The sequence below is a fragment of the Bradyrhizobium sp. SZCCHNR1043 genome (genome assembly GCF_032489675.1).
Classification (GTDB): domain Bacteria; phylum Pseudomonadota; class Alphaproteobacteria; order Rhizobiales; family Xanthobacteraceae; genus Bradyrhizobium.
Genome location: NZ_JAUEYN010000013.1, coordinates 1 through 230,686, shown reverse-complemented (window position 1 = coordinate 230,686; position 230,686 = coordinate 1). Strand labels below are relative to the sequence as shown.

At 63.8% G+C, this 230,686-nt stretch carries 194 protein-coding genes, 1 tRNA gene and 5 pseudogenes (1 of these 200 cut by a window edge); 75 read left to right on the top strand and 125 right to left on the bottom strand.

Going from position 1 to position 230,686, the window contains the following annotated elements; translation table 11 throughout:
* From QX039_RS23510 to QX039_RS23475, 8 genes are all read left to right on the top strand, one after another.
* Positions 1-1,005, top strand: the 3' portion of a protein-coding gene (locus QX039_RS23510; RefSeq protein ID WP_315772790.1) for a winged helix-turn-helix domain-containing protein. It extends 546 nt beyond the left edge of the window; the window shows 1,005 of its 1,551 coding nt (coding positions 547-1,551); the start codon falls outside the window, past its left edge; its stop codon occupies positions 1,003-1,005.
* A gap of 161 nt (positions 1,006-1,166) precedes the next feature.
* Positions 1,167-1,337 carry a Flp family type IVb pilin gene (locus QX039_RS23505; RefSeq protein WP_315736183.1) on the top strand — a complete coding sequence of 57 codons (171 nt, stop codon included), beginning with the start codon at positions 1,167-1,169 and terminating at the stop codon, positions 1,335-1,337.
* A gap of 597 nt (positions 1,338-1,934) precedes the next feature.
* The gene (locus QX039_RS23500; RefSeq protein WP_315772753.1) at positions 1,935-3,452 is read left to right on the top strand and encodes an AMP-binding protein; all 1,518 of its coding nucleotides are present in this window, start codon (positions 1,935-1,937) and stop codon (positions 3,450-3,452) included.
* Between the two features lie 68 nt (positions 3,453-3,520).
* Complete coding sequence (locus tag QX039_RS23495) at positions 3,521-4,966, top strand: FAD-binding oxidoreductase (protein ID WP_315772751.1); 1,446 nt, start codon at positions 3,521-3,523, stop codon at positions 4,964-4,966.
* On the top strand, positions 4,963-5,406 hold the full coding sequence (locus QX039_RS23490; RefSeq protein ID WP_315772749.1) for a DUF4383 domain-containing protein: 444 nt from the start codon (positions 4,963-4,965) through the stop codon (positions 5,404-5,406). Before QX039_RS23495 ends, QX039_RS23490 begins: the two co-directional genes overlap by 4 nt.
* Positions 5,403-6,506, top strand: coding sequence for a hypothetical protein (locus QX039_RS23485; protein ID WP_316219530.1), 1,104 nt, complete (start codon positions 5,403-5,405; stop codon positions 6,504-6,506). Before QX039_RS23490 ends, QX039_RS23485 begins: the two co-directional genes overlap by 4 nt.
* Positions 6,490-6,795 carry a hypothetical protein gene (locus QX039_RS23480; protein WP_315777811.1) on the top strand — a complete coding sequence of 102 codons (306 nt, stop codon included), beginning with the start codon at positions 6,490-6,492 and terminating at the stop codon, positions 6,793-6,795. The genes QX039_RS23485 and QX039_RS23480 overlap by 17 nt, the downstream gene beginning before the upstream one ends.
* 159 nt (positions 6,796-6,954) lie before the next feature.
* Complete coding sequence (locus QX039_RS23475) at positions 6,955-7,926, top strand: S1C family serine protease (protein ID WP_315716217.1); 972 nt, start codon at positions 6,955-6,957, stop codon at positions 7,924-7,926.
* 19 nt (positions 7,927-7,945) lie between these two features.
* Here the strand turns inward: QX039_RS23475 and QX039_RS23470 are convergent, their stop codons facing one another.
* Positions 7,946-9,880: a calcium-binding protein gene (locus tag QX039_RS23470; RefSeq protein WP_315772744.1), complete on the bottom strand. Its 1,935-nt coding sequence runs from the start codon at positions 9,878-9,880 to the stop codon at positions 7,946-7,948.
* A 345-nt stretch (positions 9,881-10,225) separates the two neighbouring features.
* Here QX039_RS23470 and QX039_RS23465 point away from each other — a divergent pair, with 345 nt between their 5' ends.
* The 4 genes from QX039_RS23465 (at position 10,226) to QX039_RS23450 (ending at position 13,923) form a co-directional block, all read left to right on the top strand.
* Positions 10,226-11,293 carry a phospholipase gene (locus tag QX039_RS23465; RefSeq protein WP_315772743.1) on the top strand — a complete coding sequence of 356 codons (1,068 nt, stop codon included), beginning with the start codon at positions 10,226-10,228 and terminating at the stop codon, positions 11,291-11,293.
* A 141-nt stretch (positions 11,294-11,434) separates the two neighbouring features.
* On the top strand, positions 11,435-12,799 hold the full coding sequence (locus tag QX039_RS23460) for a hypothetical protein (RefSeq protein WP_409998894.1): 1,365 nt from the start codon (positions 11,435-11,437) through the stop codon (positions 12,797-12,799).
* A 4-nt stretch (positions 12,800-12,803) separates the two neighbouring features.
* A complete protein-coding gene (locus QX039_RS23455; protein ID WP_315736175.1) occupies positions 12,804-13,625 on the top strand; it encodes a hypothetical protein in 822 nt (273 codons plus the stop codon).
* 91 nt (positions 13,626-13,716) lie between these two features.
* Positions 13,717-13,923 (top strand): hypothetical protein, encoded by a 207-nt coding sequence (locus QX039_RS23450; RefSeq protein WP_172111383.1) that lies wholly within the window; start codon positions 13,717-13,719, stop codon positions 13,921-13,923.
* Between the two features lie 64 nt (positions 13,924-13,987).
* Here QX039_RS23450 and QX039_RS23445 read toward each other — a convergent pair whose 3' ends face one another.
* The 3 genes from QX039_RS23445 to QX039_RS23435 all read right to left on the bottom strand — a co-directional run bounded on the left by QX039_RS23445 (position 13,988) and on the right by QX039_RS23435 (position 16,124).
* Entirely contained in the window at positions 13,988-14,650 is a 663-nt protein-coding gene (locus QX039_RS23445) for a DsbA family protein (RefSeq protein ID WP_315736174.1), read from the bottom strand.
* A gap of 5 nt (positions 14,651-14,655) precedes the next feature.
* A complete protein-coding gene (locus QX039_RS23440) occupies positions 14,656-15,441 on the bottom strand; it encodes a sulfite exporter TauE/SafE family protein (RefSeq protein ID WP_315736173.1) in 786 nt (261 codons plus the stop codon).
* 197 nt (positions 15,442-15,638) lie between these two features.
* A complete protein-coding gene (locus QX039_RS23435; RefSeq protein WP_315736172.1) occupies positions 15,639-16,124 on the bottom strand; it encodes a hypothetical protein in 486 nt (161 codons plus the stop codon).
* Positions 16,125-16,315: 191 nt separating this feature from the next.
* Here QX039_RS23435 and QX039_RS23430 point away from each other — a divergent pair, with 191 nt between their 5' ends.
* Both QX039_RS23430 and QX039_RS23425 read left to right on the top strand, forming a co-directional pair.
* A complete protein-coding gene (locus QX039_RS23430; protein ID WP_315736171.1) occupies positions 16,316-16,627 on the top strand; it encodes a PsiF family protein in 312 nt (103 codons plus the stop codon).
* An 83-nt stretch (positions 16,628-16,710) separates the two neighbouring features.
* Positions 16,711-17,796, top strand: coding sequence for an AbrB family transcriptional regulator (locus QX039_RS23425; RefSeq protein WP_315736170.1), 1,086 nt, complete (start codon positions 16,711-16,713; stop codon positions 17,794-17,796).
* Here QX039_RS23425 and QX039_RS23420 read toward each other — a convergent pair.
* Positions 17,793-18,326, bottom strand: coding sequence for a disulfide bond formation protein B (locus tag QX039_RS23420; RefSeq protein ID WP_315736169.1), 534 nt, complete (start codon positions 18,324-18,326; stop codon positions 17,793-17,795). The genes QX039_RS23425 and QX039_RS23420 overlap by 4 nt on opposite strands.
* Positions 18,327-18,499: 173 nt before the next feature.
* On the opposite strand from QX039_RS23420, the gene QX039_RS23415 reads away from it, so the two are divergent.
* Positions 18,500-18,584, top strand: a tRNA-Leu gene (locus QX039_RS23415).
* Positions 18,585-18,983: 399 nt separating this feature from the next.
* Positions 18,984-20,285: a hypothetical protein gene (locus QX039_RS23410; protein WP_315736168.1), complete on the top strand. Its 1,302-nt coding sequence runs from the start codon at positions 18,984-18,986 to the stop codon at positions 20,283-20,285.
* Positions 20,286-20,716: 431 nt separating this feature from the next.
* Here the strand turns inward: QX039_RS23410 and QX039_RS23405 are convergent, their stop codons facing one another.
* Positions 20,717-21,136, bottom strand: a complete 420-nt coding sequence (locus tag QX039_RS23405; protein WP_315736167.1) for a hypothetical protein — start codon at positions 21,134-21,136, stop codon at positions 20,717-20,719.
* Positions 21,137-22,780: 1,644 nt separating this feature from the next.
* Here QX039_RS23405 and QX039_RS23400 point away from each other — a divergent pair.
* Complete coding sequence (locus QX039_RS23400) at positions 22,781-22,912, top strand: hypothetical protein (RefSeq protein WP_315736166.1); 132 nt, start codon at positions 22,781-22,783, stop codon at positions 22,910-22,912.
* A 361-nt stretch (positions 22,913-23,273) separates the two neighbouring features.
* On the opposite strand, the gene QX039_RS23395 is transcribed toward QX039_RS23400, so the two are convergent.
* From QX039_RS23395 to QX039_RS23375, 5 genes are all read right to left on the bottom strand, one after another.
* Positions 23,274-24,344: a hypothetical protein gene (locus QX039_RS23395; protein WP_315736165.1), complete on the bottom strand. Its 1,071-nt coding sequence runs from the start codon at positions 24,342-24,344 to the stop codon at positions 23,274-23,276.
* 218 nt (positions 24,345-24,562) lie between these two features.
* Positions 24,563-25,579, bottom strand: a complete 1,017-nt coding sequence (locus QX039_RS23390) for a hypothetical protein (protein ID WP_315736164.1) — start codon at positions 25,577-25,579, stop codon at positions 24,563-24,565.
* 100 nt (positions 25,580-25,679) lie between these two features.
* Positions 25,680-25,985: a hypothetical protein gene (locus QX039_RS23385; protein WP_315736163.1), complete on the bottom strand. Its 306-nt coding sequence runs from the start codon at positions 25,983-25,985 to the stop codon at positions 25,680-25,682.
* A gap of 261 nt (positions 25,986-26,246) precedes the next feature.
* A complete protein-coding gene (locus QX039_RS23380) occupies positions 26,247-28,364 on the bottom strand; it encodes a S8 family serine peptidase (RefSeq protein ID WP_315736162.1) in 2,118 nt (705 codons plus the stop codon).
* A gap of 17 nt (positions 28,365-28,381) precedes the next feature.
* Positions 28,382-29,488: a phosphatase PAP2 family protein gene (locus QX039_RS23375; RefSeq protein WP_315736161.1), complete on the bottom strand. Its 1,107-nt coding sequence runs from the start codon at positions 29,486-29,488 to the stop codon at positions 28,382-28,384.
* 230 nt (positions 29,489-29,718) lie between these two features.
* On the opposite strand from QX039_RS23375, the gene QX039_RS23370 reads away from it, so the two are divergent.
* The gene (locus tag QX039_RS23370) at positions 29,719-31,422 is read left to right on the top strand and encodes a hypothetical protein (protein WP_315736160.1); all 1,704 of its coding nucleotides are present in this window, start codon (positions 29,719-29,721) and stop codon (positions 31,420-31,422) included.
* A gap of 278 nt (positions 31,423-31,700) precedes the next feature.
* Here the strand turns inward: QX039_RS23370 and QX039_RS23365 are convergent, their stop codons facing one another.
* From QX039_RS23365 to QX039_RS23340, 6 genes are all read right to left on the bottom strand, one after another.
* The gene (locus tag QX039_RS23365; RefSeq protein ID WP_315736159.1) at positions 31,701-34,805 is read right to left on the bottom strand and encodes a DEAD/DEAH box helicase; all 3,105 of its coding nucleotides are present in this window, start codon (positions 34,803-34,805) and stop codon (positions 31,701-31,703) included.
* 878 nt (positions 34,806-35,683) lie between these two features.
* Positions 35,684-37,567: a hypothetical protein gene (locus tag QX039_RS23360; protein WP_315736158.1), complete on the bottom strand. Its 1,884-nt coding sequence runs from the start codon at positions 37,565-37,567 to the stop codon at positions 35,684-35,686.
* Positions 37,560-43,229, bottom strand: coding sequence for a hypothetical protein (locus QX039_RS23355; protein ID WP_315736157.1), 5,670 nt, complete (start codon positions 43,227-43,229; stop codon positions 37,560-37,562). The genes QX039_RS23360 and QX039_RS23355 overlap by 8 nt, the downstream gene beginning before the upstream one ends.
* A gap of 37 nt (positions 43,230-43,266) precedes the next feature.
* A complete protein-coding gene (locus QX039_RS23350; RefSeq protein ID WP_315772739.1) occupies positions 43,267-46,563 on the bottom strand; it encodes a hypothetical protein in 3,297 nt (1,098 codons plus the stop codon).
* A gap of 51 nt (positions 46,564-46,614) precedes the next feature.
* On the bottom strand, positions 46,615-50,121 hold the full coding sequence (locus QX039_RS23345; protein WP_315772737.1) for a DUF6603 domain-containing protein: 3,507 nt from the start codon (positions 50,119-50,121) through the stop codon (positions 46,615-46,617).
* Complete coding sequence (locus QX039_RS23340) at positions 50,114-52,630, bottom strand: M64 family metallopeptidase (protein WP_315772735.1); 2,517 nt, start codon at positions 52,628-52,630, stop codon at positions 50,114-50,116. Before QX039_RS23340 ends, QX039_RS23345 begins: the two co-directional genes overlap by 8 nt.
* A 370-nt stretch (positions 52,631-53,000) precedes the next feature.
* Here QX039_RS23340 and QX039_RS23335 point away from each other — a divergent pair, with 370 nt between their 5' ends.
* Both QX039_RS23335 and QX039_RS23330 read left to right on the top strand, forming a co-directional pair.
* Complete coding sequence (locus tag QX039_RS23335) at positions 53,001-53,285, top strand: hypothetical protein (RefSeq protein WP_316219529.1); 285 nt, start codon at positions 53,001-53,003, stop codon at positions 53,283-53,285.
* An 857-nt stretch (positions 53,286-54,142) separates the two neighbouring features.
* Positions 54,143-54,385, top strand: a complete 243-nt coding sequence (locus tag QX039_RS23330) for a hypothetical protein (protein WP_315772731.1) — start codon at positions 54,143-54,145, stop codon at positions 54,383-54,385.
* 195 nt (positions 54,386-54,580) lie between these two features.
* On the opposite strand, the gene QX039_RS23325 is transcribed toward QX039_RS23330, so the two are convergent.
* The 4 genes from QX039_RS23325 to QX039_RS23310 all read right to left on the bottom strand — a co-directional run bounded on the left by QX039_RS23325 (position 54,581) and on the right by QX039_RS23310 (position 59,086).
* Positions 54,581-54,802 carry a hypothetical protein gene (locus QX039_RS23325; protein ID WP_315772729.1) on the bottom strand — a complete coding sequence of 74 codons (222 nt, stop codon included), beginning with the start codon at positions 54,800-54,802 and terminating at the stop codon, positions 54,581-54,583.
* Positions 54,803-54,929: 127 nt separating this feature from the next.
* A complete protein-coding gene (locus QX039_RS23320) occupies positions 54,930-56,162 on the bottom strand; it encodes an MFS transporter (RefSeq protein WP_315772728.1) in 1,233 nt (410 codons plus the stop codon).
* A gap of 100 nt (positions 56,163-56,262) precedes the next feature.
* Entirely contained in the window at positions 56,263-56,952 is a 690-nt protein-coding gene (locus QX039_RS23315) for a substrate-binding domain-containing protein (RefSeq protein ID WP_315736150.1), read from the bottom strand.
* Positions 56,953-57,046: 94 nt separating this feature from the next.
* Positions 57,047-59,086, bottom strand: coding sequence for an NAD(+) synthase (locus QX039_RS23310; RefSeq protein WP_315736149.1), 2,040 nt, complete (start codon positions 59,084-59,086; stop codon positions 57,047-57,049).
* Between the two features lie 190 nt (positions 59,087-59,276).
* Between QX039_RS23310 and QX039_RS23305 the strand changes: the two genes are divergently transcribed.
* Positions 59,277-60,125 (top strand): SDR family oxidoreductase, encoded by an 849-nt coding sequence (locus QX039_RS23305; RefSeq protein WP_315736148.1) that lies wholly within the window; start codon positions 59,277-59,279, stop codon positions 60,123-60,125.
* A gap of 408 nt (positions 60,126-60,533) precedes the next feature.
* Here QX039_RS23305 and QX039_RS23300 read toward each other — a convergent pair whose 3' ends face one another.
* From QX039_RS23300 to QX039_RS23285, 4 genes are all read right to left on the bottom strand, one after another.
* Positions 60,534-61,154, bottom strand: coding sequence for a hypothetical protein (locus QX039_RS23300; protein ID WP_315737021.1), 621 nt, complete (start codon positions 61,152-61,154; stop codon positions 60,534-60,536).
* Positions 61,155-61,334: 180 nt separating this feature from the next.
* Positions 61,335-61,601, bottom strand: a complete 267-nt coding sequence (locus tag QX039_RS23295) for a hypothetical protein (RefSeq protein WP_315772726.1) — start codon at positions 61,599-61,601, stop codon at positions 61,335-61,337.
* An 84-nt stretch (positions 61,602-61,685) separates the two neighbouring features.
* Positions 61,686-62,657, bottom strand: a complete 972-nt coding sequence (locus tag QX039_RS23290; protein WP_315736146.1) for a nitronate monooxygenase — start codon at positions 62,655-62,657, stop codon at positions 61,686-61,688.
* A 56-nt stretch (positions 62,658-62,713) separates the two neighbouring features.
* Positions 62,714-63,343, bottom strand: coding sequence for a hypothetical protein (locus tag QX039_RS23285; protein WP_315758837.1), 630 nt, complete (start codon positions 63,341-63,343; stop codon positions 62,714-62,716).
* A gap of 154 nt (positions 63,344-63,497) precedes the next feature.
* Here QX039_RS23285 and QX039_RS23280 point away from each other — a divergent pair, with 154 nt between their 5' ends.
* Positions 63,498-65,060, top strand: a complete 1,563-nt coding sequence (locus QX039_RS23280) for an AMP-binding protein (RefSeq protein ID WP_315758838.1) — start codon at positions 63,498-63,500, stop codon at positions 65,058-65,060.
* Between the two features lie 1,254 nt (positions 65,061-66,314).
* Here the strand turns inward: QX039_RS23280 and QX039_RS23275 are convergent.
* Both QX039_RS23275 and QX039_RS23270 read right to left on the bottom strand, forming a co-directional pair.
* Complete coding sequence (locus QX039_RS23275; protein WP_315772725.1) at positions 66,315-67,322, bottom strand: hypothetical protein; 1,008 nt, start codon at positions 67,320-67,322, stop codon at positions 66,315-66,317.
* Between the two features lie 546 nt (positions 67,323-67,868).
* Positions 67,869-68,282 (bottom strand): DUF1801 domain-containing protein, encoded by a 414-nt coding sequence (locus QX039_RS23270; RefSeq protein ID WP_315772724.1) that lies wholly within the window; start codon positions 68,280-68,282, stop codon positions 67,869-67,871.
* Positions 68,283-68,394: 112 nt separating this feature from the next.
* Here QX039_RS23270 and QX039_RS23265 point away from each other — a divergent pair.
* Positions 68,395-68,598: pseudogene (locus QX039_RS23265) on the top strand (hypothetical protein); the annotation flags it as partial.
* Between the two features lie 249 nt (positions 68,599-68,847).
* Here the strand turns inward: QX039_RS23265 and QX039_RS23260 are convergent.
* From QX039_RS23260 to minC, 4 genes are read right to left on the bottom strand one after another with little or no spacing between them, the layout of a single operon-like run.
* Entirely contained in the window at positions 68,848-69,621 is a 774-nt protein-coding gene (locus tag QX039_RS23260) for a thioesterase family protein (RefSeq protein WP_315772722.1), read from the bottom strand.
* A gap of 21 nt (positions 69,622-69,642) precedes the next feature.
* A complete protein-coding gene (gene minE, locus QX039_RS23255) occupies positions 69,643-69,918 on the bottom strand; it encodes a cell division topological specificity factor MinE (RefSeq protein ID WP_315716282.1) in 276 nt (91 codons plus the stop codon).
* A complete protein-coding gene (gene minD / locus QX039_RS23250; protein ID WP_315736140.1) occupies positions 69,915-70,730 on the bottom strand; it encodes a septum site-determining protein MinD in 816 nt (271 codons plus the stop codon). Before minD ends, minE begins: the two co-directional genes overlap by 4 nt.
* 20 nt (positions 70,731-70,750) lie before the next feature.
* The gene (minC, locus tag QX039_RS23245; protein ID WP_409998135.1) at positions 70,751-71,440 is read right to left on the bottom strand and encodes a septum site-determining protein MinC; all 690 of its coding nucleotides are present in this window, start codon (positions 71,438-71,440) and stop codon (positions 70,751-70,753) included.
* Positions 71,441-71,964: 524 nt separating this feature from the next.
* Between minC and QX039_RS23240 the strand changes: the two genes are divergently transcribed.
* From QX039_RS23240 to QX039_RS23225, 4 genes are all read left to right on the top strand, one after another.
* Positions 71,965-72,594 carry a hypothetical protein gene (locus QX039_RS23240; RefSeq protein WP_315772718.1) on the top strand — a complete coding sequence of 210 codons (630 nt, stop codon included), beginning with the start codon at positions 71,965-71,967 and terminating at the stop codon, positions 72,592-72,594.
* Positions 72,595-72,639: 45 nt separating this feature from the next.
* Positions 72,640-74,250, top strand: coding sequence for an ABC transporter substrate-binding protein (locus tag QX039_RS23235; RefSeq protein WP_315772717.1), 1,611 nt, complete (start codon positions 72,640-72,642; stop codon positions 74,248-74,250).
* 131 nt (positions 74,251-74,381) lie between these two features.
* On the top strand, positions 74,382-75,914 hold the full coding sequence (locus QX039_RS23230) for an ABC transporter substrate-binding protein (protein ID WP_315772714.1): 1,533 nt from the start codon (positions 74,382-74,384) through the stop codon (positions 75,912-75,914).
* 212 nt (positions 75,915-76,126) lie between these two features.
* A complete protein-coding gene (locus QX039_RS23225) occupies positions 76,127-77,698 on the top strand; it encodes an ABC transporter substrate-binding protein (RefSeq protein WP_315772712.1) in 1,572 nt (523 codons plus the stop codon).
* A gap of 81 nt (positions 77,699-77,779) precedes the next feature.
* Here QX039_RS23225 and QX039_RS23220 read toward each other — a convergent pair whose 3' ends face one another.
* The 5 genes from QX039_RS23220 to QX039_RS23200 all read right to left on the bottom strand — a co-directional run bounded on the left by QX039_RS23220 (position 77,780) and on the right by QX039_RS23200 (position 81,073).
* Entirely contained in the window at positions 77,780-78,748 is a 969-nt protein-coding gene (locus QX039_RS23220) for a nitronate monooxygenase family protein (RefSeq protein ID WP_315772710.1), read from the bottom strand.
* A gap of 141 nt (positions 78,749-78,889) precedes the next feature.
* Positions 78,890-79,516, bottom strand: a complete 627-nt coding sequence (locus QX039_RS23215; protein ID WP_315772708.1) for a hypothetical protein — start codon at positions 79,514-79,516, stop codon at positions 78,890-78,892.
* Positions 79,516-80,097 carry a YqaA family protein gene (locus QX039_RS23210; RefSeq protein ID WP_315737020.1) on the bottom strand — a complete coding sequence of 194 codons (582 nt, stop codon included), beginning with the start codon at positions 80,095-80,097 and terminating at the stop codon, positions 79,516-79,518. Before QX039_RS23210 ends, QX039_RS23215 begins: the two co-directional genes overlap by 1 nt.
* Before the next feature lie 69 nt (positions 80,098-80,166).
* Positions 80,167-80,568, bottom strand: coding sequence for a phosphoribosyl-ATP diphosphatase (gene hisE, locus QX039_RS23205; protein WP_315736132.1), 402 nt, complete (start codon positions 80,566-80,568; stop codon positions 80,167-80,169).
* Positions 80,569-80,671: 103 nt separating this feature from the next.
* Positions 80,672-81,073, bottom strand: coding sequence for a hypothetical protein (locus QX039_RS23200; RefSeq protein ID WP_315716292.1), 402 nt, complete (start codon positions 81,071-81,073; stop codon positions 80,672-80,674).
* A gap of 276 nt (positions 81,074-81,349) precedes the next feature.
* Between QX039_RS23200 and QX039_RS23195 the strand changes: the two genes are divergently transcribed.
* The 5 genes from QX039_RS23195 (at position 81,350) to QX039_RS23175 (ending at position 88,408) form a co-directional block, all read left to right on the top strand.
* Positions 81,350-82,414 (top strand): ABC transporter substrate-binding protein, encoded by a 1,065-nt coding sequence (locus tag QX039_RS23195; protein ID WP_315772706.1) that lies wholly within the window; start codon positions 81,350-81,352, stop codon positions 82,412-82,414.
* A gap of 88 nt (positions 82,415-82,502) precedes the next feature.
* Positions 82,503-84,293, top strand: coding sequence for a glucan ABC transporter ATP-binding protein/ permease (locus QX039_RS23190; protein WP_315772704.1), 1,791 nt, complete (start codon positions 82,503-82,505; stop codon positions 84,291-84,293).
* Between the two features lie 173 nt (positions 84,294-84,466).
* Entirely contained in the window at positions 84,467-85,882 is a 1,416-nt protein-coding gene (locus QX039_RS23185; protein ID WP_315772703.1) for a D-alanyl-D-alanine carboxypeptidase family protein, read from the top strand.
* A 191-nt stretch (positions 85,883-86,073) separates the two neighbouring features.
* Positions 86,074-87,765, top strand: coding sequence for a long-chain fatty acid--CoA ligase (locus QX039_RS23180; protein WP_315772702.1), 1,692 nt, complete (start codon positions 86,074-86,076; stop codon positions 87,763-87,765).
* A 157-nt stretch (positions 87,766-87,922) separates the two neighbouring features.
* Complete coding sequence (locus QX039_RS23175; RefSeq protein ID WP_315758853.1) at positions 87,923-88,408, top strand: peroxiredoxin; 486 nt, start codon at positions 87,923-87,925, stop codon at positions 88,406-88,408.
* Between the two features lie 128 nt (positions 88,409-88,536).
* Here QX039_RS23175 and rnhA read toward each other — a convergent pair whose 3' ends face one another.
* The 3 genes from rnhA to ispH all read right to left on the bottom strand — a co-directional run bounded on the left by rnhA (position 88,537) and on the right by ispH (position 91,099).
* On the bottom strand, positions 88,537-89,001 hold the full coding sequence (gene rnhA, locus QX039_RS23170; protein WP_315736125.1) for a ribonuclease HI: 465 nt from the start codon (positions 88,999-89,001) through the stop codon (positions 88,537-88,539).
* Entirely contained in the window at positions 88,998-89,972 is a 975-nt protein-coding gene (locus QX039_RS23165) for a homoserine kinase (RefSeq protein ID WP_315772699.1), read from the bottom strand. The genes rnhA and QX039_RS23165 overlap by 4 nt, the downstream gene beginning before the upstream one ends.
* Before the next feature lie 158 nt (positions 89,973-90,130).
* On the bottom strand, positions 90,131-91,099 hold the full coding sequence (gene ispH / locus QX039_RS23160) for a 4-hydroxy-3-methylbut-2-enyl diphosphate reductase (protein ID WP_315716301.1): 969 nt from the start codon (positions 91,097-91,099) through the stop codon (positions 90,131-90,133).
* Positions 91,100-91,366: 267 nt separating this feature from the next.
* On the opposite strand from ispH, the gene QX039_RS23155 reads away from it, so the two are divergent.
* Positions 91,367-92,059 carry a DUF1013 domain-containing protein gene (locus tag QX039_RS23155; RefSeq protein WP_315736123.1) on the top strand — a complete coding sequence of 231 codons (693 nt, stop codon included), beginning with the start codon at positions 91,367-91,369 and terminating at the stop codon, positions 92,057-92,059.
* A 273-nt stretch (positions 92,060-92,332) separates the two neighbouring features.
* Here the strand turns inward: QX039_RS23155 and QX039_RS23150 are convergent, their stop codons facing one another.
* The 5 genes from QX039_RS23150 to QX039_RS23130 all read right to left on the bottom strand — a co-directional run bounded on the left by QX039_RS23150 (position 92,333) and on the right by QX039_RS23130 (position 97,878).
* Entirely contained in the window at positions 92,333-93,064 is a 732-nt protein-coding gene (locus QX039_RS23150) for an OmpW family protein (protein WP_315736122.1), read from the bottom strand.
* Positions 93,065-93,247: 183 nt separating this feature from the next.
* Positions 93,248-93,520 (bottom strand): hypothetical protein, encoded by a 273-nt coding sequence (locus tag QX039_RS23145; protein WP_315736121.1) that lies wholly within the window; start codon positions 93,518-93,520, stop codon positions 93,248-93,250.
* Between the two features lie 96 nt (positions 93,521-93,616).
* Positions 93,617-95,521, bottom strand: a complete 1,905-nt coding sequence (locus tag QX039_RS23140; protein WP_315772697.1) for a propionyl-CoA synthetase — start codon at positions 95,519-95,521, stop codon at positions 93,617-93,619.
* Between the two features lie 122 nt (positions 95,522-95,643).
* On the bottom strand, positions 95,644-97,026 hold the full coding sequence (locus tag QX039_RS23135; protein WP_409998897.1) for a tetratricopeptide repeat protein: 1,383 nt from the start codon (positions 97,024-97,026) through the stop codon (positions 95,644-95,646).
* A 102-nt stretch (positions 97,027-97,128) separates the two neighbouring features.
* Positions 97,129-97,878, bottom strand: coding sequence for a tetratricopeptide repeat protein (locus QX039_RS23130; protein WP_315772785.1), 750 nt, complete (start codon positions 97,876-97,878; stop codon positions 97,129-97,131).
* A gap of 324 nt (positions 97,879-98,202) precedes the next feature.
* Between QX039_RS23130 and QX039_RS23125 the strand changes: the two genes are divergently transcribed.
* Entirely contained in the window at positions 98,203-98,973 is a 771-nt protein-coding gene (locus QX039_RS23125) for a hypothetical protein (protein WP_315772693.1), read from the top strand.
* Positions 98,974-99,133: 160 nt separating this feature from the next.
* On the opposite strand, the gene QX039_RS23120 is transcribed toward QX039_RS23125, so the two are convergent.
* The 5 genes from QX039_RS23120 to QX039_RS23100 all read right to left on the bottom strand — a co-directional run bounded on the left by QX039_RS23120 (position 99,134) and on the right by QX039_RS23100 (position 104,225).
* On the bottom strand, positions 99,134-99,934 hold the full coding sequence (locus tag QX039_RS23120) for an SDR family oxidoreductase (protein WP_315772692.1): 801 nt from the start codon (positions 99,932-99,934) through the stop codon (positions 99,134-99,136).
* A 23-nt stretch (positions 99,935-99,957) separates the two neighbouring features.
* Positions 99,958-100,332 carry a DUF1850 domain-containing protein gene (locus QX039_RS23115; RefSeq protein ID WP_315772690.1) on the bottom strand — a complete coding sequence of 125 codons (375 nt, stop codon included), beginning with the start codon at positions 100,330-100,332 and terminating at the stop codon, positions 99,958-99,960.
* Positions 100,329-102,422 carry a TRAP transporter permease gene (locus QX039_RS23110; protein WP_315772783.1) on the bottom strand — a complete coding sequence of 698 codons (2,094 nt, stop codon included), beginning with the start codon at positions 102,420-102,422 and terminating at the stop codon, positions 100,329-100,331. Before QX039_RS23110 ends, QX039_RS23115 begins: the two co-directional genes overlap by 4 nt.
* Before the next feature lie 155 nt (positions 102,423-102,577).
* Positions 102,578-103,540 (bottom strand): TAXI family TRAP transporter solute-binding subunit, encoded by a 963-nt coding sequence (locus QX039_RS23105; protein ID WP_315772689.1) that lies wholly within the window; start codon positions 103,538-103,540, stop codon positions 102,578-102,580.
* Between the two features lie 208 nt (positions 103,541-103,748).
* Positions 103,749-104,225 (bottom strand): hypothetical protein, encoded by a 477-nt coding sequence (locus QX039_RS23100; RefSeq protein WP_315736112.1) that lies wholly within the window; start codon positions 104,223-104,225, stop codon positions 103,749-103,751.
* Positions 104,226-104,398: 173 nt separating this feature from the next.
* Here QX039_RS23100 and QX039_RS23095 point away from each other — a divergent pair, with 173 nt between their 5' ends.
* Positions 104,399-104,701 (top strand): hypothetical protein, encoded by a 303-nt coding sequence (locus QX039_RS23095; protein ID WP_315736110.1) that lies wholly within the window; start codon positions 104,399-104,401, stop codon positions 104,699-104,701.
* Between the two features lie 18 nt (positions 104,702-104,719).
* On the opposite strand, the gene QX039_RS23090 is transcribed toward QX039_RS23095, so the two are convergent.
* A complete protein-coding gene (locus QX039_RS23090) occupies positions 104,720-105,901 on the bottom strand; it encodes a hypothetical protein (protein WP_315772687.1) in 1,182 nt (393 codons plus the stop codon).
* A gap of 25 nt (positions 105,902-105,926) precedes the next feature.
* The gene (locus QX039_RS23085; RefSeq protein WP_315736106.1) at positions 105,927-106,556 is read right to left on the bottom strand and encodes a CoA pyrophosphatase; all 630 of its coding nucleotides are present in this window, start codon (positions 106,554-106,556) and stop codon (positions 105,927-105,929) included.
* An 80-nt stretch (positions 106,557-106,636) separates the two neighbouring features.
* On the opposite strand from QX039_RS23085, the gene QX039_RS23080 reads away from it, so the two are divergent.
* From QX039_RS23080 to QX039_RS23070, 3 genes are all read left to right on the top strand, one after another.
* Positions 106,637-107,059 carry a PaaI family thioesterase gene (locus QX039_RS23080; RefSeq protein WP_315736104.1) on the top strand — a complete coding sequence of 141 codons (423 nt, stop codon included), beginning with the start codon at positions 106,637-106,639 and terminating at the stop codon, positions 107,057-107,059.
* A gap of 160 nt (positions 107,060-107,219) precedes the next feature.
* Positions 107,220-108,230, top strand: a complete 1,011-nt coding sequence (locus QX039_RS23075) for an aldo/keto reductase (protein ID WP_315736102.1) — start codon at positions 107,220-107,222, stop codon at positions 108,228-108,230.
* 1 nt (position 108,231) lies between these two features.
* Positions 108,232-109,542: a tetratricopeptide repeat protein gene (locus QX039_RS23070; protein ID WP_315736100.1), complete on the top strand. Its 1,311-nt coding sequence runs from the start codon at positions 108,232-108,234 to the stop codon at positions 109,540-109,542.
* 6 nt (positions 109,543-109,548) lie between these two features.
* On the opposite strand, the gene QX039_RS23065 is transcribed toward QX039_RS23070, so the two are convergent.
* Together QX039_RS23065 and QX039_RS23060 are read right to left on the bottom strand one after the other, a co-directional pair.
* Positions 109,549-110,514, bottom strand: a complete 966-nt coding sequence (locus QX039_RS23065; protein WP_315736098.1) for an NAD(P)-dependent oxidoreductase — start codon at positions 110,512-110,514, stop codon at positions 109,549-109,551.
* Between the two features lie 155 nt (positions 110,515-110,669).
* Positions 110,670-111,971 carry a Xaa-Pro peptidase family protein gene (locus QX039_RS23060; RefSeq protein ID WP_315736096.1) on the bottom strand — a complete coding sequence of 434 codons (1,302 nt, stop codon included), beginning with the start codon at positions 111,969-111,971 and terminating at the stop codon, positions 110,670-110,672.
* A gap of 122 nt (positions 111,972-112,093) precedes the next feature.
* On the opposite strand from QX039_RS23060, the gene QX039_RS23055 reads away from it, so the two are divergent.
* From QX039_RS23055 to QX039_RS23045, 3 genes are read left to right on the top strand one after another with little or no spacing between them, the layout of a single operon-like run.
* Positions 112,094-113,152 (top strand): LacI family DNA-binding transcriptional regulator, encoded by a 1,059-nt coding sequence (locus QX039_RS23055; protein ID WP_315736094.1) that lies wholly within the window; start codon positions 112,094-112,096, stop codon positions 113,150-113,152.
* A gap of 57 nt (positions 113,153-113,209) precedes the next feature.
* Entirely contained in the window at positions 113,210-114,028 is an 819-nt protein-coding gene (locus tag QX039_RS23050; protein ID WP_315736092.1) for a CoA transferase, read from the top strand.
* Positions 114,025-114,774 carry a CoA-transferase gene (locus QX039_RS23045; protein ID WP_315736090.1) on the top strand — a complete coding sequence of 250 codons (750 nt, stop codon included), beginning with the start codon at positions 114,025-114,027 and terminating at the stop codon, positions 114,772-114,774. The genes QX039_RS23050 and QX039_RS23045 overlap by 4 nt, the downstream gene beginning before the upstream one ends.
* A gap of 365 nt (positions 114,775-115,139) precedes the next feature.
* Here QX039_RS23045 and QX039_RS23040 read toward each other — a convergent pair whose 3' ends face one another.
* Positions 115,140-115,598 carry a hypothetical protein gene (locus QX039_RS23040; RefSeq protein WP_315736088.1) on the bottom strand — a complete coding sequence of 153 codons (459 nt, stop codon included), beginning with the start codon at positions 115,596-115,598 and terminating at the stop codon, positions 115,140-115,142.
* An 88-nt stretch (positions 115,599-115,686) separates the two neighbouring features.
* Positions 115,687-117,183: a radical SAM/SPASM domain-containing protein gene (locus tag QX039_RS23035; protein WP_315736086.1), complete on the bottom strand. Its 1,497-nt coding sequence runs from the start codon at positions 117,181-117,183 to the stop codon at positions 115,687-115,689.
* A gap of 79 nt (positions 117,184-117,262) precedes the next feature.
* On the opposite strand from QX039_RS23035, the gene QX039_RS23030 reads away from it, so the two are divergent.
* The 4 genes from QX039_RS23030 (at position 117,263) to QX039_RS23015 (ending at position 119,647) form a co-directional block, all read left to right on the top strand.
* A complete protein-coding gene (locus QX039_RS23030; RefSeq protein ID WP_315736084.1) occupies positions 117,263-117,724 on the top strand; it encodes a DUF1843 domain-containing protein in 462 nt (153 codons plus the stop codon).
* An 18-nt stretch (positions 117,725-117,742) separates the two neighbouring features.
* The gene (locus tag QX039_RS23025) at positions 117,743-118,213 is read left to right on the top strand and encodes a hypothetical protein (protein ID WP_315736083.1); all 471 of its coding nucleotides are present in this window, start codon (positions 117,743-117,745) and stop codon (positions 118,211-118,213) included.
* 94 nt (positions 118,214-118,307) lie between these two features.
* Positions 118,308-118,736: a hypothetical protein gene (locus QX039_RS23020; RefSeq protein WP_315736081.1), complete on the top strand. Its 429-nt coding sequence runs from the start codon at positions 118,308-118,310 to the stop codon at positions 118,734-118,736.
* A gap of 32 nt (positions 118,737-118,768) precedes the next feature.
* Entirely contained in the window at positions 118,769-119,647 is an 879-nt protein-coding gene (locus QX039_RS23015) for a caspase family protein (protein ID WP_315736079.1), read from the top strand.
* Positions 119,648-119,652: 5 nt separating this feature from the next.
* Here the strand turns inward: QX039_RS23015 and QX039_RS23010 are convergent, their stop codons facing one another.
* From QX039_RS23010 to QX039_RS22960, 11 genes are all read right to left on the bottom strand, one after another.
* Positions 119,653-121,125 carry a D-aminoacylase gene (locus QX039_RS23010; protein WP_315736077.1) on the bottom strand — a complete coding sequence of 491 codons (1,473 nt, stop codon included), beginning with the start codon at positions 121,123-121,125 and terminating at the stop codon, positions 119,653-119,655.
* Between the two features lie 317 nt (positions 121,126-121,442).
* The gene (gene glgA / locus QX039_RS23005; RefSeq protein ID WP_315736075.1) at positions 121,443-122,909 is read right to left on the bottom strand and encodes a glycogen synthase GlgA; all 1,467 of its coding nucleotides are present in this window, start codon (positions 122,907-122,909) and stop codon (positions 121,443-121,445) included.
* The gene (glgC, locus tag QX039_RS23000) at positions 122,906-124,171 is read right to left on the bottom strand and encodes a glucose-1-phosphate adenylyltransferase (protein WP_315736073.1); all 1,266 of its coding nucleotides are present in this window, start codon (positions 124,169-124,171) and stop codon (positions 122,906-122,908) included. Before glgC ends, glgA begins: the two co-directional genes overlap by 4 nt.
* Before the next feature lie 144 nt (positions 124,172-124,315).
* On the bottom strand, positions 124,316-125,263 hold the full coding sequence (locus QX039_RS22995; RefSeq protein ID WP_315736070.1) for a carbohydrate kinase: 948 nt from the start codon (positions 125,261-125,263) through the stop codon (positions 124,316-124,318).
* Between the two features lie 2 nt (positions 125,264-125,265).
* Positions 125,266-126,912, bottom strand: a complete 1,647-nt coding sequence (locus tag QX039_RS22990) for an FGGY-family carbohydrate kinase (protein WP_315736068.1) — start codon at positions 126,910-126,912, stop codon at positions 125,266-125,268.
* A gap of 30 nt (positions 126,913-126,942) precedes the next feature.
* Positions 126,943-127,716: an SDR family NAD(P)-dependent oxidoreductase gene (locus QX039_RS22985; RefSeq protein ID WP_315736066.1), complete on the bottom strand. Its 774-nt coding sequence runs from the start codon at positions 127,714-127,716 to the stop codon at positions 126,943-126,945.
* Between the two features lie 47 nt (positions 127,717-127,763).
* Positions 127,764-128,768: an ABC transporter ATP-binding protein gene (locus QX039_RS22980; protein ID WP_315736064.1), complete on the bottom strand. Its 1,005-nt coding sequence runs from the start codon at positions 128,766-128,768 to the stop codon at positions 127,764-127,766.
* Positions 128,769-128,784: 16 nt separating this feature from the next.
* Positions 128,785-129,615, bottom strand: coding sequence for a carbohydrate ABC transporter permease (locus tag QX039_RS22975; protein ID WP_315736062.1), 831 nt, complete (start codon positions 129,613-129,615; stop codon positions 128,785-128,787).
* Between the two features lie 4 nt (positions 129,616-129,619).
* The gene (locus QX039_RS22970; RefSeq protein ID WP_315773574.1) at positions 129,620-130,492 is read right to left on the bottom strand and encodes a sugar ABC transporter permease; all 873 of its coding nucleotides are present in this window, start codon (positions 130,490-130,492) and stop codon (positions 129,620-129,622) included.
* 338 nt (positions 130,493-130,830) lie between these two features.
* Entirely contained in the window at positions 130,831-132,129 is a 1,299-nt protein-coding gene (locus QX039_RS22965; RefSeq protein ID WP_315773582.1) for a sugar ABC transporter substrate-binding protein, read from the bottom strand.
* Positions 132,130-132,346: 217 nt separating this feature from the next.
* Entirely contained in the window at positions 132,347-133,297 is a 951-nt protein-coding gene (locus QX039_RS22960; protein ID WP_315773572.1) for a sugar-binding transcriptional regulator, read from the bottom strand.
* Positions 133,298-133,595: 298 nt separating this feature from the next.
* Here QX039_RS22960 and QX039_RS22955 point away from each other — a divergent pair, with 298 nt between their 5' ends.
* Together QX039_RS22955 and QX039_RS22950 are read left to right on the top strand one after the other, a co-directional pair.
* Positions 133,596-133,919, top strand: a complete 324-nt coding sequence (locus QX039_RS22955) for a hypothetical protein (protein ID WP_315773570.1) — start codon at positions 133,596-133,598, stop codon at positions 133,917-133,919.
* 140 nt (positions 133,920-134,059) lie between these two features.
* Positions 134,060-134,470 carry a flagellar basal body rod protein FlgC gene (locus tag QX039_RS22950; protein WP_315773568.1) on the top strand — a complete coding sequence of 137 codons (411 nt, stop codon included), beginning with the start codon at positions 134,060-134,062 and terminating at the stop codon, positions 134,468-134,470.
* Positions 134,471-134,503: 33 nt separating this feature from the next.
* Here the strand turns inward: QX039_RS22950 and QX039_RS22945 are convergent, their stop codons facing one another.
* The 3 genes from QX039_RS22945 to aqpZ form a co-directional block, all read right to left on the bottom strand.
* Positions 134,504-134,689 (bottom strand): hypothetical protein, encoded by a 186-nt coding sequence (locus QX039_RS22945; protein ID WP_315736055.1) that lies wholly within the window; start codon positions 134,687-134,689, stop codon positions 134,504-134,506.
* Between the two features lie 118 nt (positions 134,690-134,807).
* The gene (locus tag QX039_RS22940) at positions 134,808-135,512 is read right to left on the bottom strand and encodes a hypothetical protein (RefSeq protein ID WP_315736053.1); all 705 of its coding nucleotides are present in this window, start codon (positions 135,510-135,512) and stop codon (positions 134,808-134,810) included.
* Between the two features lie 129 nt (positions 135,513-135,641).
* On the bottom strand, positions 135,642-136,394 hold the full coding sequence (gene aqpZ, locus QX039_RS22935) for an aquaporin Z (RefSeq protein WP_315736051.1): 753 nt from the start codon (positions 136,392-136,394) through the stop codon (positions 135,642-135,644).
* A 987-nt stretch (positions 136,395-137,381) separates the two neighbouring features.
* Between aqpZ and QX039_RS22930 the strand changes: the two genes are divergently transcribed.
* Together QX039_RS22930 and QX039_RS22925 are read left to right on the top strand one after the other, a co-directional pair.
* The gene (locus QX039_RS22930) at positions 137,382-138,407 is read left to right on the top strand and encodes a nucleotidyltransferase domain-containing protein (RefSeq protein ID WP_315773566.1); all 1,026 of its coding nucleotides are present in this window, start codon (positions 137,382-137,384) and stop codon (positions 138,405-138,407) included.
* Positions 138,408-138,417: 10 nt separating this feature from the next.
* Positions 138,418-139,026 (top strand): hypothetical protein, encoded by a 609-nt coding sequence (locus QX039_RS22925; protein ID WP_315773564.1) that lies wholly within the window; start codon positions 138,418-138,420, stop codon positions 139,024-139,026.
* A gap of 717 nt (positions 139,027-139,743) precedes the next feature.
* Here QX039_RS22925 and QX039_RS22920 read toward each other — a convergent pair.
* Together QX039_RS22920 and QX039_RS22915 are read right to left on the bottom strand one after the other, a co-directional pair.
* Positions 139,744-139,905, bottom strand: a pseudogene (locus QX039_RS22920) (DUF3141 domain-containing protein); the annotation flags it as partial.
* A gap of 161 nt (positions 139,906-140,066) precedes the next feature.
* Positions 140,067-140,741 (bottom strand): Spy/CpxP family protein refolding chaperone, encoded by a 675-nt coding sequence (locus QX039_RS22915; protein WP_315736038.1) that lies wholly within the window; start codon positions 140,739-140,741, stop codon positions 140,067-140,069.
* 243 nt (positions 140,742-140,984) lie between these two features.
* Between QX039_RS22915 and QX039_RS22910 the strand changes: the two genes are divergently transcribed.
* Positions 140,985-141,242, top strand: coding sequence for a hypothetical protein (locus tag QX039_RS22910; RefSeq protein ID WP_315736036.1), 258 nt, complete (start codon positions 140,985-140,987; stop codon positions 141,240-141,242).
* A gap of 224 nt (positions 141,243-141,466) precedes the next feature.
* On the opposite strand, the pseudogene QX039_RS22905 reads toward QX039_RS22910, so the two are convergent.
* The 6 genes and pseudogenes from QX039_RS22905 to QX039_RS22880 all read right to left on the bottom strand — a co-directional run.
* Positions 141,467-142,078 (bottom strand): annotated as a pseudogene (locus QX039_RS22905) (type IV secretory system conjugative DNA transfer family protein); the annotation flags it as partial.
* Positions 142,079-142,121: 43 nt separating this feature from the next.
* On the bottom strand, positions 142,122-143,876 hold the full coding sequence (gene arsA / locus QX039_RS22900) for an arsenical pump-driving ATPase (RefSeq protein ID WP_315773562.1): 1,755 nt from the start codon (positions 143,874-143,876) through the stop codon (positions 142,122-142,124).
* A 320-nt stretch (positions 143,877-144,196) separates the two neighbouring features.
* The gene (gene arsC, locus QX039_RS22895; protein ID WP_315773560.1) at positions 144,197-144,598 is read right to left on the bottom strand and encodes an arsenate reductase (glutaredoxin); all 402 of its coding nucleotides are present in this window, start codon (positions 144,596-144,598) and stop codon (positions 144,197-144,199) included.
* Entirely contained in the window at positions 144,595-145,650 is a 1,056-nt protein-coding gene (gene arsB, locus QX039_RS22890) for an ACR3 family arsenite efflux transporter (protein ID WP_315736029.1), read from the bottom strand. Before arsB ends, arsC begins: the two co-directional genes overlap by 4 nt.
* 3 nt (positions 145,651-145,653) lie before the next feature.
* The gene (locus QX039_RS22885; RefSeq protein ID WP_315737013.1) at positions 145,654-146,181 is read right to left on the bottom strand and encodes an arsenate reductase ArsC; all 528 of its coding nucleotides are present in this window, start codon (positions 146,179-146,181) and stop codon (positions 145,654-145,656) included.
* Positions 146,174-146,539 (bottom strand): metalloregulator ArsR/SmtB family transcription factor, encoded by a 366-nt coding sequence (locus QX039_RS22880; protein WP_315736027.1) that lies wholly within the window; start codon positions 146,537-146,539, stop codon positions 146,174-146,176. Before QX039_RS22880 ends, QX039_RS22885 begins: the two co-directional genes overlap by 8 nt.
* A gap of 364 nt (positions 146,540-146,903) precedes the next feature.
* On the opposite strand from QX039_RS22880, the gene QX039_RS22875 reads away from it, so the two are divergent.
* From QX039_RS22875 to QX039_RS22825, 11 genes are all read left to right on the top strand, one after another.
* Positions 146,904-147,653 (top strand): PhnD/SsuA/transferrin family substrate-binding protein, encoded by a 750-nt coding sequence (locus QX039_RS22875; protein WP_315736025.1) that lies wholly within the window; start codon positions 146,904-146,906, stop codon positions 147,651-147,653.
* The gene (locus QX039_RS22870; RefSeq protein WP_315736023.1) at positions 147,650-149,110 is read left to right on the top strand and encodes a HAMP domain-containing sensor histidine kinase; all 1,461 of its coding nucleotides are present in this window, start codon (positions 147,650-147,652) and stop codon (positions 149,108-149,110) included. Before QX039_RS22875 ends, QX039_RS22870 begins: the two co-directional genes overlap by 4 nt.
* Positions 149,100-150,410, top strand: a complete 1,311-nt coding sequence (locus QX039_RS22865) for a sigma-54 dependent transcriptional regulator (protein WP_315736021.1) — start codon at positions 149,100-149,102, stop codon at positions 150,408-150,410. Before QX039_RS22870 ends, QX039_RS22865 begins: the two co-directional genes overlap by 11 nt.
* Positions 150,411-150,586: 176 nt before the next feature.
* A complete protein-coding gene (locus QX039_RS22860; RefSeq protein WP_315736019.1) occupies positions 150,587-151,108 on the top strand; it encodes an arsenate reductase (azurin) small subunit in 522 nt (173 codons plus the stop codon).
* A gap of 12 nt (positions 151,109-151,120) precedes the next feature.
* A complete protein-coding gene (locus tag QX039_RS22855; protein WP_315736017.1) occupies positions 151,121-153,649 on the top strand; it encodes an arsenate reductase (azurin) large subunit in 2,529 nt (842 codons plus the stop codon).
* 88 nt (positions 153,650-153,737) lie between these two features.
* Entirely contained in the window at positions 153,738-154,169 is a 432-nt protein-coding gene (locus QX039_RS22850; RefSeq protein ID WP_315736015.1) for a DUF2478 domain-containing protein, read from the top strand.
* A gap of 98 nt (positions 154,170-154,267) precedes the next feature.
* Positions 154,268-155,020, top strand: coding sequence for a DUF4336 domain-containing protein (locus QX039_RS22845; protein ID WP_315736012.1), 753 nt, complete (start codon positions 154,268-154,270; stop codon positions 155,018-155,020).
* A 78-nt stretch (positions 155,021-155,098) separates the two neighbouring features.
* Positions 155,099-155,416, top strand: coding sequence for a metalloregulator ArsR/SmtB family transcription factor (locus QX039_RS22840; RefSeq protein ID WP_315736010.1), 318 nt, complete (start codon positions 155,099-155,101; stop codon positions 155,414-155,416).
* A 48-nt stretch (positions 155,417-155,464) separates the two neighbouring features.
* Positions 155,465-156,835 (top strand): NAD(P)-binding domain-containing protein, encoded by a 1,371-nt coding sequence (locus QX039_RS22835; RefSeq protein ID WP_315736008.1) that lies wholly within the window; start codon positions 155,465-155,467, stop codon positions 156,833-156,835.
* Positions 156,832-158,016, top strand: coding sequence for an MFS transporter (locus tag QX039_RS22830; RefSeq protein ID WP_315736006.1), 1,185 nt, complete (start codon positions 156,832-156,834; stop codon positions 158,014-158,016). Before QX039_RS22835 ends, QX039_RS22830 begins: the two co-directional genes overlap by 4 nt.
* Positions 158,017-158,080: 64 nt before the next feature.
* Complete coding sequence (locus QX039_RS22825) at positions 158,081-159,265, top strand: MFS transporter (RefSeq protein ID WP_315737012.1); 1,185 nt, start codon at positions 158,081-158,083, stop codon at positions 159,263-159,265.
* Between the two features lie 92 nt (positions 159,266-159,357).
* Here the strand turns inward: QX039_RS22825 and QX039_RS22820 are convergent, their stop codons facing one another.
* Complete coding sequence (locus tag QX039_RS22820) at positions 159,358-160,092, bottom strand: hypothetical protein (RefSeq protein ID WP_315736005.1); 735 nt, start codon at positions 160,090-160,092, stop codon at positions 159,358-159,360.
* 275 nt (positions 160,093-160,367) lie between these two features.
* A pseudogene (locus tag QX039_RS22815) lies at positions 160,368-160,553 on the bottom strand (replication initiator protein A); the annotation flags it as partial.
* Between the two features lie 157 nt (positions 160,554-160,710).
* Here QX039_RS22815 and QX039_RS22810 point away from each other — a divergent pair.
* Both QX039_RS22810 and QX039_RS22805 read left to right on the top strand, forming a co-directional pair.
* Positions 160,711-161,361: a hypothetical protein gene (locus QX039_RS22810; RefSeq protein WP_315773558.1), complete on the top strand. Its 651-nt coding sequence runs from the start codon at positions 160,711-160,713 to the stop codon at positions 161,359-161,361.
* A 511-nt stretch (positions 161,362-161,872) separates the two neighbouring features.
* Positions 161,873-162,170, top strand: a pseudogene (locus tag QX039_RS22805) (hypothetical protein); the annotation flags it as partial.
* Positions 162,171-162,196: 26 nt separating this feature from the next.
* Here the strand turns inward: QX039_RS22805 and QX039_RS22800 are convergent.
* Positions 162,197-163,135 (bottom strand): LysR substrate-binding domain-containing protein, encoded by a 939-nt coding sequence (locus QX039_RS22800; protein ID WP_315773556.1) that lies wholly within the window; start codon positions 163,133-163,135, stop codon positions 162,197-162,199.
* A 423-nt stretch (positions 163,136-163,558) separates the two neighbouring features.
* On the opposite strand from QX039_RS22800, the gene QX039_RS22795 reads away from it, so the two are divergent.
* Positions 163,559-164,932, top strand: coding sequence for an MFS transporter (locus tag QX039_RS22795; RefSeq protein WP_315773554.1), 1,374 nt, complete (start codon positions 163,559-163,561; stop codon positions 164,930-164,932).
* 735 nt (positions 164,933-165,667) lie between these two features.
* On the opposite strand, the gene QX039_RS22790 is transcribed toward QX039_RS22795, so the two are convergent.
* The 6 genes from QX039_RS22790 to QX039_RS22765 form a co-directional block, all read right to left on the bottom strand.
* The gene (locus tag QX039_RS22790) at positions 165,668-169,861 is read right to left on the bottom strand and encodes a thioester reductase domain-containing protein (protein ID WP_315773552.1); all 4,194 of its coding nucleotides are present in this window, start codon (positions 169,859-169,861) and stop codon (positions 165,668-165,670) included.
* Positions 169,858-174,885, bottom strand: coding sequence for a MupA/Atu3671 family FMN-dependent luciferase-like monooxygenase (locus QX039_RS22785; RefSeq protein ID WP_315773550.1), 5,028 nt, complete (start codon positions 174,883-174,885; stop codon positions 169,858-169,860). Before QX039_RS22785 ends, QX039_RS22790 begins: the two co-directional genes overlap by 4 nt.
* A 7-nt stretch (positions 174,886-174,892) precedes the next feature.
* Positions 174,893-175,933, bottom strand: coding sequence for a DUF5829 family protein (locus tag QX039_RS22780; RefSeq protein ID WP_316219528.1), 1,041 nt, complete (start codon positions 175,931-175,933; stop codon positions 174,893-174,895).
* On the bottom strand, positions 175,899-177,023 hold the full coding sequence (locus QX039_RS22775; protein WP_315773546.1) for an acyltransferase: 1,125 nt from the start codon (positions 177,021-177,023) through the stop codon (positions 175,899-175,901). The genes QX039_RS22780 and QX039_RS22775 overlap by 35 nt, the downstream gene beginning before the upstream one ends.
* Before the next feature lie 156 nt (positions 177,024-177,179).
* Positions 177,180-177,779 carry an IS66 family transposase gene (locus QX039_RS22770; protein ID WP_315773544.1) on the bottom strand — a complete coding sequence of 200 codons (600 nt, stop codon included), beginning with the start codon at positions 177,777-177,779 and terminating at the stop codon, positions 177,180-177,182.
* A 119-nt stretch (positions 177,780-177,898) separates the two neighbouring features.
* Positions 177,899-178,216 (bottom strand): IS66 family transposase, encoded by a 318-nt coding sequence (locus tag QX039_RS22765; RefSeq protein ID WP_315773542.1) that lies wholly within the window; start codon positions 178,214-178,216, stop codon positions 177,899-177,901.
* A gap of 598 nt (positions 178,217-178,814) precedes the next feature.
* Between QX039_RS22765 and QX039_RS22760 the strand changes: the two genes are divergently transcribed.
* The 4 genes from QX039_RS22760 to QX039_RS22745 all read left to right on the top strand — a co-directional run bounded on the left by QX039_RS22760 (position 178,815) and on the right by QX039_RS22745 (position 183,463).
* Positions 178,815-179,552: a class I SAM-dependent methyltransferase gene (locus tag QX039_RS22760; protein WP_315773540.1), complete on the top strand. Its 738-nt coding sequence runs from the start codon at positions 178,815-178,817 to the stop codon at positions 179,550-179,552.
* 1,119 nt (positions 179,553-180,671) lie between these two features.
* Positions 180,672-181,604 carry an ABC transporter substrate-binding protein gene (locus QX039_RS22755; RefSeq protein WP_315773538.1) on the top strand — a complete coding sequence of 311 codons (933 nt, stop codon included), beginning with the start codon at positions 180,672-180,674 and terminating at the stop codon, positions 181,602-181,604.
* Between the two features lie 57 nt (positions 181,605-181,661).
* A complete protein-coding gene (locus tag QX039_RS22750; RefSeq protein WP_315773536.1) occupies positions 181,662-182,507 on the top strand; it encodes a GntR family transcriptional regulator in 846 nt (281 codons plus the stop codon).
* A 170-nt stretch (positions 182,508-182,677) separates the two neighbouring features.
* A complete protein-coding gene (locus tag QX039_RS22745) occupies positions 182,678-183,463 on the top strand; it encodes a class I SAM-dependent methyltransferase (RefSeq protein WP_315773534.1) in 786 nt (261 codons plus the stop codon).
* A gap of 125 nt (positions 183,464-183,588) precedes the next feature.
* Here the strand turns inward: QX039_RS22745 and QX039_RS22740 are convergent, their stop codons facing one another.
* Positions 183,589-184,038 carry a hypothetical protein gene (locus QX039_RS22740; protein WP_315773532.1) on the bottom strand — a complete coding sequence of 150 codons (450 nt, stop codon included), beginning with the start codon at positions 184,036-184,038 and terminating at the stop codon, positions 183,589-183,591.
* A 1,197-nt stretch (positions 184,039-185,235) separates the two neighbouring features.
* Between QX039_RS22740 and QX039_RS22735 the strand changes: the two genes are divergently transcribed.
* Entirely contained in the window at positions 185,236-185,544 is a 309-nt protein-coding gene (locus QX039_RS22735; protein WP_315773530.1) for a helix-turn-helix transcriptional regulator, read from the top strand.
* Here QX039_RS22735 and QX039_RS22730 read toward each other — a convergent pair.
* From QX039_RS22730 to QX039_RS22700, 7 genes are all read right to left on the bottom strand, one after another.
* The gene (locus QX039_RS22730; RefSeq protein WP_315773528.1) at positions 185,480-185,848 is read right to left on the bottom strand and encodes a hypothetical protein; all 369 of its coding nucleotides are present in this window, start codon (positions 185,846-185,848) and stop codon (positions 185,480-185,482) included. The two genes, QX039_RS22735 and QX039_RS22730, sit on opposite strands and share 65 nt — an antisense overlap.
* A complete protein-coding gene (locus QX039_RS22725; RefSeq protein ID WP_315773526.1) occupies positions 185,845-186,420 on the bottom strand; it encodes a DUF2285 domain-containing protein in 576 nt (191 codons plus the stop codon). Before QX039_RS22725 ends, QX039_RS22730 begins: the two co-directional genes overlap by 4 nt.
* Before the next feature lie 4 nt (positions 186,421-186,424).
* A complete protein-coding gene (locus QX039_RS22720; RefSeq protein ID WP_315754303.1) occupies positions 186,425-186,619 on the bottom strand; it encodes a transcriptional regulator domain-containing protein in 195 nt (64 codons plus the stop codon).
* A gap of 1,118 nt (positions 186,620-187,737) precedes the next feature.
* Complete coding sequence (locus QX039_RS22715) at positions 187,738-189,117, bottom strand: MmgE/PrpD family protein (protein ID WP_315773523.1); 1,380 nt, start codon at positions 189,115-189,117, stop codon at positions 187,738-187,740.
* 215 nt (positions 189,118-189,332) lie between these two features.
* Positions 189,333-190,295: a DMT family transporter gene (locus QX039_RS22710; protein WP_315773521.1), complete on the bottom strand. Its 963-nt coding sequence runs from the start codon at positions 190,293-190,295 to the stop codon at positions 189,333-189,335.
* A gap of 31 nt (positions 190,296-190,326) precedes the next feature.
* Positions 190,327-191,430 (bottom strand): NAD/NADP-dependent octopine/nopaline dehydrogenase family protein, encoded by a 1,104-nt coding sequence (locus tag QX039_RS22705; protein ID WP_315773519.1) that lies wholly within the window; start codon positions 191,428-191,430, stop codon positions 190,327-190,329.
* A gap of 364 nt (positions 191,431-191,794) precedes the next feature.
* A complete protein-coding gene (locus QX039_RS22700; RefSeq protein WP_315773517.1) occupies positions 191,795-192,718 on the bottom strand; it encodes a sugar phosphate isomerase/epimerase in 924 nt (307 codons plus the stop codon).
* A gap of 328 nt (positions 192,719-193,046) precedes the next feature.
* On the opposite strand from QX039_RS22700, the gene QX039_RS22695 reads away from it, so the two are divergent.
* Positions 193,047-194,027: a response regulator transcription factor gene (locus QX039_RS22695; RefSeq protein ID WP_315773515.1), complete on the top strand. Its 981-nt coding sequence runs from the start codon at positions 193,047-193,049 to the stop codon at positions 194,025-194,027.
* A 127-nt stretch (positions 194,028-194,154) separates the two neighbouring features.
* On the opposite strand, the gene QX039_RS22690 is transcribed toward QX039_RS22695, so the two are convergent.
* From QX039_RS22690 to QX039_RS22660, 7 genes are all read right to left on the bottom strand, one after another.
* On the bottom strand, positions 194,155-195,168 hold the full coding sequence (locus QX039_RS22690) for an oligopeptide/dipeptide ABC transporter ATP-binding protein (protein ID WP_315773513.1): 1,014 nt from the start codon (positions 195,166-195,168) through the stop codon (positions 194,155-194,157).
* Positions 195,168-196,163: an ABC transporter ATP-binding protein gene (locus tag QX039_RS22685; RefSeq protein WP_315773511.1), complete on the bottom strand. Its 996-nt coding sequence runs from the start codon at positions 196,161-196,163 to the stop codon at positions 195,168-195,170. Before QX039_RS22685 ends, QX039_RS22690 begins: the two co-directional genes overlap by 1 nt.
* 5 nt (positions 196,164-196,168) lie before the next feature.
* Entirely contained in the window at positions 196,169-197,038 is an 870-nt protein-coding gene (locus QX039_RS22680; RefSeq protein ID WP_315773510.1) for an ABC transporter permease, read from the bottom strand.
* Positions 197,035-197,973, bottom strand: coding sequence for an ABC transporter permease (locus tag QX039_RS22675; protein WP_315754288.1), 939 nt, complete (start codon positions 197,971-197,973; stop codon positions 197,035-197,037). Before QX039_RS22675 ends, QX039_RS22680 begins: the two co-directional genes overlap by 4 nt.
* 76 nt (positions 197,974-198,049) lie before the next feature.
* Entirely contained in the window at positions 198,050-199,447 is a 1,398-nt protein-coding gene (locus QX039_RS22670; protein WP_315773507.1) for an FAD-dependent oxidoreductase, read from the bottom strand.
* Positions 199,444-199,737 (bottom strand): (2Fe-2S)-binding protein, encoded by a 294-nt coding sequence (locus tag QX039_RS22665; RefSeq protein ID WP_315773505.1) that lies wholly within the window; start codon positions 199,735-199,737, stop codon positions 199,444-199,446. Before QX039_RS22665 ends, QX039_RS22670 begins: the two co-directional genes overlap by 4 nt.
* Positions 199,718-200,836 carry an FAD-dependent oxidoreductase gene (locus tag QX039_RS22660; RefSeq protein WP_315773503.1) on the bottom strand — a complete coding sequence of 373 codons (1,119 nt, stop codon included), beginning with the start codon at positions 200,834-200,836 and terminating at the stop codon, positions 199,718-199,720. The genes QX039_RS22665 and QX039_RS22660 overlap by 20 nt, the downstream gene beginning before the upstream one ends.
* A gap of 20 nt (positions 200,837-200,856) precedes the next feature.
* Between QX039_RS22660 and QX039_RS22655 the strand changes: the two genes are divergently transcribed.
* Positions 200,857-201,840, top strand: a complete 984-nt coding sequence (locus QX039_RS22655; RefSeq protein ID WP_315773581.1) for a LysR substrate-binding domain-containing protein — start codon at positions 200,857-200,859, stop codon at positions 201,838-201,840.
* On the opposite strand, the gene QX039_RS22650 is transcribed toward QX039_RS22655, so the two are convergent.
* Both QX039_RS22650 and QX039_RS22645 read right to left on the bottom strand, forming a co-directional pair.
* Positions 201,827-203,407, bottom strand: coding sequence for an ABC transporter substrate-binding protein (locus QX039_RS22650; RefSeq protein WP_316219527.1), 1,581 nt, complete (start codon positions 203,405-203,407; stop codon positions 201,827-201,829). The two genes, QX039_RS22655 and QX039_RS22650, sit on opposite strands and share 14 nt — an antisense overlap.
* Positions 203,408-203,597: 190 nt before the next feature.
* Entirely contained in the window at positions 203,598-204,404 is an 807-nt protein-coding gene (locus QX039_RS22645; protein ID WP_315773499.1) for a LuxR family transcriptional regulator, read from the bottom strand.
* 718 nt (positions 204,405-205,122) lie between these two features.
* Between QX039_RS22645 and QX039_RS22640 the strand changes: the two genes are divergently transcribed.
* Positions 205,123-205,845 (top strand): acyl-homoserine-lactone synthase, encoded by a 723-nt coding sequence (locus QX039_RS22640; RefSeq protein ID WP_315773497.1) that lies wholly within the window; start codon positions 205,123-205,125, stop codon positions 205,843-205,845.
* A 144-nt stretch (positions 205,846-205,989) separates the two neighbouring features.
* Here QX039_RS22640 and QX039_RS22635 read toward each other — a convergent pair whose 3' ends face one another.
* From QX039_RS22635 to QX039_RS22540, 20 genes are all read right to left on the bottom strand, one after another.
* On the bottom strand, positions 205,990-206,223 hold the full coding sequence (locus tag QX039_RS22635; protein WP_315773495.1) for a DUF2274 domain-containing protein: 234 nt from the start codon (positions 206,221-206,223) through the stop codon (positions 205,990-205,992).
* A 5-nt stretch (positions 206,224-206,228) separates the two neighbouring features.
* Positions 206,229-207,356: a TrbI/VirB10 family protein gene (locus QX039_RS22630; protein ID WP_315773493.1), complete on the bottom strand. Its 1,128-nt coding sequence runs from the start codon at positions 207,354-207,356 to the stop codon at positions 206,229-206,231.
* A 74-nt stretch (positions 207,357-207,430) separates the two neighbouring features.
* The gene (gene trbG / locus QX039_RS22625; RefSeq protein ID WP_315773492.1) at positions 207,431-208,363 is read right to left on the bottom strand and encodes a P-type conjugative transfer protein TrbG; all 933 of its coding nucleotides are present in this window, start codon (positions 208,361-208,363) and stop codon (positions 207,431-207,433) included.
* Between the two features lie 32 nt (positions 208,364-208,395).
* Positions 208,396-209,079, bottom strand: a complete 684-nt coding sequence (gene trbF, locus QX039_RS22620; protein ID WP_315773491.1) for a conjugal transfer protein TrbF — start codon at positions 209,077-209,079, stop codon at positions 208,396-208,398.
* Position 209,080: 1 nt separating this feature from the next.
* Positions 209,081-210,292 (bottom strand): P-type conjugative transfer protein TrbL, encoded by a 1,212-nt coding sequence (gene trbL, locus QX039_RS22615; RefSeq protein ID WP_315773489.1) that lies wholly within the window; start codon positions 210,290-210,292, stop codon positions 209,081-209,083.
* Positions 210,293-210,368: 76 nt separating this feature from the next.
* On the bottom strand, positions 210,369-211,097 hold the full coding sequence (trbJ, locus tag QX039_RS22610; protein ID WP_315773487.1) for a P-type conjugative transfer protein TrbJ: 729 nt from the start codon (positions 211,095-211,097) through the stop codon (positions 210,369-210,371).
* Positions 211,094-213,535 (bottom strand): conjugal transfer protein TrbE, encoded by a 2,442-nt coding sequence (gene trbE / locus QX039_RS22605; RefSeq protein ID WP_315773485.1) that lies wholly within the window; start codon positions 213,533-213,535, stop codon positions 211,094-211,096. Before trbE ends, trbJ begins: the two co-directional genes overlap by 4 nt.
* Positions 213,536-213,542: 7 nt before the next feature.
* Entirely contained in the window at positions 213,543-213,806 is a 264-nt protein-coding gene (locus QX039_RS22600) for a VirB3 family type IV secretion system protein (protein WP_315773483.1), read from the bottom strand.
* The gene (locus tag QX039_RS22595) at positions 213,806-214,132 is read right to left on the bottom strand and encodes a TrbC/VirB2 family protein (protein ID WP_315773481.1); all 327 of its coding nucleotides are present in this window, start codon (positions 214,130-214,132) and stop codon (positions 213,806-213,808) included. The genes QX039_RS22600 and QX039_RS22595 overlap by 1 nt, the downstream gene beginning before the upstream one ends.
* A complete protein-coding gene (gene trbB, locus QX039_RS22590; RefSeq protein ID WP_315773480.1) occupies positions 214,129-215,100 on the bottom strand; it encodes a P-type conjugative transfer ATPase TrbB in 972 nt (323 codons plus the stop codon). The genes QX039_RS22595 and trbB overlap by 4 nt, the downstream gene beginning before the upstream one ends.
* A 275-nt stretch (positions 215,101-215,375) precedes the next feature.
* Positions 215,376-216,749, bottom strand: a complete 1,374-nt coding sequence (locus QX039_RS22585) for an MFS transporter (protein WP_315773479.1) — start codon at positions 216,747-216,749, stop codon at positions 215,376-215,378.
* A gap of 34 nt (positions 216,750-216,783) precedes the next feature.
* Positions 216,784-217,323, bottom strand: coding sequence for a hypothetical protein (locus QX039_RS22580; RefSeq protein ID WP_315773477.1), 540 nt, complete (start codon positions 217,321-217,323; stop codon positions 216,784-216,786).
* A gap of 158 nt (positions 217,324-217,481) precedes the next feature.
* Positions 217,482-217,910: a CopG family transcriptional regulator gene (locus tag QX039_RS22575; RefSeq protein WP_315716450.1), complete on the bottom strand. Its 429-nt coding sequence runs from the start codon at positions 217,908-217,910 to the stop codon at positions 217,482-217,484.
* Positions 217,911-217,920: 10 nt separating this feature from the next.
* Positions 217,921-219,915, bottom strand: a complete 1,995-nt coding sequence (locus tag QX039_RS22570; RefSeq protein WP_315773475.1) for a conjugal transfer protein TraG — start codon at positions 219,913-219,915, stop codon at positions 217,921-217,923.
* 17 nt (positions 219,916-219,932) lie between these two features.
* On the bottom strand, positions 219,933-221,693 hold the full coding sequence (locus QX039_RS22565; protein ID WP_315773473.1) for a relaxase/mobilization nuclease domain-containing protein: 1,761 nt from the start codon (positions 221,691-221,693) through the stop codon (positions 219,933-219,935).
* Positions 221,694-222,177: 484 nt separating this feature from the next.
* Positions 222,178-222,690 (bottom strand): S26 family signal peptidase, encoded by a 513-nt coding sequence (locus QX039_RS22560; protein ID WP_315773471.1) that lies wholly within the window; start codon positions 222,688-222,690, stop codon positions 222,178-222,180.
* Positions 222,687-223,151 carry a DUF2840 domain-containing protein gene (locus QX039_RS22555; RefSeq protein ID WP_315773469.1) on the bottom strand — a complete coding sequence of 155 codons (465 nt, stop codon included), beginning with the start codon at positions 223,149-223,151 and terminating at the stop codon, positions 222,687-222,689. Before QX039_RS22555 ends, QX039_RS22560 begins: the two co-directional genes overlap by 4 nt.
* A 289-nt stretch (positions 223,152-223,440) precedes the next feature.
* The gene (locus QX039_RS22550) at positions 223,441-224,322 is read right to left on the bottom strand and encodes a replication initiator protein A (protein ID WP_315773467.1); all 882 of its coding nucleotides are present in this window, start codon (positions 224,320-224,322) and stop codon (positions 223,441-223,443) included.
* A 2-nt stretch (positions 224,323-224,324) separates the two neighbouring features.
* Positions 224,325-224,627: a helix-turn-helix domain-containing protein gene (locus QX039_RS22545; protein ID WP_315773465.1), complete on the bottom strand. Its 303-nt coding sequence runs from the start codon at positions 224,625-224,627 to the stop codon at positions 224,325-224,327.
* A gap of 662 nt (positions 224,628-225,289) precedes the next feature.
* On the bottom strand, positions 225,290-225,568 hold the full coding sequence (locus QX039_RS22540; protein WP_315773463.1) for a DNA -binding domain-containing protein: 279 nt from the start codon (positions 225,566-225,568) through the stop codon (positions 225,290-225,292).
* A gap of 614 nt (positions 225,569-226,182) precedes the next feature.
* Between QX039_RS22540 and QX039_RS22535 the strand changes: the two genes are divergently transcribed.
* Both QX039_RS22535 and QX039_RS22530 read left to right on the top strand, forming a co-directional pair.
* Positions 226,183-226,644: a hypothetical protein gene (locus QX039_RS22535; protein WP_315773461.1), complete on the top strand. Its 462-nt coding sequence runs from the start codon at positions 226,183-226,185 to the stop codon at positions 226,642-226,644.
* A 2-nt stretch (positions 226,645-226,646) separates the two neighbouring features.
* On the top strand, positions 226,647-227,309 hold the full coding sequence (locus QX039_RS22530) for an SOS response-associated peptidase (RefSeq protein WP_315718658.1): 663 nt from the start codon (positions 226,647-226,649) through the stop codon (positions 227,307-227,309).
* 1,365 nt (positions 227,310-228,674) lie between these two features.
* Here the strand turns inward: QX039_RS22530 and QX039_RS22525 are convergent.
* On the bottom strand, positions 228,675-229,022 hold the full coding sequence (locus QX039_RS22525; protein WP_409998912.1) for an ArsR/SmtB family transcription factor: 348 nt from the start codon (positions 229,020-229,022) through the stop codon (positions 228,675-228,677).
* 8 nt (positions 229,023-229,030) lie between these two features.
* Here QX039_RS22525 and QX039_RS22520 point away from each other — a divergent pair, with 8 nt between their 5' ends.
* Positions 229,031-230,014, top strand: a complete 984-nt coding sequence (locus QX039_RS22520; protein WP_315773459.1) for a threonine/serine dehydratase — start codon at positions 229,031-229,033, stop codon at positions 230,012-230,014.
* Positions 230,015-230,148: 134 nt separating this feature from the next.
* On the opposite strand, the gene QX039_RS22515 is transcribed toward QX039_RS22520, so the two are convergent.
* The gene (locus tag QX039_RS22515; RefSeq protein WP_315773578.1) at positions 230,149-230,601 is read right to left on the bottom strand and encodes a VOC family protein; all 453 of its coding nucleotides are present in this window, start codon (positions 230,599-230,601) and stop codon (positions 230,149-230,151) included.
* Positions 230,602-230,686 lie beyond the last annotated feature (85 nt).

Genomic DNA, 230,686 nt, shown 5'->3' with positions numbered 1-230,686 from the left:
GAGCTCGGCGTCGGTTACGTTCTCGAAGGCAGCGTGCGCCGCGCAGGGTCCCGCCTGCGCATCAACGGACAGCTGATCGATGCGGCGTCCGGCGCGCATCTGTGGGCGGAGCGCTTCGACGGCCAGCTGGACGATGTGTTCGCACTGCAGGACCGCATCACCGAAAGCATCGTGGCGGCGATCGAGCCGACGCTCGAGCTGGCGGAAGGCGAGCGGCGCCGCGCCACGCCGCCGCTGCATCCGGACGCCTACGATCTGCTGCTGCGCGCCGCCAGCCTGCGTGACGCCTTCACGCCCGACAGCCTCGCGGCGGCGATCGCGTGTCTGGACCAGGCGCTGGCGATCGATCCCGCCTGCGCGCCCGCGATGGCGGCTTGGGCCTATTGTCAGGCGCTGCGCCACTTCCAGGGCTGGAGCGCGCCGGACGAGACCTATCGCACGGCCGCCGTCGCGCGGGCGTGGCAGGCGTGCGAGCGTGCGCCCAGCGACGCGCAGGTGCTGTGGATGGCGGCCTTCGCGATCTGGAACATGGCCGAGGACATCGCCCCGGCACGGGAGCTGTTCAGGCGCTCGCTTGCCATCAACCCCAACTCGGCGATGGCGCTGACCTTGAGCGGCTGGATCGAGATCATGGCCGGACAGCCGGCTGCGGGCCGCGCGATGATCGAACGGGCGCGGCGGCTGAACCCGCGCGATCCACGGGGCTGGTTCGCAGCCGGAGCGCTGGCGATCTGCGCGGTGGCGGAGGACGATCTCGCAGGTGCCATTCGATGGGCCGAGATCGCGCTGGCGCAGAACCGCCGTTTCGCTGTGGCGCTCCGCGTCCTGATCGTGGCCCTGGTCGGGACCGGTGAGATGTCGCGCGCCGGCGAGGTCGCGCGTCAGCTTCTGAGCCTCGAACCGGATCTCACCGTGTCCGGGTTCCTCGAACGGATCCCGTTTCCGGCCGGAATGCTCGCCACAACCTATGCGGAGGCGCTGCGCGCAGCCGGGGTGCCGCCGTGATCCCGTTCGCGTGCAGCGGACCCTGCTGCAACTGAAATTTTTGACATGAACGGCAAAGTTGCGAAACTTGGCTGGACCTCGTTCACACTACCTTAGGTTCCATTCCGTAGTTTTGCGGAGATCGTCCCGGCGGCCATTTGCCGGACGGCGGAGGGGAATTGATGAGGAAATTGCTTCTCAAATTTTACGAGGATGAATCGGGCGCAACCGCGATCGAGTACGGCCTGATTGCGGCCGGCATCGCGCTCGCGATCATCACCATACTCAACAAGCTCGGACTGACCCTGGAAGGCATCTTCACGACCCTGACCACGAAGCTGAACGGCGGCTGATCGATCGATTGTCTGCAATGGCGTTCTCAGGATCGGAGCAATCCGGTCGCCATGGTCGGACTGGCCGGGCCTCGCGCCCGGCCTTTGTCCTTTGATATAGTTCCATTCTTCGATGGAGCGGCGCCGCAACCGACCTATCAGGGCATCGTGCTGCGTCCAGCCTGCTCGCAGGCATTCGTGCAGCGCCGGCAGGACTCGGCGCCGATCCGGCAATGGGCATGCATCCCGGCGTGCTGCTCGCATTCCTCAGCACAGAGCCGGCATCAACGTATCCGGACGCGCTGACGCCTAACTCTGTTCCCGCCTGCATCCATCATCGATTGGGCGATCAAGTTCGATCGCGCGGCGCGACCTCAATCATCTCACGATCCGCGTGACGGAATTATCACCTCACCGTGCGTCACGGCTTCCGGCATTTCATTCGCCCGCGCCTACGAGCGCCATTTCGCAGAACTGCCATCCGAAACCTTGCGGCGTGCGCGTATGGACGCACCCGTTCGGTTGAGGCACAACAGCTCTCGTCACTGACGTCGGCGGCCCGAGCCGCGGACCAAGAACGACGCGCGCAAGCAAAGCGCCGACGATGTGGAGGAATGGATGCTGATTCCGATGGCCGACGTACCGCGCTGGTATGCGGAGCGCAAACCCAGGGACAGCGTCGCGCTCCGGCACGGGACCGATACGCTGACCTGGGAGCAGCTCGAGCGCCGCGCCAATGCGCGTGCGCGCGCCTTCGCGGCCAAGGGCGTCAAGCCAGGCGACTTCGTCGCGATCGGCCTGCCCAACGGCAATGCGCTGTTCGAGACCAGCTTCGCGGTGTGGAAGTGCGGCGCGACGCCGACGTCGCTGTCGTGGCGGCTGCCGCGCGGCGAGGCCGCCGCGGTGCTCGAGATCCTCAAGCCGTCGCTGGTGGTCGGTGGCGAGGCCGACTGGAACGCGCCGAACGCGCTGCCGGCCGATTTCACGCCCGAGGGCTTTTCCGACGAGCCGCTCAGCGCGCCGGTGTCACGCTATTGGAAGGCGATGACTTCGGGCGGCTCGACCGGACGGCCAAAGGTGATCCTCGATCACCAGCCTGCGGTGACCGACACCGCCGCCGAGCCGCCGCTCGGCATTCCGAAGGGCGCATCGCTGCTCAATCCCGGCCCGCTCTATCACAACGCGCCCTTCATCGTGTCGCATTACGCGCTGTTCGCCGGCGGCAGCTTGACCGGGATGGTGAAGTTCGACGCCGAGGAGACGCTGCGGCTGATCCAGGCGCAGCACATCCAGTGGGTCAACTTCGTGCCGACGATGATGCACCGGATCTGGGCGCTGCCGGAGGCGGTCCGCAACAGCTACGACGTATCGAGCCTGAAGATGGTGTTCCACATGGCAGCGCCGATGCCGCCATGGCTCAAGGAAAAATGGATCGAGTGGCTCGGGCCCGAGCGCGTCCATGAGCTCTATGGCGGCACCGAGCGCCAGGGCCGCACCATCATCTCCGGCACCGAATGGCTGCAGCACAAGGGCTCGGTCGGCAGGATCGACGAGTCCTGCAAACTGCGCATCCTTGGTCCCGACGGCAACGATGTCGCGCCCGGCGAGAGCGGCGAGATCTACTTTCTTCCCGCTGATGGCGCCGGCAGCACCTATCACTATCTCGGCGCCGAGCCGAAACGGCGCGCCGACGGCTGGGAGTCGCTCGGCGACATCGGCCGGCTCGATGCCGACGGCTACCTCTATCTCGGCGACCGCCTCGCCGATATGATCCTGCGCGGCGGCGCCAACATCTATCCGGCCGAGGTCGAGGCGGCGCTGATGGCGCATCCCGACATCCGCTCCTGCGTCGTCGTCGGCCTGCCTGATCCGGAGCTCGGCCAGCGCGTGCATGCGATCGTGGAGATCGACCGTGCCAAGGACGCGCAAGCCATCGTCGACGGCATGGGGGCATTCCTCGCCGACCGGCTCAGCCGCTACAAGCACCCGGAAAGCTACGAGCTGGTCGACGTGATGCTGCGCGACGATTCCGGCAAGGTCCGGCGCACCCTGCTGCGCGACGAGCGCGCAGCGTGGATGAAGGATGGCCGCCACTTCCGTCTCGTGCCCGCGCGGGCGCGACCGGCAGCAGACTGACGGCCCGGAAATTTTTCGAACGTTTACGATGCTGGCGTAGACTCCGTGAGGGAAGGAGACTCCGCGCCATGATGTCGAGACGACGGTTTCTGCGCACCGCGGGTACGGCCGCAGCGCTGCCCTTTGCGCGGATGCCGCGGGCGCGTGCCGAGCTGCGCACCATCCTCAACGATGCCAGCCGGCTCAACCCGACGCCGGTCGCCAGACACGTGGTGATCAGCAAGCCCGCGACCGACGATCTGATCGCGCGGCTGCGCGCCGAGCTGAAGGAGGCTGCGGCCGCGAAACGCCCGGTGACCGCGGCCGTGGCCCGGCATTCGATGGGCGGCCAGAGCCTGCCGCGCGACGGCACCGCGATCACGCTCGACGGCGGCGCGATCGAGCTCGACACGGCGGCGAAGACCTATCGGACCGCGGCCGGCAACCGCTGGTGGGACGTGATCGCCGCGCTCGATCCCAAGGGTTTCTCGCCGGCCGTGATGCAGTCCAACAGCGATTTCGGCGTCGGCAGCACGTTCTGCGTCAATGCCCATGGCTGGCCGGTGCCGTACGGCCCGTTCGGCTCGACGGTGAAGTCGATCCGCATGCTGCTTGCCGACGGCACCTTGGTGCAGTGCTCGCGTAACGAGAATGCCGAGCTGTTCGGCCTTGCGATGGGCGGCTACGGCCTGTTCGGCATCATCGTCGATCTCGAGGTCGAGATGGTGCCGAACCTGCTGCTCGAGCCGCGCTTCGAGCGCATGGCGCCGGAGACGTTCGCGGAAAAGTTCACACAGAGCATCGACGGCGACGCCAATATGAAGATGGCCTATGGCCGGATGTCGGTGTCGCGCAAGGCGTTCTTCGACGACGCCCTGCTCGTCACCTTCCGCCCCGCCCCCGATGCTCCGACGACCCTGCCCGCGGCAGTCAGCTCCGGCAAGCTCACCGGCGTCGCCAACACGATCTATCGCGCCCAGACCGGCTGGGAGGTCGCCAAGGGCCTGCGCTGGTTCATGGAGACGCGGCTCGGCCCCGCCATCTCCGACAGCCGCTACACCCGCAACTCGTTGATGGCCGAGCCGGTCGCCAATCTGGCGCAGAAGGACATGCACCGCACCGACATCCTGCATGAATATTTCGTCGCGCCGGAGCGGTTCGGCGACTTCCTCGCCGCCTGCCGCGAGATCATTCCCAAGGCGCGCGCCGAATTCCTCAACGTCACCCTGCGCTACGTCGCCGAGGACAGGACACCCGCGCTCACGATCGCGCCGGTACGCCGCATCGCGGCCGTGATGTCGTTCTCACAGGCCACTTCGCCCGAAGGCGAGATCGACATGCTGCGGACGACGGAGGCGCTGATCGACCGCATCACCGCGATTGGCGGCGCGTTCTATCTGCCCTATCGTCTGCACGCCCGCCGCGACCAGGTCGAGAAGGCTTATCCGGCGGCCGCGCACTTCGTCGCCGCCAAGCGGCGGTATGATCCGAACCTCCTGTTCCGCAACGCGATGTGGGACGCCTATTTCGCATGAATACATCAGCAGCAGACGGCCTCGCATTGGACCGCTATCGCATCGCCGCGCTGGCGCTCGCCACGGCGCTCCTGTTCGCCGCCGCGACCGACTACATCCCGGCGTTCATCGATGCGCAGGGCCGCGTGTTCGGCCTGTTCCAGCTCGACATCTACAAGGATGCGCTGCATGTCGTCTCCGGCCTGTGGGCGCTGGCCGCGATGCTGACCCGCCGCAGCGCGGTGTTCTTCCTGCGCGTGTTCGGCACGCTGTACTTCCTCGACGGCGTGATGGGCGTGTTCACCGGCTCCGGCTATCTCGACCTCTCGATCGTGATCGACGGCATCCGCAACACCTCGTGGCTGGTGAAGGTTCTCTCCAGCCTGCCGCATCTCGTACTCGGCGCGATCGGCATCGCTGTCGGCTGGTCGCCGTGGCGTAGACAGGCTACCCTCGCATGAGCCTGCGTCGCAAAGCGCTATATCTCGCCGGCGCCCTCGTCGCGGCCGCCGCGATCGGCATCGCCGCCACCGCGATCAGCGTCGAGACGGTCTGCGTCGCCGACGTACCGACACCCGCCGTGACCTCGGAGTTCGGCATCACCGATCCCGCTTATGCGCGATCGCAGGGTGACAGCTTCCTGACCTTTCCGGAATGGTACATCGTCCACGCCTATGCCGACCTCGCTGCGGTGACCGGGCAGGCATCGGAATCGGACTTCCACTATTTGTCGAGCATCTCCGGCTTCTGGCGCAGCCTGTGCCGCGCCATGCGGCAGGCCGCGGGCTCCGGACCCGCCACCTCGGAGCAGAAGCTGACGAACTACATCATCGGCTTCAGCTTCACCGCCGAGATGGCGCTACAGGGCGCTTACGAGAAGAGCATCGGAGCGATCAGCTGGGAGACCACGAACGGCGTCAAGACGGCAGAGGACGCCTTCAACCTTGCCCTGTTGAAGGACTACGCCGCGTTCCTGTATCAGACCCCCTGGTATCGGTATCCCTTCGCCGCCAAGCTCGGTGAGTTCTGGCGCGAGACGCCGTTCGTGCCGTCGTTCCGCGCGATGGAGCGGCGCGTTTCGCTCAGCCTGCAATATGCAGGGCGCGCCGCCTATGCGGCCGTCATCGGCTATGCGGCGGGCTACGATCCGGCCGTGCTGACCATCCAGAGCGTCGTCACCGGCCTGCCCGCCGCCGAGCTTGCAGTCCTTCCGGGAGTGAAGGCGATCCGCGAGGTCACGGACGCCAAGGGCGCGAAGGGCGTGCTGGTGGAGACCCAGCGCTACGCCAAGTTCGATGCCTTCGCCAAGGAGCTCGGCCGTCATGACGGTGCTTCGCTTGGCGAAATCGCAGGCAACCACCGCATCCTGGTCACGATCGTGGTCCCGCCCGGCGACGGACGGCTGGCAGCTTTCGACGGGCTGCCTATATTCAGCGTGCCGATCCAGTCGCGCCCCGGTGCCCGTCGCATCGGTGTCGACGTGCCGGTCCGGTCACTGGTTCAGGACATCACCCGTTTCGAAGCCGCGGGATATACGTTCGAGCATGCCTACGACTACTGACCAGCATCCCCGATCCCGCGCCGTTCCAGTGAAGGGCGTGCTGGCAGTTGCCTTCGCCTGGTTTGCGGGCATGGCTGCCATGGCGCTGGTGATCAAGCCGGATGCGGTGGTCGTGTTCGGTCCGCCAGACCGTGTGATCCCCGCGATCGTTACCGCCGATGGAGCCTTGCTCGACGCCGGGCGTTTCCACCTCGCGGCCAGAACGGGAGCCGCCACGGTCGGCAGCCTCTACGCCGCCGGCGCGTGGCTGGTCTGGCCCCTGATCGGCAGGGGCTGCGGCCGCGGGTAGTCGGTGAAGCGCAGTTCCTCCTCGCGCGAACGCGGAGCCCTCGGAACTGGCGCCGACGCCCAAAGATGTTAAGCTCGCGTTCACGCTGTGGCCGTCACGCGACACGAAGCAGAAGCTTGGTCGATGCACCCGGGGGTATCGACAGAGCAGGAGAACGAAATGCCTTCTTTGACCGAATGGAAAGTGCCGTCCGCCTTCCAGCCTCGCGCCGAAGACTATCAATATGATCTTGATCAAGCCCTGTCCTCGATCGTGGGCCTGCATGCCATCATTCCGTCCGACGCGTTCAGCGCGGAAACGCTGGGGACCGAGCGCGCCGGGAATGCCGTCGTCATCGACGACGGGCTGGTGCTGACCATCGGCTACCTGATCACCGAGGCCGAATCCGTCTGGCTGCACCCCAATGACGGACGCGTGGTCGAAGGCCATGTGCTCGGCTTCGACTTCACCACCGGCTTCGGCCTGGTACAGGCGCTCGGGTCGCTCGACCTGCCGGCCCTGCCGCTCGGCTCGTCGGCCGCTACCAAGGTCGGCGATCATGTCGTGCTCGGCGGCGCCGGTGGGCGGACGCGATCGGTCGCGAGCCAGATCATCGCCAAGCAGGAATTCGCCGGCTATTGGGAATATCTGCTGGACGAGGCGATCTTCACCCACCCCGCCCATCCGAATTGGGGCGGCACCGGCCTGCTCTCGGCCAAGGGCGAGCTGATCGGCATCGGGTCGCTGCAGCTGGAGCGCGAGCGCGACAGCAAGGACGAGCACGTCAACATGATCGTGCCGATCGATCTGTTGAAGCCGATCATCGATGATCTCAGGCGCTTCGGCCGCGTCAACAAGCCGGCGCGCCCCTGGCTCGGCATGTACGCGACCGAGGTCGACGATCGCGTCGTCGTGATCGGCGTCTCCGACAACGGTCCCGCGGCCCGCGCCGAGCTCAAGGCGGGCGACGTGATCCTCGGGATCAACGGCGACAAGGTGACAAGCCAGAGCGAGTTCTATCGCAAGCTCTGGGCGCTCGGCGCAGCCGGCGTCGACGTGCCGCTGACGGTGCACCATGAGGGCGTCACCTTCGACGTCACGATCGCCTCGACCGACCGCGCCAAGCTGCTCAAGGCCCCGCGGCTGCACTGAGGCGGCCGCGGGACTGCGTTCACGCGTTGACGTGCCAGGCCGCCGCGATCTGGTCGTGCAGCTGCGCATCCGTCGGCAACTGTGATGCCACCGTGGGATCGAAACCCGGATGCGCCTGGGCGTAGGTCGCCATGGCCTGCACGAGCTGCGAAACGTGCGTATCGATCTCGAGGCCTCCGGCCTTGATCTCCTGCAGCTGATAGGAGCCGCCAAGGAACCAGTCGGCCACCGTGACCTGCTGATGGGTGCCGAGAATGTCGATCTCGAGATCGTTGCCCGATTTGACGAACCAGAAATTGTCGGCCGTGTAGGCGGTGCCGAAATCGAGCGTGCCGGTCGGCTTCGCCAGCGACGCGACGCCATTGATGATGACGTCGTTGCCGTCACCGGGCGCGTAGACATAGGTGGCGCCGACGCCGCCAACCAGGATGTTGTCGCCGGCCCCGCCCTGCAGCACGTCGCTGCCCAGACCGCCGATCAGCAGATCGTCATTGGCGGTCCCGAACAGCATGTCGTTGCCGCCGCCCGCGATCAGCAGCGCACCATCGGTTGCAGCAATGGTCGCGCCCGACACTGGATCGATCGTCACCGTTGTCGCCGCGTCGCTCAAGGCTGCGCTGAGCCAGTCGAGATTGTCGGTCTTGCCGCCCCAGAGCGCGCCGATCGCCAGGTCGATCAGGCCAGCATCCTCGCCGTCGAAGCTGGCGACGGCATCGATGAGCGCGACCTTGCCCAGGATGTCGACCGCCGATCCCGTGTCCCAGCGCGACCACAGATCGGATGACAGGTCGGCGACCAGCAGGTTCTTGGCCGTGTCCTGATAGAGGATGCCGTGCTCGTGGCCGATCAGGCCGGGCGTCGTCGACATCACCTCGTCATGGTTCTGCGCCAGCAGCGCCGAATACTCGACCACGATCTCGGCCAGCGCCTTCTCGACCCCGCCATCTTTCAGATAGGTCGCAGCCGAGGTTGCAGTCACGCTGTTGCCGAGCACGCCGCCGCCGTTGAACAGGGCCTGCACGGCGCTGTTGCCGTAGCCGCTGGCGTCGGTCACCGCCGAATAGGCGATCATGTCCTTCATCTTGTCGGACGGCGCGCCTTCCCCGCTCACACCGGCCGCGGGAATGCCGACGGCCGAAGCAATCGCGTCATCCTGCAGCGGCGCCAGCAGCACAGCCGCCGCCTTCTTCCAATCCTGGGCACCGTTGTCACTCGCCCATTGCATCATCGTCAGCAGCGCGATCGAGTGCAGGCTGACCGGATCCAGACCGAGATCCGTGCCCGCGCCGAGCACGGTCTTCTGCTCGGACGAGATGCCGATCGCAGCATCGGCAATGGCGAGCGCGCCGGCGACCGGTCCGAGCTGCAGCAACGCCAGGGGTGCTTCCAGCACGGGCGCCGCGGCTCGGACATATTGCAGGATCTCGCCGGCGACGGAGACCATATGGATGTCGGAATAGCGCTCGACGGGGTGCGACGTCAGCGCGCCCCAGAAGCCGTGCAGCTGATCGTAACGGACCTCGGCGGCGAACTCGAATGGCATCGCGTCATACGCGTAGGCCACCTTGTCATTGAGCGCCGCGATGTAGCCGGCAAGCCCGCCACCGAGCGAATGGCCGGTCAGCGAGACGTTCGATGTCGCCCATGTCTTGTAGTAGGCCTCGGCGTCCGGGAATTGCGTCGGCCAGCCGGCCAGGCCGGCGCCACCGAGCCACGACGGCACGTCGGCGAGACTGTCGGTGCCGCGAAACGAAATGATCCGTGTCGATGGATCGCCCGAGAGCTGATAGGTCGCGGCCTCGAAATTGTCGGCGGTCGAGGTCACGCTCCCCGCCACCAGCTCATAGCTCCCGATGCGACTGAAATTGACCACAAGCGTCGGGTTGACGCCTCTGTTGTAGACGTCCATGGCGAGCACCGCGTTGATCAACGCGGCCGACGGCGACTTGGTCATGATGCGAATCCCCCCTCGGCAACCGATCGGCAGTTTTGACCCAGGGCGGAGATCCACGAGGAACCCTCCGCTGCGCCGCCGGCTCTCACCAAGTGCGACATCGCGCCCGAATTTTGTCAACCAACTATCGTCTCCGCGTGTATTCGCGCGCGACTCACCTGCCGCGCGCGATGGCAGCCTCCGCGCTGTGTTGACTTGCAGGAGCCGCATCGCGAGATTGTGGCTTCGCGGAGCGAACACGCGTTCGGAAAATGGTCATTGCCCGGACGTCCGATTTTGCGTTGCATGACAGCGCTCGCCGGCAAGCAGACGAGACGGCCAGACCCGCGTACCAAGGAGACCTGCATGACGGATGCCGTGGTGGATGACATTCTCATCGTGTTGCCGCCACTGCTGCAGACGCTCGAAGCCCTGTCCCACGTTGCACGCTACCTGAACCCGCCGGATTTCGATCGCGTGATGGCTGATGTCGGCGATCCCGAGCGGACGCTGCACACGGCGCGGATTCATCTCACGTCGTGGCCGGCGGACTTCGCCCATATCCGTATCGCCTTCGACACCGCGGCGGACGCCGCGCTGATGTCGTTTGCCGGCCTGCGCGCCGTTCAGCGCGGTGAGGGCGACCTGGTCGATGTGTTCAGGGCCCTTCGTCAATTGCCACGCGCACTCGAGGCGCTGTTTCCACTGGCAGCGACGCTGCCGCCGCTGAGCGAATTCTTCCTCGATCCCGCCGTCGATGGCGACAACGGGCTGCGCCAGTTGCTGGCCGCGTCCTCTGCAGGCAAGGACACAGTGTTTCACGACCATAACGAGATCGGCAATCGCGGCGGCTTTTCGCTGTATGTGCCGGAATACTACACGGCGGACAGGGCTTGGCCGCTGGTCATGGCGCTGCATGGCGGCAGCGGCAACGGCCGCGACTTTCTCTGGAGCTGGCTGCGCGCCGCGCGCAGCCTCGGCGCCATCCTGATCGCCCCCACCGCGGCAGGACCGACCTGGGCGCTGATGGGCGACGACGCCGATACGCCAAACCTCCTGCGCATTCTCGACCTCGTCCGCAGCCGCGTCGCGATCGATCCCGCCCGCATGCTCCTGACCGGGATGAGCGACGGTGGCACGTTCTGCTACGTCAGCGGATTGGCCGCAGGCTCGCCGTTCACGCATCTTGCGCCGGTGGCCGCGACGTTCCATCCCCTGATGGCCGAGATCGCCGACCGGGACCGTCTGCGCGGCCTGCCGATCCAGATCGTGCACGGCCGGCTCGACTGGATGTTCCCGGTCGAGATCGCGCGGCATACGGCCGACGCCCTGGCCAAGGCCGGCGCCGACGTCGCCTATCGCGAGATCGACGATCTCAGCCATTGCTATCCGCGCGAGGCCAATGTCGAGCTGCTGCGCTGGCTGTTGCGCTGAGCTTGCCTCTCCTTGCTACGACATGGCTGATCGGCAATGCCGCCGACACAATGTCGGCGGATTTTGTCCGCATTGGTCCTGCTCGGTCATACAGCGGGGGCGCTGCACACGGGCGGCCATGACGCCGCCGAAGGTCTGCTCATGCCCTCGCCGCTGATGCCCTCGCCTGCCGCGTCCGTCGCGCAAGTCTCGTCCGCCCGCTCCTCCACCTCCGTCGTGCTTGCCAATGGCGTCAACCGTCTCGAGGTGACGCTCAAGCTCACGACCGCGATCCTGGCGCTGGCCGCCGGCGTCTACACCTATCTTGGCGTCCGCGAGCTGCTCAACGGCAGTCCGACCACGGTGTTCTTTGCGGCAGTCATCTACTCCGTCGCGGTCTCGGTCGGCATCTACGCCTTCTGGGTGTTCATGATGCAGTTCATGCCGCACGTCACCAGCGCGATGGGGCGTTTGATGATGGCCGGCTGCATGCTGCTGGGCTCGCTGATGATCGTCGCGATGTCGTCCTGGCTGAATGCGTCTGCCCTGGCCGGCGCCGCGGCGATCCAGCAGCATCTCGCCATCACCGTGCAGAACTACACGCGCGACCTCGACAGGGCCAATAGCCAGGCCATCGCTGCGCAAAGCCTGCTGCCCGATATCCAGCTCGCCTCCTCCCGCTTCGCCAAGCTGGCGGACGCCGAACGCGCGGGCTCGCTGACCGGCACCTCCGGATCGGGCACCGTGGTCCAGCTTCTCGCGCAGATGTCGACGCAGCTCGACGGACTGGGCCAGCAGGTCCAGGAGTCCGGCAGGCGCGTCTCTGCTCTCTACGAGCAGGGCGGCAAGAGCCTCGCCAAGATGCGCGAGCTGATCTCCGACCGCGGCCCGATCGCAACGCGCAGCGATGCCTTCGCCACGGAGTCGTTGAACCTGATGGGCGTGATCGCCAATCTGCAGCAGACCTCGGTGGCACCTGCGGTGAGGCGCGCCGCGGCGTCGCTGTCCGCCGGTTTCATCGCGCCCGCCGCAGGCGGACGCAGCGGCGACCTGGCCGAGCGCCAGACCGCCGTCGTCGGCAAGGTGGAGGGCGCGATCGCCACGCAGGCCGCCTCGCTCGCCGACGCCGCCGACAAGATCCTGGCGCTGCCGCGCATCGAGCCGACCCGCTTCCAGACGCTGTCGCCCGCTGAAGCCGTGCTGCGCTACGCCGGCGACTTCATTCCGAGCTGGGCGGGCGCAATCTCGATCGACCTGATGCCGGCGGTGCTGGTGCTGATCCTCTGCGTCGTCCATGCCGCCATCCGCCGCGAGGGCCTGCCCGCCGTGAGCGCCTCCAGCCTGACGGCCGCCGATCTCGTCACCGCATTGCAGATTGCGCGCGAGGTCGAGGACGCCAGGCGGGCGGCCGAGCGACGGCCAGCCGAAACGCCCACGGAGGCGCCTGCTGCATCAGCCGTTGAGCCGGCGCCGGCCGCGGCGGATGAGAACGTGACGTCGCTGTCATCAGCTCGAATCGGGAAGTAGTCCCGTGGCTTCGGCGCTGAACCGACGCGTCCATGCCTGGCTCGCGGGCAATCCCGACGAGAGCATTCTGCGTTGGGTCTTCCGCAGCATTCTCGTCGTCACCGTCGCGGTTCTCGCGGCGGACCTGCTCGAGTTGAATGCTCCGCAGGTGCCATCGGATGCAGCCCCGCCTCAGCTCGACATTCGGCGCGAGGCGCCGGACCTGCCGGCCGAATCACCATCCTTGCTGGCGCCCCTGATGAAGCGGCTGATGCCGCTGCCGCAGGGCGATCGTGCCTTGCAGCAGCCGATTCAGTTCGAGCTGCGCGGCGGCGGCCGGCTGTTCGCGACCGGCACGATCACACCCGGCAGCGCGCGCAGCTTTGCGGACGCAGTCGAACGTCATGGCGAATATATCAGGACGATCGTGCTGAACTCGCCCGGCGGCTCCGTCGCCGACGCGCTGGCGATGGGGCGACTGATCCGCGCGCGGAAATTCGCAACCGAAGTGGAGGCGGGAAAATATTGCGCCTCGTCGTGCCCGCTGGTGTTCGCCGGCGGTCTCGAGCGCCGGGCCGGCGAGCGGGCGATCATCGGCGTGCATCAGACCGCCGCAGTCCCCACGTCCGGGACCGCCGTGAGGTCCGGCGACGACATGAGCCTTGCGCAGAACATCTCGGCGCGGTGCCAGCGCCATCTCGCCGAGATGGGCATCGATCTGAAGGTCTGGGTGCATGCGATGGAGACACCGCATGACCAGCTGTTCACGTTCAAGCCCGACGAGATGAAAACGCTCAATCTCGTCACTTCGCTGCCGGAATCACGGCCTGAAAAATCGCGCAGTTAGGTTGTTCTGATCGCGGCGGACCGGGACCGCGGCGAGCGCGGAACCAAGTTTCGACCGCGGCGTTGTTGGCCGTCACACTGGAGAACATGACATGCGGACATTCGTGGGAATGATCCTGGGGGCCCTCATCCTGGGGTTCGGCGTCTACATCCATGATTCGATGCAAACTTCCGAGGTCGCCAACGGGCCGACCGCGCAGACGCGCCGGACCATCGTGAACTGGGACGTCGCGGCGGATAGCTGGAATTCACTCAAGACCCGCGCGCATGACGACTGGGTTCGCATCTCGTCGAAGTAACGCGCACGACGCTGCTGTTTTCAAGGCGCCTCGGCCGTTGGTCGAGGCGCCTTTGCTTTGCCCATCAGTTGGCCGCCTTGGCCTTGCGCGCGTCGGCGATGACCTGCTCGAATTGCGCCATGGTCAGCACCCCGGGCACCCTGAATTTGCCGACGATGAAGGACGGCGTACCGCGGAAACGCAAGCCCCGCGCCTGCTTGTCGTTGCGCGCCAGCATGTCGTCGATGGCCTTGGCGTTGGCGGCGAGGTCGCGCTTGGCGCGGTCGACGTCGACGCCTGCTCCCGCGAGCAATTCGTCGATGCGCGGCTCGGTGAGCTTCGAGCTGACGCCGATCAGCGCCTCATGCGCCTTGGCGTATTTGTCCTGATATTTGCAGGCCAGCGCCATCCGCGCGGCAGTTACCGAAGTCGGCCCGAGAATCGGCCACTCCTTCAGCACCCAGCGCACCTTGCCATCATCGTGGATGACCTGCTGCAGTTCGGGATCGAGCTTGCGGCAATACGGGCAATTGTAGTCGAACCATTCGACGATCGTGATGTCGCCCGAAGGATTGCCGAGCACCGGCGCGTCGGGGTCGCGCAGCACCGCGCCCTCGTCGGGCTCGTCGGCATCCTCGGCGTGACTGTCGCGGGGCCACAAGGAAAGCGCCGCGCCTGCGCCAAGAAGCGTCAACACGTCACGCCGGCTGCTGGCGGAGGTGATCGCAGTCGAGGGGACGCGCTTCATCGAGGTCAGCTCCAGATATGCAGCAGGCTGCGCGTCAGCATATACAGCGCCACCACCGCGATCACGACGGAAAACACCACGTTCAATACGCCGCGCCGTTCGGAGAGATGGCGCGCCAGGCGTGTGCCGGCAAGACCTCCGGCGATTCCGCCAGCGATGAACAGTCCGGCGAGATCCCAGGCGACGAGCCCGGACCAGGCATAGCTCGCCGCGGTGGTGAGCCCGAAGGTCGTCACCGCGACCAGCGACGAGCTGACCGCATTCATGATCGGCATGCCCGTCGCAGCCATCAGCGCCGGCACGATCAGGAAGCCGCCGCCGATGCCGAAGAAACCGGACAGCGTGCCGGTGGCGAGGCCGAAGCCGACGACCGCCGGGACGTTGGCCATGCTCATCTTCACATCGGGGGTGCCGATGCGGGCGCGCGTCTTCAGCATCAGCATGGCGATGACCATCATCACCAGCGCGAACAGCGCCAGCAGCTTCTGGCCGTCGACCATCTTGCCGAGCAGCGAGCCGATGAAGGCGCCGACGATGCCCGCCGTTGCGAACAGCGCCGCGATCGGCCAGATCACGGTGCCGCCGCGCGCATGATTGGCGAGATTGATGGCCGCGTTGGTGGCGACCGCGATGGCGCTCGAGCCGATCGCGATGTGCGGCTCGGGCACGCCGACGACATAGACCATCAGCGGCACCGCGAGCACCGAGCCGCCGCCGCCGACGAGGCCGAGCGAGAACCCGACCATCGCGCCGCAAAACAGGCTGAGCACACCTTGGACAGCAGAGATCATGGCGAGAGCAGGGTCATTTCCCGCACAGGAAGGCAAGCCCCAAAATCACCGGAGCAGCAATGCCGCCGCCACCGCTGCGAACCGCCGCGCGACCGGCGCCGATCCGAGCCCGGCGGTCTCGCGGCGATGCGCGGCGTCGAAAGCGTCGGCCGGACGCATGATGCCCCCGGCCGCCGGCAACGTCTCGTCAGCCCGGATCAGGCAGCGCCCTTCAGCTTCTTGGTGCATTCGCTGTAGTAGCCGCCGCCCTTCTGGATCCACTTCAGGCCGCCATTGGCGTTGGTCGCCTTGTTGGCATTGTACTGATCGACGCAGGTCTGCAGCCGCGCCTTGCCGGGCTTCTCCTTGGCGTATTTCGGGTCCACCGCGTTGGGGAACACGGCGGGACCGGTCGGCGCGGGAGCGGCCTCCTTGGCTTCGGATTTCGCCGCCTTGGCCGGCTTGGCCTCGGCGGCAGGCGCGGCCGGAGCCGCGGCCGCGGCGGCATCGCTTCCGCACTGGGCCTTGCGGAAGTCGTTCCACTTCTGGCCGCCCAGCGTGCCGGCCTCCTTCGCCTGCTTGTACTTGGCGCTGCATTCCTGCGCGGTCAGCGCCTTCGCCGGGGCGGCGGCGAACGTCGCGAGCCCGATCACGGCCAGCGTAGCGAGTGACGAAGCAACCAATGATTTTGCGTGAAAACTCATCCTCGATCTCCCTGTGGAGCATGATGGAATGGGACGGTAATTCTAGCGAGACGCTCGCGACCGACAAAGCAGGCGGGAGCGTGGCCGCGCGAAAATATAATTTGCGTCGCGCGGCGATCCGGCTCATTCCATTCACTGCGGGTTCAGCATCGCCGGACATCGCGCCGTGCCTTTCGTTCGAGGACTTCAGCATGAGATTCACTGCCCGGGCGGCGATTGCGGCCATCGCAATTGCCACCCTGTGGACCGCCGGCCCCGCCTGCTCGCAGCCCGGATTGACGCTGCCGGCGCGGCCCGATGCCGCCACCGACAAGTTCGCCAGCCTGGACAAGGCGGCGCGGCGGACGATTTCCGTTGCCTGCTCCAAGGAGGCTGACGAGCAGGGGCTGAAGGGCAAGGCACGCGGCAAATTCCGCTCGGCCTGCAAGCGCGACAAGGCGGCGGCGGCCGCCGCGGCGACACCCGTGCCCGCTCCCGCGCCGACGCCGGAGAAGCCGAAATGACCGGCACCTGCGGGTGCACGCGCGCATGGCGCCTGCGCAGCGGCGGGAATTGTTCGCGCAGGCAGGTTTTGGCATAAGGCGCCGTGCGCCAGATCATCTCCTCCCTCCCCTTTGAGCTGCCGAGCCGCGCCAAGATCCTGAGCGCGATCGAGACGCTCGTGCTCGGCACCGCCGGCGGCCTGATCTTCCTCGTCGCCCATCTGCCCGGCGGGCTGATATCCGGCGCGATGATCGCGACCGCGATCGCCGCAATCGCCGGCCGCCCGCTGGCGATGCCGCCGATCCTGACCCAGACCGTGCTGCTGCTGCTCGGCATCTCGATCGGCGCCGTGGTCTCGCGCGAGCTGATCAACCATGTCAGCGCCTATCCGGTGACCATCGGCCTCCTGGCGCTCGCGACGTTCTGCTCGACCTTCGGCTCCAGCCTCTATCTGCAGCGCATCCATGGCTGGGACCGCACCTCGGCGCTGCTCGCCGGCAGTCCCGGCGCGCTGTCGCAGATCACGATGCTCGCGGTCGAGCGCGGTGCCGACCTGTCGGCGATCGCCGTGGTGCAGACGCTGCGGGTGATCATCCTGACGGCGGCGCTGCCGCTGGTGCTGGCGGTGGCGGGCGTCGCACCGGCCGCGCCGATCTCGCTCGGCCAGAGCGTCGCCTCGCCGCTCGGCCTGCTCGCGCTGCTGGTGGCCTCGCTGGTCGCGGCGATGCTGATGCAGCTGATCAGGTTTCCGGCGAGCTGGCTGTTCGGCGCGATGGTCGCCAGCGGCGTCCTGCACGGCACCGGCCTCGTCGAGGGCGGCCTGCCGGAATGGATGCGCGGCGTGGCGCTGGTCGGCATCGGCGCCCTGATCGGCAGCCGCTTCGCCCGGATGCGGGTGAAGACCCTGGTCGGCCATATCAGGGCTGCGTTGGGCTCGTTCGCGATCGCGGTGGCGATATCGGCGCTGTTCGTCACCGTGATCGTGCTGGTGACGCATGTGCGCTTCTCCGACACCATCGTCGCGTTCGCGCCCGGCGCGATGGACGCGATGATGGCGCTGGCGCTGACGCTGCACATCGACCCGATCTTCGTCGGCGCGCATCACCTGTCGCGCTTCGTGTTCGTCACGATCGCCACCCCCGGCATCGTCCATTTGTTCGGACGGCCGCAGGAGGATGTCGACGACTAGGCGCGCTTCCGGGCGATGCCCCAGCCCGCGATGGCGGCGATGGCGAGCGAGATCAGCACGCTGTAGCCGGCGAGCGACAGGCCGAGGAAGCGGAATTGCACCTCGTCGCAGCGTACGACCTTGACGCTGTCGAGCCGCTCCAAGAGGTTGCCGGCGCTGCCGAGATTGCCGATCGGCCCGGTGCATTCGGTCGGCCCCGGCCAGAAGCCCCATTCGACGCCGGAGTGATAGACGCTGAGCCCGGCATTGCCGAGCGCGGCCAGCGCCACCACGCCGAGCCCCGCGAGCACCAGCGCGCGCGGCGCGCCGCCTTTGGCGGCGAGCGCGATCAGCAGCCCGAGCGGCACGATCGCATAATAGGCCCAGCGCTGCTTCAGGCAGAGCTCGCAGGGCTGCAGGCCCCAGACCAGCTGCATGTACCAGGCGCCGGCCAAGGCCGCCGCCGCGATGCCGGCCGCGAGCAGCGCCGCCGCCACCGCCGGGCTCATGGCTCCCGCCGCGGGGCGCGCCATCACAGACGTATTGGTCATCGGTCCTCCCGAACGGGGCTGCATCCGGTCCAATGCCGGGCCGTTCCGGCTCCTACTCCGGCTCGCGAAAGCTGTCGAGATGCGCGCCCATCACGTCCGTGCGGGTTGACCCGGCCCGGCCGCCCGCTATAGTCCGCCCGCTTCGCTATGGTTCCTGCACAGGCCCGGCGAATGCCCCTGTGGCGGAACTGGTAGACGCGCTCGACTCAAAATCGAGTTCCGCAAGGAGTGCTGGTTCGATTCCGGCCAGGGGCACCAGCCTTCGCTGCTACTCTTCGGTGAGCCCTCGCTGATCGCTCCCACTGGCGCGGGCGGGCGACTTCCCCGCGCCATCACAATCGAGGTCTTGATGCCGACCTTCATCATCGACTGTCCGCGGTGCAAGGCCAAGGTTGGCGCTGAAATGCACGGGCGCGTCGATTACTACAGTGACGCTTACGGCGATCCGTTCGGCGATCGCGTGATGCTTGGGAGGTGCCCAAGCTGCTCAATCGCGCTCGTTGGGCCGACTTGCTCGACCAGTTCAAGCAGCAGCACAGCAAGGCCGCCTAGCGGCCTATTTTCTTGCGTACGCCTTTTGGGGTATAGACGGGTCTGTAAACCCTTTGGTTGATATCGCATACTATGCCCGGCCCATTTGATTTTTTGCCGGAGGACATGGCGTACTACGCCAACATTGCGGTCGAGCAGGTTGATACGTATCCCACGTCCTCGCTAAACAGCATCCGCAGCTTTGCGGACTTGGCCGCTCGACTTATTGCCGAGCGCCATTCAATACCCATAACCGAAGAAATGACGAATAAGCGGACTGACAAGACCAAGTCTCGCTTCCGGGATACGAACGACATCTATCAAGATATTGAATCGCGCCTACAACCATCGGGGCGACAATTTTTCATCCACGTATTTCGCCACGCTAATCCGAACTCACACGGTCAGTCCGGAATTTCTGAAAATATCAACGATGTTCGCCTTGAAGCTAACGCCGCCGTTCAATTAGCAGAGCCGTTTGGTCGTTGGTTGCAGGCCAATTATGTATACGCGGAAAATCCGTTTGTTGATTTTTTTGAAACGCTTCTAGGACGAATAAAGACTTTCGCGGTCATTGCCGGCATTCTCTTCTTTGCATGGGCCATCTTTATATTGCGCAGCCCACCTGCGAATAATGTTGTGGCGTCAAACAACACGCCCGCTCCCGCGCCTCGGTATGCTCCTCAGCCAGCGATCCCAACAGTATCGCAGCCTGCAACCGCTCTCACTCAACCACAAGCGCCAGCACGCATCGTAGCACCGGCCCAAATCACGCTCATAAAAACAGGCCGCGATACCGCGGGTGGCGGACTATCCGACACTGACATTAACGATACGTACATGGCGCCTATACCGACCTTTGCAGCGTTGGCGTACTTCGAAAATGCAATCCCATCACAAACAGTACTCCAGCTCACGCTGCGCCAGGGCACGAATGAACGTAAGTGCGATCCCCTCCGAGCACCGACACAACGCGGCACCTTTTGGTGTCGGTGGGCTCCGTTAAATTTAGACGCCGGCACCTACGAGATTGTCGCTTCAGCCGGTGACGACACCGAAGCGATCAAGGTCAAGATTATTGCGTGGGATGCTGGCGAATTGAAACGCAAAACAGCCGACACTTTTCCTCGCAAACCGGCCAACAAGGATCGCGCCACTGCAAGCCGCCGCGAGCCGGCACTAGCCGTGCTTCGCACACTTCATCTGTCTATTGCACCGTATATACCGCAGCACGTGCAGTTCGACGACGCGGACCAGATGGTCGTCCGCAACCGTAGAGGCGTCCAAATTCTGCTGAACGGTGCACCTATCTCGGATTGCTCTGACAGCGTGTTCACTGCAACGCAACACGGCATGTATTCGTTCTCGGTCGACGAGTGCGGCAACACGCGAGCTGAAGTCGAAGTTGTCAAATATGTAAGGCGGTAGCCGGGATGTGATGCAGTGCCATAACGGTCACCATGTTTGACCACGCGCACTCTACACTTCCAACAAATTCCAATCTCCGACTGAAGATTATCAAGGATCGAGCCGACTGCCCCGTCTGCGGTGGCGAACGCAAACTCCAATTCTTCGAGGAGACGAACGCTGGGCCACTGGGCCTGTACTCCCCAAAGCACCGGCAGGGCTAATCCACCACAGGAGCCATCATGCGAAAAATCGCCAATGGCGTCTTACCCCTCCACGTCGAGCAAAGAGACGAAGGGTATTACTTCTAGTTTCCCCCAGCAGAGACGCCCTGGCAAGGACCGTACGACACTATTGAGGAGCTGGTGCACGAAGCTATAGACCCTACGCTAGTGCAGATGATTACTGCCTCCCTCGCACATGCTCCGACCCGACAATGAGGTGGGACTTTTCTAGTGCCGCATGGCCGAGAATAGCGCAATCAGCCCGCCTAGGAGGACAACCCACCAAAAGCGCAGAAGCATCGCGCCAGCAAGTGCCAGCGCGCCGCCGACGATCAGAGCAACAATAAATCCCGAAATAAATATACCGACAAAATTAAACCCGTCGCTGATAGCGATGACAATACCCGCCGCGAAACCAACAAACGCGCCCAGTCCAATGATTGCTCTATAGGCATTGCCAAGCGGACCGAGGCCTTTCCGGTCAACCTCTTGAGAGTAACTTTCTCTTGCGGCCTCCTCTCGTTCGTACTCGCGCTGCCGAGCTGCTAATGCAATCTGTTCCTGCTGATAGTCGTAAGCTTCCTGCTCACGCCTGAGCCTTTCGTGCCGGGCCACATCCTTGATAGAACCGACTTCGTCGATTCCCATCCTACCCCCGAATGGCAGGCCGGACGTGCCGGGGTATGTCTCTTGGCCGCAATTTTTGCAGTACCAGTCTAGACAATCCCCACAATAGTTCTTTTTGCAGTTTACACATTGGTAGAGTTTTTGGCCTTCATGGGTGCTGCCGCAATTCTTGCAGAAAGGACGGTACATGTCGCACCTGTCAAATATCAAATGGTGAAATCAGACCGGATACTACTTCAGCGCGAGATTAAATCAACAAGCTCTTAGACGACTATCGTCTCTCGACCCAATCTCTCTTGCTAGAATTTGAGCTCGAATGAAGCACCACTCTGCAAATTAATCCGCGGGAAGGGTGCCTTCTGCAGCGTACATTGCGAGCTGCCAAGAGCAGAGCATACGGACCAACTCTGTCCGCGGGTCCGCGATTAGAATGCCACCTCCCTATACGCTGAAGGCGTTTCCGAGAAAGTCCACTCCACAATCTCTGGCAATCCAATTTCATCTAACGTAGATTTAGATCACTCGGCGCGAAGAGGGCTTCCGTGGTCGACTATCAATACCTAGGCGGAGTTTTTGCGCTGCTCGTCCTTGCGCTGCTAGCCCTTGTAGCTCTGACCGGTGGTATGAGGGGTCCTACGGGTGCCACATCGACGATGATGAAGCGCGCAATTGCCAGCATCCTCACCACCCTTTTAACGAGAATATTTCTGTACGATTCAGGACTAGGACACTCCGACATTACGCTCTGGTCGATCTCCATAGGAGCGGGTCTCGCAGTCGCTCTTATCTACCACGGGTAATTTGCGGCTATGCCTGGAAAATTCCTATTCAAAATGGCGCTTTGGTTCTTACTCTTTGTGATCGCTCTTGCGCTGATCCTTACTGCTGCCCTGCCGGGGTTCAGCAAAGCATTTTTTACGAATGTGTCCGGCACCATGGAAACATGGATAGTCATAGGAGCGTGCATTCTGCTCGGTATTTATATGATGAAATCCGACAGGCGCTAGCCAATGTGCGTGCTCCCTATTTACCCTCGTTTACAAGGAGGGAGACTCATTGGCTCCATTCTTCCGGCGTCAATGGATTTTCTGATGCTGACGCCTGACCGGACTGGTCATCGTGAAGCACAGCAGGCAGTCGGTCACTTACCGCAGGAGCCTGCGCGTGCCATGAGTTCACAGTTCGTGCAAGAAATTGGCGGACGCCTCGCTTCGTCCGCCGCGCACGAGATCAACCGACACATTTGAAGAGCCGGCGAGAATTTCGATCGAATGAGAACCGAACCAGCCCGAGTTGGGAACCAAAAACCGTGTGAGTAACGCTGTGAGTACAGACTGGCAGGGCTTCCGGAAGAGCCTGATTTTACGACAGTATTGGCCATTGTTCGATTCCGGCCAGGGCATCATTTCACCCTCCGCTCGCATCCGCCGACGTTCGTTCCCCCCTCAAGATCAAAGACAAGCCGCCGTTTGCCCCTTCGCCGGCGTCCGCCCCGTCTTGTTGGTATCCGTCCTCTCTACTGGTATCCTTGATGGGAGTTCGCGGGGGTCATGTATCGCAAGTCTTGGGTGGAATCGAACCTATGCCGGCCAAGTCCGGCCCCTATTTCCCGCACCTGAAGCCGGCTGAGAAAGGCTACAAGCGCTCAGATGAAGCGAGCTCTTCATGCTCGTCACCGCGACCGGATCGAAACTCTGGCGCTTCGCCTATCGTCGCCCGATCGACGACAATACGCTGAATGCTGCGCTATGCAGACTCGGCTGCGATAAGACCGAGATCACCGCTCACGGTCTTTGATCGACCGCCTCGGTCCCATTGAATGAAGGTGGCCAATGGAACGCGGATGCGATTGAGCGCCGGCTTGCGCATCAAGAAGTCAACGAGGTTTGCCGCGCCTATACGCACGCAGCGGAGTCTTGGCAGGAGCCGGTGCGCATGATGGCTTGGTAGGCCAATGAGTAGGACAGCATGCGCGCGCTACGACGCATCCCGAAGCATTCTGCGTGATCGGCGAGAAACCCTGCGCTGCTGCTTTCAATGATCGAGGCCAACACGACCAAACTCCCCCGAACTGTACGTGCCTTCAACGGGTCCATCTCCTGGTGGGCAGGCACTACCTACCGGACCTCCATAGGCTTCCTTCGCTGACAAGCGTAGGTCAGTCGAGCGCCGGTGGAAGCCCCAACTCGGGGATCCTGTCGCGCTGCGGATCCTGGAAGTCGAACAGCATGCGCCCGGGAATCTTGCCAATCTCGAGATTTTCGATCAGGAACGCGCGAACACCGAAGTGGCCCTTGAAGTCCTGCCGCACCTTGTCCCAGTCCGAGAAGGCGCAGAACTTCTCCTTGGGAATCGTGCAGGGTTGGGTCGGTGGATTCTTCTGCGAGAAGCCGAGCGGATGCCAATCGCGGTAGAGGCCGCCGACGAGCTCCTTGGCGGCGTAGCGCCCGCAGAAGAAGGTCTGCGCCAGCTCGCAATAATGCGGGTAGAACGGCTTGAAGTTGTCGATACGGTAGGTCTGAATGCCGGTGTCGCCGAACTCCTTGAGCTCCGCGTCGTGAAGCTTGCCGGGCTTGAGAAAGCGATCCTCCGGCGCGACGCCGGCCTCGACATTGCTGACGACCTGCAACAGCCCCCGCGCATTGGCCGGATAGAGATCGATCTGCAGGGGAAAGATCACGACTGATACACGGTATCCGGCGACATAGCCGATGCCGAACAGGTCGAGCGCTTCCTTGACCGTATGACCCTTCAACTCCTCGTAGTCGGCGACGAAGGAATATCTCTGCCGGGGCGGACCGAGCTGGGTCAGCGCGTCGATGCCGAGGGCGGCATCGGAGGGGCTGCGCGAGATCATGCGGATGACATAGCGCACACGTCTGTTGCTGGCGAGATCGTCGATCGCTTCATTGACCGACTTCCTGCGAATCGGATCCTGCGACACGTAGAACAGCGCCAGGGACGGGCCGGCCGCGGAGAACAGGATGCCACCAACCAGGCAAAGGAAGAACGCCGCCTTGAAGAACGAGGTGACCTCTTCCGGTTTTGACCTGAGCGCGATGCAGGCGAACACCGTGGTGATGAGCAGCAGGATCAGTCCGACCGCCAGCAGCGCTGCGGTCGAGGATGAGGCGAGCACGAAGCTCAGCACCTGAACGAAACCGTCGATGGCCTTGTCCATATCATCTCCCTCCGTCGTGAAGCCGTAGAGCTTCCAGAACCCGGTCATGACTACCAGCTCAGTCCTTATCGGCGGTGCAGCGTCCGCCCGAGAAGCCAGCGAAGGCGGCACAGGTCCTGAAATTGAGCGAGAGCTTGTACAGGTCCGTTCGCCTGGCCGTCTCCTCGTTGCGCCCCTTCTGGTAGGAGAAGGTGAGTGCGCGTTCGCGCGCTGGCGGACGAAACCTGCAGGACGCGGCCTGCAGGTTTCATCCGCCGCTCGCCGCATCACTTGCCAAACAGAGGACCGACGGACGGAAGAATGACCGCCGTGACCGTGCCCTTTGCGCCGTCCGCAGACGGATTGCCGAAGCCGAGGTTTGCAGGCGACGGGAAATTGCCTGGCGATCCTCCGCCCGTGCCCTTGCACCAGCCATTGGCCGGCGCGCCCTGGCCGCCGGGGCCCGGATTGCCCGGGCTGCCGCCCCGACCGGGGAGCCCGGCCCGCCCGCCGACATTGTTGATCCGCGAATAGCTCAGGACTTCGTAGGCAGGTCTGGTCGTGACGAAGACGAGATCGGCGCCTTGTCCCCCAGCGCCGGCGTCACCGCCGCGTCCTCCGGAACCGGCAGCGCCTCCCGTCCCGCCGGGGCCGCCACCCTCCTTGCAGTCGAACAGACTCGTGGCCCCTTCCTTGCCGTTTCCGGCCCGACCGCCGTTGCCACCTTTTCCCCCGGTCCCACCATCGCCGCCGTCAATGCCGCGGAAGAGAAGGACGAGGTTGAGAAGACCAGCCGGGATCGGCCCTTTCGGATCGGAGAGCTCTCCGGCGACCAGATAGACGTCGGGCAGTTGCCGGGTCTGTCCGGCCACGGCAGGCCCGCCGGGGCCGCCGGGATAGCCTGGATTGCCGGTCCGGTTGGTCTCGCCGGGATTGTCGGCGCCATTGGGACCTGCAGGGCCGTCACTGCCGACGGCGGCCACGGCCTGCGGATCGCGCTGGATGATGCTGTAGCTGTCGGGGTTGGCGAACTTGATGCGTTGCGCGGCCACCACGATGTAGGGATAGTTCAATCCGGTCAGCGTCAGCTTTGCCCCCGCCGCGAAGGAAATCTCGTCTGCCTTGATGATCTGCTGCGCGAATTTCTCCTCACCGCTGATCGGAATCAGCGTCTGCGTCAGCGGAGCCGCCTTGATCGCGGCCGCGATGTCGGGCGGCAGTGAGCCTGTCGGAATCTGCTGTTGCGCCAGAGCGACGCTGGGCAACAGCATGGCGGAGCAGGCCATCAGTCGAAGACTCTTCATCTGCAATCTCCTCAGGTCATCATGATTGTTTGAATCAGCGGCCCGCTTTCGAGACGCCGCGCCTGGACGGCGAGCTGCCATCCAGGTCGCCGAACAGCGCCTAGCGAGATCCCGGAATCGGGAAGCGGACGTTTCCCTCGGCGCTGTTGCGGGTCACGTTGCCGCCGAGCGAGACATCGCGGTTGACGTTGAGCCGCGGCTCGTTGGTGGAAGGATCACGGCTGATGTTCGGATAGTTGGTCGGAGGCGGGGCTGGAGCGTGGAAGTTCTGCAACCGCTCGCTGTCGGTTTGTTGATGCGGCTGATAGGTCGGCACCAGGTCCTTGAGGTTCTGACCGGAGGCCTGGGACATCAGCAAGGGCGAGATGATCAAGCCCATCACGATACGGATATTGGATCTGCGCATTGAATCCTCCTGTTGTCTCGTTTGCACGGGAGGAACTATGCCGAGGTGGTGTGAGACGATCGTCAGGACATCGCAAGAGCATCGTCAAAAATGCATCGGAACGACGCCATCTGCACTCACGCACTTGCGCTATCGCGCGCGTCGGCAAGGGCGCAGCACAAGAGGCATCGGGTGCAGGCTGGGAGTCGAGGCGCGCGCCTGTGCTGGCTCACTGTCTGCCAGCATGCTGCAACTGCGCGGCGGCGAACCGGGGAGTCGGGATCAGCGCAAGTTTGGGCTGCGCGGATAGGTCCGCGGCGGCAGGCCGGGGTGGCCGCTCGCACGCAGGATGAAACCACCGATACGGGCCTTGTCACACGGCGAAGCGGCGACCGCATCCTGCTTGATCGGCTCGAGCACGGCGGCGCCCGGCGGCGGGACGTCGGAGCTCGCCACGGGACCGTCGGTCACCGCAAGCGACGCAAGCACCGGGCCTGGTTGCAGCGATGCGAGATAATCTGCGAGCCTACGTACGAGTTGCGGCGCTGCCACGCTGGTGCCGCGCATCGCCACCACCGAACCGCTCCGGGTACCGGCCGCGAGCACGCCCCAATGCGCGGGCCCCTGGTCGGCGATGGCAGCACAATCGGGCTCGGCGCGCCCCGGCGTCGGACCGCTCGCCGTATAATCCGTCGGCTGGCCCGCGGCATCGACGGCGCCGACCACGAGCGCGCCCGCGCCGGTCGCGAGCGCCGACAGTGTGTCCTCGCGAGTCATGGGGCAGCCGCTGCTGTCCGGATCGCTGTAGCTGCCATCCAACGCCGCACGCTGATAGCCCCCTGCATGATCGAAATAGGACTGACGTCCATGCTGCACGTAGCCCAGCGGGGTATCGTCGCGCTGGATGTAGAGATGTGCGGTCAGCGGCGCCTCCGATCCGTTGGTGACGGAAAGCCGCCAGCGTCCGGCCGGCGCTGGATGCCTCACGCTCCAGCGCGCGGTGGTCGGATTGACCGACAGATGAAAGCGGACGCGATCGGGCTGGCCGGCCACCTTGGCCAGGTGGCCATTGATGGCGGCGATCGGCTTGCCGTCATCCTCCAGCACCTGCACATCGCCATCACCGAATCCATCGATCATGCGCGGCACGCCGCCGGGCGGCGTCAGGCTGATGCCGACACGCGGCCATTGCTGCGCGATCGCTTCGCCGTCGAGCCAGATCTCGAGATGATTGGACGTACCGTCATCCGGCAGCATGATCCAGTCGATCTGATCGGAGGCGCCGGGCTGCACAGCCATCCGGCCCGTAGTCCGCTCGCGATAGCTGTTGCCGGCCGGCAGCACCAGATAGGTCGGCCCGCCGCTCTGGTTGCGGCGCTCGATCATCCGCGACAGAGCCTGCTCGATCTCGTGGCTGCCGTTCTTGGGGCCGGCGGCGATGCCATAGCTGAAATTGATGACGAGCGGCAGCTTCGGGCTGATCCGGTCGGCCCACAGCATGATCTGGCGCGCCCCCTGCAGCACGTAGCTCGCCATGGTGACGCCGGTCGTATCGCCGGACACCGGCGACGGCAGTTGCACCGCCAACAGAGGCCGCTTGCTACCGATATCTTCCGCGGTCGGATCGTAGCCGCCGGAGAGATCGAGGATGTGTGTGCCGTGCGAGACCCGTTGCGCCAGCGGCTTGTGCTGATCATTGCCGAAATCGGTCATGCCGAACGCGCGATAGATGTCGGCCTCGCTCGCATTCGCCGCAAACAGCACGTCGAGCTCATCGCCGGTGAGCCGCTGCCCGGCGGCGACGCCGAAATCCTTGGTCCGGCGCTCGACATCCTGCAGCCAGATCGCTCGGATGCGCGATCTGCCGCTCCTGCTGCGAAAACGGCGGTTGGCAAAAGCGATGCCGTCATCGATGACGCCGATAGCGACCTGCCGCGTCAAATCCGTCAACGGCTTGCCGAGATCGGTCGGCGCGGCGATGACAGAGTCGAAGCGGAGCCCTGGAATCGGCGGGCCGACATGGATCGCCGTGAAGAGACCGTTGGCGGCAGTGCGATTGGCGATGTCTTCGGGCCGGTAGATAAAGAACTGCACATCGCGCGGATCGTCCGGCGGCCGGACGCGACCGATGCGGATGTCGTCGATCAGCTTCGTCAGCAGATCGAATTCGTCGGCCGACATGCGGATGGTCAGCGCGCCTGCAGGCTCATCCGGCTCGTGGCCGGCGGCCACCATGGCGGCCAACTGGCCGAGATGGGCCACATAGCTGCCGTTGGCCTCCGGCAGCAGTTGGATCTGCGCGCTGCACCAGTCCAGCCTCTTGCCAAGTGGCCTGTTGCGCAACTCCCAGTCGAGATAGGGATTGGCCCGTTCGGCCCGATCTCCTCGCCAGTCTCTCATGCGCCTGTCCTTTCGTGTCAGCCGACGATCAGGCGGCACTCGGCGAGCGCCTGCGTCCAGAGATGCTGCAAGATCGGCGAGGCCGGAACGGTCGATGGCGTGCCGGCCTCGATGATCGCGCCGCCCCCACCCTGCTCGCTGGCGACGTTCGCAGCGGCCGATCGCCTGTAGGACATCGCCAGCACATCGTCGTAGCGGAAATCGTCGTTGAACCCCCGCCCGTCGAACTTGCGCATCGTGACCTGGCCGCAGCCGGAGCAGCGCGCAATGAACAGCTCCGCCAAGGTCCAGCCCAGCACCATACCGGCCACGCTGTCGACCGGAAAATGCACGCCGGCGACCGTCCGGTTGATGGCAATGCGCTCGGCGTGGCGCATCAGCTGCACGAACACTGGATCGGTCGCATCGACATCATCCCGCCCGGTCCTCGCCTTGCGCATGAGGGCATTGATCACGAAGGCCGCGGCAAAGGATTCCGTGGCATGGCCGCTCGGCAGCGAGCCATGCCCCGGCGTCTGGATCATCGGCTGTATCTGGGGTGAATATTCGATTGGGCGCCGGCAGGTGAGCGCATGCTTGACCCGCATTTCGATCGTGGTCGTCACCTGCAGGATCAGCGCCAGCAGCTCGGCGGTGTGCGGGCTGCGGCTCGGATTCCAGTATCCGACCAGACCCAAGAAGCTGGTGAAATCGTGCAGCTCGGCCAGGATCTCGCTGCTGCGTTCCATCCGCAGCGCGGCATAGTTGAACACCCAAGCCGCTTGTCTGGCGAAGTCCGCGGCATTGGGACGGATCATGTGCACGATCGGCGTGAACGTCTCATCGCTGCGGCCACGGTACTGAAGCGAGATCGAGGTCTCGCCTTCGTCATAGACAAGGCCCGACAACAGCTCGCCCGCGAAGATGCGCAGTCGCACGTCGCGCGACCAGCGATCGAGCGCCTCTGGCCCGGCAGTATAGTGATCAGGAATGTGTGACGGCTGGTTCCAGTAGCCGACAACGCCCTCCCGGCTGGTAATCAGCGCGCGTGCGTGCGATGAGGCGCGAGCACGGCGGCCCTCACCGCTTTCGCCGCTCTCACCACTTTCGCCGCTTTCTCCGCTCTCACCGCTTAGCCATGCCATCTGCCGCCTCCCTGCCTGGCCCGGCGGACTTGCTCCGCCCGTTACCACTGAATGGTCGTTTTGACGGCACGCGCGGTCAAGCCGCCCGCCTTCGAAATGACGGCGTTTCACGGATTTTTCACGTTGACAGCAAGGGTGTTGGAGACTTCACTACTCAATCATTGGTTTCCGTATTTTCACGACTGATTACATCATGGTTGTGGGCGACGAATGTGAGCTCCGATCCAAAATTGCTGATCAAGCTTCTTGGTCCGTTTCGCGTGGTCAAGGCTTCTGGCGAGGATTGCACGCCCAGAGGACGCAAGGCTTGCGCTCTCATTGCGATGTTGGCGCTGGCGCGTGAGCACAAGCGATCGCGGGTCTGGATCCAGGACAGGCTCTGGGGTAGCCGCGGCAAGGAGCAAGGCGCGGCCAGCCTTCGCCAAAGCCTGACCGAAATCCGCAAGGCGCTGGGCGACTACCGCTCTCTGCTTTGCGCTGACAGCTTCGTCATTTCGCTCGATCCAAAGCTATTTGAGACCGACATCGCCCGTTACGCTACCGCATCACCGCAGCAGACGATGGCGCCTCCCCAAGGTGAGTTTCTTGAAGGCTTTGACATTGCAGAGGAGGAGTTCGAGGATTGGCTGCGCGAGGAGCGTGCGCGATTCCAGACGCACGTCGCGCCGGCGCCTGAACTCCACCACGCCGCCAATCTCGCGACCGACCTTGCAGAGCACCTGCAGCCCCCCAAGGAGCGGCCCTCACGAAACCGGATCGTCCTGATCCCCGGCTGCCGGACAGGCCCGTCGGATGCCGCGGTCGTGACGGATAGCCTCGTCGATTCCATCGCCAAGACGATCAAGGAACTGGGCGTAGCCACGATCCAAGATCGTCGCGACATGAGCGCGTCGGCCGCCTGGCCGGCGGACACTTTGCCCGGAGATGGCTTGACTGGTGACGATGGCGCCTCGGTCAGCACGCTGTCCCTGCGCTCTGATGTGTTCGGATCTGACACGAGCAAGATCGTTCGGCTCGCGCTGCTGCAGCGCCCTGCGAACACGCTGGCATGGTCGTCGACATTGCAGATCAACGGCGACGGTACGCTCGACCTGAACGACACCAATGTGATGAGAACCATCAACCTGGTGGTCAACTTCGCCGTCGATCAGCTCGCTCATATCGAGGATGGCGCTCCGAGGTCTGCCTCCCATCTATGCTATGCTGGTATCCTGCGCCTGTTTCGACTTGGCAGAGCCAACTTCGAGTCCGCCGACAAGCTGTTCGCGGCTGCTTTCGCGGCCGAGCCACGCGGTATCTACCTCGCGTGGCGCGCCTATTTGCGCACCTTCATGCTCGCCGAACGCCAATTCAACTGCCGCCAGACGATCGAGGCGGAGGCTTTCGATCTGATGTACCGGGCGCTGGAGCTCGAACCCTACAACTCCTATGTTGCTGGCCTGAGCGCGCATGTCCATTCCATGATGCGACGCTCGTACGTTGCCGCCTATGAGCTGGCCGAGCGAGCCATTCAACTGAACCACGCCAACCCGATCGCCTGGGCCTGCCTGGGAATCGCAAAGAGCTATCTCGGCAAACCAGAGGACGGCTTCCAGCACACATTGCTTGCCCGTACGATCGCTGGTGCGGCGCCTTTCCGTTTTCAGCTCGATGCCCTGAGCTGCATTGCGGGGACGATGGCGGGAGAACTAGACAAGGCCGTCCATCTTGCAGAAGCCAGCCATGCTCTTGCTCCGACCTTTGCGCCCCCCTTGCGATATTTGTCGGCTCTCTATGCGCATAATGGGCACCGTGAGCTTTCTTTCGAGATGGTTCGCAAGCTACAGACAACGGAACCAGACTTCTCATATGACAAGCTGAGGGATAAGGCCTATCCCGCGGCTGGCCTCCATCGGACATCAATCATCAACTCGCTGCCAGCCCAACAGTTCTAGCGGCGTCACGCTTCATCCGAGAGGTTGTGGAGCGGCAGACGCGATCGCTTACGGTCGCAACGCAGTCCACGCGCACGACTGATGACGCGGGCGAAGGCCACGAAAGAAAAGCCAAAGGAAGCCTCCTCCGACGAGCCGCTTCAGAACAACGATCGTCTCTGCGTCAGCGCAACAAGGTTCTCTCAATCGTCCTTGCCACGGGTCAAGCTCCATCGCTTTCATTTCAGGCGCCGAGGAGGGTCCACAGGATCGCTTCAAGTCGAGTGACGCGTCACCCTTCATTCGTCCAATAGATCCAAGAACTGTTCGACCCTTCGTAGGGCAGGCTCATCGCTGCGTCCGGGATAGACGACGCGATCGCCCTCGCGCTGCAGTGACCGCGAGCGTAATTTACCGATCCTCCCTGCGAGCATCGTTGCAGCAATCGCATCCGGGCCGACATCGAGACGCATGATCCCCCGTTGCCGGCAATCTACCCTGAGCTTGGCGACAGCAAAGAAATTGCTGGCCTCAGATGGCAGCTTGCCGAATCGGCGGTGCGTTTCATCCTCGAGCTCCTCCAGCTCGTCATCACTCCGGCACCGAGCGGCTCGAGCATAGATCTCGAGCCGGACCGCCTCCGATTGCACATAGCTCGCGGGAAGCAGCTCAGGGATGGGAAGATTCAGCTCAGGGATCCAGAGCGCGGACATTCCATCGCGGTCTCCCTCCAGGGCAAGCGTAAGAAGGTGGCCGTAAAGCGTCGGTCCGAACACCTGCGTGTGGCCGGATTGTCGATCGGAGCGCAGGTCGCCGCCGCCGCGGAGGTCGAGGTCGCGAGCGCTGATCGCGAAGCCGGCGCCCGGACGGCTCAATTCCTCGAGGGCGGAAAGCCGTTTTTCCGAGCGTTCGGAGCCGCCTTCCGTCAGGAAATGTGCAAACGCCCGGATGCCGCCGCGCCCTACGCGTCCCCTGAGCTGATGCAATTGTGCCAGGCCAAATTTTTCTGGCCAGCACACAACGATAGTGTTCGCACGTGGAATGTCGAGGCCGCTTTCCACGATGTTGGTTGCAAGTAGTACATCGGCACGACCTTCGACGAACCCCATCAATCGCTCGTCAATCTCGTCCGTTGGCAACTTGCCGTGAATGGTAATGATACGTAGTTCCGGCGCCAGCGCGTGGATCCTGGCCAGCAGGGGATCGAGATCCTGGATCCGCGGACAAACGACAAAACTCTGACCGTTACGTCTGTGCTCACGAACCAGGGCAGCGGCGATAGCTATGTCCGAGAGCGGTGCCACCTTGGTGGCAACCGGAACACGATGGACCGGCGGGGTCGCGATCACGCTGAGATCCCTCAAGCCCGTCAAGCCGGCCGCAAGTGTGCGGGGGATCGGAGTCGCACTCATCCAGAGCCTGTGACCGTTCTTATTGAGGCCCGACAGCATGGCTTTCTCAGCAGCGCCGAAATGCTGCTCCTCGTCAATGATGATCAGGCCAAGCTCGGCAAATCTCACCTCCTTGGATGCGAGCGAGAGGGTCCCGACGACGACCCTGAGTTCTCCGCTCTTGAGACGCTCCCTTACCTTTCGCGCTTCGGCGGCCGAGGCAACCCGCGACAGGTTTCCAACATCGATGCCAAGAGGCGCGAAGCGCTTGCGGAACGTTTCGACATGCTGTCGTGCCAGCACTGTCGTCGGCACGACGATAGCGACCTGCTTTCCGGCCAGCACTGCGGCTGCCGCTGCTCGCAGCGCCACCTCGGTTTTGCCAAAGCCGACGTCCCCACAGACGATCCGGTCCATCGGGTGCCCCGATGCAAGATCATCCAGAACGTCGCGGATGGCCTTCGCCTGATCGGGGGTAGTGAAATAGGGAAAACGCGCGACGAACTTCTCATAGACAGCAGGGCGCGGCACGAGCTTCGGAGCCGGGCGCCGCCGGCGCTGACTCATCTGCTTGGCCAGCTCCTTTGCGACCACATGAATCTCCGTCTCGGCAGCAGCTCGCCGCGGCCGCCATGAGCTGCCGTCGGCCTTGTCCAGCGAGGTGTCTCCGAGCTCAGCGGCGTAGGGCCAGATCAGGGCTAATTCTGCAAGAGGGACGAGAACGGCATCGTTTCCGGCGAATACCAACCTGACCATCTCGCGCGCCGAAAGATCTCCCGTGCCCATGGATCTCAAGCCGCCAAGGCGTGCGAGTCCACGTTGCAGATGAACGACCACGGATCCGAGTTCAGGGAGGTCTCCCGAATCGAAGCCGGGCGTCCATGCCCAGTTCATCGGTTGCGGTTGGTGTGCCCTGCTGCCGAGCACGTCGGCAGCAGTGATGACCACGAGCGGCTTCTTTCCAGGAACGACAAAGCCCGCATCGAAGCCTGCCAGCAATGCGGCCTGCTGCCTGCCCGTTGCGGTCGCGTGCGTCCAATCCGGCACGCATTCAGCCTTGATAGCGCTCATCCGGGCCATCACACGCAAATCCGCTTCGACCGCAGCGACGAAAAGCACACGTGCCCTACCGCGCTGGGCTTCCTCGATAAATGCACGGAGGGCCTTCCGCGGAGAGGCTGCCTTGTAGAACTCTGGCGTCGCACGATACGGAGTGGTTGGCGGCAACACAGTGATCTTCTTCGCCGCCAGCTCCCATTCGCGTCGGCTGAGATAGGCACGGTCGCGCTCACTGCGGGCGGCCGCATCCTCGATCGTGCTCAACCAGGTGTCGGCGTGCCTGGGCACGGTACTGTCGGCGATCCATTTGGCGCGCGCACAATAGTCCAATAGGCTGGACCTTCTTCGAGCCCGGCCCGTGAACGCCAGCCGCTCGGACATCGGGTCAATCAGGAGCTCCTTCGTTTCGGAAATCACCTCTTGGTCTATCGGATTGATCGCTGCAATGCGCCGGATTTTCCCTCCGGAATGCTCTATCCTAAAAGGTCCGAACGCGCCGGCTGGGAATATCTCGAAGGTGTTGCCGTGAAACAAAACTCCACCGGGATAATCCGGACTATCGTCCAGGTCGTACCCGAGAGCTTTCAGACGGGCCTCAAGGTCTTCCTCGGAATAGACGGCCCCGGTCCGAAGTGGAAATCCGATACGAGACCAGTTCGCAGGCAACGGCAGGAGCTCCATTATGGCCTCCGCCGTCGTGATCAGCAGGATCGGCTTCTTTGCCCTGGCAAGGCGTCTCAAGACGGAGCTCCGCCGGCCCGCGATATCACGTGAAGGCTCAAGCTGATCGAACGGAAGCGTGTTCAAACGGGGATAGACGAGCACATCACAGCTCGGCTCGATAACTGGGATGATCGACCCCAACAGCTCGGCTCGGCTCTCATTTTCGGCGAGGAATACAAGTCCGCCTCGGCCCGAAGCACGCCATCGCGCCGTAAGATACAGCGCCAACATGCCCAGTGGAGACGAGGAGGAAATGCCAGTCCGAATCGGAGCCTTCGTTGTTGTCGCAACCGATGTCTTCTTCCGCGGGGCGGCCTTTGGTGACACGGAGCGCTTTGCTGATGTGTTCTTGCGCGGCGTTGAGCCACGGAGCGTACGAAGAGCAGTGGTCACTGAATTCTCGTGCTGAATTGACGAATGCTAGGCAAGCCTGCGAATCTTTGTCGAGCTTTAGCGGATTCGACGGCTCCAAGGGATCCAAACTTCGGAGTGTCGATCACCGTTCTCCCCTTAAGTGCGACGGTATCACCAACCAGCACCATCGTCGCGCTCCACGTGGCAGACTGGGGTGCCATGACAACTATGACGCAGAGATTCGTTCTTGAATGACCATGGTACGAACGCGTTGATAAGCGTGATTGCAGCCTTGATGACGGGGCTGCACAGAATTCACGAGCCCGGCTGAGACGGCCTGCGGTGGGACTACCCGTCACCAGGTTTGAGCAGAGCCGGCGGTTGCTCATGCTATAAGCGATTCCGCGTGATCTCTGCCCTTATGGCTATGGGCCTCTGCCGAAGAGGCTCAGGCCTCAACGTACAATAACGCAGTGACTCTCGATTCGGAACAATCAAGGCGAACTTCTCCGCGCTCAACCTTGAACGGTGTTCCTCGTGCTGGCTCTCCGTTGCTTCTCCTATGTCATGAAGGAAGCGCTGAGGTCGGGAATGGGTCTTCGGATATTCACACTTGCCGGCCGCTACGTAATCTTGGGGCGCCGAGCGTCTGCCGTCGCGCGAGAAATTGCCGACTTGGGAATGGCGCGCCCGTTCAACCCTCCATCTCCGGCGGCCGCGCCACCGCTATATTTCGACGGTGACGTTTCATGCGTTCATGCCTTCCGCTTCGGAAGGATCGCGTCGAAAGCGAGCCTGCTCGACCGCTCGCCGCGATCGGTCTCCTTGCGGATGCCGAGCCAGACAAAAGTGCGGCCGTTGTACCAGCGCGTGCGCTGGAAGCTCTGGGTGACACGAATGCCCGCGCGCGGCACCTCCTCCTCATGGAGATTGTAGCCCTGCTGCTGCGGGAGGTCGAGACCGTGGCGCAGCAGATCGGTGCGAGGTTCGACGCGCACCGGCGGATCCGGGTCGCGGTCGATGACCCGCAGCATTGCTGCGCGACGCAGCTGGATCTCGCGGCTGTCGTTGTCGATGTGCACCGGGATGAATGGAATCCAGTTCTCCGGCATCTCGCTCATCAGCCGATAGCGGATCGCGGCGTCGTTCTCAATCGGCGGCGCAGGTGGTGGGCCCGGCGGCAGGCTCTCCTCCACCAGGCGACGGAAATAGCGGCGGGTGTCGAGCGCGGCGCTGCGCCCGCTCTTGCTGTCGCCCGAAGCCAACATCACCCGCGACTCGACACCCCACACCATGTTGGCCATCTCGTCGCGGAACAGTTCCACCGACTCCAGCGGCTCGCTCTCCTGGATCTTCGGCACGCTGGGCACGATGAAAAGGCTGAGATCGGCGGGAATGTCGTCGCTCCCCTTCGTCGCCAGCGTAAACATCGACCAGCGTTGCCAATCCGCGTCCCCGCCCTTGCCCGCGGCTTCGACCCAGATCCGCTCGCCGAAGACGTTGGTCACGCTCATGCCGGCGACCCGGGTGATCGTCCCGGCCGGCACCGTGAACGGCATCAGGAACCAATCGTTGGCGTAGACGAGGCCGAATTCGATCAGCAGCAGCTTGTTGACGTCCGTCGTCTCCGGATCAATGTCGCCGAAATTCGTTCGTCCCTCCTCAAAGGTCCACCAGCGTGTGTTCGGCATGCCGTCGAACTGGATCGGCGCCGGGATGAATGACGCCGTAAAGGTCGTCTCGACGGCGGCCGGCGGCGGCGCGTCCGCAAGGTCACCGAGTCCTGCGCCGGAGGCGTCGACGTCGAAATTGTACCAGTCGAGATGCCCCTGGAAGTATTCGTCGGCGACCACGAGCTTCTCGCCGCCCGCCTTGGGCGCCGACGCGGCGAAGGCGTATTCGAGGCGATCGGGCAGCCAGGCATCGGCGGCCCCCGCGGCGGACTGGTAGAACGCCTCCCGGTACCAGCCAAGGAATTCCGCCTCGGCCGTCTCGATCGCAGCGGCGCTGGCCGGATTGCCGAGCACGACGAGGTCGTGCGCGTGATTGCCGGGCGCGGCCGTCAGATGCTCGACGAGGTCGTAGCCGTCCATCGACCGGCCGGCCAGCGCCGCCATCGTCTGCCAGGCTTCGCGATGGGCGGCGACCGGCGCATCGGCCTTGAGCGCGGGATCTGGCATGGCGACCGGCAGCGCCGCGATGAATTGCTGGGCAAGCCCCGGCTCGATGCCGGCGACGAGCTTCAGCCAGCGCCGGCCCAGGGCGATGCGGAGATCGAACGCGATCTTCTGGCCGGCGAGACGGAACGGGATCGGCCGCCGCTCGACCTTGGCTTCGAGCGGCACGTCGTCGGCGAACGCTTCCGGCGGATTGCCGGCCGCGCGGTATTTCGTCAGTTCGGTGGTCTCGATGTGCACCTTGGCGACGACGGGCGAGCCGGCGTCGTCGCCCTGAAACTCGCCCATCTGCCACTGCTTCGTCAGCAGCCACAGCGGATCACGGACCTCGGCCTTGAGCGCGCGGTCGAAATCGTGCGTGCGTGGGCGGCCCTCGAGCCTGTTCCACAACGTGATGGTGGGCAGCTTCACCTTGCCGGAGAACACGGCGGAGAGGTTCTGAACCGCGACATAGTCAGCCATTGCCCGTCTCCGTCTCGGCCAGCACCGCGGCGAGGTTGTTGTTATAGGCGAAGTTGAGCGAGGCCGTGATCGGATGGAAGGCCACGGCGGACACCAGCGCCGGCAGGAAGCGGGCATAGGCGGTCGTGTCGACGTGGTCGGGCTCGATCGCGCGCTTCTTGGCGAGGTCCATCGTCTCGCGCACCGTGTCGACAAGATCCTGCCACTGCCACGAGCCGACAAATTTCGGCGGCAGCGCCAGCAGCAGAGTCTGCGGCGGTTCGGCGTTTGGCCGGTCGAAGTGGAACGCCAGACCGGTATCTTCAGTCGGGCGCGGGATCACTTCGGTCCACTCGTCGAGCAACAGCCCGAGTTGCCGTCGCGCCGGATCGAAGCTTTCGGCGAAATGCGCGGTATAGAGCAGCTTGTCCTCGTCGATCACGAACGGCTTTCCGTCGGCATCGGTCTCCGGGAATTCGAGTCCGAGCCACGGCAACTCGGGGCGATGCGGAAATTGCAGCGCCTGCAGCGCGACGCCCGCCCCCGTGAACGCGTCGGCGAGATGCTGCGAGGCTTCCAGATCGTGCAGCTTCGACCGCACCCGCGCGACACCCATGAACCAGTCGTCGAGCGGAAAGCGGCGTCCGATCGTCGTCTTGAGGAACCCGAGAATGGTCTCGTCCGCCTGCGCCCCCGCGCCCCAGGCGTTGCTCCATTCACTGGCCTGCGCCGCTGGCAGACCGAAATCCGGAACGATCTTGAAATCTTCGCCGAACAGCAGCTTCGCCGCCGCGGTCAGCGCCTCGATCTTGTTCTTCGCCTCCGCTGCGGCATCGTATTGATCGAGCCGGGCCTGGATCGCCGGCAGCCGCGTCGTCAGCTCGAGCGCGAGCGCGGCGGTGCGCTTCGCCATGTCCTCTGCGAGCGCGACGATCGCCGTGCGCTGTGCCGCGATGTCGATCGCCGCCACGTCGAACGCGGCGTTCGCAGCCTTCGACGCCTCGATGCCGTCATGCAGGGCGGCGAGATCGGACGCATTGTCGTAGAGCATGATCAGAACGGCGCGCTGTCCAACAAAGGCGGCGCGCTTGCCGCTCATGAGATCGTCGCGGAAATCGTCCGGCTGCGCCGGTAGAGGGTCGGTCGCCGTGGTCGCGATCAACGTTTCGGCCACCCGCAGCGCCAGGAACTTCGCCGCGTCCGGCGCGCCGGAATCAGCGTCGTAGGCGACTATGCGTGCGTCGAACTCGGCGAGCTGCCTGGTCCATCGAGCGATGTAGCCGGCGAGTGCGGCGCGCAACTGGGCGAAGATCCGCCGCCGGTCGGCGTAGACGGCACCGGTACCGGTCTGCAGCGCCGCGAACGGACCGAGACCCTGCATCACCGACACGAAGCCGGTGATCGTCTGCTCGATCTCCGTGGCGATTTGGGCCTCCTGCTTGGCGTCGAGGCGGGCCTGCAGCGCCGTACGGAAGGCGTCGAGATCCGCAAGCCGCGCGGCGAGCAGATCGCGCGGCAGCGTCGCCCGCTCGCGCGCGAGCGCCGCGTCAAGATCGACGGCCTCGTTCGCCTCGCCGGCCATCGCCATGTCGCTCGCCTTGAGCGGACGCGAGCGCAGCAGCAGGCTTCTGAGATGCCGCATCAACGCCGACAGCTCGAACAGCGGCACATGCCCGGCGATCGCCGCGATCCTCTCGCGATAGGCGATCGTCAGCATTGCGTCCGGGCGCGGCGGATGGACGGCGATCACATGCGCCTCGATCAGATCGTCGAGCGCCTTGGCGGCCGGATCGTTGTCCGGATCGAGCAGATACAGCAGGTCGATCGGCAGCAGGCCGAGATCGGCCTGCGTCACGTTGTAGGTGACGGAGGAGAGATCGAGCGGGTCGGTGACCGTCACCGAGCAGGCGACCGCTGCCGGCGGCGGCAGAATGCCCGCGAGCCAGGCGTTGAGCGCGGGCTCCGCCTTCGCCCGCGGCGATGTCAGCGCGCCGTCGTTCGGGTCGAGCCCGGCCTTGAGATGCAGCGCCACCCGATGGGTCAGCGTCACCCCCGACCGCGGCGTGCGGACCACGTCGGGGGTCGCCGGGAATTTTCCCTTGGAGTAGGTGTCGAGCACGGCGCCGGCGCGGTCGTAATTGCCCTGCACCACCTGATGCACGCTCTCTGCCATCGCGAGGTCGGCGACCGCGTCGGCGATGTCGGCAATCCGCGCGGCCTCGGCGGTGATCGCCGCGGCCTGCTGCGGGCTCGCCGCCGGCAGGTCGGCATCGTGGCCGAACGGGTAGCTGCTCACGCCGCTGGTCTTGATGTGCTCGACCAAAGCAAGGCCGTCGATGACGTTGCGCGCCTCCACCCGGTTGATCCGCAGTCGCCGACCAAACGCGTCGAGCCGGCCGGTACGCGTCGGAGCCAGCCGGTCGCCGACCAGCGGGAACACCTTGCGGAGGTCGTAGATGAACCCGTCCACTTCGACGTCGTGGCGGTCATGCAGGCCGCGCTCGAACTGATAGCCGAGCAGCGCGCCGAGACTCTGCTCGCCCTTCATTCCCTCGATGATCGACAGCGCGATGCGGACTCGTTCCGAGCTGAGATTGACAGCGAGGCTGCCGGGATTGTCGGGCGTGGCGTTGGACAGATAGCCGTTGCGCAGCACCGCGGCGGTCACCGCTTGGTTCAGCGACGGCGCGTGGATGTAGCCCTGGTTGCTGCGGTCGCGCATCAGCGGCGGCGCATCCGGATCGGCGAAGATCGCCGCGAGGTTTGCCGGCAGCTCGACCGCCGTCAGCTTCTTGAACTCCGGCTTGACGTTCTCGAGCCAGCCGTAGGCGCCGAGATAGATTCCGGTCTTCGCCTCGCCGGTCGGTGCGCCCGGCTGGGCGGTCCCCTGGCCGGCACCGTTCGGATAGCGCATCCGCTCCAGTTGGCGGCTCATGATGCCGCCGTACCAGGCGTCGAACCGGTAGGTGCAGAGGTCGAGATGCTCGGCGAACACCCGTTCCAGAACCGCCGTCGGGGACCTCTTCAGCCGTTCGAGCGCATCGAGCTGGCGCTTGAGATACGCGGTGGCGACCATTGAGGTCAGCACCGTCGGGATGAACTCGCCGACCGTCCTCAGTCCCGTTCCGGTGACCGCGGCGTCGCTGCGGTGGAGGTAGCGCCAGCGGCTGCCGCCGGCCGCAGCCGGCACGGCGAGGCTCGCCTCCTCGACCTGAAAGAACTTCGGCTCGCGCCGCGCCGCCTTCAGCTCGGTCTCGCCGATCAGCCCGGCATTGAAGAACAGGCGGATGCTGGTCTCGACGAAGCTCAGGTCGAGCGCGTGATGCAGCATGAGATACAGCAGCGCGTTCGGGCGCTGGGTGAAGCCCTGCTGCAGCCGCAGCGCGTCGTGGGAGGTCGCCGCAGCCTTGATCAGCCAGCCGATGTAATTGTCGCCGCCGGCGGTGTAGGCGCGGATCTGCTCGGTCTCCGACAACGGACGGTCGTCGATCAGCGGGCCCTTGAGCTGGTTGGGCGCCTTGATAAAGAGTTTCTCAAGGACGTCCGGCACCTCGATCCCCTCGGGCGGCGTGTAGCCGAGCTGCTTCAGCAGATCGAGCCCGCTTCCAACATAGCCCGCGGCGAGCAGGAGCGCGACCAAGGCGCCGCCCGCCCCCTGCATCGCGAGGCGGTTGTACAGTTCCTTGAAGCTCTCGGCGAAGCGCTGCTGGAATTCCACCGATCCGGCGTGCAGGCCGAGGACATCGAGCAGTATCTGATGACGGTCGCCGCCCGGCTTGCCGATGTAGGACACCCGCGACATCAGCGGCTCGAGGTCGGCCTCGACCTTGCGCAGCAACTGATACAACCGCGTCAGGAACCGCAATTCCGGATCGTCCGGCGCGTGCGCGGCCCCGACCGCGACGTTCGACCCCGCGAAGATCCACTGGATGCGCGAGCGCGGCGTCGCCGGCAGGATGCCGTAGGGCTGACGACGGACGCGGATCGTGGGCATCGGCCCGCGTGACGACACGTGCCGGACGAAGAAGTCGCGGGTCCGATCCACCGTCGAATCGTCGAAGACCGGATGAAGCATGCTCTCCATGAAGTAACCGAGCGTGGCCGGCCACAGCGCCGTGTTCATGGCGCGGGCGTCGTTGACGTCGTGGCGATGGTAGAAGGGGATCGCCGCCAGCGCGGCCGGATCGAGACCGAGCGTGGCGGCGAGGCAACGTCCGTCTGTCCGCTCGAACCATCCGTCGGGGTCCAGGGGCGGAGTGCCGAAGTAGTGATCGAAGCTGACGTCGGAATCCTCGCGCCAGCTGTAGGCGGCGCCCTCGCCCTCGACGTTGTTGGTCGGCTGGCCCTGCGGCAGGATCGAGAACCCCGCCTTCGACTGATGATGATGGGTGAACAACTGCTCCAGCGCGACCCGGCCGGCGTCTGCATCGGCCCCGAGCCGCACACCGAGCACCATCAACTGATCGAAGCCACGGCGGAAGGCGGGCGGCGTTAGCGGCACCCGGAATCCCATGCCGATCTCGACGGCGCGGTCGAAGTTGCGCACCCATTCGAGCTCCGGACCGAACTTGATGTCGTCGCCGTCGTGCGCGACCGATGCGTCGTCCGTTCCGGTCGGCGACGGCGTGACCGGCAGCGGCGATGGAATCGGCTTTCCGAGCTGCTCGAGTTCGAGCGTTCCGCCGTTGTAGCCGAGCAGGACGAGGCGATCAGGCAAGGTCCGGGCGGTCGCCGGCTGCGACCAGCCGGTCTCGCGCATCGGCGTGGCGTCCGCGGCGGAAAACTCCAGATACGCGGCGATGACCGTGGTGGTCGTGCGATCCGCGCCCTCGGGCGGCGCGTCGGCGAGATTCCGCGGCCGGTACGCCTCACGGACCGCCGCGGCGCGCTCGGCGCCGAGCGCGTTGTCCAGCGCGGCGATCGCGTTCATCTGCGCGGCCGCATCCGTCCCCGCGCGCCACAGCGCCGTCCAGAACGTGCTGACCTCACCTCGCTCGGGATCGGCCAGCGGCGCGCTGGTCACCACCGTCAGGATCACAGTCGGCACGCCTTCCACCCTGGCCGGTCGCGCCGCCTCGTTGAGCGGGCGATGAGTCTGGGTCACGTAGTAGGACCGCCCCGAGCCCTGTCCGCTCAGCAGCGTTCGCCAGGCGGCCCGCTCCCCGGCGGTGTCGCGGTTCGCCCGCCAGACGTCGGCCCAATAAGCCTGGGCGCGCTTCACCTCGTCTTCCGACAACGCCTCCTCGAAGCTGTCGACCGCGATGTCGTCCGGATAAGCCCGGACCCACAGCTCGTCGCGGTCGCCGCCGAATTCCGTCGCTTGCTTGAAGCGCGTTTCGATCCGCAGCGGCATCAGCAGGATCGGCGTCTGATCGGACAGCAGGCCGATGTTGCGGCGCGGGTCGGTGAAGTTCGCGAACAGCCCGATATTGCGGACCACTTCGTCCTTCGCCGCCTTCAGCGCACCGCCCAGCCGCTCGATCTCGGAGGCCGCCGCCTTGATCTCCTTGTCGATCGCCGCCAGCGCCGGATCGTCGGCGCCCTTGCTGACGCGCTCGGCCCGTGCGCGGTCGCGGATCAGCCGCGCGCGGGTCTGGCGAAGCCGGCCGATCTCGCGCGACGTCGCGTCGACCGCGGCGCGCGACGCTTCTAGCTCCTTGCGGATATCATCGAACTCGGACATTTCGCCTCCGCCGCCCCCTGTCGTGTCCGCTGCGCGATCAGTTCGGCAGCATCTCGCTGCCGTGCACCGCGACCAGCACGGGAACCTGGTAGAGGATGTAGGCGAGCTCCGCGGAGTTGCTGTCCGGATGCCAGCGTAGCGCCTTGTCCTCGTCGTACTGTTGTTTCTTCTCCTGCAGCTCCGGCGCCACCGGATCGTCCAGGGTGAGCGTCGGCCCGCCCGGCCTGATCTGCAGAAAGCCCTTGTCGGCGTCGGACAGCACGTCAGGCCAGGCGAGGTCGTTCCAGACGTTGAGCGGCCCGTCGCGAGAAATATCGAGGCCGAAGCGCGGCTCGCCGGGCCGCTCCTTGATGACGAAGAACCAGCCCGGCGCCGTCGAATTGCCGCGGCCGGTGCCTCCCTTTGCCTCCTTCGAGGTCAGGTCGAAGCCAATGAAGGTGATGTCGGGATCGACCTTGGCTTCGTAGAGCGGTGTGCGCAGGCGGTCTTCCACCGGACCGTCGGTCTCCAGCACCCGCTCGACGCGGGGATTGATCGCGCCGCCGTCGTCGCGCTGCCAGCGCGCCTTCTGGGCGTAGATCACCGCGGTGGGATATTTCTTCAGCAGCTCGCCGCGGATGACGAGGACGACTTCCTCCTCGTTCTCGCCCGGCTTCTCGCGATGGTCGTGATCACCGAGCTTGGAGAACAGCGACCAGGTGTGGAGCGGCGGAATATCGCGGAGCTTTTCGCGCAGTTCGTCCTTCGACAGGCCCTCCCGGTCGATCACGCCGCTCGGGTCCCAGAACTGGCGGAAGCAGCTGCCGCGCTGGTCGGTGGGATATTCGCGCCACAGCAGCTCGCGGGCGAATTCATGGTTGAGGCCGACCATGTAGGCCTCGATGAAACGCTGATTGGTCTCGAGCAGCGTGATCGTGTTCTGCGGAATCTTGTCGATGTTCGGCAGGAAGTGCTCGTCGGACAGGCCGAGAAGCGGCTTGTACATCGGCAGGTCGATTTCCGGATATGCCATCACCGGCTTGAACACTTCCGGCTGCAGCAGCGTCGCGATCCCGTTGATGGCCAGCACTCGCGGCGGAATGGCGATCGAGGAGAAGGTGAAGGCGGGCACCGTCTTGTCGGGATCAATCGCAGCGAAGGTCGACGCTCCGAGCGCGGCGATGTCGATCGGCTTGCGCAACGGCGGCTTGCCGAGATCGGCGCTGACTGTGAGCAGCCGGTTGAGGTCCTTGAGGGCTAGTTTGAAGCGCGCCGCCTCCGGACTGTCGGCGGACGAAGCGCCGCCGACCGGCTCAGGCGCGGCGGGATCGGGATCGCGGATGGTGAAAGACGGAAAGCCAGGCAGCGCGTCGATGACGTCGGGCGAAGCCCCTTGCGGCAACACGCCGGTCGCGATGCCGGCCTGCTTCTCCAGCCGCACCAGCCATCGGAACAGCGCCAGCGCCGCTACCGCGACCATGATCGCGAGCGGAATGGCGACGGCCAGCAGCAGCACGGCGACCAGCAGCAGAACGACCAGTAATACCCACTTCGCCCAGCGGTGCTTGGCGAGCCAGTCGGTCAGCTCCGCGGGCAGCGACTTCGGCTGAAGCTGCGCGGCGACATCCTCCACCGCCGGCAAGGCTTCCGGGGTGACCCGCGGCGGCGCCGCGCTGACCTCGCCGCGATTGATCTTCTCCAGCAGCTCTTCGGCGCCTTTCGGCGAGTCGAAGCCGAGCGTCGCCGCGATGTGGTCGCGCGGCCGGACCGCGCGCCGGAACGGCGCAGACAGCGCCGCGCGGGGCACCGTGCTTTCCTTGAGCCGATGGCGCAGCGTGAAGCCGTCGGCGATCACCCGGCGCTGCACCGGCGCCATCATCGTGAGCCCGCGTTCCGCGCTGAGATCCTTCAGCGGCCCGAGATGGCGCGCATGCCAGATCGCGGCCGCCGCCTTGGCGAATTGCGCCAGCCTGATCCGCCGGTTCGCCGCGAGGATGTCACCGACCTGGTCCCAGGCGGCGTCCATATAGGCCTCCTGGTTCTTCTGCACGACCGCGGTGCCGAACGCGGCGGGAACGCGAAACCGCGGGTCCAGGTTGAGCTCGTGCACCCAGTTGCGCGGCTGCGGCGCGTCGCTGCCGTCCGCCTCCTCAAGCAGCCGCTCGGTGAGCGCGTGCCAGCGGCCGTACAGCGGCGGCGTGATCACTGGGTCGGGCGCGCCTTCGCGGGCATAGTCGTCGGTCAGGTTGACGAAGCCCGCCAGCGCCTTCTCGAATTCGTGCGCGTAGGGTTCATCCCAGCCCTCGTAGGCCGCAGCCTCCGCCTCCTGCGCGCCGGTCAGCGCCTCGTCCGGCACCTTGAGCGCGCCGCCGAGCCGCAGCACCCCGTGGAGCCCGGCGACCGCGATGGGCGGCATCCCGGAGCCGGGCGTCTGCGTGTCCATGTCGCGGCGGCCGAGCCGCGAGTCCGGCGGACGCGGCTTCAACAGGCGGACGAGGTACTCGAAATCGCCCACCGTCCCGGTCTTGAAGTACCACCGCTTGTACACCGGATGCAGCGTCGGGGACGGCCGGTCGGTATAGTCCGCCCAGGCCGACAGGGTGGCGAAGAATGCGGGATTCGCCGCGGGCGCGATTCCGAGGCCGGCGAGACGGCCGCTCTCGAAGGTCGGCACCACGAATGCATGGTAGGACGTATTCGGCTCCAACTGACGCGGCGACAGGACGCGCGAATAGGCGTAGTCCGGATTGCTGGCCAGCAGGCTCTCTAGCCGTGCCCTCGCCTGGTCGGCATTGGTCGATTCCACCACGCCGTCCTGCTGGATCAGGTCGCGGTTGACGTGGACGTGCGCCCAGGCCCAAAGCTGGTCGGCGGGCGGAAATACCGAGGCCGGATCGCCCGTCACGTCGATCGCCGGCAGCGGCCGCGCCGACGACACCGCGACTTCCTTGAACTCCTCCACCTTGAGTACCAGCAGTGCGAGCCACGGGCGCAGCCGGTGGCTCGACTCGTCCGGCGCCGCTGGCGTGTAGCGCCACGGAAAATCCTCGTCGTAGAACTCAACGAAGGGCAGGTAGTTCGGCTCGAAATTGGTGATCCAGTCGCGCGGCTCCACCTTCACCACCGCCTTCGGATCGATGCCGACGATGTCGCCGGGACCATAGAGCGCGACGTCGCGCGAAATCGTCGCCGTCAGATCCGTGTCGCCCTGGACCGGCCGCCCGGCCAGCGACAAGTCGACCTTGATCGTCGCGCGCAGCGACACCGAGTTGTCGTTGTCGGCCGCCGTGATGTTGTTAGCCACGCCGAGCCGCAGCCAGGGCAGGAAGGAATAGGTGCCGATCGCATCGCTCATCCCGTCCCTCCCCGCCGCCTCGCCGGATCGCCCGCCATCATCGTGCCTCCGCTACGCCGCGCGCTTCATCTCGTGCGGGCGCACGATATGGGCCTCGCTGGCGAAATTCGGATTACGCCGCGTCTCCGCCGCCATGAATTCACCGGCGCTGGCGCGCGATTGGAACGACGCAGGCGCGCCGGCGATCGGCGAATTGTCGGCCAGGCTCACCACCACATAGGACGCCTGATCGACCGCGATCTTGTCGTCGAATGCGTGCTTCAGATCGCGCGACTTCGCCGAGATCTCGGACCGCGCCACGGCGTTGTTGGCCAGGAAGTGCGTGAACAGCCCGGAGATGAGCGTGACGAAGCGCCGGCGTGCCCGCTTGAAATTGTTGTCGACGATGATCTCTTCGTAGCGGGCGATGCGCTTGGTGACATAGCTGGTCTTTGCCTGGTTGCCAGTGACCGACAGCTCCAGCCCCGCCTCCTCGGCCTCGTAGTCGGACGCGCTGAGCTTCTCGCCGTCCTTGAGGTCCTTGAATTGGGCGATCGCGAACGACTCCCGGATGGTGGCGCGCTTCTCGATTCCCGACGTCGCGGTCGCGACGGAGAAGTAATTGGCGTCGTCCGGGCGCTGCGCGCCGATCTTGTCGAGGGTGATGCCGAGCGGGATCGCACGCTGGGTGATCTTGAGCGAACCGACCGGATGCAGGACAAGGTCGGAGCCCGCGTCCACGGTCTTGAGCGTCACCAACAGCCTGCTGCTGTTCTGCAGCGCGGCAGTCCAGTTCTCCGCCTTCGAGTATTCCGCCACCAGCAGGGGCAGCACGGAGACCGGCGGAAGGCTGGTGTCCTCCTTGTCGCCCCAGGTGTGGGAGAAGTCGACGTCGACGTCCCAGAACAGCAGCGAGATGCTCCCGGTGCCCTCGACGTGCCAGGGCGATGTGCCTTCGAGCGAGCCGCGGAAGCGGATACTGAACAGCCCCGCGCCGAACAGCTTCACCGACAGCGAGGCAGAGATCGTGATGATGAAATAGAACGGCGAGAACTGGAACAGCGCGTCGAAGGCGAGATGGCCCTCGATGTTGGCGATCGAGACGCCGAAATACAGCTCCGCATGTGCGCCGAACTGCACGGTGTTCGACGTCACCGCGAAATAGGCGTCGACCCGGATGCGGGCCACCGGCGTGTTGAGGATGTTGATCGCGATCCGGGGGATCGGCGGGAACGGCAGCGCCGGTGGATTGTAGGCCGGGTGGAAGCCGCCGACGGAGACGATGAAAGTAGCGTCGCCGCCGAACGACGCGAGCACGCCCATGCCGCCGTCGAGCGGCATGAAGATTACGCGGGATTCGTACAGGATGGCGAAGAACCAGCCGCGCTTCTTGTCGAATTCGATCGCGCCCATGAAGGCGACCTGGATGATGATGAGCGGCAGCCGCTCGTCCGGGATCGCCACCGTCAGCTTGCCGATGATGGCGATGTTGCCGGGAATCTCGATGATGATCCCGAGCGACAGGCTGATCAGCGTCGGCGTGCCCCAGCCGAACTTCGCCATCGGGCCGATGAGGAAGGTCCCCTGCTCTGGCGGGAAGAAGGTGCGGAGGTCGGAGATGATCCGGTGCGCGTTGGCGACGACGTCGTGCGGGAATAGCACCGAGTCCAGCGAGCCGGCGCGCACGCCGTTGACTAGCGCGTCGAGGTCCATCGAGCGGTTGAGCCCGACCAGTCCGCCGACTCCCAGCAGGGTGAAGCCGAAGCCGAGCTGCAATCCGGGATTGAACTCGACCGTGATGATGGCGATGAAGGAAAAGCCCTTTGACCCGTCCGGCATCTTGGTGGTGATGACGCCGATTGCCGTCACCGAGAGGAAGTCGAGGATCTTCAGTTCCAGCGCGCCGGCATATTCGCCGCGGTCCGGATCGATGAAGAGATAGCCGCCGCCCTTCACCGCCCCGGCATCGATCGACAGCCCGACGCCGTTCGGTGGCTTGAACCCGAAGGATAGATCGATCGGGCCGAGATTGCCGCCGCTCCCCGGAAAAGCGAGATCGGTCCGCAGCCCGATGTTTTCCACCACCGCGACCAGCGGACCGAGCGCCGCCTTCAGCGTCGCGCCGATATCGATCGGGAGGCCGTCACCCGACGGTGTCACCGCGAGCGTCAGTCCCTGCACCTGGATCGGACCGAGGTCGATATGCGCTGGGATCTGGATCTCGAGATGCGAGGTGCCGCGGAAATACACGCCGCGCGGATAGGCGACGCCGAGGCCGAGATCGAACTCGAACCGCGTCGAGATACCCGACAGGATGGTCGAGATGAAGCCGTCCGAGCCGGACGCGTCGAGGACGAAAGCGAGGCCCTTGAGGTCCGCCTCGGCGAACACCTCGACGTCCTTGCCCGCCACCAGCGTGAAACCGCCGGCACCGCTCACCGATTGGTATTCGAGCCGCGTGCCCTCGCCGGTGCCAAGAACGATGGTCGGGCTGCCGGAGACGGCGGAGTATTCCACTTCGACGCGCGCGGTGCCCTTGGCCGACGTCGGCGCGCCGCTACCTGCGAAGCCGATCACCATGTCGATGCCGCTGCCCGGCCGCACCATCAGGCCGACACCTCCGGTGAGATCGAGGTCGCTCGAGATCGTCACCGCGATCGTCGGACCGAGCTGCATCCGCACCGACAGCAGCCCGCTGAACGACGGCAGCAGCGCGAAGCCCGGCTTCTCGCTCCCGGACTTCGGCAGCGGGAACAGTCCGAGCTCGGCCGATAGCCGTCCCGCGTCGCGCGCCCGCTCGAAGAACACCAAGCGCAGCCGTTTGCGCACGGCGGCACGCCCGGTCGGAGGGCCGCCTTCGAGCGCGCGCGCGACCCGATCCGGCACCTCCACCATCCGGACGTCGAGCCCGAGCCCGGCCGCGAGGCTGTCGATCTGCCGCGCGAAGCTGGAGAAGTCGAAGCTGTCGGTGCCCCAGCCGAAGGCGTTCTCGAACAGCGTCACCGGGTCGGAGACGATCTTCGGCAGGTCCGGGAAGCTGAACCTGTAGTCGATGTAGTCCGGGCGGTTGCCGGCGGGCGCGGTATAGCGGGTGCGGATGACACCGAGCGCCTGCAGCGCGAAACCGATGCCCGGATGATGGTTGCGCAGATAGGTGATGAAGAGATAGCCGACGAGCTGCCCCGGAAACTCGCCCTTGAAATTATCGGCGTTCAGCGTCGCCGAAAATGCACCGCCGGGCGCCGAAACGAGGTCGTCGATCGCCTGCACGACGCCGGCGATCGCCTCGATGGTCTTGAAGGCGTCTTCGAGCGATCCGGACACGACCGTCGTCTCGCCGTCGGACGCCACTTCGCCGTCGAGCGACAGCCCGCCGCCGACCAGCGCCTGGAGCCGATCGAACAGCAGCTGCAAGTCGACCGCGAGATCGGCGATCGGCTTCGGAATCACGTCGGAATCCCAGCCCAGCTTGAGCAGCAGGCCCTGGAACGCGGCCGGCGACTCCACCGCCGCCCGCAGCGGCAGCAGCAGCTTGCCGATCTCGGCGACGATCGTTTCGAGGGCGCCCGGTTCAGCCATTTTTCTTGGCCTCCGGATAGAATTCGCGGTCGACGACGTCGTGCAGCGCGGGATCGACGCGGTTGGTGATCAGCCATTTGCAGACATGGCAAAAAGTGCCGCTGTTGTTCCGCATCTTGCAGTCGCCGGCCGGACGATAGACCAACCCGGTGAAGTTGTATGCGCCTTCGTACAGGCCGACCAGCCGCTGCGCCTTGCATGGCGGCTTGAAGTTCGGGATGTCCTTCGGGTCGTCGCCCTCGTCGTTCACATGAGCGAAGTCGGGATCCTTGTTGAGCGGCAGATGGTTGCCTGCGATGAAGTCGCGCACCTTCTTTTCCACCACATAGACCAGCGCGTCCGCATCGTCGCGGCGCGGCACGAACAGCAGCGAGCCTTTCGGAAACACGGGAAACGGCGCCGGCGGCAATTCCAGCCCGCCGAGCCGGATCGAGCCGAGGTTCTGGTCGATGTCGCCGATGTCGAGTCTGACGAGGTAATCGGAATCGGTGAACGTGAGCGGCAGTTGCCGGCCGATCGCCGTGATCTGGATGCGGCGGAGAAACGCCTGGCGGCCGGCCGCCTTCGCCTGCACCCAGCGCGGGATCTGGCGCGGGTCGATCCTGACCTCGATCGAGCCACCCTGCTGGGTCGAAGCCTGGGTCAGCTTGGCCGAAAGCTGGACCCTGAGAAGTTCGAACCATTTCACCTTGGACGGATCGACCAGACGGGAGTGATTGGCGGCGTAGTTCGGATCCTGAAAGATGCCGGCGAGCGCGACGATGTTGTCGTGCTCGCTCGAAGCGGTCGCATTGTCTTCGGCGCTCGTTTCGTATTCGTCGCCGAGATTGAAGGAATGGCCGAATTCGTGCGCAACCGTGTCGATGATATCGGTGAGGTCGGCGTCGATGTCGCTGGCGGGCTTGCGCCGCATCACTTTCTTCGTCGCCGTGTTGGTCGCCGGATATTCGAAGTCGAGCGTCTTCAGGCTCTGCAGCGAATTGGCGGTCACGGTCGACTGGTTGAAATTGGTGCCGCCGATCATGTCCTCGTTGGTGATCATGGCGATCAGGCCGCGGCTGCGCTTGAAGGTGCCGTCCGGTATCCACTCGGCGCCCAGCGCGGTGTGCGGCGACGACCCGAGCCGCAGTCCGGACAGGTAGGCCATGATCGGCGCCGCAACGTTCGCGCGGCCGTTCCTAGCGAGTTCCGGCGGGTGCCGGCGCGGATCCGGGGCAAGGTGCCGGGTGGCGCTGGCCGGCTTGAAGAACTGATAGGCGCGGGCGATCAGGGGCGCGAGGTTGGCATCGCCCGCCGCATCCGCCGCCGGCATCGTCAAAGCGGCGCCGGACTTCGCCGATTGGTCGCCCCAGCGGGAGCCGAGCATCAGGCCGTAGAAGGTGTCACGTGCCTCCAGGATGCCGAGCGATTTCTGCTTCCTCCACGCTTCGATCAGGGTGTCGTTGACCTTCGCCGCGTCGTAGTTGGACAGCGACTGGCCCGCCCAGCGCGCCTTCAATTGCGCCGACGTCGCAGTTTCGTTGCGGAGCGGCAGGCCGACGCGGGCCACGAGCTCGTCGACCTCGTAGATGCTCTTGTCGTCCGAAACGCTGTAGTTCCACGGAATCGGTCCGCCCCTGCCGAGCTCCGAGGTCTCCTCGTCGTTGACGCGCCAGCCGCAGGTCACCGCCTGCTCTTCCGACGCCTGGAAGGCCTTGAATACATTGAAGCTGCCCGCGAGCGTGCCGTAGGGCTCGTGGCGCTTCTGCGAGAACAGACCGTCCGCCGCTTCCTGCACAATCTTGTCGAACTTGTCCTTCTCGGACGCGCGAAAGCCTTCGGCGAGGAACAGGATGTTGTGCATCTCGGCGGCATTGCCGAGGTCGCCGGCGCGCACCGTTGAGATGTTGTCGCGAGTCTTGGCGTAGTCGACCACTTTCACCGGCAGGCTCTGGTTGACACCGAGGAAGCTGCCGTCGAGCTGGGCCGCCCCCTCGCTCACGCCCCTCAACCGTCCCTCATTGTTCGTATTTGCTACCACGAAGGTGCCGGGGCTGGCCGAGCTGAGCGTGACGAAGCCGTGCCCGGTGATGTCGCCGACGAGATCGGTCCCGGTCGGATCGTCGCTGAACAGCGCGCACAGCGTCGGCTGGCTGTGGCCGACCGTCGGATGCAGCGCCGTGGTGATCGAGGAGTTGCCGAACCACCAGCCGAGCACATCGTCGTGCACCTGGATACGCGCGACGACGTAGCCGGGGCCATATTCGATCACCACGAGATTGATGCCGACGTCGTCGCCGGTGATGGTGCGCGCCGCAGGATCGATCGTCACGAAGCTGGTCAGCCGGGAGCCGACCGGGTTGTACGGCGCCAGGATCCGAAAATTGCAGTCCGCGGTGACGTCGGTCAGCGTGTAGGTCGTCGACCCGCTCGGCAAATCCTGGTCGAACACGCGGAACGGCAGCACCTTAGTCGCGGGCTTCTTCAGCGCGACGTGCATGTCGCAATGCGGGTAGACAATGAGAGGCATGCCGGCACAACCCTCTCTCAGCCAGTAGAACTATTGGGAAGCCCGTCGCTCCCATCGGAAATCTGGCATCGTAGAGATTTTACACTCAAGCCTTCTCAATACAACCTCAACGTGATACTGTTTCGACATCCTTCTTCAATTGTCGTTTGCCGAGTGGAGCTCTCTATCGCTGAGGCCAATCGTGATGCAAAAGCCGGCGGCGTGGAGCATCTCGTTGTCCTCGTTCATCGGATAGACACGAACGCTCAGTGGTTTCCGATCGCCAAGAAGCCATTGGAGGGCGCTGGGCTTGTAGCTGTCCCCGCGAGGTACGGGATCTATGGCGTGATCCGTTTTCTTACCCCGTCAAGCGTCTTGAGTCGCACTGCGATTGACCGCGTCTCCCATCCGTGAACGCGAACAGCGCCGGGGCCTCATTCTCGTGCTAACTTTGGCGGAGATCCTGCTCCTGCTCACGCTTACATCCGAACTCAAGATTTGGCAGGACAGAGCTAATGCGGCTGAAGAGCAGCTGAAGCCCCTTCAGCAAGTACTGTATGTAGGTGGCGCGGTCGATATCACCGGCGTGCGGCAGCTCGTTGAGCGTTTCGAACGGCTCCCAGACTTGGAAGCGGAAAAGACAGCCCTCAAAGGGGGAGGCAGCCAAGCGGGCTGAGCAATCTGAGCTGTTTAAGTCACTCGGCCTCGACAGCGCGCAGACACTCCACTCGTTTTCCACCGCGCAGGCGTCGGAAATCGGTCCTAATGATCCGCCGGCCGTTCTGAAGCGTGCGGTCGATGTTCTCAGCCCTTAGGCAAAGATCCGCAGCGGAGCCAGATCAAGCCGCTATCTGAAGTTGCCCAAAAACTTGCAACGGCGGAAGCTGAACGGGAGAGGTATCACCTCGACGTGCTCAATCTAATGCGCCGAAATGGAAACGGCCTCGCCTATCCATCATGCTGGAGGACGCCGACGGGACAAGCGGAATACATCTTCGATATCACGTTCGGCGATCGCGGGATTCGGGTCAGCGATGCGCCCAAACCCGATCGAAAGATCCGGCTTGGAAAGATGATGGGATCATTTTATGCGTGGCATCGAGATCAATGAACGAGATTTCGCCGCGGCTACCCGGAACCTTGCCGACTGGGCGACATCCCAAAACTGCAAATTCTACTCACGCAACAGGGATGAAACCGGCCTTTCAAACAAGACGCGCTACAAGTACCTGCAGCGGACCATCGAGCAGAATTTCTATCCTTACTATTCGCCAGCTCCGAGCACGTCACCGAGAAGACCAGCATCCGCTGCCATGACCACGACTGCCGCGCCTAGCCCACCTGTAGGGTAGCTGAGCGAACCGCGGACGGAATAGTTAACACCACCACCGCCTGACAGAGGATGATAGATGCAGAGCGAAGGCATCCAAGAATACTGTTCACTCTCGCTTCTTCGCGCCGCAGCGTTGCCAATCGGGCGAATTGAGCGCAGGCTCCTCCCCAAGCGCGCAAGTCGCATCAGGGGAGAGACGCATGAAGGAACCGGGACTCGACGGCCGCCATCGGGACAAGGATGGCGAGATCAGCAGGAAGCACGGCAATACGTTGGTCGCCACGTTGCGCAAGATCTACGGCAAGTCCTTTGCGGCCGGCTATCCGGATTCGACGAAGCTCGGCGATGTGCTGCTGCAGCTCAACGAGACGTCGCTGAGCCAGTTGCGCCGGGACCACGGCACCGGACATTTGGATCACAAGATCAAGGAAGCCTCGAAGTGATCGGGTTTTGCTGATCGGGATCCATCGCCCGATTGGCGAGGCCGATTGGTGGTCGCAACGTTTGTTCGCTCCCGTGGTTTCGTGCGTCCCGCCACGTGGAGCGCGTCGTCTTGCATCGCTGCGCGGAGCGCCATCGCGCGTCGGAAAGCCCGGGCACCGGGCACTCCGACGCTGAATCCGACGGACGAATCGGTCCTACTTCCCCATGCTTCCCGCCTGGTTCGTGCCCGGCCCCACATTGCCCTGGCTCGACGAGGTGGAGTCGCGGCCGGATTTCATGTTGCTGCCGGTCGTCTGCGACGACGTCGCCGATGTCGCGGCGTTGTACTTCTTGGCATGCTTCGCCTGGGCGGCGAGCGGGACGGCGGCGAGGGTGGCGGCGACGAGGGTGGCAATGGCGAGCTGGGTCTTCTTCATGGATCCGATCTCCATCCGGTTGAACTCCACGCTCGCCCAACCCGGCTGCGACATCACAGTTCCTGCCGGGGGATCAAGCGTTGTTGTTCGATTCCGACGGCGCGCGTGAAGGTGCGATGCAGCAGCGTCAGGCCGGCGCTTGCATGGGCACGGCGCCAGTCTGCGACGTCGGCTTGAGAAACGGCCGGAAGGTCATCATCATCATGACAGCGCCGAGGCCCATCAGCCAGGAGCCGACATAGAGCCACGTGTAGCTCGCAAAGCTGTCGTAGATCAGGCCGCCGGCCAGCGGGCCCGTCGCCATGCCCAGGCTGCCGGCCATCGCCGTGCCGCCGATCACCGTGCCCATGATGCTCTGCGGAAAGTTGTCGCGCGCGATCGCGGCGTAGAGCGGCATGGTGCCGGCATAGAGGAAGCCGAAGGTGGCCGCGACCGCATAGAACGCGGCGAGGTCGCGCACGACCACATAGGCCAGCGCGCCGAACGCCTGCGCGAGCAGGCCGAGAACGAGTACCCGCTTGGCGCCGAAGCGGTCGCCGAGCAGGCCGAAGGCGATGCGGCCGCCGAGCCCGGCGAGCCCCTCGATGCTGTAGATCGTCACCGCCGCCATCAGCGGGATGCCGCAGGTGACGGCGTAGCTCACGGTGTGGATGATGGGGCCGGAATGCGTGGCGCAGCAGAAGAAGTTGGTGGCGAGCAGGATCAGGAACTGCGGCGAGCGCAGCGCCGCCGATCGCGTCATCTCGGCCGGCCCGGCGGCGGGACCCGACGCGACGGCGTCGCCGGGCGCGGACGATGGCGGACGGCCCACGAGCAGCGACGTGGGAATCATGATGGCGGCCACGATCGCGGCGATGCACTGCATCGCGGTGCGCCAGTCGTAGCTGGAGACGAGCCAGGCCGCGAGCGGCGACATCGTCATCGGCGCCACGCCCATGCCGGCCGAGACCAGCGACACCGCGAGGCTGCGATGGGTGTCGAACCAGCCGGTGACGGTCGCCATGACCGGCGGGAAGATCGCCGCTGTCGCGATGCCTGCGATCAGGCCGAACAGCAGTTGGAACGCCAGCAGCGAGGATGTCAGGCTTGCCAGCAGCAGGCTGACGGCGAGCAGGATCGATCCGATCAGCAGCACGGGACGCGGGCCGATGCGGTCGGACAGCGTGCCCCAGCCCATGCTGGTGACGGCCATCGCCAGGAAGCCGATCGTCATCGCGGTGGAGATCCCCGCGACCGACCACCCGGTCTCGGCGGCCATCGGCTTGAGGAACACCGGCAGCGAGAACAGGCCGCCGACGGCGACGCAGCCGAGCACGCCCCCGGCCGCCACGATCACCCAGCGATAGTACGATGTGCTCATCCGCCGTCTCCTTCCCGATTGTTCGGTTGGAAGACGATCGGGACAAGGCCGAGACGACACGCGGCGATCGGATTTTTTCGCGGGCTGTGGAGCCGGCGCCTCACACCGGCGTCATGCCGTGCTGGCGCTTGGTTTCGGCGGTCTCCTCCGAGACGAGATATTCGATGAAGGCCCGCGCCGCCTCGGTATGCGCGCCGGCCTTGCACAACGCCGCCGCGAACACGGTGCCGGGCTGCAGCGACGCGGGCAGCAGGCCGACGATGTCGATGCCGGGCGCGCCGAGCATCTCGCTGAGCTGCTGGAAGCCGACCTCGACCTCGCCGTCGGCGAGCAGCCTGGCGACGGGAATGCCGGGCTTGGCCTGGACCAGGCGCGAAGTGCCCTCGCTCTCCAGGCCCCAGTCGCGGGCGAGCTTCTGCACATACGTGCCGCTCGGGCCGGTGGAGATGCCGATCGCCTTGGCGTTCTCCATCGCCCTGCGCACGGCGGCCTCGTCGAGCGGATCGGGCTTGGGGCTGCCGGCGCGCACCGCCATCGCCATCGGCGATTCCGCGATTTCGATGATGCTGCCGGGAACGAGATGGCCGTCGCTTTCAAGCTTCTGCAGCGCATCGGAGGCGAGCACGGCGAAGTCGAACGCTTCGCCGGCGCGGATGCGCTTGGCGGCATCGACGCCGCCGACGGATTCGATCGTGATCACCTCGCCGGTCGCCTCCTCATAGGCGGCGGCGAGCTCAGCGAGGATCTGCCTCGTCGCCATCGAGGAAATGCCGGCGGCGGTCACGCTCATGATCAGCTCCGTTCAACGATGTCGATGACGACGCCGCAAAGGCGGACGCGCACGTCTCGGATATGGCAAGCGCGGCGGCCGAGCAAGATGATCGTCACTTGGGCACGTTGCGCTCCAGATCCTCCAGCCACGCGGTGGCGTTGCCGTCCGACGGCGCGCGCCAGTCGCCGCGCGGCGACAGGGCGCCGCCGGCGACCACTTTCGGGCCGTTCGGCATTGCCGAGCGCTTGAACTGGCTGAAGGCGAAGAAGCGCTTGAGGAACACCTCCAGCCACTTCCTGATCTCGCCGAGCGTGTAGGCGTGACGCTTGTCGGCGGGAAAGCCCGGCGGCCAGGCGCCGTCGCCCGCATCTTTCCAGGCGTGATGGGCCATGAAGGCGATCTTCGAGGGGCGCATGCCGTAGCGCAGCGTGTAGAACAAATTGAAGTCCTGCAGCTCATAGGGGCCAATCGTGGCCTGGGTGCTCTGCGGCGTCTCGCCCTCCTTCACCGGCACCAGCTCCGGCGAGATCTCGGCCGACAGCACCGCCTCGAGCGTGCGGTCCACTTCGGCGGAGAACTGATGCGAGGCGATCACCCAGCGGATGAGATGCTGGATCAAGGTCTTCGGCACGCCGGCATTGACGTTGTAGTGCGCCATCTGATCGCCGACGCCATAGGTGCACCAGCCCAGCGCGAGCTCGGAGAGATCGCCGGTGCCGAGCACGAGGCCGCCGCGATCATTGGCGAGGCGGAACAGGTAGTCGGTGCGCAGGCCCGCCTGCACGTTCTCGAAGGTGACGTCGTAGACCTGTTCGCCGCGGCCGAAGGGATGGCCGATGTCCTTCAGCATCTGCGTCGCGGCGGGGCGGATGTCGAGCTCGGCGGCACTGACTTGAAGCGACGACATCAGCGCATGCGCGTAGGACTTGCTCTGCGCGCCCGTGGCGAAGCCGGGCATCGTATAGGCCAGGATGTTGGTGCGGGGAAGGCCGAGCAGGTCGATCGCCTTCGCCGCGACGATCAGCGCATGCGTGGAATCGAGCCCGCCGGAGACGCCGATCACGATGCGCTTGGTGCCGGTGGCGCGCAGCCGCTGCGTCAGGCCGGCGACCTGGATGTTGTAGGCCTCGTAGCAGTCCTGATCGAGCCTCGCGGGATCACTCGGCACGAACGGAAAGCGCTCGATGCTGCGCATGAAGCCGATGTCATCGAGGGTCGGCTGCAGCTCGAAGCCGATACGGCGGTAGTGCACGCCGGCGCGTTGCGCGCGCGCATTGTCGTCGAACGTGCCCATCAGCGCCCGCTCCTGGCGCAGCAGATCGAGATCGACGTCGGCGAAGATGGTCTGGCCGATCTGGCGGAAGCGCTCGCTCTCGGCCAGCAGCATGCCGTTCTCGAAGATCGAGGTCTGGCCGTCCCAGGCGAGATCCGTGGTGGATTCGCCCACACCGGCCGCCGCGTAGATGTAGGCGGCGAGGCAGCGCGCCGACGTGGAACGACAGAGCAGCGAGCGCGACTCGGCGCGGCCGACCGTGATCGGGCTGCCCGAGAGATTGGCGAGCACGGTGGCGCCGGCGAGCGCCAACTCGGACGCCGGCGTCACCGGGATCCACATGTCCTCGCAGATCTCGACGCCGATGACGAGCCCGGCGACGTCAGCGGCGGCGAACAGCAGATCCGTGCCGAATGGCGCCATGGTCTCGGCGACCTCGATCATCTCGCCGCGGATGCCGGCGCCGGAGGCGAAGTGACGGCCCTCGTAGAACTCGCGATAGGTCGGCAGGTAGCTCTTCGGGATGACGCCGAGTACCTCGCCGCGATGGATCACGACGGCGCAATTATAGACGCGGTGGGCGAAGCGCAGCGGCGCGCCGACGATCAGGACCGGCATCAGGTCGTGCGAGGCTTCGACCAAGGTGAGCAGGCCGCGCTGGACGGCGTCGAGCAGCGGATCCTGCTTGACCAGGTCCTCGATCGCGTAGCCGGACAGGCAGAGCTCCGGAAACACCGCGACCGCCGCCCCCTGGTCATGGCAGGCGCGCGCCGCCGCCAGGATCGCCGCCGCGTTGGCGGTGGGGTTGGCGACGCTGGAGGCCGTGACGCAGGCGGCGACGCGGGCAAAACCGTGCCGGTAGATCGAATGGAAATTCATCGTGGCAGTCCATCTCCTGTCACCTGATCATACGACATGGACCATGACGGGAGCCATAACAAGGGCGGCAGGCCAGCACCGCCAGGGGCGCAGGCTGTGACCTCCGCACGCGTCATTTGAATTGCGCGGGCCACCCGGTGCCGGGTAACTCGAGGCTCGCTTCTTCGCGCCATCCGGGTGAACGGCATCCATGAACCTCTTCGTCATCGGCTTCGGCTACACCGCGCAGCGCTTCGTCGAACTGCACCGCGGCGCGTTCGCGCGCGTCGGCGGCACGGTGCGCGGCGCCGACAAGCGCGCGCAGCTGGCGCCTGATGACATCGACCTGTTCGACGGCACGGCGCCGGCCGCGACGCTGGCGAAAGCCGCGGGCGCCGACGTCGTGCTGATCTCGGTGCCTCCGGGAGCCGGCGACGACCCGGTGCTGGCCACGTTCGGCGACGCCATCACGGCAGGGCGCGCGCGCCGCGTAGTCTATCTCTCGACTGTCGGCGTCTATGGCGACCATCAGGGCGGCTGGATCGACGAGGACACGCCGCTGGCGCCTGAGCACGACCGGGTGCAGGCCCGGGTCCGCGTCGAGCAGGACTGGCGCGCGCGGATCGGCGACCGGCTCGCGGTGCTCCGGCTCGGCGGCATCTACGGGCCGGGCCGCAATGCGCTGGTCGAGCTGCGGGCCGGGCGGGCGCGGCGCATCGTCAAGCCGGGACAGGTGTTCAACCGCATCCATGTCGATGATGCGGCCAGCGCGATCATGGGCGCGATCCAGCGCGGGTCAGGCGGCGCCTGGAACATCGTCGACGACGAGCCTGCGCCGCCGCAGGACGTCATCGCCTATGCCGCTGCGTTGATGGGCATCGCCCCGCCGCCGGAACTTCCGTTCGACCGCGCCGAGCTGTCGCCGATGGCGCGGAGCTTCTATGCCAGCAACCGCCGCATCCGGAATGCGCGGGCCAAGCAGGAGCTCGGCGTCGGCTTCGCTTACCCGACCTATCGCGCCGGGCTCGACGCGCTGTGGGCCGCGGGCGAAGGGCGCTGACGCGAGATTTCTGGGGGCCGGGCGGGAGACCTTCTCGGCACCGACGATTGCAACGAACAGAGATTGTCATGCGGGTTTGACGTGACTGCACGTCGTGCGCCCCTCACACGACGGATGTTCGACGTGCAAGGCGATCAACCCATCAGCTGGCTGATGTTTCACGCTCGCGGCCGCGATCATCATTGCCGCCGGCGCGTTCCTGGCCTTCCTGCGCTCGCGACACAACCGCGAGATCGCGTCGGTGGCGCTCGAGGGCGACGGCCGCGCCCGCGTCGTCGCTGACCGGAGCCGGTGCCGAGAGCGGCGGGCATCCGGAGGCCAATCCGCCGGCGAGGTAAAAAATACCCCCTGGAAGCAAGAAGGCCGCGCAATGCGCGGCCTTCTCTGATGTTCACGCGGCCGGACCAATCAGATCGCGGCTGCGACCTTGTCGAGGCCGATGGTGCGCGCAAGCCGCCGCACTTCGTCCTTCTGGTCCTCGCGCAGCTGCCACAGCAGCGGCATCGCGGCCGACTTCAGCTGTTGCACCTCATCCGAATCCGGATCGATCGCCACCGCGCCCGGCTTCGCCGCGCCCTGGCGGCCGGCGTGGATCTTGCGGGCGACGGCGCGCAGCGCCGTCTCGACCGCCGGCCAATAATATTCCTGGCTCGACGACAGCCGCAGCCGCTCCTTGATGCCCGCGATCTGGCCGTCCGACAGCAACGAATAGGCCTTCTGCACCTCCGGCTTCAGCGGCGCCGGGGCCGGCTCGCTCCTGGCGAGAATCTTGGACTTCGGCACCACCGGCTCGGCAGCGACGACGGCCGACGCCTTCGCCATTTCCGGCTCGGACGGCGCATAGGCAAAGGCCTGACGCAGCGTCGCCTTCGACGGGGCACTCGGCTGCTGCACCTCGGGAGCCGCAAGTGTGACCATCGCCAGGCGGTCGCCCTTGGCTTCACGGTTGGAGATTGGGCTCTTCGCCACCACAGGCGGCATCATCGCACCGGCCGAAGGCACGCTGTCCCGCATCAGGACGCTTGTCACGGCCGCGCCTGCGATCAGCACGCCCAGCACAGCGACAAAAGCGATCGACTTCGTCACGCAATTCTCCGTATCCCGGCGGAAAGCCGCAGCTTGCCGAAAAGTGGGAGTTAATTAAGGCTTTACGATGCCACAGAAACACAGAGGCCACCATTCTGCCCTGTGAACATGACGGATATTTTTTTACGCCGCCGAAGACAGCTCGGCCGGCATCGGCAGGTCGTACGCGGCCTGGATGTCGGCGACGATGTCGGAGGCCTCCCAAAGCGCCGCCGGTTCCACCGAATGCAGGCTGATGGTCCAGTTCCCGCCGCGAGCGGTGCGGGGAACGCTCATGATGTCGAACTGGACGTTGCGGCACAGCGGATGCCGCTGCAAAGCATGCCCGACGCGGATCCGGATCTCCTCGAGCGTCGCCCGCTCCTTGTCCTGCCGTAGCCCGATGCCCATCGCACGATTCCGCCAAGTTCAAGCTCCGCGGATTGTGGGACCCGATGGTTAATGGTGCCTTAAGGACACACATCACGTTTTCTCTCATGATCGGAGGCCGCCCGCGCCGCCGTACTCATCAGCCGTGCGCGCGACCAGCACGGCGACCGACGGGATGTCGGTGACCCCCGAGGTCGCGTGCCCCGCGCTCCAGATGTCGCGCCAGCGTTTCGGCCGCGCCTCGCGCGCGGCGATGTCGATGTCGCTGCCGATCTCGATCGCGCCGCGCGCCGGCAACGCTTCGGGATCGAGCCCGGCCGCGACGATCGACGGCCGCAGCATGCTGGTCGGCAGGCCCGTGAAGGCCGAGGTGAGCAGCACGTCGTCGGCCGAGCTTGCCACCAGCATCGCCTTGTAGCGATCATCGGCCATGCTTTCGCGCGTGGCGATGAACTTCGTGCCCATATAAGCGAGATCGCAGCCGAGCACCTCGGCCGCCCGCAAGGCCACGCCGTCGCTGATGCCGCCCGCGAGCACGATCGGCCCGGCGAAGAACGCCCTGACCGCGCGCACGAAGGCGAACGGGTTGAGCCAGCCGGTCTGGCCACCCGCGCCGGCCGTGAGCAGCACCAGCCCATCGGCGCCGGCTTCCACGGCGCGCTCGGCATGACGGATCGAGGCGACGTCGGCCAACACCAGCGCGCCCGCATCATGCAAGGGCGCAACGACCTTCGCCGGCGAGCCGACCGATGTGATCACGATCTCCGGCCGGTGCCGCAATAGCACCGCGAGATCGTCCTTCAGCCGCGCGTTGGAGTGATGCACGATCAGATTCGGGCAGACCGGCGCAGTCGCCGCCCCGCTGGTATCGCTGCTGCGCGCAAGCCGATCCGCAATCCGGAACAGCCAGGCGTCGAGTTCGTCGGGGGTGCGGCAATTGACCGTCGGGAACGCGCCGATCACGCCGTTGGCGCAGGCCGCGCTCACCAGCTCGATTCCCGACACCAGAAACATCGGCGCTGCGATCAGCGGCAGGCGCAGCCGCGTCCGCAGCCCGGCCCATCGAGTCTCCCGCACGGCGCTTCCTCCCTGATCTCTGTTCGGCTCAGGGATAACGACGCAGCCGCATGCGATCAATCGTTGCCGAAGAAGCTGAAGCGCGGCCCCTCCATGCCGACCGGCTGCGCCGCATAGGCGCGGGGCGTCGTATCCTCGCGCACCGCCTGCTCGACGGCGCGCAGATCCTGCTCGCGGCGCTGGCGCCGGCGCTCGACATATTGCCGGTGCCGGTCGGCGCGGCGCTGCTCGACGACGCGCTTGCGCTCGGCCCCGCGCGCCTTCAGGTCCGCGTCCTGAACTTTTTCTGCGGCCTTCTCCTGGAGCTTGGCCTGGGCTTCGTCGGACGTGGTGGCCGGGGTGGTGGCCGCCACCGCAGAAGCCGCGGGCGCAGCGTTCGCGTCCGGTGCAGCCGCCTGCTGCGACGGCGCGGGACTGGCCGAGGCCGACGTCGCAGGCGCCGTCTCGGCTGCTGCAGGCGACACCTTGATCGGCGTCGTCGCAGCCGCCTGCGTCGCCGCAAGATACGCGGTGGCGGTCGGACTTGGCGACGGCGCGTCCGGTCCGGAGCGCTCGAGCTTGGTCGATTCCATCACCGGCGATCGCGGATGCATGCCCTCGGCCAGAATGAGCCCACCGCCGAGACCAGCCGCGACGGCGATGGCGACCGTTCCGGCTCCTGCAAAAAAGGCTGTCGAGGTGCGCATGGCCTTGCTCCTTATTCTTCGGCCGGGCAACGCGGGGCGCGCTGCGATGTTCCGGGAACGGCAGAGCGCGCCTTGAGCGCGAGGCACTTTCTGATAGCGTCGGCAACAAGCCATGCGACGCAACAACGATCGCGGCCTCCCGGGAGGACGTTCCATGAGCCATCAGCTTCACACGTTTCCAGTCGTCTGCGAGCAGACCCTGCTCACCCTGTCGCGTCACCCCTCGCGCACCGCTTTCAGCTGGCCCGGCGGATCGCTGTCGTATCAGGGCGCGATCGACCTGATCGGGCGCATGCAGAGCGTGTTCATGCGCCTCGGCCTTTCGCCGGGAACACGTGTCGCATTGCTCACCGCGAACCGCGCCGATACCTGGTGCGCCGGCACGGCGGCACAGCTGTCGCGGCTCGCCATCACCTGGCTGCATCCGCTCGGATCGCTGGAGGACCAGCTGTTCCAACTGTCGGATTCGGAATCGCAGGTGCTGGTGATCGATGCGGCAGCGTTCCGCGACCGCGGCGGCGAGCTCGCCGCGCGCGCCGACGGCCTCCGTCACGTGTTCACGCTGGGGCAGGCCGGCTATGGCGTTGACCTGCTCGCCGCAATCGAGCAGGCCGGCCACGCCACCGCACGCAATTTCGCCACGCCCGACGACATCGCGACCCTGAACTACACCGGCGGCACCACCGGAAAGTCGAAGGGCGCGCTGCGCCATCACCGCGAGTATGGCGGCTTCGCCACCGCGATCCTCGCCGATTTCGAGATTCCGGAGCGTGCGCGCTACCTGACGGTGGCGCCGATCAGCCATGTCGCCGGCACCAAGGTGCTGCCGACCCTGATGCGCGGCGGCACCGTGCACATGCTGAAGGGATTCGATCCCGAGGCCGTACTGGCGACCATCGCCCGCGAGCGCATCGACTTCACTTTGTTCGTTCCAACCATGATCTACGTGCTGCTGGATCATCCCTCGCTCGGCAAGACCGATCTCTCCTCGCTCGAGCTCGTGCTGTACGGCGCCTCGGCGATGTCGCCGACGCGGCTCGTCGAGGGGATCGAGCGCATCGGCCCGGTGTTCTCGCAGCTCTACGGCCAGACCGAATGCTATCCCGTCTCGGTGCTGCGCAAGGCCGATCATGATCCGAAGCAGCCGGAGCTGTTCCTGTCCTGCGGCTTCCCGATCGCGGCCTGCGAGGTCAAAATCCTCGACGACGACGATCGGGAGGTCGCGCAGGGCGAAGCCGGCGAGATCTGCGTGCGCGCGCCGCATGTGATGGCGGAGTATTGGAAGCGGCCGGACACCACGGCGGAAACGTTGAAGAACGGCTGGCTGCACACCGGCGACATCGCTCGCCGCGACGAGCGCGGCTACATGTACATTCTCGACCGCAAGAAGGACATGATCGTCTCCGGCGGCTTCAACATCTTCCCGCGCGAGATCGAGGACGTGCTGACGCAGCACGCCGACGTCGCGATGTGCGCGGTGGTGGGCGTGCCCGACGACAAATGGGGCGAGGCCGTCACCGCGATCGTGGTGCCCCGCGCCGGCGCGCAGATCGACGCTGCCGAGCTGATCGAGCTCGTGAAGGCGCGCAAGGGCTCGGCCCATGCGCCCAAGAGCATCTCGTTCGTCAAGGAGCTGCCGATGACCGGCGTCGGCAAGGTCGACAAGAAGGTGCTGCGCGCACGGTTCTGGGAGGGCCGCGGGCGGATGGTGGGGTAGCGGCATCATCAGCTCCCTCGATCGCCACCGTCATTGCGAGGCGCTCTTGCGCCGAAGCAATCCAGGGCCGCGGATGAGGCCCTGGATTGCTTCGCTCCGCTCGCAACGACGGCAATCCAGACTCGCGGCTTTGCAATGCCGATGGAAGCTCTCGCCCGTAGCCGCCGCGCTCCGCTATCGTCCCGGGCAAGCGAAGCGCGACCCGGGATCCATAACCACAGGGCAGCGTCGTAAGCGCTGACGTCGCGACCCGCGTGCCTCGACCATCGTCCTGTGATCATGGGTCCCGGCGTTCGCCGGGACGACAGCCTTTGTGTGGCGCGATACTCGCCTGCGATCCGCTGTCTCCAAACACCACTGAATGCGTTGCCCCCATTGCAGACATGACATTGCTGCCTCGCGGCGCATCTGCGTCCGAGTCTTGCTGGTGTCGTTCCCCTCCAACCCACGGAGGGTGCAGGGAAGGCCAGGCCTCGACCGAGGCCTGCGGTCCGCGTGCAGCAAAAAAGCACGCGGCAGAACCACAGGTTCGGCCGGATAGACCCGGCCTTCCCTGCGCGATGGCTTTACGATTTATACGCAGTCTCCTCGGTGACCGGCTTGTTTGCCACCGTGGCGACAACGCGTTTCACGCGTTGCGCGGACCTCAGCGTCGGGAGGCCAGGACCCTGCGACTTCACCGTCCGCGACGTGGCGTACGTCGGCATGCCCAAAGCATGCTGCGCCCCATCGCGGCCACCGCATCCCACCCCAACGCATCGTGACGTTCGCGAAGCGCCCCTCGTCAGTGAAGCGGGATGCGGAGAAGAGACCATGGATTTCGGAAAATTCAAAGTCGAATATTTTTCGCTCCGCATCTGGACAGCCCAAATCAGCTTGATCGCGCGAGCGAATTTCGTCTTTGCGCGCGCCGCTGCGGACGCCCGACCTGCGCCGGAAGGTATCGATGGGGAAGCAAGCCTGCTCGTCGGCCAAATCAACCTCGCTGCGGCACAACGAATCCCACGCGACGCGCAACAGAGGGCCCAACGTAAAGCCGGTCTGCACTCCGACCCGCTGTCGTGCCGAACAAGCGAAGCCGGACGATGTGCAGGCATCGGCGCGTTCGCGCGACCCAGGACCGATACCACAGGACGTGGCGAGCCCAGATGCATCAACGCGCGTGCCTCGAATATGGCCCTGGGGTTATGGGTCCCGGCGTTCGCCGGGACGACACTGATTTTGTCGAACGAGCGTCCGGACACGACAACCATCTCACAACGCCGCGAACGCAGCGCGCGACGGTGCGAGCGGCAACCAGTCCGGGATGCGGCGCTTGGCGAGCCAGTACGGTCGCCACAGCCTGCGCCAGGTGGCGAGATCGAGCGGGGCCTGGCGCCATTTGATCCTGCCCGTCTCGATCTGCGGCAGGTCGTGCAGGTGCAGCCACCGCCGTGCGATCCACCACAGCTCGCGCGGCGCGGCGGCATTCCCGGGGCCTTCGAGCTGGACGATGTTGAGCAACGGATCATGACAGTGGAGCCCGGTCTCCAACGTCGCGACGCGCTCGCCATTGCGCCAGACGCTCCACAGCCGCGAGCGGTTATGGGCGATGTCGTCATCATAGGTGCGGACGCAGTTGCGCATGACGACCGCTTCCTCGACGATGGCCGGGATGTCATCGAGCGGCCTGAATTCGTAATCACCCACACGGCCCGGGTTGAGCCACATGTTGCGGATCGGCCGCTGACCGATGTTGAGGTGCAGCGTCGTGTTCGCTCGCCAGGCGAAGGCGGCTGTCCGTGCGGCGTCGAGCTTCATGGCCGGAGTCCACGGCCGTTCGATGAGCTCGCGGCCGAAGCAGCCGGGCTGTCCCGAGAACCAGATCCACAGACCGAGCAGATGCATGTGATCGCGCTTCGGCGCCCGCAGATACTCGCGAGCGATCCAGACGGCGGCGGCCTCATGCGCCAGCGCCGCCATCTCCGCCACGAGCTGCAGCCAGGTCGGCATCAGCTTCGGCGAGCGCGGCAAATGGTTGCCGATCTGCCGCCGGAACAGCTCGCCGTTTGGCAATGGTGGGATCGGACGGACGAACGCCTCCGGTGGCAGCTTGCGCAGCCAGAGCGGCAGACCGGCCGCGGCCGCCGCCTCGGCCAGCGGACGCCCCGCGATCACGCACGCGATCGCCCGCTCCGGATCGACATCCGGGCGCGGCACCGCCAGCGCGAACAGCAGCGCCGGAAAGCTGAGCGCGAGGTCGGCGAGATGAGGATGTCGCATCGCGCATGCGCGCACGCGGGATTGCAGACGAGACGAATAGCGCCGCAGCCGGCGTTCGCGCAGGTCGGAACGCTCCGGCTCCCGGCGGGGAGTCAGCAAGAGATTTGATGTCATGACACGACGGTTCAAGCGCAGGCCACGAGGGCCGCGGGCTTTCGATGAGATGCGAAAGGGTCAAATCATGGCCGGGACAATCATCCCGGTCGGCTGCGTCAATGATCGCGCAGCGAGCCCGGGAAGCGCGTGAGTCTGGACATCGTCGCCTCCTGCGTTGAAGTTGGGATGCGCTGAACTAGCGCGTTTCTCGGCAGAGCGCAACCATGGCCGCCGCCTCCTCCCACCTCGATGCACACGGGTCATCGTTGCGAAAGGTTGTCGGCGACCGGCACACCGCCGTCGCGAGCCCCCGAAACGACGACGCGATCCAGGCCTTCCAGACAGATGATTCGACTTGGCCCTGGATTGCTTCGCTGCGCTCGCGACGACGTGGTGAGTGAGCAGCGACCTGGATCGTTGATACTGACTGCGCGGAGCGATGCACCAGCCCTAGCGCTTCCCCTTCGTCATGTTCAGCGCCACCGCGGCGCGGATCAGCGCCATGAACGCCGTCTCATCGATCACGTCGCCTTCATGAAGGTCGATGGCGCGGCGGGTGTTGCCGTCGAGGCTGGCGTTGAAGATGCCGGAAGGGTCCGGCAGCGATGCACCCTTGGCGAAGGTCAGCTTCACCGCGGCCTTGTAGGTCTCGCCGGTGCAGACGATGCCGGCATGCGACCATACGGGAACGCCGCGCCACTTCCACTCTTCGACGATATCGGGATCGGCCCGTTTGATCAGACCGCGGACGTAGCTGAGCGTGACGCCGCGCCAATCCCCGAGCTCCTTGATCCGGGCGTCGATCAGCTCCGACGGAGACTGGCTCCCCTCGCCGACGCTCGTAGCCTTCGTTGGTTTCGCCATGACGCTTGTTCCCATCCACCTGCTTGTCGTTTCACCTGTGTGTAGTCCGCGTCGTAGTTATACGACCATCTTGGCCTGCTCAAGTTTAGAGCAATATTGATAACTCCACGGCCAAGCGGCACAGTGCACCAACGAGGTGTCGTCCAACATCACCGAGGTGCAGCACGACGCCAGCGAAACCGGCTCGGCCTCGTCCCAGGTGCTGTCGGCGGCGCAGTCGCTGCGGGCGGCGCAAGAGCGAAATCGTTCGTCGTTGAACTCGTTCACTCGCGACAACGGCAGTGTGTTCCCTCTCCCGCTTGCGGGGGAGGGCTAGAGAGGGGCCGCTCCAGCGGCGGTGTGCGTGGCGTCCCTTCTCCAACTCTCCCCCGCAAGCGGGGGAGAGGGCGCAGCGGAGCTTGGCGCGGGGTTGATCGGTTCACCGGAAACGAAGCAGGCAACTGCCGATCACCGGCCCAACTCAATAACACCTCGCCGCGGCGCGCCGTTGGAAACGAGGCAGCGCCGGTGCGGTGATCAGTTCGCCAACTCGCTGTGAACGCAATCCGGACGGCTGACCGCCCCCTCACCGCTTCTCGATCACGAGGCTCTGCACCACGCGGCCGAAATAGCCCCTGACATCACCCAGCCGCGCCATCGCCAGACCGGCACCGTCCGGGCCGACCCAGCTTTCGGCGTCGAGCAGGATCCAGTCGCCGACCGGCTCGCGGGCCATGTTCACGGTGAGGTCGGCGTTGAGAAAGGTGTAGCTGTGGAAGTCGAGCGCAGCGGAGGTGCCGTTGCAGAAGTCGCTCGCGACCACGGCGCGCATCGCCTGCGACACGGCGTGGCCTTCGACCAGCGGCCAGTCGACGCGGTACCAGATCGCGCCGGGTCCCTTGACGCCGAACCGGCCGCGCGCGGCGCGCAGGGTCATGCCGCGCACGAACGGGCTGGTCGAGAAATCCGCAGGCTCCGGCAGCGCATCGTCAGGACCGACCAGATCGACCGGCAGCTCGCGGACATCGTCCGGAAGCGGCACGGCATCCTGCCTGATCTTGAGCACCGTCGCCGTGACCACCACCGTATCGCCGGCGCGCAGCCGCACCGCGCAGAGCTGGATTTTGCGGCCCTCGCGCAGCACCTCGGTCTCGATGAGGAGCTCTGCGAGCGGCACAGGGCGCATCAGGTCGATGGTGACGCGGGCGATGCGCATCGGCGACGTCGTCGGAATGCGCTCGGCAGCCCACACGGCCAGCGCCGACGGCGCAGACCCGTGTTGCATCGTCGGATCCCACGGTCCCGCAGCATCGGAGCTGACGGCGACCCGATTGTCCGCGATGCGGAAGATCGGCCGCATCAGCGCGCGCCTCGCCACGTCTCAGCCGGCGCTGGCAAAGGCGCGGTCGGCGCCATTGGGCAGTTCGATGTCGACCTCGAGCGTCGAGACATGCTTTCCCCGATCCATGCGAACGATGACCTTGTCCGGATCGAGTACCACATGGCGCGAAACCACGGCGAGGATTTCCTCGCGCAGCTGCATCAGGAGATCGGGCTGTCCGCGCAGGCTGCGCTCATGCGCGAGCAGGATCTGCAGCCGCTCCCGCGCGACAGGCGCGGAGGCCGCACGCCCCGTAAAGAGCCGCAGCACGCTCATGCAGCCCTCCGTCCCAAGAGCAGATTCATCAGGCCCTTGCGCTCGGTCGGGATCTGCATCTCGACCTCCTCGCCGAGGAGGCGGCGCATCGCATCGTGATAGGCGCGCGCGGGGGCGCTCGCGGGGCTGTTGAGCGTCACGGGACAGCCGACGTTGGAAGCGCGCAGCACGTCCTGGCTCTCCGGCACGATGCCGAGCAGCGGCGTCGCGAGAATCTCCAGCACATCCTCGATCGACAGCATCTCGCCGCGCGCGGCGCGGCCGGCATCATAGCGCGTGATGAGAATGTGCTTCTCGACGCGCTCGCCGTTCTCGGCGCGCACCGTCTTGGAATCGAGCATGCCGATGATGCGGTCGGAATCGCGCACCGACGACACCTCCGGATTGGTGACGATGACCGCCTCGTCGGCATAGCGCATCGCCAGCATGGCGCCGCGCTCGATGCCGGCCGGGCTGTCGCAGATCACCCAGTCGAACGTCTTGCGCAATTCGGCGATGACGCGGCCGACGCCGTCCTCGGTGAGCGCGTCCTTGTCCTTGGTCTGCGAGGCCGGCAGCAGCCACAGATTTTCCAGCCGCTTGTCGCGGATCAGGGCTTGCGGCAGCTTGGCGACGCCGTGCACGACGTTGATGAGATCGAACACGACGCGGCGCTCGGCGCCCATGACCAGATCGAGATTGCGCAGGCCGACGTCGAAATCGACGACGACGACCTTCTCGCCGGCCTGCGCCAGCGCCGCGCCCATCGCCGCCGTCGTGGTGGTCTTGCCGACGCCACCCTTGCCCGACGTCACTACGAGTACTTTCGACATGTCACGGATCCTCCTGCTACTCAGTTCAATGCAACGATCTTCATGGAATGACCTTCGAGCCGCGCCTGCGCGGCCCGGCCGCGCAACGCGGCGTCGATCTGCTCGGCCGTCTGGTAGTAGCCGTCGATCGCGACCAGCTCGGCCTCGATCTTCTGGCAGTAGATGCGCGCCGCCGCGTTGCCGTTGATGCCGGCCATCGCGCGGCCGCGCAGCGCGCCATAGACGTGGATCGAGCCGCCGGCGACGATCTCGGCGCCCGACGACACCGCGCCGAGCACGGTGACGTCGCCGTCGGGAAACACGATCGACTGGCCGGAGCGCACGGGCTGGTCGAGCAAGAGCGACGTCGGCTGCTGCAGCGACGGCTTCTCCGGCTCGATCTCCTGCACGGCGCAATGACGGCCGCCGGACAACAAGGGGGGCATGCCGAGCGACAGCCGGCCCTGCTCGACGCCTTCGAGCCCGAGCACGCGGATGTTGCGCGACTCGATGCTCTTGATGAGGTGCGTGATGGCGAGCGGGCTCAGGTCCACCGCGGAGAGATCGAGCACGATCGGCTTGCCAACGAAGAAGCCGGGCGAGCCCGCGAGCGTTGCATCGAGCTCGCTGAGCCAATCGGCAATCGGCACCACCGGCGAAAACACGAAGGCTACGTAGGAGCGCCCGCGCAGACGAATAACAGGACGCACCGTTTCAGCGCTGGCACTCATGACCATCCGACCCAACCTTCTTAGTGATTGGTTAACTGTCGGCGCCAGATGGTTAACGGATGGTTAAATCGACGCTAAGCCGCTCAAAAATCGACAGCGGCCCGCCCGACATAGTTCGATGATGATCGAATCAAGGCGCAATCTTGGCATCAATGAGACGCAATTCATGAGCATCTGCGTCAAGACCTATCATGCCTCATTTTAATCACATCATGATGATAACTTTAACGTACATATAATTCGGAACCGACGACTTTAGGAGGTTCCGATCGATTGACACTCGTCAGGGGGCGGGGCATGGGATCGATAGAGGCGCCCAAGGCACGGCAAACGTGCCACGGCGCCTTGCAGGAAGGGACCGCTGGCGTGCGATCGTTGATCGACGCGAAACGTCTGATTCTGCTGATGATTCCGTGTGGACTGAAGTGGCAGACCAGCTCCCGCTCTTCGTTTGAAACTAGCTCTCATACGAACCGTGGCAGAAGCGTATCAGTTTCCGGAATCGAGCGTCAGAGGAGTAGCGTATGAGTTCGTTGAGTGAACAGAATCCGATGAACCCGCAGGACCCGCTGCACTACGCACCGCGGTGGCTGCGCGAACGTCCGGAAGCCGCGCGTCTATCTCTCGTCGGTGACAATGCCAAGGCAGCGGAGGCGGCCGAGCGTCCCGCTTCGGGACAGCAAGGACCGCTCGATGCTCGCCTGGAGACCGCCGTGTTCGAATCCCTTCGTCAGTCGCTGAATCCGCAGGTCATGCGCGAGCCGCCGGATCTGGAGCGCGAGCGCGACCGCCGCTCGGTCGTGTTCAAGGTGGCTGGCCGCTTCGCCGCCGCAACCGGCGTCGCCGCCGTCGTCGCGCTGTTCTTCGTCAACATCGTGCCGGTGTGGCGCCAGCCCGACGCGAGCTCGTCCTTCGTCGCCGCCGTGCAGTCGATGAAGACGCTGCCGCCGGTCGCCGCCGACGTGCAGGACGCCAAGGCGGACCAGACCAGCGCGCTGCCGGAGCGGGTCGAGCCGCAGGCTCCCGCGCTGTCGCAGTTCAAGTCGCTGCTCGCGGACGCGCCGACGGCAGAGGCCGACACTCCCGAAAAGCCCATGCTGCAGCAGTTCATGCAGTGGAACCAGAAGACGGGTCAGATGGAGCGGGTTCGCTAAACCCTCTACACGACTGATCCGACTTCCAACACATCACAGGCGACGATGATCGACGTCCTACCGCAGAAAGCGGCAGCACGCCGTCCGCTGGCTCATGCCCGTGTGGCAGCCATCCTGCTCGCGTCCCTCGTGGCCGGCGAGGCCGTTGCTGCGCCCGGCGAGAATGTGAGCGTGGCGCGCCAGCTCGGCGGCCGCGTCGGCCCGATCATTGGCGCCGCGCTCGCGTGCCGCGACATCGCCCGGCCGCGCATCCAGGCCATCATCGAGAAATTCCAGCTCGTCATCCGCGAGGCCGCCTCCAGCGAGGCCGACCGTGACGAGCTGACGCGCCTGCTCGACCGCTACGTGGCCGAAGGTCGCGGCCTCGTCACGTCAGGCCGGATGGATTGCGGCGGCGCCGATCGGCAGCTTGCCGATCTCGAACGGTCCATCGCCGCGCCGCCTCCGTCGCGCGCGAACCTGCCCGCCGTGAGCATCGGACCTGCGACCGCGCAGGCCGCGACCGTACCGGCGCAACTGCTGCCGCCGGCCGGCAACGTGCGCGGAGTGACGCAGAGCGAGATCAAGCTCGGCATGGTCATTCCCTACAGCGGACCGGTGAAGGAGAGCGGGCGGCTGCTCAAGATCGGCGTCGAGGCGGCGTTCAATCGCGCCAACGAGGCCGGCGGCGTCAACGGCCGCATGCTGAAGCTCGTCACCGCCGATGACGGCTACGATCCCGCGCGCACGCTGGATGCGATGAAGCTGCTCTACGAGAAGGAGCAGGTGTTCGGCTATATCAGCAATTTCGGCTCGGCCACCGCCGCGGTCGCCATCCCCTACGCGCTCGAGCGCCGCACGCTGTTCTTCGCGCCCTATACCGGCGCCAACGTCGTGCGCCACGATCCGCCCGACCGCTACGTCTTCAACTACCGGCCGAGCTATGCCGAGGAGACCGACGCGCTGGTCCATTATCTCGTGAAGATGCGAAGGCTGCATCCGCGCCAGATCGTCGTGTTCGCGCAGAACGACGCGTTCGGCGACGCGGGCTTCGCCGGCGTGGCCAAGGCGTTCCGCACGCTCGGCGCCAGCGACAATTCGATCGTGCGGGTCAACTACCCGCGCAACACGGTCGAGGTCGACGACGCCATCAATCAGTTGAAGCTGCTGAAGACCCCGGTCAAGGCGGTGGTGATGCTGGCGACGACGCGCGCCGCGGCCAAATTCATCGAGAAGGCCCAAGGCGTATTTCCGGGCGTCATCTTCGCCAACATCTCCGCGGTCGCGGGCTCGGCGCTCGCCAGCGAGCTGATGCTGCTCGGACCGCGCTACGCCGAGGGCGTGATCGTCAGCCAGACCGTGCCCGGCGTCTCCGGCTATTCGAGCCTGGTGCTCGAATACAAGAACGCACTTGCGAAATACGCCCCGGGCGAGCCGGCCGACTACACCTCGCTCGAGGGCTACATCGCCGCGAGCATCCTGATCGAGGGACTGAAGCGCGCCGGTCCGAACTTCGATACCGAGCAACTGGTCGAAACGCTCGAGAACATGCGCAACATCGATCTCGGCCTCGGCACGCAGCTCGGCTTCGGCCGCGCCGAACACCAGGCTTCGCACAAGATCTGGGGCACAGCGCTGGACGACAGCGGCATCTATCAACCCGTCGAACTTGAATAGGATACCGCTAGAGGCAAGACAGCCTCAACTACCACGACAAAAGAGCGACAGTGAAACCCGACATTAATTCGAAATGCCACGAATAGTAGAACGAAGAGGGTTGGAAACAAGCTGAGCAGGTGGAAGGTTCGATGGCCGTGCGTTGGTCCGCGTTGATCATCGGGAGTGTTTTCGCAGCTCCCTTGAGCCCCGCTTTGGCGGCGGCTCCCGACGTCGTCCGGGAGCTTGGCGGCCGGGTTGGGCCGATCGTGGGACAGGCGTCCGCCTGCCCGGACATCGCGCAGGGCCGGGTCCAGAGCATCGTCGACAAATTCCGCGAAGCCATCCGCCAGGCGACGAGCAATGACGGCGAGCGCGATCAGCTGACCCGCAGCTTCAATGGCTACATCGCCGAGGGCCGTAGTCGTACGGGCGCCTCGCAGGCGACCTGCGCCGCCGCGGAGCGGCAACTGACGGAGCTCGAACGCTCGCTCGGCCAGCCGGCTGCGGCGACGGCCCCGATCACACCCGTCAAGGCCGAAGCGACGACTGGCGCCGTCACCGCGGGCCCCGTGCGCGGCATCACCGATCGTGAGATCCGCTTCGGCATGGTCCTGCCGTTCTCCGGCATCCGCAAGGAGACCGGGCGTCAGATGCGCCAGGGCATCGAGGCCGCGTTCGCACGCACCAACGATGCCGGCGGCGTCAACGGGCGCATGCTCCGTCTCGTGGCGGCCGACGACGGCTACGATCCGAACCGCACGCTGGCGGCAATGACGCAACTCTACGACAAGGAGCAGGTGTTCGGCTTCATCGGCAACGTCGGCACCGCCAACTCGCAGGCGGCGATCCCCTATGCGCTGGAGCGGCGCACGCTGTTCTTTGCGCCGAACACCGGCGCAGCAGTGGTGCGACGCGATCCGCCGGATCGCTACGTCTTCAACTATCGGGCGAGCTACGCCGAGGAGACGGCCGCGCTGGTGCGCTACCTGATCAAGATGAAGCGCGTCTCGCCCAAGCAGATCGCCGTGTTCACCCAGCAGGACCCATTCGGCGACGACGGCTTTGCCGGTGTCGCGAAGGCCTACCGACAGTTGAACCTCGGCGAGGCCGTGACGCGCATCAACTATCCGCGCGCGACGATGGACGTGGAAGAGGCGGTCAATCAGGTCAAGGCGCACAAGCCGGGACTCAAGGCGGTCATCATGGTGGCGACCGATCGCGCCGCCGCGAAATTCATCGAGAAGACGCGCGACGCGGTGCCGGGCCTGATCTACGCCAACGTGTCCGCCGTCGGCTCGACCTCGCTCGCGACCGAGCTGAAGCTGCTCGGTCCGCGCTTCACCAACGGCGTCATCGTCACTCAGGGCGTGCCGGCGGTTTCGGGCTATTCGAGCCTCGTGCTCGACTACAAGAACGCCCTGGCCAAATACGCGCCTGGCGAGGCGCCGGACTACACGTCTCTCGAAGGCTATATCGCGGCGACGATTTTGATCCAGGCGCTGAAGCAGACCAGCCCGCTCGACACCGAGCGCCTGGTCGACACGCTCGAATCGATGCGCAGCCTCGATCTCGGCCTCGGCACGACGCTCGCATTTGGACGCGCGGAGCACCAGGCCTCACACAAGATCTGGGGCACCGCCCTCGACGAAACCGGCACGTATCAGGCAATCGAACTTGAGTAGAATTAGCTTCGAAGGGGAAGAACTGGTGAAGACGTTTCGTTAGCAGGTCCTAAAGTATGATCGGAAAAAGGCGTGTCGGGTTACCGAAATGGTCATGCTCTTAGGAAAGGCTGGTCTGTGCATGGTGACGGTCTTATGTCTTCTCCGTCGCAGACACGGCGTCAATTCACCAGGCGGAAGACCTGGATGGGGTCCAAAGTGGGATAGTGGCAATGAACTTTCGTTGTAGCGTGTTCTTGGTTGCGGCATTGCTCGCAACGCCCGCCAGCGCGGCGGGCACCAATGCGGATGTGGTGCGTAATCTTGCGAGCCGGGTCGGGCCGATCGTGGGAGCAGCATCCGCCTGTCAGGCGATCGACCAGGGCCGCGTTCAGGCCATTGTCGACAAGTTTCGCGAGGTGATCCGGGAGGCCTCCACCGGCGGCTCGGATCGTGACGAGCTCACCCGCGTCTTCAACGGCTACGTCGCCGATGGACGCAACCGCGTGGGGGCGGCGCAGACCGACTGTAACGCCGCGGGCCGCCAGCTCGCCGAGCTCGAGCGCTCGCTCGGGCAGAGCGCGCCGAGCCAGACCGCCACCAGCCTCGCCGGGGTGATCGCCCCGTCCGCGGCCGTGGCTGCGACGGCACCGACCGCGACGCTGCCGCCAGCGTCCACCACCAACGTGCAGGGCGTCACCGCCAACGAGATCCGCTTCGGCATCGCCGCTCCGTTCTCGGGCGCTGCCAAGGAACTCGGCCGGCAGATGAAGATGGGCATCGAGGCCGCCTTCAACCGCGCCAACGACACCGGCGGCATCGCCGGGCGCTCGTTGCGGCTCTATTCGGCCGACGACGGCTACGAGCCGTCGCGGACGCTGGACGCGATGAAGCAGCTCTACGAGAAGGACAAGGTGTTCGGCTTCGTCGGCAATGTCGGCACCCCGACCTCTGCCGTGGCGATGCCCTACGCCCTGCAGCGCCGCGTGCTGTTCTACGGCGCGTTCACCGGCGCCAACCTCCTGCGCAACGATCCGCCGGATCGCTACGTGTTCAACTATCGCGCCAGCTACGCCGAAGAGACCGACACCGTCGTTCGCTATCTGGTCAAGCTGCGCCGCCTGCCGGCCAAGGACATCGCCGTGTTCGCGCAGCAGGACGCCTATGGTGACGCCGGCTTCTCCGGTGTGGCCAAGGCCTTCCGCTCGCTCGGCCTTGCCGACACGGCCATCTTGCGCCTCAACTACAAGCGCAACACGGTCGACGTCGACGACGCGGTCAACCAGCTGCGGGCATTGAAGAACCCGCCCAAGGCGATCGTCATGGTCGCAACCTATCGCGCAGCCGCGAAGTTCATCGAGAAGACGCGCGATCTGTTCCCGCACATGATCTACACCAACGTCTCCTTCGTCGGCTCGACCGAGCTCTCGGACGAGCTGATGCTGCTCGGTCCTCGCTATGCCAGCGGCGTCATCGTCACCCAGGTGGTGCCGGCCGTCGGCGGCTATTCGAGCGCCGTGCTCGAGTACAAGAGCGCGCTCGAGAAGTACTTCCCGGGCGAGGCACCGTCCTACGTGTCGTTCGAAGGCTACGTCTCGGCCAACGTGCTGGTCCAGGCGCTGCGCCGGGTCGGCCCGCAGCTCGACACCGAGGCGCTGATCGACACGCTGGAAAACATGCGCGACATCGATCTCGGTCTTGGCGCCAAGCTCGGCTTCGGCCGCGCCGAGCACCAGGCCTCGCACAAGATCTGGGGCACGGCGCTCGACGAGCGCGGCAAGTTCCAGGCGATCGAGCTGGAATAGCCCGTCCGCTTGTTGCGGCCGCAACAAAAAAGCGCGACAGCCCTGGCTGCCGCGCTTTTCTTTTGTCCGTCGCGGAGCCGCTTAGAGCGGCGGATCGATCGCCTCGTCATATTCCTTCTTGAAGCGCGCGATCAGCTCGGCGGCGGGCAGCACGTCCTTGATGGCGCCGATGCCCTGCCCCGAGCCCCAGATCTCCTTCCACGCCTTCGGCTTGGCGCGCTCGCCCGAAGCATCGGTGCCGAAGCTCATCTTCGACGGATCAGAGGTCGGGAGATTGTCCGGATCGAGGCCGGCTGCGACGATCGACGGCTTCAGGTAGTTGCCGTGCACGCCGGTGAACAGGTTCGAATAGACGATGTCGTCGGCGCCCGAGCTGGTGATCATCTGCTTGTAGCCTTCGACCGCATTCGCCTCCTTGGTGGCGATGAAGGCCGAGCCGATATAGGCGAAGTCGGCGCCGAGCACGCGCGCGGCACGGATGGCGCGGCCGTTCCCGATCGCGCCCGACAGAGCGATCGGGCCATCGAACCAGCTCCGCGTCTCCGCCACGAAGGCAAACGGCGAGATCGTGCCGGCATGTCCACCGGCGCCCGCCGCGACCAGGATCAAGCCGTCGGCGCCCTTCTCGATCGCCTTGTGCGCGAAGGTCTGGTTGATGACGTCGTGGAAGACGATGCCGCCCCAGCCGTGCGCCGCCTGGTTCAGCTCCTCGCGCGCGCCGAGCGAGGTGATCATCATCGGCACCTTGTACTTCTCGCACAGCGCGAGATCCTGCTCGAGCCGGTTGTTGGAGCGATGCACGATCTGGTTGACGGCGAACGGCGCCGACGGGCGTTCCGGATGCGCGCGATCATAGGCGGCGAGCTCCTCGGTGATGCGCGCCAGCCATTCGTCGAGCAGCGCGGCCGGCCGCGCGTTGAGCGCCGGAAACGAACCGACCACGCCGGCCTTGCACTGCGCGATCACCAGGTCGGGCACGGAGATGATGAACAGCGGCGAGCCGATCACCGGGATCGACAGGCGGCCCTTGAACAAGGCGGGCATGGACATGGATGGGAATTCCTCTTCGTGAAATGCGGAAACGCTCGTGATCGCGAGCATGCCCGACATCATGCCGTGATGGCAATTCGCTCGCAGAGGGACCGGAAAAGCCCGATCAGGGTCTTGCGTTGAGGCGCTGGCGTGCCGGCGTCATTGGCAGAGCGCCGAGGTCACGTAGGTGTCGGTGCGGCAATCGCCCGGCTTGCGCTGGCGACCGGGGATCAGCACCCTCGCCGAGCAGGTCTCCGCGGAATCGGTGTTGAGGCTCTTGCCTTCCTTGTAACCCTTGCCCTGGCACAGCCTGTCGGCGCCGAGCTTGCAATCCGGCGTGGCGTTGGCGGCGATCGGACAGACGATGCGGCCGGAGATCATGGTCGACGGCTTGGCCAGCCGCGAGAGCGTGTCACTGGTCTCCTTCAGCACACTCGGTGCAGCGTCGCCGCCGTTCGGGGCAGCCGGCCGGTCGGCCTGCCGCGGCGGGCCTGCGGGAGCGCCGGCCGTCTCGCCTTCGTTCGCGGGCGGCTCCGGCGTGGCCTCCGGACGCTTCAGCGGAATGATCGCCATCTTCTCGAACAGCTTGCCGAACTCCTCCACCAGACCCGGACTGGAGGACGGCGGTGCCGGCTGGACGGCAGGCGCCTGCTGCGGCGGCTGTTGCGGCGCTTCTCGCAGCCCCAAGGAAGGCGTCGTTTGCGCCCATGCCGCGGCGGCAGAGAGAACCGAGACGACGACGAGCAGCGCCGCCGCTGCCCCCGGCCCCGGGCGCAGCGGCCGCATCAGATCAGCTTCACGGCGACGACGAAGCCGGCCACCAGCACGGCCGCGCCGATCGCCACCCACAGGCCGAGATGCTTCTCGATGCGCACCCTGATCCATTCGCCATAGCGGTTGAGCAATATCGCGGCGATGAAGAAGCGGCCGCCGCGCGCGATGATCGAGCAGACGATGAACAGAAACAGATTATAGCCGGCGAAGCCCGACGTGATCGTGACCAGCTTGTAGGGGATCGGCGTCAATCCCTTCACCAGAATGATGACGGCGCCCCACTCGGCATAGGAGGCACGGAACGCCTCGACCTTGTCGCCGAGGCCGTAGAGCTGGATCAGCCAATGGCCGAGCGAGTCGTAGAGCAGCGCGCCGATGGCGTAGCCGACCAAGCCGCCCGCCACCGACGCCGCGGTGCAGACGCCGGCGAACAGCCAGGCCCGCTGCGGCTTCGCCAGCGACATCGGGATCAGCATCACATCCGGCGGCACCGGAAAGAACGAGCTTTCAGCGAAGGCAACCGCGGCCATGATCCACATGGCATGCGGCTTGTGGGCGGCGTCGATACACCAGTCGTAGATCCGTCTGAGCATGGTGGCGATGAAGCAAACCGGGCAGGATTTGTCCATGGCCCATATGCCGGTCCGAATCGGAGCGCCACACTAGTGCCGCTTGCGGATGGTCCGGCTTTCGGCCGCGACGATCGGTCGCCCCGCCACCCGTCCGGGCGCGGCCTTGGCGACCTTCACCGGCGATTTCGGCAGCTTCTCGGCGATGCCGAGCATCAGCTCGCGCCGTTCCATCTCGCGCCAGACGTCCTCGGGCTGGACATCGAGCTCGGCCCATAGCACGGCCAGATTGTAGATCAGGTCGGCGCTTTCGCGCACCACGGCCTGGGCGTCGCCGCCGACGGCATCGATCGCAACCTCGATGGCCTCTTCGGCGAGCTTTTTGGCCATCTTGGCCGTGCCCTGCTGCATCAGCTTGGCCGTGCGCGATCGCGCGGGATCGAGATCCCTGGCCGCCAGGACAGCGCGATAGAGCCGCTCGATCGAATCAGTCATCCTGCCACAATAGTTAAATTCGATGGTCCGCATATTAACGTTCGCGGCGGGCAAGAAAAAATCCGCCGGCGCGGGGCCGGCGGATCGTCTATTCGATCTCACATCACCAATGCGGGTGATGATAATAGCCGCCACCGTAATAGGGGCCGCCGCCGTAATACTGATAGCGCGGTCCGTAGCCGTAATAGGCCGGCCGGCCATAGTAATAGTTGTCCTCGTAGTAGGAACGGCGGTTCTGCGTCGCCGCGATGGCAAGTCCGGTGCCGACGATGCCGGCGAACGCCGCCGCAGCCGCCGCGCCGCCGTTGCCGCGATAGTGGCGCCGGCGCGCGCTGACATCGGTCAGGCCGCCATCATTGGCCGTCTTGGCGACGACACCCTTCTCGGCCGGCGCGGAGCCGGCAAAGGCGAGTGTCGGCTGCACGGCCGTCAAAGTCACCGCGGCCACCGTCGCCAGGACGGTAGCACGGCCAAAGCGTGAAAAACTTCCGCGCTGTGCGATCATGTGGATCCTCCGTACGATCTAATCTCGCGTACCAACTCGCGAACTGCGTCCACAGTTCCCCTCGCGAAACCCGAAGTCGAAGCCGCAAATCGCCGCAGGCCTTGCTCATGGACCGTTCACATTCGATCCGACATGATCAGGCACCGCCGGCCCCGAGCGGCAGCGACACAGCGACATTGTCACGAAATTGACATATCGATCCCGCGACGGCCGGCGAACTGATTAGAATACCGGCGTGACAAGACCGGTACGGCCTGCGAATACCGGCGTGACATGATGTGCATGCGACGACCCGTCACCCTGCTTGCTTTGGCGCGCTTGGCGCTCCTGGCGGCCTTCGTGGTGCCCGCGTGGCTGTCAGATCACGAGGCCCTCGCAGAGGAGCCGAAACGTCCGGTCGCCGTCATGTTCACACTGGATCGGCCGCTCGATGGCAGCACGGCGCCGCTGGTCCTCGCCGCCAGCCGAGGGCTGTTCGCCACCGAGGGCGTGACGGTCACCATCACCACGGCCAAGGGCTCTCCCGATGCGATCGCGCGGGTAGCCTCCGGTGAGGCCGACATGGCGCTCGCCGACATCAACGAGCTGATCCGCTATCGCGACGTCTCCAACAGCCAGCCGGTCAAGGCCGTATTCGTGCTGTTCAACGAGGCGCCTTACGCGATCATCGCGCGCAGGAGCCGCGGCATCAACGGGCTCGGCGACATCGAAGGCAAGACGCTCGGCGTCGCCGAGGGCGATCTCTCGATTCGGCTGTGGCCGGCGGTCGCGCGGCACAACCATCTCAGGCCCGAGACCATCAAGCTGTCGCGTGTCGGCGCGGCCGTGCGCGAGCCGATCCTGTCGGCCGGCCAGGTCGATGCCGTCAGCGGCTTTTCCTATTTGTCGGCCCTCAATCTGCGCGACCGCGGCGTGCCTGCCGCCGATCTCGCGGTGCTGCGCTTCGCCGATTACGGCTGCGAGGCCTATGGCCATGCGGTGATCGTCAATCCCGGCTTTGCGGCCAAGCAGCCGGCTGCGGTGAAGGGATTCCTGCGCGCGCTGACGTCTGGCCTGCAGCTTGCCATCAAGGACCCTGCCGGCGCGATCGCCGACGTGGTGAGCCGGATGGATGACGGCTCGCGCGAGCTCGAGCTGCAGCGGCTGCAGAGCGTGCTCGTCGACAACGTGCTGACGCCGGACGTCCGCCGCGACGGCATCGGCGGCATCGATCCCGCCCGGTTCGAGCGGGCCCTCGACCAGCTCGCCGAGGACAGCAAATTCCACCACAAGCGCCCGCAACCCGCCGACATCTTCGATGACAGCTTCCTGCCGCCCGCCGACAGCCGGCTCGTCAACTGAGCGCTCGCCGCGGCGGCCGTTCCCTTGCTAACATGGCGCCGCGCGCACCCAGCGCTGGTTCCAACTGTCGACACGAAGCGCCCCGCCCATGTCCCTGCTCCGTATCTATGCCCGCGTGCTCCATCTGCTCGGAAAGGAGGCGCGGCTGGGCTGGTTTCTGGCGATCGCCAACCTGGCCCTCGCGGTGGCACAGTTCGCCGAGCCGGTGCTGTTCGGACGCATTGTCGACTCGCTCTCCGGCAACGCCTCGACCAGCACCGCCTGGCCGCTGCTCGCGGCCTGGGCCGGATTCGGCCTGTTCACGATTTTGGCCAGCGCCTGGGTCGCGCTGCAGGCCGACCGGCTGGCGCACCGGCAGCGCCATGCGGTGCTGACGAGCTATTTCGAGCACATTTTGCAGCTGCCGCTGACGTTCCATTCCGGCACCCATTCCGGCCGGCTGATGAAGGTGATGATCAACGGCACCGACGCGCTGTGGAAGCTGTGGCTGTCGTTCTTCCGCGAGCACTTCGCCGCCATCATGTCGGTGCTGGTGCTGCTGCCGCTGTCGCTCTATCTGAACTGGCGGCTCGCGATCCTCTTGTTCGTGCTGTGCGTGGTGTTCACGGTGCTGACGACGCTGGTGGTGCGCAAGACCTACGGCATGCAGAGCGAGGTCGAAGAGCACTACAGCGACCTGTCGGCGCGCGCCTCCGATGCGCTCGGCAACGTCGCGCTGGTGCAGAGCTTCGTGCGCATCGAAGCCGAGGTGCAGGGCCTGCGCAACGTCGCCGGCCAGTTGCTCTCGGTGCAGATGCCGGTGCTCGGCTGGTGGGCGCTGGTGACGGTGATCACGCGCGCCTCCACCACCATCACGGTGCTGGCAATCTTCACCCTCGGCATCGCGCTGCATCAGCAGGGACTGAGCTCGGTCGGCGAGATCGTGATGTTCGTGTCGTTCGCGACCATGCTGATCCAGAAGCTCGAGCAGGTCGTGTCCTTCATCAACAACGTGTTCATGGAAGCGCCCCGGCTGGCCGAGTTCTTCACCGTGCTCGACGCCGTGCCGGCGGTGCGCGACCGCCCCGATGCGATCGACGTCGGCCGGCTCTCGGGCCTGGTCGAATTCAACGATGTGTCGTTCTCCTATGACGGCAAGCGGCCGGCGGTGGAGGACCTCACCTTCACCGCGCTGCCCGGCCAGACCATCGCGCTGGTCGGGCCGACCGGCGCCGGAAAGTCGACCGCGATTGCGCTCCTGCATCGCGCCTTCGATCCGCAATCCGGCTTCATCAAGATCGACGGCATGGATGTCCGCGGATTGAAGCTTGCGGCCCTGCGCCGGAACATCGGCGTCGTGTTCCAGGAGGCGCTGCTGTTCAATCGCTCGATCCGCGAGAACCTCTTGGTCGGCAAGCCCGATGCGACCGAGGAGGAGATTCGCACCGCCGCCGCGCGCGCCCAGGCGCTCGACTTCATCGACCGCGCCGAGCAGGGCTTCGATACCAATGCCGGCGAGCGCGGCCGCATGCTGTCTGGCGGCGAGCGCCAGCGGCTCTCGATCGCGCGTGCGCTCTTGAAGGATCCGCCGATCCTGATTCTCGACGAGGCGACCTCCGCGCTCGATGCCGTCACCGAGGCCAAGCTCAACGCGGCGCTCGACGAGGTGATGAAGGGACGCACGACCTTCGTGATCGCGCACCGGCTCTCGACCATCCGCAACGCGACGCGAATCCTCGTGTTCGAGAACGGACGCGTGATCGAAAGCGGAACGTTCGATGAACTCGTCGCCAAGGGCGGCCACTTCGCGGAACTGGCGAAGGCCCAGTTCATGGTGCAGGAGAGCGCGCGCGCGACTCTCGCAGCGTCCGAGAGCGACGGCACCATCGTCAAGACCTGATCGCGGGACGCTTTCATCGTGGAATTGAATGGCTGGCCTCTGTTCGCCAGCGTCGAGCCGGTATAGGTTCGCGGCCTGCCGCAACCGAAGCGGCGCCGGACACGCTTGAAACCCGAAAGCCCGCTTGCCCACCTCGCCGCGCGAGGCGGGTCTCAAAGGACCGGACCAGACCAGTGCAGACGCTTCGCCTGTTGTTCCGCTACGCCCCGATCAAGATCATCGCTCTCGCTGCCGCTCTCGTGCTCGCGCCCCGCTGGGCCAGCGCCGAGGCGCTGCTGCTCGTCGAAGCCGATACCGGCAAGGTGCTGGAAGCGCAGAACGCGACCTATCCATGGTATCCCGCGTCGGTCACCAAGCTGATGACAGCCTATGTCACCTTGAAGGCGGTCAAGGACGGCAGGATCACACTTGACACGCTGTTCACGGTCTCACCGGCCGCGGCATCACAGTCGCCGTCGAAGATGGGCTATCGGCCCGGCACGCAGGTCACCGTCGACAACGCGCTGAAGATGATGCTGGTGAAGTCCGCCAACGACATGGCGGTGGTGCTGGCCGAAGGCGTCGGCGGCTCCATCGACGGCTTCTCGGCGATGATGAACGACACCGCTCGCAAGCTCGGCATGACCCAGACCAGCTACGTCAATCCGAACGGACTGCCGGCCGACGGCCAGATCACCTCGGCGCGTGATCTCGCGATCCTGGCGCGCGCCATCATCCGCGATCTTCCCGAGTACGAATACTTCGTGCACATCCCGTCGATCCGCTACGGCCGCCGCGTCGTGCAGAACTTCAACAAGCTGATCGGGCGCTATCCCGGCGCCGACGGCTTCAAGACCGGCTTCATCTGCGCTTCGGGCTACAATCTGGTGGCGTCGGCGACCCGCAACGGCAAGCGCCTGATCGCGGTGGTGCTCGGCGCCTCCTCGGGACAGATGCGCGCCGTGCGCGCGATCCAGATGCTGGACCGCGGCTTCAACGGCAACCAGTTGAGCTGGCTGAAATCGCCGCTCGGCACAGTCGATCAGCTGGCCCCCGTCGACGCGACACCGCCCAACCTGCGCGACGACATGTGCAACGGCCGCCGCCACCGACCAGCCAGCGACGACGACGAGGACACCGTTGCCGGCGCGGACGGCGAAGCGACCGGCGGCACCCTGCTCGCCGGCCTGCAGACGCCGACCATGAAGCCGTCCGAGCTGCTGGCGGCGGCGCCCGTCCCGTCCGAGCCGGTGCTGGTCTACACCGGCCCGACGCGCACCGGCGCGGCGCTGATCGCCGCCGTCGCCGCCGATGCCGACGCTCAGACCCCGGCCAGACACCGCGGCAAGAAGGCGCATGCCGCCGCGCGGAAGGATGCCAAGCCGGCGACCCGGACCGCCGCCAAGACCGATGCGGATGCGAAGGCCGCGGCGAAGCCGGAGGCCAAACCGGCGGAGGCCAAGCCGGGCGCGGCACGCCACGTCGCCGCCAAGCACGATGCCGGCGCAAAACCGGCGGAAAAGACCGGCTCCGACGCGCCCAAGCCCGCCAAGCCCAAGGCCGCCGCAAAGCCGAAGACGGCCGGCAAGCCCGCGCCGAAGGACGGCTGATCCGGCGCGGCCCATAGGGCCGCAGCCGACTGGGCCCAGCCTCCGCCCGGCCTCCTTACCCTGCCGCTTTCGTCGACACGCCGGCCGCTTGCCTTGAAGGGCCGGAAATTCGATATTGGCCGCCGCCAGTTTCCCGAGCGAGGCTGGCGGACGCCAATACACGAACAAGAGACGATCAGAGAGGAAGGGTCATGGAGCGCATCTGGCTCAAGCACTATCCGGCCGGCGTTCCCGCCGATATCGATCCGGGCAAATACCCGTCGCTCGTCGACCTGCTGGAAGAGAGCTTCAGGAAATTCGCCGATCGCCGCGCCTTCATCTGCATGGACAAGGCGATCAGCTATCGCGAGCTCGACGACATGTCGGTCGCGCTGGGCGCCTATCTGCAGGGCCTTGGGCTGGCCAAGGGCGCGCGCGTCGCGCTGATGATGCCGAACGTGCTGCAATATCCGATCGCGATCTCCGCGGTGCTGCGCGCGGGCTACGCCGTCGTCAACGTCAACCCGCTCTACACGCCGCGCGAGCTCGAGCACCAGCTCAAGGATTCCGGCGCCGAGGCGATCATCGTGCTGGAGAACTTTGCTCACACGGTGCAGCAGGTGGTCGGCCACACCCAGGTCAAGCACATCGTCGTCGCCAGCATGGGCGACCTGCTCGGCTTCAAGGGCGTGATCGTCAACCTCGTCGTCCGCCGCCTGAAGAAGATGGTGCCGGCGTTCTCGCTGCCGGGCGCCGTGCCCTTCAACGATGCGCTCGCCGCCGGCCGCGGCAAGCGCTTCCAGAAGCCCACCATCGGTCCGGACGACGTCGCCTTCCTGCAATATACCGGCGGCACCACCGGCGTCTCCAAGGGCGCCACGCTGCTCCATAGCAACGTCGTCGCCAACGTGCTGCAGAACGACGCCTGGCTGCAGCCTGTCATGGACAAGCCGCCGCATGTCGATCAGTTGCTGATCGTCTGCGCGCTGCCGCTCTACCACATCTTCGCGCTGACCTGCTGCTTCCTGCTCGCGGTGCGCGCGGGCGGCGCCAATCTCTTGATCCCCAATCCGCGCGACATCCCCGGCTTCATCAAGGAGCTGATGAAGTATCAGGTCACCACCTTCCCGGCCGTCAACACGCTCTACAACGGCCTGCTGCATCATCCTGACTTCCGCAAGATCGATTTCTCCAAGCTGAAGGTCTCCAACGGCGGCGGCATGGCCGTGCAGCGCCCGGTGGCCGAGCAGTGGAAGCAGGTGACGGGCTGCAGCATCGCCGAAGGCTACGGCCTGTCGGAGACCGCGCCGGTGCTGACCTGCAACCTGCCGACCTCGACCGAGTTCACCGGCACGATCGGCCTGCCGCTGCCGTCGACCTGGCTGTCGATCCGCGACGACGACGGCAACGAGGTGCCGCTCGGCCAGCCCGGCGAGATCTGCGCCAAGGGCCCGCAGGTGATGGCGGGCTATTGGAACAGGCCCGACGAGACCGCCAAGGTGATGACCGCGGACGGCTTCTTCCGCACCGGCGACATCGGCGTCATGGCCGCGGACGGCGCGATCAAGATCGTGGACCGCAAGAAGGACATGATCCTGGTCTCCGGCTTCAACGTCTATCCGAACGAGGTCGAGGAAGTGATCGCGACCCATCCGGGCGTGCTGGAGACCGCCGTGATCGGGCTGCCGGACGAGAAGACCGGCGAGGTCGTCAAGGCCTTCGTGGTGAAGAAGGATCCCGACCTCACGTCCGAGGACATCATCAAGCACTGCCACGAGCAGCTCACGAACTACAAGGTGCCGAAGCAGATCGAGTTCAGGACCGAGCTGCCGAAGACCAATGTCGGCAAGATCCTGCGCCGGGAGCTGCGCGACGAGAAGAAGAAGCCGGCAGCGGCCGCCTGAGTCCATTGGCGCCGCAAGCGCCGGCATGCGATGAGGGACGTGCGATGACGGATACGTGATCACGGCGGGCCGTTGCCGTTTCCGGCGCGCCGAATAGTGTAGCGCGCACCGCGCAAGACACATTCAAAAGACACATCCAGGGGAAGGAGTAACTCGAATGACCATCCAGGTTGGCGATAAGCTGCCGCAGGCCCAATTCCGCGTCATGACCGGCGAGGGCCCGCAGGTCAAAACCACCGACGACATCTTCAAGGGCAAGAAGGTCGCGCTGTTCGCGGTGCCCGGCGCCTACACCGGCACCTGCCACAAGATGCATCTGCCGAGCATCTTCCTCAACGCCTATGCGCTGAAGGACAAGGGCGTCGACACCATCGCGATCGTCTCGGTCAACGATGCCTTCGTGATGAATGCCTGGAAGCGCGACACCGACCAGCGCGACGAGGCCGTGTTCCTGGCCGACGGCAATGCCGAGTTCACCAAGGCGATCGGCATGGAGCTCGACGCCTCCGGCGCCGGCCTCGGCATCCGCTCCAAGCGCTATTCGATGCTGGTCGAGGACGGCAAGGTCACCAAGCTGAACCTCGAAGCCGCGCCAGGCAAGGTCGAGGTCTCCGGCGGCGACACCCTGCTCGGGCAGCTGTAAGTAAACACGCACTGCTGCAGATGATCAGTCGTTCCGGGGCGCGAAGCGAACCCGGAACCTCGAGATTCCGGGTTCGACGCTCTCGCGTCGCCCCGGAACGACGATCAAACTCACGACCGTAGAAGACCTCAGCCCCGCACGTTCTTCTGCATCCTGGCCATCGCCACGCCATCGCGCGCCAGTTGATCGGCGCGCTCGTTCTCGGCGTGGCCGGCGTGGCCCTTGACCCAGTGCCAATTGACCTTGTGCGGCTTCAGCGCGGCATCGAGCCGCTGCCAGAGCTCGGCGTTCTTGACCGGCTTCTTGTCCGCGGTTTTCCAGCCGTTGCGCTTCCAGCCGTGGATCCAGCCGGTGATGCCCTGCCGGACATATTGGCTGTCGGTGTAGAGCTCGACCTGGCACGACTTCTTCAGCGCTTCCAGCGCGGAGATCGCGGCCATCAGCTCCATGCGGTTGTTGGTGGTGTGCGGCTCGCCGCCCTTGAGCTCTTTTTCCTTGTCGCCGAAGCGCAGGATCGCGCCCCAGCCGCCCGGCCCCGGATTCCCCGAGCAGGCGCCATCGGTGTAGATGCTGACGACCGGATGCTCGCTCACGCCACGGCTCCACCGATGCCGTAGTCGCGCACGCTGGTCACCGCCTGGTGGAAGCGCAGCTTGCGGACATATTCGAGCGGGTCCTTGGGCTTCACCAGCGCGCCGGGAGGCACGTTGAGCCAGTCCACCAGCCGCGTCAGCAGGAAGCGGATCGCGGCGCCGCGCGCCAGCAGCGGCAGCGCCTCCTGCTCGGCCTCCGACAGCGGCCGGACGCGGCCATAGGCGTTGAAGAAGGCGCGCGCCTTGGTGACGTTCAGCGAATGATCGGCCTCGAAGCACCAGGCGTTGAGGCAGATCGCGACGTCATACGCCAGAATGTCGTTGCAGGAGAACGGGAAGTCGATCAGCCCCGAGAGCTTGTCGCCGAGGAAGAACACGTTGTCCGGAAACAGGTCGGCGTGGATGACGCCTTCCGGCAGATGCGTCGGCCAGGAGCGCCCGAGATGATCGAGCTCGGCGGAGAGCAGCGCGGAGAGGCCGCCCTGCACCGTGTCGGCGCGGTCGGCGGCCTGGGCGAACAATGACCGCCAGCCGGCCACCGAGAGCGGATTCTCGCGCACCAGCGGGAAGTCGCGTCCGGCCAGATGCATCTGCGCCAGCGCCGCGCCGACGCCGGCGCAGTGGGTGACGTTCGGCTTGCGCGGCCACATGCCTTCCAGGAAGTTGATGATCGCCGCGGGCCGGCCGGACAGGCTCGAATACACCGCCCCGTCGCGGTTGCGGGCGGGCTGCGGACAGCTCACGCCGCGCTCGGCGAGGTGGGCCATCAGCCCGAGAAAATACGGCAGATCGTCCACCGCCACGCGCTTCTCGTACAGCGTGAGGATGAAGGAGCCCTTGGTGGTGTGCAGCAGGAAGTTGGAGTTCTCGACCCCTTCGGCGATGCCCTTGTAGGAGAGCAGCTCGCCGATGTCGTAGGTCTTGAGGAAGTCCGCAAGCTCGTCGGCGGCGACGTCGGTATAGACCGCCATACCCTGTCCTGGTTCTCGAAGTTCGCCGGCCCCGCCTCCCCCGACGCGAACTTCATCACCGGGGAGGCTCGTTTGCGCCCTTCATCGCGCATGCGGGCGCCGCGTTCAAGACGGATGCGCCGGCGGTGGACCAAAAAGAGCGGCCGCCAGGGCCGCCTTTACTCGGCCGCGGCTTCCGGCCGCAGCGAGCGCGGCAGCGGGAAGAACTCGTTCTCTTCCGCCGCCGAGACCGTCTCGACATGAAGCACGTAGCGCTCGGCGAAGGCGCCCATGATCTCCTCGACGATCACCTCGGGCGCGGAGGCGCCGGCGGTGATGCCGAGGCTCTTGATGCCCTCGAAGCGCGCCCAGTCGATGTCCGAGGCACGCTGCGCCAGCACGGCAATCGGGCAGCCCTCGCGCTCGGCGACCTCGCGCAGGCGCTGCGAGTTCGACGAGTTCGGCGCGCCGACCACGATCAGCGCGTCGACCACCGGCGCCACCTTCTTGACCGCCAGCTGGCGGTTGGTGGTGGCGTAGCAGATGTCTTCCTTGTGCGGGCCCGAGATGTTCGGGAAACGGCCCTTGAGGATCGCGACGATATCCTTGGTGTCGTCGATCGACAGCGTGGTCTGGGTGACGAAAGCGAGGTTGTTGGGATCCTTCGGGGTGAAGGTCGCCGCGTCCTCGGCGGTCTCGATCAGCGTCACGGCGCCCGCCGGAAGCTGGCCGACGGTGCCGACCACCTCCGGATGGTGCGAATGGCCGATCAGCAGGATCTCGCGGCCGCGCTTGAAGTGGATCGCCGCCTCGCGGTGGACCTTGGTGACCAGCGGGCAGGTCGCGTCCAGGGAGAAGAAATTGCGCGCCTGGGCCTCGGCCGGAACCGATTTCGGCACGCCATGCGCCGAAAATACCACCGGTGCGTTGGTACTGTCGGGAATCTCCGCCAGTTCCTCGACGAAGATGGCGCCCTTGGTCTTCAGGCTGTCGACGACGTATTTGTTGTGCACGATCTCGTGGCGGACATAGACCGGGGCGCCATAGATGGCGAGCGCCCGCTCCACGGTGTCGATGGCGCGCACCACGCCGGCGCAGAAGCCGCGCGGCGAGCAAAGCACGATTTTGAGGTCTGGTTTGGCTGCCATGGGGCTGGTCTAAGCTGATCTTTGCGGGCTGGTTTCGGCGACCACGGACCCCCGGGCCGGCAAGCGGGGGCGGTCGATACGCGAGGAGCTTGGGTCTGACACTGGTTTGGGTAGGACTTGGGACTGCTTTCGAGCGCTGTCAAGGCCGTTTTCTCCAGGCCATTGCGCCATGCCCCCGGGACGGCTTATATAGGGCCAATTCCCGTCATCGCCGATGACCGCAGGTTTCGCCTCCAGGGCCGGGGCGGAGCACAAAGGAGATTTGCCATGAGCAACGCCCCGCTGATGCCGAAGGCAACTGCCGTGTGGCTGGTCGACAATACTGCCTTGACCTTCGACCAGGTCGCCGATTTTACCAAGATGCACCCGCTCGAGGTGCGCGCCATTGCCGACGGGGACGCCGCCCAGGGCATCAAGGGCATGGATCCGATCTCGACCGGGCAGCTCACCCGTGAGGAGATCGAGAAGGCCGAGCGCGACCCGAATTACCGCCTGCGGCTGCAGGAGAGCAAGGTCGTGCTGCCGCCGCAGCCCAAGCGCAAGGGCCCCCGCTACACCCCGGTGTCGCGCCGCCACGAGCGCCCGAGCGCCATCCTCTGGCTGGTGCGGAACCATCCCGAGCTCAAGGACGCCCAGATCATGCGCCTGGTCGGCACCACCAAGACCACCATCGCCAGCGTGCGCGACCGCACCCATTGGAATGCGCAGACGCTGACGCCGATGGACCCGGTGACGCTCGGCCTGTGCTCGCAGATCGAGCTCGACTTCGAGGTCCAGCGTGCCGCCAAGGAAAAGCCGCTCGACGCCAATTACAGCGGCGCCACCCTGCTCCCGGCCTCCGAGACCACCCGCAAGGACGAGTACGAGCCGGCGGGCCGCGACGAGGACGATCTCAACGTCGACGCCGTGTTCGCCAAGCTCAAGACCATCGGCGGCAAGAAGCAGGACGACGAGGAGTAGGACGCGAGCGTCCGTCTCTCGATCGCCAAAGGCGCGTGACACGTCCTTCGCTGTCGTCCCGGCGAACGCTGGGACTCTAGCCACAGGATCGCGCAACTGCCCGAGCCGGTTGTGACTAAGCCTTCCGTTCCTGACTCGCGCTGCGGCGTATGGGTCCCGGCTCAAGGCCGGGACGACAGCCGTGGTCAGGCCCGAGACCGCGACCAACGAACCTCCCAAAAAAATGGCGCCGGGGATGCCGGCGCCATGGCAGTCTGGGAGGAACTGAAAAAATCAGAACTTGTAGGTGACGCCGACGCCGACCAGCCACGGATCGATGTTGGCGCGGCCGGTGACCGGAATTGCACCGTTGACGGTCGCCGAGTAGTTCGGCTGCAGCCACAGCTTCTTGACGTCGACGTTCAGGCCCCAGTGCCTGTCGAGCATGTAGTCGAAGCCGAACTGGACCGCGGCGCCCCACTGGTTGGAGATGTGCAGGTTGGTGACGGCAAGACCGTTCCACACCTGGTTCGCGGCGCTCTGGTTGAAGAAGACCGTGTAGTTCACGCCGGCACCGACATAGGGCTTGAAGGCGCCGAAATCGGTGAAGTGATACTGCAGGGTGAGCGTCGGCGGCAGCAGCCACGCCTTGCCGATGTTGAGACCGTCGAGCGAGCCGGTGCCGCCGATGGAATGCCGCGTGACGCCGAGGATCAACTCGGCCGCGATGTTCCTGGTGAAGAAGTAGCTGATGTCGAGCTCGGGCACGACCGAGTTGGAGATCGACAGGCCGGAGTTCGGCGACGACAGCGCCGGCACGCCGGTCACGTTCACGCTGGAGCCGCCGGCATCCGGCAGCACGCCGAGCGCTCGCACACGAAGCATCCACGGATTCCACGCTTCGACCACCGGCGCCTTGGTGTAGACCGGCGCCGCCTGCAGGTCGGCTGCTTGCGCCGAGCCCATGGCTCCGCAGATCGCCGCCAGCACCAGCAGCGACGACGAAAGTTTCAAGATTCTGTTCATCGAAGTCCCCATAGCCACCCTTGAGCAACATTTGCGCGGGCACAGCCGCGCCTTGCGGTCGCAGATGTGGCAGGGACGCCATGGACTTGGATTTGATCTCAATCAATCGGCATTGTTGCAGTGCCGATGTCACGCAACTGTTGCATCGAAGTCACGCGCCATGAGAGGCGCTTGCACGTGCGCTCAGGGCCGATCGGGATGGTTCATCATGTATTCGCCGAGATCGCGCTGCCGGCGATCGGCGCGTGCCTCGGCGCGTTGCCGCTGCACGTCGCGGTCCTTGCGGCAGGCGACATATTCGGCGGAGCCCGGCGCGACCTTGCCGCCGGCCTGACAGACCGCATCGTCATCGTCATTGCCGAGCGCCACTGCAGGGCCCTGGTTGCGGGAGGCGCAGGCCGTGAGCGAAAATACGGCCATCAGCACCAAGGCCAAGCGGGCGGAGGTCTGTCGCATCGAACGTTCCATTCTCGTCAATCGGGCTGGTCTCGGCCGTTGCTTGACGACAATGGGCGCCCGGGTCAAGCCCGGGGCACGTTCAGCGGCGCCGCGTCAGACGCGGCTCTTCAGCGCCTCGCCGATTTCCTCGAGCACCTTGGGATCCTCGATCGTGGCCGGCATGCTCCATTGTTCGCCGTCGGCGATCTTCTTGATCGTGCCGCGCAGGATCTTGCCCGAACGCGTCTTCGGCAGCCGGCCGACGGTGATGGCGAGCTTGAACGCAGCGACGGGGCCGAGCTTGTCGCGCACCAGCGCCACGATTTCCTTCTCGATCACAGACGGGCTGCGCGAGACGCCGGCCTTGAGCACGAGGAAGCCGCAGGGCACCTCACCCTTGATCGCATCCTTGATGCCGAGCACGGCGCATTCGGCGACGTCCGGATGCGAGGCCAGGATCTCCTCCATGCCGCCGGTCGAGAGCCGGTGGCCGGCGACATTGATGATGTCGTCGGTGCGGCCCATCACGAAGACGTAGCCGTCCTCGTCCTTGTAGCCGGCGTCCGAGGTCTTGTAGTAGCCGGGGAACTCGCTGAGATAGGACTCCTTGAAGCGATCCTCCTGCTGCCACAGCGTCGGCAGGCAGCCCGGCGGCATCGGCAGCTTGATCACGATCGAGCCCATGGTGTTGGCGGGCACTGGCCTCGCCGCCTCGTCGACGATGTCGACCTGGTAGCCCGGCATCGGCACCGTCGGCGAGCCGTGCTTCACGGGCAACAGGCCAAGGCCGACCGGATTGCCGGCGATGCACCAGCCGGTCTCGGTCTGCCACCAGTGGTCGATGACCGGCACCTTGAGCTGCTGCTCGGCCCATTCCACGGTCGGCGGGTCGGCGCGCTCGCCGGCGAGGAACAGCGTGCGGAACTGTGACAAATCGTATTTGCGCAGCAACGTGCCTTCGGGATCCTCCTTGCGGATGGCGCGGAACGCGGTCGGCGCCGTGAACAGCGCCACCGCCTTGTGGTCGCTGATGACGCGCCAGAACGCGCCGGCATCGGGCGTGCCGACCGGCTTGCCCTCATACATCACCGACGTCGCGCCATGGATCAGCGGGCCGTAGATGATGTAGCTGTGGCCGACCACCCAGCCGATGTCGGAGGCGCACCACCACACCTCGCCCGGCTTGATGCCATAGAGATTCTCCATTGACCATTTGAGCGCGACGAGGTGCCCGCCATTGTCGCGCACCACGCCCTTCGGCTTGCCGGTCGTGCCCGACGTGTAGAGGATGTAGAGCGGATCGGTCGCCAGCACGGGCACGCACGGCGCCGCCTTGCCATTGGCGAGCGCGGACTTCCGCAGCGCGGCCCAGTCGTAATCGCGGCCGGGCTTGAGCTCGCAGACATGCTCGGGACGCTGCAGGATGATGCAGGCCTTGGGCCTGTTGTCGGCGAGCTCGATCGCCTGGTCGAGCAGCGGCTTGTATTGCACGATGCGGCCGGGCTCGATGCCGCAGCTCGCCGATAGCACGAGCTTTGGCGTCGCATCGTCGATGCGGGTGGCGAGCTCCTTGGCCGCGAAGCCGCCGAATACGACCGAATGCACCGCGCCGATGCGCGCGCAGGCGAGCATCGCGACCATCGCTTCCGGCACCATCGGCATGTAGAGGATGACGCGGTCACCCTTGCCGACGCCGAAATCCTGCATGATCGCGGCGAGCGTCTGCACCTCCTTCAGCATCTCGGCATAGGTGAGCTTGGTGACCGAGCTGGTGAGCGGCGAATCGTGAATCAGCGCCAACTGCTCGCCGCGGCCGGCGGCGACGTGGCGATCGAGCGCGTTGTAGCAGGTGTTGACGACGGCCCCAGTGAACCAGCGGCCATAGGCGCCCATCGACGGATCGAAGATCTTTTTGGCCGGCTCGATCCAATCGATCGCGCGGGCGGCCTCGGCCCAGAACCCTTCGGGGTCCTGCAGCGACCGTGCATGGACCTCGTGATAGCGGCTCGCAGCGCTCATGACGTTTCCCCAAGATCTGTGTTTATTCCCGACTATTGTCACGGGACAAAGCGACAGTTCAAGCCGTCATGAATTGATCCAGATCAGGCGGGCCGGACGTCCGGGCCATTTTCCGGGCCGGATCAATGCGCTGCGTCGCGGAGGGTATCCAGGCGACGCTGCAGGGCTAGACGAAGGTCGTAGCCCGGCTTGCCGAAGCGGGCGTTGCGCTCGGCGATGAAGTCACGCTGCCTGCTGCGCAGTTCGGCAGCGGCGCGGCCGCGCGAGGATTTCAGCAGCCGGGCGTAGCTTTCGGAAATGCCGAGATCGAGCACCGAGAGCTGCGGGTCGGCACAGATGACCTTCTCGACCTCGCGTACGGCGGTGGCGCAGTCGAAGGACGGCCCGCTGCGCTCCGACGGGGCGTTCAACGGACGCGGCGGCTCGGCGCCGAACTTCTTGATCTCGGCCAGCATGACGCGCCGGCCGGCAATGGCATTGTCGTTACCGGGATCCAGCCGCAGCGCCGCCTCGTAGTCGGCCAGCGCCTTGGCGCGCTCACCCATCTTCTTGAACAACACCGCGCGGTTGTTGTAGGCGAGCGCGAAATTCGGATCGAGCCGCAGCGCGGCGTCGTAGTCGCTGAGCGCCGCGCCGAGTTCGTTCTTGAACTGATGGGAATCGCCGCGATTGGTGAAGAAATTTGCCCGCTGCTCCATCCTGATCGCCTGGTCATAGTCGGCGATCGCCTTGTCGTACTCCTTCATGGCGGCGTAGGTGAGGCCGCGATTGTCGTAATATTCCGACACCTTCGGATCGCGCCGGATCGCCTCGTCGTCATCGGCCAGCGCCTTGTCCATCTGGCCGAGCTTCTTGTAGGCCGCGGCACGATTGGTGAATGTGCGCGGCCGTTCCGGGTCGAGCCGGATCGCCTCGTCATAGTCGCGCACGGCCTTCTCATTGTCGCCGCGCAGGTAGAAGGCGACGCCCCGGTCGGCATAGGCCTGCGCGTAGTCGGGCTTCAGCCGGATCGCCTGGTCGTAGTCGGCCAGAGCGCGATCGAGACGGCGCTGCTCGGTATGGACAACGCCACGCAGCTCATAGGCTTCGGCGTCATTCGGATCGAGCGAGATCGCCATGCTCAGATCGGCCGCCGCCTTGCCGGCATCGCCACCGGCTTCGCGCATCAGGTCGCCTCGCAGCCGATAGGCGCGCGCATTCTTGCCGTCGAGCGCGATGGCACGGTCGAGATCCTTCAGGGCCTGGGTCAGGCCGCTGGAGGTGCGGGCACGGGCGTCGGCACGGGCGACCAGGGCGATGGATTGATCCTTCGGCGAACCCGATGCCTGCTCGATTGCCGTCGAGCAGGCGGCGATGAGTTCGGACGGGGGCGCCTTGCTGCCCAAAGCGCATTCGGGGTCCGAGGCGAATGCTGGCAAGGCTCCGAGGCCAAGGACAAGCCCGGCTGCAAGACCCAGCGCGAGGTAGGACGAGCGGGATGAAATCGAACGAATGAAAGCGTGCATCGGCATGGACTCGGCTCGAATTCCGACTGTTGCGGGTTGAGATGCTGATCTCCCCCGTTGTCGTCTCCGGACGGAACCCGGTTCAAGCGGCCACGCCGATGGCTAATAGCCGTCGACGCCGTTCAGCCGCCGCAGGCGGTCCTGCATTGCCTTCTTGAGATCGTAGCCAGGCCTGCCAAAGCCCGCGTTGCGCCGCGCGATGAACGCGTCCTGCTCGCGCTGCAGGGCGCGTGCCGCGGCGGGGCCGGCCGCCTCGCGAACGACGCGGGCCTGCGCGCCGTCGATCTCGCGATCGAGATTGGCGAGCTCCGGATCGGCGCAGATCGCCTTCTCCACGGCGCGCCGCGCCATGGCGCAATTGAAGCTGGGCCGGCCCGCGACGGCCATCTGCGCGCCCAGGCGCTCGAGCTCCACTGCGAGTGCGTGGTAGTTGCTGCGGGCGCTGGCGTGATCCGGATTGAGCCGCAGCGCCGCGGCGAAATCGGCCAGCGCCTTCGGACGGTCGCCCTTCTTGCGATGCAGTTCGCCGCGCGCATTGAAGATGCTGGCGAGCGTCGGGTTGAGCTGCAAGGTAACGCCGTAATCGGCGATGGCGCGATCGATCTCACCCCTGGTGATGAAGATCGAGGCGCGCGCGATCAGCGCGTTGATGCGATCGGCCCTCGCGGCCTTGGGATTGTCGATCACGGCGCCGCACTCGGTGAGCACCTTGTCGCCATCGCGTGCCTCCGAGGCCGCCATGCAGGCACCGGCATCCACCGCCGGCTCCTTGCCGGGCTCGGCCGCGCCGACCGCATGGGCCTGGGTCGAGACCAGCCATCCGAGCGTGACAAGCGCGGCAAGGCGCAGCATCCCATCCCGGCGATCGGCTGCAGCCCATGAGGAGACGGATGCGGTCAAGGCAGATGGCTCTCTCAGGTCGTGGGCGATCCGGCACGGCGCGCGGGGCGTAACCGCCGCCGCGGCGACTTCAACTATACAGCGGCAGCCGCGGTGCGACAGTCCTTTCCTGCAGAAGGCGCCCCTTGCGAACGGGCGCTCGCGAGCTGATTGCGGCCCCGACAAAAATGCGTGTGGTCGTGCCGCGCATTCCCCTCGCGATGTTGTGGATGCGCGCCCCCGGCGATGCCCTCGGTCGCCATTTGAACCTGTTGCGATCCCCGCAGACACAACCGCATGACTATTCTGACCGACAATTCGCGCGCACGCGGCGTCGTTGCGTCCCCTGCGTGCTATTTCTATTTCAACATGGCTCTGGCCTGCATGGCCATTGCGATCATCGGCTTCGCACCGACCTACTGGCTGCCACTGGCCCGCGGCTCATTCTCCGGCGCGCCCGTGATTCATTTCCACGGCTTCCTGTTCTTCACCTGGACTCTGTATTTCGCGCTGCAGAGCTGGCTTGCCGCATCCGGACGCACGGCGCGGCACCGCTCGCTCGGCATCTTCGGCGTATCGCTCGCCACGGCGATGACGATCTTTGGCTTCCTCGTTGCCATCGAGGCGATGAAGCGCTCTGCGGCAATGGGGCAGGTCAATGAGGGCATCGCCTTTGCCATCGTGCCGCTCAGCGGCATCGCCTTCTTTGCCGTGGTCTTTACGCTCGCGGTTGTCCATCTGCGCCGGCCGGAAACGCACAAGCGGCTGATGCTGCTCGCCGGCATCTCGCTGCTCGACGCCGCCGTGGCGCGCTGGTTCCTGACATTCCTGGCGCCGCCCGGCCCGCTCGGCCCGCCGCCGGTGTTCGTAACGATCCCGCCGGCTTTCGTCGCCTACCTGCTGCTCGTCGTCGCCATCATCCACGACCGCGGCACGTTCGGACGTGTCCACCCGGTCTACGTCTATGGCGGGCTCGCGCTGATCGCCGTGAAGCTCCTGAACTGGCCGATCAGCGTGACCTCGGCATGGCATGCATTCGCGGGCGGTATGCTGGCGATGGCACAATAGCCCTCAACAAGACAAAGCCGTTCCACACCACCGTCATTGCGAGGAGCCGAAGGCGACGAAGCAATCCAGAGCTCCCGAGAGACTCCGGACTGCTTCCGCCCTCGCTCTTCGAGCTACGGCGGACACGTCGCTTCGCTCGCAATGACGAGAGCGGCGAGACCTAACTCCTGCAGGTCAACCCGCCATCGACCACCAGCATGGTGCCGGTGACATAGCGCGACTCGTCGGAGGCGAGGAACAACGCGGCATTGGCGACGTCGAAGGCATCGCCCATATGCCCCATCGGCACCTGCGCATCGCGCTTCTTCCACATCTCCTCGACATCGCCCTTGGCGTAGCTCGCAGCCAGCCCAGCGGAGTGCTCGACCATCGGCGTCTTCATCAGCCCGGGCAGGATCGCATTGACGCGGACGTGCTTCGGCGCGAACTCGACCGCGGTCGTGCGCGTCATCTGGTTCATCGCCGCCTTGCTGGCGCCGTAGCTGACATAGGAAATGCCGACCTGGCGGATCGAGGCCACCGAGGAGATGTTGATGATGGAGCCGCCGCCCTGCCCGATCATCACTGGAATGACGTGCTTCATGGCAAGATAGGCGCTCTTCAGGTTGACCGCGAACACGCGATCCCATTCCGCTTCATCGACATCGACCACGCTGCCCATCTCGGCAATGCCGACATTGTTGTCGAGCACGTCGATGCGGCCATAGGCCGCCACACAGGCCTTCACCATCGCCTCGACCTCGACGGCCTTCGAGACATCGGCGGTGAACGCCTCGGCCTGCCCGCCTTCGCCTGAAATGATCGAGGCGGTCTCCGCGGCGGCGTCCTTGTTGCGGTCGACGCAGAACACCTTGGCGCCGTGCCGGGCAAAGGTCACGGCCGTGGCCTTGCCATTGCCCCAGCCCGGTCCGATCGAGCCGGCGCCCACAACCAGCGCCACCTTGCCCTCGAGACGATCCATCGCGTTCTCCCGTCGTTCGTTCGTTATTCGTTACAGGCGCTCATCGTGATGGTCGCTGCGCCGATGTCATGGCCGAAGATGTCCGACAGCGTCCGGCATTGCCCCTCTGTACAGATGCGCCACTCGCCGGCCGCGCCGGAATTGGCGAGCACGATCCGCGACAGCGGCCCCCGCTGGGTCTGCCACTGGAACCAGCCGTCGACCAGCCGCGCCTCCGGCGGCGGCTCCATGCCCGCGCCAGAGCCCTTGACGCGCGCCTGCACCAGTTCGAGACCGTCAGACGTGACGCGCCAGTCCTCCTGCCACGCGGTCTTCTCGACCGAGTGGGTCCAGGCCAAAGTGAAGCCGGCGAGGGTCAGCGCCTTCACCACACCTGATGAGGCGAGGCAGAGGCTCAAGCGGAGGCCGCCACGGCAGCCGGCGGCCGCTGCCGCCACTGCCACGCCACGATCACCACCGCCAGTGCAAATCCCAGCACGTCACTGTAGGGAAATTCGCCGAGCAGGCAGACCGACGCGACGAACGCCAGCAGACGCTCGATCACGGTCATACGCGTGAACAGGAAGCCGATCGCCACCATGCCGAACAGGCCGATCGAGATCAGCGCCTTGACGCTCGCATAGACGACCGCGCCCAGGAAGCCGAGCTGCGCCTCCATCGGGTCGCCGGCCTGCAGCATCAATGCCGGCGAGTAGACGAAGATGAAGGGAATGACGTAGCCGGCGAGCGCGATCCGCATCGCCTCCCAGCCGATCTTGTCCGGATTCTCCTTGGCGATCGGCGCCGCCGCCAGCGCGGCCAGCGCGACCGGTGGCGAGAGGTCCGCCATGATGCCGTAGTAGAACGCGAACATGTGGCTCGCGATCAGCGGCACGCCGAGCTTGGCGAGCGCAGGGGCCGCCAGTGCCGCGGTGATGATGTAGGTCGGGATGGTCGGAATGCCGGTGCCGAGCAGGATCGACAGCAGCATGGTCATGATCAGCGCCGCGAACAGGCTGGTCTTGCCGAGGCCGATCACCCAGCTGCCGAAGATCGAGCCGACGCCGGTCTGCGTCATCATGCCGATGATGACGCCGACGATGGCGCAGGCCATGCCGACGGTCAGCGCCGACTTCGCGCTCTCGGCGAGCGAGTCGCGGCAGGCGTGCAAGGTCCCCATGCCGCCGCGCACGAAGCCGGTGATGACGATGAGCGCGACGACGACGGCGGCGACGGGCACGATCTGCAGGCCGTTGCGCGACAGCGCGCCGACGACGAGCGCCAGCCCGATCCAGAACACGTAGCGCAGCACCTGGTTGGAGAAGCCCATGGTGATCGAGGTGCCGAGGATCAGCGCCACCGTGAGCGCGAGTCCCATCGAGCCCGCATACAGCGGCGTGAAGCCCTCGAACAGCATGTAGACCAGCGCGGCGAGCGGCAGCACGAGGTACCAGCGCGCCACCAGCGCCCTCCAGGCGCTCGGAATCTCCGACGGCTTCATGCCGGTCAGGCCGTGCTTGCCGGCCTCCAGATGCACCATCCAGAACGCCGAGGCGAAATAGAGGATGGCCGGGATCACGGCCGCCTTGACGATGACCGAGTAGTCGACTCCCAGCGTCTCGGCCATGATGAAGGCGACCGCGCCCATGACAGGCGGCATGATCTGGCCGCCCATCGACGCGGTGGCCTCGACGCCGGCCGCAAAGGCGCGGCGGTAGCCGAACCGGATCATCAGCGGAATCGTGAACTGGCCGACAGTGACGACATTAGCGACGCCCGAGCCCGAGATCGTGCCCATCATGCCGGAGGCAAACACCGCCACCTTGGCAGGCCCGCCGCGGGTGCGCCCGAACAGGCCCAGCGAGACATCGGTGAACAGCTGGATCATGCCGGCATGCTCGAGGAACGAGCCGAACAGGATGAACAGGAAGATGTAGGTCGCCGAGACGTAGATCGGCACGCCGTAGAAGCCCTCGGTGCCGAAGGAGAGGTGTGTAATCACCTGATCGAAATCATAGCCGCGATGGTTGAGCGGCGCCGGCAGATACTGGCCGAAGAACCAGTACAACAGGCAGGCGCCGCACATCAGCGGCAGCGCGAGCCCCATCAGCCGGCGCGTGCCCTCGAAGATCAGTACCGCCAGCAGGGTTCCGACCACGAGATCGGTGCGCGTCGGATCGCCGTCGCGCGCGATCAGATCCGCATAGAAGATCCACTGGTACAGCCCGCAGAGGAAACCGATGGCACCGATGGTCCAGCCCGCGAAGCGCCCCGCATCGGTCTTGGCGGTGAAGTTGCCGATCAGGCCGAAGGTCAGCAGCAGCAGGAAGCCGACATGGACGCCGCGGACGACCTGGCTCGGCAGATAGTTGAAGGCGGCGACGTAGAGCTGGAATATCGCAAAGGCGAGCCCGATGCCGTAGGCGAGATAGCCCCAGCGGCCGGGGCCGAAGCCTTCCGGAAAGCCGTGCTCGAAATTGTCGAACTCGACCTTGACCGGCGTTTCCATGTTCACGGCTTCAATCGTCATGATCCCCCCAACGCGCCCATCAGGCGCTGCTGACCATGGCCGCAATCACCTGAACGACAAGACTGCGCGGAGGGCTTCCCGCGCAGCCGGTTGCGAATGATCCGGCCTGCAAGGAAGGCCGGGCGAGCAGCTCCTTATTTCAGGATGCCCTTTTCCTTGTAGTAGCGGATCGCGCCCGGATGCAGCGGCACCGGGCTGTCCTGCGCCGCTGTCTCCAGCTTGATCTCCTTGCCGGCGGCATGCGCATTGGCGAGCTCCGGCAGCGAATCGAAGATCAGCTTGGTCATCTGGTAGGCGAGATCGTCTGATACCGCCGAGCTGGTGACGAGATAGTTGATCACAGCCGCGGTCGGCACGTCCTTGTCCTGGCCGGTATAGGTGTTGGCCGGGATGATCGCCGCCACGAACGGCGCACCGATCTTTTCGACGACCTCCTTCGGCACCGACACCACCGTGATCGGCGACGAGGTCGACAGATCCTTCAACGAAGCGACGCCGAGGCCAGCCGACTGCAAGGTGGCGCCGAGCTGCCGGTTCTTCATCAGGTCGACGGATTCGGCGAAGGGCAGATACTCCACCTTGCCGAGATCCTTGTAGCTCATGCCGGCGGCGGCGAGGATCGCGCGCGAGTTGAGCTCGGTGCCGGACTTCGGCGCGCCGACCGACAGGCTCTTGCCCTTGAGATCGGCCAGCGTCTTGATGCCGGACTCGGCCGTCGCGACGATCTGGATGTAGTTCGGATAGATCGCGCCGATCGTGCGCAGCTTGTCCAGCTTGGACTTGAAGCCGGCCTCCTCCTCGCCGTTCCAGGCGGCCTTCAGGGAGTCGCCGAGCGCGAAGGCGAGCTCGCCGCGTCCTTGCTGCAGCAGGATCAGGTTCTCGACCGAGGCCTTGGTCGCCTGCACCTGGGTCTTCACATTGGGGATCTTGTCGCCGTAGATCTTCCCGATCGCGACACCGAGCGGATAGTAGACGCCCGACGTGCCGCCGGTGAGCACGTTGATGAAGCTCTGCGCCTGCGCCGCAGGCGCCGCGAGCAGGCAGGCGGCTGCCAGAATGAAACCGGTTGCAGCGCCAGAGAATGTCGAGAAACGCATGGATCCTCCCATTGATTTTGCCGCAAATTGGACGGCTGCGGGCGCTGGGTCAACCCATCCGAAGGACTGGCGCACCGGCCGCTCCCGCTCCCACGGCGCAAGGCCGGGACCGATGCGCCCCGCGTTCAATCTTACATTGACAGTATCACCAGCTTGAACCGCAGGTGCAGCCCAATGCGGCGGGCCGCCTCCCTCGCGGGGCCACCGATCATTGGAACGTCATGTCGAGGCATTTGGAGATGTCCGAGCCGAGCCCGGACGAGATCGTGATGCAGCCGCGCACCTTCTGCTGGGTCGCATCCGCCACCCAGATCGAGTAGCCGCCATTGCCGAAGAAGGAGTTGGTGTTCGCCGGCTCGGTCTCGGTGGCGTCGAACTCGTATTTGGAATCAGTGTCGAACACGCGCGGCTTCCTGGTACAGCCGCCGTCGGTCTGGACGTTGATGACCTCCTTGTTGTCCCGGGTCAGCGACAGTGAGACCTGGCAGCGGAAATATTCCGAGGTCTTCACGTTGAAGAGGTAGGCGTAGGACTTGCAGACGGCCGTATTGAGCTTGCCGGCGGAGAGACCGCGGCTGCAGGCGATGCGTTGGTTGTTGGACAGCTTGAAGTCGTCGGCCCGGGCGGACGCCAACGTCACCAGCGACAACGCCGCAACCCAACCGATCTTCGTGACGAGGCTCATCCGAATCATCCCCAAAGTGTTTTCTTGGCCTATGTTTCTAAACCACGCTGCAGGATAATCGCGAGATCGGCGAATTTAAAAATCCGCCAACGATCACTGCGCTGCGACGGGGCGACGTTGACGCTGCCTCATCGTTCGCGATTTGTTCGAGACGACATCGATTGGAGGAGGACATGAAGAGCCCGGTTCTGAAAGCCCTTATCGCCCTCGGTGCGCTGGGCGCACTGACCAGCGCGGCGCGCGCGGCACCGCCGGAGCCGTGGGAGCTGAAGCCCGACATGGGCTACGCCTATGGCAAGGATGGCAAGACGCTCGCCTACAAGATGGGCACCAAGAACGCCGACATGCTGCTCAAGGGCGCCAAGAAGGTGCCGAAGGGCACGCTGTTCTTCGTCGGCCAGAACGGTCAGCTCTACATGCGGACGGCCCCCTATCTCGACGGCGACGGCAGCTTCTCGTTCGGCGCGGATGAGTGAAGGCGAGCGAGCGCAGCCTCAGAACGCCGCCGCCAGCTCCTTGGCGCCGGGCAGGCCGCTGAGCGAGTCCATCCTGGCATCCGTCACCGCAAGCAGCTTCGCCACGGTGTTGTGGCGAACGGCGACCGGATTGCGCTCATAGCCGCCGCGCTGGAAGAAGTTGGCGGTCGGAACCTGATCGCGCATCTCGAGCGGCATCGTCACCATGTCGAAGCCGGTGCCGTCCCCGGTGAGATTCATCATCTCGAGCTCGGCGGCGGAAAGCGGCCGGGTGTAGCCCTTGGCGCGCGCGAACAGCACCGAGGTCAAGAGCTTGTGGGTCTGCAGCATCGGCCCGACGTCGATGTCGAGCACCATCGCATGCATGGCCCACCCCTGCGGCGTATTGCCGATCTTCTCATGCGCCGACCAGTCGTCCGGCACGGAGCGCGCAATCGCGACCATCTTCTTCAGGACCGCGAGCTTGTGCTCCATCGCGCCCCGCGCCGGGCCGGACGTCTGCGCCACGCGTTCGCCGAGCAGGCGGATGAACAGCGGGCCCTGCTCTGCCAGCAGCTCGACACTGTTGGTGGTCAAGAGCTGATTGTAGCCGATCGCCGTCGAGATCGCGCGGTTGCCCTTGAAGCCCGATTGCGAGTCATGCTTGCCGTTGCCGCCGGTCTCGAAGGCATAGACCCGCACCGCCTGCTCGCGCGTCAGCCCCGACGCCGCGGCGAAGCGCGCATAGGCGCGCTTGAAATCGATGTCGTTGGCGGGGCGCTGCGGCGACCATTGGAAATGCTCCTGTGCCGCCTTCACGAGGTCGGCGACCACGGGGATGTATTTGCGCTCGCGCGGCTCGCCCTCGGGTTCCGGCTCGGGGTTCACCGGCCGCTTCGGCCCGGTGTAGACCGGCGGCTGCTCCAGCACATAGTCGTCGAGCCCGATCGGCTGGCGGTCGCGGCGCTTGGCATTGCGCGCACGGCGCTTGTCGGCGATCGCCTTCCAATAGGCGCCCGCCTCCTGGTCGAACTCCGCCCGCGCCTGCTGATATTCGGCGAGTTTGCGCCGATACTCCGCAATCGCAGCCGGCGATGCCATCTGCGCCAAAGCTTCGCGCGGCGCGACCGGTGAGCCGGGTTCCGCGGCCAGCAAAGGCAGCGCGCCGGAAACGGCGCAGGCGAGAATCAGGGCAAGGGTGCGAATCGGCTGATGCAGCATGCCGCCCTTGTAGCCGAAACGGCGGCTACTTCCAGGCGAACACCGGCTGCTCCAGCTCGTGCACCCGGGTGTCGCGGCCGGACAGGACCTCGCGGAACTGATAGATCAGCGCTGCGGTGGGCGCGTGAATGAGACCCTCGCGGGCGTGAAAACGGATGACGCGCCGCGTGCTCTCGGGGATCGCAGTGAAATCGAACGCGTCATCCGCCGTGATCGCATCGAGGCCGATCCGGTGCACCGAGGAGACCTCGTCTGGATTCGGCCGCAGCGTGCGGCCATTGGCCGCCCATACGACGACGGGGGTAATCAGATAGCCCGACCGTGTCGGATAGTCGTCGAGCAGGCCCAGCACCGCATCCGGCGCCAGGACCAGCCCGAGCTCTTCCGTGAGCTCGCGCAGCGCGGCCTCGACCGTCGTTTCGCCGGCGTCGCAGCGTCCGCCCGGCAGCGCCCATTGCCCGCCATGGCTGCGCAGCCCTGCAGCACGCAGAGTGAGCAGCAGCGCCGTGTTGCCGGTCTCGTGGTGCGGGGCCAGCGCGATCACCACCGCCGCGCGCTTCAGCGAGGCCGCCGCCACAGTCGCCTCCAGCCGCACGAAGCCCGCGCAGCAGCTTGCGATTTTCCGCCTCGTGGCATCGTCGAACGGCATCGGCATGCAGCTTGACTACACCAGGCCGGCGACAGATGAAACGACCTCCAGGCCGGCTCGGGCCACAACGGGAAGGGTCTTCAGCGATGACGAAATCAGCCGCGGCCAGGATGACGTCCGACGGCTGGGAGATCGTCGACACCTCCGGTTTCCTGCATCTGATCGGCCCGCTGTGGCAGCGGGTCGTCGGCGGTGTCCACGAGTACGCCATCGTCACCGAGGACAAGCATCACAACCGCCGCGGCCTGGTCCAGGGCGGCGTGATCATGACGCTGGCCGACCGCAGTTGCGGCATGACGGCCCGCTACGCCGCGGGCAAGGAGCACATGGCGACGATCCAGTTCGACACGCATTTCGTCGAGTCCGGCAAGATCGGCGAGACCCTGGTGTCGCGGCCGCATGTGGTGCGGATCACCCGCAGCCTGGTGTTCATCACCACGGAGGTCATGGCCGGACATCGCGTGATCGCGATGGCCTCGGGTGTGTTCAAGATTCTGAAGAGCGAGTGAGCCGTGATCTCGCCTCTCCGTCATTGCGAGGAGCGCAGCGACGAAGCAATCCAGAGTCCCGACCCGGCCCTGGATTGCGTCGCTGCGCTCGCAATGACGCGCTGAGAGAGTTATCGTATCCCCTTCGCCCGCGGTGGTGACGGTTTGAAATGAGGCAAGAATGCAATATCGCCAGCTCGGCCGTTCCGGCCTGAAGGTGTCGCCGATCTGCCTGGGGACGATGATGTTCGGCGGTCCCACCGACGAGCCGACATCCGCCCGCATCATCGCCAAGGCGCGCGACGCCGGCATCAACTTCATCGACACCGCAGATGCCTACAACAAGGGCGCTTCCGAGGAGGTGGTCGGCCGCGCCATTGCGCGCGAGCGCGACCGCTGGATCGTCGCCACCAAGCTCGCCAACCCGATGGGCGACGATCCCAACCGCGCCGGCCTGTCGCGGCGCTGGGTGCTGCAGGCCGCGGACGAAAGCCTGCGGCGGCTCGGCACCGGGCACATCGACCTCTACTACCTGCACAAGGAAGATCACGCGACGCCGCTCGAGGAAACCGTGCGCGCGATCGGCGATCTCATGCGTGCCGGCAAGATCCGCTATTTCGGCGTCTCCAATTACCGCGCCTGGCGGCTCGCCGAGATCTGCAATCTCTGCGACGCAGTCGGCATCGACCGCCCTGTCGTCAGCCAGCCCTACTACAATGCGATGAACCGGATGCCCGAGGTCGAGCACCTGCCGGCCTGCGGCTATTACGGCCTCGGCGTCGTGCCCTACAGCCCGCTGGCGCGCGGCGTGCTCACCGGAAAATACAGCCCCGATGCGCCGCCGGACAAGGACACCCGCGCCGGCCGCAACGATACGCGAATGATGCAGACCGAGTGGCGGCCCGAATCGTTGAAGCTGGCGCGGGAGATCAAGCGTCACGCCGAGACGAAGGGCTTCACGCCGGGACAGTTCGCCGTGTCCTGGGTGCTCAACTCCGCCTTCATCAGCTCCGTGATCGCGGGTCCGCGCACCGAAGCGCAATGGGACGACTACATCCGCGCGCTCGACTATCCCTTCGCCGCCGACGACGAGGCGCTGATCGACCGGCTGGTCGTGACCGGTCACGCCTCGACGCCCGGCTACAACGATCCGGCCTATCCGATCGAGGGCCGCAGGCCGCGGGTGGGCTGAGATGGAGGAGGATCGCTACGGCCTGCCACTGTCGACCGCCTCCACTGACGCGGCCGCAGCCTATCGCGAGGGCATGGATCTGCTGCTCGCATTCTGGCCCGGGGCCACTGACGCGTTCGAGCGGGCGATCATGCTCGATCCGGAGTTCGCGTTGGCGCACGCGGCGCGTGCCCGCATCCACGCGATCTACATGCAGCGCGAGGCGGCGCTGCAGACCATCGCACGCGCCCGCGACCTCGCTGCCAAGCGCGGCACCCCGCGCGAGCAGAGCCATGTCGCGACCCTGGTGCTCGCCATCGAGGGACGCGGCACTGACGCGCTGACATCGACCCTGGCGCATCTGGCGAACTGGCCGCGGGACGCCATGATCATGGCGCTCCCGCTCGGCGCTTTCGGCCTGCTCGCCTTCTCCGGCCGCGCCGATCACGATGCCGCCCGCCGCGACCTCTGCGACCGCTTCGCCGCTGATTATGGCGAGGACTGGTGGTTCATGTCCAACCATGGCTGGGCCCTGACCGAGGCCGGCGAGTTGGCGAAGGGCCGCGCCGTCACCGAGCGCAGCTTCGCGCTGCGCCGGCACAACGCCTACGCCGTGCATGCGCTGCTGCATGCGATGTTCGAGGACGGCGCGGTGGACGAGGCCGATGCGCTCGTCGCGGGGTGGATCGGCGACTATGACCGCACGGGAATGCTGCATGGCCATATCTGCTGGCACCAGGCGCTCGGCGCGCTGGACCGGGGCGATGCCGACAAGGCGCTGGCGGTCTATACCGACGTGCTGGTGCCGACGATGGACTCGGCGCCGCCACTCAACACCCTGTCCGACTGCGCCTCGCTGCTGTGGCGGCTGATGGCTGACGAGCAAACGGTGCCGCCCAACGCATGGGCCGACACGGCGGCCTATGCGAGCACGCGCTTCACGGGTTCGACCCTCGCCTTCGCCGAGATGCATCTGGTGATGATCGCGGCAGCGACGCATGACAGCGCCGCGCTCAAGGGACGCCTTGCCGCGATCGAGCGGCGGCAGGCCGAGGGCAGACTGCCGGCCGGGCGCATCGTGCCGCACATGTTGCGGGCGCTGCGTGCGTTCGCCGATGACAATTGGCGCGGATGCGCGCGCGAGCTTGCGCCCGTCATCGGCGATCTCCCCCGCATCGGCGGCAGCCACGCGCAGCGCGAGGTGATCGAGGACACCTACATCCTGGCGCTGATCCGCAGCGGCGCGCTGGCCCAGGCACGCGACCTGCTCGATGCCCGCCTGCACCGCCGCCCCTCCGCGCGCGACACGCGCTGGCGGGCGCTGACGGTTTGACGGACGTTATCCCTCCGTCTCCAATCCCGTCGGCATCGGCACGTTCTCGGGCTGCAGCTTGAGACCCGCCGCGAGCGCGACGGTCTCCAGCAGCGCCGCAAAGTCCTTCTCCAGATAGCCGGCGGGATCTGGTTGCAGCGAGGCGGCGCCGACATGGGCCTGCAATGCCTCGCGCGTCGCGGCCGTCACCGGCATCGCGACGTCGAGCTGGCGCGCTGCCGACAGGCCGAGATCGAGATCCTTGCGCAGCAGCGGCGGCGTGAAGGTCGTGGTCCAGTCGAGATTGACCAGCGCGTTGCTCTTGTACCTGGTGAAGGTCGAGCCCATCACGCTGGCATTCATGAAATTGAGGAAGGCATGGCGCGGCACGCCGGCCTTCTGCGCCAGGATGGTGATCTCGGCCAGGTTCTGGATCACGACGCCGAGGAAGACGTTGTGCGCGATCTTGCAGATGCGCGCGAGCTCGCCCTCGCCGACATAGGACACGCCGGAGACGGCGATCTTCGCCAGATACGGTTCGATGACCTCGAACGCGGCCTTGGGGCCCGAGACCACCGACGACAGCTTGCCGGCCTTGACGCATTTGCCGTTGCCGGACACCGGCGCCCGCACGAACTCACAGCCCAGTCGAACGAGCTTGGCGGCGATCGCCTCCGACTGCTCGATGCCGATCGAGGAGCAGTCCACCAGGATCCGGGGACGCGATCCAGAACCGGCGGCCACCAGGCCGTTGTCGCCGAAATAGACCTGCTCGAGATCCTTGCCCGTCGACACCATCGTGAACACGATGTCGCACGCGGCGAGATCGCGGGGATGATCGACGATGACGCCGCCTTTCGCCGCCAGCGGCTCGGCCTTGGCGCGGGTGCGATTGAAGATCGACACCTTGTGGCCGGCCTTGAGCAGGCGCTCAGCCATTGGATAGCCCATGCGCCCCATGCCGATCCAGCCGAGCGAATGCGTCGTGGTCATTGTCGTCTCCTCGTCCTACTTATCACGGATGCCGTCATTGCGAGGAGCGAAGCGACGAAGCAATCCAGAGTCACGGCTGCCGCCCTGGATTGCTTCGCTTCGCTCGCAATGACGAAAACACGAAGACCACTCTCCTGGTCGCACCGTCCATTCGCTCAGTAGCGGTTGGCGATCGGCAATTCCTCGGCCGGGAACAGCGTGATCACCTGACAGCCCTTGTCGGTGACCACCACCTCCTCCTCGATACGCGCAGCCGAGAAGCCGTCGGTCGCCGGACAGTAGGTCTCGAGCGCGAACACCATGCCGGTCTTGATCTCCATCGGATTGTCCAGCGAGACCAGCCGCGAGATGATCGGGCGCTCATGCAGCGCGAGCCCGAGGCCGTGGCCGAACTGCAAGCCGAAGGCCGCCATCTCCGAGGGAAAGCCGAACTCCTCGGCCTTAGGCCAGACCTTGGCCACGGTGTCGGTCGAGACGCCCGGCTTGATCAGCGCGATCGCATTGTCGAGCCATTCGCGGCACTGCTTGTAGGCGTCGTGCTGCGCCGGCGTGGCGCGGCCGACGTTGAAAGTGCGGTAGTAGCAGGTCCGGTAGCCCTGATAGGACTGCAGGATGTCGAAGAACGCCTGGTCGCCCGGACGCAGGATGCGGTCGGTGAAATTGTGCGGATGCGGATTGCAGCGCTCACCGGAGATGGCGTTGATCGCCTCGACGTCGTCGGAGCCCATCTCGTAGAGCATCTTGTTGGCAAGCGCGACGATGTCGTTCTCACGCACGCCCGGCTTCAGGCGCTCGTAGATCGAATGATAGACGCCGTCGACCATGGCCGCGGCCTGGTTGAGCAGCATGATCTCGTCGATGTTCTTGATCTCGCGCGCGTCCAGCATGACCTGCTGGCCATCGACCACCTTCATGCCGGCCTTCTGCAGCTCGAAGAACATCGCCGTTTCCGCAAGGTCGACGCCGACAGGCATGTCGGCAACGCCTGCGGCGCGCAAAAGGCTCATGACCTCCTCGGCATGCGCCTTCATCAGCCCGACCGCCGGCGGCACGGTGCCGCGCATCCCGAGCATGCCGGCGCGGCAATTCTCCGGCGCCAGCCAGTCACAGAACAGACGATGGTGGACGGCCGCCGAGCCGAAATCCCACACGATCGGCTCGCCGTCGCCGGCCAGCAGCGCGAAACGGCACAGCTTGTCGCGCTCCCATTCGCCGATCTTGGTGCCGGACACGTAGCGAATGTTGTTGACGTCGAACAGCAGCAGCGCACCATAGCCCGACGCCTTCAGCGCCGCGCGCGCCCGCGCCAGCCGGTAGCGCCGCAACCTGTCGAAATCGACGCGGCGCTCGAAATCCACCGAGACATGGCCATGCGACGGAATCGCCCGCCCCCAGCGCCAATGCGGATCGAGATGCTCCGGGCTGACCAGATGCGGCTTCAGCGCGCTCGCTGTCATGTGGACGTTTCCCATTGTTCTATTGCAATCGATTGCAAAGCCGAATTTATTGCATACACGCAAAGCGTGTCAAGGTATAGCATGATCAAAACGTCGTTGCGCGGCGACATCAGAGGCTGGGAATGAAACGGACATTGCGACCGGCAGCAGGCCTGCATGCGTCGTCCTCGCGCCCGACGATCAAGGACGTCGCCGCCCGTTGCGGTGTGCATCCCTCGACGGTCTCGCGCGCGCTCAGCCCGGCGATGAAGCACCTCGTCGCTGCCGATGTCGCGGACAAGATCCAGGCCGCAGCCAACGCGCTCGGCTACCGGCTGAACATGGCCGCCAAGGGCCTGCGCACCGGACGCAGCGGCCTGATCGGCGTGCTCGCGCCGGATATCGCCGACCCCGGCTTTCCGCCGATGCTGTCCGGCATCGCCGATCATCTCCACGCCCAGGGCTATGCGACGATCGTGGCCGACGCCGGCACAGAGGGGTCGGAGCGGGATCTCGTCGACCGGCTGATCGCGCGCGGCGTCGACGGTCTGGTACTGGCGACGGTGAGCTTGCGTGACGACGTCGTGAAGCACTGCCTGGATGCAGCGCTGCCGGTGGTGCTTGTCAATCGCGTCGATGCCGCCGGACTCCTGCCCTCGGCAGCCAGCGACGACGCCGCCGGCATGCGTCTCGCCGTCCAGCATCTCGTCGCGCTCGGCCACCGGCGCATCGGTCACGTCGCGGGCCCGCAGCACATCTCGACCGGCGCACGCCGCCGCGCCGGCTTCGAGGCCAGCATCAGGGCTGCGGGACTGTCGGCCCGCCATACGCCAGTCGAAGCCGTCGAAACCTATACGCGTGCGGCGGGTCGCGAGGCTGCGCTGCGCCTGCTCGCGCGGCGGACGCGCCCAACCGCAATCGTCGCCGCCAATGATCTGCTGGCGCTCGGCGTCTATGACGCGCTCGCCGCGCGCGGCCTGACCTGCCCCGGTGATATCTCCGTGGTCGGCCACAACGACATGCCGTTCGTCGACATGGTCGCGCCGCCGCTGACCACGGTGCGGATCGCCCAGCGCGACATGGGGGAAGCCGCGGCGCGGCTGCTGCTCGACCGCCTTGCCGGGCGCGAGGCAGCGACCGACCACATCGTATTGGCGCCGGAGCTCATCATCCGCGGCTCGACGGTCGCATACGAACACTGACACGTCCGCGGGGCATCGCTACACTGCGCGGCAAAGCAACAACGGGAGGATACGCCGATGACGGAGATGGTCGGCCTGGAGGCGCTCGTCGCATCCATCGCACCGGGACAATCGATCGCAATCCCGGTCGACCGTGCCGGCGTCTCGATGGCGGCGACGGCGGCCATGATCGAGGCCGGCCTCACCGGGCTGCATCTCGTCTGCGTGCCGATATCAGGCCTCCAGGCCGATCTGCTGATCGGCGCCGGCGTGGCCGCGGTGGTGGAAACCAGCGCCGTCTCGCTCGGCGAGGCCGGCGGCGCACCGCGCTTCGTCGCGGCCGTGCGCGACGGCAGCATCCGCCTGCGCGATGCCACCTGCCCTGCGATCCATGCCGGCCTGCTGGCCGGGCAGAAGGGCGTGCCGTTCATGCCGATCGCCGGCATCATCGGCAGCGATCTGCTGCGGGTCCGCCCCGATTGGAGGGTGATCGACAGTCCCGTCGGCGAGCCTGGCAAGGTGGTCGTGGTGCCGGCGATCACGCCCGACGTGGCGCTGTTTCATGCCCCCGAGGCTGACCGCTTCGGCAATGTCCGCATCGGTCGCTACCGTGAGCTGGCGACGATGGCCTATGCGGCGAAGCGCACGCTGGTCACCGTCGAGCGCATCGTCGATCGCGATTTGATGGCGACCGAGGAGTCCGCGGCCGGCGTACTGCCGGCGCTCTATGTCGATGCCATCGCGGTGGCCGAGAACGGGGCCTGGCCGCTGCCGCTGTGGGACGAGTACGAGACCGATGGCGCCGAGCTGGCGCACTACGCCGCGATGGCGCGCACCGACGAGGGCTTTCGCAGCTATCTCTCCGCCTTCCTGACCCGCTGCAAGGAGGTGGCATGACCATGCACCACGAGCGCGCACGCAAAGAACTGCTGATCACCGTCATCGCCGACCTGCTCGATGGCATCCGCCATGTCGCCGTCGGCGCCTCGTCGCCGATCCCGGCGGCCGGCGCGATGCTGCTGCGCGCACGCAACGCGCAACAGGGCAAGCCGCCTGTCCGCATCTCGATCCTCGGCTCGAGCCGGCACAATTTCTTCACCAATGGCGGCGTCGAGCTGTTCGACTGCGCCGCGCAGGGCCGCGTCGACGCGTTCTTTCTCGGCGGCGGCCAGATCGACGGCGGCGGGAACATCAACCTGGTCGGCACCGGCGACTATCCGCGGATGGATGTGCGTTGGCCGGGCTCGTTCGGCTCGGCCTATCTCTACCATCTCATTCCGCGGGTGATCCTGTTTCGCGAGGAGCATTCGCCGCGCGTGCTGGTGCCGAAGGTGGATTTCGTCAGCGCCGCGGCGACCACGCCGGAGGTGAGGCGCCGCGGCGGACCGCATGCGCTGCTGACCAATCTGGCGCTGTTCGATTTCGACCGCGAGCGCGGCGGCTTCCGGCTGCGCACGGTGCATCCCGGCTACTCGGCAGAGGACGTGCGCGATCGTACCGGATTCGATTATGCGGTGCCGGAGATCGTGCCGCCGACGCCCGCGCCGGACCGGGCGACGGTCGAGTTGATCCGCGGCCGGATCCTCGACGAGCTCGCCGAATGCTATCCGGAATTCGCGCGCGCGATGGCTGCAGCGGCTTAGCTAGCGATCCAGGCTACGCCTGTCCAGGCTGGTGCCGACGCCAAAATTGGATCGCCAATTGGATGCATAGGCCACCGCACGCCGCGGGGCGGGCATTTTGAACTCGGCAACTCCGCCAAAGGCTTAAATGGACGAACGAAGTAAGAAAACTCAGAAGGGCCCATCGCCATTCCGCTGAGCTATGCTGCGACCGGAACGGTTTGCCGCCGCTGGTCGCGGCGGGTCTGGCGCACACACCGTCCACGATGCCCGGGGGGCCAAAGCCGCCAGTCGACTCGGTCGGCATCATGCGATGCCGCACCTGTAAAACCGGCGCACGGGCAAGCCGCGCGCCCGTCTTCAGCGTTGATCAGTTTCACTGTTGATCAGTGACGTGCCGCCGCAGCACCGGCATAGACACCGGCAATGAAGGCCGCCGCCGCTCCGGCAACGGGCACCAGCGCCGGAACGAACTTCGCGCCTGCCGCAGTATCGATGATCTGCTGCAGCGTATTGCCGTCCTTGGCCTGGGCGCACTCCTGGTAGATGCGCGTTGCGGCTGCTTCGATCTCGGCGAAGGTCGCCGTGCAGATCACCTTGTCGATGCCCTGATACGATACAGGTCCGGCTTTGCGGTCGTGAAGGTATTGATGCGTGAGTTGCAGGCCACCGCCGACGATCGCTCCTGCGGCTGCAGCGCCGAGCGCCAGCACGGCGGGCGCGATCTTCGGCCCGAATTCCTTCGCGCCCGCTGCTCCTGCTTCCGCGAACGCCAAAGCCGGCATGTGCAGCCAGGACACGGGAATGTTCGCCAACGCGGCTCTGACGTCTTCATTTGCATTCATGGGATACTCTCCTCGGTTGGGTTTGATTGGACCAGACGACTTTCGCCAGCGCCTTCCCGCGGCCGTAGGCACCGAAGAACGACTCCGCTCAACCTGCGGAGGCGCCCTTCGGTCCGGCGGGCGCCGCGATACGGCGCAGTATTTGTTCGATCTCGTTGTGGTGCTGCATGACGCGTTGCACGACCCGCACGTGATCATCGGCACTGTTCGTTGCGTCCGCGCCTGCGCGGCAATGCGGGCATTCCGGCTCTCCCTGATAGAAGAAGTGCTTGCAGGACTCGCAGAGCAGCAGCTGGTCCAGCCTCGCCGCAGCGTCAGGCGCGAGATCCTGGAACTCGTCGCTCGCGTACGCTTCCTGGCCGTATCGGCCGCCGTGGGCGTCCTCGATCATGATGTCGAAGCAGCCATGGTCGAACGGCTGTCGTCCCGATGGCCTCGTCCGCTGCACGATCACCTCGCGCCAGCCGCGTTCGGCCAGCCGCAATACCCGGTAGTGGCAGAACGGATTGTTGCCAGGCCGTCCCGACAGCACGTGCGCGGTCCAACTGCACCCGGCGCGGCAAATCGGACCATAGTAGCACTTGGCGCAGAACCCCCAGCGGCGCCCGCGGCTCTCGTCGAGATCGCGCATGAAACGCAGTTCGGCGCTGTCGTTCCAGATGTCGGTAAATGATCGATCGCGGATATTGCCGCCGACATAGGCGGCCGTGGGGAGCGACGGGCAGCCCTTGATGGCGCCGTCAGCCTCGATACCCAGGCCAGCCCGTCCGGCCTGGCAGCCGCCGTAGTATTCGAATCGTCCGGAGGTACTGCGCCAAGCCGCTTCGTATGGACCAAAATACCCGATGTTGTTACCGGGCATAAGCTGCAGGCCGCGATCGAGGCCCTCTTCGAACAGTGCAAACAGCTCCGGCATCAGCGCAGCGAGATCGAAGGGCTGCAGCAGCAAGGATGGAGCATCGGCCGCATTGCCCATGGGCACGGTGAGCTGAATCTGCCAGGCGGAGGCCCCGGCGTCGATGATCGTATCGAAAATGTCGCGCAGGCCGCCCAGGGTAAGACGATTGACCTGCGAGTTGGCGGTCGCCATCAGCCCATGCTTTCGCGCGTTGCGGATCGCGGCCACCGCCTGGCCGTGGCTACCCTTGATACCGCGGAGCCGATCATGTGTAGCGGCCGGGCCGTCGATGGAAACGCCGACGGTCTTGAGTCCGGCGCGCGCGGCTGCTTCGATCTTCGTTTCCGTGAGTGCCCGGGCGCCGGTCTGCAGGCCGCAGACAATGCCGTTACGAGTGATCTCCTCGACGAGGACTAGCCAATCGGGGCGGAGGTAAGCTTCGCCGCCGATCAGAACGATCTCCTTGGTGCCAGCGCGCGCAAGTTCGCCAATCAGAGCGATGCATTCCGCGGTGGTCAGCTCGTCATTGCGAGGTGCGCCGGCCCGGGACCCGCAATGGCTGCACTTCAGGTTGCAGAGGAGCGTGATCTCCCAGACCACATAGCGCGGTTGAGCGGTAGGCAAGCCACCGGAAGGGATTGATCGGACCGGCATCTCGGTATCGGCGTGGGGTACACGAGAGAACATGAAATTTGCCGCGACATCGTTGACGATTGGTATCGTAAAATACTAACCTTAGATTGTATAGAGGACGAGGGAGGCGAATTTGGCGAAGGAAGGTGTTCCAGGCGGAGTGGTGCCTCTGTACGGCCTCGCGATCGGCAATGCGCTCGCAAGTGGCGGTATCACTCTGGACGAGTTGGTCACATTGCGCTCGCATGCGAAGGCGATCGTCGACGCTCAAGGCGATCTGGTTTCTGCGGTGAACGCGCTCGACGAGGAAATCGTCAAGCGCGGCGGACAGGCGGCCGCCAAAGGTGCGGCGCCTGTCGAGGTGGTGCCATCCGAACGCTTCACCGTGCAGATCACCGGCCTTCCGATCGAGCCACAGGCGAGACAGAGCATCGAGCAGGCCGTCAATAATGCGGTGAAGGCTGCCGTTGCCGCTCACGATAGCGGCGGCGACCTGAAGATCACGGCATTGTCTCAAATCCAGTCGTTCGGGGGAACGCACGGCGGCGCGACTGCGGGTCTGATCGCCACGATCGATCTTCAGTCAGCGCCTTGAAGGTCTGGAGGGGAGATCATGACCGAGAAGAACAGAGCTGGCGGAATCGGATCCTTTGCCGGTGGAACAATGATGGTCTATGGCGTTGCGATTGGCAACGCGTTGGCGGCGGCCGCCAAAGGGCCCGCATCCATCGACGATCTGGTGTCGTTGCGCGACCACGCGCACCAGATCGTCGGCGTCCAGGGTGATCTTGTTGCGGCGCTGACCGCTTTGGACGCTGAGATTGCGAAGCGTGGAGGTGCCAAGGCGGCGCCCGCGCCGGAGATGGAGCGCTTCGTCGCTCAGATCGATGGCGGTCCGCTTTCCGGCCAGTTGAAGTCTGAGATCGAGCAAGCCATTCAGAAGGCGGTGACGGCTGAAATCGCAAAGCTCGATACGCGCGGCGACATGGTTGCGACGCCGCTGTCGCAGATCAAGGCGTTCGGAGCGGGACCTGGCTCCCAAATTTACGGAGCTGTCTATCGACCGAAGCTGGATAATCCCTGAGTGCGGTCGAATGCCCGGCACACGTTCGGATCACGGCGATGTCCAGACCAAGCAAGCCGGGCGAGGCGAGAGCTAATCGAGAGGCGTTCAGGCGATGTCCGATGCAGCATCCATGAAGCCGAAGTCGGTGCCGATGTGCCCGAGTTCGCGCTGCGCCGACGGCAACACGCTGCTCGGCATCGTCAATGCCGAGGGCCGGATCGATTTCATTCCCGAGCGCTTCGAGGTCGACGCCGCCTTCGTCGCAATCGCCCGGCAGGGACGTCCGCCGGAACAGCGCTTTCGCTTCTCGTCGCCGTGCCTCGCGCGCGGCTGCGGGAAGTGGGATGGCAAGCGCTGTGGCGTCGCCAAGATCCTGAACGAGCACGGGCTGGAGCTCTTGCCGAATGAGCGCACCGTGGCGCTGCCGCGGTGTTCGATCCGCGCGAACTGCCGTTGGCACGGCGACTATGGCGATGCCATCTGCGCGATCTGCGCCTGGGTGGTTACGGAAAGCGGCAATCGGCTCGAACCGCCGGCTTGATGTTTGCGAGCCGAGACATCAGGGGGACAGAAATGGCCAAGGGCATTTCGCTGCATATCGGCCTCAATCGGCTGGATCCGAAGCACTATGCTGGGTGGGACGGCAAGCTGAACGCCTGTGAGAATGATGCGCGCGCGATGGAGGCGATTGCGAAGACGGCGGGCTATCGGACCGGCATTCTGCTCAGCGAGCAGGCCACGCGCGGCGCCGTGACCGACATGCTGACGATGGCCGCCCGCGACTTGAACAGCGGAGACATTCTGCTGCTAACCTATTCGGGCCACGGCAGTCAGGTTCCGGACCTCGATGGTGACGAGATCGATGCAGTGGATGAGACCTGGTGCCTCTATGACGGACAGATGATTGATGATGAACTCTATCGCGTGTACAGCGCGATCACCGATGGCGTTCGTGTTCTGATTCTCTCCGATTCCTGCCATAGCGGCACTGTGGCCAAGGTGAGCTACTACGAGATGGCGCAGGCCGCCGGCTTCGCCGGGAATCTGGATATCGCCGTGGCCGGCAGGGCCGCGACGAAAGGGATCAGCTATGCGCCCAAGTTCTTGCCGCAGGATATCGCCCTTCGTACTTATGAGCAGAACCGCGCATTTTATGAAGCTATCGGCCGGGCCGCAAAGGGCGCGCCCGGTGCGGAGTCGAGCGATGTCGCCAAGGCCAGCATCCGTCTGATCTCGGGCTGCCAGGACAATCAGGTGTCGTTCGATGGCGCTGTCAACAGCGTCTTCACCGCGGCGCTCCTGCTGGTCTGGGCGAACGGTCAATTCAAGGGCAACTACAACGATTTCCACCTTCAGATCCAGCGCAAGATGCTGCCGACGCAATCGCCGAACCATTACAGGATCGGCAAGGAAGATCGTGAGTACGACAGCCAGCGCCCGTTCGCGATCTAGCTAGATCACTGCAGTGATCCGCGCGTGATCACCTGCCCCGCATGCGCCTTCTGGTGCGCCCCCTGCCACCAGGTCAGCGCGCCGTTGACGATGACGGCATCGATGCCGGCGGCCGGTACGCAGGGGTCATCATAGGTCGCGCTGTCACGCACGCTGGCCGCATCGAAGATCGTGATGTCAGCGTGGTTGCCGATCGCGATCGTGCCGCGTCCCTTGATGCCGAAATTCTGCGCGGTCAGCCCGCTCATCTTCCAGACCGCGGTTTCCAGCGAGAACAGCTCGAGCTCGCGGCAGTAATAGCCGAGCACGCGCGGGAACGTGCCCCAGAGCCGCGGATGCGGACGCTCGCCGAACGGCAGGCCGTCGGAGCCGATCATGGTCGGCTCGAAGGCGAGGATGGTCTGCACGTCGGCCTCATCCATCGCGAAGTAGATCGCCGACGCCGGCTGCAGCCGCTTTGCCGCTTCGAGCCGGTCGACGCCCCAGCCGGCGGCGATGTCGGCGAGATCGCGACCCGCCACTTCGGGATGCGGCCCGGAGGCCGCGACGACGACCCTGACCTGCAGCTTGGCCGGATCGGTGTGCAGCATGGTCGACGAGGCGTTGTAGGGGTAGCAGTCCAGCGCGACGCATTGGCAGCTCATCGCCTTCGTGATCAGCGGCAGCGTCTCCTTGGTGCGGCCGAAATTGGCCGGGCCCACCACCTTGTGATGCGAGATCACGACCTGGACGTCGAGCGTCTTGCCGATGGCAAAGCTCTCCTCCAGCGACTTGATCACGTCGTTCGCCTCGTTGCGCATGTGCGTCGCGTAGACGCCGCCGCTGCCGGTGAGCGGCCGGCAGATCTCGATGATCTCCTCGGTCGGCGCCGCCTCCGCCGGCGGATAGAACGTCCCGGTCGAGACGCCGATGGCGCCGGCGTCGAGCGCCTCCTGCACATGAGCCCGCATCTCGGCGATCTCCGCGTCGGTCGCGGCCCGGCCGAGGTCGCTCACGACCGAGGCGCGCAGCGCGGTGTGGCCGACCATCGGCGCAACGTTGACGGCGGCCGGTGCCGCGCGCAGTGCAGCCACGTAGTCCGCAAACGAGGCGTACTCTGCGACCCGGCCGTCGCCGGGCGACAGCAGGCCGAGCGGCATCGGCCGCGGCGAGCCCGGCTTCAGCGGCGCGATGCTGACGCCGCAATTGCCGGTCACGACGGAGGTCACGCCCTGCGAGACCTTGCAGATCATGTCGGGATCGACCAGCACGGCGCTGTCGTCATGGGTGTGGGAGTCGATGAAGCCCGGCGCAACGATGTGGCCGGTGGCGTCGATGACGCGTGCAGCCTTGCGGCCACCAAGCTCGCCGATGGCGACGATGCGACCGTCCTTGATGCCGACATCGGCCTCGAAACGTGGCGCGCGCGTGCCGTCGATGACGGTGCCGCCGCGGATGATCAGGTCGAAGGAGTCGGAGGAAGGCTGGGTATCGGTCATGAGGTCTCGCGCAGGGATATTGATCGGAGCTGGCGGGACTATCCGCTGCACGCCTCCGGGCGTCCAGCGGGATCGGCATGAGGTGCGCGCTGGGCTGGGCTGCAAGCCCCGCGACCGCTGGCACTGCGTCAACAAGGAGCGCGATGTCACCGTCATTCCGGGGCAATCGTCAATGCGCAGCCGCGAAGCGGCAACACGTTGACGATTGAAACCGGAATCCCGAGATTTCAGGAACGGACGCAAGACAACATCGAGATTCCGGGTTCAAGGCCCGCGGCCTTGCCCCGGAATGACGGTGGTCGTAACGCAGTCGTCCTTCAACCCGCCGGCCGCCGCTGCGCGACGATCTGCCGGTAGAGTTCGGCATAACGGCCGGCGCGGTGCCGCCACGACACGTCGGTCAGCATCGCATTGAGCTGCATGCGGGTCCAGTTCGCGGCGTTGCTGCGCGAGGCGTAGAAGGCCGCAGCGGCGCGGCGCAGGGTCTGATCGAGCGCCTCCGCCGTCACGGAGGCGCACTTGAACCCCGTTGCGGCGACGCCGGCCTCAGTCTCGTCGATGACGGTGTCGGCGAGGCCGCCCACGGCGGTGACGATCGGCAGCGCGCCATAGCGCAGGGCGCAGAGCTGCGTCAGGCCGCACGGCTCGAACCGCGACGGCACGACCAGCGCGTCGCAGCCGGCCTGAATGAGATGCGCCAGGCTCTCGTCATAGCCGATGACGACGCCGATCTGTCCTGGATGGTGCGCGGCGGCTGCGCGGAATGCGTCGCGCAGTTCGGCCTCGCCGTCGCCAAGCAGGGCCAGTTGAATCCCGCTACCGGTCAAGGTCGGCAGGCAGGATAGCAGCAGGTCCAATCCCTTCTGCGACGTCAGCCGGCTGACGACACCGAGCAGGAACGTCTCCGGCGCGACCTGCAGGCCCATGCGCGTCTGCAGCGCCGCCTTGTTCGGTGCCCGCGCCTCGATCCGCTCGATGCCGAAATGCGATGGGATGGCCGAATCGCTGCCGGGATCCCACACCGCCGTATCGATGCCGTTGAGGATGCCGACGAGGTCGGACGCGCGCTGGCGCAGCAGGCCGCCGAGGCCCATGCCCTGCTCGTCGCTCTGGATCTCCCGTGCGTAGGTCGGCGACACCGTCGTGATCTTGTCGGCGAATTGCAGCCCCGCCTTGAGGAAGCTGATGTCGCCGAAATATTCGAGGCCGTAGATCGAGAAGGATTCCGGCGGCAGGCCGAGCGGCGGCAGGAAGTGGCGCGGAAAGCGGCCCTGGAAGGCGAGATTATGCACGGTCATGACCGTGCCCGGATGCGGCCGGTGGCTGTAGAGCAGATAGGCCGGCACGAGCCCGGCCTGCCAGTCGTGGCCGTGGACGATGTCGGGCACGAAGGCCGGCACCGCGCCGAGGCCGATATAGGACGCCGCTCGCGCCAGCGCCGCGAAGCGGAACGCATTGTCCGGCCAGTCCTTGCCGTCGGGTCCCAGATACGGATTGCCCTCGCGGTCATAGAGATGCGGCGCATCGAGCACGAACAGATCGAGTGCACCATGGCTGCCGCCGAGCAGCCGGGCATTGCCGCCGAAGAAGTTCGGCAGCGAGCTGATCTCGCTGGCCTGCTCCAGCGCGGTCATGACTGCGGGGTAACCCGGGATCAGCGTGCGGACCTCGACGTCCTCCGCCATCAGCGCCCACGGCAAGGCGCCGACGACATCGGCGAGGCCGCCCGTCTTGACGATGGGATAGACCTCGGAGGCAACCGACAGAACGCGCAGTGGCGTCATGAATTGAGCCCATCGATCATCGGCTGGGTAATCAAGGTCACGCCGTTCTCCGTTGTCCTGAACCGCTTGGCGTCGAACTCCGGATCCTCGCCGACCACGAGCCCCTCCGGAATCTGCACGCCGCGATCGACCACCACGTTGGTGAGGCGCGCATGGCGCGCGACGTTGACGTAGGGCAGCAGCACCGCGTTCTGCAGCTTGGCATAGGAATGCAGATGAGCGCCGGTGAACAGCAGCGAGCGCTGCACCTGGGCACCGGAGACGATGCAGCCCCCGGACACCAACGAGCACGTCGCCTCGCCGCGACGGCCATCCGTGTCATGGACGAACTTGGCCGGCGGCGTGATCTCCGAATAGGTCCAGAGCGGCCAGGAGCGATCGTAGAGATCGAGCTCGGGCACGACGTCCGTCAGATCCAGATTGGCCGCCCAATAGGCGTCCACCGTTCCAACGTCGCGCCAGTAGCTGCCCTGATCGTGGGCGGCGCGGACACAGGAGCGCGAGAACTGGTGCGCCACGGCGCGGCCGTTCCTGACGATGTAGGGAATGATGTCGCGGCCGAAATCATGGTTGGAATTCGGGTCCGCTGCGTCGCGCTTCAGCTCCTCGAACAGGAATTTGGCGTCGAACACGTAGATGCCCATGCTCGCGAGCGACCTGTCGGGCTTGCCCGGCATCGGCGGCGGATCGGCCGGCTTCTCGATGAAGTCGCGGATCGTGTCGTCCTCATTGATGTGCATGACGCCGAAGCCTGAGGATTCCTCGCGCGGCATCTCCAGGCAGCCGACGGTGACGTCGGCGCGCTGGTCGACATGCTGCTGCAGCATCAGCTCGTAGTCCATCTTGTAGATGTGGTCGCCGGCCAGCACGACGATGTATTTGGTATTGTAGGTCTCGAGGATGTCGATGTTCTGGTACACGGCGTCGGCCGTTCCGACGTACCACATCGTCTCCGAAACGCGCTGGCTGGCGGGCAGGATGTCGAAGCTCTCGTTGCGCTCGGGACGGAAGAAGTTCCAGCCCATCTGCAGATGCCGGATCAGGCTGTGCGCCTTGTACTGCGTCGCCACCGCGATGCGACGGATGCCGGAGTTCACGGCGTTCGACAGCGCGAAATCGATGATGCGCGACTTGCCGCCGAAATAGACGGCGGGCTTGGCGCGCCGGTCGGTCAGCTCCAGCAGCCGGCTGCCGCGTCCGCCGGCCAACACGAAGGCCAGCGCGTGACGAGACAGCGGCTCGGTCCGTGCGGCGGGTGCCATGGTTCTCCTCCCTGCAACTCGTTGTCGCGTCAAGAATTCCGCGGCCCGGACAGGGGCGTCTCGCGATCGCGCTCCGTCTCCCGGTACTCACATATGACGAGGGAACAGCCAACCAGTTCCCAATGACGAGTGCAATGGGGTGCTTCAGCCCAGGCGATCCCAGGTTGCAGCCATGTCGTCCCAGCGCGGCGGGTCGGCGCCCTCGCGGGTGCAGGTGACGGCCGCACACGCCCCGGCAAAGGCGAGCACCTTGCGCAATTCGGTCTGGCTCAATCCCCTCAGGGCCTCCCGGCCGATGCGGCCGAGCTTGCGCAGCGCGAACAAGAGCCCCGCCTGGAATGTGTCGCCGGCCCCGATCGTATCGACCACCTCGACCTGGGGGACTGCGACTTCGACCGCGCCGGCTTGCGCATGCCAGCCGAGCGCCCCCTTGGGACCCCGCGTGACGACGACCAGGCTGGTGCCGCGCGCCAGCAGCGCGTCGGCCCGCGCAGCGTAATCGTCGTGGCCATGCAGATAGTCGAAATCGACATCCGACATCTTGATCAGGTCGGCGCTTGCGGCAAACCCATCCATGTCAGCGCGATAGCCGGCCTTATCAGTCACCAGATTCGGACGGCAGTTCGGGTCGAAGGAGATCGTCACCGCGCCCTGCGTGGCGGCGATCAGCGCACGGGTCTGCGCGGCGCCGAGATCGTGGATCAGCGTGGTCGAGCCGACATGGATGGCATCAATGTCGGCAAAGGGGATGCTGCCCGGCCGGAACGTCCATTTCCGCGCGGCGGTCTCGGCGTCGTAGAAGGCATACTGCGCCTCGCTGCCGACATGGCGCACGAAAGCGAGCGTGGTCTGGTCAGGGCTGCGCGTCGCGTAGCCGAGATCGACGTTCGAGCCTTGCGCATGCGCCGCGATCATGGTGCCGAACAGGTCGGTCGAGATGCCGCCGACAAAGCCCGTGGGCGCACCGAGCCGCGCCACGCCGACGGCGACGTTCAGGCACGAGCCGCCGACCACCGGCCGCAAGGCATCGCGGCCATCGGCCGATCTGGCCGGGACGAAATCAATCAGCGCATCGCCGCAGCTCAGGATCATGGTCATGCCTCCCCGTCGACCCCATGCATCACGGAACGGCTCTCGCGATCAAGCGTCCGCAGCAGGCCGTGGATGCGGCGCTTGCGGCGATGGAAGGCCGCGATGTCCGGATCGGTCGGATCGCTGAGGCGGCCGAGCGAGGACATCGACGCCATCGTTTCGCCGATCGAGCGAAAGCCGCCGCTCGCCACCGCGCCGAGCATGGCCGCGCCGAGCAGCACGGGCTCCTGGGTGCCGGGCAAGGCCACCGTCAACCCCGTCGTGTCCGCCATGATCTGGCGCACCAGCGGACTGCGCGAGGCGCCGCCGGCCATGACCAGCGTCCGGCTGCTGACGCCGTTGGCGGCGAAAGCGTCGATCACGTCGGCCAAGCCATAGGCGAGCCCGCACAACCCGGCCACGAACAGCCGCTCCATCGCTGAGATATCGGTATCGAGATCGAGGCCGGCGATGACGGCGCGCGAGTCGGGATCGGCATAGGGCGAACGGTTGCCGAGAAACTCAGGGAGGATGTGGAGATCCCGCGCCAGCAGCGCAGCGGCGCCGGCATTCGGCACTCGCGCCATGATCCGCTTCTCCAGAAAGCTGATGACGTCGAGCCCTTCGGCACGCGCGGCAGCCGTGGCCTCGGCAAACGCCGGGTGCGAGCGCAGCAGGTGATCGATCGCAGCCCCCGCAGCGGACTGGCCACCCTCGTTGAGCCAGAACTCCGGCACCATGCCCTGATAGTACGGTCCCCATACGCCGGGCACGAAGGACGGAGCGCGCGTCGTCGCCATGATGCAGGCCGAGGTCCCCATGATATAGGCGAGGCGCTCGCAAACATCGACCTCGCCGCGCTCAGCCGCGCGGCCGCCGATCGCGCCGATGCCGCCGGCGTGGGCATCAATCAGCGCCGCGCCGACCGGTGTGCCTGCAACCAGTCCGAGTTCTTCGGCCGCGTCCTGCGACAGCCCACGGCCGAGCGGCGTGCCAGGCGCAACGATCTCGGTGCCGATCCGCGCGAAATCTTCTGCGACGAAATCCTCCAGCCCGATGCGGCGAAAGTAGGCCGCGCTCCAGCGCGTCTCATGCGCGAGATAATTCCATTTGCAGGTGACGGTGCACATCGAGCGCGCCAAAGAGCCTGACGCACGCCAGGTCAGGAAGTCGGCGAGATCGAAGAAGTGGCCTGCCGCATCGAAACTCTTGCGCAGGTGCCGCTTCAGCCACAGCAGCTTCGGCATCTGCATTTCCGGTGAGATCGAACCGCCGACATAGCGCAGCACCTCGTCTCTGGTCGCATTGATGTCGCGCGCCTCCATCAGCGCGCGATGATCCATCCAGACGATGACGTTGCGGGCGGACGCGCCGGAGCTGCTGACGGTGACGGGAGCACCCGATGGGTCCAGCGCCACCAGCGAGCAGGTGGCATCGAAGCCGACGCCCTTGATCAGCTCCGGCGCGACCGCCGCTTCCGCCAGCGCGGCTTTGACCGAGGCGCAGCAGGCACGCCAGATGTCGTCGGACGACTGCTCGACGACGTCGCCGGCCTCGTGCCAGGTCTGGATCGGATGCCGCGCCGCGGCAAGCAGGCGGCCGTTACAGTCGAAAATCCCGGCGCGCGTGCTGGTTGTGCCGACATCGACACCGATGAACGCCTGCCGCATGTTTCGCTCCCGTCAAATTTTGACGCGAGCTTACCAGCAAGTGTAGCCGCCATCGACAACGACGACGCTGCCGGTCATCAAACTTGCCGCTTCCGAGGCCAGGAACAGGACGACGGACGCGATCTCCTCGACCTGTCCCATGCGGCCCATCGGGGTTCCGCCGATCCAGGCGTCGTACATGCGCGGATTGCTCTTCACGAAGGCATTCAGCGGCGTCTCGATATAGGTCGGCGCGACCGCGTTGACCCGGATGCCGCGCGCGCCCCATTCGGCCGCCAGCGACTTGGTCAGATGATGCACTGCGGCCTTGGAGGCGTTGTAGAAGCACTGCTCCTGCGGCTTGTTGACGATGAAGCCGGACATCGAGCCGATATTGACGATCGTGCCGCTCTTCGCCGCCAGCATGTGCTTGCCGAAGGCGCGGCAGCACCAGAAGGTGCCGTTGAGGTTGACGTCGAGCACGTTGAGCCAGTGCTCGTCGGTGACCGTCTCGGCCGGCGTCTCGCTGCGCGCGATGCCGGCGTTGTTGACGAGGATGTCGAGGCCGCCGTAGCGCGCGACCAGATCGTCGGCCACCTCGTTGACTTGAGCCGAGTTGGTGACGTCCATCAGCGCGGTCTCGGTGTCATAGCCCTTGGCCTTCATCGCCGCCTGCCCGTCCGCTGCCGCCTTGGCGTCGCGATCGGCGATCACGACATGCGCGCCCGCCTCCGCCAGCGCCTCGACGCAGGCGAGCCCGATGCCCTGCCCGCCGCCGGTGATCAGCGCGGTCTTGCCGTTCAGCTTGAATTTCTCCAGATACATCGTCGTGGTCCGTTGTTGTCATTGACGCCCGGAGGGGGCGTCGCCTCTCATGCGAAGATCGAATTGCCGTTGGCATCGAAGCGATAGATGCGGTTCGGCTCAGGCCGCAGCGTCACCGCATCGCCGGCGCTGAGGCGCTTTTCGCCGACGACGCGCACCGTGAGCGTGCCGAGCGCGCCCGCATCGACATAGAGAAAGGTGTCGCTGCCGAGGTGCTCGGCGATCACGACCTTGCCCTGCCAACCGTGCCCGTCATCGACGACAGCGACATGCTCGGGCCGCACGCCGATCGTGGTCGCATGGTGTTTGTCCGCTTCCGCGCCGGTGATGAGGTTCATCTTCGGCGAGCCGATGAAGCCGGCGACGAAAAGGTTGGCCGGCCGCTGATAGAGCTCGATCGGCGAGCCGTATTGCTCGATGCGGCCGGCATTGAGCACCACGATCTTGTCGGCCATCGTCATGGCCTCGACCTGGTCATGCGTGACGTAGATCGCCGTGGTGCCGAGCTGCTTCTGCAGCCGCGTCACCTCGAGCCGCATCTGCACGCGCAGCGCCGCATCGAGATTGGACAAGGGCTCGTCGAACAGGAACGCCTTGGGCTCGCGGACGATGGCGCGGCCGATCGCGACGCGCTGGCGCTGGCCGCCGGAGAGCTCGCGCGGCTTGCGATCGAGATAGGGCGTGAGGTTCAAGGTCGCGGCGGCCGCCTCGACCTTCTGGTTGATCTCGGCCTTGGGCAGCCCGGCCATCTTCAAGCCGAAAGCGATGTTGCCGCGCACGCTCATATGCGGATAGAGCGCATAGGATTGGAACACCATCGACAGGCCGCGCTTGGCCGGCGGCACGTCGACGACATTGTTGCCGTCGATCAGGATGCGGCCGCCCGAGACGTCCTCCAGCCCCGCGATCAGGCGCAGCAGCGTGGTCTTGCCGCAGCCGGAGGGGCCGACGAATACCACGAAGGCGCCGTCGGGGATGTCGAGATCGGCGCCCTTGATGATGTGGACCGGCCCGAACGATTTCTGCACACCTTCCAGCGTGATCCGTCCCATGTGATCCAGCCTTTCGTTACTTCACTGCGCCGAAGGTCAGCCCGCGCACGAGCTGCTTCTGGCTGAACCAGCCGATGATCAGGATCGGCGCGATCGCGAGCGTGGAGGCCGCCGACAGCCGCGCCCAGAACAGGCCTTCCGGGCTCGAGTAGGAGGCGATGAAGGTCGTCAGCGGCGCCGCATTCAGGGTCGACAGGTTCAAGGTCCAGAACGCCTCGTTCCAGGCGAGGATGAGATTGAGCAGCAGCGTCGAGGCGAGGCCTGGGATCGCCATCGGCGTCAGCACGTAGATCAGCTCGCGCCCGATCGTGGCGCCGTCCATCCGCGCCGCTTCCAGGATGTCCTTCGGGATCTCCTTGAAGTAGGTGAACAGCATCCAGATCACGATCGGCAGGTTGCCGAGGCAGAGGATGAAGACCAGCCCGGTGCGGGTGTCGAGCAGACCGAAGTTCTTGTAGATCAGGTAGATCGGCACGAGCACGCCGACCGGCGGCATCATCTTGGTCGAGAGCATCCAGAGCAGGATGTCCTTGGTGCGCTTGGTCGGCGCAAACGCCATCGACCACGCCGCGGGAATGGCGATCAGCATCGCGATCAAGGTCGAGCCGCCGGCGATGATCAGCGAGTTCAGCGCGTGGTGCAGATAGTCGCTGCGCTCCTGCACCGTGGCGTAGTTTTCGGTTGTCCAGTGGAAGAACAGGAACGACGGCGGCGTCGCGAACGCCTCCAGCTCGGTCTTGAAGCTCGCCAGCACCATCCACAGGATCGGGAAGAAGATCACGAACCCGGCGAGCCATGCGGCCACGGTGGAGATTGCGACATGACGTCCGGTGACCTTGCGCGCCATGGTGTCACGCCTCCAGATTGCGGCCGACGATGCGGACCAGGAAGAAGGCGACGATGTTGGCGATGACCACGGCGACCAGGCCGCCGGCCGAGGCGGTTCCGACATCGAACTGGATCAGCGCCTGAGAATAGACCAGGAAGGCGATGTTGGTGGTCTGCAGGCCCGGTCCGCCGCCGGTGGTGACGAAGATCTCCGCGAACACCGTGAGCAGGAAGATGGTCTCGATCAGGATCACCACCGTGATCGGGCGCGCCAGGTGCGGCACCGTGAGATAAATGAAGCGCGACACCGCGCCGGCGCCGTCCATCTCGGCGGCCTCCTTCTGCTCCTCGTCGAGCGACTGCAGCGCGGTCAGCAGGATCAGGGTCGCGAATGGCAGCCACTGCCAGGCGACGATGAAGATGACCGCGAGCAGCGGCGCATCGGTGAACCAGTCGATCGGCGTCATCCCGAGCGATGTCGCGATCCACGCGAACAGGCCGGACACCGGATGCATCAGCAGGTTCTTCCACACCAGCGCGCTGACGGTCGGCATCACGAAGAACGGCGCGATCACCATCAGGCGGATGATGTTGCGGCCGATCACCGGCTGGTCGAGCAGCAGCGCCAGGGGAATGCCGAGACCGATCGTCAGCAGCAGCACCGAGCCGACCAGCACCAACGTATTCTGCAGCGAGGCGAGGAAGGCGGGATCGGTGAGGAAGTACTCGAAATTCTCCAGGCCGACGAAGCGCTCGGAGCCGGGGTCGAGCAGGCTGTAATGCAGGGTCGAGAAGTAGACCGTCAGCGCCAGCGGCACGATCATCCAGATGAACAGCAGGATGACCGCGGGCGACAGCAGCGCGCGGGCGAGGATTTGCGTCTGTCTGGTGGCCATGACCGCCGTTCCTTGTTCGCTCGACAGATATTGCTGTCATTGCGAGCGAAGCGAAGCAATCCCGAACACGGGCGGGACTCTGGATTGCTTCGTCGCCTTCGGCTCCTCGCAATGACGAGCTGATGGCTAGCCGTAGGGTGGGCAAAGGCGCGGAGCGCCGTGCCCACCGTCTTCACGGTTCGCGGCCCGACGGTGGGCACGCTTCGCTTTGCCCACCCTACGGGTCTCGCATGTCGCGTTCGAGCAGAGAAAAAATGCGGCCATCCCTGTGGGGAGGGATGGCCGCCAGTGATCAGCTCGGGAGGAGTTTTGGCTTCGAGCTGATGGACGTGGCGCGCCTATTTGATGTAGCCGGCGCGCTTCATCTCGCGTTCGGTGGATGATTGCGCCGCCGCCAGCGCCGCATCGACCGTCATCGAGCCGGCCAGCGCAGCCGAGAACTGCTGTCCGACTGCGGTGCCGATGCCCTGGAATTCAGGGATGGCGGCGTATTGCACGCCGACATACGGCACCGGCTTCACGGTCGGCTTGTTCGGATCGGCGGCATCGATCGAGGCGAGGGTCAGCTTGGCGAACGGCGCGACCTTCAGATACTCCTCGTTCTTGTAGAGCGAGGTGCGCGTGCCCGGCGGCACGTTGGCCCAGCCGTCCTTGGAGGCGACGAGCTTGAGATAGTCCTTGCTGGTCGCCCAGGCGATGAACTTCTCCGCCGCCTCGACCTTCTGCGAGCCGGCGGGCACCGCGAGGCTCCACGCCCATAGCCAATTGGCGTTCTTGCCGAGGCCGGTGTTCGGCGCCAGCGCGAAGCCGACCTTGTCGGCGACCTTCGACTCCTTCGGGTTGGTCACGAACGAGGCCGCCACGGTGGCATCGATCCACATCGCGCATTTGCCGGAGTTGAACAGCGCCAGGTTCTCGTTGAAGCCATTCGAGCTGGCGCCGGGAGGGCCGGCCTCCTTCATCAGGTCGACATAGGTCGACAGCGTCTTCTTCCATTCCGGCGTGTTGAACTGCGGCTGCCATTTCTCGTCGAACCAGCGCGCGCCGAACGAGTTCGACATCGCGGTCAGGAACGCCATGTTCTCGCCCCAGCCGGCCTTGCCGCGCAGGCAGATGCCGAACACGCCGCCCTGCTTGTCGGTGAGCTTCTTGGCGGCATCGATGACGAAGTCCCAGGTCGGGCTCTCCGGCATCTTCAGCCCGGCCTTGTCGAACAGGTCGGTGCGGTACATCACCATCGAGCTCTCGCCGTAGAACGGCGCGGCGTAGAGCTTGCCGTCGACGGAGACCGCATCCTTGATCTTGGGCAGGATGTCGTTCGCGTCGTAGTCGGCGCCGAGCTTGTCGAGCGGCACCAGCCAGTTCTTCTTGGCCCAGATCGGCACCTCGTAGGTGCCGATGGTGAGGATGTCGAACTGGCCGCCCTTGGTGGCGATGTCGGTGGTGACGCGCTGGCGCAGCACGTTCTCTTCCAGGGTCACCCATTTCACGGAGATGTCGGGATTGGCCTTGGTGAATTCGCTGGTCAGGCCCCGCATCCGGATCATGTCGCCATTGTTGACGGTGGCGATGGTCAGGCTGGTCTCGGCCATGACGGGCGCGGTCAGGAGCGCAGCGCCTGCCAGCGCGCAAAGCATGCTCGTCCGAGTGAAGATGGTCTTCACGGTGTCCTCCCTCAATCCCGCGATGCGTGAACATATGCTCACGGGCTGAGCTGATGTTCACAACACCGGTCAGACTTTGTCAAGCATGCGTCGGCGCCCACAGGTTGTGCGGCGCGGCAAGAAAATGACCTTGGATTGAAAGAGCCGCGCCGTTGCCGCAGAGGCCAGCAGCGGCGCAGGCCTAAGGCTGTCACGCCAGGACGGCGCGCGCCGTGGCCTCGTCGGTGATCAGGCCGTTGATCAGCCGCCCCTTGAGCGCAGCGCGGATCGCCGGGACCTTCGCCGGACCGAGCGCCGCCGCGATGGTCATGGCGCGCGCCGGCACCTCGGGCGGAATGCTGGTGAGCCTGCGGTTGGTGCCACCGGCGATCACCTTGCCCTTGGCGTCATAGGCCCAGCCGGTGATCTCGCCGATGGCGCCGAGCCGCATCATCTCGGTGAGCTCGTCGCGGGTGACGAAGCCGTCGACATGCATCTGCGCCTTCTGGTCCATCTGGCCGATGCCGACCAGCTTGAGATCGGCCTTGTCGGCCACCGCCTTGACCTTGGCAATGGCATCGAGCCGGACCATGCGGTCGCGCTCGTCCTCGGTGCCCATCAGGAACGGAAGCGGCATCGGATAATGCCGCGCACCGGTGCGGTCGGCGAGCCGGCCGACGGTGTCGAAGAAGCTCGCCGAGCCGTCGGCCAGGATGTTGCCGACCAGCGAGACGATCTGGTGCTCGGGGCGGTCGATCGGCGTGACGCGCTCGACCGCGGCCCGCACCGCCCGCCCCGTTCCGAGCGCGATGATGACCGGCGTCTCGGCCCGCAACGTCGTCTCCAGCAGGTTGGCGCAGCGTTCGGCGATTCCTGCAGACCCGGTGGGCGCAGCCGGGTCGGTCGGCACCACCTCGCAATGCACCAGCGCAAACCGCTCCTTGAGCTGGGCGGCGAGCGCCATGCAGGACGCGATGGGGTGCTCGAGCCGGAAGGTGATCAGTCGCTCGGCGAGGCACAGCGACACCAGCCGCTGCGCCGAGGCGCGCGACACCTGCAGCATCCGGGCGATCTCGTCCTGGGTGTGGCCGGCGATGAAATACAGCCAGCCGGCGCGGGCGGCGTCGTCCAGCCGTGATTTGTCGCTGTCGCTGCCCGCCATGACGCCGCGCGGTCTCCTTCCAGTCGCTGCTACCCCGGCCAAGCAGAGGCTCGACGCGGATCGGCCAGCACTATGGCATGGCGGCCGCGGCGCCGGGAACCGAAGCCCGCCGCCATCCCCAGGCGGGCGCAGCGGCCTCGCCCAGACCAGATCATATGCTCGGACCATGGGCAATAGCCCAACCTCGGCAGGTTGCGGCGCAACGACCGGCGCGCTGGCCCCGGAACCTCGCCGGCCGCACGACGGCTCCCCATCCATGAGGGATGCGGCGTCTCGGGAGGCCGCTTAGCTGGGAGGCATGGCTGTCCCTCCCCTCGTCCGCCCCAACCGCGCCGCCCCGGTGCTCGTCTGCCGCAAATGCCTGAAGCGCAGCGATGACCCCAAGGCCATCAACAAGGCCATCAAGCATGCGCTGACATCAGAGCGGGAGCGCGGCAGTGGCGCCCGCGAGAAGCCTGCGCGCGTCGTCATGACGAGCTGCTTCGGCCTGTGCCCGAAGCGGGCGGTCGTCGTCACCGGCGGCGTCCGCGCGGCGCGCGGCGAATATGTGCTCGTCTCCGCCGCGGACGACGCGGCGGGCGCCCTGGCGCTGCTGCGTGACGATCAGAACAGCTCGTCCTGAGCGCCGTCGGCCGCCGCTGGCGACCGGCCGATGGTCAACGAAACCTTGCCGCGGACGATCGAATGTCGCGGCCGATGTTGACGCTTGCTTGGCACGCGCAGGGCTTAGTTGCGGGGATCATCGTCGTCGGCAAGCGTCCCATGAGCCCCACCGCAACCATCGCAGTTTCCGGCATGAACGCGGCTTCGCGCCGCCTCGAGGTGTCCGCCTCGAACGTCGCCAATGCACGGAGCACCGGCGCGCTGCCCAATGCCGACGGCACGCTGCCGGCGGGCGCCCCGAAAGCCTATGTGCCGCTCGATCTGGTGCAGAGCGACGTCGCCGGCGGCGGCACGCAGACGAGCATCACCCGTGCAGGCTCCGGGACCACAGCGAGCTACGATCCCTCGGCGCCGTTCGCCAACAAGGACGGCCTGGTCGCGGCGCCCAATGTCGATCTCGCGCAGGAGATGATCAGCCAGCTCGTCGCCAAATACAGCTTTGCCGCGAATGCAAAAGTGCTGAAGGCGAGCGACGAGATGAGCCGGACCGTGATCGACATGAAGGTGTAGGCCGGCCTCTACAGCTCGGCGGCTCGCGCCGCGTCAGCGCGAGAGTGCGGCGACCAGCCAGTGGATCAGCGTGGCACCGCCGATAGGTGCGACCATAAGCAGCATCATGTTGAAGCCGATCAGCACGAGCAGCAGCCTTTCACGCCGCGGCGACAGCCGCCGCTTCGGCGGCTCCGGTTTCGGATCATGCGGCCAGCCACCGGGCAAGTCGACGAACATTGCGGCCTCACCTGTCGCAGCAGAACGCCGGAGCAGGCGCATCGGATGCCCCGCTCCGGACGAGCATCGTAGCACGGCGGGATCATGGAGACGATCGGCGGCGCGTCCTGCGCCGTGCTCACGCGGTGTCCTTGCCCAGCTCGGCCAGCACCTGCGGCTCGACCAGCAGCCCCTGCCGCTCGTATCGCCCACGCGTCCGGCTGAAGCGCACCACGACCGCATGGCGCTTGCTCTTCGCCTTGGCCCGCCGCGACAGCAGCGCGTTGCCCGCGGGCAGAAAGACGAGATCGCCGAGACCAACGCATGAGAGGCATGCCGGACCACCGTCCTCCATCATCAGGAAATCGCCGGTCCCGCCGCAGCGATGACAGCTCCAACCGTCCCGCGTCGGCAGGATCGCCACCAGCTCCGGCACCCGGCTCGCCTTCGCTGCCACACGCTCGCGCTTCTTCTCGGAGAGCGCCGGCGAGACCCAGTGCGTCCGGAACAGCTCTTCAAGTTGCGGATCATTGCTGCGGCTGAACCGCAGCGGCTGCCGGCGTGGCGTCTGTGCGACATAGGCGGTCTCGCTCGGGCTCAGCCCCTTGGCGAGCGCCCAGGCACGAACATGCGTCATCGCCTCCTTGATGCGCGGGAGACCGGAGCGCGTGACCTCCTCCAGCGAGCCGACCTGTCCGCGCCGCCACTGCTCCAGCAAGCTCGCATCGAGCCAGCCGAGGCCACAGAACAGGTCGGCGATGCTGACGTAGTGCTGCTCGGCCAGCAGCGCCTCGGCCGCCCTAGCGACGCGATCGGACACCGGCTCCTTGTTCCCCCGGCTCATCACCGCACCTGCAAGATCGTGAACGCTGACAAGGCGCGCATTATCCAACAGAGCCGGCGGCGATCAAGAGCGGCGCGACCGCAGCATCGGCCGTGACGCGGCCCGATCCAACCGCGTGAGGAGATCTTCCTAGGCGCTTTTCGCGACCGCGCCCTGCCCCGTCCGCTCGCCGGTCACCTCGCCGGCCGGCTCCGGGCTCAGCCAGCGATAGATGAAGCCGCCGGCCGCGCCGCCGAGCAGCGGCGCCACCCAGAACAGCCAGAGCTGCGCCAGCGCCCAGCCGCCGACGAACAGCGCCGGCCCGGTGCTACGCGCCGGGTTCACCGAGGTGTTGGTGACGTGGATGCTGATCAGGTGAATGAGCGTCAGCGCAAGCCCGATCGCCAGCGGCGCAAATCCCACCGGCGCCTTGCCATGGGTCGCGCCCATGATCACGAACAGGAACATCATCGTCAGCACGAACTCGCTGAGCAGGCAGGCCCCTAACCCATATTTGCCGGGCGAATGCTCCGCATAGCCATTGGCGGCAAAGCCGCTCGCCGTGCTGAAGTCCGGCGCGCCGCTCGCGATCGCGTACAGCACGGCAGCAGCAACGATGGCGCCGACCACCTGCGCGACGATGTAGGGCACAATCAGCCCGGTCGGGAACCGCCCGCCGCAGGCCAGCCCCACCGTGACAGCCGGATTGAGATGACAGCCCGAGATGTGCCCGATCGCATAGGCCATGGTCACCACGGTGAGCCCGAACGCCAGCGACACGCCGAGCATGCCGATCCCGACATTCGGCACGCCCGCCGCGATCACCGCACTGCCGCAACCGCCGAACGTGAGCCAGAACGTCCCGATCGCCTCCGCCACGAGCTTGTTGTTGTTGCCGTTCATCATCGCCTCCCTGGGTGCGTGTGATTGGCTGGAGCCCGCCTCTCCCGTCAATGGAGAAGATGATCACTTTGGCAACCTGGAGTCAAAGGCGATTCGTGGCTGTCGTGGGATGCCTGTGACTTTGAGTCAGAAAGAGTCCGACCGTTCGTAGTTCGTAGGGCGGATGAGCGAAGCGTAATCCGCCAGCTTACGCTGCGTGCCAACAGCCGTCGGCGCTCATTCCTGGAGGAAGCTCGTTCCTGCCGTGAACCAGCTTGATCGGCGAGGGGTTGCTCATCGAGCTTGCGGCCGACGGTCCAAAGCCGACATCGATGATCCTGCATGGCGGATTACGCTCCGCTCATCCGCCCTACGTGCTATCGATTTTGCCGACACGCCGGCGAGAGCATCGGCACATTCGCCCACGGCCAATTGTGCCAGCGCCCGTCTTCGTCGACGCAAGCGGAGGATGTCGGGGGCGGGCTCGTTGTCGCATCCGCGGATGCTTCAAGCGCGGCAAATCGGTGGTCGACATAGGTCGTGGACAGGCATCCCGCGACGGTCACCGCCAGGATGACCGCAAATCCCTTGGCTGAGTCACTCCAGCGCATGTCATCACATCCCTTGTTCGGCGTGCCAGGAACACATGGGCCGACATTGACGCGCAATCGCGCGGCTGACCGTGAGAGAGGTCACATCGACATCTAGCCGCTATTTCGGCTCCTGATCGGCCGGCTTGTTCGCGGGGGTGGGCCTCGGCGTGCCGGATGCCTCGTCGTCGTTGGCAAAGTTTAGTGCAGCGTCACCGTAACCCGACGGGCCGACGGGTATATTTCCTGCACTGCTATCGAAACGCCCGACAAAACGGGGTGCTTTTCGCACACCCTATTTGCGCTCGAACACGCTCTCAGCGGGTTGCAATCTCTGCAATCGCAACTATCATGCACCATTTAGTGACCAGCTAGATACTTCCTCAACCATTTTGCACCAGCGCTCGTGGGTAAGCCAATGAAGTGGCGTGATAAGCTTGGGCTAAAACGTGAAGTTCAGGAATGTCTCGTCGAGCGCGCAGCTTTCTCCAGCACTCGCTTAGATGATCTCAGAAACCAAATCAGCCAATCCAAGCACTTACAATCTCTTCCAGATCTAAGCATCTTTGCGTCGGGATCCTACGGACGCCTTGAAGCCGGCAGACATTCGGACATCGACCTTTTCTTCTTGTGCAACAAGCGGCCTTCAGAATACGCCGGGCTCAACATCTCGAAAATTCAGATGATGTCTGAAATAATCGACATAGCTCGCGCCATGCATTTTCCTGAGTTCTCTAACGATGGAGAGTTTCTAAGCGTGCTCTTTGTGCCAGAAATATTAGATAATCTTGGAGGCCGGTCGGACGATTACGCAAATCATTTCACCGCCCGATTGCTACTCCTCCTTGAAGGGCGCCCACTGACGAACGCCGCAGCATTCCAAACAGCCACAGAGAATATTATCGAGTCATATTTTCGCGATTACCCGCATCACCCCGAAGACTTCAGACCTACATTCCTGACTAATGACATAATCCGATTTTGGAAGACACTTTGCTTAAACTACGAAAATCGACGGAACGCCCTCGGCTCAAATCGTGAGGTCGACAGCGCAAGACGACGTAAGCAGCAAATTAAGAACTACAAGCTAAAATTTAGTCGAGCACTGACGTGCTTCGCCACCATCGGTATTCTGTCTACCTTCGACACGAGTGTGGAGCCGAAGGACGTCGCCGACCTCTGCGAACTCGCACCCATAGATCGCTTAGCCCAGATAGCCGATCGGAGACCGAAGGCCAAAACTGCGGTTAAGGATGCAATCGCCCTGTATTCTTCATTTCTACGGACTACGGCAAAATCACCGGACGAGCTAGCCGCGTACTTCGCCGACGAGAAAAATAGGACAAACGCCTTCAAGGAAGCTGCCCTCTTTGGGGACAGGATGTTTGACATGCTTACACGAATAGACATGAACCAACGCAAAGTCAGATATTTGGTAATCTAGGCATTGTGTAATGGCTTGGTTCTATGGTCTCTACCTGAGTGACGAGCGGCTAGAAGCGGCACTTGAACTGATTAGGTTCGTGGGCGAGCCAGACTACTTGCGCCGCCCTCATATTACTGTGCGAGGTCCGTACGAGCGAAAGCAAGACGCCTTGCTGGAACGATTGGCATATAGCCCGCAATCGGTATTTCTCAGGGGAATTGCCGCTTTTTTCTCAGAGAAGCAAAATACAGTTCTGCTTGAGTGCGACCTTCCTGAGAAAGACAGAGTCTGGCGTAAGCCGGATTTCCCGGAGGGAAAGCCCCACATAACTCTCTACGACGGAAAGTCTAGAAATCTGGCACTTGGCCTGAGGCTTTCTCTAAAGCAATGCAAGTGGCGCTTTCGCACCGAGGTAAGGAGTCTAACGTTGGTCGAACGAAAGCTCGATCCCGAAGGGTCCCTTCCCGCAATGTTTGACAATGTGTCCAAGTTATACCGCGAAGTGATGTTTGAAGATTTCAATGTCGACAAGATTAGGCGCTTTGGCGAAGTCGACGCCACCTTTTGCGTAAGCCGGTTCGCAACATTTATCTCGAGGCACTACCCCCCAGATCGCCAAGCAAGGGGAGAACGCTAGGGATTACGCGGGGGATTACGGTGACGCTGCACTTTTCTTTCCGCGTGTTTCTGATGAGCGGCAAACGGCGATCATTCGTCGTGCTCGAAAGGCAGGTCGGCAACCATCCGTGAGTTTGATGGCGGCCAACACGGCAGTCGACGTGCACCCTCACGGCAAAGCTGCATGCCGCAGATTTCTGAATGCCGGAAACGTTATTGACACCACCCCCAAATCAGTGATTTTATTCCCGCCATCCTGCTTCGCCGAGAGGGGCGTATCGCGATCGTCACGGCACGTGAGGCGGGGGATGCGGTGGCCGCGGCTTCGTCAGGCGCTTTTGCGCGACGACTGATGAGGTGCGGACGGCGAAGTCGCGTGGTCCTGGCGCCCCGATGCTGGCGTCAAGGTCGCGGCGCTCATGACGAGCGCAGCGGGCGACGGGGGCAAGACAGCCGGTCCCCGGGGAGATCGCGTATAAGCCGTAAAGCCATCGCGCGGGGAAGGCCGGATGTTCGGCCGTACCTGTGGTTCTGCCGCGTGCTTTTTTGCTGCACGCGGACCGCGGGTGCGACCAGCACCCGGCCTTCCCCGCGCCCTCTCGTCTGACGAGGACGCCAACTGCAGCAGAGCTCGGGCCGACACGGCCGCGGGATCGCGGCGGCATGACCGTGAGCAAGGCTGCGGCGAGCGGCAGGCTGTTTGACAGAGTTGATTGGGATTAGAGAGCGCGGCTCAGTCGAGACGCGCGACGCTCGTGGATACGAAGATGCCGAGATGCCCGACATGCGGGTTGACGAGATAGACGATGCGCTGGCCCGCCCGCTTCAGGTCGTCCGTGTCGGAGTAAACACTCGGAATCCAGCCGAGCGCCTGATGGGGCGGCGTGATGTTGTCGCCAGGCCACACGCCGATGGCGGCCGTCGGAGCGGCACCGGCGGCCGGCTCGGAAGAATCCGCCAATGGCCTGACCACTGGACCAGCCTGCGATCTGTGTTCGCGGAGGGTCTCAGGGAGGAAAGCGTGGGCCATGGCAGCCCTCCAATGGGCGAGTCGGAGCCTTACCGTCCCTGACCCTGCGTCATCATTCCCGGTTGCATCTGGCCGGACGGCATCATGCGCGCCATCGCGTTCATGCCCATATGTGGCGCCAGGAGTTCGTCGGCGGTTTTCTTCTGTTCGTCGGAAAGGGTGCCGACGAGGTTTGTCAGCGCCGACTTCATCGCGCGGGTGCCTTCCAGGCGCGCAGCCAGCCACTTCTCCTGCAGCGCAAGACGATCGACCAAGCCTTGCTGCCCAGCCCCCGTCTGCGGCATCATCGAGGCGCGCACCTCGCCAAGGCTCTTTGCGTTGGTGCGGAGTGCGTCGGCGAAGGCATTCCAGGCGGCGTCCTGCGCATCGGTGATCTTGAGCTCGGTCTTAAGGAAGGCGATCCGGCCCTCGACCCGGTCGATGGTGGCCAACCCGCTCATGCCAGCGCAGCCCCCTTCAGCGCCCGATTGCCCCATCATCCCCATCATGTTCGCCATGGGCATGTTGCCGCCCATCATGCCCCTGCCACCCATCATGCCTTGTCCCATCATTCCGGGCTGGCCGGCAGGCGACTGAGGTTGTGCGGCGGCGGGCGCCCCCTTCTGGTCAGGATGGTGCGCTTCGTGATCGGCGGCCGATTGCGCCCAGGACGTTGTGCTCGCCGTTGCAAGCAGCAATGCGACAGGCAGTGCCAGACGTTTCATGGAACCCTCCCGCTGATCAGTTGATTGGTTGCAATGAGTGCCGATTTTTACCGGCTACCGATTGATGCAAGTCAATCTTAGAAGCGATCCCAACTCTAAATTGCTTCCTGCGCGGTTTCTTATCGTCAGCGATCCGTTCGCTGATGTGGATTTTTTCACAGCGCAAACGAGCTTCGTCTGGGATCTTCACGCAAGACCGCGACCCGACATCTGTCGTCCAAGTTTCACAATGGAGAAGCCAATATGACCCTTCCCAAAATTCTTGCCGCTGCCGCGGCCCTGTCGCTCATTGCGTTGCCAGCGATGGCGCAGACCGGATCATCCGACACCGAAAAGAACGGCCATCACTATCAGGGAGGGCCGAAGACCGAAGTCCCCCACCATATGGGCAAGAAGGAGACGGTCGGCGTCTCCACCAAGACCCAGGGCACCGGCGGTCACCACTACCGCGGCGGACCCGCGACGTCGACGCCGCACCACATGGGCGACAAGGAGCGGTGAGCTTCGAGGTTGAGTAGGTGCGACGCCCCTGCGGGTCGCCGCACCCAATCAGCCGATATTGATTCCGACTGACACCAAGTCAGGCGCGAGCTATTTTTGAGCCTACGCCATCAGATGTCAGCAAATGTCGAAATCATCCAAAAGACGACCCGCAACACGAAAGCGGAAAGATCTATCGCGCCGTGCTGCACGACCTACAGGTCGAGCTCATCAAAGTGCAGCGGCACGTCGCGCACCTCCCACTCGCCGCGCCTCACCTCCAGCAATGGATTATAGGCGGCTGACTTCGCGTTGGTCGGATCGAACAGCAAGACCCGGCCGTGTTGGGCTCGGAAGCCCGAGGTCAGGGTCCAGTTCTCGCCCTTGATGTCGTGAACGATGCAGCTGCCCGGCCAGGTCAGCAGCGTTGGCACCACCAGACCGACGCCTTTACCGGACCTGGTCGGCGCGAAGCACAGCACATGTTCCGGTCCATCATGACGCAGGTAATTTTGCTCGAAACGCCCGAGCACGACACCATCAGGGCCGGTAAGGCCGGCAGCCCGAATCTCCTGATGCGTCGCCCAGCGAGCTGAACCGTAGGTCGCGGCAGTCTTGGCTTCGCGCGCCCGCCATACCGACATGCCAACGGCAACCGTGATCGAGATGAATCCGCCAGACGACGCGATGTAAGCCCCCTCTACGAAGACCTGCGGCGCTTACGCGTCATAGGCGTACCACCACCAGAAGAATGCTGGCTGGAAGTAGATGGGTACTCCCGAGATCAGCTCGAACCATGGTTGTCCAAGCTGAGGTTGGTAACCGAGCCTCCAAGCCACCCACTGCGTGGCCGCCCACTTCGATCTCGCTGCCGGTCGCGTAGGTCGGGAGACGCCGTCATCACGACAGCGCCGCCAGCTCCCTCACGCCAACAGGAGACTTGGTTCGCCAACCGACCATGAATGCCCGCTCTGCGAGGCCGTTCCGAACGCGAGCGATCTGAGTCCGCTCTCTGACGAGTCGCGATCGCAGCAGGGGATCGTGAGTTCCCGATGCAATCAGGCATTTGTTGATTACCCAGCCGAATGGCTCAATGCAGGCGCGCCGCAAGTCCTCCTGAAGAGCAGCGGCCTCTGAAACCGGAGTCGTCTCCGGCAGCGTCACCAGGATCACCCTTGTGTAGGTGGGGTCTTGCAGCCTCATTAGCGGGGTGACGATACGCCCGGCTCCGCTTGGCGCAAGTTGGCTTGTCATCTGGCGATGATAGGCCCCGGTCGCATCCAGCAGGAGTAGCGTGTGGCCCGTGGGCGCCGTATCGAGCACGACGAAGTCGCTACGGGCCTCCGCAACAACGTGCGAGAAGGCATGGAAGACGGCGACTTCCTCGGTACATGGCGAAGCGAGGTCCTCGAGCAGCAGAGCTTTGCCTTGCTCGTCCAGATCACAACCCCGACTTGCCAGGATTTTCGCGACATACCGCTCCGTCTCGACCCGAGGGTCGATCCGGTCAACGGTGAGGCCAGGCATGGCGCCATCGACCACGAAAGCGACATGAGCTGCGGGATCGGTGGTGCTGAGGTGGACGGCATGACCCCGCTTGGCCAATCCCACGGCAATGGCGGCAGCAATCGTCGTCTTTCCGACGCCGCCCTTGCCCATGACCATGATGAGGCCGTGCTTATCCCGCGCGATGTCATCGACCAACCGGTCCAGGCCCGGCAGGTCAACCGGTTCCAGGTTCGGCATGCTCGCAGCAACTGAAGGCTGGCTGGAGGGCGACAGAAGCGCCCTCAGAGCCGTCAGACCCACGATGTCGAAACCAAGCAACGGGATTTCGTCTCGCGGAAGTTTCGTGAGCGACGCAGGCATTGCCGCTAGTGCCTCGTCCTGATCCCGCTCAAGGGCAGTCGCGACGACGTCAGTTCGATCCGCCGCGTGGAAGCGCCCGTTCACCACGAAGAGCTGGTTCGAGAGATTGAGCGCATCGAGTTCGCCCGATGTTCTGGCCGCCTCACGGATGGCCCCCTTGTCGGCGCGGGTGACGAGAACGATAGTGGTCCGCTCGGAATCGCCCAAGGCCTGGAGCGCCTTGCGAAAGCGGTCCTCCTGCATCTTCAAGCCTGAATGCGGCCCGAGGCAGGACGCTCCTCGGTCATTGTCCTTGAGAAAGCCGGTCCATGCCTTTGGCAGGCTGAGCAGCCTTAGAGTGTGGCCGGTCGGGGCCGTATCGAATATGATGTGATCGAATCCTGCCATATCGCCGTCCAGCAGTCCCACGAACTCGTCGAAGGCGGCTATTTCGGTGGTGCAAGCTCCGGAGAGCTGCTCGCGCACAGTCGACCGCTCACCGGCGGTGACTTCCGGTCCGAGCTGTTCGAGGACCCGGGTGCGATAGCTCTCGGCAGCAGCTTCGGGATCGATATTCATGGCCGAAAGTCCGGCCACGTTTGCCACCGGCGCTGGGCGATCAGTCAAAGTGACTTCGAGCATCTCGTCCAGGTTCGACGCCGGGTCGGTACTGACGAGAAGAACGCGTAGTCCACGGTCGGCGAGGCCAACAGCGGTGGCACATGCAAGCGACGTCTTACCGACACCACCCTTCCCGGTGAAAAACAGATACGGCGTCGGGGCGTTCAGCGCGCGAAAGTGAGACATAATAAGCTGTCCTGCAGACGCTGCAGTCATGCAATTGCCGTCAGTCCGATGGGTGTGACGAGCGTTGCGTTCAAAATGAACGCCTCGTTGCATCGCTTTGCGATGGGATACCTGCGGATATTCAATAGCAACGCCGCGAGCTCCTCTGTTGCGATGGATCAACGGATGGGAGTGACCAACGGGCTACGAGGCAACAACAAAATGGGTATCGATGGTGTGTTCCGGGCACGCCTGAGGCCCGCCCTCTGGCGATTAAGCCGTCGGACACTGCGCCCGGCATCACCTTCGACCGAGCGATCTAATGCGGTCGTTGTACCGGCTCATCTGGGCTCGATGACCTCGCCATCCTCCTTGACGAACCGCCCGAACGGGCCGTTAAGGAGATCGATGACCGCTTCCGACGGTCTGCACAACCGGACGCCCTTCGGCGTGACGACGATCGGGCGATTGATCAGGATCGGGTGCGCGATCATGAAATCCAGCAGTTCGTCGTCGGTCCACTTCGGATCGTCGAGGCCGAGTTCTTTGTAGGGCGTTCCCTTCTCGCGCAACAGGTCGCGAACCGGAATTCCCATGGTGGTGATGAGCTCCTGGAGCTTATCGCGCGACGGCGGCGTCTTGAGGTACTCGATGATCTCAGGCTCGATGCCGCTTTGCCGGATCATAGCGAGCGTGTTGCGGGACGTACCGCAATCTGGATTGTGGTAGATCGTAATGGTCATCTGTGAGCCTCCATCGCGGGCTTGGCCGCATTCGCTCCGGATTCATACCAGCCGCGAGTCGCCTTCACGATGCGGACCACCGACAGCATCACGGGCACTTCGACCAGCACGCCCACCACGGTCGCGAGCGCAGCTCCGGAGTCTAGTCCGAACAGGCTGATGGCAGCAGCAACCGCGAGCTCGAAAAAGTTGCTGGCGCCGATCAGCGCCGCAGGTGCAGCGACACACCAGGCGACGCCGAAGCGCCGGCTCAGCCAGTAGGCGAGACCGGCGTTGAGATAGACCTGGATCAGAATCGGCACGGCGAGGATCGCAATCACGACCGGCTGCTTGACGATCTGCTCACCCTGGAAACCGAACAGCAGAACTAGCGTCGCCAGCAGAGCAACAAGCGACAATGGCTGCAGCCTCCGCATGGTCCGCTCGAAGGCACCACCGCCAGCGGCGAGAAGGGACGTCCTCCAGGCCTGCGCTACGACGACCGGCACAACGATGTACAGGACGACCGAGAGCAGAAGCGTCGCCCAGGGAACGCTGATGGAGGCTACACCGAGCAGAAGCCCCACCAGCGGCGCGAACAGGAAGACCATGATCACGTCATTCAATGCGACCTGGCTGAGCGTGTAGTGAGGCTCTCCTTCGCACAGGTTCGACCAGACGAACACCATCGCGGTGCAAGGAGCGGCTGCGAGCAGGATCAGACCCGCGATGTAGGATGGGATCTGCGCGGACGGCAGCATCGGCGCGAACACGTTGCCGATGAAGAAGGAGCCGAGAAGCGCCATCGAGAACGGTTTGACGGCCCAATTGATGAACAGGGTAACCCCCACGCCGCGCCAGTGCTCTCGGACCTGGCTCAAAGCACCGAAGTCGATCTTCAGCAGCATCGGCACGATCATCAGCCAGATCAGGACTGCCACTGGCAAATTGACCTTGGCCACTTCCGCGGCTGCAACCACTCCGAAGAAGCTAGGCATGAAGTGGCCGAGCACGACGCCGGCGACGATGCAGAGGGCAACCCAAAGTGTGAGGTAACGTTCGAAGATGCTCATGTGTCAGGCCACGTCGTTGCGGGATGAACTCGCGCCTTCCGACCGGCCGATCTCGCGCAACTTGGTGCCGAGCGACAGTTTGTCGATGCTGCGCAGAGGAAGATTGGTGAAGGTACCGATGCGATTCTTCAGGTACCGGAAGGCGGTCACGAATGCCGCCTCCTTCTGGAGATCAATACCTTCGACTGCGGCGGGATCCTCGATGCCCCAGTGAGCGGTCATCGGCTGTCCAGGCCACACCGGACAGGTCTCACCGGCGGCGTTGTCGCAGACCGTGAAGACGAAATCCATGACGGGTGCATCGGGGGCGGCGAACTCGAGCCAGCTCTTCGAGCGCAAGCCGTCGGTCGGATAGTCCAGGCTTTGGAGAGTGCGTAGCGCCAGCGGGTTGACCGCGCCCTTCGGCGTGCTGCCTGCCGAGAACGCCCGGAAGCGGCCGCCGGCATTCTTTCGCAGGATCGATTCCGCCATGATTGAACGGGCGGAGTTGCCGGTGCAGAGGAAGAGAACGTTGTAGAGGTGATCAGACACGGCTTCGCTCCCTTTTCTTTTTCGGAGGACAGCAAGGCGCAAGGCTTTCAATCAATGGTGCGCAGACTTCCGGCCGGCCGCCGCAGCAGTCCTGCAGCAGAAACAGCGCCACCTTCTGGAATTCGGCAAGATTGGCGCGATAGATGATCGACCGGCTGTGTCGCTCCGAGGTGACGAGGTCCGCCCTTGAAAGGATCGAAAGGTGCGCCGAGAGCGTGTTCTGGGGAACTTCCAGGGCGCGAGCAAGCTCTCCGGCCGACAGACCCTCCGGCTCATGACTTGCCAGAATACGAAATGCGTTCAGCCGAGTGGGCTGAGCGAGCGCGGCGAGCGCCAAGACCGCTTCTTCATTATCCATATTTCTAGACTTATGGATATTACAGCATTCTGTCAACCACAGAGTGGCGCTGAGCTCCCGCAGGTCCTTGAGACGCGCGCCGGTGAGCTGTTGCTTGAGCTATCTCAATACCTCACCGTCACATGCCTGTCATATTCGTTGCCGCGCCAGACGCCATTCGATACTCTCTAAGAAAAAAGGGGCGACGACTCTAGGAGGAATCGCCATGGGTTTGCGTCAAAGGCAGGCCCCTGCATCACATGCGAATAGAACGCGAGTCACGAGGCGCGCAGTCCTATCCGGACTAGCGGCGAGTACGATTGCTCTTAAAAGCAGACGCGCCGTAGCGGCTGATCCGCGGCCGGTGCAGATTGGGCTCACGCCCGTGCTTCTGACTTCCGACTTGGAGCTGTTGGCGACACTTCGCTCTTATCTTGAGCGCATTTGGAGCAGGGAAGTCCAGATCCTCACGCGCCGAACCTACCAGGAGATCACGCTCCTCCTGGTAAACGGACAAATTGATGCTGCCTGGATCTGCGGCTACCCCTACGTCCAATTTCGCGAGCAGCTCGATCTGGTAGCGGTACCGGTGTGGAAGGGCCGCCCACTTTACCAGTCCTACGTGATCGTCGATGCCCGCCGTAAGGCCGAGTCCTTTCCCGATCTGAAAGGCGACACGCACGCGTTCTCCGATCCCGACAGCAATTCCGGCTTCCTCGTCACTCGCGCCCTTCTGACCGATATGCACACCAAGCCGGAGGATTTCTTCAGGCATCACTTCTTCACCTATGGTCATCGCAACGTCGTCCGCGCAGTCGCCTCCGGGCTGGCGGATAGCGGATCCGTCGATGGCTACGTGTGGGAAGTCCTCAGCATCGTAGAGCCCGATTTGACGGCTCCAACTCGCGTGTTGCGACAATCGGAATGGCTAGGATTTCCGCCGGTGGCGTGCGGCAAGAGCCGCCCGAGCGGACTTTCGGTCGATGACCTGGCCGCAGCGTTCGTCGGGATGTCGTCCGATCCGGAGGCCCGTCGGGTGCTGCAGATGCTGCATCTCGACGGTTTCACGAGAAGCGATCCATCCCTGTTCGACACGATTGGGGCGAAGATGAACTATGTTCGGAGCCTCGGATGAGCGCTCGCTTCGACCTGAGATCGAATCTGCCGGTCGTGATCAAGGTCCCTGCGCTTGTGGCGCTGCTCATGGTCGCCATCGGGGTGGTGCTCACAGATCAGGTGCTCAAGAGGCTCGCCGAAACCCAGGATCGCCATTTCCGGGAATTGACCGCCGCCTACCTGGACGGGCTTTCGTCGTCGGTGATGCCTGCGGTGATCCGTGGGGACGCCTGGGAGACGTTCGACAATCTCGACCGCGCTCGTTCACTGTACCGCGGCTTGACGATTCTCGAGACGGTGGTGGCGGAACCCGACGGCATCGTCCTGGCTTCCTTCGATCCCCGTACCGTGCCGGCCTTTGCACCCGTGCCGAAGTCGATCGTCGATCGGTTTGCGGACGCAAACGATAGCTGGCTTGACGAGCAGGCCGAGCGTGCCGGCGTCCGCCGCGTGCTGCTCGATCAGGGGCGTCGCATCGGGGTGATCTACACCCAATTCGACGTCGGCGCCCGATTCAAGGAGCGGCGGGACGTGCTCTGGACGTTGGTCGCGACCAATATCGCCATCACTATGCTGGTCGCGGCGGTCGGCTTCATCGCGGTGCGCAGAATGCTGCGACCGGTGCAGCTCTTGACCACGCATTTCAGGCGGGGGCAGTCCGGCGAACTGCGGTGCATCGCAGATGAGGATGTCGGACCGCCCAGTTCGGAGTTCGGTCGCCTGTTCAGACACTACAACATGATGGTGCGATCATGGAACGAGCGTGAGGCGCTGGCTGCTCGCGTCGCGGAAGAGCAACGTCTCACTAGCCTCGGCCGTCTTGCCTCCGGGATGGCCCACGAAATCAACAATCCGCTGGGAGGCATGTTCAACGCGATCGAGACGCTCCGGCGACATGGCCATCAGCTCGGGGTTCGGGAGCGTGCACTCTCTCTTCTTGAGCGGGGGCTCGCGGGCATCCGCGACGTCGTGAGGTCCGCATTGGTGACCCACCGTGTCGACACCGCGATGCGTCCGCTGAAGCCAAGCGACATCGAGGACCTGCGTCTTCTGATCGGTCCTGAGCTCGATCGCAGAAACCTTTCGCTGTCGTGGGCGAACGAGCTTCCCGGCGAGATTCCCGTCAGAGCGAATGCCGTCCGTCAGGCCGCGCTCAATCTGCTGCTCAACGCGTGCCAAGCAAGCGCGCCCGCCGGCCGTATCGCATTCGAAGCGGGGCTGGTGGACGGCAGCCTAGTCCTGACAGTGAGCGACGAAGGCGCCGGACTCGACCAGGATAGGGTCAGCTACCTCGAAAGCCGTGAAGCGGATGCCGCGCCACGGCCCGGAGAGCCCGGCCTTGGCCTTTGGATCATTCGGCGTCTCGTTCTGGAAGTCGGCGGCTCCATCCGAGTCGAGCATCCGGCCGGCGGCGGAACGGCGATCTCCATAGCGATACCCGATGGCTCGGGGGAGGAGCAGCGCAATGTTGCCTGAGTCAGTGTCCATCGCTGTGATCGAAGACGATCCGATCATGGGAGAATCCCTCAACCAGTACCTGGAGCTGGAAGGCTGCAAGGTCGAGTGGTGGCGCAGCGGCCAGGAAGCTCTCGCGGGCCTGAGGCGAGGTGCCCCCGATCTTGTCATCTGTGACATCCGTTTGCCGGACATGTCGGGTGAGGACATCTTCCGGAAAGTGAGCGGCGAAAGTGCCGCCCCGCCGTTTCTGTTCATGACCGCATACGGCCAGATCGACCATGCGGTGGCTCTCATCAGGGCCGGCGCGGGCGACTACGTGACCAAGCCATTCGAACTCGACGATCTGATATCGCGCGCCCGCGCTCTGATCGGCCGTAGGCCGGCGGTTCCGGACGGCGTATTGGGACTGTCGCAGCAGATGCGCCGCATCGAGGAACTGCTCGCCCGCATGGCCGGCCGCAATACGCCTGTGCTGTTCACCGGCGAGACCGGCTCTGGCAAGGAGGTCTGCGCACGCCACCTCCACAACATTTCGGATGCCGCTTCCCGGCCATTCGTGGCAGTCAACTGCGCCGCCATCCCGGACAATCTGCTCGAGAGCGAGGTCTTCGGACACGAGAAAGGCGCTTTCACGGGCGCCAACAGCAGGCACCTCGGGTATGCGGAGCGCGCTCAATCCGGGACCCTCTTTCTCGACGAGGTCGCGGAGCTACCACTGCAACTTCAGGCAAAGCTGCTTCGGCTGCTCGACGAACGCCGCTTCTACCGCCTGGGCGGCGAAGCCATCGTCCCGTTCCGGGCGCGCGTCGTTTGTGCCACCAACCGGGATCTCGCGGCGGAAGTCGCTGCGGGGCGATTTCGCGAAGACCTGTACTACCGCATCAACGTCGTCGCGGTCGCGATTCCGCCGCTTCGCGAGCGGCCCGAAGACATTCAGCTTCTCATGCATCGCTTCTTCACCGAACTTGCCAGCGCAAATCCGGACCTGCGCGGACTGAGTAGCGGCGCCGAAAGTGCCGCTCTGGCTCACCCCTGGCCCGGCAACGTGCGCGAGCTGCGGAATCGGCTCGACAGGGCGGTCGCGTTGGCGACGGGCCCATGGCTTATGCCGGTCGATCTGTTTCCCGAGACGATGCGCAGCGCGAGCCAGCCGTCCGGAAGATCGCTCGCCGAGGCGCGTGACGCCGCGGAACAACAGGAGATCGAGCGCGCGCTCAAGGATACGGGCGGGCAGATCGCCGAAGCGGCGAAGCTGCTCGGTGTCTCGCGAACCACGCTGTGGGATCGCATGCGCCGTTTCGGCATCAACGCGGTCTGACACGTTCAGTATTCTGAACATCTCGCTTTGTGAACGTTCGGATAATTGGACGGCTTGCTGCAGCGCGTCCTAGAGACTTCAAGAACTTAGACCGTTCGCGCTTCTGGCCCGGGAATTGAAGTCCAGAGATGAACGGATCAGCCCAATGATCCGCGCATCACCCGGGAGAAGCCCTCATGAAAAAGTGCGATCTGATGGTCGACGCCGGCAGGCGCCGATTTCTAAGCGGCGCAACCGTGGCCGCCGCCGGCGCCGTGGCCGCGAGCGCGATGTCGACGCCCGCTCAGGCTGCCCCGTCCCAAGCCCGCGTCGCATATCCATCGAGCCGCCTGGCCAACGTGTCTCAGCTCAAAACGAATGAGCCCATGGACGTGGCGTATCCGGATGCGGACGCGCCGGGCGTGCTGATCAAGCTCGGCACCCGCGTGGAGGGCGGAATTGGTCCCGACGGCGATATCGTTGGGTTCTCGACCGTGTGCCCGCACAAGGGCTTCCCTCTGAGCTACTCGAAGGAGGATAGGTCGCTGAGCTGCCCCGGTCACTATGGACGCTACGACGTCGAAAAGGGAGGACAGCAGATCTGGGGTCACGCCACCCAGAACCTCGCGCAATACCAGCTCCGGATCGACGGCAAGGGCGACATCTACGCCGACGGTGTGGACGAGCTCCTGTACGGCCGGCTTTCCAACGTTCTGTGAGGGAGGGACAACATGACCTATAAGCGCCAGACCGACCGCCTCCCGATCATCCCGGCGGATGCCAAGGAGCACAACGTCACCTGCCACTACTGTATCGTCGGATGCGGCTACAAAGCCTACACCTGGGCGATCAACAAGCAGGGTGGCTTCGATCCGAAGTCCAACAAATTTGGCGTCGACCTGTCCAAGCAGCAGGGCGCGGAGACCGCGGCCTGGTATTCGCCGTCCATGTACAACATCGTCAAGCAGGACGGTAAGGACGTTCACCTCGTCATCAAGCCGGACACGGACTGTGTCGTGAACTCCGGTCTCGGTTCGATCCGCGGCGCGCGGATGGCCGAGAACCACACCTCCCAGCAACGGAACACCCAGCTGCAGCGTCTGACCGACCCGATGGTCTGGCGCTATGGCTCGATGCAGCCGACGAGCTGGGATGACGCGCTCGATCTGGTGGCGCGCGTCACGGCAGCTGTGATCAACGAACAGGGCGAAGACGGCCTCTTCGTGTCGATGTTCGACCACGGCGGATCGGCCGGAGGATACGAGAACACCTGGGGTACCGGAAAGCTCTACTTCGGCGCCATGAAGATCAAGAACGTCCGCATTCACAATCGGCCCGCCTACAATTCCGAGGTGCATGCGACGCGCGACATGGGCGTCGGCGAGCTCAACAACTGCTACGAGGACGCCGAGCTTGCGGACACGATCGTGGCGATCGGCACCAATCCGCTCGAGACCCAGACCAACTACTTCCTCAACCATTGGATACCGAACCTGCGCGGCACCACGATGGACAAGAGGAAGAAGGAATTCCCCGGCGAACCCGTCGAGGCCAGCCGGATCATCATCATCGATCCACGCCGCACCGCGACTACGGCTGCCTGCGAAGCCGAGGGCGGGAAGGATCGTGTCCTCCACCTCGCGCTTGAGCCTGGCACGGACCTCGTGCTGTTCAACGCGCTTCTGACCTACGTGGCCGACAAGGGGTGGATCGACAAGGAGTTCATCGCGGCAAGCACGTTGCCCTCGGGTCAGGCCGCCGGTCTGATATCGCGGCCCGGCGGCACGCCGGCCGATCAACCGTTGACCGATTTCGCGTCGGCCTTGGCTGCGAACCGCACGTCGATCGAGGACGCGGCGAAGATCACCGGGCTCCGCGGAGAGGACATCGTCAAGGCAGCCCAGTGGATCGCGGAGCCGAAGGCCGGCGGCAAGCGCCGGCGGACGATGTTCGGATACGAGAAGGGCATCATCTGGGGCAACGACAACTACCGCACCAACGGCGCCATCGTGAACCTCGCGCTCGCGACCGGCAACGTCGGCCGGCCGGGCGGCGGAGTCGTGCGCCTGGGCGGCCACCAGGAAGGCTACTCGCGTCCATCCGACGCCCATGTCGGGCGGCCGGCCGCCTACGTCGACAAGCTCCTCATCGAGGGGCGCGGCGGCATCCATCACATCTGGGCCTGCGACCACTACAAGACGACGCTCAACGCGTTCAAGTTCAAGCAGGTGTACAAGCGCCGGACGGACATGGTGAAGGACGCCATGAACACCGTGCCCTGGGGCGACCGCAAGGCCATGGTCGACGCCATCATGGTCGCGATCCGGCAGGGCGGCCTGTTCTCGGTCGACGTCGACATCGTGCCGACCCAGATCGGACAAGCCTCCCACGTCTGGTTGCCTGCAGCCATCTCCGGCGAGATGAACCTGACATCCATGAACGGCGAACGACGAATGCGGCTGACCGAGCGCTACATGGATCCGCCCGGCAACGCGATGCCGGACTGCCTCATCGCCGCCCGGTTTGCGAACACGATGGAGCGCGTGCTGCGCGAGCAGGGCAATGCCTCCTACGCCGATCAGTTCAAAGGGTTCGATTGGAAGACGGAGGAAGACGCCTTCAACGACGGCTACCGCAAGCACGAGAAAGGCGGCGATAACGTCACGTATGCACGCCTCCGCGCGATGGGCACGAACGGCTTCCAGGAGCCATCTGTCGGCTTCGCCGACAACAAGATCCAGGGAACCAAGCGACTGTACACGGACGGAAAGTTCTCGACCAAGGACGGCAAGGCATTCTTCATGGCCGCGCCCTGGCGCGGGCTTCAGGCCGCGGGCAAGGCCGAGCAGAAGGCCAAGTACAAGTTCCTGGTCAACAACGGACGGACCAACCTCGTTTGGCAGAATGCGTTCATGGATGCCCAGAATGACTTCGTCATGGACCGGACGCCGTACCCCTTCATCGAGATGAACCCGAACGACATGAAGGAGCTCGGCCTGGGCGAAGGCGATCTGGTCGAGGTCTATAATGATGCCGGTTCGACCCAAGCGATGGTCCAGCCAACGCCGTCGGCGAAGCCAAAGCAGACGTTTATGCTCTTTGGGTTCCCGACCGGCGTGCAGGGCAATGTCGTCAACGCCGGAGTGAACGAGCTCATCATTCCCAACTACAAGCAGACGTGGGCGGACATCCGCAAGATCGCTTCGGCTCCCGAGACGACGAAACGGCTATCGTTCAAGTCGCCCCACTACAAGGCGTAGAGAACCGGGGCCGGGCGGCGGGAGCCGCCCGGCCCCGATTCAAGTGTGTTGATCTCGGTCATGTCGCTGCCGGTCAGCCGAGGTCAACATGGTGCCGGGCTCCGCAAAATGCCGGATGCTCGACCTGTTGGACCTTCGCACCGGGGAGCGGGCGAGGATCACCCAGGATCGCGGAAGCGAGTCCCGCGGCTGCAAGCTGGACGAACAGGCCCTGCTCTCGATGGCGCATTGCATAGAATCCGCGATCAGGGATGCAGTGGATCTCGTCGTCATCAGTCGGTTTGGCAGAGCCGAGGCCGCAGGACACGGGCTGCTCGCTTCCTGCGCGGACGTCGTCTGCGCGGGAACCCCGCTCCTGACGGCGGTGCGGGAGCCCTACGTGGAACGCTGGCGCCAGTTTCACGGCGGCTTGGGAGCTGAGCTCCCCTATTCGGCCGAGGCCGTTCTTGCCTGGTTCGACGCGATCCATCGCACTCCACAACACCGGGAGCAGAGCGTGCACGCTGAACCCGCCGGATAGAGGTGCAATCGATGCCGCCCCGCTAAACCTGCGCCGGCTCTAGGTCTTGAAAGGCGAGAGGGCTATAATCGGCGGCCCGGAACACCCGGCAGACCGCCATGTCGCGTACTCCATCGCTGTACGACCCGATTAACGAATACAAGCCCTTCGCGCCAGGAATCGGGGTCGTCGACGGGCCATTCGAGTACCTGACGATGGCTGGCGTGACGCTGCCACTGCCGTTTTCGACGCGCATGACCGTCGTGCAGCTTCAGAATGGTGAACTATTCCTCCATTCACCCATCGCGCTCGATCTCGAACTCGCGCGCCACCTACGATCGATCGGTTCGATCAGCCATCTCGTATCACCAAACCAATTTCACTATGCTCACATCGGGGAGTGGTCGCGAGCATTCCCCGATGCCACTACGTGGGGGTCTCCGGGCGCACGCCGACGCGCACGGGCGCGAGGAATTGACGTGCGGTTTGATGATGAGCTTACGTCGACGCCGCCGCCGGCGTGGGGAGGTGAAATCGACCAAACTGCCATCCCAGGAGGCATTTTCGGAGAAATCGTCTTCTTTCACAAGGCGTCCAGAACGCTCATTCTCACCGATACGATCATCAACCTTGAGCTGGACAAGATTAGCGAGCCCTGGCGCTCGGCTGCGCGCCTCACGGGAATGTACCATCCCAATGGCCAGATCTTTTTCGGAATGCGCTTGCCACTCTTGTTGCACCGAAGAAGAGCCCGAGCCGCAATTGACAGAGTCTTGTCTTGGGACCCCGAGCGCATAATCGTGAGTCACGGGCGGTGCTTCGAGGCGAATGGCCGTCAAGTTCTCGATCGCTTCTTCGCCTGGTATGCCTGAGAGAACCAGAGCACGCGCTATTTCGAAATTTCTAGAAATACCGTTGACTCTTCCTGCGCGCCGGCGCATATTTGCCACATGAAGATCGAAGACGTCGCAGCGCGCCTGGAAGCGCTTGGAAACCGGACCAGGCTCCAGATCTATCGGGCCCTCGTGAGAGCCGGCAGGGCCGGTCTGCCGGTCGGCCGGCTCCAGGAAAAGCTCAAGATTCCTGCGTCCACGCTGTCGCATCACATCAAGACGCTGGTCTCCGTCGGCCTGATCACGCAGGTCCGCGAATCCACCACGCTCGTTTGCCACGCCAACTACGAGATCATGCGCGGGTTGGTCGACTTCATGGCGGCCGAGTGCTGCGCCGACGAAGTGGAGTGCCGGAGCAAGAAGCCGGCGGCTTGATTTCTGGTCGATTAATATTCGATAATTCTAGAAGGATAGGAGACGATCATGACGGAGAAGAAGAAGGTGGCGATCGTGGGGGCAGGCCCCGTCGGTCTCGCCGCGGCTGCGCACGTTCTCGAGCGCGGAATGGAGCCGATCGTGCTCGAGGCCGGACCCGAAGCGGCACATGCCGTTCGCCAGTGGCAGCATGTCCAGCTCTTTTCGCCCTGGGAGTACAATGTGGACAAAGCCGCGCAGCGCCTGCTCGCGCCGACCGGATGGAACTCTCCGGACCCTCAATCCTACCCCACCGGCGGCGAGCTCATCGACCGCTACCTGGAGCCGTTGGCGACGAAAACCGCGCTCCGCGAGTCGATACGCACCTCGAGCCGCGTGACCGCGATCAGCCGGGTCGGATTCGACAAGGCCAAGACCAAGGGTCGCGAGGGCGCTCCTTTCGAGATCCGCTATCAGAACGGCAAGGGGCCCGAGGTGCTGCGGGCTGATGCCGTCATCGACGTGTCTGGCACCGGGTTCTCTCCCAATCCCGCGGGCGCAAACGGTCTGCCCGCCCTCGGAGAACGGGAGTACGGGGGCAAGATCACCTACGGCATGCCGGACGTCCGCGGCGCCGAGCGAGCCAGATACGCTGGGAAGGCGGTCGCCGTCCTCGGCGCCGGCCATTCGGCCGTCGGTACGCTCATCGACCTCGCCCACCTCGCCGAAAAGGCACCTGGCACTGAGCCGGTCTGGCTCTTGCGCGGCGCCGACCCTGCGAAGGCGTTCGGCGGCGGCCGCAACGACAAGCTCGCGGCACGCGGCGAGCTAGGCGCCGCCTTCGCCGCGCTCGTCGCCTCCGGCAAGGTCCGGGTCGAAGCCGAATTCGGCGTCACGCACATCTCGGAAGTTGAAGGCCGGCTACGGATCGCGACCGGCGCGTGCTGCGGGGCGCGTAGCGTGGTCGCCGATGAACTGATCGTCTCGACGGGCTTCCGTCCCGACCTGTCGTTCCTGTCCGAACTGCGCCTAAAACTCGATCCGGCCATCGAGGCGCCCGTCGCTCTCGCTCCCCTCATCGATCCGAACGAGCATAGCTGCGGAACGGTACGCCCCCATGGTGCGCGCGAACTCGCACACGACGAGCCCGGTTTCTACGTGGCCGGCATGAAGTCCTACGGCCGCGCCCCCACCTTCCTCATGATGACCGGCTACGAACAGGTCCGCTCGATCGCAGCCGACCTTGCGGGCGACAAGGCCGCCGCGGCGAGGGTCGAGCTCGTGCTGCCGGAGACCGGCGTCTGCACGCGTGGAAGCGTCGCGGCGGCCACGCTCGCGACGGCCTGCTGCGGCGGCCCTCCCAAGGAGGATGCATCGGCCTGCTGCGGCGCCGACGAGGCGGCCAAGAAGACGGGAGCTTCGGGCTGCGGGTGCTCATGAATCGAATTCCTGCGGGCCAGGCTGCAGGTCCGGTCGCGGTCGTCGTTGCACTCGGCACCACGCAAACCATTGCGTGGGCCTCGAGCTATTACCTTCCGGCCATCCTCGCTGCGCCAATCGCGCGGGATTTGGGTCTTGCACCCACCCATGTCTTCGCGGCGCTCTCGGGCGCCCTCGTGATCGCGGGACTTCTGGGGCCACGGGTGGGGCATGCCATCGACACGTTCGGAGGCCGAGGCCTGCTCGCGGCCTCGAACCTTGTTCTGTCGGGCGGCTTGTTCGTGCTCTCGATCGCAGAGGGGCCAGCACTCCTGGTCGTATCCTGGGTGCTGCTCGGGATCGGCATGGGAATGGGCCTCTACGAGGCGGCGTTCGCAACGCTCGCGCGCATCTACGGCAGCAAGGCGCGACGCTCCATCACCGGCATCACGCTGATCGCCGGGTTTGCCAGCACCGTCGGCTGGCCCTTGTCGACGTGGCTGGATGCCCAATACGGCTGGCGAGTGGCGTGCCAGGCTTGGGTGCTGATCCATTTGGTCCTGGCGCTTCCTCTCAATCTCTACTTGCCGCGTGCCGCGCCCCTACGACAGGAAGCCGGGACGGTGGATCATCCTCAACTCCCCTCGCGTGAAAGCGAAACGTTCGCGATCGTGGTGCTGGCCTACATGTTCGCCGCCGTCGGGTTCGTCAGCTCGGGGTTTTCGGCCATCCTGCCGACGATGCTGGTGTCCCTGGGTGCCTCACCGGCTGCCGCGTTGTTCGCAGGAACGTTGGTGGGGCCCGCCCAAGTTGGTGCCCGGCTTCTCGAAGCGGGTTGGCTCGGTCGCTTCCACCCGCTGCTCTCGGCGAGACTTGCTACACTGATGAATCCCATCGGCGTCATCACGCTGATCCTGGGAGGTCCTCTGTTCGCGTCTGCCTATGCGGTCTTGTACGGCGCTGGCAACGGGATCATCACCATCGCGCGCGGCACGCTGCCGCTGGCTCTGTTCGGACCCGCCGGCTTCGGGAGACGCGTCGGCATGATTTCGCTTCCGGCACGGGCAACGGGAGCCGTCGCACCGCTCGCGATGGGGCTCATGGTGGAACATGTCGGTAGCGTCGCGCTGTGGGTCAGCGCTCTCGCATCGCTGTCTGCCTTCGTCGCGCTGTTGCTCCTGCAGCCTGGGCGAACCGCATGAATGCCCACAGAATCGAGGGGAGGCGAGCATCCGCAACTTGACCGGCCGGCCGCTGATCGCGGTGATGTGTCTCGGACAGGTGGGCAACCTGCTGCCGCACGTGACCCTTTCGGCAAATCTGGCTCAACACCTGATGCCGGCATGGGGGCTCAGTGCCGCCGAAGGCGGCTTGATGGCAAGCGGCTACGCCTTCGGCTACATGCTCGCGGTGCCCCTACTGACGACGCTGACGGACCGTATCGACGCGCGCTTGGTGCTCCTCTGCGGATCGGTCGTGAGCGGACTTGCGACCATCGCCTTCGGTTTGTTTGCGCAAGGATTCTGGTCGGGCACAATCATCTGGTCGATCGCCGGACTCGGCTTTGCGGGGGCGTACATGCCGGGCCTGAAGGCGCTCACCGACCGGCTCCCGGCAGGAAACAGTTCGCGTGCGGTCACGCTGTACACATCGAGCTTCTCGTTCGGGGTGGGTATCTCTTTTCTGGTGGCGCAGGTGGCGGCGGACAAATGGGGCTGGCCTGCTGCGTTCGTGATCACCGGAATCGGACCCATTGCAATGGTGATGGCGTGCGCGCTGATGGAAACTCGCCGACCGGAGCCCAAGACAGGGCGTCTTTTGAACTTCAAGCCGGTGTTCGCCAACCGAGAGGCACTCGGCTACATTTTCGGCTACGGTGCCCACTGTTTCGAACTCTACGGCATCCGTACCTGGCTCGTAGGTTTCTGGACGTTCGTGGTTGCGCACCAGGACGCGCCATCATGGCTGTCGCCAGTCGTAGTGAGCTTCTTCTTTGCAATCATCTCGATGCCCGCCAGCATTTTGGGCAACGAAGCCGCGCTGAAGTTCGGGCGGCACCGTGCGATTATCGCGGTGATGATCACGTCCGCCTGCGTGGCGACCATCATCGCCTTCAACGTAACCGCCCCGGCCTGGGCGCTGGTGCTGCTGCTGCTGATCTACGGCGTAACGGTCCCTGCCGACTCTGGAGCGTTGACCGCGGGAATGAGCGCAGCGGCCGACCCCAATTATCGGGGAGCCACGTTGGCGCTGCACTCCACTGTGGGCTTCGGGTTGTCGGCCCTCGGAGCCTGGGGCACGGGCGTGGCCCTCGACGCGGCGGGAGGACCCCAGAGCGCCGGCGGGTGGTGGCTTGCCTATATGATGCTGGCTGCCGGGATTCTCATGGGCCCGCTTGCGCTGCTCCTGTCCCGGGCGGCTCGACCGAAGAGGCACGTCCCTGCGCAATAGGGCGAAGCACCTCGAGCGCCCTGGGCTTCTAACGATTTTGATCACCTCCACCAGTGTGATCAGGGAGAGTTCCTTGTGCTCCGGTCTCGTATCTACATCGCGCTCGCGCGCATTTGTCGCGAGTCGGCGCTGACGCGCGGAGACACGAACCAGATCCAAGCCACGACCTGGAGCGCGAGATTGAGAGCAAAGGCTGTCCGATAGGCGATTTCGGGATAGTGTCCCGCTTGAGGTGTCCAATACTGAAGTACAACGCCGGTCGCGTATTGCACAACGAAGGCCGCGGCAATGTGGAACAGATTCAGCGCGCCGTTGGCCCTTCCGGCGAGCTGTTTCGGGAAATACTCGGCCAGAGTCGCGAAGCTCAGCACTGTAGCCGCGCCGACGGCCGCTACAACGGCCCACTGCAAATATGACGGCAAGGGCAAGCGCAGGATCAATTCGAACTGAGTTGCAATAAAGACAGCCGCAACAAGCCCCAGGAGCACCTCCGGTCCAACACCGCGCCTTCGCAGCCGATCGGTAGCGACCCCAAGCAGAATGGCACCCAGGCTGAGCGCGGCCGCCATGGCAAACAAATGAAATACCACGCTCGCACGATCGAGGCCCTCAACGTCCTTGAGCCACTGCGCCGCCCAGAGCCGTTGGAGAGCCCAGGCCGTTCCAATGCAGGATGCCGAGAGCGGCGCAACGCGCCAGAATCGCGGATCGGCATAGACCTCTTTCAAACCGGCTGCGACCGCGCCGCCCGGAACTGCAGTCCTCTCGGGCACGATCAGATAAATCGTGAGCGCACTGGCGACAGTCAAGCAGACCAAATAGTTCACGCCAACCAATCCACTCCAGCAACAGGTCGGCCGGCAATGTCGCCGTGACCGCACCCAGCGCGCCCAGCATCACCATCAAGCCGTTCAGGAGCGGGACGCGATCCCGGGAAACCAGAGAACGAGTGGCACGGGGATTTTTGGCCGCTTCTGCCAACCGCGCAGCCATGCCCTCGGAGAGGTAAATGCCAACTCTGGGTTTCATGAGAGAGACTTGCTCTGAGAGCGACTAGAGAGTCGTTAGTCGTGCAAACAAATCACGCTGGCATCAGCGGTCTGGTGCCGCGGCCGACGAAGGTCAGGATTTCGTAGGGCGTTGCCGCCATCAGACGGGACGTCTTCAGTCCGCCATCGCGAGCTTCAACGATTTGCGAAGCAGCCCAGATCAGGACGTCGGCGTCCCAAATAGTCGCCATGCCGTGCTCCGGAACGGCTTCGACACGAATGCTGATCTCGCCGGCGCGAAGAGCACCAATCCATGGGATGAAGTTGCCGCGTGATTAAATGGACTCGCAGTGACCACTCTGCGTATCAAGTACGTATACGAGGACATGGATCGACACGGTAATGTGTCGCCGGTGTTTCCAGCGCAATCGAGGACCCAAGATCCGACTTCGTGCCGTGCCAGGTACCGACGAATTCGGGAGAGAGTACCAGGCCGCTCTGAATGGCAAGATCGAGCCCAGAGAGACCGAACAACCGCAGGGCACGCGCGCGAAGAATGGGTCGCTGCGATGGCTGATTGAGCAATACTACGCCTCGGCGGAATTCACGAGACTCGACACCAGCACCAAGTCAGCCCGACGCGGCATTCTCGATAATTTGTGTAGCGAACCGGTCTCGGACGAGATTTCGAATTTGATCGGTTCCTTGCCCTACGCCTCGATGCCGAGCAGCAAGGTGCGCGCGCTGCGCGATCGCAAAGCGGAATTTCCCGAGGCTGCCAACGGTCACATCAAGGCGCTGCGCCAAGTCGTCAAGTATGCAATCGCGGCGGAGCATCCCGGCGCCGAGCGAAATCCGGCCCGGGATGTGCCGTACATGAAGACCGGATCGCAGGGCTTCCACACTTGGACGATTGCTGAAGTGCTGCAATATGCCAAGAAGCATCCAATCGGCACCAAGGCGCATCTCGCACTCGCGCTATTCTGTTCACCGGTCAGCGAAGATCGGACGTCGTTAAATTTGGCCGACAACACATCAAGAATGGCTGGCTTACGTTTACGGGCGCATGCATTGCGGCCGAGAACGGCGCGACCGAGAAGCAGCTGATGGCGATCTTCGGATGGCAGGCGATGAAGGACGCCGCGCACTATACCAAGATGGCCAACCAAAAACGTCTCGCCGCGAGCGCGATGCCGCTCCTGTCCCTCGATCAAACCGCGAACAATAGTCTCCCACTTTTGGGCCCGGTTGAAGAAAGTGGGAGTAAAAGGGGAAAAAACCGAGGAAGATCAAAGCCTGATTTGAGACATGGTGCCCAGGGGCGGGATCGAACTTTACGCTATGCAACTGATATACATAGAGTTTTTTGTTGCGTTTTTTTGGGTGTACCCGCCAGTGTACCCTACCGATTTCGAAGCGGCTGCTCAAAAGGCTATCCGGCAGCCGTTCGGGACCGAACGGCTCAGCGAGGCCTTTCGGCGAAGGGAAGCTGGGCATTCCGGGCGTGTTTTGCCTTAGCCCATGGCGTTTCAGGCGAGGCTCCGCGCCGTGGATCCCTGTCGCGCGGAACTTATTGTATGATCTTGGCTCGAAAACTACGGCAGGCGCATGATATGGCAACCATGACAACGCTCTCGCCGAAACCTCAAAGGCCTCTACAAGGCTGAGGTGATCGGCTCGGGCCATAGCGAAAATTCGAAGCCGTCGAGTTCGCGACCCTGGAATGGGTGGACTGGTTCAACAACGGCAGGTTCCTTGAGCCCATCGGCAACCTCCCGCCGGCCGAAGCCGAACAACGATACTACGCCATGCTGGACCAACCCGCCATGGCCGCGCATCGTAAACCAAATGGCCTCCGCAACCCCGGGGCGGTTCAGCCAGGTTCGGAAGCGCGCTCGACTTGGGGCTCAGTTTAACGGACGTCTCGCAACTCCGTACATTCCTACAACACATGCCAGTCGTTTGACATAGCGCGATCCGTGTCCTCGGCGGCCTGTGCGAGCCAGTTTACCAGCACTTTGGTGTGTGGATCTCCAATTCGATCCTGGCTCCAACGCGCAATGTGAACCTTGTTTGATAGTACATGAGGAGCGTTCGCTAGTGCGGGCACGAGGCGCCCGTCGCTGATTGCATCGGCGACGAGGAGAGAGCGGCCGATGGCGACGCCAGCCCCCTCCACAGCGGCGGTCAAGCAAAGGCCCATGTCCCCTAACAAAAGACCGTGCGGTTCGGTGCGCTTAAGCCCAAGTTTCCCGAACCAGTAGGCCCAACTCCATTCACCCTCAGGGGGATGACCTTTCTGTATCAATGGAAGATCGAGCAGTGCCGTTGGGTCCGACAAAGGCATGCCCTGAGGAAGAAGAGACGGGGCGCAGACCGGAAAGATACGTTCGCGTAGGAGCGGCTCTTGCAATGGCGTGGCGCGGGACTCTGCGAGAGTAGTCCACAATATCCGCACATCCAGCGGCGGTTCACCAACAGCCTCAGACTCAACAAGCCGGAAATCAATCTCTATTTCCGAGTTGGAATGGTGAAAGGCTCTCAACCGGCGAATCAACCACCATCCGGCTAACGACGAGCCAGCTCCCAAGCGCAGCATCTGTCGGGTCGATCTATATCTTAAGCTAGGCCCAAGACCCGCTATCTCGTCGAGGAGTGGGCCGAGCTCGCCCTCTAATCTTGCCCCGTCATCGCTCAATTCGACTCCTGGAGTGCGGCGTATCAAAAGTTGCATACCGAAGAATTCTTCAAGGCGGCGCACCTGATGACTGATTGCACTCTGGGTAACCCCCAGTTCGTCGGCCGCCCGCGTAAACGAGCGATTGCGGGCGACTGCGTCGAACGCGACAAGCGGGCCGAAGGGCGGCAAGCGACGGATCATTTGGGACCTCGCGTAACATGATACAGATTCATGCCGTTTTGAGAAGCGATCATTCGCGTCCTCCGGAGTTGTTCGGTATTTAAAGCGGTATGCCCATTGCGCCTTCGAGAAACGAACATTGGTCGCAAAGCCTGCATTTGTGCGACTGCAGAAGACAATCCGGGCCAGGCAGCCCGCAGCTGGGACCTTATCGTCTTGCGTTCCGAACCGGCTTTAATCACCTGGAATGCGTCGTCTTCCACTCTCGGAAGTTCTCCCGACGTGCGCGTTCTCCATCGGATCCGTTCATCCGCTAGAGCTCCGATAGCCCACACGAAATGTGGCAACACCTTCAGATAGGGGACGACATTGACCGCGGAAAGTTCGACCCGCTTAGACGAATCAACATCACTGCTGAACACGTTGGTTCCTACGATTGTAGGCATGGTATTATTCGTCGTGAATTTCGATATCACGGCAATCGTTATGGTGATGCCCCTCGTAAAGCAGGATCTGGCACTCGATGTCGGCGGATTCGCTTGGCTCATGGATTCTTACAGCATTGCGCTAACGGCCTTCTTGTTGTCCGCCGGAATTCTCGCCGACCGTTTCGGCAGACGCGTGATGTTGCTTGGTGGCAATGCCATCTTCCTTCTCGCGTCCCTCCAATGTGCCTTTGCTGGGGCTCAGATCTCTCTGATCATCGGCCGCGTAGGCCAAGGTATCGGCGCGGCCTTTATGATGTCCTCTGGGCTCGCAATAATTGGTAATCGCTACACAAATACAGCAAGTCGCGCTCGGGCGTTCGCCTGGACAGGAACAATGGCAGGAGTCGCAACGGCCCTCGGTCCGGCCGGAGGCGGCCTGATCGCGGACCTATTGGGATGGCATTGGGTGTTCTTAATCAACATCCCCATATGCCTATTTATTGCAATTGCCGCGATCATGGTAGTCGACGAATCTCGCGATCCAGCTAAGCGGAAAATTGATCTGCGCGGCATCGCGACGTTGAGTGCGCTGCTTCTTTCGGTCGTCTGGCTCCTGCTTCATGGCACACGCATCTCGACGTTCGAAATTCCCAGTTGGCTTGCAATTCTATGGGTACTGGCGCTCTTTGTCGCCTTCTGGTCAACTCAACGCTTTGGCACTCAACCACTTATAGAACTCGATATGTTTTCCAGCCGAACATTTGTTGGATTCTGTCTCGTGCCAGTTGCTTTGTCGGTCGCTTACTGGGCCGTGCTAATCTATCTACCCCTCTTCCTGCAAGAACGGTTGGGCCGCTCTTTTAGTGACGCTTGGGTTCTGATGCTAGCTGCAACCATGCCGATGGTTGCATTGCCCATGTTCTCCGCCCGCATTGCACTGGCAATGGAAGCAAGAGTCTTCTTTGGCGCCGGGCTTCTGATCGTCTCGATCGGCGCTTTTGTGATGGCCGTGGCGGCACAGATGCAGCATCTCGTCGTGGGCCTTGTTGGCATGGCCATCGCGGGGTGCGCAAATGGTGCACTCAATCCGCAACTAACGGCGAGGATCGTCGGATCTGTACGTCGCGAGCAGGCTGGAGCGGCTTCTGCGATAAGCGTAATTCTCCGTCAAGGTGGATTCGCTATCGGGATTGCGATGTTCGGTGCCGTGATGAGAACATCGTTGGAACAGCCCAATTCAATTTTGTCCGGTATCAACGTATTTGCGACGATATTTGCAATTGCCGCGATCGCTGCCGTGGTCGGCTCGGCGGCCGTTTTTGCCCTGATTGGACGGCATTCTTCGGATCGAGAGTTGCCATCCCCCAGCCGCAGTCAGCGTCATGGATGACGATAGCGAGCGTAAGGCCCGGTCGGAATAAGAATGAAAGAGAGCGTGAAACTGCGCCGCGAGCGCCAGAATGGTGGCGATCCACGACAAACTAGTACGGATGGCCATAGATTGTGAGCGCGACCTCTCGGACAAGCGGCATCTCGTTCAACATCGCGTATTCTAACAGTCTTATCTTTGTCAGCCTCACACGAGGAACGTCGCTCGGCGCAGAACGTCGAATACTCGAGGGGCCTCAGTATGCCCGCCGACTTCCTCTCTTCTCAATAATTTCCAGATTCGAATGCGATGTCGGCGTACAACACGTAATCAATCCTTCAACTATTGGACGCTCAAAGACCCCTATACAAGGAATCTTATACAAAGGCCGGAAGCATAGGACTGTCCGCACCTCTCGATCGCCTCAGCTTCTAGCTGGAGATCCGCGAAGAGTGCGGATCACCATCGTTCCAAGATCCGGAAGAGTCCATAACGCGTTTAGAATATTGGCAGCACCTCCTCAGCTACGAGATACTCGTCGCGTTCAGCCGTCAACGCCGGACTAGATGCGTTGGTCACCCAGGCTTGGTCAGAAACTCGCGTGGAAAGACCGACTGCAATTGCCCTCAGCTTAGCCGACAGCCCTGTGAGGATCAATTGGGCCAATAGATGACTCGTACGCGACGAACGTCGATTTCCCAAAAGAATCTGGACTCCCCCTCGGATTGCATCATTCAAACACCGCCGGTCTGACGCCTATTTCGCAGGAACGAGGAACGGCGAATGTGAGGCTGGCTTCAGCGTTGGTGTAGGCAACAAGCCACTTTCGGCGAGACGTCCGTACATTCTCGCAAAGTAGCTGCGGTCGAGTACCGGATATGGTTGCCCGAGTCGTTCGCGGAAGCGTTTGGAATTATCGACACCGAACCGCGGCCAATCGCGATTGTCGACTTTCACGTTGTCGATCATATCTGTCAGAGGCAGGAGAACATTGTCGCTCCCCGATTCAACCTTTCGGACGAAGGCCGCGTGCCACTCGTCCCACGAAACGAGCGGCGCTTCATACCCGAACTCATCAAAATGGCCGAACATATCTTCCCATTCTAGCACTTCGGGATGGACAAGATGAAATGTACGGCCAATCGCATCTTCTTGCAGCGAGAACATCACCAGCATCCGAGCGACATCGTCTACGGTGCCGACTGGATAAGCTGCGCGCCGGCGCGGGGCTAAGCCGAGATCGATGCACCCCTGGACAAACTTGGTGAAGAAGTCCTCCGGATTGCAAATCCCGGTATGCTGATGGCAAAGAACGTTGCCTGGCCGATAGACCACGACAGGTACGCCCCGTTCAGCGGCAAGACGACAGAGGCCTTCGGCAACCCATTTGCTCTCTGTGTAGGACGATGAATGTCCGACCGGAGGTGGAAGCGGATCTTCTTCGGCAACGAACGTTGCGCCGGTTGCAAAGGCTCCCACGTTGACGAACAGCGTCGAAACGTAGTGGACGGTCTTGAGACGATGGCGAGTCGCCAAGCGCAAAACCTCTTCAGTTCCGAGGACGTTTGCGGTCTTTAAGACCGAATACGGCCGAACGAAGTTCACGCGTGCTCCGCAGTGATATATTGCATCGAGACGACCAGCCAGAACCTCGTAGTCGGCGGCTGGCACGCCTAGCCTGGGCTTCTCAAGGTCGCCTGGAACGACAACGAGCCGACCAGGCTTCGGAACTGGCAATCGGTTAGTTCGTAAGGTCTCCAGCAATCGTTGTTCCCCTTCCACCGGATCCACAGCCCTGACCAAGCAATAGACGGTCGCTTCCGTCTGCTGAAGAAGTTCAGACAATAGGAACGCACCGAGAAATCCAGTGGCGCCGGTAAGCAATACTGCTGATGCTTCTCCCGGCCGGGCCGCAGGAAGGCCGGATGCTCGAATTGCCGGATCCAGAACCACTTCCGCAGAAAGATCGACGGCGGATCGAATTCCTGCTGCGTCAATCAGTGCGGCCAATTTGCGGATGGTTGGCGAACCGAAGAAATCCGTTATCTTGATGGGTGCGTCGCTTAGTGCGCGAAGATGTGGCAGCATTTGTGCCGCAAGAAGCGAATGGCCGCCGACTGACTCGAAATTATCATCAAGACCGATCTGGTTGCACCCTAAATGGCTCTGCCAAATCCCCGCGACGGCTCGCTCGCGTTCGGACATAACTACGTCCGCGATATTGTCCGACACATCGATCGGACCGACTTCCGGAGAGAATGTTCCTTCTGCGGCATAACCTGGCTCTTCGCCACTCGATCCGGGGCCGATAGCTTTGCCACGGTTGACCCAATAGCGCTTGCGCTGGAAAGGATAGGTCGGCAGCGATTCTCGCTGTGGAGTGCCAGCACAGGTCAGGGATTTCAAGTCGATGGTTACGCCAGACTGCCACAATCGGCCGGCTGCCCCTAGCAAGCTTTCGAAGTCGGTACGCGGATCATTAGGGTGCCGCAATGATGGTATGGCATTCGGGCGTGATTCCGCATGCTGTGCCCCGGCAAGTGTGCAGAGCGTATTGCCTGGTCCAACCTCGAGCAAAACCGTGCCCAGCTGAGAAAGGGCCGTGCGAACCATGGATTCGAATTGAACGGGTGATCGAAGCTGTCGGGCCCAATAGCCAGGATCCGTTGCTTCTTCGGGTCTGATCCAATTCCCGGTAAGGCAGGAGAGATAGGGAATTGTCGGCGGTGAAAGGTGGTATTCAGCCACGGTCCTTGTGAAATCGTCGAGATAGGGATCAACCAAATAGGAGTGGCTTGCCATTCGCACGGGCAAGACGCGGCACGTGACCCCGCGCAGCGCCAACTTCTCGCTGAGCGCTTCGAGATCGCCGTTGAGCCCAGAGACCAGGCACAGTTCAGGGGCGTTTACCGCTCCTAAGGATAGCTTATCGCCAAGGAACGGCTTGATCTCAGATGCGGAAAGAGGCACGCCCATCATACGGCCTTCCGGAATGAGATCGAAAAGGCGCCCCCTCCTCACGCTCAAGCCTAACGCATCGGGTAGCGACAAAACTCCCGCCATGCATGCGGCAACATACTCGCCGAGGCTATGACCGAGCATGGCGTCGGGCTTGACGCCCCAAGACTGCCAAAGCATAGCGAGGGCGTATTCGACGGTGAAGATCGCCGACAGCACGTGCGGCACTGATTCCCGATCCACCTCGACGCCTGGATAGCGAGATGGAAACAGATAGTGACGAACGTCCATACCAAGACGCTGCGACACAATAGCGGCGCATAGATCAACCTGTTTCCGAAATTCAGATTCACTCTCATAAATGTCGAGTGTCATGTCGGGATACTGGGTGCCTACCCCGGGAAACATGAATACGATCCGAGGCTTTGACCCATCGGAAGTGACCGCCTGTGCTGGCTCACGCAAGGCGTGCGCTGCGCTGGCGGCGTCTGCGGCCACGACGAAGCGTCGCGATTGCAGTTTCGACCTCCCCTCTGAGAGGGTGAAGGCTACGCTCGCAAGGTTCTGATCGAGGTGTTCATCGATGTGGTTGGCGAGACGTCCCGCCACCGCATCGACTGCCTTTCTATTGTGTCCGGACAACACGAGCAATTCGTGCGTTCGGTGCCGCGGGCTAACAGCGGCTCTTGGCGGTGCTTCTTCGAGAATGACATGGGCATTAGTGCCGCCCACCGCAAACGCACTGACGGCAGCTCGGCGCGGCCCGTCGACAGATTTCCATTCCTGGGGTTCTGTTGGCACATAGAAGGGCGATGTATCGAGCTTGAGTTCGCGATTCGGCTCTACAAAATTCGCCTGTGGCGGGATACATTTTCGTTCGAGCGCCAACACCGCCCGGATTAGTCCAGCCGCCCCGGCCGCGGCATCGAGGTGCCCGATATTGGCCTTTAACGAACCCAGAGCGCAGAAATTCCGGCGTTTCGTGCGGAGACGAAAGGCATCCGTCAATGCCGACACCTCGATGGGATCTCCAAGACGCGTACCGGTACCATGCGCCTCCACGTATCCGATTGTGTCTGGATTTACCGCGGCCATCGTGTGTGCCGCGATGATAGCCCGCATCTGCCCTTCTGGGTTAGGTGCTGCGAAGCTGACCTTATTACGTCCGTCATTGTTGATTGCCGCAGCTCGGATTACCGCTCGGACGTTGTCGCCATCGGCGATGGCGTCGCTCAGCCGTTTCAATGCGACAATTGCGCACCCCTCACCCGGAACCGCTCCGTTGGCAGCAGCATCAAATGGACGGCAACGGCCATCCGGCGAGAACATCGCTCCTTCCGGCGCCAAGTAACCGGCGCTTAACGGCACTCGTATTGTAACGCCCCCTGCCAGCGCGATATCACAATCGTGCGAAAGCAGCGCCTGACATGCCAAATGCGTCGCGACCAGCGATGTCGAGCAAGCCGTCTGGACGGTGATGGCCGGACCTCGAAGATTGAGCTGATAGGCCACCTGTCCCGTGATGAAGTCCTTGTCATTGTAACGCCATGCGTAATGGACCAGGGGCGACCGTGCGAATTCCTCGTTAGTATAAAGATTAAAGATATAGCGGTTCATATAGCAGCCGCCATAGACGCCGATCATTCCTTCGAATCGGTGAGGGTCATAACCAGAGTCCTCGAGCGCCTCCCAAGCGCATTCCAGGAACATCCGATGTTGCGGATCAAGCATCGTCGCCTCGCTCCGGCTAATGCCAAAGAACTCCGCGTCGAATTGATCGGCATCGGTAAGCACCGCCGCGGCTGGAACATAGGCCGGATCACCATAAAGCTGGCGTAGAACTCCAGCACCATCCAATTGGGCCGGGTTGAACCATGTTACCGATTCAATCTTTCCGTAAATATTGTGCCAGAGCTCGTCGGTCGTCCGCGCTCCAGGGACACGCACTGTCATGCCGACGATTGCAATCGCCTCTATATCCTCGTAGTTCATGCTGACGCTCCTGTTGTACTGGTCCGCTTTCGTCGGCTGCGTGAAGCAGCAAGGCGGCGCTCCGCCGCTTCCGCAGCGCGCGACGCGGAGCTGTTATTGGCCTCTTGTGGTTCAGCGCGCGCCGCGAATGCGGTGGCGAGTGTCGCGACCGTCGGATGGCGGAAAAGATCCACGAGAGAGACATCCCCAACGCGGTCGATTAGCAGACTCCGAACTCCAACAATCAGTACGGAATTTCCACCAAGGCTAAAGAAATTGTCGTTCCGGCCGACTCTATCGATCTCCAGAACCTCTCGCCAAATCGCCGCGATCTTCTCTTCGAGATCGCCGAGCGGCGCCATATCCCCCTCGTTAGCATTGTGATTCACGACTGGATCTGGGAGTGCCTGCCGACTAATCTTTCCGTTGGGCGTCTGCGGCAGGGCGTCAATCCAGACAAAGTCCGAGGGGACCATGTACTCCGGTAAGGTGCGTGAACAGAACGTACGCAGTTCAGCAACAGTTGGTGGCGCATGCCCGGCAACAATCTCGCCGTAGGCAACAAGTCGCCGTCCATCGCCATCTCCACGCACGTCACAAACGACACGTTTGACGGCTTCGTGCGCACCGATCGCAGCCTCGATTTCGCCCAGCTCGATGCGTCGGCCTCGTAGCTTGACTTGGTGGTCAACTCTTCCGAGGAACTCCAGGTCCCCGGATGGACGCCATCGGACCAAGTCCCCGGTGTGATAGAGTCGCGCATGACCGTCGCCTGAGAATTGGTCTGCCGTAAACCGTTCGCTGGTTAGTTCAGGCCGATCATGATAACCGTCAGCGACGGCTCCGCCTGCGATCATCAATTGACCCGCTACGCCGATAGGAACTGGCCGCATCGCGGCATCAACGACATAGGTACGATAGCCCGGCAGCGGTCGCCCGATCTTTGGCGCCTGATCGGGCGACACAGCGCAAGAAGTTGCCCACACGGTAGCCTCAGTCGGCCCATACATGTTGTGAACCGTGCCACCAACGGCGTTGGCAAGGGCAGAAGCCAAATCCGGCGGCAGTGCTTCGCCGCCGACGAGGAGTCGGTGCAGATGTTGCATCTGATCGCCCGATCCACGCTCCGCTAATAGCATGCTGGCAAGGGTAGGCGTGCACTGGATATGACTGACATCATGACGTCGCATATCGTCGATAACGCTGCTGCCACCTTGGTACGTCGTCTCGTCTGCCCCCCGCTTGGTCAAGTACAATTCTCTAGCTGAGGCTAGGTGCGGCAACGCCTCTAGGACGAGTCTGTCGTCGATGCCGAAATCGATGAGGCACCCAACTTCGTCGACACCGATCTCAGACAGCTTTGCCACGGTCGTCGCGACGTCGCCGATCGAGCCGAGGAGTCCATATTCCGCGAAGAATCGCTCGAACCCAAGGTCAAGCAAGCCCTCCAGTTCTTGCTCTGGGAGATCTCGAATATTGACCCCGCGGGCGACGCCTAAGCCCGCCATAAGATCGTATGAAGAGCGGATGTAATCTTTGAGGGGTTGGCGCACCAAGTCTTTCACTACGTGCACGTCATTGCCCACGAAGGTGTGTACCATCAGGGTGACATGTCCCCGCCCCGGCCGGCCGCTCCGGTTCCATGCATCTCGATAGATTGTAATTTTCTCAGCAAGCTCGTCGAGACTCTGACCGATTAAGTGGGTGAGAACACCAGCGCCGGCTTCACCTGCCGCGACAAACGTTTCTGGATGACGCGAACTCGTCAACCAGATTGGCAATTCCTCCTGAACCGGTCGCGGATATACAGAAACGTCGATCTCCTTACCAACACCGTTCCGCCGACGTACCGTGTCGCCTTTCCATAACTTTCGAACCTCTCCAATACCCCGAAGCATCTCCTGCTTTCGGCCTTCGTACCGATCGCTAGCGAGTACGAAATCATCGGGCTGCCAGCCCGACGCAAACGCTATTCCAATGCGGCCGCCGGATAGATTGTCCACGAGCGCCCATTCTTCGGCGACCCGTAAGGGATCGTGGAGAGGTAGCACGACACTTCCCGCGCGAATGCTGATCCGTTGAGTTGTGGCTGCCAGCGCTGCCGAAAGGACGGACGGATTCGGATAAAGTCCACCGAAGGCGTGGAAATGCCGTTCTGGAGTCCAGATGGCGGTGAAGCCATTTTGGTCGGCGAATTTAGCGGCGTCGAACAACAGGCGATATCGCTCGGCTTTCCTATCACTGTCAGACGCGGCGTTACCGAAAAAGAAAAGGCTGAATTCCATCGGCCGCTCCGACGCCGAAGCCGGACGTGCAGGCAACGGTGGCGAGGAGGTCGCATTTTGGAGCCTCTGATCGGCTCTGATCACCACTCGAAAGCCCTTCGTCAATGTCCAAAATATCTCCAGTACCGAGATGTCAAAAGAGATACTTGTAACCGCGAGCCAAGTGCCTGGCGCGTCGGCGCCGAATTGGGCATCCATTGCGGTGAGGAATGTCGCGAGGTTTCCATGCGTGACGCGAACGCCTTTTGGTCGTCCTGTCGAACCGGAGGTGTAGATCAGATAGGCGAGGCGGGCCGAATCGGTGTTGACGGGCGCCAGCTGGACGCCTGAGTTCATGACCGTATCGACTGGCACAACGTGGGCTCCTAAGGAACGAGCCGCAGACAGCATTGATATCGTCGAAACGACGATCGCGGCTCCTGAATCCGAAACCATAAAAGACAAGCGGTCGCTCGGATATTCAGGATCGAGGGGCAGGTACGCCGCGCCAGCCTTTAGAATTCCGAGCAACGCTACGACTGTTTGAACGGAGCGTCCCATGTAAACGCCGACCACGGAGTCAGGACCAACACCGAGAGACTGCAGGTGTACTGCCAAGGCGTTCGCGGCCTCATCGAGTTCTCGATATGACATCGTACGCACGGCATCAACAACGGCCGAGGCACTTGGACTGCGCTTGACTTGAGCCGAAATGCGTTCGTGAACGAGATGGCGATTTTCCACCTCAACTGGTCCGCAAGCCCATTCTTTGAGGATAAGGTCACGCTCGGGCGTCGGTAGAATCTCCAGAAGTGCAAGATCGGCTTCTGGGCGGCTAACGCCTTCGGTGATCATGGTTACGAAGTGCCCGACGATACGGTTTGCCGTTGCTTCGTCGAATAGAGCCGTCGAATAGGCCAATCGAACAATGAGTGATGAGCCATTGTGGATGGCATTCAGTGAGAGATCACCATGGGCTGCCCCGCTCAGACCCATAGGTCGAAGTCCGTCGCTCGTCGCTTCGTCCTCTGTTAGATCCGCCTGGTCCTGCAGAAATGCGAAGAACGCCTGACAAATCGCGCCGTGCGCGGCGTCGGATTCTGGCCGCAAAACCTCGACCAGGTCCGCGAACGGCATTCGGTGTTCTGCATCACGGGCCACCTCTGTCGTCAAGCGATCGACTAACTCGGAAAAGCAGCGCGATGTTGAGACCACAGGCCGCACCACGACGACATCCGTGAAGACGCCCCCGTTCGATTGAGTCAAAGCGCCCTTCTTCCGTGGGAATGACGTGCCAATGGCGATATCCGTATCGCGATTATATCGCTGTAGAACTAAGGCGAACGCCGCCAGTAAAATCGTCTGCACGGACGCATTTTGCTTCCTGCCAAGCGCGGTAACGCTAGCCTCCAATTCAGGAGGAAGGCTGTTCATGATGCTCGCGTATCCAGTTTTCATTTTTGGCGCGCGATGCCGGTCTTCCGGCAGGTGGATGCAAGGGGCGAGATCTGCCAGGCGTTCGCGCCAGTAGGTAATCAGTCGGCTCCGTTCTGGTTCAAATGCGTGCGGGATATTCCACTCCGCAGAAACGAAGATCTCTAGTCTGCCGGCTGGCGCTTTCCAGCCCTGCACGCCGGTCTGCACGAAGGCACCGGATGGTGAGCGCAGCCAAATATGGCCAATCACTCCAGGTTCGACTGGATCACCGGATTTGTCGGCAACAACTAATAATGCATCGTCTTTAGTTTCGTGAATCGCGACCAACGGGTCGCTGTCCGCCGGGCTGACCGGCAGAAATAGCTCCGGTGATTGTCCGAATCCCGTGAGCGCTACAAGCGTGCTGTGGCTTGCGGCGTGAGCAGCAATTGCAGCAGAATGCGCAGGGTTCAGCCCTGTTCCATGGATTATTAGCCCGTCGGTGGCTCTCAGTAGATCGGGTATTGCGGCCAACAGGGCATCCGCCGTAGGCGCTGTCAAAAAGATGGACATGCTTCCATGCTCATCCGTCTCCGAAGGCAGCGTCTTGACGAGTGTCGCTAACGAATCGGTCGCGGCCGGCATTAAATGGGTAACAGAGCTCAAAAGTAATCCGGCCCAGAGCTCCGGCAGGAACTCTTTTGAGTGAGTATCCGAGAACAGCGCAATTCGCGTTGGATGGAAGCGCCGTTGCTTCAAACCGTCCACAAAGGTCACAATTGGATGCTGGGCAACGATCGCCTTGCTTGATCCGACCGCCAGCGGCTTGTCGGACTTTGGTGGCGCTGGTTCGATGAAATGGGCACCATTCAATCGCTCGATGCCGTCCCAATCGTCTACGCAGATGGCCAGCGAAGATGGAAAATTCGCCAGTAGGGTGCGTTCTGTAAGAACGATCTTACCGGATGTCGCCGCAATAAGGTCGAGCCGCCACATCGACGGCGACAAAACTGAGCTGCTCCGCCCCGACAAGGCTGCGGCGATGATCGCAACCACGAGATGAGAGCCTCTGCCAGCGACAATGGCAATTTCCTGTCCGTTCTGGGCAAGCGCCAAAACTCGATCAGCAATTGCGCTGGCTCGCTCGTTCAGCTCGCGGCTCGTAAGGGCGATGTCTCCGCATCGGAGTGCGATCGCTTCCGGGTGCTCCTCGATGCGTCTCAACCACAAGGATGCTAGTGTCGGCCCAGGCGACCCATCCCACGACGCCGAGAACGGCTGCGGCAACTCTGATCTTCCATCATGCGAGCGCGCTAGTCCGGCAATAGCGCAATCAGCTCCAGCCGGTTGCAGGTGGTCTGTCATGTCAGCCTCACAACGCCTTGCGGTGAGGAAGAAACGTCCACGAGGCCGAGCAATCGTCGGGGCCTGCAGGCGACAGCACGAGGAACGACTCGGAGCCGAAATCAAAGCGGCGGCCAGGGACGGGTCTGGCCATCTTTATCTTTAGCTCCACGGTTCCTTCTCGTGAGGACTCGTCCGCGAGAAAGATAAATTCGGCATCTATTCCACGCACTCGGATGCCGGATTCCACGGCTGACACCTCATATCCCAAGGTCGAGAGGATTGCTGCCACCCGTTCAATTCGACCGGGACGCAGTCGGACAGTCACCAGGGCAATGTCTTCCATAAGGTGGTCAGCCGTATGCAACCGGCCAAGGGCCGCGTTGAAACGTTCCGACCGATCCTGCCGGCCACCGGGACCGACCTTCGCACCGATTTCTGCCAAGAAGCCGGGTTGCATTTCATGCAGAAACAATGCGACCGGGCTGATCCCGCCCAGTTCGGGTCTGGTGAATTCATACCAAGGGCTTCGGTCACGACCACCATCGGCCCCTGGCGTAACCCGCTCAACAATTTCGCTGCTAAACGGAACCCCGGCCGAACGAAGTGCTCGATGAGCCCCTTTCATTTCGCCGGGGTGATCGAAGCTGAGTACAATGCCTGCACAGTATTCATTAAACGTATCGTTGCCACCGAATCTGTCTTGGAATATCTCGACAACAGTGTTTTTGCCGTAGGCTCGCGTCGCGGTGTAAGATGACAGAAGTGAGCTCTCCGAAGAGCGTGTTGCAAATCGACTAAACTGTTCACCGCGAAGGAATTCGCATTCGTTGATGAGTTTCAACGCTTCGGCGCCGACCGTCAGGAAGACGTGGTCCAAATGCGGAGGGGTTGCAAATGCCACGTCACGGCCGTCAATCTCATTGTTGCGATGTTGAGTCATTGCGTTGTTATCCATTCCTTCAAGAGGTCGTTGCTTCGCTTCGGATTTATTGCGAATCCGGCCTCTGTCGACCGGAGCACGCGTGACGTCGTCATGCGAGGTGGCACATGTGCGCTTCAAGTCCATCAAATGTTGGCACAAGGACAAAGCCAGTTGGCGCGGTTAGTGCGCAAAAGATTCGAACCGGCGGCCCGTTGCCAAGGTCAATTGTGTGAACTGGCATTCGCGCATAGTTTGTTGAGACAACGTCAGTTCGATTGTTGAATATATAGGTTTCTGGGGCGCTCAACTCGATTCGGTCGTTCCGGATATTGAGAGCCGACGACAAGTAATCCGGATTTCGCACGCTGTTCACAGCCACACGTATTCTTCTCGCCGTGTCACGCGCCGCTGATGGCGAGTCGATCACGTCTGCAACGGGCACGATTGACTCCAGAAACGCATTGCCAATGAACGTGCTATCTATATTTTGATGTACATTCCGCACGTTTACCGGCACGCGAAGACGGAGCGCCGTAGCGCCGCCCAGAAGTGTCGGGCCGTAACGGTGAAATAGAAATGCCGTCAGTGCTTCGTTGAGGGTCGGCACGAACTGATCCGTCGCAAGCTCGGCGCGTAGCGAATCCAAAAGCTCCCGGCCAAAAGCGATTACGCTGAATGCGCGCTTCACGCGGAATTCTTGTTGTTTAGATGCAATCTGCAAATCCGGCGTATTTGACTGGATTATCTGGTCTAGCTGTTGCTCGGGGGATAGACGAGACGGAGGCGCGGCTGCCAACTGTTCGAGCAAATATGACATAAAAAGATAGAACGAATAGCCATCGCCGACCGCGTGCGACATGCTCAATCCAATCACAGCTCCGCCGTTTACGGGGGTCAGAGTAGCGGTGAAAACCGGATCTCCTGGCGCCAGATCCAAGCCAGTCACGAAAAGTGGAAGGTGGTTCGCAGTATCTGAATCGGGATCCCAGATCACTGGCGATCGTACTATCAGGCGTTGCGGGCTCTGTAGCGGTAGCAGCTCGGACGATCCACGCTGCGACCGAGCGAGCGTGGTCGCAAATTGCGGAAATCGCTCGAACGCCCGAGCGAGTGCGAAGTTGAACCGCTCGATGTCGGGCACGTATCTGTAACTGAGCACACGAATGACCGACGGTGCCAGGCCGAACGACTGGTCATAAGCGGAGAGCGGGATCGGAGCCGATTGTCTGATCATCGCTGCCTTCCTCAATATGCAGTCGCTTCGATTGCGCGGCGACGTCGTGCCGAGTGAGCGCACGTTTGCCCGCAGGAAACGGTCGCCCGATTTGACGACAAGCGGCATTGCTCCATGAATTCATTTCGATCACAGGATGATTTGCGCGTGCAACTATCAACCTAGGTAGGTGCGGCGAAGAACATCCGAATTGACCTGCACGATACGAGATTTGTGACTAGCGGCTGAGCGGTTGCTCAAATTCGAGGCTTGACTGGTTCGATCAGGCGGCGGCCGATGTTTGGGCGGCCTTCCAGTTCCCGGGATGCAGGTCGGCGACCTTTCTGGCCGAATGCTAAGGCAGTTTGGCAAGCACGTCCGCCAGCCAAGCTTTGGCATCAACGTTATTGAGTTTGGCGGTCTGGGGCGGGGTGTGCATCGCGGCGGCACGGCGGCCGCCTTAGTCGAAGCTGGCGGAGGTCCAGTTCTTGTGGCCGACGGCAACGGCGCACAGCTCGCGTTCGGGAGCATTGTGGTCATGCTCCGCCGACGGTTATCGACGAAGCACGTGAACACCTCCCAGCGCTTGAGGCTGTAGTCGATCGCCTTGGCGGTCTCGCTCTTGCCGGGCGGCCCGGTGCGGCGTTCGCGCAGGAAAGCTTCAAGCTCTTCGACCAGCGAGCTGCTGCGCTCGTTGCGCAAGGCCTTGCGCTGGTGGGCCGGCAGGATGTTGATCTCGCCCTCGACAGCGAACAGCGCATCGATCTTCGCGATCACTTCGGTTGCGATCGGCGCGTGCTTTCAGCCGCGCGATCTCGAAGAACTTGCATCTTGCACGTGCCCAGCTGCCGACCTCGATGATCGGACCGGCTCGCGCGAGGCCTTGTAGAGGTCGTTCAAGCCGGCATAGGCATCCGCCTGCATTGGCCCGGCATAACCGGCAAGATGCCCTCGGGATGTGCGCCGGTGCGGCCGGGCGAGTAAAAGAACGACGCCGCTGGCGGCGCATGCCCGACGAAGGGGCGATCGTTGGGAACGTGGGTCCACACCCGGCCGCTGCGCGTCTTGCTCTTGGCTAGAACCGGCACCGTGGTGTCGTCGGCATGGATGCGCTCGCCCTTAAGCACATGCGCCTTGATCGCCTCGACCAGCGGCATCAATGTAGCAGCCGCCGCTCGGATCCAGTCGGCGAGCGTGGAGACGTCCAGCGCCACGCCCACCGTTCCATCTCGCGTGGGCGCGCGGGACTGCGCCTGCTGGCGTTCGAGGTCATCGGCACGGAATTGATGGGAGCCAGATCGGCTATATCGGCGAGGGCATCGAGCACAATGGCGACGGGCGTGACTAGCGCCGTTCTCCGTCGCAAGCGGATGCCAAACGGCATTCTGGATATGAACGCTGCTTCATATCAAGGAGAGGCGGAGCTGACTTTGGCGAGTTGAGCTTCGCAGGCCCGTCGGCACCACCAGCGTAGCAGCGCCAACCTGCGCAGCGTCTTCCCTCAGAGTTTTAGCCTGGTCAACCCACCTGACAAGGTTGCAAGGATACATATCGCCATCATTCGCCTGATCGGCCATCCGATACGGATAAACCCGGATTGGATGGAAACATGCTTAGCCCCCTTCGGGCACCCGGGCTGCCATGGCGGATCTACACTATCGGTAACAATTATCCCAGGCGGCTGACCGACGTCGTGACGCTGCTGGAGCATGAATTTGGCTGCTTCGTTCGAAGCGGCAATATTCGAAATCTGCCGTCACATGCAGAAACATTGTGTTGCAGAGGCGCGCTGTTTTTGCGAAGTCTCCATCTATGAGCCCGAATTACGAGTTTGTGTTTCGACGAGCACTTTCGCTAGCAGGCGTTGAACGTCCCCGCGTCTTGGATTACGGCTGCGGGCGCGGCGAGGTGGTGGTCTATGGACGAAAGGCGGGCTACGAGTTCTTCGGAGCGGACCTCGATGCGCCGGCCTCGGAACGTCCTGAGCACTTCCGAGCGCTCCGCAATGGACGCCTCGACTTCGATGAAGGGTTCTTCGACGTTGTGATATCCAACCAGGTCTTCGAGCATGTGCGAGACCCGGAGCTTGCGGTCTCCGAGATCGCGCGCGTACTAAAGCCCGGAGGGGCATTCCTGGCTTTGTTTCCTGACCGCACATCGTGGTTCGAGGGACACGTGGGACTTTACTTCGTACATCACATGCCCGACCTATTGGCACATCTCTACATGCGAGCCGCGCATCGGCTCGGCTTCGGCTATTATCGGGAAGGCAAGAGCAGCAAAGAGTGGGCCGACTTTATGCTGCGGCAGCTCAAGACTGACGTTTTCTACTACTCGCCGCGTGAGTTGCGAAGATGGTGGCGATCGGCCTTTGGGGCTGCGCCAGCCTCCGCTGAGGCGGACTTCATGCGATTCCGGATTCAGTCCGCAGGACGGCCCGGGCTGTCGTTGCTCGCTCGCCTGCCAGCTGCCGCGGAGATCCTCTCGTTCGTCTGCCGCAAGCGCGCCGGTATTGTCTGGGTAACCCGCAAGACGGACGTCCCAGCCTGATTGAACTCCGTCATATCAGGCGAGTTTGACGTGCTCGCTACTTCCAATCGAATCGCCTGGTGAAGTCGGGGACTGTGATCATTTTGCTGAGCTGACCGCTCTCGTCTCATCGCCGTTGGGCGGCGAAGCGCGCCGGACGGCAACGGCGTGGCAGCTTCCGTACCGGTGCAGCTAGTCGGCGGCGGCGCTCTCGGTCGAATCGCCCGAGGCCAGATTGCGAAGCCGGAGACCGATCGTAAGATCTGTAAGGCTCCGAGATCCTCGGCGAAAGGTAGAGACCACGCTCGCGGCAGCAGCGATCGTCGCGATCTTCATCAAGTCGGCCAGCTGGCGTCGTAAATGTCGGCAAGACCGCCAAACTTTCGCGCATGGTCCTGCATTGCGGGACAAAGCTCCTCAAATCTCCCGTTGGAGAGATCAATAAACGGCAATTTCAACCGTCTTGTTCAGGAAGGCTTCCAGGATCCCCTCCCTTTGCGGCCCGCGGACTGACCGGTGATCGATCTTGCAGCTCAATCGAGAGCTAACCGTCGAGCGACAGCCACAACGCTCGTGGTCGTGAATTCAGCCCTAGGAGCGGCCAGCATCGACCCGGCCAGCATAGAAAAAGGCAGCCTTCCAGAACCGCCCTCCTCGACTGTCGCACCGGCCGCGTTGTCTTACGACACTCCCTCCGCCCTTCGTACCGCGCATCTTCACGGGTTGAGCGATTTGCATATCTGCCGCGTGTGCTTCGCAGGTCGCGAGCGTCGCCGGCCGATCTTGAGCGCGTGGGATAGTTCGACCTCATCGCGTAGCCGGCTGGCCGGCCCCAATAGACGTCCAACAACTACTTTCGACAATTTTTGGTCGTAGGTTATAATGATGATCGCTTTGCGCGTATTCGACTCATGCAACCTCGGCGAGCTTTTGTCTTGCTCGTGCGGATGATCGTTCGTATGATTCGAATGTGATCGGATCGTGAGAAAAGTTCACTACCGGCATACATTCCTTCCCAACGCTCGCGAGACCCGGCCAGTGTTACAGCGACGTAGTTTTCTCGGGCTTCCGCTATTGGCGTTGTGTGGCTCGGCGAATTCGGCCTGGGCGGGCAACTCCGTCGAGACGTCCAGAGTCAGAGTGACGATCGGCGGAAAGGCATTCCTACAATACGCACCGGTCACACTTGCCGAGCGCCTTGGCTTTTTCAGGGACGCGGGCCTCGACCCGGAGCTTCTTGACGTGAGCGGCGGATCCAAGGCGCTCCAGGCTCTCGTGGCAGGAAGTGCTGAACTCACCGCTGGCGCTTTCGACCACACGATTCAGATGCATGCCAAGGGACAAAAGATCGTCGGGGTTGTGCTGTTTGGCAGGCATCCGACGTTCGCATTGGCCCTGCGAAAAGAGAAGGCTGCGGACTATCGCGACCCAAGCAGCCTGAGAGGCATGAAGATCGGGGTCACGGCATTGGGATCCCAAACGCAGTTCATGGTGGAGTACATCGCTTTGCGAGCTGGTGTCTCTCCGGCCGACATTTCCTTCGTCAGTGTCGGAGGTGGCACAGGTGCCGTAGCAGCGATCCGCAACGGCGCTGTGGATGGGGTCGTCACGGGTGAGCCGGCGCTTACGGCGCTGACCGCCGCAGGTGACGTCAAACTGGTCGCGGACACTCGCACCAACGAGGGGACCATCGGCATTTTTGGCGGTCTCTATCCGTCAGGGACGATCTACGCGCGGTCAGACTTCATCGAACGCAATCCCGATACGCTCCAGGCCTTTGTTCTCGCGATGGTGCGCGCCCTGCAGTGGATTGATCGCGCGTCCGTCGATGAGATCGCCGATGCGCTCCCGGAGGAATGGGCCAAACCTGATCGAAACATCTTTCTCGCCTCCATCCGGGGCACCCGAGACATGTTTTCGCCCGATGGCCGGTTCAGCGCCGAGAGCGCGGGGATCGCATTTCAGGTGTTGTCGACCGTCGACCCACAATTGCGTGGCGTGAAGGTCGATCTCGCGGAGACATTTACGAACAGATTCGTCGAAAAGGCTCTCCAGACGCTAGCATCGAAATAGCATCGTGGAGAGTTCGAGCCGATGAACACGCCCGCGGCACTGTGGGATCGAGGCTAGGTGGTGGCGCCGCGAGCTCCGCAGCATTCGAACGCTTCTGCTTCGGCCGTCAAGAAAACGGCGCCGAAGACGCGTCCGACAGATAAGCCCAAGCGCCCAAAAGGACGGCCCGCGATCCTTGCAAGACGGCGGCGCGACATACCGCTTCATCATCAGGTGTTCTTGGTCCTGCAGGACGAAATTGCAGAACGCCGCTATGCACCAGGAGAAGTCTTGCCGGCGGAGGCCGATCTGGCTGTGCTCTTCGGCGTCTCGCGCGTGACGATTCGGGCAGCTTTGGACACTCTCGATGAGCTCGGACTGATCGAACGCCGCCAGGGTATCGGCACGTTCGTACGGGAGCTCTCGAAGCCGGAGCCTCTTACCGTGCCGATGATGGACCTCGCTGCTCGAAACAGGGAGATCGTGCGCACAACGCGAGCTCACGTGGTCGAGTTCGAGTTCAAGGTGGCCCCTCGTCACGTTCGCGAGCACTTCCAAGCCCAGCCAGGCGACCTTTTCCAGCGCACAGTTCGCATCCGTTACATGAATGACTGGCCAATCATGCAGGTCACGACCTACATTCCGGAAGCGATCGGACGGCAATTTGGTCCTGAAGACATGGAAGGAGGGTCGCTCTATGCGATTCTGCAGCGCTTCGGCATCACATTCACATCTGGCGAGCAGATTGTGACGGCAGCTGCAGCCGACCCCATCGTCGCAGCACGCCTCAATGTCGCGATAGGCGCACCGCTCTTGAAGGTGGTGCGCATTCATTTCGACAGCGTCGGACGTCCGATTCAGCACTTCGAGCTGCTGGCTCCACCTGCAACCTACGAGCTTCGTATGCCATTGAAAGACTTCTAGCCTGCCTGTAGGCGCGCCAAGTCCCAAGCACGTCCCGTCCAAACTGACATTTCGGTGCGCGTGCGAAGGAGAAGCGCTCACAATCTCATGGGGCCGCGCCGTGGCCGGACCGGCCCACACCGGGAGGCGTCACAAGACATGAGCCTCTGCACGGCGGCCGAACGATACAGATGACGTCCGAACCAGTTTCCCCTTCATTCCCTCGCTTTCAATCGACGGTCCCTCACTACGTGGCCGGGCGACCGAATTACGCACCCGCGCTCATCCAAGTCGTGGCGGATCACCTTCGTCTGACCAAGGACCACCGATTGATGGATCTCGGCTGTGGGCCAGGGTGGCTCGGCATCGCATTTGCGCCCCTGGTCGGCAAGGTCATCGGAATAGATCCGGAGCCTGCCATGCTAGAGGCTGCTCAGGCGATCGCCAACGCGGCGGCCGTTGAGATCGAACTGATCGAAGGTAGCTCGTTCGACCTCAGCCCGCAGCTCGGCCGCTTTCGCGCCGTGGCGATTGGACGCGCCTTTCATTGGATGGATCGCGCCGATACGCTGCGAAAGCTCGACCCATTGATCGAGGAGGACGGCGCAGTCATGCTGTTCAATGACGTACGTCTCGATGTCCCACAGAACGCCTGGTACAAGCGTTACTCGGACGTCGTCGATCGGTTCACCAACAAGAGTGTCGGTTTCGCACCCGAGCGCTTACGTCACGAACCGATCCTGCTGGAGTCGCGCTTCGGTCAGCTCACCAGAATTGGTGTCATTGAGCAGCGTCTCGTGCCTGTCGCTCGCCTGATCGACCGCGCACTATCGATGTCGACCTCCTCGCCTGAACAGCTGGGCGTTCTCGAAGGTCAGCTCGCGCAGGAATTGACGATGGAGATGTCGCCATTCGCAACCGCCGGCGGCGTCGTAGAAGTCATTGAATCGCAGGTCCTCATTGCGCAGCGCCGCTGAGGCTCACAAGCTTCGCTGCCCAATCGACCTACTTGGCCGCCCAACAGGGGCGAGCGCGCCGGCACACGCCAGCCGCCAAAGGTCATCGCACCGCTCCATGACGAAAACGGCCCGCAGCAAAGACCTTAGCTCAGCTCTACACCGGCGACTGAACAAGCGGATTCGATCAGATGCCGCACGGTCCGGGCATCCCAGTCGAGCCTCTCGGGGACGTCCGCCCAGTAATTTGAGAGCACATGTGCAGCATGTCGCGCCTTTACCCCCAGACCAACGACCGTTCTGGCCGGAATCGCCATGATGGCGCGTTCAATCGGGTCAAGCGAACTCAAGACCGCTTCGATGCGCTCGACACCGGGCACCACCACGCCGGAGATCTGCGATTTTGCATCCCAGGTGGCCGCAGCTGATTGCGCATCTTGCTGCTGGAGAGTTGCGAGTTCTGCAGAGAGCGCTTCAAAGCTGCGTCCGAGGGCAACCAGCACGGCGTCGGGATTGCTTTCGATGGCTTGCTCATCGAGCGTCAGACCACCTGGCTCGACGGTTGCCAAAATCCGCAGGGTTTCATCAAGAGACATCACCGAACTCCAGGCCGAAAACGGTCGGTGGAAGGTCGCCGACAGCCGATCGGTTGCAAGGGATCGACGTGCACCCAGCGGACGAAGTCCGCCTCTCCTTCTCGACGTGAGACGATATCGCCCAGTCGTATCAACATCAATACAATATCTGTTTCAGGCCGTCATCAATAGGTCCCAGACTGCCAGAGTCCCGTCACGACGCAATGCGGAGAGCTCGCATCGCGACGCAGGAAACGGCGTTGTCTTTGACGCCGGCTCATTTCACGCGACGTGCCGAGACGAAAGGAGGTTGCGTTCGGCCAGCTTGACTCATGCCACGCAAGCCTGCGCTTGGCGAGCTACCGAAATTGGTGATCCTACACCAGCGGCGGAGTCACCGGCTAGAAAGCTCGTCCGGCGTCCGCAGTGCGGCCTATTGCTGCGTTGCCACTATCATCGCCACTCGTCTTACGCGAGTAGCCAATGCCTGTTCGCCTCACTCGGCACGGCGCTGAACGGCCTCCGTCATGGCGCGGACGCACGTTTGGAAGCCGATGCGGGGTCCGATCGTTGCGCCATCCAGAATGAACCTCGATCTCCCAGATCATGCCCTGAGATGTTCCGCGGGCCCGCCTCACGGCCAGCCTCAACACCCGCGCGGTCAGAATGCATGCTGTGGCGCGAACGGACCAATCTTCCATTCTTGCCGGTGCCAGCTTGGTCATTCGCAGTCGCTGTGGCCGTCCGAACCGTCCCATCCGCGTCATATCATGGGACGGCGCAATCAACGGTTCCGGTTGAGCAGACGGTTGCGACATGTCGCGCCTGAATTGAGCCAAAGGCATGCCGCGCCGCGTTGCTGCGGACCCAAGCACGAACTGCCAGGTTTCAAGGCAATTGACGCATTGCAAGCGGGCCGCTCAACAGCCGGAAAGCTCGCAAGACCGCACTCAACCACTCGCCATCAGGGGTGCATCAATCATCCTCGTACTGCATCGCGCAGCTATCAAGGGGTTGATGTAACGTTCTCGACGAGAGACGCACCGACAAGCCGAGCTGGTCTGGAGCCAGTCGAACCGCAGGGAAGGATGAGGCGCCTGTAGTGCACCCGCAACCTGTCATTTCGGTGCGGGCGCCGGATGACGGCATCAACGTCGTCGAAGAGCGGCTTGCCTGTACGAAGCACATAGTCGTAAACGCCACGGACCATTGGCCGTAATGATAGTCCGGCTGCTCCTCGAGCGGCAATCCCGGCGCATGCCGTTGCCAGGATCTGCCGAAGCTTCAAACCAAGGCAAGCGGCTCAGGAGGTCATCCAAGAAGCCCAATCATGTCGATCAGCACGTGGGAACGCGCTTGCGCCTGCGACGGAACCTGCTCGATCTCAGCCAGGATGACCTGGCAGGACGCCTCGGCGTAACAGCTCAACTCATTCAAAAGTATGAAGCGGGCGAGACCCGGATCAGCGCATCTTGCGCTGTACGAAATCGCAAACCAGCTCGCTGTTCCGATCACGTGGTTCTTTGACGAGATTGACGTCAAGGCAGGCGCCGCTGTGCCAGAGGCGTCTCATGAGCAGACGGTGGACTTCGGTGAGCTTGTGACCAAACGCGAATCTCGCCAACTGCTCGAGCTCTATTTCGGCATATCCGACGAGCGGCTTCGCCGAAAGGCGCTGCAGATGGCTGAACTTCTCCGCTCGCGCGACGACGAGTAATGCGCTCAGGACATCGGCCAAGCCGAATGACTGAGTTTTCGCATCCCCTGATGCAGTCCTTGCCAGAGGGTCGACGTCCGCGGCGGCTGCGAGACGGACCAGCGCGCCGATCATGCTGATCGCCGTTGGCTACGCAGCAGATTTCGATAGCCGCCTCGGATCAGGGTCTGACCTGTTTGAACCAGCCGGATCGTCCGGCTGCGCAGGTCGTGCGTTTTCCATCCCCGATCTTCAACTCGCTCGGACCCGAACAGAACCGTGGCGATCGCCCGATAATTCTGGCCCTCGAGGCGGCCATCCAAGGCGCGCAGCGCAAGAACGAGGCGCCGGCGCTGCTGAATGGGCCCGGTGTGAGCCGGCAGCCGGATCGGACCTCGTCTCAGCGCCGTCCAAAGCCGATAGGCCGCGCGCGTCTGCAAATCGAAATCACGGTCGAGCGGCAGTTCGACAGCCACGGCCGTCCCCTTCGCCGGAAGCCGGGAGAGCATCAGCCGGTGCGTGGCGCCGCCCAACTGCAGCACCGCGTACCAGCCGTCGGACGCCCGTCTCAGCTCGGCGCCGGGCGATCCGCGAAGGTCGAGATGAGAGAATGGCGCGAGCGCACCTTGCGAGGTCGGAGCAACCCGAAGCACAGTCGGCAGCACTTCCGGCGCCCAGAATATGGCCTGAGCATCAAACCGGCGCATTGGGTCAGCCGCGAAAAGAAAGCCCCCATCGCTGCCGGAATTCAGGATCGGTCGGGCCGTCTTTGTCTTGTGCAAGCAGATCGCTGTAATCTCGCCGATAGTCTGGATTACGACGTAGACATTCCCAGGCAAAGTCGGCCGCATCGGCTGTTTCGAGCTTCTTGTAAGACTCGGACGACCGCCAGTTGAACTCGCTCATTACACACTCGTCCCTGCCATTTCCGCTCTCTCACCAAGGTTTGCAGAGGCTAGCAACGAGGGCTCCTGCACGGGGCTATCAATCTGCGGAGTTGACACCGATCGAGCGCAACACAGTGGATTTTGCGTATTCCAGGGACTTTCGGTTTCACTCAAATCGCGCGATTCCGGGCAGCGATGATGAGGCCCCGCTGCTGTCTGCGGCATACCAGCCTCGCCTCAGGTCCACTTTGCTAAGGATTTCAGCAGATCGACGGCGGTCGCGCGACCCTATCAAGTTTGCTTACGCTCAAAGCTCACGCGCGCTCTCAAATGGCGCTCACACCCGTTTGAGAAGCGCTTCGTCCGCCCTTGGCAATGTCGGTCAAGCGATCTGGGCCACAGCTCAATCTGCGGGGGCGAGCTGATGTTCCAGCCATCGTGCCGCACGATCGGAGATCAGCTCCGGACGAAGTCCGGCTACGCCGGCGCTCCTGTGAGGCGCCCCTATCGTAAGCCATTCCCCGAGCGCGCGCGCCCACCCTGCGGCAGGATCAATAGCCAAAAGAGGTGCAGCCAAGCTGCCCTGGCACAATGGGAGACGCCATACCGTTCCCTCAAGCACACATATGTCGTCGCGAACGATGACAGTCCAGTGCTCAACAAATCCGGACCATTCGAGCGCAGATGGTGGCGGTGACGTTCCTGTGCGCAAGCAGCCGAGCAGCTTTGCTGCGAACACAAGGTTCGCCTTTGACCACCGCCAGTTCGTCCCGCAATCTGCCCGATGGGGACAGAGCAGACGGGCAGTATCCGCTCGTGCAAGGGAAGGAGCATCCGTTGCGACGCTAGGTCCGATGAAAACTGGTGTCTTGACCATGCCGGCCTTCTCGCTGCTCAAAACAAGATTTCAAACAGAGACTAAAGGTCGATCCGATTGACGTATGGCGCTTTCACGTCGACGGCGACCGTATCGTCGTCTTCACCGCACTGAAGGATTTCCCGATATGCAGAAACTGAGTGGCCGGTCCCTCCTCGCCGGCTTCACACGTACGCTCCCGTCCAGGGGATGGGACAAAGCCATCTGTATAGACCTGTTGCCAGGATGACTCTTTGCCGCCGTCTCATCGCTCGCTGGGCCTACTGGGCGACCTCAAGCCGCTCGACGGGCGACGCGTCATTCGAGCTGGCGAACAGCCTTGCTTCCAGCATCGATTGCAACGGCGCAACATCTCCCCTTCGCAACGCGCCGATCGCATTTGGAATCCCAGCCGCGACACGAGCATCGGCGCGACCAGCTGCAATGGCTTGGAACTTGAACCCGATGTCGTCCCAGCTCATGGGGTTCGTAGGTTCTCCCTTCGGCGCCAACACGGTCCGCTCAAAGGTGCCCGAAGCCGTGGTGATGCGAACCCGCCCAGGAACCGCAGCCGGGAACATCAGCTCAAATTCGGGATTGACCGTCATGTGGACGCGTCCAGCGATCTCGATGGCTCGTTGGTCTGTCAGCGACTCGTTGCTCAAGGGGAGCAACGCTGGTGCGCCGCTGGTCGCGGCGACACCGAGGCAGAACGGAAGGCTGTATTGCGCTCCTTCCAGCGTACGCGGCTCCACCTCGTTGCTCAGGGTCAACGACCTCCCAAAGGTCTCCACATCGATGCTGATGATGGCTCCCGGATGAATGTCATGATCGCTCAGCAATGTGATCAGCGCGTCAATCGGCGCGTGAATCCAACGGCAGCAACTATAGGGCTTGAAATAGGTGCTGTTGATGAGCCAACTCGTTCCGAGCCCGTCGAGAAGCCGCGCGCGATCGTAACGTTCTGAACTGTCCAGAATGTCGATCGGTCCGGTGAAGCCCTGCTTGGCCAGATCGGCCGCCAGGATGCCATTGGCAGCTCCCCATGGGATGCCCTCTTTGACACTGTTGCCTCTGAACCGGGTGTATGGAGTAGCCGACTGGCTCGGTGCCGTTGTCCCAGCGATTGAGATCGCGTGTGCGATCTGGCTCTGCGACAGCCCTCTCAGCCAACCCACCGCTGCCGCAACCGCTTGACCGCTCCAGAGGCCGCTGTTCACCGTCGGCACGCTTCGCAGATCCCGGGCAGCAGAAATACGAACGCCTATCTCATATCCGATGGCAATGGCGGCAAGCGCCCGTTGCCCATCCAAGGACGGACTGCCGAGCAGTGACAATACCCCCGGAATGATCGCTGCGCCGGGGTGCCCCGAAGCGGCGCGGTGGCCATCATCCAGGTCGAGCGAGCACGCGCAGGCCGCATTGACGAAGGTTGCCCCCGCAGCGGTCGACCGCTCTCCTGAGAACCACATCGTCGCCGGTCCATGGCCCCAGGTCGCGCTCGCTATTCGGCGCACGGCCACCGCATTTGGCGTCTCATGGCCGGCTATCGCGGCGGTCATCAAATCGAGCACGCATTTCGCCGCGCTGATCTGGGCTTCTTCTGGAACTTTGCTCGCGCTGACCCATTCGGCCAACAGCTCGGCAGCGGTGTATGTCATGCGGGCCTCCAGGGATCTTCAACATGTGTGCCGATCGGACGAGGTGAGGTAGCGCAGCCGTCCGACTCATGATTGGCAAACCGAACTCTATCGAAGTGGCACGAAGCTGGCCTTTGAGCATCTTCCGCGCGAATGGCAGCAGGAAGTCAAAGTCGAATTTTGCGAGCACCTATTCGTCGGAGTTATGGGGTTGAGCCGGATCCGCGCCGATCATTTCAGTCGGTTTTGGCGCGGACCGTCGCGGTGTGGTGCCACTTGCCGGGCAGGCGAAGCTTTGGCGAAACTCCGGCCAGCTGCTCGTACATCGCAATGAAGAGATTTGAGGCGATCACGACGGCAATCCCGGCCAGCTCGATCGGGACCGGCATCTCACGCCAGACGAGGAGACCGATCAGAAAGGCAAAGACGAAGGTGGCGTATTCGAAGGGTGCAACGACGCTCGCCGGCGCCATCTGGTAGGCCTTGGTGAGCAGAATCTGAGCAGCGCCGCCCAGAACACCAATTGTGACGAGGATCGGCAAGTCAGTCACGCTCGGCCAGACTGCAGAGAACGGCAGTGTCGCTGCGCTCACCAATGTGCCCGACAGCGAAAAGTAGAAAACAATGGCCATGCTCGTCTCGGTGTCCCGCATCTTGCGGATGGAGATCAATGCAAGGGCCGTAGCCACCGCACCGGCCAGCGCGAACAAGACTCCCGCGGAGAGCCCCCGGCCATCGGGATGGGCCATCAGCAGCACGCCGCCAAATCCGAAAACGACGGCAACAAGACGATGGAGGCGAATGCTCTCCCCGAGCAAGGGAATGGCAAACAGCGTAATGAACAACGGTGCTGCGTAGCCCAGCGCCGTCGCGGTCGCGAGCGGCAGCATCCCGACCGCCGTGAAGCTGAAGAAGAGGGAGCAAAGACCGGCAACGGAGCGGCGCAGATGAGCGCCCGGCCGCCCGGTGCGAAGCACGCGATAACCGCCGAGACGCCGGACAAGCCAGAGAATCGGCAGCAGAGCGAAGAAACTCCGAACGAAGACGATCTGTCCCACGGGGTACTCGCCGCCCAACTTCTTGATCAAGGCGAACATGACGGCGAGCACCGCTGCCGAGAGCACCTTATAGCCGATTGCCGGCAGGTGAGATGACACCGAGCTGTTTGGCACGTCCTGCCGGCTGCTGATGATCGTCATACAAGCCTCATGGTCGAGAAGCGGCCAAGATCTACGCGATACGGCGAAGCTCATCGTCCCAGGGCGCAAGCGGTGCACTGAATGTCTCGATCACCTGGCCCTTGGAAGCCGCATCCAGTCCCAGCCTGCGCAGATTTCGGCCGGTCTCCAGATAGTCCGTCTCGTTGACGATGGAGGCCAGATCGATGATCGACTTGATCGCGGTGGAATGGAGGCCGACCTTGACGCCGAGCTCGAACCAGGGAACCAGAACGTATGGAACGTCCTGCACAATAAACCTGTCGCGCATGTGCGTCGGCGCCATCTTGGTCGTGTTGTGTTCGACCGTCTCTCTGGCGAACTCGCCGAAACTGGCGAAGGCCCTGTCGTAGTAGCTGTTCATGATCGCCACGACAGACTGCGGTTTGAAGCCAAATTCCCTGGCGATCGCCATTCTCTCCTTGTCGACTTCGTCGATGACGCGGGCGACCGACGCCGACATTCCTTCACGATAGAAATAGAAGTCGCCCCTTCGCGTCTCGATCCATCCGGCGTTCATCAGCGCCGGCGTCGGATGAATCACTCCGGTAATGCAAGACATGCCGATCTCGAGAACATTGCTGCGCCACTCCAGCGGCATCGGGAAGATCGCGCCAATCTCATCGCGCAACGCTTCACTGACGTCGACCGGCATCGCTGCGATCGGCATGATGCTCTTGATGCCCATCACCGTCACCTTGCCATCCTGCATTCTCGAGGCGTAGGGCGCCGTGGCGGTTTCGAGGATGTACCGCGCATTGATTTGTCTGCGCGCCATGAGAGCGAAGAAGTTGCCCGTGATCGAAATGACGACATGCTTGCTGAGGTCGAACTTTGCGAGTTCGCTCAGGACGGCCTCATGGCCATATGACGGGACCGTGATGATGATGAACTTGGAGAACCGGACGACGTCGGCCATGTCCGAGCTGACATCCGGATGGAAGCGGCCTTCGATCTTGAGGCCTGCTTCCAGATAGCCGTTGCGGTCGATTGTCTCCGCGTGCCGGCGATGCTCGGGATGCGCGTACAACAGTACGTTCGCTCCTCGACTGGCAAGATCGGCCGCGAACGCACATCCGCAATTCCCGGCACCAATGATCGAAACCGACGTCTGCATGTCGCTGCTCCATGACGCAACCTAACGTAGATTCAAGTATTCTTGGAGCAGCACGATCCGGTCAACATAATAATCCTGTAAACATACGGAAGCATCTCGCTAACGTACGCGCCTCGGACACTAATAATGGGCTGGCGATGAAACGCATAAATGCGCGCATTGACTTGCCTTTGCAGTCAATAGATCGCCTTTATCTTTGCACGACTTGTTCACGCGCGCGGAGGCGTCATCCTCGCTCGGTCAAAGGCAACCGCCAGGATCATGCTTCGTCCAAAGCGAGCTCCGGGACGCACCAATTCATGCGGAGAGGTGCGAAGTCACAGCCTGCAGGGAATTCGTCTCGGCGTGGCGTCGAGCTCCAGGCTCACCGCGTATGCGACAGCTGTTGCAGGTTCTCGTTCGCCTCGACCATCCCTGGAGCAAGACTGAGATGATCTGGCCCACCGAAGCTCCACCAGGTCGCAGCCATGGCACCATACTGGGCGAGCAATGCTGCTCGACAGTTACCAGGGGTCGATTGAAGAATAAGATCGCCCCGATAACCTGCGAGTCTCAGCTGATTGAGCGCGCCGGCGAGGTTGGTTCGCTGACGAGACGGCGAAGCGCGGTTGACGTGCAAATTCCAGTCCTTCAGGTGGACGTTCACGATCCGGTTGCCGCAGGCGGCAAGGGCCTCATGCGCATCAGCGCTCGTCGAAGGTCGACATCCAACCGTGTATGTGATGCCGAATCGGTCTGCCGGGTATGGTTCGATCAGCGATGCCAAGGGCAGCGGATCGAGATCAGACTCAAGGGAGAGGACGACGCCGCAAGCCTCAAGGAGCGGCGCAAGCCGATCCAGTCCGGATCGAAGTGCCGCCGCCTCGCGGGAGGAAAGCTGTTGCCCGCCGTTCGCGAGTGGCACCACGAGGAGCTTGATGCCGATCTCAGCACACGCCTCGATCACGGCACCGAGCAGATCGAGCCTCGCCCAATGCTCACGGCCGGTGACCTTGTAGAAGGGGGATTGCATCATGAAGTCGGCGGACAGCGATGGAATGCAGATGTCGCACTCGCGACTAAGCCGCCGCATCTGATCTCGTCCGGTGGTCGACATCACAGGATTCATCAGGATCGGCTCTTCACCGATCCTCCACTCGATCAATTCGAAGCCGACTTTTTGGGCAACCGAGAATTCCTCGCGCCAGCAATCCGTGAGAAAGCCTCGTCCTCTCTTGTCAGCCGGCTCCATCAGATCACCCTGCACAAATCCGATGCGGCTGACCATCTGCGCCTCTCCGAAAATCATATCATGGATCCTTCGACTGGACGCGCCAAAGCTTGATGACTTGCGACCGGCTGCGGCACGGAGAGCCTGCACCGCAAAGATAGGGCGGCCGACCACACACTGCCACTACCAACCCTGGTAGAGGTCCGCTGTCCGGAGCGCAGTCTTCTTGTTCCGCAGCGACGACCGCCATATGCGGAATTGCATCACCATTCACGGATCCGTACCCGTCCCAAGGTTGCCGACGGCAGCCGTACACGTCCAGCCCCCTATCCGGCTTGGTAGCTTCCGCGCGCGCCGGAAGCTGCTCTACTGCATCCGATGATGCAGACACATGATGGAGATTGGAATGGTGCACAAGGCAGTCCTAGCTGGCAGTGACGAGCCTGCCGAGGAGTTCTGCAGTGTCGCAAACTCAGCTAAAAATCAGGACAAGGGCCTTGCATTCGCGACCGGCTGGAGACCGGATTCGGGGGTCGACCAATCCGCGGCGGGATGCGACCAGATGTCCGCGCCTGGTTCTAGAGCCCGCGACGAAGGCCGCTCCATCTCCGTGCCTTCGAGACCACGCGTCCTGCTGGTCGGCGACAAGGGATTCACGAGCCTGCTCAAATACATTCTCGAGAGCAACGGCTTCGACTGCATGCTGACTGACACCCTGACAGATGCGATCGCCTCCGCCACCGCCGCGCGCCCCGGCTTGATCGCCCTGGACGATGTATCGTGCGGGGATCGCGTAGCCTTCGCGCTCGAACAGTTGCACCGGGACCCTGCAACGCAGAATGTCCCGACGCTGATCATGGCAAGCGTATCGCCTCACCTCGAGGAGGCGTGCGTCCATGCGGATCGGACAAGCTATATATTGAAGCCGTTTCTTCCGGACATCTTCATCGACCGGCTGCGTGGCCTTCTGCGCGAATCGACTTGTTCCAGTCCCAAAGTGCTTCGATTTGCCGACATTGTCATGGAGTCCGACGCGCATCGCGTCTCCCGAGGAGCGCGCTGCATTCGCCTCTGCCCCGTCGAATATCGGATCTTGCAACAGCTCCTCGAATGCCCCCGAAAGGTCTTTTCTCGGGAGCAGATCCTATCCAGCATTCGAGCACATACTCAGGAGAACGCCGTTCGCTCAATCGATGTTCATATCAGCCGGATTCGCAAGGCTCTTTGTGAACGTGGCGAGCCGAACTATATCCGTACGGTGCGAGGATTGGGCTATTCGCTCGACTTCGCCCCGGACGGACCTGCCACCTACCTTCCCCGACCTGAGCCGGTCAGCAACGCGCGAATGCTGCACCGATCGGATCGGATAAGCCCCACTCGCCGCTGATCAGGGAGCGGCTCTCGCGCTAGCCTCCAGCGAAGCTTCCGCTCGGTCGACTTCAATCCAAGGAATTGGACGACTGGATTACGATCACGGCACACTCGCCAATGAACTTCTTTGGCGGGGCTTCAAGTCATCGCGCTCCGATGCGCAGGCCCCCCCACGCGATCTCGCTTGTTTCCGGGAAGTAGCATGCCCGGAATCGGCCGTCCCCCGACGTCTCCAACTGCGGCCTTTCGACGGAACATAGACCTTCCGCTCGCGCGCAACGCGGATGAAAGCCACAGCCCGAAGGCGGATTGGCTGCAGAAGGAACCTCTCCCACGATCTGGATCAGAGGCCGGCGGGCCCTCGGATCCGGCACTGGATAACTGTCGCGCAGAAGCCTGGTGTAAGGATGCAACGGACGGTCAAGAACATCTGCCGTCGGCCCCTCTTCGATGATGCGCCCAAGATACATGACGGAGACCCGGTCGCAGAAATGGCGGACCACCCCGAGATCATGCGAAACGAACAAGAACGACAGGCCGCGGCGTTCGCGCAGCCCCTCCAGCAGTCGAAGAATTTGCGCCTGGACCGACACATCGAGAGCAGAAACGGCCTCGTCTGCGACGACCAGTTCGGGATCCAAGACCAGCGCCCGTGCAATGCCAATTCGTTGCCGCTGCCCGCCCGAGAACTCGTGCGGATAGCGTTCCAGTGCTTCCCGCGGCAACCCGACCTCAAGCATGGCGGCTTCCGCCTTCTCGCGGATGTCCTTGGACGAGAGCCGCAGATGAACACGAAGGGGTTCTTCCAGAGTCTGCCGGATTGTTCGGCGCGGGTTGAGCGAAGAATACGGATCCTGAAACACGATCTGCATCCGGCGCCGCAACGCGCGCAAGGTGGCCCCCTTGGCGGCGCGGACATCGATGCCGTCGAATAAGATTGATCCGCTATCGGGCTCAATGAGCCGAAGGATGGTACGCGCGACCGTTGACTTGCCACAACCGGACTCGCCCACGAGGCCAAGGGAAGCCCCCTTTGGAATGCGGAAAGACACATCATCGACCGCCCGGACGCATCTGGCGCCTGAACCTCCGTGTCTCACGAAGGTCTTCGAAAGATGACGTACAACAAAGTCGCCGCTTCCCACGGATGTCGTCATCAATGCACTCCTCCGACCGGTCTGACGGGACAGCGCACCAAATGTCCGGGATCACCTGATGATACGAGTTCTGGGTGCAGTTCGGTACAGCTGCGGTCCTTGAACGGGCAGCGGGGCGCATAGGCGCAGCCTGTTGGAACAGCAGACAGGGCGGGAACGCTGCCGGGGATCGGCTCCAGACTCTCGCTGGCCCGGTCAGCTCGCGGCATGGCGCGCAGCAACGCCGCCGTATAAGGGTGCATGGGCTTTGCGAACAGCGCGTCGACAGTCGCAAGCTCGACAATCTCGCCCGCATACATCACGGCAACGCGGTCGGCGATCTGCGCAACCACGCCAAGATTGTGCGTGATGAACAGCATCGACATTCCGTAGGCCTGTTTGAGCTCTTCGAGTTGAGTCAGCACCTGCGCCTGGATCGTCACATCGAGTGCCGTCGTCGGCTCGTCGGCCAGAAGAACCCTCGGATGGCAGGCAAGTGCCATGGCAATCATGACGCGTTGGCGCATCCCTCCCGAAAATTGATGCGGATACTCATCTAGTCGGCTCTTCGGCGATGGAATCTTGACCTCCGCCAAGAGCCGAAGCGCCTCAGCCTTGGCCTCCATGCGCGACCCTCCGCGATGAATGAGGATCGCCTCCGCGATCTGGTCTCCCACGGTCATGGTCGGATTGAGACTCGTCATCGGCTCCTGGAAGATCATCGCAATCGAATTGCCCCGGATCGTGCTCATGTCCCGCTCGGACAAGGTCACCAGATCTTGACCCTCGAACAACACCTCTCCGCCTTGGATGCGAGCACCGGCATGCGGAAGCAGCCGTAGGATGGACAGGGCCGTGACGCTCTTGCCACTGCCCGACTCGCCCACGACCGCGAGCGTCTCGTTTGGCATCAGTGATACCGAGACGTTTCGTACTGCCGGGTACCAATGGCCGCCGACTCGGAATTCGGTCCGCAGATTGCGCAGGTCGAGAGCTGGCCTAGGAAACGATGTCATGCCTGCTATTCCCCCCGCAGCTTTGGGTCGATGGCGTCTCGCAGAGCGTCTCCCAGGAGATTGAGGGCGAGCACGGTCAACAAGATCGCAAGGCTTGGGAAGACCGCGAGCCACCAGGCGTCGAGGATGTTGTCGAACCCTTCGCGGATCATGCTGCCCCAGGTCGGTGTCGGTGGCGGAACGCCTAGCCCGATGAAGCTCAGCGATGCTTCCGTGCGAATCGCGGAAGCCATCCATAGTGAACTCATCACCACCACATCCGAGATGAGATTGGGGAGAATATGAACCCCCATGATCCGGACGGGTCCGAACCCAAGCGCTCGGCCCGCGATCACGAAGTCCTGCTGCTTCAATGCAATCGTTGGCGCCCGGGCAACTCGCGCAAACGGCGCGATCTCCGTGATTGCGATTGCAATGATCAGGTTCTGAAGGCTGGCGCCGAGCATCGCCGCAATCATGAGGCCGAGCAGGAGAGCTGGAAACGAGAGCATCACATCGAGCACCCCCATCACGAGCTGATCCAGCGCTCCTCCGACATAACCCGCAACGATTCCTATCGTGCAGCCGATCGTCATCGCAATCAGGATAGCGACGAAACCGACCATCAGGGAGATGCGGGCTCCATAGATCAGACGGGACAGGACATCTCGGCCGTAATTGTCCGTTCCGAACAGAAACTCCGCTGACGGCGGCTCGAGCCTGGCCACGATATTCTGCTCCAGCGGGTCATGAGGCGCGATCACCGGCGCGAGCACCGCCACGACGATGATGAGCGCGAGGAGCAGCGCACCCAGCCAGAAGAGAGGATTTCTGGAGAAGGCCAACCACAATCGACTAGGCTGCGACACTGCAACCGATGCAACCCCGACCGTCATTTGTATTTCACCCGCGGATCGATAAGCCCATAGGTAATGTCCGTCAGCGTATTCACGACGATGACGCAGATGGCAAAGATGATCATCAGCCCCTCGAGCAGCGTATAGTCGCGAGCGTTGAGTGCCCCGAAGATCAGCTTGCCGAGGCCGGGTCGGTTGAAGATGATCTCCGTGAGCACCGAATTTCCGATCAACGTACCGAAGTAGAGGCCAACAACGGTAACCACCGGAATGAGGCCATTGCGCAGAGCGTGTCGCATGACGAGGCGCGTGGGAGTCACTCCCTTCGCGCGCGCTGTGCGGATGTAATCCTCGCCAAGGACTCCCAGCATGGATGACCGCGTGACACGCACCACATAGGCCATCAGGATCAAGCCGAGATTCAGCGCAGGCAAGGCAAGGCTTCGTAACCGTTCGATCGGATCCGTGCTATCGGACGCGAGAACGGGGAACCATCCCAGCTGGATCGCGAATACGATGAGCAACAGAATGCCTGACACAAACGCTGGGAACGATAGCCCGACCAACGAGACCAGCCGCGAGACGTAGTCGATCCAGCTGTTGCGGCCGAGCGCTGCGAGGATTCCGAGCGGCAGACCCAGGACGATTCCGATCACGATGGCCGCCAAGGTGAGTTGGATCGTCGAGGGCAACACCAGCAGGACCTCTTGCACGACGGTCCGGCCGCTGCTCAGCGATTGCCCGAGATTTCCGGTGAGCACCTCACCGAGAAAGTGAAGATATTGAACCTGGATCGGCTGATCGAGCCCGAGCCGGGCTCGCATCGCGCGAAGCGAGGCTTCGGTTGCCTGGTCGCCGAGGATGACGGATGCCGCATCACCCGGAACGAGACGCACCAGCACGAAGATTGCTGTCAGCATCACCAGCAAGGTGGGGATGGCCAGCAACAGCCGCTTGAAGGCAAAGCTGATCATTGGATCACCCAGCACATTCGCGAACAGAAACCAGAATGTTCGGACTGAACTCTTCTCTCCAGACAAGGAAAGTGCCTCACAACACCTCCTCCTTTTGATCGAGTGTGGCCAGCTCTCCAAGCGTCACGGGCTTGAGCGGGGGCCTGACTCGATAGAAGCCGATCTCCCCTATAGGACAATCCTGGATTTCCGCGAGGATGCGGGTGACGGTATAACCGCATTGCCGCCCCTGGCAGGGGCCCATCCCTGCACGCGTGAAGGCCTTGATCTGGTTCGGGCCGGAGCCGCCGATCTGCGCCATCGCCCGGATCTCTCCTGCCGTGACCTCCTCGCAGCGGCATATGACAGTCTCATCGGACGGACTAAAAATCCTGCCGCGGGGTCTGAACATGGTGTCAAGAAAGGGCCGCAAGGCAAGTTCGCGAGCCAAACTCTTTTGAACGCGCAACGCTTCCTTGAGCACGATCTGCTCGTCCGCATAGCCGAGCTTGACTGCCAGCCTGTGTGCTGCGAGCGCCCCACGAAATTGCGCGGCCTTCGCACCAGCAATGCCCGCGCCATCCCCGGCAATGAAGATACCGGCTTTGGTCGTTTCACCCCATTGATCGAGAACCGGAACGTAGCAATCCTGCTCGTCACGCCATTCAACCGCGCAGCCCAGCCCCAGCGGGGCATGGACGTTCGGCACGACACCTTCATGCACAAACAGATTATCCGCGGAAACGGTCTTCTCTTGTGCATCGGCCGTTCGATAGCTGATGGATTCGATCCGGTCCGATCCGTGCGCCACGAGGTCGATGACATGACGGACGACGGGCACACGCCGGTGTCGAAGGACGGCCGTCCACCCGAGCCCTTTGAGGAGCGCCCCACTGGCACGCAGGGCCTTCGGCAGATGCTGGAGCGCCGCCCAATGACTCCCGGCCGGTGTCGTGTCCAGATAGCCGGCGATCTGGCCTCCGGCGTTAAGCAACTGAACGAGGTAGAGAAGCGGCAACGGGCCACAACCAGCGACCCAGACCGGCTTGGACGGGATCTGCCCGGCGGTCTTCAACAGGACCTGAGCGGCACCCACCGTGAGGACTCCCGGCAGTGTCCAGCCTGGGAACGGAGCAGGCCGCTCCTGGGCGCCGGTTGCGAGGACGATGGCGCGCGCCTCGATCGTCCGGGCTTTGCCATCATGGGTCACGAAGGCACGAAAACCAGGTTCGACCTGCCAAAGCTGTGTACGAGGCTCGTACCGCGCGCCGCTGACGCGGAATGCATCGGTCGCAGCCTTTCCGTCCTGATAAGTCCTTCCAAGGATGGCTCCCCTCGGGGTCGCCGCTTGGGTTTCGACCGAGCGCCAGATCTGCCCGCCAGGCGAACTTTGATCGTCCACAACCAGGACGTCAATTCCATAGCGGCGGGCTGTGATGGCCGCTGTCATGCCAGCAGGGCCAGCCCCTACGATGAGAAGATCGGTGGTGCTCATGACGGCAAGCACCGCTTACGCTGCTGGCGCTCAACCTTCATGCCCTCCTGAACCGGGGTCATGCAGGTCTGAACCGAGGCGATTCCATCCACCTGAGCGAGACAGTCGAAGCAGACGCCGATCATACAATAGGGAGCTCGCCCGCTCCCTTTGACCGGCGTGGGGCGTGACCAGACGGCAGCCTGCCGGAGCAGCACAGCTGCCAGGCTTTCGCCCGGCTCCGCCGTGACAGGTTTGCCTTCGACATAGACAGTCACGGTCTCAACGGGCTCATGCAGCTTTCGAAACATCAAAGCGACTCTGATGAAAGATATCGAGCGAATCCGGCAACTGGCCGGCCGAGATGGCATCGGCCAAGACGGTGGAATGCAGAGCTGCAAGCGTGACGCCTGAATGGCACAACGCCACGAAGGCTCCCCGGTGCTTCTGGGACTGGGCGTAAACAGGACACCCATCAGGGGTCATGATGCGCAACCCAGCCCACTGCCGAACCAATTTAGCCTCAGCAAGCCCCGGCACGATGCGAAGCGTCCGCCGACTGAGATCTGCCGCCGCGATCGCGGTCGCAGAGCTATCGAAACCGGTCTCCTCATGGGTAGCACCGATCATCACGGTGCCTTCCCGGGTTTGACGCAAGCCACTCGTCGGCAGAGGCAGAAATGGTTCAAGGCGCTCGGTCACCAGGATCTGCCCGCGTTGAGGCCGCAGCGGGATTTCAAGACCCACTTGCCGCGCCAGCGCCTGAGACCCGAGACCCGCAGCGATCAGCACGCGCGGCGCGCTGACCGTTTCGTTTCCGAACGTCACCGTAAAGCCTGCCTCGCTGGGCACGATCTGCCGCACCGCAGCGTTTCGGCGCAGATCTCCACCCAGACGCAGGATTCCGGCATGAAGAGCCGCAAGGAGCTGAAGCGGATTGGCATGCCCGTCCCGCTGGCCGAAGCTGGCGCCGGCCACGTCAGGCCCCAATCGAACCTTCGGAAGCAGTTTGGCCAGTTCAGCGCGATCGAGCATCCGCCAATCCGCCCCCGCTCCGCCAAGCTGATTCTGCAGCCGCTGAAGGTCCAAGCGGCGCTTCTCGAACGCGTCATCTCCGAGGCAGAACGCCAAACCGCCATTCTGCTCATACTGAAGATCCAACGCGGCCAGATCAGTGAGTTCCGACGCAAAGTCGGACCACATGTCGACGCTACGGCGTGACAGCTGCTGATAGGCGGGCATGTTCTGGCCTTTGCCCTGTAGCCAAACAAGGCCGAAATTGGCCCGCGCCGCACGATGGTCGCGATCGTCACCGTCGAGCACGAGCACTCGGCGTTGTCTTCGCGCAAGCCCATAAGCGATCGCAGCACCGACCGTGCCCGCACCGATAACTATTATCTCAGGATGCATCAGATTTCCTCTTGCCCAATATGACGACAAAAAGAGATATTTGGTCAAAGTCGAAAATCTCTGGCTGTATTCTTCAGGGTTATGGGATGGCTCGTCAGATCAATCTCAGACAGGTTGAGGCGTTCAAAGCGGTGATCGAGAGCGGCTCGATCAGCCGAGCCGCTTTGATCCTCAACATCTCCCAGCCCGCGATGAGCAAACTGATCGCTCATCTCGAAGAGGATACCGGGCTCAGCCTGTTCGATCGCATCAAGGGCCGTCTTGCTCCGACAGAGCGCGGCATGCGGCTTTACAAGGAGATTGATCGTATTTTTTCAGGTGTCCGCCAGGTGGAGAATGCCGTCGAGGCCATCCGCCGCGAGGAGCAGGGGCAGCTTCTTGTCGGAGTCATGCCGGCTTTGTCGCGTTCGTTCATCCAGCAGGCGACGATGGGCTTCCTGCAGCAGCATCCCAACGTGTTCTGCTCGGTCAAGTCACGCAGCTCGGAATGGATCGTGGACTGGCTGGTCACACGCAAGCTCGATGTCGGCCTTGTCAGCTCGCGGATCGACAATCCCTACGTGATCGCCGAACCGCTGACCCAGCACCCGCTCGTCTGCATCATGCCGACCGATCATCCCCTCGCCATGAAGAACGTTGTGGAGCCGGATGATCTCGACAACATTCCCTTCGTGTCTTTCGATCCTGAGAGCCAGGCCGGTCAGTGCATTGCGACGATGTTCGACGCCTACAACGTCAGACCCAACACCGTGCTCGTTGCCAATGTCTCGCCGACCCTGTGCGAATTCGTGGCAGCTGGCCTCGGCGTCGCGCTGGTGCACCCTTTGATGTTCAGCGGGCTTCAGGACCGTCTGGCCATCAGACGCTTCGAGCCCGCGTTGTCTTACGACTTCCAGCTCTGTCGAATGCGCGACAGCCGCAATGCAAGTCTGGTCGACGCCTTCCTGCAGCAGGCACGCACGACGGCCGCACGGCTTTCCCAGGAGTCGCTCAGCGCGGCATAAGCGTCGTCGCCTCGGTGATCGGCGGAGCGAGATTCATGGCTCCTTTAAGCTCATAGCCGTAGTTGACACGCTTGCTGTGCCCCCAGACCTGCTGAAGCTCAAACAGCGGAACAGAACAGACGGCGTCGTGGATCTTGCGCTGAGCCTCCTTCCAAAGCTCCTGCTGCCGCTCCACACTGCCTTCCACCCGCGCCGCCTGTATGTCGGCGTCCGCAACGTCGCAATGGGAGAAATTGGCAACCGCCGTCGGCTTTCCGATGCTCGAGCTCGAGTGATAGAACTCGGTCAGGTACGTGTCGGCGACCGGAAATCTGGCGGCGCCATAGAACACCAGAGCGCTCGCATTGCCGCGAATTTGGCCCTGATACGTGGCGTGATCGACAACGCTCATATCCAGCTTGATACCGGCCTTTGCGAGCTGGCGCTGAATGATTTCCATTGTCGGCAGGATAGCGGAGATATTGGACACCACGACCTTGAGCGTCACGCCATTTGGGTAGCCCGCTTCGGCCAGAAGCGCCTTGGCCTTCACCGGATCGTAAGCATAAGCCCCTGATGAACAGTCCTCTCCGATATAGCCCGGGGGCACGACCGAGCAGCCTTTCAGACTGACGGCCTTACCGACAAACTGCACGAGATCGTCGAGATTGACCGCAGCGGCGATTGCCTGTCGGACCTTCAGGTCATCGAGCGGCGGAATACTGCTGTTGATGTGAAGCGTTCGAAACTCTCCTGGACGGAAGACATCAACGACCATGTTGCCGCGCTGGCGGGTCATATCGACCCAGCGTTGCTCGCGCCGGCCTTGGATGACGTCGAGCTCTCCGGACGCAAAGGCGAGCTCGCGGGCGCTGTCGGAGGGGATCGTACGGTACATGATATTGCTGATCTGCGGCCGGCCGCGGAAATAGCCCTCGTTTGCGACCAGCTTCACATGCCGCTGCGTTTCATGCTCTGAAAACGCAAACGGACCCGTACCGACGGGGTTGGAGGAAAACTTGTCTCCGAACTCCTCCACTGCTCTTTTGCAGACAATGTTTCCGCCGTGATAGTTGGACAAGCGGCCGAGGAAATTCGGATCTGGATACTTCAGGGTCATGCGAACGGTGGACCCGTCTACCTTGGCGATGCTCTCCACCGCGGAGAAGTCTGCAGCGAAGCTCGATCGGCTGGGGTCTGCGGCACGTGTCAGCGAGTAGACGACATCATCTGCGGTGAGGCTGCCCCAGTCGCCGTGAAACTTGACACCCTTTCGGATGAAGAAGGTCCAGATTCGTCCGTCTGGGGACGTTTCCCAGCGCTCGGCGAGATCGGGTTCAAGATCCTTGGGATCAGCGCTCCCTGGCTTGAATCGAACCAGGCCGTTGAACATCAGGCCGATCAGCGGCTTGTCGGTGCTGGTCGTCGCACGATGGGGGTCAAGCGTGGTAATGTCTGATCCACCGGCCCCGATCTGCAGGGTGGTCCCCGGAAGGACTTCCGCTGCAGACACATCACCGGTCGCGTTCACCGTGACGGCGATGCAGAAAGCCAACATATAGACGTACTTCATAGAGACGTACTTCATCCGGAGCCTCGCCCGTTGCCCACGCATCAGGCTGGAAGAGTCCCGCGTCTCTGTCAAAGTCCGAAATCAAGGAGGCCTATTCTTGGGCGTTATGGGCTAACGGCGGAGCTCGGCCGCGGCGATCGCGATTGCATGCGACCATCGCCCCCTTGCCTGAGCCGCGCAGAATAGCGGAGCCTGCCCGCAAATGTCAGAATGGCGACGGTTGATCGGCGTCGGCTTCAGTCGGTGCTGTATCCATCCACATCGGCGGAGATGAGCCGGATAGTCCGGAGACCTCGATCAGACCAAGCCGTATCGCCCTGACGACGGCGACCGTCCGGCTGTTCGTGCCAAGCTTTCTCGCGGCCTTCTTGATGTGGAAGTTGATCGTGTTTTCACTGATCTTGAGAATGATTCCAATGTCCCAGGAGGACTTACCCTCCGCCGTCCATGTCAGGCATTCACGTTCGCGCGGCGAAAGCTTGATCGCCTTCCTGCCCATCGCTGGCGGGGCAAGCTCGCCAAAGGCGACATGGAACTGACACGCCAAGGCGTGAAGATGCTTCATTTGCCGGATCGGGTTGGCATCGTCGAAGCTGGATGCAAAGGATAGAACGGAGATGCGCCCCGACGGTCCAAACAGCGGCACGCTCATCCCGTGCTTGAGACCGGCTTCGCGGCTCTCATGAAGGACCAACCGCTCGCCGTCCTGCAACTGCTTCTGCTCGAGCAGGTGATCCCACAGAAACGGCCTGCTGTGAATTGCCGTTCGCCTGACGACCGGATCAATCTCGTGATACTTTCGCTCGAAATAGTGCTTCCGCCAATCGAGCGGAAAGTTGAGAGCGATGGCCGGCATAGGATGCTCTGGCAGCCGTACCGACTCTTCGTAGTTCAGGGCGCCATAAGCCACTTGGCCGAAGCCCTCATCGGCTGCAGAACCGACGAGAAGATCGAAGAGGTCGGACAGCGACTGCGTGCGGTTTGCACAATCGATGAAGCTGAAGAGGTCCATTGCTACCTCACGGCAGACAAAGCTGCGCAAACTTCCGCCCAGCAAACTTCCGCCCAGATGTGATCGTGAAAACGAATCCGTCTGAATGTCCCGATCGTCGACGGTCCGTCCTTGTCCCCTCGTCTGCCTCTATCAAGGCGAGAAGCAGGCGCTTGCTTGTTCAAACTCCAACCCAACCTGAGGTAGACCGTACCATGATACGCTTCGTCGTGCAATTGACGATCATATTCGATTGATCTTTTCAGAAGTCGCGATGTCATCAACATTGCCCTTCTCCGGAAGCGGCGGCCCTGACGATCTTGCCGACTCCGGCAACCAGATCGCGCAGCAAAGTGCCTGTTTGATGAGCGCTCTTCGGCACTTGTGTCAGCAAGCATGAGATTGCTGGCTTAAGTTTCGATCGGATCATGCGCACTAGGGACATTCTCCCGGCACGCAGCGCGCGCAAGTCAGGCCTCGCGGCCATCCCACACTGAACCCGTTCAAACGGGCCTGGACGAGCCTTGCAAAAGCCAAGAACTACACTTCAATACAACTCAGAATTGCGCCAGATTGTAGGTGATATTGGGGCGATGTCTGACAGTTGTCTTCCTCCGAGCAGCCGGTAGGACAGCAGCCGCTCCACAGACGCGCGAACTACTCGACTGGGTAGCTGCCTCGCTGACGCTGTGCCGATTAGTCTGCATCTTCCCGTCACGTGGCACATTGGAAGATGCTCATGCGTACCCTTTTAATCAGGTGGGAAACCATCCATCGATATGGTGAAGCCTGGATTTCGCATCATCGGCTGCGGTACCGGATGTTCGTCGAGCGCCAGGGGTGGTCCGTGCCTCATTATCAGGGCATGGAATATGATGAGTTCGACACACCGGCAGCCACCTACATCCTGGTGGTGGACGAGCAAGATCAGGCGCTTGGAACTGCACGGCTGATTCCGACCACACGCCCCTACATGGTCAAGTCCTTGTGGCCGAACCTGGTCGAAGGCTCGCTGCCGCATTCGGACGCTGTCTGGGAAGCATCGCGCTTCGGCTGCGATCGCGCGCTCAGCGCCGACGGACGGCGCCGAGTGATCGGGCAGCTCATACAGGCTTGTCAGGAATTCGGCCTCGCCAACAGCATCTCGTCTTATCTTGGGGTCATGCCCAGCTGGATCTTCAAGAATGTCATCGCTGCCCATGGCTGCCCGGTGAGGCCACTGGGAGCGAAGCTGCCGTTGCAAGGGCATGACATTGGGGCAGCCTATATCGGGGTATCATCAGCCATCCTGGAATTGGTTCGCCAGCATACGGGCATCCCAAAGGTCCTGCATGAGAGCCCCTCTCCTGTAGCGTCTGCCCCATCCGCACTGTCCCCGCGCTTGACAGAGGATGCTCTGTCGCAGCCCGCTGAAGGATTGGCCTGCAGCCCGGACTTGGAAGGGCTCGTGAAGGTTGGATAAGCGCGATCCGGAATCTTCGGCCATTTTGCCGCCCAGGGCACGCAAGCCAGGGCCGCTCCGGGTTGGACATTGCTGTTCCTCAATGGACGATAGGCCAACGCCGAGGTTGAGCGGAGCAAGCCAACGCGATGCGCGGCTCCGGGTCTATTTGGCCTTGATGGCTGGTGCCCGCTTCGACTTGGCAAACGCCCGATCAGTCGCCATGAAACGTGCCACCATTGCCGAGGCCAGGCGACCAAGATCATTGGCCGGCTGGTCCGAATGGCGGCCAACAGCTTCGGCATAGGCCTGCAGATCGCGAAACACGCCCGCTGACAGTTCGACCGTGATTTTGACCGGCTTCTCGTCGGGAAGTTCCGAGATCTTCAACTTTGCCATGACTGCTACCCCTGATACGGCTCGAGCACGAGATCACGATTGACGATCACGCGGACCGGAAAGCCCGGCCTTACGGTCAGAGTCGGCTGGACGTTCATTTGCTCACCGACGAGCTGCTGACCTGTGCGGCTCATGGAGCTGCCGAAGCCCTGGCGGAGCGCCTGGATGATCGCGGCATTGTTCGTATTTTGATTGGTGCCCGCGTTGACCTCGCTGCCCATCGAGAGCAGCGTCGAGAGCAGCGCTGCGCCAACCAGCTGCCTGAAGTGGTTATCGACCTCGTCCGAGAGACCCGAATAGCCGGCAGCGTCGGCGCCCTGCTGCCGTTCCAGGACGATCGACCGGCCATTGGGCATGATCAGCCTGGTCCAGACCAGGAGCACGCGCGATTGCCCGGCCGTCACCTGGCTATCGTATATCCCGATCAGCCGCGCGCCCTGCGGGACAAGCAGGAAGCGGCCTGACGGCGAATCGAACACGTTCTCGGTGACCTGTGCGGTGATCTGCCCCGGCAGGTCGGAGCGAATGCCCGTGATCAGGGCTCCCGCAATCACGGTCCCGGCCTGGACCACATAGGGGGAGGCCGGCGGGCTGACACGGTCGGCACTCGTGGTCCGGCGATCGACCGCGGCATTGACGAAGGCGAGCTTGCGGTCCTGGCCATTCTGGGCGAACGCGTCGTCGGGACTGGACATCGCGCCCGCGCGTTCGCTGGTCTGAGGCCCGCTCGCCGCGGCCTCGGTGCCACGAACATTGACCGTCGCAAACAGGCGGCTCAAGCGAGCGGCATCCCGCTCCTGCTCATGGCGGAGCTGCTCCTGATCGGGGGTGACCGCAAGCGCCTGGCCCTGCGCAGCGACAATCGCCTTGCCGAGATCCCCGGGCAGCGGCGGTCCGATCACTGGGACGTTCCTGGGAAGACTGGCGTAGTCACGCGGCAGGGCCGAAACACCGTCCGCGATGTCGTGATGATCAGTGCTGTAGAGCTCGGATGGGCCCGATTTGCTCGGCCTGTTGGTCTGCAATGTCCAGACGACGGCGCCCCCCATCAACAGGAGCGCCACTGCGCTGCCGCCGGCCAGGACATTGCGCGACAGCCGTGTGACGGGGGGAAGATCTCCGTTCAGGCGCATTCTTTTCGTGCGCCGCTCAGCCTTCTCGGCTGCAGACGGAGCCTGAGACGCAGAAGCCTCATCCTCCTCGTTTTTCACCCTGAGGCTCCGTCGGTTCTGACGATCCTGACCTTGCGCTGCTCCTCGCCGCCGAGGCGCAACTCGGCCGCGGCAAACAGCCGATCGACGATCATGATGTTGCGGAAGGCACGGTAGTTGACGATCTCGGGCGCACCATCGCTCCCGATGACGAACAAGGGCGGCAATTCACCCTGCACAATGCCAGGGGCAAACTCGATATAGACCTTGCGACCGTCGTCATAGGCGTTGACCGGCCTCCATGGCGGATCATCCCCCTCGATGCGATAGCGGAAGCGCCGCAGCGCCGGATTGGGCAGCTCCGGCCTCAAGACGAGCTGGCGCGCTCTCGTCTCGGCATTCTGGGGATAGTACCAAGCCACGGCGGGCATATACGGCTTTTCGCGGGCGCGCAGCTCGAGCAGATAGGTCCGCCGGTCGGTGTTGACGATGAGATTGGTTTCGATCGCGGCACGCGTCGGCTTGACCAGGACGTGGACGCGGCGGCGTTCGCCCGCACCGCTCTCGGTATCGCCTACGACCCAGCGCACGGTGTCGCCGGCGGACACGGGCCCCGACCCTGTGAGCTGTTCACCTTCCTCGAGCATGATGTCGGTGATCTGCCCGGGCGCCGCATAGACCTGATAGAGCGCGCCGGGACTGTAGGCATAGATCTGCGTCGCGTTGAAGTAGCCCTTCTTGCGCGGTTCGACCCGCGCCGCGCTATTGGCCATCTCGACGCGGTCGAGCGGCTCCGCTTCTTCCTGAGCTCCCGCCTTGCCACCAAGGGACACTTTCCAGGGCGGCGGAAGATGAAGCGGCGGAACCTTTCCATCCAGCGCAGCTGGCGGCGCCGGCAATGGTGGTGTTTCGCTGTCATAGGTTATCTTCGGCAGATTGGTCGTTGTGCAGCTGCAGAGCAGAACCAGAACGGCGGCCCCCGCGATCATTGGCCCTCCAGCCTTCCGGACCATTGGCTTGCTCATTGCGACAGCTCCTTCGACCAGTTGATGGCTTGGACGTAGACGCCGAGCGGGTTCTTGCGCAGGCGGTCAGCATCGTCCGGCATGGCGAGCACGAGGGTGAGGATCGCGCTCCAGCGTTCGGTCGCGACCGAGGCGCCGTTCTCGTAGCGACGCTCGACCCAGGCGATCCGGAAGCTGTCCGGCGAGGCGCGGATCACACTGGAGACCTCGACCGAGACCTGGATCTTCCCGAGCTTGCTAAAAGGATCATTGGAGCGGGCATAGTCATTCAGGGCAGCCGCGCCGCGATCGGTCGTGAAGTCGTAGGCGCGCAGCCAATTCTGGCGCAGCACGATGCCATCGGCCGGCAGACCTCTCACGTCCTCAATGAACCGGGCAAGATGGAAGGCGACCTGCGGATCGGTCGGCATGTAGTCAGCCACCGCAGGCGCCACCCGCTGGACCTCGCCGAGATGGCCAACCTCGACCACCCAGGGCGTCACCGTACCGCGGGCCGACTGCCAGATCAGGGCGGCCGCGAAGCCTGCGGCGAGGGTGAGGCAGCCGAATGCCATCAGCCGCCAGTTCTTGGCCTGCACGCGCGCAGAGCCGATGCGCTCATCCCAGACCTGTGCTGCCTTCTGATAGGGCGTCACCGGCTCGGGCGTATGGCCGTAATGAACAGATGACCGCTTGAACATGTCAGGATTTCCCCTCGGAGAGATCGACCGCGCTTCCCTGCCCGCCGCGCTCGGCATGGCGAACGGCTTGTGCCGTTGTAGATGCGCCCTGATGGACGGCGCGCGCTGCCTTCATGCGCTGCGCCCACGTCGGAGAGCCCGAGCCATCGGCCTGACCCGGCTGATCCGAGCCGCCGGCCTGGACATTCGCCCTTTGGCGAAGGGGACTCGCGTTCGCTCCTGCTGCCTCGGCGGCAGCGCCGCTGACGCGCCCTCCGCCGGACGCCGCCGCACCAAGCGGCGCGACAGTACGGCTTGCGCCAGAGATCGCGCCGCCTGCGAGCCCTGCTCCGCCAGCGGCCATGCCGGCGCCGGCCACGACGAGACCACCCGCTGCAAGCGACGTCCCGACCGCGCTCCCTGCTCCAAGCTGCGGTCCGCCACTGACAAGACCATTGGCGATCCCGGGCCCGAACAATCCAAGGCCGAGCAGCGCCAGGGACGCCAGGACCAGGGCCATGGCACTCTCGACGGTCGGAGGATCGCCGCCCGTCACCTGGGTCAACTGACCGAACAGGGTCGAGCCGGTTCCTGAGATCAGGGCGAGCAGCAGAACCTTCACACCGGAGGAGATGACATTGCCGAGCACACGTTCGGCTGCGAAGGCGGTCTTGCCGAACAGACCAAACGGGATGAGCACAAATCCAGCAAGCGTCGTGAGCTTGAACTCGATCAGGGTGACAAAGAGCTGGATGGCCAGAATGAAGAAGGCGAGCAGCACGACCACCCACGCAAACAACAGGACCGCAATCTGCAGGAAGTTCTCGAAGAAGCTCACATATCCAAGGAGGCCCGAGATCGCCTGGAGGAGCGGCCGCCCGGTATCGAGACCCACTTGCGCGATCCTGCCCGGGCGCAGGAAGTCCGCCGCCGACAGCGCCGAGCCCGAGGCCTTCAGGCCGAGTGCTGCGAAACTCTCGAAGACGACCCGGGCGAGGCTGTTCCAATTGCCGATCAGGTAGGCGAACACGCCGACAAACAAGGTCTTCTTCACCAGCCGGGCGACGACATCGTCCTCGCCGCCAAACGCCCAGAAGAGCGCAGCAAGCGTCACATCGATGGTAACGAGCGTGGTTGCGAGATATCCGACCTCACCGCCCACCAAACCAAAGCCGCTGTCGATTGTCCGGGTAAAGGTCTCCAGGAATTGATCGATGATCCCCGTTCCTGTCATCGGGCAATCTCAATCATGAGCTGCCGGGCAGCCGCGGCGGGGGATCCGCCAATTTGGTCCGGAACGCTCGTCATCATCAGTGAAACATTCGTACGTTGGAGGGCTGGTCGCCCTGACCCTGCGTCAGGAAGCGGCGGAGCTGTTCGCGTGCTTGATCCTGGGCCGCCGCGCGCTCCGCCATGGTGAGGCTCTGCGCCCGTCCCTGGGCGGCCACAACCGCCGTCAGATCCGCGAGCTGTTGCGCCTGCATCGCCAGGATCTGGTTGCCGGCTTGCCTGACAGCCAAGGCGCCGGCGGCTCCTTGGCTCGCGGCAACCAGCGCGGCGGACTGGCTCCTGATGGTGTCGAGATTGCCGACCACGCCTGCCTGAAGCTTGAGCGCATCCTGCAGCGCGGCCACGGACGTCTGCCAGCGTGAGCGCGCATTGTCTGCGAGGTCAGCGGCGCTGACGCCGGCGGCTGCCGGCGCATAGATCGTCTTGAACGCCTGCTCGATTTGCTGCACGTCGTAGGCCAGGCGCTGAGCCTGCTTCAGCAGATCCTGCGTCCGCTCGATTGATTGCTGCAGCTGCGTCAATGACGAATACGGCAGGTTGACGAGGTTGCGCGACTGATTGATCAACATCTCGGCCTGGTTCTGCAGGGCCAGAATCTGATTGTTGATCTGCTGCAGCTCACGTGCAGCGGTCAGCACGTTCTGAGCATAATTGTTGGGATCGAAGACGACGAGCTGGGCCCGCACCGGCCCCGCCGAGGTCAGAACCAGCAGCGCCAACGACGTGGCCCATCGCTTGCCAGAGATCATTGCCGCGTCTCCAGATTGTCGAGGCCGGGGATGAGGTCTGCTGCCCAGCCAAGCTTGAGGTGCCGCAACCACGCTGCCGCAAAGCCGTCCCTGCCGGCGGACTTCAGAACGTCCGAGATCGCGGCCTGATCGGCTTTGGACGACGCCGCGGCAAAGGCGAGCGCGACCTCGCCGAGACCGAGCTCGAACATGCGGTTGCCCCGGCGCGACTGGCAGTAATAGTCGCGCTTGGGGGCCGCACGGCTGACGAGCTCGATCTGACGATCATTGAGACCGAAGCGACGATAGATGCCCATGATCTGTGGCTCGAGCGCCCGCTCGTTCGGCAGCAGGATGCGGCTCGGGCAACTCTCAATGATGGCGGGTGCGATCGGCGAGCCGTCGATGTCGGATAGCGACTGAGTCGCGAAAACGACGGAGGCGTTCTTCTTGCGCAGGGTCTTCAGCCACTCCCTGAGCTGGCCCGCGAAGTCTGCGTCGTCCAGCGCCAGCCACCCTTCATCGATGATCAGAAGTGTCGGGCGGCCGTCGAGCTGCCGAGCGATCTTGTGGAACAGATAAGCGAGGACAGCAGGAGCTGCAGCGGTCCCGATCAACCCCTCGGTCTCAAACACCTGGACCGACCGATCGCCGACGAGCTCATGATCGGCATCCAGCAGTCGTCCGTGAGCGCCATCGAGGCAATAGGGCTTGAGGGCCCGTTTCAAGCTGTTCGACTGCAGCAACACCGACAGGCCGGTCAGGGTCCGCTCAGAAGCTGGCGCGGAAGCCAGCGAGGTCAGCGCCGACCAGAGATGCTCCTTGGCGTCCGGCGTCACCACGATCTTCTCGCGGACCAGCAGGCCAGCGATCCAATCCGCCGCCCAGGCGCGCTCCATCACATCACCGATGCCTGCCAGCGGCTGCAGCGCGATCGAGGTCTCGCTATCGGCCGACAGCGCTCCACCGAGATCATGCCAGTCACCTTCCATGGCAAGCGCGGCGGCCCGCAGGGAGCCGCCGAAATCAAACGCAAGGATCTGCGCATTCGGATAGCGGCGGAACTGCAGAGCCATCAGCGCCAGCAGCACCGATTTGCCGGCTCCGGTCGGTCCGATCACCAGCGTGTGGCCGACATCGCCGACATGGAGCGAGAACCGGAATGGCGTCGCGCCCTTGGTGCGGCCGAACAGCAACGCAGGCGCCCTCAGATGATGGTCACGCACCTCACCTGCCCAGACCGCCGAGAGCGGGACGAGATGCGCAAGGTTCAGCGTCGACAACGGTGGCTGGCGCACATTGGCATAGACATGCCCCGGAAGGCTGCCGAGCCAGGCCTCAACCGCATTCACAGTCTCCGTCATGCAGGTGAAATCGCGCCCCTGGATCACCTTCTCCACCAAGCGCAGCTTCTCGTCAGCCCTCGCCGGATCAGGATCCCACACCGTCACGGTCGCGGTGACATAGGCCTGGCTGATCTCATCGGAGCCGAGATCCTGCAGCGCCGCATCGGCGTCAGCGGTCTTGTTGTGGGCGTCGCTGTCAACGAGGCTTGCCGCCTCGTTGGTCACGACCTCCTTGAGGATCGCCGCCAGAGATTTGCGCTTGGCAAACCACTGCCGGCGGATCCGTGTCACGAGCCTCACGGCATCCTGCTTGTCGAGCATGATGGCGCGGGTCGACCAGCGGTAGGCGAATGCAAGCCCGTTCAATTCGTCCAGCAGTCCTGGCGTCGTTGCAGAGGGAAAGCCGATGATGGTGAGCACGCGGAGATTGACCGCCCCCAGCATCGGCGCGAGGCCGCAGGTCAGCGGCTGGTCGGCGAGCAGCCCATCCAGATGCATGGGGATTTCAGGGACGCGGACCCGCTGGCGCTTGGTCGAGACGGTCGAGTGCAGATAGCTCAGCACGGCGTCGTCGCCCAGCCAGCCGCATTCCGGCATGAAGCCGCCCACGAGCTGCAGGATGCGGTCGGTGCGATCGACAAAGCTTCGCAGGATGTCGCGGCCGCGCGCGCCCTCCCGCTGCGGCGCGCCTTCATAGAGCACGCGTTCGGAACGGGCTAGGTCTTCTCGCGGCGGCAGGTATAGAAACGTCAAATAATAGCTCGACTCGTAGTGCGCCGCCTGCTCCTCGAACTGTGCCTTTCTCTCGGCATCGACCAGGGCGGACGCGGCATCCGGAAACACGCAAGTTGGGTAGGCTCCGGCCGAATGCCGCTGCGCCTCGACGAAGATCGCCCAGCCCGACCCCAGGCGCCGCAGAGCGTTGTTGAGACGGAAGGCGACTGCTGTGAGCTCGGACGCGACCGAGCTCTCCAGGTCAGGCCCGCGAAAACGCGCCGTCCGTTGCAGCGAGCCGTCCTTGTTGAGGACGACGCCCTCGTCCACCAGCGCCGCCCAGGGAAGGAAGTCCGCAAGCCGGATATTGGTGCGGCGGTATTCGGCCAAATTGAACATGAGAGCCTCACTGGCTGAGATGATTGGGAATCCGCAGGTGGCGGCGCACGACCTCGACAAAGGATGGATCGCGCCGTGTCGCCCAGACCGCGACCATGTGGCAGACGAACCAGAGCAGCAGGCCGAAGAACCAGAGCCGCAAACCGAGGCCGAGCGCCGCCGACACGGTGCCGTTGACAATCGCGACCGATCGCGGCGCGCCCCCGAGCAGAATGGGCTCGGTCAGCGAGCGATGCACAGGCGCGCTGAAGCCCTTGATCTCACTATCCATCACAACACCACGCCGCCGCCGAAGGAGAAGAACGACAGGAAGAAGCTCGAGGCGGCAAAGGCGATGGAGAGACCGAAGACGATCTGGATGAGCCGCCGGAAGCCACCGGAGGTTTCGCCAAAACCCAGTGACAGACCCGTCGTGATGATGATGATCACGGCGATGATCTTGGCGACCGGTCCCTCGACTGAAAGCAGGATCTTGTTGAGCGGCTGCTCCCAAGGCATGTTCGAGCCCGCCGCATGCACCGGCGCCACCGCCACGAGCACTGCAGCTGTAGCAATCGCAATCGTGGCGATGGACCAGCGAGACAGTCGCGCCTTCATCGCTGATCTCCCAAGGGAACGAGGATGTAGTCCCCGCAAGGTGAGAGCCCCTCGACACGCACGAGCTCGCCGAGCCGCCGCTGCGAGCCGCGCCCGGCGAGAACGGCGATCACGTTGATCGTCTCGGCAATCAGAGCACGTGGGACGCTCACGACGGCCTCCTGAATCAGCTGCTCCAGCCGCCGGAGGGTGCCGAGTGCGGACCCGGCATGAATGGTGCCGATGCCGCCGGGATGGCCGGTGCCCCAAGCCTTGACGAGATCGAGCGCCTCGGGCCCGCGGACCTCGCCGATCGGAATGCGATCCGGGCGCAGCCGAAGCGCGGCGCGCACCAGATCCGAAAGCGACGCCACACCCTGCTTGGTTCGAAGCGTCACGAGGTTGGGCGCCGAGCATTGCAGCTCGAGCGTATCCTCGATCAGCACGATGCGATCGCCGGTCATCGCCACTTCAGCCAACAAGGCATTGACCAGCGTGGTCTTGCCGGTCGAGGTGCCGCCGGCCACCAGAATGTTGCAACGGTTGGCAACAGCCCGCCGCAACGCGCCGGCCTGTTCTGCGGTCGCAATCCCACAAGCCACGTAGTCGTCGAGCGTGAAGACGGCGATCGCGGGCTTGCGGATGGCGAATGTCGGAGCTGCAACGAGCGGCGGCAGCAGGCCTTCGAAACGTTCGCCCGTCGTCGGCAGCTCCGCCGACACGCGCGGAGAGCCCGCATGGACCTCGAGCCCGACGTGGTGCGCGACCAGCCGGACGACGCGCTCGCCATCACCGGCAGCAAGACTCTCACCGGTATCGGCCAAGCCAGACGCGAGCCGATCGACCCAGAGCCGGCCATCCGGATTGAGCATGATCTCCACGACGGATTGATCGTCGAGATGACGCGCGATGGCAGGCCCCAATGCCGTCCGCAGCATGCGGGTGCCACGCGTGATGCGCTGTGTCTGGACGAAGCCGGTCACTCTCATCTCCGATCATTGAAGCGCGGTCAGCATCGCTTGTGATGATCAGAGATGCAGACCTCCTGCAGCAGCAAGACCAACAGCGCTTCGGGTGTAGCCTGGCGCAGGAAAGCGTAGAGACAGGAGGGCTCTTTCGGGCGGGACAAGCAGATCACCAAGGCGGGGCAGCAGCTTTCAGAGCGCGGGTCATGGGCCCGCAGCACCGCCCCCTCGCGGCCGAGAGCGACGGCGAACGCTGCTCTAGCAAAGGCGAAGGTCGCCACCGGCGCCGCGGCGTCGGCTCACCATCTGGCATGGCTTGCCGGCTCGCGGGAGAGAGCCGGGTGCTCGCTTGAGGTCGCGGCGAGGTCGGCCACGACAATCTCGGTCCCGCTGCTCGCCTCCGATGATCGCGGTCTCTGCTCTCGTGGAGCGGCAAACCAAATCAGTGCTGCTGCCTGCAGCGCGAGGTTCACTCCGAAGGCAACCTGATAGGCGATGACAGGATAGTGCCCATTGGATTGCGGCCATTGGGCCAGCAAAACACCGATCCCGTACTGAGCCAGAAACCCCCACCCGAAATGCACCACGTTCAAGGCCCCGTTGGCGCGGCCAGCCAATTCCTTCGGGTAATAGTCCGAGATGATCGCAAAGCTGAGCACGGTGGCGGCGCCGACGATCGCGATGATCAGCCATGGCGCGATCGCCGGCAATGGCAGCCGCCATACCAGGGCCAGCTGCGCCGCCATGGAGAGCACGGCGATCAAAGCCAGCAAATGCTCTGGACCTAATCCCCTGCGTCGTGTCCAGTTGGCCAGCGCACCGAGCATCCACGCACCGAGGCTGAGCATCAGGGCGGTCAGACACAGCGCTGTCACGACTTGGGCGCGGGTCATGCCCTCCACGTCGGCCAGCCACGCGGATGCCCATAAGCCCTGGAGCGACCACGCCGATCCGATGCAGGCTCCGGATAGCGGCGCGACCCTCCAGAACCGGACGTCGCGAAGAATGCTCCGCAAGCCACCTGCTTCCGACGCGGACGACGCCTGCGTTTCGCGCTCCGGCACCAGGCAATAGATCAGGATCGCCGCTGCAGCGGTCGCGACGGCCAGGATGTCAAACAGGCCGCGCCATCCGGTCTTCACCAGGATCGCTTCGGCGGGCAGCGTCGCGCTGACAGCGCCAAGCGCCCCGAGCATGACCATGTACCCATTGACCAACGCCACCCGCTCGCGCGGAAACCACAGAACAATGGCCTTCAGGCCCGCGGTCAGAGCAGCAGCGACCCCGAGCCCGATCAGGGCGCGTGAGAGGAGCAGCGAGAGCGGCCCCGACGACCTTGCGAAGGCTTCCGCGCCCAAGGCCGCGACGACAAGAAGCGCGCTCTGAACCCGGCGCGGGCCATAGCGGTCGAGCATCATGCCGACCGGGATCTGGGCAGCCGCAAGGACCAGGAAGTAGGCCGCCGTGATCAGACCAAGATCGGCCGCGTTCAACCCGAGCTCTGAGGCAAGACTGGCAGAGACGAGTCCATTGATGGTGCGAAACAGATAGGACAGGAAATAGCCCATGGCGAAGGGCAGAAACACCAGGGCGGCGAGCCGCCAGCCTGTGATCTCGCGGTGGCCTTGCTCTCCGGCTTCGGTGCCCTTGCGGCCGAAGGTGTAGGCCGACAACGAACCGCCGTGATCCGCGTGCTCGCGGGCGCGCTCAACGGCTCGCTTGTGGCGGGAGGCGAAAGGGATCCTCGCCGCCCTCCCCGGCGGCAGGCACGCCCCAGGACACCTCGGCGATCGAAGGCTCGGCACGGCGAAATTGAGCCGGAAATGGCTGGCTCACTTGACTGGCTCGCGCAGCGACATCGGGTCCCGTCTGTCGCTGCCTTTCCGACAAGTCACGCTGCAGCTGTTGGATCGCGCCAATCCGCATCGCCTGGTCGAAATCACGATCACCGCCCCTTGCTGCGCCCGTGCTCTCCTGATCCGCCAGCGACGTCAACGCCAGATGGTAGCGTGCATGAAGGGCGACCGTCTCATTGAGGGCCGCGATGTCGCGCTGAATCGTTTGCAGCTGCTGTTCCAGGCCCTGCAGGCGATCTTGCGCCGGCATCGGTCCATCCAGCGGCTGGGCTAGAAACCGTTCGAGCGCCTTTTCCACGACGATCGTGCGGTTCACGCATCTTTCCTCGGCTGCGCCGGCAAGGCGGGCGAGAATCTCGCTGGATAGCTGCAAAGTGAGTTTTTTCTTCATCGTTCGGACCTCATCCGGTCCGTCGATTAGGTCAGCTTGCCTGGCCTGGCACGCGCAAGATTCGAACATTCGGAGCCTGGCGGGTGGAAAGAAACTCTGGCGTAGATGCCAAGCTCAACCCGCGCGCTGGAACGGTCCCGATCGACGCTTCCTCCGCCTCAGGAGCCGGGCTCGCTCGACGGCGGTCTGACGAAATCCTCGGGGATTTCGCGCAGGAAGCTCTGCCCCTTCTGCAGCCGGCGGCCGAGCGCCTCCACAAAGCCTTCGAACCGCTCGCGTCCCTTGACCTGCGCTGTGGCCTGCGCTTCGGACGGCAGCGGGGGCGTCACGGTGAGCCAGAAGCGAACGAACAATGCGTGCGTCTCGGCAAGGATGCCGACATCACGCTCGAGCCGCTGCATCTGCCGCGACAGCCTGTCGAGCCGGCGTGTGAGCGCCGCCTCGCGCCGATCAGCCGCATCCGGCGACAGGAACGACTGAACCGCCGCCTCGACGATGGCCGAGCGCGAAAGCTTCCTGCGATCGGCGAGCTCTACGATCTGCCGCAGCAGCTCCGGCGGGAAGTAGACATTCATTCGATCCCGCATTGGTTTGTCCTCACAAGCCCATGTCATCGCGCGGGTCGAGCGCAGCCTGACGCGCAATCCCCGTCGTGCTCGCATCGCGTGAGCCGACCAGCTGCGGCGTCCCATCATCGTCATCGAACACGACAGAAAACTCGTCCGCCGGATCTACGCTCGTCGTTTCGCTCGCAATCGCTTCGTGCTGCGGCAGCTCCGGCTCGCGGCGCAAGCCGCCATTGGCCTGCTCGTCCCTTGTCTCGGGGGGCACCGTCAGCCGGGATCCGGCGAGCACGGGCGTAAGGGGCGCAAGCGATGACCAGTCATCCGCCCCCACAGACGCTCTGGTCCTGGCGATGTCCGGCGGCGGCAGGATGCGCGAGACCAGTCTCGCATCCTCGAAATATCGCACCTTCCTGGCGCGGATCGGTGGTGCGCCGGCGACCATCACGATCTCATCAGGCGCCGGCAATTGCATCACCTCGCCCGGCGTCAGGAGCGGACGCGGCGTCTCCTGGCGCGACACCATGAGGTGACCCAACCATGGCGCCAGGCGATGCCCGGCATAATTCTTCACGGCCCGCATTTCGGTTGCGGTGCCGAGCGCGTCCGAGACGCGCTTGGCGGTTCGCTCGTCGTTGGTCGCGAAGCTGACGCGGACATGGCAGTTGTCCAGAATGGCATTGTTCTGCCCATAGGCCTTCTCGATCTGATTGAGCGATTGCGCAATGAGGAAGCTCTTGATGCCGTACCCAGCCATGAAGGCGAGAGCGGATTCGAAGAAGTCGAGCCGGCCTAACGCCGGAAACTCGTCCAGCATCATCAGGACTCGATGGCGGCTCTGCTTTGCCTTGAGATCCTCGGTCAAACGCCGGCCGATCTGGTTCAGAACCAGACGAATGAGCGGCTTCGTACGTGAGATGTCGGATGGCGGCACGACGAGATACAGCGTCGCGGGCTCCTCCCCTGCAACCAGATCAGCAATGTGCCAATCACATCTCCCCGTGACAGCAGCCACCACCGGATCCCGGTAAAGACCGAGGAATGACATCGCCGTTGAAAGGACGCCCGAGCGCTCATTCTCCGATTTGTTCAGAAGCTCGCGCGCTGTCGATGCCACCACCGGGTGCGGCCCGGCCGCGCCCAGATGATGCGTCGCCATCATCGCCATCAACGTCGCCTCGATCGTGCGCCGGGGGTCGGAGAGGAACGCGGCAACGCCGGCCAAGGTCTTGTCGGGCTCGGCATAGAGAACGTGCAGGATGGCACCGACCAGAAGCGAATGGCTGGTTTTTTCCCAATGATTGCGCTTGTCGAGAGATCCCTCGGGATCCACCAGCACGTCGGCGACATTCTGGACGTCACGCACCTCGCAGGCCCCTCGCCTGACTTCGAGCAGCGGATTGTAGGCTGAGGCATTCGGGTTGGTCGGGTCGAACAGAAATATGCGGCCGTGCCGCGCGCGGAATCCTGCCGTGAGCTGCCAGTTCTCGCCCTTGATGTCGTGAACGATCGCCGATCCCGGCCACGTCAGAAGAGACGGCACCACGAGACCGACGCCCTTGCCAGACCGCGTCGGTGCAAAACAGAGCACGTGCTCCGGTCCATCATGGCGCAGGTAGCGCGCTCCCAACCGTCCCAGGACCACGCCGTCCTCGCCGAGCAGTCCCGCCTTGCGCACCTCGCCCAGCTCGGCCCAGCGCGCGGACCCGTAAGTTGCTGTGGCTTTCGCCTCCCGCGACCGCCACAGTGACATGCCGACCGCAACCGCAATAGACGCGAGACTGCCACTGACCGCGATAGCCCCACCTTCGGCAAAGATGGAGGGCGCATAGGCATCGTAGATGAACCACCACCAGAAGAAGGTCGGTGGGAAGTAGACTGGCCAGCCGGACAGCATGAACCATGGCGTCCCCAATCGCGGTTGGAAGGCGAGCCGCCAGGCCGTCCATTCGGTCGCGGCCCATATCGCAAGCAGGTTGATCAGCACGACGGCGAGTAATTGTGCCCATTGGATTCGGGTCGCAGGCATGTGGTGTCTCCCGAGTGCTAAAGACCGAGGTCGCGCTTGCGACCAAGCTGCCAGTCGATGCCAGTGGCCTTCGCAAGGCCCGTGACCTTCTGACCGAGCCGGTGATCGATGTCGCGCGACCACGGGACGAGGTAGAAACCGAGACCATTGTCGATCATGGCGAAGCGGCCGGAGGCCAGGACAAGCCGCTGGCGGTAGATGCCCGCAATCTGTTGGCCGGGGTCGACCTTCAGCTGCGGCGCGCCGTTGGTCGCCGACAGCCGCGCGCCCACGGATTCAAGCTCCTGCCTGCGTAGTGTCTTCAGAAGATCCCGTTGCGGGACGATCTGCTGGCCATGTCTCTGCGCCAGTCCCCGGTCCGCGAGATACTCTGCCCGGCTGCGCAGCGCGCTCCTCACCTCCGCGCCAAATCCGCCGAGGGCCAGGGAGACAGGTTCACGCTCGACCAGCCGATGATCGAGCCAGGTCGCTCCCTCGGCCTTGATCTGATCGGCCAGGGCTAGGTCCGAGCGCGTCGCCAGGACCAGGGTCGGCCGCGCCTCTTCCGCAGCGCCAAAGCGCCTGATCTCGGCAATGCCGCCAAGCTGAGGCGCCTGCGCAAAAGCCTCGATCCCGCGGAAGCGAACGTGGTGGGCACGGCCGTCGATGCCATCGATCACCGCATAGGCTTCGCCGGTCAGCTCGTCGTGGAGTCCACGATCGACCAACCGCCCCATGATCGATGATGGACTGTTGATCCCGTCGATGACGTAGTCCGCAGCGCTCCGCTCCTCACCACGGCGAGCGAACGCCTCATGCATGGTCCTGATGATATCACCACGCGTGCCGAGCTCGCGGAGCTGTCGCTCTGCGCCAAGCTCGACCATCCACTCGTTGGGTCCGGCCGCCGCTGCCAGTCCCAGGCGCTCGAGATATTGCAGGCGCCCTCGCATCAGGCGGTGGACCTCGGGATCAGGACCCGCTGCCACCCGCTGACGGAGATCGATGGCCCCCACCTCATCGCAGGCCATGCGGATTTCACGATCGAGCCGTGTCCAGCGATCCGCGGTGATCTCTCTTTCCAGTGCGTTGCGGATGTCGTGCTCAGGCTTCGGACCGAGCTCGAGCGCCACCAGCTCCTCGGCCCGGGAGCGCAGGCCCCGGCCGATATAGTCGCGGGCCATCACGAGATCTGCGCCCGTCTGATCGACACCGCGTACGAGCACATGAACGTGCGGATGGTCCGTATTCCAATGATCAACCGCGATCCACTCGAGACGCGTCGACAGATCAGCTTCCATCTGCCGCATCAGATCGCGCGTGAACGCTCTGAGGTCCACCATGTCGGCTGCGTCCTCTGGCGAGACGATGAAGCGGAAATGATGCCGGTCGTCGCTGCTCCGCGCCTCGAAGGCGGCCTCGTCGGCGTGATCAGCTCGCGCATCGAACATCCTTGCCGGCTCGCCGTCGCGGGTGACCCCCTCCCGCTTGAGATAGGTCAGATGCATCGCCAGCGGCGCCGACCGGAACGCGTGGCCCTTGTGCCTTGCGATGCGGGCCTTCACCGTGACGCGGCGGCCCGAGGCAAAGAGGCGCTCGCGACTGAAGCTGAGACGGCCGCGGCCGAAGGTCGAATGGGTGCGGGCCGGCCGGCGTCCGTCGATCACCGAGGGCAGTGTGACGTGCCCCGCGGCGTTCGCCGCGCGCAGGACGCGATTGATGAAGCTCCTGGCCTTCCTCTCACGCGCCTGACGTATGCGCCCCGGACGGATGCGGAATTCGCGCTCTCTGGTGCTCATGCGCGGCACCCCGCGGCAAGGATTGAGGCTATAGTGCCGAAAGCAGCATTGATGTTGTTGAGAAAGAGCATCAGCGCGACACGCGCTCCGACCGGACGGCACGGTTGAACGCGAGCCATGTCAATGGCTTGCTGATCAACAGGCGAGCCGCTTTTATCTTGCGATCGACCGTCGGCAGCTTGCGATCGACCGTCGGCAGCTTGCGGCTGGCTTTGGACCCTCGCCTCGGCTCTCGGTCTGACGCTCCGCGTCGGCCTGCCGGAAACAGTGGCGAAGCATCGGCGGCCGTGAAGACTGCGACGGACAATCATCATCGAGGCCGACGCATCGCACCGCATGACAACGTCACGAGGAATTCCGCTGCGGTCGGCTTTGTCATTCAAAGCCTCTCGTGCCGACCTCAATGACGACCGTTTCCGATCGCAGCGGCTGCTCATCAAAGTCGGCATGACGTTCGCAGGTCGTGCGCAGAACGCGTGCATCATCACGGCTGCCTCGTCCACACGGGAATGGCACGCCCGATGACGTCCGATGTCGCCGTCGGACCGAAATAGCGTCCATCCAGCGAACTATCCGATTGCCTGTTCATCAGAAAGAGCTCGTCACCGCCGATGATGCGGCAGCCACGCCAATCCGGTAGCGGCCGGCCCTGTCTGTCGCTCTCTTGCGCGATGCCGACTTCGACGTCATCAATCAGGATGACATGCTCGTGACGACAAACGGCTTGGCCTGGAAGAGCGAGAATGCGCTTCAGCATCGGTACGCCCCTGGGCAGGTAGCCTTCGTCCGCAAGCCATCCGGCCAACACGCCGTGGGGCAGGACAACGACGATCTCGTTGGTGACCCATTGCCGGACCGGCCGAACCAGATAGAGGCCGATCGGAACGCTGCCGGAGACATTCCAGATGAGCAGCGGACGCAACCTTGGTCGCCCGACCTCCGTCACGAGCCACACCCCGGCGAGTATCGCGACGCCAATGGCAAGCCCTTTCGTCATGGCATGATCGTCCTTCGATGCAGCCAGGCCCGATGGCGCAGATCCGTGTAGGGACGCGGCGGTTGTCCGACGGCCATGCGGTTCTGAACGTGCCACCAATGATCCGGTGCGACATCCGCCGGATCGATGCCGAGCGCCTCGATCGCGTCGATCTGCTGCAGCACCCGCTCGACCTTCGGCCAGCCAAACACCTGCAACAGGATCGCTGCTCCCGGAGCGACGAAGGGCACGGTCGCACAGGCTTCTCCGGGGCCAACGGCCTGCAGAACGTTGATCCGCGACAGCACCGTGCCGTAATCGTTCGACGACCAGCGCACGAACGCAAAGACGCTTCCCGGCGCGAACGCGACCTCCCGGCGATAATGGTCGAGGCGGAGCTCCCGCACGGTTCGACCGAAGCGTATGCGGTTTTCAATCTTTCCCTGCAGCCATAGCAATTGGACACGCGTCAGCTCGCTCATTGGCAAACTCTGAGGTTGACGAAATCTGGACGGCTCTGCGGGCCGGGAATGAGGAAACCGGGGGCGTCTCGCGCGGTCTCCGCTGTCGACAGCAGGAGAAGCCAGCGTGCACCGGCGTCCCAAAGCGCGGGCCCGTTAGACAAAATCCGAAGGATTTTGCGGTTAGGTAAGTTAGAAGGCGGAAAGGACGCGCCAGACCAAAGGCTTAGGGTCGACTTCGGTCCCCGATGGCACGACGATCCGGTCCTCGATGGCACGCGTCCTCCGGTCCCCGATAGCACGAGACAATTCACAGCTTGTCCCCTGCGGAGCTCGAGGGGTGATGCTTGGCGAAACGCCTTGCGACCGGGTCAGTAACGGCGGCTGCGAAGTTCAGCCGTTCGGTGCCGTTTGGATCGCGGGTGAGGACCAGCTCGTAGCCCGGCAGGCGCTGACGGCGGACGATTTCGCGAAGATCGTAGGCGAAATGCTTCAGCGGCGAGAGGCTGCCGGACTTGGCATGCAGATAGCGGAGATCGAAGCTCCAGCCGCCATCCTGATGGCCGCCATGCTTGCGCACGAGGCGGTACAGCCAGCGCTCCAGCCCGCCCGTCAGCGCGAAATAGGCCCGATCAATCGTCAGCACGAGCGCGTCATCGATGACGCCCGAATAGAACCAGTCCGGCAGGATCAGCTGCAATCCGGACGGCCTGCCATGGGCATCCGCCGTCTCCTTCCACTCGTTGATCCAGGAGAAGCGGTGCCGCCGCCGCTCGGCCGGCTGACGAATCGAGGTGAGCACGGTCGTCGACTGCAGCCGATCAAGTCCTGCCTTCAGACGGTCGTAGTCACGCACGCCGGTGCCGCGACCGACAAACGTCAGGATCTCATACGGCGTGGCGGCCATCAGGCGCGACGTCTTCAGTCCGGCGTCGCGAGCCTCGACGATCTGTGACGCCGCCCAGATCAGAACATCCGCATCCCAGATCGTCGCCATGCCATGTTCGGGGACGGCCTCGACCCGAATGGCGACAGGCCCCGCGCGGAAGTAGATCGGCACGACGCGCTTGCTCTTGGCCAGCGAGAAGAACGGATAGGCCATCAGATCCTGCGCATCGCGCGGCGCCAGATCGCCAGGCAGCGCGCGAAACAGATCGAGCTGATCGCGCTCGGACTTGCGCAAACCTCGCACGTTCAAGCCCGCCCAGCCCGCGACGCGCGACGCTCCTGCCCTGCATAGGGAATGAGACCTGGATGTCGCTTCGCCGGCAGAACGGTGCCCTGGCCGGGATCAGCCGTCGACGTCTTGGTGCCGCGATCGGCCCAGGCTTTCAGATCGTCGAGCGCATACACGACGCGGCCGCCGATCTTGCGATATAAGGGGCCGGTGCCGTAAGTGCGGTGCTTTTCCAGGGTGCGGCCGGACAGACCAAGATAACGCGCAGCTTCGGGTGTACGAAGAAAGCGCGGCGGGGAACCGGCTATCTGATCGGGCATCGAGCATCCTCCGGGACAGGTTCGCGCCCTCGCGGGTCGTTCGGCGCGTCGACGGACATGATCGACGCGCAGGGCAGCGAGGGGGGATGCCGGAGATCGAGGGGCGCGGTTTCGGCACCCCCTCGCCTCAAGGAAGCGACTCGTCTTTGCCGCGGCGGGCGCAGCCTTTGTGACAGCCCCTATCGGCCACGAGCCGTCTTTTCATCGGTGACCGGTGCGGCTGAGCATAGGAGGCCGATCAGTGGCATGCTGAATGCCGCGCTCAAGGGCAGTTCCGAAAATCCTGGGATAGCGATCGCCCGCCCACTGCCATTGGGCGAGCTCGCAGACCCACCGGCAGGATCAAGCGCGAGCGGCAGCCAGATGACGCCTCAGGCGCGACCCAGGGACGCTCCGCGTGCGGCTTCCGCCCTGATCTCTTGTCCACGCCCTCAGTCGCCCGGAGAAGGATCTGAGTGCCGGCCAAGACCGTGGATCGCGGCGCATGCCGCAAGGCGGCTTCGAAGCTGGCTGAAGCTGCGCCGCATGCGTTCGATCGCTTCTACCGCAACTTGAGTTCGGTTGCCTGCGTATGATCTCGCAAGCCCGTTCAATCCATGCTCGCGACGGACCGCGGTTGTTTCCAATCCAAGCGGGCCTGCCGCAGCCTCAGGAGCTCAGAGCTACGTCTGATCCGATCCGCGTAGCAACTGATGATAACCCTTCTCAGACATCCACCTCGCCCGCGCCAGATGGCTATCGAAGGCGCGGCGGGCACGCTGGGGTTCGTTGACCGGATCGATGTGCAAGACGAGCCGGGCAACCTCCTCCCAGTCCGCGCCCTCGGATGTTGCATCCAGAAGGCGGAGATAGGTCACAACATGTTCCTCATCATACGATGTCAGAACGGAATCGGTCGGCGCGAGGTCGGCGACAGCGGGATCGAGCGGCGGAATGGGCATTGGTCAGAACCTGTTCGGAGCGAACACAACCTGTCGACCTGAAAAAGCAGCACAGACCCCATCGAGATCCAGGCACGAGACCGCTTTCCAAACGTCTTCAGCTGTCGCTCCCGCGTGAGAGAAAGATGTCCGTGTTGAAATGCCGGCAAAGCCGGAGCTGTTTGAGAAGAAAATTCGACGCGTCTTTGCCGCCACCATGAAGCGCTTGCGTCTAATCCAAGGCGTTTTGCTGCAAGCGCTCGCTCACGCTTGGCTCGTAGCCTGCGTTCGTGTAGCCGACGCACGTCCACATTTCATCTCGAGAATAATACTCACGGCCGATGTTGCCAAAGCGCGGGCGACCGCTCGCGAATTCCCGCGCGGGGGAGGGCTGACGATCGGTATCTGAGAACCGTCTTTCCAAATGGAGTTCCGTGAGCGGCAGGGTGGCCACGACCTCTCGCCGCCAAACAGGAGCGCACAGCGCTGTGCAATCCAGCTCTCGATCGAGCTCAAGACCAAGCGCTCCCGTTCAGGTTCCCGAACCGCCCGGCCCAGAGATTGAGGACGACGATGTAGTTGCACCCAAGGCGTAGCGGCTTCACTTTCAGCCGCCGGACTGGAATCAATGCGGCATGCCTACACTCACCCGTCGCCGCGATCCGCACTCGCCAAACGAGACCTGGCGCATTTACTTCGGAGACGTCGAGGCAGGAACGATTGCAGAGCGCCCCGAAGGCCCCTCCGGTTCGCCCGTCTGGCAGTGGTTCTGCGGCTTCTATCCAGGCAGTCATCCAGGCGAGCAACAGCTCGGCCGCGCCAGCACCTATGAGCAGGCGCGCGACGCGTTCCAGGCAGCATGGAACGTCTTCCTATCGAATCGGTCGCAGCAAGATTTCGACGAATGGCGCCAGCACCAGGCCTTCGTCGCCTGGAAGGATCAGATGCGGGAGGCCGGATGTCCTCTGCCGACCCAAACCAAGTCAGGTGGCTCGCGCTGCTTCTGCGGCGCGGTGATCGACCTGAAGACAAGTACCGAGCACATCTACTCTCACCACATGCCGACCGCGAGACGCTTGGTTCCGGGATCATCTTGACGATGTGCAATCTCTACTCGATCACCACCAACCAGGCCGCGATCGCCGCACTTTTTCGGATCGTTCGCCAGTTCGCGGGCAATCTCCCCTCGATGCCGGGCGTCTTCCCCGACTATCCGGCTCCGATCATTCGCGGCACCGGAGATGACCGCGAGATGATGATGATGCGGTGGGGAATGCCGCCACCTCCGCGGACTGGCGGGCCACCCGTGACCAACATCCGCAACACGTCGTCTCCGCATTGGCGCGGCTGGCTCAAGCCCGAGAACCGGTGCCTCGTGCCTTTCAACAGCTTCGCCGAATATGCGCCCGAGCCGAACCCGGAGACGAAGAAGAAGGACGTCGTCTGGTTTGCCTTGTCTGATGATCGCCCCTTGACCAGCTTCGCGGGCATCTGGACCGAGTTCAAAGGCGACCGCGGCACGAAATCCAAGCCGCTGCCAGGCCCTCATTTGGTCTACGGCTTCCTGACCACGGAACCCAACGCCGTGGTCGCACCTATCCACCCCAAGGCGATGCCGGTCATCCTGACGACCGAAGAAGAAAGGGAGGTCTGGCTGCGTGCGCCATGGAACGAGGCCAAGGAGCTGCAACGTCCATTGCCCGATGGCGCGCTCGAGATCGTCGCACGCGGGCCGGCCAAGGAAGATATACCTGCGGCCTGAACGAGCCGGCGGATTTCACAAAGACGGGCTCGCCTTGCGCCCCAACCCTACAGCTCCCGGCGACAACCTTTTCCGCGTCCGAGACTCGAAGCGCTCGCTCGTGTGGAGTCATCGGGTGGCGTTGTAGCGTCGCTGCCGCGAAGCTGATGGAACCAAAGGAAAACGATTCTAGACCACGCGGCACGGCTTCGGACAGCTGGACTGCAAGACGATCGGTCGCGCTCAAAGTGGTCGGGCCCTGCCAAGCATCGCAGAGGTGAGCCTGCCAGATTTCGGCATCTACACGACGAGCTCACGATCCGCAGCCTCGTGCGTCCGGCCCGAGGTCGGAATGAATGATCGCCGCGGGGCGAACGCCTACCACGATAGAGATCAAGGGAATCGAAGCCGCCTTACGCGAGGCGCCGCTTGCTCCTGGGAACCTCTTTGCCCTGGGATCTTCTTTGAAGAGAAGGCGCGGCGATCAGCCGCCAGGGCGCGGAGCGCGAAAGAGCAGCCGCAGGAGCGCCGCCTTGCGGCGCGGGACCGACTGCGATCGCGAGACCGGTCAAGAGGGCAGCCGCAGGAGCGTCAGCTTGCGACGGCGAAGCCGGGACGCGGGACCGACTGCCCCCGGCGAGCGATACATCATGATGCGCCAGGGATGAAAGCCGAATGGCGGAGACGCGTCCATACTTGCTAGCGACTCCGTTCACGACAGCCCGGCCGGCGCGACCCTTTTACCATCTTCACCCTCGATCTGCCCTTTAGAACACGCGCGATTATGTCCCGCTGCCGAACCCGCTCTCAGGGATCTGGCAGAACAGCAAGCCATAGACTTCGGCGGACATACCCATCCTGCCCTCGAAGGGCAAAGCTATGGGTCGATCAGGGCACCGGGATGTGTGGAATGCGAACCCGGTTCGCCTTGCCAGACGTGCTTCGGTCCTCCATCCACAGTACGCCAGCATGGCCGAGCAATCGACGGAGCCAATCCATTTCTGGTTTAATGGCCACTATTCGGTGCCCTCGTAGCCGAGACGAGGCAATGTCGCTCCTGAGAAGGACGGCGGCCCCCCATGATGAGTGACGGCCGCGTATCGATTGGGAGGAAGGCACTAGAGCGACTCCCTTAGCATCGTTGCGCTTGGGTCGACGACGAATAGACACCTCGGCACCTTTCTGAGTCGAGTGCGTGCGCGTCAACGGCACGCCGCGCGACTATTTCAGGAGCGCTGAGTTGGCACGGCCGAGAGCCTGATTCGAGACGTCGCCTCACGGACCTTCTCGGCTGGCGCTCGCGACGTCCGCTCCCGGAGCGAACCGGAAGCAGGCCGTCAAAAGGACCATAGGAACGCTTTTGACCCGAAGCTGACCGCAAGCAGGCTATATTTCGTCGACGATCGCTTTCTTCAAAATTGCGATCCGGCTTTCATCACGCTTGTAAAAGGTCCACTGTTTCACGCGTTTGGCGCGGAGAAAGCCGGCCTGAGACAGAACCTTCAGGTGCTCGCTGACGGTTGGCTGACTGACGCCAAGTTTCTCTGCGATCAGAACACCGCAAACGCCGTCCTCAACGAGATCGCCATCCTGTTGGGCCCTGAAATGACGTTTCGGAGACTTCAACCACTCCAAAATTAGGCGACGCCGATCGTTGGATAGTGCTCGCAAGGCCGCATCCAAATCATCCAATAACTTAGGCATATTGCTAATTAACGAAATATCTGGATACATGTCAACCGATGCTTCTTTCAACGGTGAAGGCATTTGGAGGCGCGATGACTGTTCAGTTCGACGGGCTCAGCAGGGAAAACATCTCCTATTGTGAGCAGCTCATCCGTCCTTACATACGGCGCACGCCGATCTTCGAAATCGACCCGTCCGATGTCGGCGTCTCGGCTGGCAAGCTCTTGCTCAAGCTTGAGCTCATGCAGCGTTCGGGCTCTTTCAAAGCCCGCGGTGCATTCGCAAACCTGCTGACTCGCGATATCCCTAAAGCCGGCGTAGCTGCAGCATCGGGAGGGAACCATGGTGCGGCCGTCGCTTATGCAGCCATGCAGCTTAAGATCCCAGCAAAAATCTTTGTCCCTACTGTTTCGTCGCCGTCCAAAATCGAACGCATCCGCTCGTACGGTGCCGACCTTGTGGTCGAAGGTGATCGGTATGCCGACGCGCTCGTTGCAAGTGAGAATTGGGTACGAAAATCCGACGCGCTGCCAGTGCATGCGTTCGATCAGGACCAGACGATTCTCGGTCAGGGTTCCATTGGAGTTGAGCTTCAAGAGCAGGCTGCCGATATAGAAACGTTGCTCGTTTCTGTTGGTGGAGGGGGCCTGATCGCTGGAGTCGCAGCTTGGTACGCTGGACGTATCAAAGTTATCGGGGTTGAACCCGCCGCTTCGCCTACGCTGACTACGGCCTTGGAAGCCGGACGTCCTACAGATGCAGAGGCGGGGGGTGTCGCAGCCGATTCGCTTGCGCCGCGTCGAGTAGGTGATCGCGTTTATCCAATTGTTCAGAAATATGTCGACGGTGTCGTGCTCGTGACGGATGATGCAATCGTTGCATCACAAAAGGCACTTTGGGAAAGATTGCGGATCGTGGCAGAACCAGGTGGGGCTGCCGCCTTCGCGGCACTGCTGTCCGGCACCTATAAGCCATCGAAAGGAGAAAGGGTCGGCGTCATTATAAGTGGCGGCAATACAACGGCCGTGAACTTCACCTGAGTTTCAGGCGATCTCCGCTTTTGGCCCGAAGCGCAAGTGCCCGAACGCACGGGAATTCCGGAGCTGAGGGCAGACCGGCTGTGCCCTCGGCCTGCGGCCACGCCCGTGGTTGACCCAGAGCCGACGTCGCGAATTTATGTTAGTTCTTTAGAGCCGGCGGGAGTTTTTATGAGTGCCCGATAGCGCAATCTCGAGCCGTTTACGACCTGAGGTGCGCGATCAACCTTAAGCTCCTGATACAGCGCCCGTATGGTTACCGGGTCCGGATGTTCGAGCGTAACAGACTCCAATCGCGCGTCCAGATCAGCTATTGCGGCCATCGCCCTAGGTTTTCCGCGCCTATTAATAATTGAGGGAACCGCACCATCCAGTGGAAGCGAGCCGTCATTTGGGACTACGAAATCAAAGGAAGGATTGACTGGCGGCAGAGGCACCTTCTCTCCGAACACGTTGCCGTAAGCTGCCGTGAGCAGATTAATCTCGTCGGTTCGCGCGACCCAGCCGCGCAAGCGCCTGCCATCCTCCCAATCGGATCTGACCTTGTGATGATCGTCGAGACCGAAACAACCGCGCGCGGTTCGGTGGATCGGCGTTAGCTTGGCCGCCGTGCGCTCCCGTCCAGCGCGCCGCCGGGTCGGAGGGCGATACAAACTTGGGCGTGACCTCCGTCGC

Excerpts from the sequence above, each read along its gene's own strand:
- QX039_RS23505 (WP_315736183.1), top strand. The coding sequence starts at position 1,167 with ATGAGGAAATTGCTTCTCAAATTTTACGAGGATGAATCGGGCGCAACC.
- QX039_RS23500 (WP_315772753.1), top strand. The coding sequence starts at position 1,935 with ATGCTGATTCCGATGGCCGACGTACCGCGCTGGTATGCGGAGCGCAAA.
- QX039_RS23495 (WP_315772751.1), top strand. The coding sequence starts at position 3,521 with ATGATGTCGAGACGACGGTTTCTGCGCACCGCGGGTACGGCCGCAGCG.
- QX039_RS23490 (WP_315772749.1), top strand. The coding sequence starts at position 4,963 with ATGAATACATCAGCAGCAGACGGCCTCGCATTGGACCGCTATCGCATC.
- QX039_RS23485 (WP_316219530.1), top strand. The coding sequence starts at position 5,403 with ATGAGCCTGCGTCGCAAAGCGCTATATCTCGCCGGCGCCCTCGTCGCG.
- QX039_RS23480 (WP_315777811.1), top strand. The coding sequence starts at position 6,490 with ATGCCTACGACTACTGACCAGCATCCCCGATCCCGCGCCGTTCCAGTG.
- QX039_RS23475 (WP_315716217.1), top strand. The coding sequence starts at position 6,955 with ATGCCTTCTTTGACCGAATGGAAAGTGCCGTCCGCCTTCCAGCCTCGC.
- QX039_RS23470 (WP_315772744.1), bottom strand. The coding sequence starts at position 9,880 with ATGACCAAGTCGCCGTCGGCCGCGTTGATCAACGCGGTGCTCGCCATG.
- QX039_RS23465 (WP_315772743.1), top strand. The coding sequence starts at position 10,226 with ATGACGGATGCCGTGGTGGATGACATTCTCATCGTGTTGCCGCCACTG.
- QX039_RS23460 (WP_409998894.1), top strand. The coding sequence starts at position 11,435 with ATGCCCTCGCCGCTGATGCCCTCGCCTGCCGCGTCCGTCGCGCAAGTC.
- QX039_RS23450 (WP_172111383.1), top strand. The coding sequence starts at position 13,717 with ATGCGGACATTCGTGGGAATGATCCTGGGGGCCCTCATCCTGGGGTTC.
- QX039_RS23445 (WP_315736174.1), bottom strand. The coding sequence starts at position 14,650 with ATGAAGCGCGTCCCCTCGACTGCGATCACCTCCGCCAGCAGCCGGCGT.
- QX039_RS23440 (WP_315736173.1), bottom strand. The coding sequence starts at position 15,441 with ATGATCTCTGCTGTCCAAGGTGTGCTCAGCCTGTTTTGCGGCGCGATG.
- QX039_RS23435 (WP_315736172.1), bottom strand. The coding sequence starts at position 16,124 with ATGAGTTTTCACGCAAAATCATTGGTTGCTTCGTCACTCGCTACGCTG.
- QX039_RS23430 (WP_315736171.1), top strand. The coding sequence starts at position 16,316 with ATGAGATTCACTGCCCGGGCGGCGATTGCGGCCATCGCAATTGCCACC.
- QX039_RS23420 (WP_315736169.1), bottom strand. The coding sequence starts at position 18,326 with ATGACCAATACGTCTGTGATGGCGCGCCCCGCGGCGGGAGCCATGAGC.
- QX039_RS23410 (WP_315736168.1), top strand. The coding sequence starts at position 18,984 with ATGGCGTACTACGCCAACATTGCGGTCGAGCAGGTTGATACGTATCCC.
- QX039_RS23405 (WP_315736167.1), bottom strand. The coding sequence starts at position 21,136 with ATGGGAATCGACGAAGTCGGTTCTATCAAGGATGTGGCCCGGCACGAA.
- QX039_RS23400 (WP_315736166.1), top strand. The coding sequence starts at position 22,781 with ATGCTCGTCACCGCGACCGGATCGAAACTCTGGCGCTTCGCCTATCGT.
- QX039_RS23395 (WP_315736165.1), bottom strand. The coding sequence starts at position 24,344 with ATGACCGGGTTCTGGAAGCTCTACGGCTTCACGACGGAGGGAGATGAT.
- QX039_RS23390 (WP_315736164.1), bottom strand. The coding sequence starts at position 25,579 with ATGAAGAGTCTTCGACTGATGGCCTGCTCCGCCATGCTGTTGCCCAGC.
- QX039_RS23385 (WP_315736163.1), bottom strand. The coding sequence starts at position 25,985 with ATGCGCAGATCCAATATCCGTATCGTGATGGGCTTGATCATCTCGCCC.
- QX039_RS23380 (WP_315736162.1), bottom strand. The coding sequence starts at position 28,364 with ATGAGAGACTGGCGAGGAGATCGGGCCGAACGGGCCAATCCCTATCTC.
- QX039_RS23375 (WP_315736161.1), bottom strand. The coding sequence starts at position 29,488 with ATGGCATGGCTAAGCGGTGAGAGCGGAGAAAGCGGCGAAAGTGGTGAG.
- QX039_RS23365 (WP_315736159.1), bottom strand. The coding sequence starts at position 34,805 with ATGTTGGCGCTGTATCTTACGGCGCGATGGCGTGCTTCGGGCCGAGGC.
- QX039_RS23360 (WP_315736158.1), bottom strand. The coding sequence starts at position 37,567 with ATGGCTGACTATGTCGCGGTTCAGAACCTCTCCGCCGTGTTCTCCGGC.
- QX039_RS23355 (WP_315736157.1), bottom strand. The coding sequence starts at position 43,229 with ATGTCCGAGTTCGATGATATCCGCAAGGAGCTAGAAGCGTCGCGCGCC.
- QX039_RS23350 (WP_315772739.1), bottom strand. The coding sequence starts at position 46,563 with ATGAGCGATGCGATCGGCACCTATTCCTTCCTGCCCTGGCTGCGGCTC.
- QX039_RS23345 (WP_315772737.1), bottom strand. The coding sequence starts at position 50,121 with ATGGCTGAACCGGGCGCCCTCGAAACGATCGTCGCCGAGATCGGCAAG.
- QX039_RS23340 (WP_315772735.1), bottom strand. The coding sequence starts at position 52,630 with ATGCCTCTCATTGTCTACCCGCATTGCGACATGCACGTCGCGCTGAAG.
- QX039_RS23330 (WP_315772731.1), top strand. The coding sequence starts at position 54,143 with ATGAAGGAACCGGGACTCGACGGCCGCCATCGGGACAAGGATGGCGAG.
- QX039_RS23325 (WP_315772729.1), bottom strand. The coding sequence starts at position 54,802 with ATGAAGAAGACCCAGCTCGCCATTGCCACCCTCGTCGCCGCCACCCTC.
- QX039_RS23320 (WP_315772728.1), bottom strand. The coding sequence starts at position 56,162 with ATGAGCACATCGTACTATCGCTGGGTGATCGTGGCGGCCGGGGGCGTG.
- QX039_RS23315 (WP_315736150.1), bottom strand. The coding sequence starts at position 56,952 with ATGAGCGTGACCGCCGCCGGCATTTCCTCGATGGCGACGAGGCAGATC.
- QX039_RS23310 (WP_315736149.1), bottom strand. The coding sequence starts at position 59,086 with ATGAATTTCCATTCGATCTACCGGCACGGTTTTGCCCGCGTCGCCGCC.
- QX039_RS23305 (WP_315736148.1), top strand. The coding sequence starts at position 59,277 with ATGAACCTCTTCGTCATCGGCTTCGGCTACACCGCGCAGCGCTTCGTC.
- QX039_RS23295 (WP_315772726.1), bottom strand. The coding sequence starts at position 61,601 with ATGGGCATCGGGCTACGGCAGGACAAGGAGCGGGCGACGCTCGAGGAG.
- QX039_RS23285 (WP_315758837.1), bottom strand. The coding sequence starts at position 63,343 with ATGCGCACCTCGACAGCCTTTTTTGCAGGAGCCGGAACGGTCGCCATC.
- QX039_RS23280 (WP_315758838.1), top strand. The coding sequence starts at position 63,498 with ATGAGCCATCAGCTTCACACGTTTCCAGTCGTCTGCGAGCAGACCCTG.
- QX039_RS23275 (WP_315772725.1), bottom strand. The coding sequence starts at position 67,322 with ATGCGACATCCTCATCTCGCCGACCTCGCGCTCAGCTTTCCGGCGCTG.
- QX039_RS23270 (WP_315772724.1), bottom strand. The coding sequence starts at position 68,282 with ATGGCGAAACCAACGAAGGCTACGAGCGTCGGCGAGGGGAGCCAGTCT.
- QX039_RS23260 (WP_315772722.1), bottom strand. The coding sequence starts at position 69,621 with ATGCGGCCGATCTTCCGCATCGCGGACAATCGGGTCGCCGTCAGCTCC.
- minE (WP_315716282.1), bottom strand. The coding sequence starts at position 69,918 with ATGAGCGTGCTGCGGCTCTTTACGGGGCGTGCGGCCTCCGCGCCTGTC.
- minD (WP_315736140.1), bottom strand. The coding sequence starts at position 70,730 with ATGTCGAAAGTACTCGTAGTGACGTCGGGCAAGGGTGGCGTCGGCAAG.
- minC (WP_409998135.1), bottom strand. The coding sequence starts at position 71,440 with ATGAGTGCCAGCGCTGAAACGGTGCGTCCTGTTATTCGTCTGCGCGGG.
- QX039_RS23240 (WP_315772718.1), top strand. The coding sequence starts at position 71,965 with ATGAGTTCGTTGAGTGAACAGAATCCGATGAACCCGCAGGACCCGCTG.
- QX039_RS23235 (WP_315772717.1), top strand. The coding sequence starts at position 72,640 with ATGATCGACGTCCTACCGCAGAAAGCGGCAGCACGCCGTCCGCTGGCT.
- QX039_RS23230 (WP_315772714.1), top strand. The coding sequence starts at position 74,382 with ATGGCCGTGCGTTGGTCCGCGTTGATCATCGGGAGTGTTTTCGCAGCT.
- QX039_RS23225 (WP_315772712.1), top strand. The coding sequence starts at position 76,127 with ATGAACTTTCGTTGTAGCGTGTTCTTGGTTGCGGCATTGCTCGCAACG.
- QX039_RS23220 (WP_315772710.1), bottom strand. The coding sequence starts at position 78,748 with ATGTCCATGCCCGCCTTGTTCAAGGGCCGCCTGTCGATCCCGGTGATC.
- QX039_RS23215 (WP_315772708.1), bottom strand. The coding sequence starts at position 79,516 with ATGCGGCCGCTGCGCCCGGGGCCGGGGGCAGCGGCGGCGCTGCTCGTC.
- QX039_RS23210 (WP_315737020.1), bottom strand. The coding sequence starts at position 80,097 with ATGCTCAGACGGATCTACGACTGGTGTATCGACGCCGCCCACAAGCCG.
- hisE (WP_315736132.1), bottom strand. The coding sequence starts at position 80,568 with ATGACTGATTCGATCGAGCGGCTCTATCGCGCTGTCCTGGCGGCCAGG.
- QX039_RS23200 (WP_315716292.1), bottom strand. The coding sequence starts at position 81,073 with ATGATCGCACAGCGCGGAAGTTTTTCACGCTTTGGCCGTGCTACCGTC.
- QX039_RS23195 (WP_315772706.1), top strand. The coding sequence starts at position 81,350 with ATGTGCATGCGACGACCCGTCACCCTGCTTGCTTTGGCGCGCTTGGCG.
- QX039_RS23190 (WP_315772704.1), top strand. The coding sequence starts at position 82,503 with ATGTCCCTGCTCCGTATCTATGCCCGCGTGCTCCATCTGCTCGGAAAG.
- QX039_RS23180 (WP_315772702.1), top strand. The coding sequence starts at position 86,074 with ATGGAGCGCATCTGGCTCAAGCACTATCCGGCCGGCGTTCCCGCCGAT.
- QX039_RS23175 (WP_315758853.1), top strand. The coding sequence starts at position 87,923 with ATGACCATCCAGGTTGGCGATAAGCTGCCGCAGGCCCAATTCCGCGTC.
- QX039_RS23165 (WP_315772699.1), bottom strand. The coding sequence starts at position 89,972 with ATGGCGGTCTATACCGACGTCGCCGCCGACGAGCTTGCGGACTTCCTC.
- ispH (WP_315716301.1), bottom strand. The coding sequence starts at position 91,099 with ATGGCAGCCAAACCAGACCTCAAAATCGTGCTTTGCTCGCCGCGCGGC.
- QX039_RS23155 (WP_315736123.1), top strand. The coding sequence starts at position 91,367 with ATGAGCAACGCCCCGCTGATGCCGAAGGCAACTGCCGTGTGGCTGGTC.
- QX039_RS23150 (WP_315736122.1), bottom strand. The coding sequence starts at position 93,064 with ATGAACAGAATCTTGAAACTTTCGTCGTCGCTGCTGGTGCTGGCGGCG.
- QX039_RS23145 (WP_315736121.1), bottom strand. The coding sequence starts at position 93,520 with ATGCGACAGACCTCCGCCCGCTTGGCCTTGGTGCTGATGGCCGTATTT.
- QX039_RS23140 (WP_315772697.1), bottom strand. The coding sequence starts at position 95,521 with ATGAGCGCTGCGAGCCGCTATCACGAGGTCCATGCACGGTCGCTGCAG.
- QX039_RS23135 (WP_409998897.1), bottom strand. The coding sequence starts at position 97,026 with ATGCACGCTTTCATTCGTTCGATTTCATCCCGCTCGTCCTACCTCGCG.
- QX039_RS23130 (WP_315772785.1), bottom strand. The coding sequence starts at position 97,878 with ATGCTGCGCCTTGCCGCGCTTGTCACGCTCGGATGGCTGGTCTCGACC.
- QX039_RS23125 (WP_315772693.1), top strand. The coding sequence starts at position 98,203 with ATGACTATTCTGACCGACAATTCGCGCGCACGCGGCGTCGTTGCGTCC.
- QX039_RS23120 (WP_315772692.1), bottom strand. The coding sequence starts at position 99,934 with ATGGATCGTCTCGAGGGCAAGGTGGCGCTGGTTGTGGGCGCCGGCTCG.
- QX039_RS23110 (WP_315772783.1), bottom strand. The coding sequence starts at position 102,422 with ATGGAAACGCCGGTCAAGGTCGAGTTCGACAATTTCGAGCACGGCTTT.
- QX039_RS23105 (WP_315772689.1), bottom strand. The coding sequence starts at position 103,540 with ATGCGTTTCTCGACATTCTCTGGCGCTGCAACCGGTTTCATTCTGGCA.
- QX039_RS23100 (WP_315736112.1), bottom strand. The coding sequence starts at position 104,225 with ATGAGCCTCGTCACGAAGATCGGTTGGGTTGCGGCGTTGTCGCTGGTG.
- QX039_RS23095 (WP_315736110.1), top strand. The coding sequence starts at position 104,399 with ATGAAGAGCCCGGTTCTGAAAGCCCTTATCGCCCTCGGTGCGCTGGGC.
- QX039_RS23090 (WP_315772687.1), bottom strand. The coding sequence starts at position 105,901 with ATGCTGCATCAGCCGATTCGCACCCTTGCCCTGATTCTCGCCTGCGCC.
- QX039_RS23085 (WP_315736106.1), bottom strand. The coding sequence starts at position 106,556 with ATGCCGATGCCGTTCGACGATGCCACGAGGCGGAAAATCGCAAGCTGC.
- QX039_RS23080 (WP_315736104.1), top strand. The coding sequence starts at position 106,637 with ATGACGAAATCAGCCGCGGCCAGGATGACGTCCGACGGCTGGGAGATC.
- QX039_RS23075 (WP_315736102.1), top strand. The coding sequence starts at position 107,220 with ATGCAATATCGCCAGCTCGGCCGTTCCGGCCTGAAGGTGTCGCCGATC.
- QX039_RS23070 (WP_315736100.1), top strand. The coding sequence starts at position 108,232 with ATGGAGGAGGATCGCTACGGCCTGCCACTGTCGACCGCCTCCACTGAC.
- QX039_RS23065 (WP_315736098.1), bottom strand. The coding sequence starts at position 110,514 with ATGACCACGACGCATTCGCTCGGCTGGATCGGCATGGGGCGCATGGGC.
- QX039_RS23060 (WP_315736096.1), bottom strand. The coding sequence starts at position 111,971 with ATGACAGCGAGCGCGCTGAAGCCGCATCTGGTCAGCCCGGAGCATCTC.
- QX039_RS23055 (WP_315736094.1), top strand. The coding sequence starts at position 112,094 with ATGAAACGGACATTGCGACCGGCAGCAGGCCTGCATGCGTCGTCCTCG.
- QX039_RS23050 (WP_315736092.1), top strand. The coding sequence starts at position 113,210 with ATGACGGAGATGGTCGGCCTGGAGGCGCTCGTCGCATCCATCGCACCG.
- QX039_RS23045 (WP_315736090.1), top strand. The coding sequence starts at position 114,025 with ATGACCATGCACCACGAGCGCGCACGCAAAGAACTGCTGATCACCGTC.
- QX039_RS23040 (WP_315736088.1), bottom strand. The coding sequence starts at position 115,598 with ATGAATGCAAATGAAGACGTCAGAGCCGCGTTGGCGAACATTCCCGTG.
- QX039_RS23035 (WP_315736086.1), bottom strand. The coding sequence starts at position 117,183 with ATGTTCTCTCGTGTACCCCACGCCGATACCGAGATGCCGGTCCGATCA.
- QX039_RS23025 (WP_315736083.1), top strand. The coding sequence starts at position 117,743 with ATGACCGAGAAGAACAGAGCTGGCGGAATCGGATCCTTTGCCGGTGGA.
- QX039_RS23020 (WP_315736081.1), top strand. The coding sequence starts at position 118,308 with ATGTCCGATGCAGCATCCATGAAGCCGAAGTCGGTGCCGATGTGCCCG.
- QX039_RS23015 (WP_315736079.1), top strand. The coding sequence starts at position 118,769 with ATGGCCAAGGGCATTTCGCTGCATATCGGCCTCAATCGGCTGGATCCG.
- QX039_RS23010 (WP_315736077.1), bottom strand. The coding sequence starts at position 121,125 with ATGACCGATACCCAGCCTTCCTCCGACTCCTTCGACCTGATCATCCGC.
- glgA (WP_315736075.1), bottom strand. The coding sequence starts at position 122,909 with ATGACGCCACTGCGCGTTCTGTCGGTTGCCTCCGAGGTCTATCCCATC.
- glgC (WP_315736073.1), bottom strand. The coding sequence starts at position 124,171 with ATGGCACCCGCCGCACGGACCGAGCCGCTGTCTCGTCACGCGCTGGCC.
- QX039_RS22995 (WP_315736070.1), bottom strand. The coding sequence starts at position 125,263 with ATGATCCTGAGCTGCGGCGATGCGCTGATTGATTTCGTCCCGGCCAGA.
- QX039_RS22990 (WP_315736068.1), bottom strand. The coding sequence starts at position 126,912 with ATGCGGCAGGCGTTCATCGGTGTCGATGTCGGCACAACCAGCACGCGC.
- QX039_RS22985 (WP_315736066.1), bottom strand. The coding sequence starts at position 127,716 with ATGTATCTGGAGAAATTCAAGCTGAACGGCAAGACCGCGCTGATCACC.
- QX039_RS22980 (WP_315736064.1), bottom strand. The coding sequence starts at position 128,768 with ATGGGACGGATCACGCTGGAAGGTGTGCAGAAATCGTTCGGGCCGGTC.
- QX039_RS22975 (WP_315736062.1), bottom strand. The coding sequence starts at position 129,615 with ATGGCGCGCAAGGTCACCGGACGTCATGTCGCAATCTCCACCGTGGCC.
- QX039_RS22970 (WP_315773574.1), bottom strand. The coding sequence starts at position 130,492 with ATGGCCACCAGACAGACGCAAATCCTCGCCCGCGCGCTGCTGTCGCCC.
- QX039_RS22965 (WP_315773582.1), bottom strand. The coding sequence starts at position 132,129 with ATGCTTTGCGCGCTGGCAGGCGCTGCGCTCCTGACCGCGCCCGTCATG.
- QX039_RS22960 (WP_315773572.1), bottom strand. The coding sequence starts at position 133,297 with ATGGCGGGCAGCGACAGCGACAAATCACGGCTGGACGACGCCGCCCGC.
- QX039_RS22955 (WP_315773570.1), top strand. The coding sequence starts at position 133,596 with ATGGCTGTCCCTCCCCTCGTCCGCCCCAACCGCGCCGCCCCGGTGCTC.
- QX039_RS22950 (WP_315773568.1), top strand. The coding sequence starts at position 134,060 with ATGAGCCCCACCGCAACCATCGCAGTTTCCGGCATGAACGCGGCTTCG.
- QX039_RS22945 (WP_315736055.1), bottom strand. The coding sequence starts at position 134,689 with ATGTTCGTCGACTTGCCCGGTGGCTGGCCGCATGATCCGAAACCGGAG.
- QX039_RS22940 (WP_315736053.1), bottom strand. The coding sequence starts at position 135,512 with ATGAGCCGGGGGAACAAGGAGCCGGTGTCCGATCGCGTCGCTAGGGCG.
- aqpZ (WP_315736051.1), bottom strand. The coding sequence starts at position 136,394 with ATGAACGGCAACAACAACAAGCTCGTGGCGGAGGCGATCGGGACGTTC.
- QX039_RS22930 (WP_315773566.1), top strand. The coding sequence starts at position 137,382 with ATGAAGTGGCGTGATAAGCTTGGGCTAAAACGTGAAGTTCAGGAATGT.
- QX039_RS22925 (WP_315773564.1), top strand. The coding sequence starts at position 138,418 with ATGGCTTGGTTCTATGGTCTCTACCTGAGTGACGAGCGGCTAGAAGCG.
- QX039_RS22915 (WP_315736038.1), bottom strand. The coding sequence starts at position 140,741 with ATGAAACGTCTGGCACTGCCTGTCGCATTGCTGCTTGCAACGGCGAGC.
- QX039_RS22910 (WP_315736036.1), top strand. The coding sequence starts at position 140,985 with ATGACCCTTCCCAAAATTCTTGCCGCTGCCGCGGCCCTGTCGCTCATT.
- arsA (WP_315773562.1), bottom strand. The coding sequence starts at position 143,876 with ATGTCTCACTTTCGCGCGCTGAACGCCCCGACGCCGTATCTGTTTTTC.
- arsC (WP_315773560.1), bottom strand. The coding sequence starts at position 144,598 with ATGACCATTACGATCTACCACAATCCAGATTGCGGTACGTCCCGCAAC.
- arsB (WP_315736029.1), bottom strand. The coding sequence starts at position 145,650 with ATGAGCATCTTCGAACGTTACCTCACACTTTGGGTTGCCCTCTGCATC.
- QX039_RS22880 (WP_315736027.1), bottom strand. The coding sequence starts at position 146,539 with ATGGATAATGAAGAAGCGGTCTTGGCGCTCGCCGCGCTCGCTCAGCCC.
- QX039_RS22870 (WP_315736023.1), top strand. The coding sequence starts at position 147,650 with ATGAGCGCTCGCTTCGACCTGAGATCGAATCTGCCGGTCGTGATCAAG.
- QX039_RS22865 (WP_315736021.1), top strand. The coding sequence starts at position 149,100 with ATGTTGCCTGAGTCAGTGTCCATCGCTGTGATCGAAGACGATCCGATC.
- QX039_RS22860 (WP_315736019.1), top strand. The coding sequence starts at position 150,587 with ATGAAAAAGTGCGATCTGATGGTCGACGCCGGCAGGCGCCGATTTCTA.
- QX039_RS22855 (WP_315736017.1), top strand. The coding sequence starts at position 151,121 with ATGACCTATAAGCGCCAGACCGACCGCCTCCCGATCATCCCGGCGGAT.
- QX039_RS22850 (WP_315736015.1), top strand. The coding sequence starts at position 153,738 with ATGGTGCCGGGCTCCGCAAAATGCCGGATGCTCGACCTGTTGGACCTT.
- QX039_RS22845 (WP_315736012.1), top strand. The coding sequence starts at position 154,268 with ATGTCGCGTACTCCATCGCTGTACGACCCGATTAACGAATACAAGCCC.
- QX039_RS22840 (WP_315736010.1), top strand. The coding sequence starts at position 155,099 with ATGAAGATCGAAGACGTCGCAGCGCGCCTGGAAGCGCTTGGAAACCGG.
- QX039_RS22835 (WP_315736008.1), top strand. The coding sequence starts at position 155,465 with ATGACGGAGAAGAAGAAGGTGGCGATCGTGGGGGCAGGCCCCGTCGGT.
- QX039_RS22830 (WP_315736006.1), top strand. The coding sequence starts at position 156,832 with ATGAATCGAATTCCTGCGGGCCAGGCTGCAGGTCCGGTCGCGGTCGTC.
- QX039_RS22825 (WP_315737012.1), top strand. The coding sequence starts at position 158,081 with ATGTGTCTCGGACAGGTGGGCAACCTGCTGCCGCACGTGACCCTTTCG.
- QX039_RS22800 (WP_315773556.1), bottom strand. The coding sequence starts at position 163,135 with ATGATCCGTCGCTTGCCGCCCTTCGGCCCGCTTGTCGCGTTCGACGCA.
- QX039_RS22795 (WP_315773554.1), top strand. The coding sequence starts at position 163,559 with ATGGTATTATTCGTCGTGAATTTCGATATCACGGCAATCGTTATGGTG.
- QX039_RS22790 (WP_315773552.1), bottom strand. The coding sequence starts at position 169,861 with ATGAACTACGAGGATATAGAGGCGATTGCAATCGTCGGCATGACAGTG.
- QX039_RS22785 (WP_315773550.1), bottom strand. The coding sequence starts at position 174,885 with ATGACAGACCACCTGCAACCGGCTGGAGCTGATTGCGCTATTGCCGGA.
- QX039_RS22780 (WP_316219528.1), bottom strand. The coding sequence starts at position 175,933 with ATGGACTTGAAGCGCACATGTGCCACCTCGCATGACGACGTCACGCGT.
- QX039_RS22775 (WP_315773546.1), bottom strand. The coding sequence starts at position 177,023 with ATGATCAGACAATCGGCTCCGATCCCGCTCTCCGCTTATGACCAGTCG.
- QX039_RS22760 (WP_315773540.1), top strand. The coding sequence starts at position 178,815 with ATGAGCCCGAATTACGAGTTTGTGTTTCGACGAGCACTTTCGCTAGCA.
- QX039_RS22745 (WP_315773534.1), top strand. The coding sequence starts at position 182,678 with ATGACGTCCGAACCAGTTTCCCCTTCATTCCCTCGCTTTCAATCGACG.
- QX039_RS22740 (WP_315773532.1), bottom strand. The coding sequence starts at position 184,038 with ATGTCTCTTGATGAAACCCTGCGGATTTTGGCAACCGTCGAGCCAGGT.
- QX039_RS22735 (WP_315773530.1), top strand. The coding sequence starts at position 185,236 with ATGATAGTCCGGCTGCTCCTCGAGCGGCAATCCCGGCGCATGCCGTTG.
- QX039_RS22730 (WP_315773528.1), bottom strand. The coding sequence starts at position 185,848 with ATGATCGGCGCGCTGGTCCGTCTCGCAGCCGCCGCGGACGTCGACCCT.
- QX039_RS22725 (WP_315773526.1), bottom strand. The coding sequence starts at position 186,420 with ATGCGCCGGTTTGATGCTCAGGCCATATTCTGGGCGCCGGAAGTGCTG.
- QX039_RS22720 (WP_315754303.1), bottom strand. The coding sequence starts at position 186,619 with ATGAGCGAGTTCAACTGGCGGTCGTCCGAGTCTTACAAGAAGCTCGAA.
- QX039_RS22715 (WP_315773523.1), bottom strand. The coding sequence starts at position 189,117 with ATGACATACACCGCTGCCGAGCTGTTGGCCGAATGGGTCAGCGCGAGC.
- QX039_RS22710 (WP_315773521.1), bottom strand. The coding sequence starts at position 190,295 with ATGACGATCATCAGCAGCCGGCAGGACGTGCCAAACAGCTCGGTGTCA.
- QX039_RS22705 (WP_315773519.1), bottom strand. The coding sequence starts at position 191,430 with ATGCAGACGTCGGTTTCGATCATTGGTGCCGGGAATTGCGGATGTGCG.
- QX039_RS22700 (WP_315773517.1), bottom strand. The coding sequence starts at position 192,718 with ATGATTTTCGGAGAGGCGCAGATGGTCAGCCGCATCGGATTTGTGCAG.
- QX039_RS22695 (WP_315773515.1), top strand. The coding sequence starts at position 193,047 with ATGGTGCACAAGGCAGTCCTAGCTGGCAGTGACGAGCCTGCCGAGGAG.
- QX039_RS22690 (WP_315773513.1), bottom strand. The coding sequence starts at position 195,168 with ATGACGACATCCGTGGGAAGCGGCGACTTTGTTGTACGTCATCTTTCG.
- QX039_RS22685 (WP_315773511.1), bottom strand. The coding sequence starts at position 196,163 with ATGACATCGTTTCCTAGGCCAGCTCTCGACCTGCGCAATCTGCGGACC.
- QX039_RS22680 (WP_315773510.1), bottom strand. The coding sequence starts at position 197,038 with ATGACGGTCGGGGTTGCATCGGTTGCAGTGTCGCAGCCTAGTCGATTG.
- QX039_RS22675 (WP_315754288.1), bottom strand. The coding sequence starts at position 197,973 with ATGATCAGCTTTGCCTTCAAGCGGCTGTTGCTGGCCATCCCCACCTTG.
- QX039_RS22670 (WP_315773507.1), bottom strand. The coding sequence starts at position 199,447 with ATGAGCACCACCGATCTTCTCATCGTAGGGGCTGGCCCTGCTGGCATG.
- QX039_RS22665 (WP_315773505.1), bottom strand. The coding sequence starts at position 199,737 with ATGTTTCGAAAGCTGCATGAGCCCGTTGAGACCGTGACTGTCTATGTC.
- QX039_RS22660 (WP_315773503.1), bottom strand. The coding sequence starts at position 200,836 with ATGCATCCTGAGATAATAGTTATCGGTGCGGGCACGGTCGGTGCTGCG.
- QX039_RS22655 (WP_315773581.1), top strand. The coding sequence starts at position 200,857 with ATGACGACAAAAAGAGATATTTGGTCAAAGTCGAAAATCTCTGGCTGT.
- QX039_RS22650 (WP_316219527.1), bottom strand. The coding sequence starts at position 203,407 with ATGAAGTACGTCTCTATGAAGTACGTCTATATGTTGGCTTTCTGCATC.
- QX039_RS22645 (WP_315773499.1), bottom strand. The coding sequence starts at position 204,404 with ATGGACCTCTTCAGCTTCATCGATTGTGCAAACCGCACGCAGTCGCTG.
- QX039_RS22640 (WP_315773497.1), top strand. The coding sequence starts at position 205,123 with ATGCGTACCCTTTTAATCAGGTGGGAAACCATCCATCGATATGGTGAA.
- QX039_RS22635 (WP_315773495.1), bottom strand. The coding sequence starts at position 206,223 with ATGGCAAAGTTGAAGATCTCGGAACTTCCCGACGAGAAGCCGGTCAAA.
- QX039_RS22630 (WP_315773493.1), bottom strand. The coding sequence starts at position 207,356 with ATGCGCCTGAACGGAGATCTTCCCCCCGTCACACGGCTGTCGCGCAAT.
- trbG (WP_315773492.1), bottom strand. The coding sequence starts at position 208,363 with ATGATCGCGGGGGCCGCCGTTCTGGTTCTGCTCTGCAGCTGCACAACG.
- trbF (WP_315773491.1), bottom strand. The coding sequence starts at position 209,079 with ATGTTCAAGCGGTCATCTGTTCATTACGGCCATACGCCCGAGCCGGTG.
- trbL (WP_315773489.1), bottom strand. The coding sequence starts at position 210,292 with ATGACAGGAACGGGGATCATCGATCAATTCCTGGAGACCTTTACCCGG.
- trbJ (WP_315773487.1), bottom strand. The coding sequence starts at position 211,097 with ATGATCTCTGGCAAGCGATGGGCCACGTCGTTGGCGCTGCTGGTTCTG.
- trbE (WP_315773485.1), bottom strand. The coding sequence starts at position 213,535 with ATGTTCAATTTGGCCGAATACCGCCGCACCAATATCCGGCTTGCGGAC.
- QX039_RS22600 (WP_315773483.1), bottom strand. The coding sequence starts at position 213,806 with ATGGATAGTGAGATCAAGGGCTTCAGCGCGCCTGTGCATCGCTCGCTG.
- QX039_RS22595 (WP_315773481.1), bottom strand. The coding sequence starts at position 214,132 with ATGAAGGCGCGACTGTCTCGCTGGTCCATCGCCACGATTGCGATTGCT.
- trbB (WP_315773480.1), bottom strand. The coding sequence starts at position 215,100 with ATGAGAGTGACCGGCTTCGTCCAGACACAGCGCATCACGCGTGGCACC.
- QX039_RS22580 (WP_315773477.1), bottom strand. The coding sequence starts at position 217,323 with ATGAAGAAAAAACTCACTTTGCAGCTATCCAGCGAGATTCTCGCCCGC.
- QX039_RS22575 (WP_315716450.1), bottom strand. The coding sequence starts at position 217,910 with ATGCGGGATCGAATGAATGTCTACTTCCCGCCGGAGCTGCTGCGGCAG.
- QX039_RS22570 (WP_315773475.1), bottom strand. The coding sequence starts at position 219,915 with ATGCCTGCGACCCGAATCCAATGGGCACAATTACTCGCCGTCGTGCTG.
- QX039_RS22565 (WP_315773473.1), bottom strand. The coding sequence starts at position 221,693 with ATGAGCACCAGAGAGCGCGAATTCCGCATCCGTCCGGGGCGCATACGT.
- QX039_RS22560 (WP_315773471.1), bottom strand. The coding sequence starts at position 222,690 with ATGACGAAAGGGCTTGCCATTGGCGTCGCGATACTCGCCGGGGTGTGG.
- QX039_RS22555 (WP_315773469.1), bottom strand. The coding sequence starts at position 223,151 with ATGAGCGAGCTGACGCGTGTCCAATTGCTATGGCTGCAGGGAAAGATT.
- QX039_RS22545 (WP_315773465.1), bottom strand. The coding sequence starts at position 224,627 with ATGCCCGATCAGATAGCCGGTTCCCCGCCGCGCTTTCTTCGTACACCC.
- QX039_RS22540 (WP_315773463.1), bottom strand. The coding sequence starts at position 225,568 with ATGCCCATTCCGCCGCTCGATCCCGCTGTCGCCGACCTCGCGCCGACC.
- QX039_RS22535 (WP_315773461.1), top strand. The coding sequence starts at position 226,183 with ATGCCTACACTCACCCGTCGCCGCGATCCGCACTCGCCAAACGAGACC.
- QX039_RS22530 (WP_315718658.1), top strand. The coding sequence starts at position 226,647 with ATGTGCAATCTCTACTCGATCACCACCAACCAGGCCGCGATCGCCGCA.
- QX039_RS22525 (WP_409998912.1), bottom strand. The coding sequence starts at position 229,022 with ATGTATCCAGATATTTCGTTAATTAGCAATATGCCTAAGTTATTGGAT.
- QX039_RS22520 (WP_315773459.1), top strand. The coding sequence starts at position 229,031 with ATGCTTCTTTCAACGGTGAAGGCATTTGGAGGCGCGATGACTGTTCAG.